Raw genomic sequence first — 230,686 nt, forward strand, 5'->3', positions numbered from 1 at the left:
CTAATTTTTGCCCATTAGGATCCCACGCAATACCGGGAGTAAGAAGATTTAAATCTTCAAAATCTTGCTTTCTCAAACTGCTGACAAGTTTTCTTGGTTTTGCTTTGGCATCGACGTCCTGTATATAAATTGCAAAAATACCATCATCACGGTCGGAAATGAAAGCAAATTGGTCTCCATTAGGAGAAATTGCAGGTGAAGTATTGTAGTAATTTCCGATATCGCGTCTATCTGTTAATTTTAGAGCAAAGTCACGTGGGTCTTCAAAAACTTTCAAGTCAGGCCAATATATTTTTTTTATCTCACGTTCCCACATTTCAGAAAAATCTCTAAAACTCATATTAAAAGTGCTTTGAAAAGTTTGCTCTAAATTTTTGTTAATATAGAGTTTATTGAGGAATTCGGTAACTTTAGCTTTGCCATATTTTTCAGAAACAAACCAATAGAAAGTTTGCCCACCTCTATATGCGAGATATCCATCAAGTTGGCTAAGAGATGGGAGTTTTTCAGAAATAGTCAAATCACGAATAAACATATCGGTCTCGATATCGAGACCACCTAAACTTTCGTATTCACAAAGACCTTCGTTTAGCCAAAGAGGAATTTGAAAACTATTGCTTGTCATTAAAGCAGATTGCAGAGTGCCGCCGTAGAACATATCGTTCAAAACAGCATGAACAAGTTCGTGGTGAATTACATGTCGAAGTTGAGAATAGCTACCTTGAAAAGGCACAACAACTCTGTTCTTAAATAATTCGGTAAAACCTCCAACACCTTCGGGCAAATATCCGCCAGTTACATTTGTTTGTTGAAAATCATTGTGAGAATCGTAAACAATCAAAGCTATTCTCATAGAGAATTTGTAATTCAATGTATTTTGAATTGAAATCAATGCTCTTTCGGCAGAAACAGCGGCAAATTCAGCAATTGCTTTACTACCTGCATCGTAGTAAACATCGAAATGTTCAGTTTCAATATATCTCCAGTCAAATTTTCTATACTGAACTTTATTTTTCCCGAACTGTGGAAAAACATTAATGCTGGATAGTAAAAAAAGAACAATTAATAATATTCCATAAATATATTTTCTTGACATATGTACCTCGCATTATGCACTTTGAACTTACTAAAATACTCAAAGTTTAACATAATAACACAAAAATTATATTAAAGTTGCAATAATTTTATTATCTGTGTCTATTTCGTTTATCTGAACAAGGTGAAATGAATTATCTAATTTTCTGTCAGTTTTAATTTTACAGTTAAGGTAATTAGAAGTATGTCCAAATTGAACTTTTTCGGTGTCAGAATATTTTTCAGGTAAGAGTTCGTGTGTTTTACCGATTTGAGTTTGATAAAAAGCCAACAATTTATTGTTAGACAGTTGTTTGAGAATACTCGTTCTTTCTTTTCTTATTTTCATCGGAATTTTTTCCGGGAAATCGGCGGCAGGAGTGTTTCGTCTTTCTGAATATGTAAAAACATGAAGATAAGAAACTGGTAAATTTTCAATAAATTTGTAAGTTTGCTGAAAATCCAGTTCAGTTTCTCCCGGGAAACCAGTAATAACATCCAAACCAATACAAATATCCGCATTCATAGACTTAATCGAAAGAATATCATTATATAACTTTTCAGATGTATATCTTCTTTTCATAAGTCTGAGAATTTTATCAGAGCCACTCTGCAACGGAATATGCAAGTGTTTGCAAATTGAATTAGAATTACAAACGTAATTAATTATTTTATCGTTAATCAAGTTTGGTTCAATAGAAGAGATACGAAACCTAAGTCCAAAATCGTTTTCAGCAATTAAACGCAATACATCTTCGAAAGAATACATATTATCGGAATTGTATTCACCAAGATTTATACCACTGAGAACTATCTCCCGGAAACCTTTTTCGGAAACATCTCTAAATATTTCCGGAAGCTGCTCAAAAGGAATGCTTCGTGGATTACCCCGAGCATTTGGAATCGTGCAGTAAGAGCAACGGTAATTGCAACCGTCTTGAATTTTCAGAAAGCAACGAGAACGAGCAGAATTATCCGCAGAATAAGCAAAATCAAAATTCAGAGAAGTTAATTCTGAAACTTCTATGGATTTATTTGATTTTTGAAAATGTGCTTCCAAAAGTTCAGGTATTTGAAATTTTTCTTTTATTCCATAAACAGCATTTACTTCAGGCATAGTAGCCAATTGTTCGGAATTAATTTGTGCATAGCATCCGAAAACCCCAACAAAGGCACCGTTTGTTTCCCGTTTAGCACGACGGATAGCAGCTCTGCAATCAAAATCAGCATTGTTTGTAACGGTGCAAGTATTAATGAGGACAATTTCTGCATCGGAGAATTTATCGGTGATGGTGAAGCCTTTTTCCTGAAGTTTAGTTTTTAAAGTCGATGTTTCTGCAAAATTTACTTTACAACCTATATTAATCAATTTTACTTTATACATCTTCGAAATAGTTCAATTAAAAAAATATTATAGACTAAAGACGAAAAAACAAGTAATTAGTTTAGTAAAACAAAAAGCGGTTTCGTCACTCAAAAGATGAAACCGCTAAAAAATACAAATTAATTATTAAAAATTATTCTTCTGAAATTTCGATTATTTGCTTCAATTCTTCGTAACCAGCTCCGGTACGTATTATTTTAAAATCATCAGTTGTCATATCAATCACTGTGGACTCACCTAAAAAGTTATATTCATCAGAAACCATGGCGATATCAACCATTGGAGAATAATAGTCAATTATTTCCTGAGGACTTGGAGCAGGGTTATCCTCGATTTTTGCAGAAATAGATATTATTGGATGCTCAACATACTTCAAAAGTAATCGAGATAAATCATTATTAGGAACACGAATTCCAGAAGTTTTTCTTTTGGGGTCCTGAGCAAATTTAGGAACAAGCTTAGAGGCAGTAAGAATAAAAGTATAAGGACCCGGGATAAGGCGGCGAATTGTTTTATATGCTAAATTGCTAACTTTCGCAAAATCTGCTATATTGGAAAGCGAATCACAAATAAAAGTCAGAGCTTTGTTCTCTGGCAGTTTTCTAATTAGCCTTATTTTAGAAATTGCGTCTTTATTCGAGAGTTCACAACCAAGAGAAAATCCCGTATCTGTAGGATATAAAATGACAGCACCTTCTTTCAAAGCGTCAGCAACCTTTTGAATTTTGCGTAGTTCGGGAGTTTCGTGATGCACATTCAAAACTTCAGCAGCCATAATACCTCCAAAAAAGATTATTTTATTATATTAAATCGTAGTTTTATAATTATTATTGTTTTATTTGTTAATAAAGTGAAAATTTTGTATTCATTTTTTTACTAATTTTACCGATATGTATTAGTAAAATATTCGGTTGTATTTTAAACGAGTACGTGTTTTTTCTTGTTTATTTTAAATATTTTGTTGTAAAATAAGAGTAGTTTTCTGGTATGTTTGACTTTGTAAAAAAATCTTTGAAAACAAAATTGTTGTTACTATCAGGAATAGTTCTTATTGTTATTTCGATTTCAATTATTTTATTTTCTGCTAACAATGCAAGAAAAATCGCAAAAGAAAATGCAAAAAATCTTGCACAAGCAGAAGCAGATAGGTTTATTACAAGCTTTAAGACAATCATCGAAGAACAACTTCTATTGGTTAGGAATCTATCTGATATTTACTCAGCAGTCAATTCACCAACCAATCCTGTAAAATTCACACGAGTTAGCAGCAACAATATGGTAAAAGAGCTAATTGAACGCAATAAAAATATTTATGGTATTTATGTATCGTGGGTTCCAGACAATTCCTTTGATGGGATGGATAAAATATATGCTCAAATGCCAAATAATCCACCATCAGGGCGATATACAATTTATTACGTTCGTTTTAAAGATGGCGTTAGAGAAGTGGTAGAACGTGCTTATGAAGAAGAGTGGCAAGAAGAAAATAATTCAGAATATTTCGCTAAACCACGAGATAAAGGAATAGAGTGCATTATTGACCCATATATGTATGCAGTAGAAGGAGATTCTATCCTGATGATTTCACTTACGGCACCAATTATTAATAATAAAAGATTTTATGGTATTGTTGGTGTTGATATTACAGTTGATTTTATACAAAAATTTGCTGACAAAGTAGATTTATTTGAAAAAACCGGGAAAATATCAATTGTTTCAAATAATGGGAATTTAGTTGGTGGAACTGGTTATAGCAAGTTTGTCGGTAAAAAAGTTAATTCAATTGATAATTTCTCACAGATAAAAAATATTAATGATTTAGTAAGTAGCGATAAATATCAAGATACAATAATTGGAAATAACATAGAATTGATTGTGCCAATTAAATTTGGAAAGACGGATACACCTTGGGCTGCACATATTTTTGTTCCTCTTGAAGTACCTTTGAAAGAAGCAAACAAAGCAATCACGATGCAAATTACTATCTCTATCATTCTAATTGTAATAGGACTAGTCTTAATTTTTTGGTTTGTAAACAATACAACTAAGCCAATATTACAGCTTGTAAATATAGCAAATGATATAAAAGATGGTAAAATTCACGAAAGAACTGAAATTAATAGCAATGATGAAATTGGTGTACTAGCAAAAGCTTTCAGCGAAATGTCGAATAAAATCAGAAATATTATTATTGAAATAAATAAATTAGGTGAAAATTTACACAATGGGAAATTAGATTACAGAGCATCAAATAATGATTTCAGAGGTGCTTATGCTGAACTTATAGATAATATTAATAATGCTATCAATAACATAGTAGGACCGCTTAACGTTGCCGCTGAATACATAGACCGTATCTCTAAAGGCGATATTCCTCCTAAGATTACTGACGAATACAAAGGTGATTTCAACGAAATAAAGAATAATATTAATCAATGTATTGATGCTATTAACTTGCTTATCAAGGATACTTATGATTTAGCTGAACACGCTACTATGGGAAGACTCAACGAAAGAGCTAACGCAGAACGTCATCAGGGTGATTTCCGTCGTTTAATTCAGGGCATCAACTCTACGCTCGACCGTCTCGTTGGACTTATTGACAATATGCCTATCCCTGTTAGAATTGTCGATAATAATAATAATGTGGTGTATGTAAATAAATTGAAGCTCTGATTTATTAATTTTTTAATTTATTAATTTATTTAAATCTGTGAAACTCCAAAAACTATTGTTTATAGAAAAAATTTGTTATGCTTATTAAAGGGATCAATATGAAACTTAATGTAAAACTTTATCTATTAATTGGCGGAACAGTTATTTTGGCGTTTTTAGCCTTTGGTTACTTTATATTTAATTATCAAAAAAACGCAATTGATGCTTCTTATCAAGAAGCAATGCAAGAATACCTTAATAACTACACTCAAATGATTAATCTGGAAGTAGAATCTAAGAAAAAGTCTGTTACTATTGCTATCAATCTTGCTGTTAATTATTTCAATTCATTAGGCAATATTGTAGAGACATCAGAACAAGTAAAAGTAGGCGAGCAAGTAGTTAATAAGTGGTTAATCGGTGGGAGACCTGTACAAAATAATTTCGACATAGTCGATAAAATAAAAGATTTCGGAGTTCACGCATCTACAATCTTTCAAAAAACACCAAAAGGATACTTACGTATCTCGACAAATGTAATTACAAAAGAAGGCAAACGAGCAGTTGGAACCTTTATTCCTTTTGACAGCCCCGTTGCACAAGCAGTTGAAAAAGGTGAGAGATACATTGGTAGAGCCTGGGTTGTTGATTCCTGGTATATCACTGCATATGAACCAATTAAAGTGAATGGAGAAATTAAAGGAATATTGTTTGTCGGCGAGCCAGAAATAAATTATCAAGGACTTTCTGCAGATTTCAAGACTAAAAATTATTATGGTTCCGGCTATCCTTATATCATTGACGATAAAGGAATACTTACAGCTCACCCTCAGTCTGTTGGTTTAAATCTTTCCGAATATCCATTTTTCAAGGAAATGAAAGAAAAGAAAAATGGAACAGTTGTTTATGAATGGAAAGGCAGAACGAAAACGCAACATTTTAGATATTTAGAATCTATAAACAGTTTTATTACAGTTGGATATTACAATGATGACTATGAAGCAATATTTTCTAAATTGCGAACAACGATTCTCATTGCAGTCCTTATCGCATTAGCAATTGTAGTTGGTATTATCTTTACTATCGTTCGCTCTGTTATGAAACAGCTTGGAGCAGACCCAAAAGATGTTCAAGAAATTGCTAATAAAGTTGCTGAAGGTGATTTCTCGATGAACATTAATTTAATGCAAGGTGATACCAACAGCTTGCTCGCTTCGATGAATAAGATGGTGCAAACAATTAAAGCTATGGTTCAGGACGTTCAGAGATTAGGCAATTCTGCTTCAGAAGGAAAACTTGATATTAGAGCTGATGCAACAAAATTCCAAGGAGAATATAAACAATTAGTTCAAGGATTAAATAACACGCTTGATGCTATTATTGGACCGCTTAACGTTGCTGCTGAATATATAGATCGTATATCTAAAGGTGATATTCCTCCTAAGATTATCGATGACTACAAAGGTGATTTCAACGAAATAAAGAATAATATTAATCAATGTATTGATGCTATTAACTTGCTTATCAAGGATACTTATGAATTAGCTGAATACGCAACTATTGGAAGACTCAACGAAAGAGCTAACGCAGAACGTCATCAGGGTGATTTCCGTCGTCTAATTCAGGGTATTAACTCTACGCTCGACCGTCTCGTTGGACTTATTGACAATATGCCTATCCCTGTTAGAATTGTCGATAAGAATAATAATGTGATGTATATAAATAAAAATAATTTTTAAATACAATTATTAGAGAGGTGTAATATGGCATCAAATGAAATTCAATTTATTGGTCTAAAACCTGAAGAAAACCCTACACTAAGGGCTTTCCAACATGGAACCATTGCTTCTAAAGAAACAAAAGCAAAAGTTGGGTCAAAAGAACTCGACTTACGTTTTACTTCCGTTCCTTTGAAAGATAACCAGGGAAATGTCGTTGCTGCATTTGAGATGTTTGTCGATGAAACAGAAATCAAGCAAGCAATGAGACGCAACGAAAAACTTACCCTTTATCAAGAAAAACAAACAGAGAAAATTGTTCAGGCATTGGAACAGCTTTCTTTGGGTAATATTAATTTCGATGTACGACTTGATGAACCAGACGAAGACACTAAAGAAGCCTACGAAAGATTTTTGCAAATTGTTAATGCAATTAAAACAACTGGGAATACTATTGCAGCTTTATCGGGTGATGCAAATATGCTTGCTAATGCAGCATTGGAAGGTCGATTAGATGTTAGAGCAGACGCAAGCAAACACAAAGGTGCTTATAAAAACATTATTGAAGGAATGAACGGAGCATTAGACAACTTAATAAAACCGCTTAATGTTGCTGCTGAATACGTGGATAGAATTGCAAAAGGAGATATTCCACCCAAAATTAGCGAGGACTATCGCGGCGATTTCAATGAAATTAAGAATAATTTGAATCAGTTGATTGATAATGTAAACAACCTGTATCAAGAACTCGGAGTATTGATTAATGCAATTGGTGTAGGAAATTTAAATGTAAGAGGGGATCTATCGAAATTCAAAGGTGTTTGGAATGAAATAATTAATAGCATAAACGAAATTATGCTGCAGGTAGAAACACCAATTCAAGATGTCGTAGAAGTGCTAAAAAAAGTTGCGAATAATGATTATACGACAAAAATCACAAAGAATTATCAGGGAATTTGGGATGATTTAAAGAAGAGCACAAACGATACAATGGCTCGATTGGAACATGTTTTACAAATAGCTAAGAACATTTCATTTGGTAAACTCGATAATTTAAGCGAACTAAAAGCAATCGGACGTAGAAGTGCGGCAGATGAATTAATACCATCATTTATCAAACTTATGGAGGCTCTCGAAGCTATGGCAGAAGATGTAAGGACATTAGCTCAGTCCGCTATTGATGGTAATTTATCGGTTAGAGCTGATGCAAGCAAGCATTATGGAATATATAAAGAAATTGTTAGCGGTTTCAACGAAACATTAGATGCAGTTATTGCTCCTGTAGAAGAAGCTGGCGAAGTGTTGAATACAATGGCTACAGGAGATTTAACAGTTAAGGTAAAAGGAAATTACAAAGGCGACCATAAAAAACTTCAGGAAAGTATTAATACGCTTGTAGATTCATTTAATGATTTAATTGGCAGGTTGTTAAATAGTGTAGAAACAACAGCTTCGGCTGCCATTCAGATTTCTTCAACTGCTGATACTATGGCAACTTCTGCACAAGAACAAAGCGCTCAAACCGAAGAAGTAGCAAGTGCAATTGAAGAAATGGCACGAACAGTTACAGAGAACGCAAATAATGCACAACAGACAGCTGATATGGCTCGTCAAAATAGAGAAATCGCGAAAGAAGGCGGGCAAATTGTTGAGCTTACTGTATCAAAGATGAGCGATATTGCAAGAGTTGTGAAAGAATCAGCTGATAATATTGAAAAATTAGGTGAATCAAGCAAGCAAATTGGTGAAATCATTTCTGTAATTGATGATATTGCAGATCAAACTAACTTGTTAGCTCTCAATGCTGCAATTGAAGCTGCGCGCGCTGGCGAACAAGGACGTGGATTTGCAGTAGTTGCAGATGAAGTTCGTAAACTTGCTGAAAGAACAACTGAAGCTACTAAACAAATTGCAGAAATGATAAAAGGAATTCAAAAAGATACTGAAATTGCTGTTCATATGATGCAAAACGGAAATGCAGAAGTTACAAATGGTATCCAATTAGCAGATAAAGCAGGTTCAGCTCTTAAAGAAATTGTAGAAAGTTCGCAACATTTACTTGATATGATTAGTCAAATAGCGAGTGCTAACGAAGAACAAGCAGCAACAGGCGAGCAAATTACAAAGAATGTTGCGATGATTTCTGAAGTTGCTCAAGATTCTTCCCGCAGAGTAACAGAAATTGCTCATTCAGCAGAAGATCTATCTCGATTGACAGATGAACTTCGCGAACTTGTTTCACAGTTCAAGATTATACATCACGAGTACGAAATGTCGTCGCAACGGTCATTGAGTGGTAAATCAAATAAATATTTGTCAGGAAGAAATTAGGGATTATCTGCCTTTCAAATCTAGCAAAAGATGGATATTCACAAAACAAGCCCCGAGCTGAACAGGCTCGGGGCTATGTGTATTTGTCTATGTTTATTTCACTTAACGCACAATTACAGCACGTTCTTTCGTAATGACTGCACCATTGCGGATAATGACTGAATATACTCCGCTTGGCAAGTCGCTAACATTGAGTTTTATCACACCGTTTGATGCTTTCTCGTTTGCTCGTAGCATTATTCGCCCGCTCTGGTTGTAGAACTCAACCTCTACCCCATCGTTCGATACTTTGCCCAATGTTATTATCAACTCGCTCGATGCAGGCTGTGGTGTTATCGTCAATCCTACCTGATCGTACTCTACGCCACCCTTCAACATCATTATCGCATCTGTTTCGTATCGCAACGAGTGTCCACGAACGCCGTTTGTCATATCTTTGCTCTCTACGACACGCACACTGCCTATCGTCTCATCCGAACGGCTCCATACTTTTACAATCAGTTCTTCGCCTTCGTATGCTCCGTCCTTCTCGTTCGTGAATTCATCGTCGCCCCATACTACTACGCCTCTCAGTGCTGACTGCCATACGCTCGAACCTACCAACAACCCGTCTCGTGTGAATACGCCTACTTCGTCGCCATCCCGTAAATCAAGGTCTAATGCTACAAACGCATTCTTGCCTGTCGATACGTTCTCTCTTACGAATACTTTTGGTTCTGCTATGCTATTGCTTGTTCCTGTTGCTTTGATCGGTCCGTTTGCAGGATATGTAAGCACTCCGTCGTCTGCTGTCAAGCGTATCATATAGCCCTTGCCCGGTTCTAACTGTGTGAGCGTATTGGCAAATGGTGGCATATATACTTCGCCGGTGATTGTCTTCACTTGCAGGTATTTGCCGCTGATGCTTGCCAATGCTATTGCTACTGCCGCTGATGTTGTGCGGTAGTATGGCAACCAATACCAGCCTATTGTGTTCAATGTAATCGGCGTAGTTTCCGGTGCTATTTGTGAACCTTGTATTTCATATTGTTGTGATGTTGTTAATCTCAACTGATATGCGTGATATTTGTTCCAGTTCGATAGTGTATTTGTGAATGGTGGTACATATGATTGTCCTACATAGTTTCGCAATATCTGTAAGTTGCCTGATAGCGGTGCCATCAACGTCGGGATATTTTGGGTATATGGATCAATATTGGAACTAATCATATTCCAGCCATTTGATAAGGCTATAAGTTGCGAAGGAAGATTAGAAACATATCGAAAACGAATATCAGGTCGGAACGGCAAAGCATCTAAATAAACAGGTTGAGAGAAATCAGAGGACGAAGAGCGTTGGAGATTGTCGTTAAGCAAAGAAAATCTCCAAGATGGTGCTTCAAAATAATCCAGAGGTGTTTGATAAGATTTAATTATCAATATTTGTAAATTATTGACACCGTTATAATAAAACATAGAGTTGAGATCGACTTCGAGCCAACCACTATCAAGATTATTCGGGTAATTACCTTGATAAACCAAAGAATAACCAGATAACGAGTAATTCCCACTAGTAAATGCTTGTTGAGTGGTGTGCTTCATAAAAATTTGTATTCCAGTTATCTGCTCTTTGTTATCTCCAAAACCTTTGAAAAATGCAATAGATTTAATAAACTTAGCATTTCCGAGTTCGCTTTGAGTATAAATCATTTCGCAAGAAGAATAAGAATAGTATCTATCTATTGGCTGAGCGACATCGTAATCTGTTCCAATACCAATTGTTTGGGCTGAATCAGCATTTTTTGTGATAAAGTATCTTGGAATTGACCAAGCTGTAGAATCAGTTAAATCTTTTGCGCAAACGCGCCACCAATATTGGGTTTGTGGAAGAAGCCCAGAAAGAATAACATTATTGGAACTTTCAACAATATTGGAATGAAGATTTGTGAAATTCGAATCAGTAGAAATCTGTATTCTATAAGAAACCGCACCTACAACAGAACTCCAGGAAAGAGTTGGATTTAGAGAAACATTTGTAGAGTTTTCAGTCGGTAGTTGTAGCTGAGGTGGATTAGAATTAGAAATTTGGGGATTTTGAGAGAAAAACACTAATTTTTTTGAAACATATTGATTTGAGAATGCCTGAATATTTTTTGCATTCAGACTGCTAAAAGTAAATAAAAGAATTAATACAATAAAACATTTATTTTTCATTCTAACTCCAATTTATTTTCTAACTTTCGAGATAAATTCTTCGACTTCAGGAATCCCCCCTTGAAAAATCAGATAACCATTGCTTGGCTCGCGTTCAGTAATTTCACCTGCAATAGGTGTAAGCATTATTCGACGCACTTCGTCTAAATCATCTGTTTGCCCTAATGCCCATCCTAATTTAACATAAGCAACTTCAGGTAGCATATTTGCAGTGGGAACAACGCCGAGTTCCATCATATCGCGACCTGTATCATAAACATACATTTGAACGTAACCCCAAAGAGTTTGAACAGTCATATAAACAGCAACATTATTGTCCTTAGCACGTTTCAAAGCAGGATAGAGTGGTTTATTGACGTGTCCCAAGCCTGTTCCGGCAATAACAATTCCTCTGTATCCATTGTCGATAAGAGAATCAATTATATCAGGCTTCATATTTGGATAATAATAAACGATTGCAACTCTATCATCAAAATAAGGAAACAGATTTACCTTTTTATCATTACGACGATGTTTATAGTCATTTCGCAAAGGAGTGATTTTTTGACGATTTACCATTGCAATTGGTATATCCCCAATAGTACGAAAAGTTGAACGATAGCTTGAATGCATTTTTCTAACACGCGTTCCGCGATGAAGAAGCCCGTATTCATCGGAAGTAGGTCCAAACATACAAACCATAACCTCAGCAATATCGCTTTCTGCAGCTGTTTTGACACTGTGAATAAGGTTCAATGCAGCGTCAGACGATGGACGGTCTGATGAGCGTTGCGAACCAACCATTACAATCGGTACGGGAGAATTTTGTATCATAAAAGATAGTACAGCCGCAGTATGGTGCATAGTGTCAGTGCCATGACCTATGACTATTCCATGGACACCTTTTTCGATTTCACGAGCAATAGCTTTGGCAGTTCCAATCCATTGTTCGGGACCCATATTCTCGCTAAAAACGCCATAAAGTTTCTCGGTTTCTAAATTGCAGTAATCTGCAAGCTCTGGAACCGAACCGTATAATTCACCAGGAGAAAAAGCAGGAATTACAGCCCCAGTTCTATAATCAAGGCGGCTTGCGATGGTTCCACCAGTGCCGAAAAGCTTCACTTTTGGCAATTTAGGATTGAAAGGAAACTCTTTTTCAGGGATTTTATATTGAGCAATTTTTCTTCCTAAAATTTTAATATTTTGAACTTTATCTGCTCTAATACCAATATTATACCCACTTGGTAGTTTCAATACAATATGTTGGTCGTCTGCTGTTTCGGAACGAGGCAAAATAATGCCATCAAAAGTTCCATCTGTCGTCTCGAGATAAACTTCACACCAAACCATAGCATTGAAATTTTGAAGTACTTCAAGCGAACGCCCACGATACCCTTTGTAATCTTCACTATTGCTCATTGTTGATCTCCTTTTCAAAATAATTCATAACTTCCTTAGCAACAATGCAACCATCAATTCTACCAAATAGATTTTTCATAACGAGAGATAAAGTTAATGTATGTTTATTTTTTTCATCGAAAAGTTTCATTTTCTCAACTTTTTTGGATGCTTGACGGATTTCGTATAGCAATTCAGATTGGCTGCAATGCTGGGGTATCATTTCTTTCTCAAACTTACCACTATTGTTGGCAATTAATTCTAAAAGGTAAAAAATACCATCTTTGCAAATAAAGCTATTTTTGTATAATTCAAATACCTGAATAAAAATGTTATTATTCAAGAAAGAAATATCTTTTCCTCTTTTCTTCAACTTCTTTGGGAAATTAATCAAAGCAGAAGCAGCAAGCACTGGAGAAATTCCCATTTCTTCAACCAGTATTTCGAAAGTTTTAGCGTATTTCGAAACAGACAAATCTTTGATAATATCCGAAGGTACACCAATGGTTTTATACCAATTCTCCCTTTCCCAGAAATATTTAGGAAGATTCTGTCTGATACGAAGCTTTCGTTCGTCTGTGATTTTTTTCGGTGGCAGGTCAGTATCTGGATACATTCTTTGTGGTCCAGGTAATATTCTTTCAAAGCCTGTAGTCCCATCGTAAAGTGCTTGACGTGTTTCCGAAGGTACACCAATAGTCGCTTCTTTTGCACGAATAATAATTTCTTTAGCACCAGTTTCAGCATCCCGAGCATTGCCCCAAACTAATACAATGGTATCGTCATCACCTGCTGAAACGAATTTTCGTACTTTCTGCCATTCGTGGGACGAAAGAGTATCACTACGGCTATCGGAGTGAGCAATGTTCGGCAAAACAGAAAGGCAAGCAATAACTCTAACTCTATCGGAAATTTCTTTTGAAAAATATGTGTCAGTTTGAGTTTGCCAGCGAAGCAAACCGCGCCAACCACGAAGAACAACGCAATTGACAATTTTGCCTTCGGCAATAGCATTGTGAATTGGAGTGTAGCGTGTTTTAGTAAGCAACTTTGTTACTTCGAGATAGTTAGCCTCAAATGTATCAGAATTAATACCTCTTTTATTTAATTCATCACGGAGCCGAAGTAAGTTCCATTGCCGCATCGCTTCGTTGTATGTAAGAAGAGGGATCATTGGAATTCTGGGCACACCCTTTATTTCAATACGCGTTCCACCACGAACACTGACATTAACATCCTGACGAGCAGCACCAATACCATTCCTAACTTTTCCCGTTGAATTAACGAGGCGGCGAAGCAGTTCATTCACTTCTGCAACTTCATGTGGGGTTCTCATTTCAGGTTGCGTAACTGTTTCAATAAGTGGCATACCAAGCCTATCAGTTAAATAAATTCTTGTATGCCCGAAGTCAGAAACTTCACGACAAGAATCTTCTTCTAAAGACATTTGAATAATGCCGATAGTTCTATCTTTGTATGGAATAAATCCTCCAACGCTTGTTATTGCTGTTCTTTGAAAACCTGTTGGGATACTTCCATCAAGATATTGTTTCCGGGATATATGCAGTTCATCGACAAGTGAAGCATTCAGTAAAAGTCCAATTTCTAATGCAATATCCAAAGCTTCTTCATTGATTTCGAATGGTGGCGTATCATCCATTTCGTAAGTACAAACAGTATCGTAATGAATTCTATAAAGAATATCTTTTTTTGTTTTGAATTCCATTAAGGCTGTTCCATCGTATTCGCCAAGCTCAGATAGGGTTGGTCTCATATGGCGAAGAATTTCAGCGTGATAAACATCATTGTGATATTTTCCAGCTGGACAACGGCAGAATAGTTTTTTCTCAGTGAGGAGTTGTTGGTGGATTTCTAAACCTGATTTGAAACCAATTTCCACATAATCATCAGGAGTCATCTCATCAAATGGTTTAAAAACAAAATCCGACATAGGCAATCCCAAAATTATTTATTATGCTGTCGTTGCAAATTACTTATATTTTTTGGTAATTCAAACGTTTTTGTAAACGTTTTTGTATAATCTATTTGAAACTAAATATATGAAAATTAACAAGTTTTTAATAAAAAAATGTATTAAAATTAAAGATTTTTTTTGTAATTTTGCTTTTCTTTATTGAATTGGATGAATTAATTATTAACAATTTGTGGTTATAAAAAATGTTTGATATTGCAAAATTGCGAAATATTGGGATTGCCGCTCATATTGACTCAGGCAAAACTACGTTAAGCGAGCGAATTCTTTATTATACAGGAAAAATTCATCAAGTCGTCGAGGTAAGAAGCAAAACTGGCGCCGGACCGACGATGGATTCGATGGATTTGGAAAGAGAAAAGGGTATTACTATACAATCTGCGGCTACATATTGTGAATGGAAAGGCTATCAAATAAATTTGATTGACACTCCCGGACATATTGATTTCACAGTTGAAGTCGAGAGGGCTCTGCGTGTGCTTGATGGTGCAATACTCGTTTTGTGTGGAGTTGCAGGCGTGCAAAGCCAATCGATAACTGTTGATAGACAAATGAGACGCTATGCTGTTCCAAGAATTGCTTTCATCAATAAAGTAGATCGTGCGGGCGCAAATCCAGATAAAGTAATTGCTCAGTTGGAAGAAAAACTGAATCTGAAACCAGTTTTACTGACAATGCCAATTGGAATTGAAGATTCATTTGAAGGAGTTATTGATTTAATTAAAATGAAAGCAGTTTATTATCTTGGAAATAATGGTGAAAATGTAGAAGAGAGAGAAATTCCCGAACATCTATTGGACGAAGCTAAACGTAGACGTATAATAATGATTGAACGTATTGCTGATTTTAATGATAATATTGCAGAAAAATATTTAGCAGAAGAAGAAATTTCAGAAGACGAAATTCGTTTGGCAATACGTCAAGCAACTTTATCGCTTCATCTTACTCCTGTTTTTGTTGGCACAGCAAAACAAAACAAGGGTGTCCAGACACTATTAGATGGCGTATGTCATTATTTGCCGGCTCCGACTGATGTTAAGAATTTTGCTTTGGATTTAGATAAGAATGAAGAAAAAGTCGAGCTAATTGCTGATCCAAAATTACCAACTGTTGCACTTGCTTTTAAGTTGGAAGATGGGCGTTACGGACAATTAACATATATGCGTATTTATCAAGGGAAAATTGCAAAGGGAGATAATTTAATCAATACATCAAACAAGAAAAAGCTTAAAGTGCCAAGACTTGTTAGAATGCACGCAAGTGAAATGCACGACATTGACGAAGCACAGGCAGGCGATATTATTACTATGTTTGGTGTAGATTGCTCTTCGGGTGATACATTTACAGATGGAAATGTGAATTTTGCTATGACCTCTATGCATATTCCAACACCAGTTGTTGAATTGTCTGTTGCACCGAAAGAAAAATCTATGCAAGCAAATTTCTCAAAAGCGATGAATAGATTTCAGAAAGAAGACCCAACATTTCAAGTTTATCGGGATGAAGATACCGGTGAAACTGTTATCAAAGGAATGGGCGAACTTCATCTTGAAATATATATCGAAAGAATAAGACGTGAATATAATTGCGAAGTAGTAGTTGGAAAACCGAAAGTTGCATATCGTGAAGCTATCACGCGTCGTGCTGAATTCAACTATACGCATAAAAAACAAACTGGTGGTGCAGGTCAATTTGCTCGTGTTGCTGGTTATATTGAACCTATCGAAGCAGAAACCAATAAAGAGTTCGAGTTTCTCAATAAAATTGTTGGTGGCGTTATTGCAAGAGAATATATTCCTGCGTGCGAAAAAGGCTTTGCTGAACAATTATCTGAGGGATATTTAATTGAGAAACCAATCGTTGGGGTGCGTGTAGAATTGAATGATGGGCAAATGCATCCTGTGGACTCATCAGAAATGGCGTTTAAGTCGGCAGCCAAAATGGCAATCAGAGAAGCAGTAGCAAAAGCAAATCCAATAATCTTAGAACCTATAATGAAATTAGAAACTTCTGCACCAGAAGAGTTTCAAGGAACTATTATCGGTCAAATTAACCAAAGAAGAGGAATAATCATTAATACAACAATTGAAAATAATTATGCAATTGTTGAGGCTGAGGTACCTTTGCGCGATATGTTTGGTTACTCAAATGACTTGCGTGGTGCAACTCAAGGCAAAGGAGAATTTACAATGGAGTTCTTGAAATATGCACCTGTTCCAAAATCAGTTCAAGATGAAATAATTAAAGAATACCAAGAACTCAGGAAAAAAAATTAAAGTAAAAGGCAGCGAAATCGCTGCCTTTACTTTATTGGTTTTGACCATAATTAATTGATAGGACAATTTGCCTTGTTTTTCCTAAATTTCCCGGAACTTCAGTATAGTAATAATCGAATAAGTTATATGAAGATAATACTATATTGAAATTAGAAAACTTGTATTTCAAGCTAACGTCTACTAAATGAACCGGCACACGAGCATCGAAATTTTTGATTTGAAAGCGAAGTTCATCATCAACACGTTCAGTTTTACTTTTAAAACGGTAGTCAGCATTAAATTCCAAATTTTCAAAGATAAAGAATAATCTCACAATAGAAGAGAAAACAGAACGATATTTCAATTTTTTTTCAGTATCTAAATCAATAGGATTCATAACATTAAAGCCAATCTCAGTCCCAAAATAATTAGTAATCATCGATTTAGCATCAAAATCAATTCCTGTAACTCTTGCTCTGGTAGTATTCACAAATTGAATTTTAGGAGAAGAATTGTTAATAAACTTAGGTTCAATTAAATTAAATAGCTCGTTATTATAAATTGAACAGTCGAGAATTATTGGGATAGAATTAATCATTAAAGGCAAATAATAACCAACTTCCATAGAAATACTTTTTTCATTTTTAAGTTTCATATTCGGAACAACTTCGAATCCTTGAAAAGCCACAGAAGCAAATCGCTCTGCAATTGAAGCGGGTCGGAAACCTTTACCGATAGAGGCACGAACAGCAGAATTAAAAGCAGTTCGATATACTAATCCTGCTTTGGGAGAAAATTCAACTTTTGCTTTTGAAAAATCCTTGTGAATGGAATCAGTTTGTTCAACATCGAACCTACCACCATAAGTAAGCACTAAATCATCAAATTTATTTTCAGCCTGAGAATAGACGGAGATATATTTTTGGTGTTGATTTCCATAAATTTTGGCTTTAACACTGTTGTTGATAAAATTAAGTCCATAGGTCAAATTAGTCAAATCATTCACTTTTGAATTAAACTGAATTTCAGAATTAATACTTTGAGCAATTGATTGCCTATACTCATTTCCGGATAGTTCATTACGAAGTTCAGTTTGATAAAAACCATTCTTCAAAGTGAAAAAATGATTAGAAGAGAGAATTGAACGGAATTCGGCAGCAACAAAGTATTTGTTTGATGAGATTTGATTATCGAAATTTGTTGCAGTTGGCGGACGAGTAGCACTATCAAGGCTATTCCAATAAACCCAGTCATCTCTGTAAGAACGTGCGAATTGACCAGAAAGATTTAGGGTTGTAAAATCATTAAAGCTATAGATAGTTTTCAAATATAGCATAGACTGCTCTTCCCGGTTGTAATGACGATAGCCATCATCTTTTGAGTAAGAAGCAGAAGAGCTAATCCCAAATCTGCCCAAACGTTGAGAATAAGCAAAATTCACTTGTCGCATCTGCTGCAAATCATCACTGAAATGCCAACTTTTATATTTAGGTTTTGTATAAATACCAAAATTTGAATTAGCCGTAAAGTATATCTTTTCTTTCGGTTCACGAGTGATTAAATTTATCACTCCACCCAAAGCAGAAGCACCATATAGTGCCGACCCTGCTCCTTTAATTACCTCGATTTGCTCAATTAAAGGAAAAGGAATAGCATCGCTTTTAATGTCTCCGTTGTCGGCACTAAGAACAGGTATCCCATCAATAAGCATAATAGCTCGCGAACCGATACCGAAAGCGAAGCCCGACGAACCGCGAATACTAATATTATCATTATTCACTTCAATGGAAGGAATATACTTTAACGCATCATCAATTGTTACAATAGACTTGTCATTAAATATATTTCCTTTAATAATACTTAATGAGATAGGAACTTCTTGAACTGTTTGAACTTTTTTATTTGCGGTAATCACAACTTCACCAGCAACTAATACTTTTGGACGAAGACTAATTTCTAAAACGGTGTCTTTGTTTTCGCGGATTAATACATCAAGTTTTTGAGTTTCATATCCTACTGCACTTATTAGAAGCTTGTACTTACCAGCAGGAATAGATTTTATTTCAAATTTCCCTTCGCGATTAGTAAAGCTTCCGATTGAAGTTCCTTCAATTCTTACGGTTGAACTAATTACTGGCAGTTTAGTCTCAATATCGGAAACTGTACCTCGCAAAGTTCCTTTCGGCTTAGCAGTTAATATACTTGTAGTGATTAAGAATAAAATAGAAAATTTATATAAAAGTTTCATAAATCCCTTTTAAAATGGTTGTGGTAACTTTTTATTAAAATCGACAACAAAATCTATATTTACAGTTATAGGCTTTGTAAGAACAATTTTTTGGGGTGTGTAATTAACAGTATCATTTGAATATATACCTACGACATCCCATTCGAATAAAGTGCCATATTGGCGAGCGACTACAAGATATTCAATAGCTGTCGGAAATTTATCAATTTCTATGAAATAATAACATTCGTTATTTTTTATGGGTAATAAACTTCCTGTAAAAATGGCATTACCTGTAAGAACTTCTGAAACAATATCTTTTGGTGGATATTTGTTGAAAGCAACAACACGTAAGTCCTTAATGAGAGAATCTGGAGGTAGATGACCTACAAAAGTAATTTTACCTTTGATAATGGCTTTTTCAATCGGGGCAAGCCCTTCTTGACAAGAAAACAAAAGAAACATTAGTAAAAGGTAATATATTTTTCTTTTCATAAACATTCTCAACTAATAATTAATATGTAACGAAACAATAAAATAATGATTTTTTCACAAATTGAGTTTATATTTGAAAATATTTATTTGCATAATTTTGAAATGACAATAATAAAAGCATATATAACGCAAATATTAAGATTTTTTAGAATAATCTACCTTATTGATAAGGTTAGATTTCGTTTTCATAAATTCAGATTTCATAAGAAAAATAATAGTTTTAAGAAAAACAATCCAGATTTTGTTCTGCCATCAGACTATTTGCTATATGAATCGTTTAGATTAGATTACGAAAAGTACTATGAAAGTGGTTTAGCAACAGCAAAATGGTTAAAATCAATATTTGAAAAGTATATCGAATTACAAAATGTAAAAATATTAGACTGGGGATGTGGCCCTGCTCGAATTATAAGGCATTTAGTAAATGTTGTGGGAGGTAACAACAAATTTTACGCTACAGATTACAATCGCGAAACAATTAAATGGTGTAGGGACAATATCAAAGATGTAGAATTTAATCTCAACTCGATCGATGCAAGACTACCATACGAAGACAATTATTTTGAAATAATATATGGACTTTCGATTTTTACACATTTATCTGAAAGCAAACATTATGAGTGGGCTAAAGAATTGATAAGAGTTCTTAAACCACAGGGAATATTTGTATTTTCGACGCAAGGAAAAATTTATTTATCGAAAATGACTCAAAATGAGCAAAAAAAATTCAATAACGATATGTTAGTTGTCAGAAGCTCTGAACTTGAAGGGCACCGGATTTTTTCTGCTTTCCAGCCACCTCGATTTATTCGAAAACTATTCGAGAACGAAGAGATAGTTGAACATATTGAGCCCTCCGCTTCAGATGAAAACCCGTATCCACAGGATTTATGGATTGTTCGAAAAATTACCAGAAGCTAATAGTTCCCTAATTGGTTGTATGTGTTTGATGACAATCAGGATTCCAATCATAACTAATACCCATCTGAATGTAAAAAAGTTCATAAATAAAGGTGTATTTGTGTATTGAAATAGTTTGAAAGGAATAACAAAAGCTATTGCTATGGTTAAAAAAGTAGCAACTATGTTATTAATATGAACGTTGACTGAAATCAATTTTCTAGAAAGATAAAACAACAGCAACCAGAAAAATACCCATACTGGGTATATTAATAACAGACCTCCGGCAGCAGTAGCAAGTCCTCTCCCACCCCGAAATTTAATAAATATGCTAAAATTATGTCCTAAAACAGCTGTAACAAGAGCGAGTCCATAAAGAAAATTATCTTGGAAAAGAAAATTAATTAACAATACTGAGAAAATCCCTTTTAGTAAATCGGCTAAACCACAAATGATACCAATGTATTTTTTATGAGTTATTTCGTAACTATTCATCGCTCCGACATTTCCGGAACCTTCTTGAAATAGGATTTTCCCTGTAAAATACTTAACAATTAAGTAGCTTGCCGGAATCGCACCAATCAAATAACCAATTAATAGACTAATTATAAAATTCATATATTCATTAGATAAACATTATTACATAAAATAATAAAATCGGATGTAAATTTAAACTTTAAAAAGTAGTCTAAAAAAATTAACTTTGTGTATTAAATGAGGGATGAATATATGAAGTCTTTGTTTGAACATAATTTTACAGATTTAAGTGAAGAAATTTTTGATATAATATTGGAAAAAGATGGTTTTTACGTTGAGAGAATTATTAGTTTTGGGCAGCAAACACCTGAAGGAATATGGCTTCGTCAGGAAAGAGCCGAACTTGTTTTTCTTTTGAAAGGTTGGGCAAAGCTAATATTTAAAGAAAATAACGTTGAAATAAATATGGAACCTGGGGATTATGTATTAATAAAGCCAAATGAGGGACACAGAGTAACCGAGACTGCTCCGGATGAGGAAACAATATGGTTAGCTATTCATTTTAAGGAATAGTATTGGTTGAAAGACTGCTAATATTATCTTTCTTGGTTTATCCATTCGATGGATTTATGTTGTTTTCAATTTCCGGTTATGGCGTCAAAATTATAGATTTAGTTTTGCTTTTAATATATGTTTTTTTTACAATTGAATTGATAACCAATAAAAGTCAGATAGTAATCAATAATAATATAGTTTTGCATTTTATTTTATTATTATTGTTTAGTTCAATTCTATCAGGATTTTATCCACTATTGTCGGGAAATTCAGAAGCAATCTTTCAATATTTCAAAACTTTAGTCCATTTTATATTTGTATATTTCGTGGTTTTTGTGTTTTATGCGCATGATTTTTCAGAGAATTTTTGGAATCGATTAATACGCACCTTATTAATATATTCAATTTTCATTAATATTTTCGGTATATATCAATTATTTGCACGATTATATAATTTGCCTCTTGCCTGGCTTCCAATAAATAATGTCTCAATGGTTTACCGAGGTATGTTCGATATGTCGGACATTACTCAGATTAGCATCCAATTTATGAATTTATATCGTGCGACTTCGATATTTACTGAACCATCTTATTATGCCATATTTTTATCATCGATAATAATTTTTCAAATAGTTCCTTACATAAAAAAGCAAAAGCCATTTATAGATAATAAATTCATCAATGTTTTGATACTTGTATTAACAATAATAGCTCTTTTGGCTACATTTTCGATAACGGCAATTCTTAGTATTTTAGCTATCTTTCTTGGATTAATGATATTGGAATATAGAAATTTTGCCAGAAAATTTCTTGGAATCACTGTTATTTCCTTGATAATACTGTTAATTACTGATGTAATCATAAAACATTACTCAGAAACAAGTCCAATAGAACTTTTCTACACTCGAATTGAAGGAATATTAAAAACAATTGAGGGGAGCGACAAACAAATCACCGGCGAATCGTTTAAATACAGAACTGAAATAATAAAAACTGGATTTGAAATCTGGGAAAAATCACCGATAACAGGTTGTGGCCTGGGTAACTTTTATTTAAATCAGAATAAAAACATAAATTTTGCACACGATATTTTTGGCAATTCTTTGTCAGAAATGGGATTAATTGGAGGAATTGCAATTTTAGGTATATTTTTGAGTATTTTTTATTTCTTAATTAAGTTTTATAAAAAACAAGACATTATCGAAATAACGGTTTCACAATCACGACTATTAGGAGTATCATTGTTTTTAATCATTCAAACCGCGACAGTTAATTTCTTTTCAAGTAGTTTTTTAATTTATGCGAATTTATGGCTTCATGTAGGAATTGCTTTATATTTAATTAATAATATAAGCATCAAATTATTTTCTAACAATATATATTTGTGTTTTTATTCAGAAAGAATAAAGAAGTTTTTCAATTTTTTTAAAAGTAATGTGGAAGCAAAATGAAATATTTAACAATATTTTTATTCATCGTAATTATAGGTGGCTATTTGATTTATAGGAAAATCACAAGGGTGATTTCCAAAATCAATAGTTATTATAGCGAAAACATAAGAACAAGCCAGAATAGTAATAGAAATAAAGTCAAAATAAACAACGAAGTGATTTACAAAAATGGAAAAGTCGAGGTTTTGGTTGGTGAAGCTAAAAGGAAAAAGTGAAAATGGAAATAACACTCGATAAATCACCAGTAATAGCTGCTATTGATGTTGGAACAAATTCGTTTCATTTGATTGTTGCATCTGTTGATAGGAAAGGAATACTAAATGTTATCACGCGTGAAAAAGAAATGGTTCGGCTTGGTTCGAGCGGAACTGATATGAAATATCTGGAAGATGCAGCAATAGAAAGAGGAATAGCAACACTAAAAACTTTCTCTGAGCTTGCTCGCTCAGAGAAAGCAATAATTAGAGCAGTAGCAACAAGCGCAGTGCGCGAAGCCCTGAATAAAAACGTTTTTCAAGAAAGAGCTCTCAATGAAGTTGGAATCGAAATTGAAGTGGTATCAGGAGTTGAAGAAGGAAGATTGATATATTTAGGGGCATTGCATGCATTGCCAATATATAATAAACAAACATTAGTCATAGATATCGGGGGTGGTTCAACTGAAACTATTATCGGAAAAGAAGGAGATATTATTCACGTAAATAGTGAGAAGTTAGGAGCGATCAGATTAACTAAACGTTTTTTTGAAAATGGGAAATCAAGTAAGGAATCTATAAAGTTATGCAGGGAATACATTCGTGGTGAATGGGCACCAGAGATAAAAAAAATCAGTGAAATTGGTTTTCAATTAGTTGTTGGGTGTTCTGGAACCATTCAAACTCTTGCAAAAATGGTGCTTGCGAACAAAGGACAGCAAATACCTGATGTTCTAAATGGAATAACGGTTCAAGCACGGGATTTGCTTGAAGTAATAAACGCTATTTCCAAAACTACATCGGTGAAAGAGAGACAAGTGCTTCCTGGAATAGATGAAGCACGAGCTGATATTATTCTTGGCGGTGCTTTGATATTTGAGCATTTTATGAAGGAATTAAATATTGACAGAATTTTGATTTCGCCATATGCACTCAGAGAAGGAATTGTTTTCGATACAGTTCAAAAAATCAAAGAATTGAATGAATATAAACATCTTACTCACCTGAGATACCAAACAGTTTTGAATTTATGCAACAAGTTTCAAGTTGAATCAAAGCACTCGGAGCACGTAAGAAACATATCGCTTAAAATATACGATGCTATATCAATTTTTCACAAATTAGGTTCAATAGAGAGAGAGATATTAGAAGCAGCTTCTTTGCTACACGACGTAGGATATATTATTTCGCACGACCAACATCATAAGCATAGTTATTATATTATTACTCATAGCGATATGCCCGGATTTACCAATGATGAAGCAGAAATAATTGGAATAATAGCAAGATATCATCGGAAAAGCCATCCTAAGAAAAAGCACCCCGAGTTTGCAAGTCTTTCATTCAAGAAGCAAGAAATCGTAAAAATTTTAGCTGGGATATTACGACTGAGCGAAGGAATTGATCGTCGACGCAAGCAGTATGTCCAAGACGTAAATATTAGTATTAAAGGTAGAACGGTCGTTATTCAATTAATTCCTGCAAGTAACGAATCTTACGATATAGAAGTATGGGGGGCAAATCGTAGAGTTAGTTTGCTTGAAGAATCATTAGGAATTAGCATAAAAATTGAATGATCAAGAATTAGCATCTTATTTGAAAAATATCTTTTTGAAGTTATTTTTTTTAATTTTATTTTGCCATACTTTTCAGGATTAATTTGACAGGTATTTTATGCCCGCAACGGTTTATCAGAGGCTTTGCTTAAAAAAGGAATCATTTAGTAGAAAAGATTTGCGAAGAATTGCAAACTGGATTAATTCTATATATACTAAAAAATTCACAGAAGAACTGCCAAAAGTAGAACAGCGAGAAGGAGACAGACTGTTTATGGTATATCTTTATCCTGATGAAATGATACCCATTATGGATAATATTATAGAAAAATTTTATAAGCAAAAAGAATATATTGCCAAAAAACATTCGAATTATTTAAAATCTCTTAAAAATAAAGATGAGAAACAATTTGATAAACAAAAAAATTCCGATCGAAAATTGAAAGAAAGGAAAATAAACAACAAATTTACAAAAAAAACTTATGATAATAATAAAGAAAAAATTGAACAAGTAAAGTCACACAAAATTGAAATTCCAACTGTTACAACATTAAGAAAGCGTAAAACTTCTCCACAGACAATAGATAGAAAAGAATAAGACTAAAATTTTCCGTCAAAAATAATACCTTTTGATATTTGAATATCCTGAAGCTTTCCATTTCGATTAAATACTACGTGCTTTTCAATCTGATTTGAATTTTCAGGAAACATTTGCTTAAAAAAGTTTCGTTCTGTTTTTGTGATAATTTCTTGACCATTATTTGCATTTGCCAACTGACTTTGCTTGATATTGCTTCTTCTTAAAGTAATATCATTATTATTAAGTTGTTCTTCAATACTTGTTGAATAGACGTCTCTATATTTATTCAGTAAATTAACTTTCATAACAATTCAAAGTATAATTCAACATCATAATTATCGGCAAAAAGAACAAAAACTTAATTTTTGCATTATATTTCAAGCGAATTTCGTGCCACATTTTTTGCAGCAGTAATCACACCTGTATTAGCTTCAAAACCACGTTGAGCAGAAATCATTTCAACCATTTCGGTAACAATATTAACATTAGGATAATGAACATAGCCTTGTTCGTCTGCATCTGGATGAGTCGGATCATAGACTAATCTATCGGGGGAATTATCTCGGGCTGTCCGAGCTTTGAGAACACTGTAATCAGGTGGGTAAGTGCCCTGTCGAGCATTAGGAGCGTGGTCTGGACTTGTTCGTTTTAATTCGATTTGTTGCTGCACTTCTTCTTCGAACGGGCTTCCAGGAATAGCACGCACAACAACAACTTCTCTTTTATAAGGCTTGCCATCAATACCTTTTGTAGTATTCGCATTTGCAATGTTATTAGCAACAGCAGATAGTCGCATACGTTGAACGCTCATCCCTTGACCACTTATTGCAAATGAAGCGAAAATGTTTTCTGGCATAATTACTCTCCCCTATTAAACATTTTGTGCCGGATTACCAGTTATTGCAGAAGAAAGACCTCTAAAAAATCGCGCCATTTGTTGCGAGACAAACTGAAATCTAATTTGATTTTTTGCTAATTCGGACATTTCTTTGTCAATATTTACATGAGTTTCTCCTGAAAAGTAAATTTCTGGTTCGGGAATTGGAGTAGGACTAATTTCTCCTTCGACTTCATCAGGAGATTTGCCAATTGGAATATGTTTTTCGTCTGAACCGCTTCCTTTGAGAACAACATCTTGTCTTTGGAACAACTCTTCGAATTTCACCATTTCAGGTCTATAATGAGGTGAATTAACGTTAGTAATGTTTTTCGAAATAGTCCTTAGTCTCAATGCATATGCATCAAGTGCTCTATTCATTAACGGGACACGATTCTTAAATAAATGATTATTAAATATCATTTTTTTACTCAATATAATAAAACTAAAAAATTATGAACAAATGAAATGCCAAGAGTTGAAGAATAACAAAGCGATTTTCTAACTTGATTAATGAAAAGAGCTTACAAACGATGTGAATTTAAGTGATCATTAAAAAAAAATGAAGAATTATAAACAATGGTTAATTTTATACATCAATCATTTAGTTCTTTTTCTAAATATAGCCAGGTATAGCCTTTTTTCAATTCCACAATTTGTTCAGGAGAACCTGCGGCTATTATTTGACCACCATTTTCTCCGCCTTCTGGACCTAAATCAATAACCCAGTCGGCTGTTTTGATCACATCGAGATTGTGTTCGATTACAATCACAGTATTACCTTTATCAACTAATTTATGAAGAAGTTCGAGCAATATTCGAATATCTTCGAAATGTAATCCAGTAGTCGGCTCGTCGAATAAATATAAAGTTTTGCCAGTGCTAATTTTGGACAGTTCGGTTGCAAGTTTCACACGTTGAGCTTCGCCACCGGACAAAGTAGGAGCTTGCTGTCCAAGCTTCACATAACCAAGTCCGACATCAATAAGAGTTTGTAGCTTATGTCTGATTTTAGGTATTTCATTGAAAAACAGCAAAGCTTCATCGACTGTCATATCAAGGACATCAGCAATAGATTTATTTTTGTATTTAACCTGTAATGTTTCATCATTATATCGTTTGCCGTTGCAGGTGTCGCAAATAACATAGACATCAGGGAGAAAGTTCATTTCAATTTTCTTCAATCCAGCACCTTCGCAATCTTCGCATCTTCCGCCTTTAACATTGAAGGAAAAACGCCCAGGTTTGTATCCTCGAATTTTTGCTTCCGGCAAAATAGAGAAAAAATCTCTAATCAAAGTAAAAAGCCCAGTGTAAGTAGCTGGATTTGAGCGTGGTGTGCGACCAATTGGCGATTGATCTATTTCAATTACTTTGTCAATATATTCCAATCCTTCAATTTTTTCGTATGGAAGCACCTTATTTTTGGTTTTGTAAATATAATTGGAAAGCAATGGATACAAAGTTTCATTAATCAATGTAGATTTACCGGAGCCACTCATACCTGTAATGCAAATAAATAACCCAAGCGGAATTTCCAAAGTAACATTTTTCAAATTGTTTCCTTTTGCACCGAATAATTTGATAAACTTACCGTTAGGTTGTCTTCGTTCATTCGGTATTTCAATTTTGTTAATTCCTTTAATATATTTTGCTGTAAGTGAATTACTAAACTTACCATTTTTTGAAAGTTTCAATTCTTCAATGTTTGCTGACACCACCAATTCACCACCGTGAATGCCGGCTCCGGGACCTAAATCAATTATGTAATCGGATTGCTCAATCATTGATTTATCGTGTTCGACTACAATCACAGAATTGCCTAAATCTCTTAACTTTTTAAGCGAGTTGATTAATTTATAGTTGTCGTGTTGATGCAACCCGATACTGGGTTCATCTAACACATACATTACTCCGACGAGTTGGGAACCAATTTGAGATGCTAATCGAATGCGCTGTGCTTCACCACCAGATAAAGTCTTAGAGGAACGTCCCAGAGTTAAATAAGATAAACCAACATTTTCTAAGAATTCAAGTCGGGCAATGATTTCTTTAATTACTGTATTTGCAATAATTTCATTTCTATTGTCGATATGATTTGTTAAATCTTTGAAAAATGAGAGTGCTTTGGGAATATCCCATTGAATAATATCCTTAATACTTTGATTGTTTATGAGAACATTAATACTTTCAATTTTTAATCTACTTCCTTCGCATACGTTGCAGGTTCTATATTGCATCACATCTTCGAGCTGAGCAGAACTAAGCCCGGCTATATTAGTTCTTAATGTTTTTATCATTTCGAATAAATTGTTAAGAGTTGGAATAATTCCCTCAAAGATATTTAGATTATAGCCTTTATGTGTTTTAGAATTTTTTTGGAAAAGTTCGTATTTTTCATACAGAAGAAATTTTTTTTCACTTTCGTTGAGTTCATTCCAAGTTTTTTTTATTGAAATATTATTTTCATAACAAACAGCAACCAATGCTGAATAAAGCTTTTCGGATTCATTTTTGTTAAATATTGCTAATGCCCCTTCTTCTATTGATTTATCAGGATGAATAACAACAGTATCTTCATATGCAGAATAAATTTCACCAATGCCGTTGCAATTAGGGCAAGCACCATAAGTAGAATTAAAAGAAAAACTATTTGGCGATAATTCCTGAAATGAACGACCACAAGAGGGACAAGTATTGTGAATTGAATAAAGTTCGTCAGAACTGAAAACACCATCACCGTAGTTGATAATTAATACACCCTCACCATATTGCAACGCTAAATCACAAGATTGTGATAGTCTAAAATAAGAATCTTCGTTTACAGTTAGTCTATCAATTACAACGTCAATATCGTGTTGTTTATAACGTTGTACACCAGAAATATCTGATAAATTTATTATTTCACCATTAATTCGAACCTTTAAAAATCCATTAGCAATTAACTGCTGAAAAAGTTCTTTATAAATACCTTTCCTACCTCTGACAACCGGAGCAAGAATGGTTATTTTTTGATTATTAAACTTGCTCAGAATACTATTTTTGATTTGTTCATCTGTTTGTTTTTTAACAGGTATATTGCAACTGGGGCAGTATTGGGTTCCGAGTTTAGCAAATAACAACCTTAAATAGTCGTAGATTTCTGTAACTGTTCCAACCGTTGAACGAGGGTTGTGAGGAATAGTTTTTTGTTCAATTGAAATAGCAGGAGATAGTCCTTCAATTAAATCAACATCAGGCTTTTTCATTACACCGATAAATTGCTTAGCATACTGAGACAAGCAATCAACATAACGTCTTTGTCCTTCTGCATAGAGAGTATCAAAGGCTAAAGTAGATTTCCCAGAACCAGATAAGCCTGTAATTACAACTAATTTCTCTCGTGGAATATCTAATGAAATATTTTTTAAGTTATGTTCTCGTGCACCGCGAATTATTATATCTTTTAATTCATCATCTATTCTTGTTTGTTTTTTCATAAAAACAGTATAAAAAATACTAAACAATCAAATAATTGAAGAAAGACGAAAATATCGACATACTATTATTATTTGCCACCAAATTAAAGAGATGCTTTAATAATATTCAGCACTAAGGAAGTTGATTGCTTCAGGTCGTCAATTGAACCATTATTTTTAATTGTAAAGTCGGCAAGTGCTTCTTTTTTTTGGATTGGGATTTGCGAGTTAATTCTTTTTAAAGCATCCTCTTCTGATAGATTATGTCTTTGCATAGCACGTTGAATTTGAATATTTGGATCGCAAGAAACACAAATAATGTAATCGAATCCATCTTCCAAAGCTGTTTCAAAAATCAAAGCACTTTCAACAAAGACTAATTGATTACCACTTTTTACTAATTCGTAAAGGCGGTTTTCCATTAGTTCTATTACTTTTGGATGAACAATTCTATTCAGCACATCTAATTGTTCAAGATTACTGAATACAATATTACTTAAATATTGGGTATTAATCGAATTATCGTCTTTATAAGCATCGCGACCAAAACTATCTATAATTGCATTGATAACTTCTTTATCATTGCTCATTAATTCTTTTGCTAATAAATCTGTATAAATTACCGGATAGCCATCGTCTTCGATGAACTTGGCAACTGTTGTTTTACCAGTGGCAAAACCACCAGTAATTGCGACAATTAAATGCTTATTCATTCATTATTCCTACTGGAAATGACACAATCATTTTGGTACCTTTGTTTTCCTGGCTTTCTACAATGATATTGCCTTTATGCAAATCAATAATCGATTTAACAAGAGATAGCCCAAGCCCAGTCCCTTGCACGCCAACTTTTTTTGCATTAGGTGTCCTGTAGAACTTTTGGAAAATAAAAGGAATTTGTTCTTTTGGAATTCCTATTCCATTATCTTCGACAATTAAAGTTGCTGAATTTTGGGAATAATTGAGAGATATTTTTATTTCACCACCATTTGGGGTATATTTAATTGAATTATCTATTAAATTTATAACGACTTGTTGAATTTTATTTTTATCACCATCAATAAATACTTCACTCTGAATGTTCTTATAAATTTTTATATTTTTTTCTTCTGCAACTATTTCCATATCTTCACAAATATCATTTACCACATCACTTAAATTAATCCTGGAATAGTTTATTGAGTGATTGGAATTTTCAGACCTTGCTATTTCAAGAACAGTTGATACAACATTAGAAAGACGTATGACTTCATCTAAAGCGCTTGCAACAACTTCCTGATAATCTTCAACTGTTTGAGCAGAATTCAGAGAAAGCTCTAATTCACCTCGAAGTATTGTCAGTGGAGTTTTAAGTTCGTGAGAAGCATCGTAAGCAAAGTTAAGAATTTGATTGTGTTTTTTCTGACAAGCAGAATAGAGTTTATCCAAAGAATCGACGAAAAATTTAAACTCCTGTTTATTTCTGATCTCACTTAAATCAAAATTTTCTAATTGACTCTCGGCAATTCTATCTAACACTTCTTTTACTTTTTTTGTTTGGGAATGTCCAATAAATGATATAACAAACAGTAAAACAAATAAAGTTGCAGCAATTATAGGTATTCCAATAATAAATATCTTGCGAATTTCGCTGAAAAATGCTTCAAAATGAGACAGAGAATACCCAATTGAAATATTTCCGATATCGCATTTCATTAAAAATAATCTAAGTTTGCTGTTTTCGAAAGGAATGATAGTAAAGACAGTATCACCAACCAAACCGGATAAATTTTGACGGAAAATAAACTTAGGAACAGTATCGTATTTTTCAATTTCCTTTGCATAAGTTTTGAGTTCTTTTAATTCTTCTTTGGACGGGAGTATTGGTAAATCAAAATTGTTTAAACTACTACTTTTCCAAATAGTTGTGTTGTTTTTGCCATAAATCTGAATAAAGTATCTTTTTGGATTAAGGGAAATTGATTCGTGTATGTTTTTAAGGATTTCGAGATGTTTGAAATAATTGTCTATATTAGGACTATTATTGTCCTCTAAACTATAAATATTTAAAAATTTTTCAACACTTTTAGCAGACAGATATAAATTGTTGTCGAGATTATCATAAAACCAATTTTCAATATAACGATAAATCCAGTAAGAAAAACCTGCCAAGGTAATAATCACAAAAGCACTATAAATAATTAGAAATTTATTTCTCATAATCTATTTTTCTCATTTTTGTTGCATAACAGAACAATAATTTTAGAAAGATATTTTTTTTAATTAATTTAAAAGTTGTGAAAATTAAAAATAAAATACTATTATTCAAAGTTTTGTTTGATGAATAAAAGTCAAAGTAAAATAAAAAGATTTCTTATTTTATTAACATACATTGTTTTATCAATACTTGTCTTATTGTCATTATTTATTGTGTTTTTATCATACAATTCTAATTTCCGACAATATATTATTTCTCAAATCACGGGTATTATTAATACACAATTGCTCGCTACAATTGAGATTAAGGACATACATTTAATCGGATTTGGCGGAATAAAGCTTGATGAAGTTAGACTTATTACACAGACTGATACACTTGCAGATGTGAGTAGCATATTAATTGATTTTTCTTTAAAATCTCTCCTTAAAAATAAGATATACGCAAGTAAAATTATTTTGAATGAACCCAACATAAAACTTTTAAGAAGAAAAAGTGACTCGACCTGGAACTATGATCGTATAGCAGAAGCATCAAAAGACACTAATAAAACTCAATCAAAGTTGCAAATAATCGCAAAGAACATCCAAATAAAAAATGGGAAATTTTGCTACATCGATTCTCTTAAAACAAGTCCATACTCAATGAAATTTAATCCCGATTATTTAGTTTTAGATGGTCTCGATTTAAGATGTAATTTTGAAGGGAATTTATTAAAAAATTCCTTTAAAAGTAAAATTCATCATCTAAACGCTTTTGATGTTACATCTGGAATTGCGATTCAAAAATTGCAAGGAAATATTTCGATTGATACGAACTCTCTCGTTGCCGATAATCTGATTATCAATACAAATTACTTTAATGCAAATTCCCAGTTATCAATAAGAAACTGCAATCTATTATCAAGTGAAAGCAATCTTGAAAAAGCTAATTTACAATTAGAACTATATCTTTCAAATTATAACAACGATTTTATTAATCGATTTACGGATTTGCCATTGCAAGTATCAGGCAAACACGATATTCAGTTGAGTGCCGCCGGAACTTTTGAAATGCTTCAAATAAATGAACTCAATATTCTTACTGAAGACATTGAATTATATATGAATGGTCAGATTCGTAGAATATTAGATGAACCCTCGTTTAATATTAACATTACTGATTCAAAAATTGATAAATTTTCTCTGAGCAAAATTCTTCCTGAAATTTCCAAGAAGTTGCCCGAATTTAAAAACTTATATTTAAGGAATATGTTGGTAAAGGGTAGCGGAAAACGAATTTTTTCCAACTTTGATATAAAAGTTGATAATGGAGGCTTAGCAGGAAAAGCAGAACTAATATTGAATGAACCAATTCAATACAATATAAATATCTCTACAAATAACTTTGATTTGGCTTATGTAATCCCAGAAAAATCGGTTCAGGGAAATGTTAATTCTCAAATTGTAATTACTGGTAAAGGAACATCATTAAATGATTTAAATACATCTGTAAAAATAAACTTAAATAATTCTTCTATTGAAGAAATTTATTGCAACAAATTAGAATTAATTGCTAATTACAAAAATAAAGACCTTGAAATTGACAGGTTATTTGTTCAATTCGAAAATGATACAATGCGAAATAAAAGCATTAATATTACTGGTAATGCGAACCTTTCAAATTTAGAACAACCTGACTACAATTTTGCTGTTTCTATCAACTCATTAAATATAAAAAAGTTGTTGAAAAATGATGCATTGCCTGATTTAATTACATCTGAGATAAAAATACAAGGTAAAAACTTTGATATTGATGAAGCAATTGCTAATATTAGCATAGATATAAAAAAAATAAAAAACGAGAAAGTTTCTTATAAACCTACCAAAATTAATCTGGATATTAATTCTATTGAAGATCACAGATTTTTTCATTTAACAAGTGATTTTGCTGAAATTAAATTAGATGGATATTTCTCAACTTTAAGTATTTTTAAAAATATTGGTAAACAATTTGAGTTTATCGGACAAAAATTAAGCAATGATATTTCATATTCTACTAAGTTTTATAAACCACAAGACACAGTTGAAATAAACTACTCGAAAATATTTCTTGATAGCAACAGCTATTTTGATGGATTTTTAAATCTTAAGGACTTATCTTTTTTAAATTTGTTTTCCTCTGGGATTGTCTTTTCTGGTTCTGTTTATTGCAAACTGAATTATTTGAACAATTCTAGAAATTCTTATTTATCAGTTGATACGCTGAAAATAGATAATTTTAGTATTTATGACAATGACTTATATTTCTCGATTACAAATTCTAATCTAAATTTGGTGTATAACGTTAATGTTGATAGTCTGCATAACCCATTTTTATCTTATATCGAAGCAGAATTCCATTCTGACAGTTCAGTTTCCATTAACAAGAATCTACTTAGTAATTCAAAAATTAATGTATATTATGCAGAACAAATGCTTAATTATAAAATTGAAACAGACTACAATATTAGCTATTCGCTTTTTTCGTCGGGTGCTATCGATTTCTCTACAAAATTTGTTACTATTACTGCTGATAGTTTAGCAATCAAATATAAAGAGCAATTATGGACAAACAGAAGAAATATACAGTTTACGATTGCTGATAACTTTATCAATATTGACAATTTTCAAATTGAGCGAAAGGGCTTTGAGAAATTGATGTTATCGGGAACAATACTAAATAACAGTGCGGAGAATTTAACTTTAACATTATCCGACTTAAATTTAAATGAAATATATCACTTGTTCGACCAGAAAATTCCTGTTGAAATTGATGGTATCGCGAATATTTCAATTAATTGTGAGGGTAATTTATTAAATCCAAATATTTCAATAAATAGTAACATAGATAATCTAATTATTGATAAAAGTAAACTGGGTAATCTCAAGTTAGACTTAATAAGCACAAATGGAATTTTTCGAGGTAGTGCGAATCTGGTAAATCAATCGAGCAAGCCCATTGAAATATTTGTTCGTCAATTGCCTATTTATTTAGGGACAGATACGACAAAAAAGATATTTGACGAAAAAAAATTATTTGAAATTGATTTATTTGCTAATCAATTATCACTTGCTCCGTTTGCAAAATTTGTTCCCAATATTTCTCAGTTGCAAGGCATTGCAAAAATCAATGCAAAAATCTTTGGATATTTACCTAATAATATTAATTATTCTGGAAACGCTGAAATTTCCGAAGGATATTTTATATTAGACAATACTAATATCGCGTACAGAGCTAATGCTCAAGTATCTTTCTCGAACAAGCTAATAAATATTGAAAAAGCTTTATTGAGGAATACAAATAGAGATTTAAGAGATGGTAAAGCTGAAATCTCAGGATATGTGAGATTAAATGAAAACGGGATTGAATATATTGATATAAAAGCAAATGCAGATAAAATATTAGTATTAAGCGATGCTTCAAAAAAATCATTACCTGATGTTTATGGCAATTTAGTTCTTGGTACAGAAGATGATTATATTAGGTTTTTTGGCACGATGCAGGAACCTAATATAGAAGGCAATGTCGTCATTATTAATGCAGAACTCAAAATGCCACAATCGCAAGGCAAACAGATAGTAAAGTCAAATTTCACATATGAAATTAAAGATAGCAAACGCATATATAAATTATCAAATGTAACTGATACAACAAGTGTTGCCACAAACGTCAGAAATGATGAACCTGATTTTATTGAATCATTAAATTTTGATGTAAAAGCAAAAATAAAGAATTTTTCATTGCTATTTGATATGGGTGCAATTGGAGAGGTATATGCTAAAATAGGGACAAAAGATCCTTCAATACCTATTCGATACCTGAAAAATAGAAATGAACCTATGCCAAAGATATATGGAGGAGAACTGGAACTAAAAGAAGGTTCGACCGTGAAAATTTTCAGAACAATGGAAACAAAAGGTTATATTTCTTTTCCGACAGGCTCAATTGAAAATCCGACATTGGATCTGCAAGCAAAATATGATGGCAAATACTCAGAGAAAAACACCACGAATTTTTTTACAGTATTTGTGTATATAACTGGGACAAAGGAAGAACCTAAAATAAAGCTTGATTATACATTAAACGGTAATTCACCAGTCGGAGACAGTAAGAAAATAGAAGAAGATGCTTTTATTCTTCTTGCTACTGGAAGACCAAGAGGAGTTCAAAGCACGAATAACACATTTGGAGTAGGGAATTTATTCGATGAAAGCATTAATATGGGAATTTCGCAACTTGCTTCAAAGTCGCTGACAGATTTGTTGCTTACAACGGGTGTAATACAGAGTGCAGATGTAAAATTTGAAGGTGAAGGAATCGAAACAGCCAAAGTCAATTTCAGTGGCTCAATATTTGGAATTGGGAATTGGACGATAGGTGGAAATATTTATGATTTTTCAAATCTTGAAATAAGTTTTGAAGTACCAATTTCTGTAAATTCGAAAGCATTTAATGATATTATCTTTCAAATTAGCCGTTCAACAAATTCGAACATTACTAATCAATTGCAGGATCAAAAAGATTTTGAAATGAAGATAAAATTAGGTGGAAGCTGGTAATGGAATGTATTTATTTAACTGAATTATCGAAAAACTCACAAATCATTAAGATAACTGCTGATGAAGCTCGACATCTTAGAGCATTACGAATCAAAGATAATGAACATATTCTAATTACCAACGGTTCGGGATTAATCTGCAAAGCTTCTGTAATTCGTGAAAAAAAAGACGAGTATGTTGCCCAAATTATTAATTTTTTAGATGAAAATTATGGTGAGCTATCGAGAGAACTTGCCTTAGGTGTTGGAATATTACAAGATAGGGAAAGATTTGAAATGATACTTGAAAAATCGGTAGAATTAGGTGTATCTCATTTTTTCCCTTTAATAACAGATTATTCACAAAAAAAGTCGTTGAATTCATCACGACTTCAAGCGAAAGCAGTTTCAGCAATGAAACAATGCAAAAGGTCCCGATTACCAAAAATTTATGAACCGCTTTCACTACAAGAAATATCAATGTTTCAATTTGAAAAAATAATTCTATCCGATGAAAATGGGGAAAAACCGAATTTGCCACAATTATGTAAATCAGTTTTGCTTCTTGTTGGTCCCGAAGGTGGATTTTCCCAGAGAGAAATTGAGTATTTAAACAAATTAAACATAGAGAAATGGAAACTTGGTAACAGACGTTTAAGAACTGAAACTGCTGCAATATCTGGTTTATCGTTATTAAGTATTTTTTAAGTGGAAAACTCTTCTTTTCATTATTAAAAATAGTTTTCTGATAAAATCATCAATGCTTGATGTTTCAATATAATCAACACTTAATTCTTTTGCATATGAACTAATTTTTTTGTGTGGAATATTATTAGCGATCTTGTTTGTATCAATATAAGTGATGCGACCTGTTTCGCTATCTTTGACTAAGAAAATTGCTTTATCGCATAGAATATTGGTTTGTTCCAAATTCACAACTATTGTATCAAACTTTCTGCAGACAAGTTTGAGCAAATCGTAGTAATTTTCCGCAAAAAAGTCAGAAACAATAAAAACAAGTATATTCTTTTTAAAACTTTTATAGAGAAATTCAAGAGCTGAAGAAATATTTGTTTGTGTATTCCGAATTTTTTCATTAACAACTTTGTCTATTTGATAAGTAATTGATGGATTATTTTGAGGAACAGAATAACTTTCCACTTTATCGGAAAAAGCTATGTATCCTAATTTATCACCATTGGAAAGAACAATATTTGACAACAACAATACAATATTTTCGAGCAATTTATTTTTGCTATTATTATCAAAAGATACAAAAACTGAAGGACTGACGTCAAAAACAATCACAACGTCTTGAAGCCGTTCTTCCGTAAAAACTTTTGTATGAATTTCAATATTTCGGGCAGTAACTCTACTATCAATATATCTGGCATCGTCGCCTTCTTCGTAAAGTCTTGACTGCAAATAAATTTGCCCTAAACCTTTGAAAGCAGTTTTATATGCTCCGAATAATTGAGATAATACCTGAGATTTAGGTTGAAATAAGAACCTGTTAAAATATTTGTTAATATCTGAAGACATAAAATTAATTAAGCATTAGAAGCAGGTAGCCAGATTGTAAACGTTGTTCCTTCATTTAATTTGCTTTCAACAGTAATCCGTCCATTATTTTTTTCGACAAAGTCTTTGCAAAGAATAAGCCCTAACCCTGTGCCTTGTTCGTTGTTAGTACCGGGAGTTGATTTAACAGCATCTATCCTAAAAATATTTTTGACAAAATCCTCGCTCATACCGACACCATTGTCTTTAACTTCAATTTTGACATAATTATCATTAGTTGAAACAGCATTTAGTTCAACCCGTCCCCCGAAATTTGTAAATTTTATTGCATTAGACAATAAATTACGTATAACAGTATTAATCATATTAAGGTCGGCATAAACTACTAAGTTATCAGGCACATCACTTATCAGAGAAATATTTTTTTCTTTGGCAACGTTGGTAAATAATTCAAAGTTTTGAGATACAAGCAAAGACATTTCAAATTCAACAGGATTAAATTCTATTACGCCACGCTGTAATCGAGACCATTGTAGTAAATTTTCGAGCAGTCTGTATAAGTTTTTAGCAGAATTATATAAATCAACAGACATTTCCCGAATGTCATCAGAAGATAAATTTTCAAATTCCCGAACTAACAATTGAGAATAGCCAATTAGGTTTTGAAAAGGACCTTTCAAATCGTGAGCAATGATTGAGAAAAACTTGTCCTTGCTTGCATTTAATTCTATTAACTGCTCTTCGGATTCAAGTAATTTCGCATTAAGTTGCACAAGTTCAGAAGCATTTTGTTCAATAATTTCCTTATTGAATTGCATTTCTTCAATTAATTTTTTCACTTGTTCTTCTGCTGTTATTTGTTCGGAAATGTCTCTAACGAAACAGCAATAAGAAATCTTTCCTGAATCAATCACCTTGCCTAAATATAATTCAGCAGGAAAAACCTCTCCACCAGTTTTGCAAAGGTTCAACAAAAATTTTTTATAAAATAATTTATCTTCATCAATTTTCTTAATTTGAACTAATTCTTCGAAGAAAGTGGACTTATCGCGTTCATCAACAATCAAGTCAAAAAGTTTGCTTCCGATAATATTTTCAACTTTAAAAGAGAAAAGAATTTCTGAAGCTTTATTGAAATAGTTTACCTCAAAATCTTCATTAAGATAGAAAATAGCATCTTTTGCATTATTAAAAATCAGCTCGTAGATTTTTATGTTATCTTCTAAAGTTTTAACTTTCTCAAGTTGTTCTCTTATTTTGAGATACCTTTTAATCTGATAATCAATTTGTACTTTTAGTTCTGAATGTGAAATATTTTTGGAAATAAAACCATCAGGTTCGACAAGCAGGGCTCGTTCAACAATAGAATTTTCAGTATGAGATGTTAAGAAAATAATCGGGCAGTTATAGATTTTTTTAATTTTTGAAGTTGCTTCTATTCCGTCAATTTCACCTGCCAGTCTAATATCCATTAGTATTAAATCCGGACAAAAATCCATTACAAGTTTTAGAGCTTCTTCACCTGTAATGCAAGTTGCAGTAATGAAATTGTGTCTTTGAAGGAAAAAGCTTAATTGTTGTGCAATAATTTCATTATCTTCTACTATTAATATTTTGCGACTCATAAATAAATATTATTATAGGTTTTACTCTTACATAGTAAATTAATATTTATATACGAGAAATACAATTTTTTTGTTTTTGTTTGAAATAGACAACGGTAAAAATTGATAAATATATTTATTAAACAATCGTTTATATAGAATTTGGATGTATAACAATAAAATATTTTGAGGGTATGGAAAAAAGAGACTATTATGAGGTATTAGGGATATCAAGAAATGCATCAATTGATGAAATTAAATCAGCATATCGCAAATTGGCTATGAAGTATCATCCTGATAGAAATCCCGGTAACCCAGATGCAGAGGAAAAATTCAAAGAAGCAGCTGAAGCATACGATGTCCTTAGCGACCCAGACAAAAGACAAAGATATGATACTTATGGTCATCGTGGACTTAGCAATAGCGGAACAGGGTTCTCCGGATATACTGATATTAACGATATATTTTCAAGATTCAGCGATATTTTCGGCGGAAGCATTTTCGACGATTTTTTTGGAACTTCAAGCAGGAGAAGGTCTCATAAAAGAGATATGGGCGAACGTGGTTCGGATTTGCGTGTGAGATTATCTCTAACACTTGAAGAAATCGCCAATGGAGTTGAAAAAACGCTAAAAGTTAAAAAAATGGGTAGGTGTGAAACTTGTCAAGGCAGTGGAGCAAAATCTAACAGTGGATATGCAACATGTCCAACTTGTGGAGGAAGTGGAGAAATAAGACAAGTTTCACGTTCAGTTTTTGGTCAGTTCGTTAATATTTCAACTTGTCCGAATTGCGGTGGATATGGACAAGTAATAAAGGAAAAATGTGAAATTTGTAACGGTGATGGTAGAGTTACAGTCGAAGAAACTATTCAAGTGTCAATTCCTGCGGGAGTTGAAGAAGGTAATTATATTCCGTTGCGAGGTAAAGGAAATGCTGGAAGACACAATGGACCATCGGGAGATCTAATTGTAGTAATTGAAGAAAAGCCTCACGATATTTTCACACGTCAGGGTGATAATATTCTTTATCCGCTCACTCTTAGTTTTCCAGAAGCAGCTTTGGGAGCAGAAATTGAAATACCTACAATTGATGGAAAAGAGAAAATAAAAATTAATCCCGGCACTCAACCGGGAGCAACATTAACACTTAGAGGTAAAGGAATAAAGCGATTAAATTACGATAGCCGTGGCGATATGATTGTATTAATTAATGTGTATATTCCAACGAAACTTAATGCAAAGGAAAAAGAATTGCTTAAAGAACTATCAAAATCTGAAAACATAACAGTGAAAGGGAAAAATAAGAAAAATAAAGACTTTTTCGAAAAAGTTAAAGATACATTTTTTAGTTAATAAACAATAATATCAAGTAAAAAAGGATGTCTTACCTTAAATGGTAAGACATCCTTTTATTATATAAAGCAAAAATAAATTTTACAAATTAGAAGTGGTCTTGCCAGCAAAATACTTCATAAATTGAGCTCTTTCATATGCAGCAGGATCGGCAATTGCGCTTTGGCTCAGTTTACCTCTAAAATCATCAAGAGTTGAGTATCCTTTTTCGTTCATCCATTTTTCAAGAGTTGATAACATATCTGGCACTACATCAAAACCATTTTTGTAGAGTGTAGAAGCAATATGAACTACTTTAGCGCCGGCAAGCAGTTGCTTAATTAATCCTTCACCATCGTGAACACCTGTAGAAGCAGCAATATCACAACTAATTCTATTGGACATAATACCAACCCAACGTAAAGAAATATGAATATCATTGGGAGTGCTATAAAGACTTGAAGGAATAATTTTCATCGAGTTAATGTCGATATTGGGGCTGAAAAATCTGTTGAACAAAGTAATTCCTGAAATACCAGTTTCAGAAAGTTTTTTTATCATATTTGCTAAATTGGTAAAGTAGTAGCTTATTTTTAGAGAAATAGGCAGTTTAGTACTTTCTTTGATTTTAGTAACGACATCAAAATACACTTTTTCATTTTGTTCACTGCTGTGATTAACATCAGAAGGCAGAACAAAAACATTTAGTTCAAGAGCATCGGCACCAGATTCTTCAACTCTTTTCGCAAACAGTGTCCAATCATCAGCAGAAATACAATTGACACTTGCAATAATCGGGACAGAAACTTGTTTCTTAGCTTGCTCAATCAAAAAAAGGTAGTTGGATACAGTATCTTCCATTTCATCAACAGAGAAAAAATCATAAATTTCGGGATACATAGTTTGAGGACGCTGAGCTTGGGCGAGACTAAGAGCCATTTCTGCAAGAATTTCTTCTTCAAAAATTGATTTTAATACTATTGCTCCAATACCTTTTTCATCTAATTTTTTCAAATCTTCTAAAGAGTTAGTTAATCCACAGCTTCCAGCAACAATTGGATTACGAAGTTTAAGACCTAAATAGGTGGTTTGTAGATTTGCCATAAAAATACCTCTTGAAATAATAGGAAAAGTTGTAATTATAAACGAAAATAGTTTATTTCAAGTGTTAAAAAGAATGCTGAATAGTTTTTTTCTTTTAATGTAGTTGCTTTTTTTCTAATTTTGTATAAATATCATAATTTTTAAAAACAAAGATAAATATGGAAACCTTTTTATTATTCATTCATTGGAATGCTTCACCTGAAATATTACATATTGGCAATGTTGTTTTGCGTTGGTATGGATTGTTGTTTGCTCTTGGCTTTGTGGTTGGATATTTGATAATGCAAAAAATTTTTATAAAAGAAGGTAAAACTCAAAAAGATCTTGATGCTCTTACAGTTGCTATGGTTTTGGGAACAATTGTAGGAGCAAGATTAGGACATTGTTTGTTTTACGAACCAAGTTATTATTTGTCGAACCCAGAAAAAATTTTATATATATGGGAAGGAGGACTTGCAAGTCACGGAGGAGCAATAGGAATATTAACAGCACTCTATTTTTATATCAAGCGAAGACCGCATATGAATTTTTTGTGGCTTGTTGATAGACTCGTCATTGTAACTGCATTGGCAGGAGGCTTTATTCGTCTGGGGAATTTTTTCAATTCTGAGATATATGGAGCCCCTGCAAATATTCCGTGGGCAGTTATATTTGAGCGAGTAGATAGTATTCCACGCCATCCATCACAAATTTACGAGGCAATTGCATATTTTGCAACTTTCTTGATACTGTTATTAAATTACCGAAAAAGCAAAAATAATCTGAAGGAAGGTTACAACTTTGGACTATTCTTAATATTAGTGTTTGGTTTTAGATTTTTAATAGAGTTTTTGAAAGCACCGCAGGTAGATTTTGAAACACAAATGGCACTAAATATGGGGCAAATACTCAGTGTCCCATTTATCCTATCAGGATTCTTTTTTATGTTGAGAAAACCTAAAAAATTGAACTAATTTTTTTGCTGTCAAGTAATTTCTTAATAATTCCATATCTAAGTCCGTAAGCACTAACAATTACTCTATCGGAATTAATTGCATTTAGTATTTCATACAAAATCAATGAGCCAGCGGGAAGTACATCCGCCCTTTTTTGTGGAATGTTGTATTTCAATTCAATTTCACGAGAAGACATTTTGAATAAATTATCGCTGATTGATTTAATTTTACATCTTAACAATTCATACTTGTGAATTTTTTCAATATCGAAATATTTCAAGTTCATATCAATTGATGCGAGTGCTGTTGCTGTACCAGCAACAGCATAAACATTTCCCTGAAACTCTCCGATACGCAAGTCTTTGATGCTTTCTAAAATATGGGTTTGCATAATTTCTATTTCTGATTTTTTAGCAGGATTATGTTTTAAAAAGCGTTCGGTTAAACGGACAGCACCTATTTCAGTAGAAATTCGATAATTGATTTGGTAGTTTTCTCCAAGAATTATTTCAGTGCTCCCACCACCTATATCGATAACCAAAGCTTCGTCAGGTGTTTCGATTGTCCCACAAAAGCTAAGTTCAGCTTCAACTTCACCAGAAACAATAATTACTTCACAACCTAAAATTTTCTTGAAAAGCTGTAAAACTTCAAGGTTGTTTTTTGCAAGCCGCATTGACGAGGTACATACTGCAAGAGCAGAATCAACCTTATGCTTAGCCATTATTTGAGCATAATCTTTAAGAATTATTTCTGCCCGTCTAATAGCATTCTCGGAAATAAATCCAGTTTTATCGACATCTTCTCCAAGTCTTGCTATTGAATGCAGGTCGTCAAGAATGTCAAATTTTTGACAATTATCTCCTTTTGCAATTGTCATTAAAATAGTGTTTGTGCCTATATCAATTCCAGCGTACGTGTTCATATTATTTTGCCCTTAAATGGATTGCAACCCATTCATCTTCTTCTAATGTTTCAATATGTTCAAAATAATTTTGGCAATACTTCCCGATGAGATAATCTTTGTCATATTTCAAAATTCCGGAAAGAATTAAATGTCCTCTACGTTCTTTGAGCGCAGAATGAAATTTATCAATGGTTTTTTCAAGAATATTAAGAAACATATTGGCAACAATTCCATCGCAGCTTGGTAGATTAATTTCAAATATATCCTGCTGTTCAATAATATATTCTCCATCGATATCATTAAGCATAAAATTTTCACGAGCATTTAGAACTGACCACTCATCATAATCGAAAGCATAAACTTTTGAAGCACCTAATTTTTTAGCTAAAATAGCTAAAACACCGGTTCCTGTGCCTGCGTCTATCCAAAAATCACCTACTTTTACATTTTTTTCCAACAACAGACAAACAAGCTTTGTTGTTGAGTGTTGCCCAGTTCCAAAAGACATTTTAGGATTAATGATAATTTTTATTTCTGTATCAAGTTGCTCAATTTTCCATTGAGGAGCAATCCCAATCTTGTCATTTATTTTTATAATAGGAGTATTTTGCTCAATTTCTTCGTTCCAGTTTCTGTCTTCGATTATTTCTTCGCTAATAATTTTAACTTCTGGAATATATTCCCTGAGTGCACTAAGTAGCTCAAATTTAATCTTATCATTCCAATTATCGATTTGGAAACATACAATAATTTCATCGAATAATTCTTCTATTCCTTCAATGTTGTAACTTTCTATCACGACATAGAAATATGGGAAAAATTCTTCCAACAGACTAAATTTAACATTAATAAATTTTTTCAGCATAATAATCCAATAAAAATAATGTTGATACTACTATAAAATGAATTGATTGTACCACTAATACGCAAATATATGAAAATAACAGAATTAAATGAAAAACTAAAAAAAGTAAAATTATTAGCAATGGATGTGGACGGAACATTAACCGATGGGAGTTTATTTTATTCCGAAAACGGCGAGATTATGAAACGTTTTTGTGCAAAAGATGGGATGGGAATAACTCTCTTGAACAAAGCCGGCATAACAAGCGCGATAGTAACAAGCGAAATTTCACAGATAGTTACAAATCGAGCGAAAAAACTAAAAATTGAACACGTGATATTAGGTAGCAGGAATAAATTGCAAGCAATTAGAGATTTAGCAGAACAATTAGAAATAAGTTTAGAAGAAATAGCTTATATTGGAGACGATGTAAATGATTATTTTGCGTTGAAAGAGGTGGGTTTTTCCGCTTGTCCGCAAAATGCAAATGATATTATTAAGGAAACTGTGTATTATGTATGCAAAAATAATGCGGGTGACGGAGCAGTTAGAGAAATTTGCGATTTAATTTTGCTTTCACAAAATAAATCATTAATTTTAGAAGAGAACTGGTGATTTTCATTTCAAAGGAGGTCAATATGGATTTAAAAAGTGAATATTCGAAAGGCTTCGTTGTAGGCGCAATAATTGGAGGAGTTGCTGGTGCAATTACAGCACTACTATTAGCTCCTAAAAGTGGAACAGAACTAAGACGCGACATCGCTGACACTTCTGCTGAACTTTACAGTAAGGCTGCAGACTATTTAAAACAAATCGAAAAGAAAGCAGAAGAAAGCTTCACCAAAACAGTAAATGAAGGAAAGGTCAAAGCTGAGAGCATTATTGAAAGTGCCAAACAACAAGCACAAGAAATAATGAGCGGAGCTGAAAATATTCTTCAACAAGCGAAAGCAAAAGCTGTTGAAGCAAAAGAGACGGTTGCTCATAACTATGATGCTATTAAAGATGCTGCAAAGGCTGGAGCAGAAGCTTTCAAAGCTGAGCTAAAAGCATCTCGTGGTAATGAATAAATAGGTGAGGTAATGCTAACAGCATTAATCATTGTTGCCATTTTAGCTGGCATAGCAATAATTTTTGCTGCATTGAGTATTATCGATGCAGTAAAATCTTATAAAATGTTGGCTGAAAATGCACAAAAAAACCTTGATAAAATCACATCTGACTCAAACGAGTTAAAAACAAGATTAATTCAATCATTAGATGAATTATCTGTTGTTAAAAGTAAGCTAATAGTTTTGTTAGATGAAGTGGTAGAATTGAAAAAAGATATTTCTTCTTCGCTTCAAAGTGTGGATAGTTTAGCGAAAACGATAGACTATTCTGCACAAAACGTTGGTGAAAAAGTAGAAATTCTATTTAAGAAACTCGAACCTTTAGAAAATCTATCAAAAGCACTTTATTCGATGATAGCAAGCCCTGTTAATAATTCTATTACTTTTTTTAATGCAACAAAAAAAGCAATTAGCACTTTTACCGGTAAGTTATTTGGAAAATAATTTTAGGTTTTGTTGAAATTATGGGATGTCAGTTATTTACTGACATCCTTGTTTAATAAAAGATGACATTATTTATTACATTTTTTTTAGAATTTTATGGAAGAATATTTCAGCCCTGATTTTTCAGAAGAATTATTAAAAAGCAAAATTCAGGAGTTTTCTGAATTTATTAATGCCGTTCCCGAAATTTATTTGATAATTGATAGCGAAAGAAGAGTTGTTTTCGCAAATAAAGCAATGTATGAGTTTTTCAAAGATAAGCAAACTTTGCAAGTAATTGGGAACAGACTTGGGCATTTGCTTAATTGCAGGCACGCCGCTGAATCAATATATGGATGTGGAACAACAGAAACTTGTCAAACCTGTGGTGCTTTTAAAGCAATTGTTGAAAGTTTGCACGGAAGAAATGCTGTTTATGAATGCCGAATTGAGCAGTATGAAACCGGCGACGCACTGGATTTTAGAGTATGGGCAACTTCTTACAACAATAATGGTAAAGTTTACTCAATCTTAGCTTTATCAGATATTAGTGATGAAAAGCGGCGACAGGCTCTTGAAAGAATTTTCTTTCACGATATTTTGAATACTGCTGGAGGTTTATATGGTATTGCCCAACTGTTAGATGATAACGTAGATGATTTTGAAGAATTTAAAGAAATAATAGTAAATTTATCTGAAAGATTAATAGAAGAAATTAACTCGCAAAAACTACTATTATCAGCAGAAAAAAATGAACTTCAAATATCTATTGATGAGATTAATACAAGAAAATTAGTTGAAGAAATAGCATCAACATATACAAAGAACTATCAAGTAAAAAATCGGAAAATTGATATTGATTCTAAGACAGTAGAAATAAAAATCATTTCAGATAAAACATTGCTGCGCAGGGTACTTTTGAATATGCTGAAAAATGCAGTAGAAGCAACACCTGCTAACGGCACCATTACGATCGGATGCACTGCTCTTGAGAATAAAGTTGAATTTTGGGTGCATAATCCAGTTTATATCCCTCGTGAAATTCAATTGCAAATTTTCAAGCGATCGTTTTCAACGAAAGGAGCCGGTCGAGGTCTTGGCACATACAGTATGAAATTACTAAGTGAAAGATATTTAAATGGTGAGGTATCATTTAGAAGTGATGAAGAATTAGGAACAGTTTTTACAGCACGGTACCCTATTGAAATAAAAAGAAACTACAATGTTTAAAAAATTCTTCATAATATTATTTACAATTTTACTATTAACTTCTTGTAATTTTTTTCAGCCAAAAACTTCCGTAATTAGAATCAAGGGTTCCGACACAATGTTGGGACTTATTGAAATTCTTGCACGCGAGTATATGAAACTGAATCCAAATGTTGCAATTTATGTTGATGGAGGAGGCTCGAAAAATGGAATTGCTTCGCTTACCAGCAAAGAGATTGATATTGCGATGGTCTCTCGATTGCTCACACCTAATGAAGTCGCGATGTTCGCAATGGAAAATCACTCTATTGGAATATCATACCTCATAGCAAAGGATGCAATCAGTATTTATATTAATCCTGAAAATCGTGTGAAAGATTTTACAATAGATGAACTAAGAAGAATTTTCACTTGCAAAATAAATAACTGGAAAGAATTAGGTGGATTTGACCATGTGATTAATCTACACATTAGAAATCCTAATTCAGGGACATATTATTATTTTCAACAAATCGTATTAAACGGGGAATCTTTCTGCTCGGCAGCCTCGTCGGAATCTAACACAAACAAATTAGTTGGGAAAATTGCTAAGGACAAATATGCTATTGGTTTTGGTGGTATTGGATTTAATGATGGAGTTGAACACGCAAAAGTCAATGGTATAGAACCCACAGAAGAAAATGTAAGAAAAGATTTATATCCATTAAGCAGATATTTATATTTTATTACATTGAAACAGCCTGAAGGAGCAGTAAAAAGTTTTATTGACTGGACACTGAGCCATTATGCCCAATCGCTGATAAAACAATCCGGATATGTGCCAATCTGGAGCATTACTTATTAATGAAGCAATTGCCAATTGAATTAAAAGAACATTATCTCAAGAATTTTAAATTAATCCAACAGCGTTTGAGTGAATTTGCATCTATCCCTGTTGAAAATTATTTTTACGAATTATGCTATTGCATCTGCACGCCGCAATCATCTGCCAGAAATGCAGAAAAAGTTGAAAAAAAACTTATTGAGATGGATTTTCTCAATCAAGATTTTAACCCTGTTGAATTATTAAGTAATAGAGAGCATTATATTAGATTTCATAATCAAAAAGCCCAAAGATTAATTGAAGCAAAAATGAAGTATCCCGAATTACTGGATATTTTACTCAGTTTGATTGATCCAACGGCAAAGCGGGAAAAAGTTGCAGAATTAATCAAAGGAATTGGCTATAAAGAAGCTTCACATTTTTTAAGAAACATTGGTTATAGAAATTTAGCGATAATAGATAGACATTTACTTAAAAATTTAATAAAATGCGGGGTAATTGAAAACATTCCAAAGTCGATCAATAAAGCAAAATATTTAGAAATAGAAGAGAAATTCAAAGATTATGCTGAAAAAGTTAACATTGCACTTGATGAATTAGATTTACTTTTTTGGAGTTACGAAACAGGGATGATATTAAAATAAAGGGTGTTCCAGAAGAACACCCTAATATTTATTGATTGTCGGTCTCTTTTGGTATTTCAAAAGTTAATTTACCTTCATAAATTTCTTTCATAGCAAGGAATGTAGGCTTCGGAAGTTTATCAAAATCACGGCTAATAGAAATTTGGTCTAAATTTGCACCTTCAGATTCGTCAGTGTTTGGAATAATGTCTGCCATTTTATTGTTAAGTTCATTCTTGATATCGTCATTTATTTGTCTGGCTCGCATTCCCATTGCAACAATTGATTGATAAATTGAACCTTTTTCGGATTCTTTCATACGGACAACGACAGGATTGATAATGTATTTTTCCATTTTCCCTCCATAAATTTATGGAATTAAAGATTACAAAAATAATACAAAAATAATTAACAAAAAACTTTTTTTATTGGAACGAATTAATAAATTTGCTTTTTAAACTAAAAGTGGCTAATCAAAATGAAAAAACTATATTATTCAATTAGTGAAATTTCTAAAATATTAGACGAAGAACAATATATTTTAAGGTATTGGGAAAAAGAGTTTGATTTTTTGAAGCCACGTAAAAATCGTGCAGGAAATAGAATATATTCAGAAAAGGATTTGCAAACGCTAAAATTAATAAAATCCTTCATTCGTGAAGAAAAGTTAAGCGTTAAAGAAGCAAACAGTAAGCTGAAAAATCTAATAAAATCAAATGAAATCGAGAAAGTTGTTTCCAAGTCCATTTACGAGGGCTCGGAACCAAATTCCACAAATAAAAAATCTAATAAAATTAATAAAGAATTGAAACAAGAATTGCTTTCTGCTTTGCGCGATATGCTCAATTATCTAAAAAGCAGCTAAGCTTTGGGTATTGCAACAGAATTCATACGTCCCATTATCCAAGCTACTCTTCTATTTATATACGGAGTCGGACGGGCAGGCGACCAGCGATGTGGATTTGGCAGAACAGCAGCCAAAAGTGCAGCTTCACGTTTTGTTAGATTTCGTGCACTTTTGCCCCAGAAATGTTGAGATGCAGCTTCAACTCCATACAAACCATCACCGAACTCAATAACATTAGCATATACTTCGATTATACGCTTTTTGCCCCAAATATTCTCAATCAGAATAGTAAAATACGCTTCCAAGCCTTTTCTAATGTAGTTTCGCCAGTGGTATAAAAAAGTGTTTTTGGCAGTTTGCATAGAAATTGTGCTTGCACCGCGTTTCTTTTTACCTTTGTGAATTTCATTATATCGTTTTGCAGCTTCAATAGCTTTGCGGTCAAAACCATCATGCCTCATAAATTTAGCATCTTCGGCAGCAACTACGGCTCTGAAAAAATTTGGAGAAATATCTTCGAAGGCTACCCAATCTTGATTAATACCAACGAATTTTCCTTCAAAAACGCCTTCAATAGTTCGTATTATCATAGCTGGAGTAATAAATGGATTAATCCATTTTGTCAATACAACTGAAACAATTGAAGAAGCAAAAAACAGTGCTATGCTGTAAAATAAATATTTAATGATTTTTTTGAACAACATTTTTTCCCATTATCTCCATCCAAGTTACAAAAATAATAAATTGGACAGAGAAACACACTTATGTTTTTTGTTCTTTTTTACGAGCTGCCGGGAAAAGAATGTTATTCAGAATTAATCGATATCCGGGAGAATTTCTATGTAAATTTAAATCTGTTGGGGGATCACCTACTGCGTGCTGGTAATCTTCGGGGTCGTGTCCACCATACCAGGTAAAGAAGCCTTTGCCAATATTTCCATAAATATATTTGACTTCTTCGGTACCATCTCTTTTGCCAAGTATGACTACTTTGTCTTTTATCAAACTTTCTCTAAATGCAGTTGTTTGTCCTAAAAATCCTTTTATCACATTTACGTGATTTTGTGTAAGCATCGTTGGAACTGGATCGTATTTTGCAGAAAATTCGAAAAGAGTAAAGTAGTCAGCTTCTGGGTTTTGTATCATAGTCGGACCAGTATCAATATCGGAATGTTCATAAATGTAAGGATCTAGAATTAATTTAAAGTTTTCGAATGCGAAAGTCTGACTATAATCTAATTTTTCATTGGCTCTATGGTCGCAAGGATCGCCATCAAACATTACTTCACAAATATCTACATTAAGAGCAGATAAAGCAATATCGTAGGTATCAGTTGCGGAACACATAGCAAAAAGAAAACCGCCTTCTTGAACATACTTTTTTATAGCAAGAGCAACCTCTTTCTTCATCTCTGATACTTTTCTGAAACCAAGTTTTTTCGCCATACTTTCGTTAATGGAAACTTGTTGGATGTACCAGGGAGCAGTAGCAAAAGCCGCATAAAACTTACCATACTGTCCAGTAAAATCTTCGTGGTGAAGATGAAGCCAATCGTATTCTTTTAATTTACCTGCCAATACTTCTTCGTCCCAAACCACATCGTATTTAACCTCGGCATATTCTAATGCAAGCCTAACTGCATCGTCCCAAGGAGCATTGCCGGGCTGAACGTACACAGCAATTTTTGGAGCTTTTTCAAGGCGAACAGCATCCATATTTACTCCTTCGGAACGAACATAGCTTAATATTTCATCGGCTTTTGATTGGCTAATAGCCTCGAACGAAACACCTCGAATACGGCATTCTGTTGCAACCCTATCGTGATAATCCATCAAAAATGAACCGCCACGATAGTTTAACAGCCATTCAGATTGAATTCCCTGATTGAGCGCCCAATAGACAAGACCATAAGCTTTTAGATGATTAGTTTGTGCTAAATCCATAGGAATCAGCATCACTTGGGACTTAAGTGAAATTGCCGACAAGAATAGAATTATGATTACAGATATTTTTTTCATTTTATTATTCCTTGAAATTATTACATTTTCAGTTTTTACTAATAAATTAATATATTTGTTGTTTGTTTATCAATCAAAATTTTAATTTGATGATTAAGATTTCAAAATTACTGAAAATCAATCAAAAAATTGTATTAGCATCGAAATCACCACGAAGAATAACACTTCTTAAAAATTTAGGCTTGGAATTTGACGTTATTCCATCAAAAATAGACGAAAATATAAGCGAGAAATTACAGCCAAATGAGTATGTTATGAAATTATCACGTCTAAAAGCTGAAAATGTGTCGTCTATGCTTGGTGGTGATGAAATAGTTATCGGAGCAGATACAACTGTATATTTAGATGGGAATTATTTGCATAAACCAAAGGATTGCAACGAGGCTTTTGAAATACTAAAAAACCTAAGTGGAAGAACTCATCAAGTTTATACAGGAATAACCTTGATAAATAATTATTCACAAAAAATCATAAACGAATATAGCAAAACTGACGTAACTTTCAGAGAATTGTCTGATGATGAGATTTATGCATATATTGAAAGCGGTTCTCCGATGGACAAGGCTGGTGCATATGGAATACAAGATGATTTCGGCGCAGTCTTTGTTCGTCATATAAACGGCTGTTATTATAATATTGTTGGGCTTCCGATTGAACTATTTTATAGAATGCTGAAAGAATCTTTGCAATGAAACTATCAAAACATAACGGTTTCTACTTTTCTTTAGTTATTCCTTGGATAATCATATTATTAGTTTTCTGGATATATCCTTTTGTTTGGTCTATTGTGTTAAGCTTCGGGGATTATAATTCTCTTTTAAACAGTTTCAAATTAACTGGAATAAAAAACTATGAAACAATATTTAACGATAAACTATTCTGGAAAGCATTGAAAAACACTATTATTTTTACATTTGGAACTGTTCCGGTAACTACTTCATTGGCAATTTTACTGTCAATTTTCATTAATTCAAGAACGATAAAGTGGAAAAACTTTTTTAAGACTACGATTTTTATGCCATCTGTAACATCATTAGTAGTTATTTCATTGATATTTATGAACTTATACTCAAAAAAAGGATACATAAATTTAATATTAATGTCTCTTGGGTTACCTTATCCTCATAACGGGTGGCTACAAAGCACAGATTTTGCATTACCAGCAATTATGATAATGGATGTATGGATGTCTACCGGATATTATACTGTATTATTTTTAGCTGCATTGCAAGCAATTCCAGAGGATTATTATGATGCCGCCAAGATAATGGGAGCGAATGCGTGGAAAACTTTTTGGAAAATCACACTTCCATCACTTCGTTCAATGTTGCTATTTATCATAGTAATAAATACAATAAAATCATTCCAAGTATTTGTAGAAATATATGTAATGACGAAAGGCGGACCAATTAATTCGACTACAACGCTTGTTTATTTAATATACACTTATGCATTCGAAAAAACCAACTTAATGGGTTATGCCTCAGCAATTGCAATAGTATTATTTATTGTTTTAGCTATACTATCATTTGTTCAATTCAAACTTATAAAAGAAAAATAGGCTGCCTTCAATAACGAAAACAGCCTATAGTAAACAATTTACAATAACAATTATTGTTTACCCATCATACGGTTAATTGATTGCATAAATTCTGCTTTGGAACGACCACCGACAATAGTTTCAAAAATGTTTCCATCTTTGTCGATAAGGAAAGTAGTCGGCACAGCCTGAATTCCACCATAAGCACCTGCTATCTTCATTCTATAAGGATTTCCTGAGGGAACAACCACATTCAAATAATTAATTCCATTAGCAGAAACAAACTCGGAAACGTTTTTACCAGCTGATTCAAAATCAGGTTGTCTTTCCAAAGCAACACCAATGACAACTAATTGATCTTTCAACTCTTTTTGAATTTCAATTATTTCAGGAATTTCGCGTCTGCAAGGTGGACACCAGGTTCCCCAGAAATTTAAAAATATATATTTTCCTTTTGCATAGTCTTTGATTGATACATTTTTATCAAGATTTTTATAGTAAAAATCTACTAACTTGTTTTCAGTTCGTTCACCTACTTCTGACAGTTCAAAAACACCGGGTGAGGATGCTTCTTTTGAATTAACCTCTTGTATTTTTTGAACATTTTCAGTATTTTTAGGTTGGTTGTCTTTCTTTTGCTGAGTGCAAGCAGACTGTGAAAAAACAATAATAAAAGAGAAAGCAAGGATAAAGAAAAATCTTGTGTTGTTTGTCATAAATAAACCCTTTAATTATTAATAATTATTGACGATATTATTACAAACATAAACGATTTGATATTAACAATTATTTTAAAATATTGCTAAAAAGAAATATAGTTGTTTATAAGAAACTGTATGTTAATGGCATAATTATTGATTAAACAATATTAAAAAATTGGTATAAGAATGAGTAAGAACTATAACATATATTTAATTGATGATGAAAAACAGATAGTATTTTCATTATTTAAAATAATCAATAAGTTATATCCCAATATTGATGTAAAATTATTTACAGATGCTATAAATGCTTGGGAGTCATTAGTAAAAGAGGATAACACATCAATTGTTATCTGTGATTTAATAATGCCCGGAATGACTGGATTGCAATTGTTGAGAAAAATTAAGACTACGGAAAATACAAAGAATTTTTATTTTATTGCCATGTCGTCGAGCATAGAACCTGAGGTCAATATAAAGACAATCCAGCAGGGAGCTGATGATTTTTTAGTCAAGCCTTTTTCTGTAGATGTTTTTTTAGCAAAGGTGCGGGCAGCAATCAGAGTTGTCAAAATGCTTAACTCAGAAGAAGGATATAAAGAAAAGATGAGTGAATATGAAAAAGAGCTTGATAAAGCAGCAGAGACAATGCTCGAACAAATCAAAAGGTTTATTGAAATACGAATGCCAGAATTAGTGAAAAGAATACCAAGAATAATAGAAGCTTCTGAATTTATTGGAAAAGAATTATGCGATACAATGGAAGAAGTGGAGAATATAAAGAAAGCGGCAGAACTGTGTCTGTGTGGAAGAATTGGATTAAACGAAAAGATTGTTGAAGCACCGGCAATGACCAAAGGAATGGTAACAAGACCCGAAATGCTTGATATTCCAAAAAATTCTCGTGAAATGCTCACAAAAATACGAGGAACGGAAAATATTGAACCAATTATATATCATATTTATGAAAACTTTGACGGAACAGGATTCCCTGAAGGGAAGAAATCCTGGGAAATTCCTCTTGGTTCAAGAATTTTGCGGGTTGCCTTAGATTTTGAAGAAATGATGAAAAAGAATGCTGATAATCCGGCAAAAACACTTGAACAAATGTTTATCGAAGCAAGAAGATTGTATGATCATAGAGTAATTACATTTTATGACCAATTCCTTGCTTCTAAAGAAGTATCGCGTGTTCTTGGTGTAAGAGGTCGAGAATATGTGGTAGCGATTCACGAGTTGGATGAAACAATGACCACAGCTCGCCATATTGTAACAGAATCGGGATTGATACTTGTTGCCCCGAATGTTAATCTTAACGAAGAAAGAATTGAACGTATCAGAACAATAAACAGAACTGATCCAATATTAGGTAAAATTTATATTAGAAATAAGTAATTATTCCCAAACATAAACAAATTGAGCATATACTCCCCGTTTAGTATGCAATCCAATTCCAACTCCAATGTTATCAGACAAGTAATAATTAGCACCAGCGCCAAAAGCAATTCCTTGAGAGTTTTCAACTTTATAACTATATCTACCTAATATTTGACCTGTTGTATTAACTTGTTTTGCTAAAACTGAATCTTGTTGAGTGTAATATCCAATACTTCCGAAAAAATTCCAAGGGAACATTTCATAATGAATAGCACCATCGAATGTAACTATTATTCCTGTGTGTTTCTCTTCGACAAAACCATTGGGCAAAGGTTGAGATGGATTAAGGTTTACTCCAACCGGCGGAACATTGGAATATTTTGGGATTTTATTTGCAAAACCGACAACTCCAATTGATAAACTGGCAAGCCAATATCGAAAACCGAAAGCCATACTAAGCCCATCACTCCCACCACCGAAATCAAGCATTAATCCTTTAAGCATTACATCTTCATTATCTGAAGGTTGAGCATTAGCAATATAATTGTGCGTAAAAAATGATACTATAAGTATTAAGGTAATAATTTTTTTCATTGCAGTTCTCAATAAAGTTTTACAACAATTATTTTCAATACATTGAAATTGTAATCTTACTAAAAATAAAGATTTTTTTGTAAATTGAATAATAATTTCAATAACTTTTGTTGTAAAATGAAACGAGTATGTTTTTTTATTGTTATTTTTGTGTTAATAAATGCAAGTTCTTGCACGAAAATTTCTTTTTCTTCTCAACAGAATAATTTCCTTGAAAATCATAATACTTTTAAAAATGTTATTGCTATTTTACTTGAAAAAGGCGCTGATACAAATTTCATATATAGTTTGTTGTCAAATGGTAAAACCCAATTTAGTGAAAAGTATGTTAAAATAAATGTTACCGGATATTTAAGCAAAACTGATTATTCACACTTTTACAACAGCAGCTCGATTAACAGTGCAAAAGAGTTTATTGTAAAAAACCGCGAAATATTGGGACAGGCAGAAAGGCAATATTCAGTTCCAAAGGAAATTATTGCTTCAATTTTATGGATTGAAACAAGGTTTGGAAATTTTTTAGGCACACATCATATAGTTAGTGTGTTTTTATCGACAGCAATGTGCAATGAACAAGAAAACATCAAGTTAAATGAGAATGAAATCGAACTAAAATTCCCTGATGACAAACTCAAACAAGATAGTTTGAAAATAGTTCTCAAAGAAAGGTCAGAAAGAAAATCTAATTGGGCAATTAACGAGATTTTGGCATTACAAACAATGAAAAATCGTTACAATATTCCTATTGGAGATATATACGGTTCGTGGGCAGGAGCATTCGGAATTCCTCAGTTTTTACCATCATCTTTCGTAAAGTATGCAATTGATGGGAACAATGACGGTGTTGTTGATTTATTTAATTTATCAGATGCGATTTTTTCTGTAGCAAATTATTTAAAACAGCACGGATGGAATGAAAATTTAAGTGAACAAAGAAAAGCAATATTTGCATACAATAATAGCACTGCGTATGTCGAAGCAGTACTAAAACTTTCTGAATTTGCAAAATAAAAACCCCCGTAAAGGGGGCTTTGCGGCGTTTCCACCAAGTCAAAAGCTTAATTGGGGGGAATTAAGGCTTTCGACTAAACAGTTTTGATTGCTGAGCGAACAACTCCCCAGATTTTGAGATTGTCGTTTTCTCCAACAATTATTGGCAAATATTTTGGATTTTCGGAAATCAAAGCAACGCAATGTTCTTCAAATTTTATTTTTTTAACAACTAATTTTGCATTGATTTCTGCAACAACTATGTCGCCATCTTTAACTTGTTTATATTTATCAACAAGTAAAATATCACCGTTATTAATTGAGGCTCCAACCATTGAATCGCCTTTTACGCGAATTAAAAAGCAACTCTCTGGATTATCAACCACATAGGAAGCAATATTGATATTACTGAAAGAAAATGTATAAGTGTTATTATAAGAATCATCACCAAATAGTTTAATATTGTGTTGATTTTTTTCTACATCAAATTTTTCGAAAACCCTCATTTTTCCCTCGTAAATAAAGATACTATCAGAGTACATCATTTTTTGTGCCAATTTTTTCAAACTAGCAAAAAATCAAGGGAATTATTGGGAATATTTTGTTGAAATGATAAATAAGTTAAAGGAAGATTGAGCGAAAGACGAGACTCGAACTCGCGACCCCAACCTTGGCAAGGTTGTGCTCTACCAACTGAGCTACTTTCGCTTTTTGCACAAAGAACCGGCACAAAAATAACAAGCTTTTGGGAAATTAACAAAAGTTTTTGCACCCTGAAAATGAACATTTAATTGAACATATACTATCTATTGTTATCTAAAGTCGCATTAAGCAAAAGAAAGGCAGAATAATAAACTATTTTTCATATTAATACTTCTATATAGTAAAAGGAGTGATTTTTGTGCTAACAATTGAAAAACAAATATTAGTAGTTAATACTATTGTTGACTCACTTGAAGAACTCAACAAAATATTGAGAATGAACACAAAAATATCCGAACAAATTCATTCAACAATAGGGGAAATCCTAAAATTTATGGGAAAAGTGTTAAAGAATTTTCCTGAAATGCTTATTTCTAAAAAGAAGGTTATGTACAATAAACAAGATATAATTTATTTTTACGATGAAATGATGAAAGCCTGGCAAGTTTTTTTTGAAAATCCAGATAATTTTTTCAATTCTTATGAAACATTTTCGCTAATTTGGAAAGATTATCAAAAATTGTTAAATAAACTTGAAAATAACGCAACTACAATATATATTTCACTGAATTAAGATAGGAGTGTCCTTAAAAAATGAGTTATTATGGATTTAGAAGGTTTAGTTTATTTCCTCCAGTAATAAAAACTATAATGCTAATAAATGTTATAGTTTTTATTGTGCAACATTTGATGTTATCAATTTTTACAATTGGTGGAGTGCCAGTTGACAGGATAATTATTCACTTTTTTGCGTTGCAACCATTTTTCGATGGCTCTGATATTATTCCCAATAATGCATTCTATGTTTGGCAATTACTTACATATCAATTTCTGCATGCTAATTTCTGGCATATTTTCTTTAATATGTTTGTATTATGGATGTTTGGAACAGAGCTCGAAGATGAGTGGGGACAAGGAAAATTTTTAGCATTTTATCTTTTGTCAGGAATTGGAGCAGCAATCACACATTTAATTGTAAGCCCAATGCTCGGAACAATTGCACCAACTGTTGGGGCATCTGGCGCAATTTATGGTATATTGTTAGCTTTTGGTCTCTCGTATCCTGATAGACCTATATATATGTTTCCATTTTTCATTCCAATAAAAGCTAAAATTTTTGTTATTGTGATGATAGCTATTGAATTAATTTTTGGATTTTCCGTAAACGATCAGATAGCACGTTTTGCACATTTAGGTGGAGCGGCAACTGGATTTCTCCTTTTAAAATTTGGTGATAAATTAGGGATATATTCATTAGCAGAAAAATTGTTTAAGCGAAAAACACCAAAAAGATATGGTATCGATGATTATTTTTCACAAAGAACCCAATTTGAAAGAAAACCTAAGGTTTATTCGTTCACGAATAAACCAGATAATTTAAATTATACGATTTACAAAGAAGAAACACCCTCTTCAACAAAAATAGTAATTACAATTAACGGCGAAAACATCACGCAAAGCCAAATTGATGAGATACTTGATAAAATATCAGTCAGCGGATATCAGAGTCTTACAGAAAGAGAAAAACATATTCTTATTGAATTAAGCAAAAAGTTGTAGAAATGCATTTCGAAAGAAAAATCACAAAAAAAATTAAAGTTGGCAAAATAGAAATAGGTGGTGGTTCACCTATTTCCATTCAAACAATGACAAAAACAAAAACATCGGATACAGTAGCTACATTGAAACAAATTGAACAGGTAGCGCTGGCAGGCGCTGATATTGTGAGAGTAACTGTGAATGATGAAGAGGCAGCAAATTCAATGAAAGAAATTTGCAGGCTCTCCCCTATTCCAGTAGTTGCCGATATTCATTTTAACTATATATTTGCAATAAAATCGATAGAAGCGGGTGTAGCAAAAGTAAGAATTAATCCTGGGAATATTGGTTCGAGTGAAAGAATAAAGAAGGTACTTGATGTGGCAAAGATAAATGGCATTCCTATCAGGATTGGTGTAAACTCCGGCTCTCTGGAAAAAGAAACATTGAATAAATATGGTCATCCAACAGCAGAGGCTCTAGCAGAAAGTGCTATGCGACACGTAAAGATAGCTAATGATTTTAATTTCGATGATATATGCATATCTGTCAAGTCTACAAGCGTCAAATTAACTATCGAAGCTTATAGATTATTATCTGAAAAGACAAATTATCCGTTACATTTGGGAGTAACCGAAGCAGGGACATTCTTAAGTGGCACTATTAAATCTGCGGTTGGGATTGGAAGTCTGCTTGCAGAAGGCATTGGCGACACAATCAGAGTATCATTAACTGACGATCCGGTCCGAGAAGTTGAAGTAGCACAAGAAATTTTGCAATCCCTTGAACTAAAAGAAAAATACATTGAAATTATATCTTGTCCAACCTGCGGTAGATTGCAGGTTGATTTAATTCCAATAGCAAAACAATTGCAAGAACGTGTTCGTCCTATTAAGAAAAAGATTAAAGTGGCTCTGATGGGATGTGCGGTAAATGGACCTGGCGAAGCAAAAGAAGCTGATATTGGGGTTGCCTGTGGCAACGGTGAAGCTTTGCTTTTCAAAAATGGGGAAATATTAGGAAAAATTCCAGAAGATAAAATATTAGATATTTTAATAGAAGAAATTGAGAATTACTAATAATAAAGGTGCAATATGCCTTTTAAAAACATTCTAATACCAACTGATTTCTTCGAGGGATTTGAAATAGCATTAGATTATGCAAAAAAAATTGCAGAATGTGGCAATTCTACTTTACATATATTGCACGTCATTGAACCGTCGTTATATCCATCAGATATGGGATTCGGACATTTAAGTTATGTCGATTTAGAAAAAGAGCTAATTAATAGCTCGAAAATTGAAATAGAGAAAATAGAAAAATCATTATCGGCAGAAAATTTCAAGGTAAAAACAGCAATACTTTTTGGAAGAGCTTCTGACCAAATAATTGAATATGCAAAAAATAATAACATAGACATTATTTGCATCACGACTACCGGGAGAAGCTCGTTCGATAGGTTTATTTTCGGCAGCACAACTGAAAAAGTGCTACGAAAGGCAGAATGCCCTGTATTATCAATAAAAATTCCAGCAAAATCAAATGATTAAAAACATCATCATTGACTTTGGAAATGTAATCTACAAAGTTGATTTGCTTGCAGCACATAAACAATTTTTTGAAATTGCTAAAAGCACGGGAATAATTCCTGATTTTAATATCATCAATGCAATAATAGACAAATACGAATGTGGGAAAATAAATACAGTTGAATTTAGGAACAACATTCGAGGTTTACTTCATTGGGATGCAACAGATGAAGAATTTGATTTTGTATGGAATAGTATATTAATCGAACCGTTTGAATATTCCGAAGAAGCCACACATAAGCTATCTGAAAAATACAATTTATATCTGCTAAGCAATACAAGTCCCTTGCACTACGAAAAATTCAGCAGTGAAATGAAACAAGTTTTTAATCGGTTCAACAAACTATATTTTTCATTTGAAGTAGGTTATAAGAAGCCGTCCGCCCAAATATACAAACACACTCTAATAGATGCACAAATAATCGCACAAGAAACAATATTTCTCGACGATATTCAAGATAATATTGACAAATTCTCATTATTAGGAGTTCAGGGAATTCGTATTTCTGAAAATTTCACCTTAAAAGATTTTGCTTTCAGTTTTTAATTTTTACATAATTTCATTATTTTTGTATTTATTTAATTGAAAATACAACTATGATTGCATTGATCACCGGAGCAACATCCGGAATTGGGAGGGCTTGTTGCTACGAATTTGCATCAAAGGGTGCAGATTTAATTATTTTAGCACGCCGTAAAGAAAAGCTCAATGAAATTGCTTCAGATATCCAAAGCAAGTATAATGTGAAAGTGCTTTCCTATGTTTGTGATGTAAGGTATTTTCAGCAAGTGAAAGATACCATTGATAACTTGCCTTCGGAATGGAAAGCAATTGATGTGTTAATTAATAATGCCGGATTGGCAAGAGGATTAGAGAAAATTCAGGATGGGTTTATTGAAAAATGGGAAGAAATGATTGATACAAACGTGAAAGGGTTATTATATGTTACCCGTTGTGTATTGCCATTAATGATTGAAAGGAATTTTGGAGATATAATTAACATTGGTTCAATTGCGGGGCACGAGGTATATCCCGGTGGCAATGTTTATTGTGGCACAAAATTTGCTGAACGTGCTATCTCAAAAGGGATTACAATTGACACTAACGGGTATAATATTCGTGTATGTAGCGTAGATCCCGGTATGGTTGAAACTGAATTTTCGTTAGTAAGATTTGATAATGATGCTGAACGTGCTGCAAATGTGTATAAAGGACTTGAAGCACTGAATGGTGAAGATATTGCTCGAATTGCATATTTCATTGTGCAGCAACCGCGTCATGTGAATATACAAAATATTGTTTTGACACCAACACAGCAGGCAACTGCAACAATTGTTTCAAGGAAATAATAATAATTTTGAAGGATATAATGGAAGAGTTATTAAACTTTATTGAATGCAATCAGGAAAAGCATTTAGAACAACTTAAAGAGTTTTTAAAATTAAAAAGTATTAGTTCTGAGCCAGAATACAAAGAAGAAGTACGGCGAACAGCAATGTGGCTCAAAATACATTTATCGAAAATTGGTTTCGAGAAAACTCAGATTTTTGAAACAAAGGGACATCCAATCGTATATGCAGAATGGCTTGGAGCAGGTCCTAATGCTAAAACAGTTCTAATTTATGGTCATTATGACGTTCAACCTGTGGACCCGATTGAAGAATGGAATACTCCCCCATTTGAGCCTACCGTAATTGACGGTAAATTATATGCACGAGGAACAGCAGACGACAAAGGGCAGATTTTTGCTCATATTAAAGGAATTGAGGCACATTTCCAGACTTATGGGAAGCTACCTGTTAATGTGAAATTGCTTATTGAAGGTGAAGAAGAAGCTGGAAGCGGAAATTTAGATGAATTTATTGAAAATAACAAAGAACTATTAAAATGCGACACAGTATTGATTTCTGATACCGAATGGTATACCTTTGGACTGCCTTCAATTTGCTACGCCCTACGTGGTATTTCTTTTGTTGAAGTAAAAGTAATTGGTCCAAACCGTGATTTGCATTCTGGTTCTTATGGTGGTGCAGTAGATAATCCAATTTTTGTTTTAGCAAAAATGCTAACTATGCTTAAAGATGAGAGAGGCAAAATCATAATACCCGGATTTTATGATGATGTAATAAAAGTTAGCGAAGAAGAACGAAAGCATTTCAAAAATCTTCCATTTTCCGAAGATGAACTTAAAAAAAGTATTGAAGTAGAAGAATTGTCTGGTGAGATTGATTTCAGCGTTTTAGAAAGAATTTGGATAAGACCAAGCATTGATGTTAATGGAATAAAAGGCGGATATATTGGCGAAGGTATGAAAACAATCATTCCATCGGAGGCATCTGCTAAAATATCAATGAGACTTGTTCCAAATCAAAATCCTCAGGATATAACTGAAAAACTTTCGAAATATTTAATTTCAATTGCTCCCAAAAGTGTAAAAGTTATCGTAAATCCTGCACATGGAGGCAATCCTGTTATTACTCCAATTGACAGCCCCGGAATAAAAGCAGCAGTAAAAGCTTTGGAAGTAGCTTTTAACAAAAAACCAGTATTTATGAGAGAAGGCGGTTCTATTCCGGTTACTGATACTTTCTCGAAAATGTTGGGGGCTCCACCTGTATTAATGGGACTTGGATTGCCAGATGATAATATTCACGCACCGAATGAAAAAATTAACTTAGAGAACTTTTTTGGTGGAATTAAAGCATCTGCTGTATTTTTATGCGAATATTCAAAATTGTAAAAAGTCTATTAATAAATTTAAAATTTAGGTGATTGAAGAGTGTCAATCACCTTTTTTATTGATTACATAAGAAAAAATAAAACATACATATGATTTTATCGTCAATATTAAATTGTAGTTATTGATTTGATGAAACAGTTAATGAAAAAAATAGTAATATTCATATTAATTGTTGTTACTCAAAATTATTTATTAGCTCAAACTGCCTTTGAGCAAAGATTGCGGCTTGCGGAAACATATGAGAAAAGTGGAGATATTAATAACGCTGCAAGAATTTATGAAGAATTGTATAAAGAGAACAGCAACAATCAAGTAGTCTTTGAGGGATTGGTGAGAAATTTCATCTCACTTAATAGATACAGCGAACTACTTCAATATGTTAAGGATAGATACGATAAACAAAAAGACATCATCAATTCGAGTATTTATGCTGAACTCTTATGGAGAACAGGCAATACAAATGAAGCGAACAAAATTTGGGATAAAGCAATAAATGATTATTCACAAAATCCTCTTGTTTATGAACAGATTTCAAATTCTATGATACAGATGAGGTTATTCGATAAAGCGATTTCAGTATTAAAGCAAGGACGGAATAATTTAAACAACAAAGTTATTTTTTCTGACAATTTAAGCAAACTATATATTGCCATTGGGGATTACCGTAATGGTTTAACAGAGATTTTATCTCAATTTCAAGTCAATTGGAATCTGGCAATTACACAAGGTAGAATTTATGCGCTATTAATAAATGATGAAGCAGAAAAATACATTTTAAATGAACTGAAAAAATTTGCCAACAATAACAGTGAAAATATTATTGCTCAGGAGTTACTTGCTTGGTATTATCGCACTACTAATAAGTTAGAGCAAGCACTTGAACTATTCAGAAATATCGATAGATTAAAGAAAGCAAACGGGGCAGAAATATTAAGATTTGCTGAGGAATGCCGTCGAGACGGTCAGTTCGATGTAGCTATGAAGGCTTATGGCATTGTAATAGATTTAGGGAAAAATCACCCTTTAATTCATTCTGCTTTGTATGGTTACGCAAGAACACTCGAGCAGAAGATAATGTCGCAAAAACAAATGTCCAAAGAATCTGCTAATGAATTAATTGCAAAATACAAAAGTATAATAAAAGAATTTCCTAATACACAACAGGCATCAGAAAGTAGATTGAGAATTGCTTATATATTATCGAACTACCTAAAAAATTATGAAGAAGCTATTAAGGAATTGAATGCTGCAATTTCTGAGCGACCAAGAACAAGCATTGCCGCATCTGCAACTATTGATCTGGCAAACATCTACATTAATCTTGAAAAATTCGAAGATGCAAAAATTATACTTAGTAATTTTATTAATAACAATGCAAGTAATTTTCAAAGTTTATCCAATAAAGCACAATTTCTAATCGCAGAAATTTCTTTTTTCAACGGGCAATTAGATACTGCACTAAAACAATACGCAAATTTGATAATAGTTCCAGAAACTGATATTGCTAATGCATCCCTTAATAGAATCGTATTGATTGAACAAAATAAACAATACACAAAGGCACTGTCGAGCTTCGCTCGGGCTGAATTCGAGGAACGAAGGAATAATCTAAAAGAAGCTATAGAATTGTATTCAAATACTGCTAATTTATCATCTGGAACTGATTTATTTGAATTAGCCTTAAAAAAGAAAATTGAGATAGAATATCTTAGTGAAGACTATCAATCAGTAATAAAAACAGCTGATTATCTTCTGGAAAAAGTACCAGATTCAATTTACGGAGATTTTGCACTATTAAGAAAAGCCGATTCTTTAGTATCAATAAATAACAAGCAAGATGCTTTGAATTTATACACAGAAATTTTGTCGAAATTTCCTCTTTCAATTTATTTACCTGAAATTAGAGAAAAAATTAAAAGTTTAAGAAATGAACCATTATAATCACAATAGATTGAGATATTTTGTATTTTTTTTCTTTATAGCACTTTTATTAGCAAATTATCAATCTCTTGAAGCAAAAAAGAAGAAAAAAGTTACTAAGAAATGTCCACCAATTTCACACACTTTTATTCAGGATACTATTCTCGGCGAAGGGATATATTTTCAAAGAGCAATAGTTGATTATAATTGCAACAAGCACGACACCTATATCATAAAAGCACATTTGAAAGAATGTAATTGTACTCCAACTGTAATAAAAGCAAAAGAAAATATTATCGGATTGGATAAATTACAAAATATCATTCAATATTATGATTCCTTGTATAAAGATAATATTTATGGGGCGGTAAATGCTAATTTTTGGCGAGCATATAGCAATTTCCCGATAGGTCCAGTTGTGATTAACGGTGAAATCATTCAACTTCATAGTTACAAAGAATGGAGTTCTATTTTTTTTGATGCATTGGGTATTCCATTTATAGACAATTTTAAAATTTCAGGCGAATTAATATTAAACAATAAAAACAAATTTAAAATTCAAGACGTAAATAGAAGAACAGATTCAACGGGAATAGTAATATACAATAAATATAGTGGTTCGCAAATTCCTGCAATAAATACTCAAAAAATTGAAGAAATCATTGCTCAAATAAAAGAAAATTCTGAAGAAATTATATATAACGATTCTACAGAGGCAGAATTCAACCTTGAAACAATGAAAGAAGAATATATTAAGACAGAATTACTGAATTCAATTGAATTTGCGACACCAAAAATAAGTGTAGAATATTTAAATGAACCATCCATTAATTCTGAAATTATTTGTAAAGTTATTGAGACTGGCTCTAACGTGATGAGTGTGCCAAAGAATGGCTGTATAATTTCGTTGGGACAGGATTTTATAATGAGGGAATTGCCAAATGTTGGAGATACAATAAAACTTAAATTTTTCACAAATGTTCATAAAAAGCAAATTTTCACAGATGGAGTTTGTGGCACACCTCGATTAGTTCGTAACGGAATTGCTGAGCACGAAGCGGTAAAGGAAGGTTCGAAAAGTAAAAGATTCATTCAAAAGAATTTGCCAAGAACGGCAATTGGTTACAACAAGAAAAGAGATATTCTATATTTTGTTGTCATCAAACCAACCAATCAATCAGAAAAAACGAGTGGAGCTAATTTAGCGTCACTATCAAGAATAATGAAATATATTGGTTGTTATGATGCAATGAATTTAGATGGCGGTGGTTCGACAATAATGGTAATAGACGGAAAAAATGTAATAAATAAGGAAAATCCCTATTCCTCACGGAGAATATCCGTGGGAGTAGGGATCAAAAGTATAGTCAATCATTAATCTTCGTTATACATTCGATTAATGATTTCAGCGTAGTTTCTTTCGACAATATGTCTTTTTATACTCATTTTAGGGCTTAGTTCACCATTTTCTACACTGAAAGGTTTACTAAGCAGTGAAAATTTTCTGATTTTTTCGAATTTAGATAAGTCTTTTTGATAAAAATCAATTTCTTTCTTGATATGTTGAATAATTTTCTCATTAACGATAAGTTCTTCTTCGCTATTATAAGGTATACCGAGGTCTGAAGCCAACTGTTTGAGTTGTTCGAAATTTGGTGTAAGCAAAGCAGTACAATATTCTCTTCTCTCCCCTATTAGAACGCACTGGTCGATGTATTTGCTTTGAGAAAGAAGATTTTCAATAGGTTGAGGTGCAATATTTTTGCCACCACTCGAAACAAAAATATTTTTCTTTCTGTCAGTAATTTTTAAATTTCCTTTTTTTGTAAAAACAGCAATGTCGCCTGTATAAAGCCAGCCATCTGCATCAATTGCTTCTTGTGTTGCTAATTCATCTTTCCAATATCCTTTCATTACATTAGGTCCTCTCACTAAAATTTCACCGTCATCAGCCAGCACAACATCGACATTATCTAATGGCGTTCCGATAGTCCCTAACTCTGGGTTATCCTCTCTATTAAAAGACACTACAGGTGAAGCTTCAGTTAGCCCGTAACCTTCGTAAACTTTGATGCCCATAGCCCAGAAGAATTCCGCTACATCGAGCGGTAATGCTGCGCCGCCTGAAACCATTCTGCTAAGCCTACCACCAAGCTTTTCACGTAACTTAGAAAAAACAAGTTTATCAGCTAAATTATACTGTGTTTTTAAAATAGGGTTATTTTTGTTATTCAAACTACTTCTAACATATTTAACTCCAACAGAAACCGCCCAGTTAAACATTTTTTTCTTTATTGGAGATTCTTTGTCCATTGCGAAATAGATTTTTTTCTTAATTGTTTCCAACAATTTAGGAACTGTTGTCATAAAAGTTGGTCGCACTTCTTTTATGTTGGATGCAACAGTATCAATGGATTCAGCTAAAACAATTTCCGCTCCACCAACAAAAAATGCATAAAAGCCAGCAGTACGTTCGTAAGCATGGCACAAAGGCAAATAAGATAGAGAGACATCGCTACTAACATCCCCACCAAATGCTTTTAGTGATGCAAGCGCATTAGAAACTACATTTTTGTGAGAAAGCATAACACCTTTGGGGTTGCCAGTAGTGCCACTTGTATAAATTATTGTCAGCAAATCATCTTCATTAACTTTGTTGCAACAATCAAATACTATTTCATCTCTTTCTTGTTTATTACGAAGGGATGCACCACGCTCAATAAGTTCTGAAATAGATCGCACAAACACATTTTTCTTATCATAGTCATCATTCATTACAATAATATGTCTCAATGATGGGATATTATCTTTAAATTCCAAAACTTTTTTAAGCTGGAAATTGTTAGAGACAATTATTGCTGAAACTTCGCTATGTGAAAAAATGTATTCTTCTTGCTTTGCAGTAAGAATCGGGAAAATTGGGACATCTATTGCACCAATAAGTGATATTGCAAAAGAAGAAATAATCCATTCGATACGATTTTCCGATGCAATTCCTATTCTATCACCTTTATGAATACCAAGCTCCATAAAAGCAAGAGCCAAACTAAAAACCTTATCTCTTAGCTGGTCATAATTTAAAGCAATCCATTCGTCATTTTTTTTATATCGAAAGCAAACTTTAGTATTTCCCCATTTATCACAAGTTTTGTTGAACATTTCAGGAATTGTTAGATATTTCATTTTTTACTCTCGTAAATTAGAACATTGCAGAAAGAATATCATTTTGATTAATATTAAAGAAGAAATCATCTAAATTAAAATGGCTTAAAACTTGTTTTACCTTATCTTCCCTATGTTGAATAGAAACGAATGCCTCTTCGATTTCAGAAATATCTCTATGAGTGAAGAAATCGCCATAAAATCTTAATCTTTGAATTATGCCGTTTTCAACGAACATAGAAACTTCGAGAGTGCCGCCTTCGGTTCTCACAGATTTGGAGAAGTTATATTCAGGAGAATAGCCAAAATTCCATTCCCAAGTGGAATATTTATTTTCAACTAATTGGTTGATTTTTTGGATGTCTTCATCGGTTATTTCATAAATTTGAGCATCTTCATACATTTCAAGAATATGATTGAATACAAGATTAATGAATTCAAGCACAGTCAGAGGTGTATGTAAATGTTCAGAAACATTGGTAACTCTACTGCGGACAGATTTGACTGCTTTATCGGTATATTTAACATCTTTTACATTTAGTGCTTGGGTTAAATCCGACATTTTAGCTGAAAATAAAATAGTTCCGTGATGGAGAATTCTATTTTTATAGACGTGTTCGGCATTACCCGAGAATTTTTTTCCATCTATTGTTAAATCATTTCTACCTTCAAATTTTGCATTAACACCTAATTTGAGAAGAATATCTAAAATAGGTTGCACGTATTTTCTGAAATCTACAAGTTTTTCGCTTTCGCCTGTTTCAATAAAAGTAAAATTAACATTACCTAAGTCGTGAAAAACTGCTCCACCACCAGTCATACGGCGAACAACTTTAATGTTGTTTTCCTTTACGTAGTCATAATTAATCTCGGCAAGTGTGTTTTGATGTTTTCCGACAATAATAGCAGGCGAGTTTCTCCAAAGCATAAAAATATTTTCATTAAAATTATTGAAAAAGTATTCTTCCGCAGCGAGATTGAAGTATGGTTCAGTTGAATTATTAAGAATACAAAGCATTTTTTCCTCAATTTTTTCAATAAAAACAATGAGGAAAAACGATTAAAGAATGAAATTATTTAAAACCTTATAAATCTATTAATTAACTGTATATAAAGCGTGAATATCTTGACCACAGTTAGACAAAGCTTTCAATTTTAATTTAAACGATTCTTTTAAATAATTTATCTTATATTTATCAAAAGAATGAATACCATTGCCTATTATAATAGGAGCAATAAAAAGATGAAGTTCATCTATCATTTGAGACGCTGCAAAATTCGAAAGGAGTTCAGCACCACCTTCCACTAAAATTGAAGAAATACCAAGTTCAGTGAAAGCATATAAGGCACTGGGAATATTTAATTTACCAGTATCATTTACTTCAACAGGAACAAGCTTAATCCCCGCCAATTTAAGAGTATCCGCTTTTCTTGTTTGTAAGGAATTTGGACTACAACATACATAGGTATATTCACGATAATCTTCCTGGAAAATATTTAAATTTAATGGTAAAGTAAGATCTGTATCAAATACAATTCGTTTCGGATTAATGCCTTCAATATCTCTAACTGTCAGCAAAGGATTGTCTAATAAAGCAGTTTTTTTACCAATGGCTACAGCATCAACCTCGTTTCGCAAAATATGAACTTTACGACGACTTTCTTCGGAAGTAATCCATTTTGATTCACCTCGATTTGTTGCTATACAACCGTCAAGAGATTGTCCAATTTTGGCAATAACATAAGGCAAACCTGTATTCATTTGTTTTGAAAAAAATCTATTTATCCATTTGCATTCTTCTTCTAATACACCAACTTCGACTTCAATACCTGCATCCTGCAGTTTTTGAATGCCAGAACCAGAGACATCAGGATTTGGGTCAATCATACCAACAATGACTTTAGAAAACCGCTTTTCAATAATTAAATCAACACAAGGTGGAGTTTTGCCGTAGTGCGAGCAAGGTTCTAAATTCACTACCAAAGTGCACCCTTCGAATGAATCGCGATTTGCATTATGGATAGCCATCACTTCTGCGTGAGGTCCGCCGAATTCTTCGTGCCATCCCTCGGCAATTATTTGACCATTTTCGACAATAACACATCCAACGCGTGGATTAGGGCTAACCTTGCCGGTTCCTCTCAGAGCAAGTTCAATTGCTCTTTTCATCGCTGATTTGTCTGTAAAAAACATATCTATTCCAAATAAATTGTTTTAACGATTGATAAATGATTAGGTTGCAATGGTAGAACAAAATTTACTAAATAATCACCGCTTGATAATTCATTTCCCCAATTGTCAATTCTATTCCATTCAATCGAATAATATTGATATTCATACTTTTCTTTTGGCAATAATTCACCCACAACAGTCAAATAGTTTTTGTTAAAGTTTGAGTTCCAAATTAATTTCCCTTTTTTGTCGGATATTTCAATTCTCAATCTCTCGGAACCCGGAAAATAAAGATGTTCTTCTCTATCTTGCAATTTTATCAGAAATAAACCAAACTCATATCCAGAAGTCGTTTTCTTAGCAACCGGCAAAAGAACAAAATTATCATTCAAAAACTTCTTATCATCAAATATAATGCGATTCTTTTTTAGAATAAAGGAATTTTTTTCGTAAAGAGATGAATTAATTTTTATTATTGAGAACTCTGTAATTTCAAATGATTTGCTTTTCGGTAGAACTGAATAGTTTGGAGTATAAACAAAAGATTGATTATCCGGAAGATGGAAAGTTTTCTGATGAATTGTAGAAGGATAGTCTTCAGAAAAATATGATTTCCAATATAAGATAACTGAATAAGTTTCAGTAGAATCAAGAAAATAATAATTATCTTGAAACTGTTGAGAATTTGGTATGGAGCAACAGCTTTGCAACAGGAATCCTAAAAAACACAGAATAATAATATTGAATTTTAACAACCTCATAATAAAAGTATCGGTATTTCGAAAAAAATCTATAGAGAAAACGTGAAGATAACATAGTATCTTCACGTTTATCTCCAAGTAAAAACTAATAGTTAAAAATTTCTTTTAAAGAAAGTTCTTTTATTTCACCAATTTGTCGCAATACATTATAATCAAGTGAACTTTTGTTAGCTAAAATTAAAAAGATATATTTCTTATTCTTAATATGTGTGTTAAAGAAATCATCTAATTCATTGATAGACATAGTCTTAGTTTTTTCATTAATATCTTTTCTAATATCGTAGTTAATACCTTTATCTTTGTTGGATAAATAAGTCCAGAAAATTGAAGCTTTGGTAATTCGTTCGGATTCAATTTTTCTCATTACTCCAGTTTTTGATTGTTCAAATTGTGCAGTCGCTTTTGGCATATCATTCAGAAGCGAAACAAGTGCATCAGTTGCTATTTTCAATTTATCAGGCTGTGTGCCAACAAAACCAAATACAAAATGTGAAAGATCGGGTTTTGCAGGAGTTGAAAAAGCAGAGAAAGCAGAATATGCAAGAGCCCGAGCCTCGCGAATTTCCTGAAATACAATTGAAGAAAGACCACCGCCAAAGTATTCTCCAAAAATCCTTGAATAAGGCAATAAGTTTTTATCGAATTTGCAATCTTTCGACATAAAAAGTACGTTTGATTGCACCATATCATAATCTACAACAAAAACATAATTTTTATCAAAGTTTCTTTCTTTGTAAGAAATTGGTTTTGGATAATCTTTGAGTTTATTAAATTCAAACTTATGAATTTTTTCTATAGCTTTTTGAGCAAATTCAGCATCCTTGCCATAGTAAAATATGTAGTGCTTGTAGCTTAATAAATTTTTGATAATATCTGTGAGCTCTTTTGGATTAATTTTGCGAAGCTCTTCTTCGGACAAAATGTTTGTGAATGGGGATTTGCCATCATACATTGCATAATAAAACATTGCTCCCCATAAAATCGAATTTTTGTCAAGTTTAGCATCATTTCGAGATTTAATAATTCCATCAACAAAATCATTGTATATTTGTTGGTCGGGTTTAGCATTGGCTAGAGTGTGTTCGAGAAGCTCTAAACCTTTCTCCAAGTTTTGTTTTAGTCCACTAATAGAAATGTAACTTCTGTCATCGGAAGTGGAAACACTAAGATTAATACCAAGTTTGTAGAATTCTTTGCTTAAATCTTGAGGTGAATATTTAGTTGTACCAATGTAAGGCAAGTAATCAACAGCTAATTCTGTTTTTAGATCGTGATTTTTACCCATATCAAGAATAAAAGAAAGCTGGAAGAAGTCATTAATTTTATTTTGAATATAATTGAATTCTATTCCGTTTGATAGTTTTTTGCGTATAATATCTTTGTCGAAATCAAGGAAAACAGGTTTAAGTGGTGCCACTTCCATAGCCATAACTTTTTTATAAAAAGCAGACTGGGCATCTCTATTCATTTGAACAGGTGTAATTTCAGGTTTTTCCACTTTAACAATATTTTCATCTTTTCCTATTCTTTTGAACACACATACATAATTATCTTTGTAGTATTCATTTGCAAACTTGACAATATCCTGTTTAGTAATTTTTTCGAGTTCTTTGATAAAAGTATAATATTTCAACCAGTCTTCTTTCATAGTAAAGCTAATAGCAAAAGTATGTGCAATTCCATTCGTTTCTTCTGCTCTCATTCTCGATAGTTTGATATTATTTATTATTGCTTCAATTAGCCAATCATCAAATTCACCTTTTTTAATTTTTTCAATCTCGGCTAAAATCAATTGCTTTAATTCTTCCAGTGATTGTCCTTCTCTTGGTGAAGCAGAGATACTGTGTACTGAATAATCAATGTTTTTATCCAAGTAAGTAGAAGCATCTAATACTTTCTGCGATTTGATTAAATCTAAATCAATAAGTCCGGCTTTACCATTACTTAATATCTGGTCGAGAATATATGCTTTCATCAATTCTGGATCGTTATATCCCATTAACCTATAACCAAGAACTAAAAATTCTGGTTGAGGACCAAATACTTCTTTTAAAACTGGCTTAGTGATTGGATCTTCTTTAGGATGCTGAATAATCGGAGGATTGCCTTTTTTTAGTTTCCCGAAATATTTATCAACGAGTTGAATAGTTTGTTCAAAGTCCAAATCACCAGAAAGGCTCATTGCCATATTATTAGGAACATAAAAAATATTGAAATAGTTATGAATATTTACCATAGAAGGATTTTTGAGATGTTGTGGATTTCCAATGACTGTCTGGGTACCATAAGGATGCTTTTTGAACATAGCAGAATTGAATGCTTCTTCGACGCGAGCTTCATCTTCATCTTGATACATATTAAATTCTTCGTATACCGTTTCGAGTTCAGTATGGAATAGTCGTAAAACTAATTCACCAAATCTTTCACTTTCAATCGTAAGCCAACGTTCAAGTTCGTTTGCAGGGATGTCGTTTATATATACAGTTCTTTCGGTAGAAGTATATGCATTTGTGCCTTTAGCACCAATTCCGGAGACCATTTTATCGTATTCGCTCGGTATAGCATACTGAGCAGCAATTTGGGAAACGCTATCAATCATTCTGTATATACGTTTTTTTTCGGAAGGATTATCTGTTGCTCTGTGAAGTTCGAATAACTTAGAAATCTCATCCAATAAAGGTTTTTCTTTGTCCCAGTTGGCTGAACCGATTTTTGATGAACCTTTGAACATCATATGTTCAAGATAGTGTGCAAGTCCGGTAGTCTCTTTTGGATCATAAGTGGAACCGGCACGAACGGCAATATAAGTTTGAATTCGGGGTTCATCCTTCAATTGCCTCAAAAACACAGTAAGACCATTATTTAAAGTATAAATTCGGCAATTAAGATGGTCGCCTTCGACATATTTGTATTCGTATCCATTCTTATCTTTGGCGAACTTCCATTGATATTGAGCAAAGGCAATATTTGTAAAAACAAAAAGGACAAGAAAAGAAAACACAAAAGAAAACTTTTTCATAGGACACCTAAAAAGATGATGATAGAAATAAAGAACAAAAATAACAAAAAACCAACACTTATTATGGAATATTTGTTGAATTTATTATCTCATCAATAATGCTTTCATTCGTTTTCCCATCAGCCAGAGCTTCGAAAGTAAGCCCTATGCGGTGGCGAAGAACATCGCGAGCAATATAGATGATGTCTTCGGGAAGCACGTAGTTTCTACCTTCAATAAGAGCCAACGCACGCCCTAATTTAATAAGTGCGATTGTTGCTCTTGGTGAAGCAGAAAAACTCAGTAACCGGGTAAAAGAATCTTCTCTTGTAGAATGGACTATTGAAGCAGCAAACTTAAAAATCTTTTCATCTATGAAAACTTTTTGAATTTCTTTTTTTAAAAATTCCAACTCATCTAATGAAATAATGGATTTTGAAATAAAAACTTCATTATTTAAAACTTTTTTTGTTATCTTTATTTCAGTATGAATATCCGGATAATTAATCAGAACTTTCATAATAAATCTATCAGCTTGGGCTTCTGGAAGCCTATAAGTGCCTTCTTGCTCGATAGGATTTTGAGTGGCAAGAACCCAGAAAGGAGTTGGCAAGGGATATGTATCCTCGCCAATTGTTACCTGACGTTCCTGCATTGCTTCGAGCAAAGCAGATTGAACCTTTGCAGGAGCTCTGTTGATTTCATCTGCTAAAATAAAATTAGCAAATAGAGGACCTTTTCGAGTAATAAAATCGTTTAGTTTAACGTTATAGACCAATGAACCTGTAATATCCGATGGCATAAGATCGGGGGTAAACTGTATTCGAGAAAAAGAGCAAGAAACAGCTTCAGAAAGTGTTTTGACAAGAGTTGTTTTTGCAAGACCCGGTGGACCTTCAATTAATAGGTGTCCGTCGCAAAGCATAGCCGCAATAGATTTTTTGACAACTTCTTCTTGCCCAACAATAACTGTATTGACAGATTTAATAAGACTATTGATAAGATAATATGCTTTGTCTGAGATTATTTCTTGCATAATTAATATTTCTCTATTTCTCGGAAAATTTTAACAGCTTCAAAAATAGCTATACCGGCTGCAACGCTTACGTTTAAAGAATGTTTCACTCCAAACATAGGAATTTCAATTGCATCATCGCAAAGGGCTAAAATTTCGTCGTCAATACCAGTGATTTCATTCCCTAATACAATGCAGCAAGGATAATCGTTAGAATTCAATGAAGAATATAGTCTTTTTTTATCGGTAAGTTCTAACGCGATCACTTTATAACCATCGTTTTTAATTTTCTCTATTGCTTTGAGAGAATTTTTGATGTATTCCCAAGGAACGCTATCAGTTGCTCCCAATGCAGTTTTATCAATTTCGGGTCTTGGTGGAGAAGGAGTAAATCCAGTAATATAAATTTTTTCAATAAGTGCGGCATCGCAAGTTCGAAAAATTGAGCCAACATTGTATAAACTTCTTATATCATAAAGCATTACGGAAATTGGGTGGCGTTTGATACTTTTTGCAGTTTCAAGTGTTATTCTTTCTTGAAGTATTTCATTATGTAAAAGTTTTTTCATAAGATAAAACAAATATTTTGGGATTATATCGTTTATATTTTCAATATAACAAAGAGGTACCAAATGAAAAAATATATATTTATCTTTTGTATTATCCCATTATTCCAGCTGTATTCACAAGAACTCATTAATACCGAAGGAAAGGATTTTTGGCTAACTTTTTTACCAAATTATCATAATACGAAAACAATTAATGAAACAGATTCGCTTTATATTTTTGTGTCAGCCCAGAAACCCACAAAAGGAGAAATAATATATAGAAACATAAATGGTGCTATTCGCTCTAAAAAATTTGAAATTACAGACCCATCTGTTGTTTACACATTTGCAGTATCATTTTTCAATTATGAGCTACAAGGATTTAACAATAGTGGAACAATTGATACTAACAACCAGTGTGAACGAGCAGCAAATCAATATTTCAGAGTTGTTACGGAGGAAAATGTAACTGTTTATGCACTTAATCAAGCAAATTTGACAAGCGAAGCGTTTCTTGTTTTGCCTTCAAACGTATTAGGAGATGAATATTATATTCTAACATACAACTCGGACGGGAAGATGAATTTTTTTAATCAGGTAATAGGAACAAGCACACCATCTCAATTTACTGTTTTGGCAATAGAAGATAGCACATTAGTAGAAATAAAGCCATCGGTTGCAACTTATAAAAATGGCATCAATAAGCAGAAAGTTTGGTTAAATTCCGGCGAATCATATCTCGTTCAAGCAAGAATTTCAACAAGCAATACAAATCGTGATTTGACAGGTAGTTATGTGAAATCTACAAAACCTATTGCAGTATTTGCCGGGCACCAAAGAGCAACAATTCCAATTGATTTGAAGGACAATAATCCATCACGTGATTTCCTGTGTGAACAAATGATACCAACACGTTCGTGGGGCAAAAACGCAATTGTAGTGCCTTTTGAAACTCCAAAAGATATAATAACAAGCGGTAAAGATTTGATTAGAATATTAGCTTCCAACGACAATACTACCATACGTATGAATAATTCAGAAGTTACTATTAATTCAGGTTCTTTCATCGAGTTACCATTAGAAAACCCTGCCTTTATCGAAGCAGACAAACCAATATTAGTTGCACAATACAAAAAAACCTCTAATTTAGGTGCAAGCAGAAGTAACATATCTGACCCTCTGATGTTAATAGTTCCTCCAGTTGAACAATATATTACTTCGTATAGAGTAATTAATGCACAGGCGCCAGGATATGATGAAAACAAAGGTAAATTTTTCAATGCATATGAAGAACAATATGTTACGATCATAGCAGACACTATTGCATATACAAATGGTATTTTTATCAACAAAAATAAAGCAGACCAGTCATTATTTAAACGAGTGCCGAACAGACAATATTATTGGGCAAATATTCGGGTTGCAGATGGTGTTAATTCTTTGAACTCCGAAGGAAAATTTGCTGTATATGTGTATGGATATGGAAATGCGAACTCATATGGTTATCTTGGTGGTATGGGAATGGCTATTCTTGATGTTATGCCTCCAGAAATAGTTGCAGAAACGGAATGTTATCAAGCTAAAGGCGTAGCTTCTGATTCAAATTTAACTGATTCTAAGATTAAAAAAGTTTATGCAAGCAAACAAGAAAACGTCCGGTTATCAATAGATGCATTTTCAGAAGTTGTACCATCTGTTAGCTTCAATGCAGAATTAGTAAATATTTATCAAGATGGTAGTTTCACAATTATTGCAGAAGATGCACTTGGACAAAAAACAGAAAAAACATTTGAAATAGGCGGCTTCACAATTTCAACAATTGATAAGTATTCTGATGATATTCCAGTAAAGGTCATAAACTCAGCTTCTAAAACAAACATATGTTTTGATTTGAAATTATACAATTATGGTAAATTTGATTTAGAAATCGATAAAGCATATCTAAAAAATAATTCCTTTCAATCAAATTTAGCCTCGAATAACACAATACGTGCGAAGGATTCAATTACATTAGAATTTTGTAACTACTACGATAAAGATACAACAATTATTGATACACTTATTCTCGAGAATTCTTGCGGGAAATACGAGGTGATGCAATTAATTGCTACAATTATTAGCGACACTCTCGCACCACAAATTTTATTAGTAGAGGAAAGTTGCAATAATTCCTTTGAATATAATTTGCTTGAAAACAGAGCTTTTGATACTGGAATAAAGGATATTGTTATTGAAAAACAAATTAATTGCGATATAAAATATGATTTTATTGACAATAAAATTGCAAAACTATATATAAACGTTCTAAACACAAGAGAAGATGCCGAATTTCGCATATCGGTAGTTGATAAAAATGAAATGCAAAGCATTTTAGAAAAAATAATTCCAGGATATACAATTTCGAGCCAATATATTGAAAATGGAGCTTCATTATTCTTTGATACAACTGGGATTGGGGACTTGGTATGCAAAAACATCGAATTTTATAATTATGGAAATAATGATTTAGTTTTGGGTAATTTTTATATGAATGAGAATATATCTTTTTCAATTCCTCCCAGCCAGAAACCTTTGAAAATCAAGCCAAAAGAAACAAGTAAAATTCAAATATGTTTCAATCCAGTCGAAGCAAACAAAAAATATCAAGATACCCTGATAATAGACTATAATTGCATAATTACAAAAATACCAGTAGAAGGATTCAGCAAAAAGCTTAATTTTTCGTTAGCCTCAAAATGCGATGTAGAAGTTTCCTTTTCAGTTAGTAAATCAGGTAACAGAGTCCAGATTTTACCAAATCCAATAATCAACAGCGGAATGATCCAAATTCCATTTATTGAAAATAGCAAGAGAGTGCAAGTTGAAATATATGATAGCTTTTCGCATAAGATAGTTGAACTATTTGACGGGGACGTTATTAATTCAGCAATAAATATAAGTTTTGATGCGAAGGATTTTTGCAATGGCTTATATTTTGCCGTTATTCATTATGACAGTTCATTTGAAACAATACCATTTTTAGTATTTAGATAAAGAGATTATGAATAACAGGACAAAAGGAAATAAAGGTGAAGATATTGCTGTCAATTATCTAATTAATAAAGGCTTTTCAATTAAAAAGCGGAATTTTCATTTTGGCAGATATGGAGAGATTGACATTATTGCTGAAAAAGATAACGTACTCATTTTTTTTGAAGTTAAAGCAAGATATAACTACGAAAAATTCGGTAATCCACTTTTTTCTATAAATTCAAAGAAACAAGCGAATTTTAGACGAGCAGCAGAAGGTTATTTATACTTAAATAAAATTGAGAACAAGGAATGCAGATTCGATGTTTTGATAATCAATTTAAATAATTTTCAAATTGAACAACATTTAGAAAATGCTTTTTAACGACTTTTTTCGAAATAATTAATGATAGATTCTGCTTGTCGTTTGTTAATATGTTTTGTAAGTTCATCAAAAGAAGCAACTGAAATTTTTTCGACTGAACCAAAAATTTTCAACAACTTGACGGCAGTTGTTTTTCCAATAAATGGAATTTCTGTGAGCTGTGTGTGCAACATATTTTTCTCGCGAAGCTGGCGATGGAACGAAATTGCAAAACGGTGAGCTTCGTCTCTTATTTGTTGAAGAAGCTTAAGGCTACTTGATGATTTTGGCAAAAGAATTGAATCTTTTTTACCCGGTAGAAAAATTTCTTCCAGTCTTTTTGCCAAACCGATAACAGGTATTTTATCTAACAAATTTAGTTTTTTCAATACTTCCACTGCTGCAGAGAGTTGCCCTTTTCCTCCATCGATAATGATCAAGTCTGGTAATTTTTGATTTTCCTTGATTAATCTACTATAACGTCGTTCAATTACCTCACGCATAGAGGCAAAATCATCATTACCCGCAACAGTATTGATAATAAATTTGCGATAATCAGATTTTTTGGGTTTAGCATTTTCAAAAACAACGAGTGAAGACACTAAATTTGTTCCTTGAAGATGCGAGTTGTCGAAGCATTCCATTCTTATAGGTGGCTTATTAAGTTGCAGGTCTCTCTGAAGAGAAAGCACACTGCGAGCAACATTCTGTTCACGTTTCGAGAGAGCAAGAAGGTATTCATTTAGAATAAATTTGGCATTTGCATTTGCCATATCAATGATTTTTTTCTTTTCTCCAATTTTTGGGATTTGAATTGAAAGAGTTTTACCACGTCGTTTTCCAAGCCAATCAGTAATATATTCGAGTTGGTCGAATTCGCAAGGAACGAGCAATTCTGCAGGAATAAAGTCTGTTTCCAGATACCATTTTTCTATAGTTTTTGCAATAATTTCATCCTCTGAGTATAATTCAGCATTTTTTATAATGTAATGTCTTTTTCCGAGTAACTTACCTTCACGAACTTTAAGCACAATTGAACAAGCATAGCTATCATTTTTTGCGAAACCGAAAATATCTCTATCGATAAAATCTGTAAAAACAACTTTCTGACGTGAGGAAAAATCTCGTAAAGCCTGAAGTTTGTTTCTTACAACAGCTGCTTTTTCGAATTCCATTTTTTCTGATAGTAAGTACATTTCATCTTCAAGAATTTTCTCAATTTCACGAGTTTTACCGGAAAGCACATGAATTGCCGATTGAACATTATTTATGTAATCATTGCGAGATATGTGCCCCTCGCAAGGACCTTGACATTTATGAATATGATAATCCAAACATACTTTAAATTTTCCGCGAGAAATTGCATTTTCTGTTAGTTTTAAATCGCAACTTCGTAATTGGAAAATAGTTCGAATAGAACGAATTAATTGCTTTATGCTACGCACATCAGTGAATGGTCCAAAATATTTGGAGCCGTCTTTAATAAGTTTTCTTGTCGGAAATATTCGAGGGAATTCCTCGTTTGTAACACGAACATAAGGATAAGATTTATCATCTCGTAGCATTATGTTATATTTAGGTTTTAGGGATTTTATTAAATTATCTTCGAGAAGAAATGCTTCAATTTCTGAATCGACAATAATAATTTCGAAATCGAAAATATGGCGAATCATAGCGTTTGTTTTAGCATCTTGAGGCTTGCCAGTTTGAAAGTAAGAACGAACACGATTTCTAAGATTTTTTGATTTGCCAACATAGATAACCTTACCGTTTTTATCTTTAAACTGATAAATACCTGGCTTGGAAGGCAAATTGGAAAGTTTGTCTCCGAGCAAATCAATTTTTTCTTTTATTATTTCGAATTTTTCCATTTTTCAAATAAAATTTAACGTTCTAATATTATTTTATTAAATTTGTTAAGCATTTGATAGTATTAACGATAAAATAAACAATAGAGTATATTTTCAGCAACATAAATCTGAAGAGGGGAAAATGGAAATAATACGAACAATTAAGGAAATGCAGAGTTTATCAAAAAAATTAACTAGTAAAGGTGCTGTAATAGGCTGTGTTCCTACGATGGGCTATTTGCACGAAGGACATTTAAATTTAATCAGAAAAGCCAAAGAAATTAGTGATTATGTTGTGATGACATTATTTGTAAATCCAAAGCAATTTGGACCAAATGAAGATTTTGAAAAATATCCGAGAGACCCTGACAGAGATTATAAGCTTGCTGAAAATGCAGGTTGTGATTTGATTTTCGCTCCTGATATTATAGAAATGTATCCAATTGGATTTTCTACTTCCGTTGAAATACATAATATAACAAGTAAATTCGAAGGAGAACGTCGCCCTGGACATTTTGATGGCGTAGCATTAGTAGTTGCAAAGTTGTTTAATGCTGTCAAACCAGATGTGGCAGTTTTTGGGCAAAAAGACTATCAACAAACACTTGTTATTAAACAATTAGTGCGGGACCTGAATTTCGACATTAAGATAGTAATTGCACCAACAGTTCGCGAAACTGACGGACTTGCTATGAGTTCGAGAAACACGTATTTAACTCCAGAGTTAAGAGCGAAAGCAAATGTGCTTTTCAATGCACTCGAAGATGGTATAAAAGCAATTGAAGGAGGTTGCCGCGAAAGAAAAGTAATAAATGCAATAATGCACAAAAGGTTGCGAAGCGTTCCAGAAATCAAAATAGATTATGCTTGTGCGGCATTAGCTGAAAATTTGGATGAACCTGATGTGTTTCTTGCAGGCGACCATATAGTACTATTAATAGCTTGCTATCTTGGAACAACAAGATTAATCGATAATGCGCTTGTAACAATACCCAAAACCAACATATCCACAAAGTAATAATTACAGTAATTGTTTTGCGACTGCAATTAATTCATTTGTTTGACTATCGCTTATCGACTCAGCAATAATGCGAATTATTGGTTCAGTGTTTGATTTCCTAATTTGAAGCCAACTGCTGTTTGGAAAATCTATGCGTAAACCATCTTGCTCGTCGAATACACCTTGGCTAAATACTTGCTTGAATTTATAGACCAATGATGAAAAATCACCTGCAAAAACAAATTTTTCTTTTTTCATATAAAGTGTTGGGAAAGAAGAAACAATTTCCGAAATACTCTGGTTTTTGTCAGTAATTTCAATTAAAACCAAAGCTAAACCGACAAGTGAATCTCTTCCGTAATGACACTGAGGAAATATCACTCCACCGCTGCCTTCCCCACCAATTATTGAAGAGGTCTCTTTCATTTTTTTTACAACATTAATTTCGCCAACTGGTGAACGGTAAAGGTTTGCACCGTATTGATTACAAATCCATTGAGTGATACTTGAAGAAGAAAGATTAACGACGACAGAATTATTTTCTCTATTTGAATTTCGCAGGACTGCATCAATTGCGAGAGCAATTGTAAATTCCTCATTAATACAGTTCCCTTGATTATCAACAAGAACAAGTCTATCTGCATCCGGATCGACAGCAACTCCCAAATCACATTTGTTTAATTTAACAAATTCAGCAAGCTGAGTTAAGTTTTTTGGAAGTGGCTCGGGTTCGTGCGGGAAAATACCTGAACCATCGCAAAATAGTTCAAAAGTTTCGCAATTGAACTTTTTCAATAATTTGGGGACAGCAATTGAACCACTTGCATTAACTGCATCAATGGCTATTTTTAATTCTTTCTTTCTAATTTCTTGAATTTTAGATTTTACAATATTAATATCAAGAATTTTGTTGATGGCAAAATCAATTGCATTATCTTCAGTTATAATTTTTCCAGAAAAACGACTGTGAACTATTTCGTTACTATCAACAATTTTCCATAATTGATGGTTTTCTTGTTCATCAAGAAAAACACCGTTAGAATTAATAAACTTCAAACCGTTCCAATTTTGTGGGTTGTGAGATGCTGTAATTGCAATACCGCCTGAAAATTCAGGTAATTCAGAATAGAGCTGAACTGTGGGAGTTGGGACAATTCCAAGCGAAACGACTTCACAACCTATATTGGATAACTCTGATAGCACTAATTTTTCAATTTCTTCGCTACCTTGGCGACCATCTCTACCTACAACTATCCGACCAAAATCAAGTAACTTAGCAAATGCTTTTACATATGAACTTATCAATTGAGCATTCAGAGAGCCATCATCAGTTGTAGCTCGAAGTCCGGAAATTGAACGAACAACAGGCATATTCAACCTGAAAGAGATTATACAAACTAAAAAGGGGCTAACAAAAGCCCCTTTGAGTAGTGGCGGGGTCAGGACTTGAACCTGAAACCTTCGGGTTATGAGCCCGACGAGATACCATTACTCCACCCCGCTATGTTTTGGGAATACAAAATTAACACATTATTAATTAATATACAAGAAAAAATTTTATATTTCTATTTTGTATCTAAAAGAGAGCTCACAGTGTTAATAGTATTAGTAAATGTCAAACAATCAATTTCAAAATAAAAATTTGAATTAAGCTAATATTAAGGAAACATCTATGTATTATTGAAAAAAAAGGTATTAGTGAATAAACTTCAATAAGATATAGAATATTATTTTGTAAATTAAAGATAAAACTGTTGAGGTAAAAAATGAAAAAAATTATTACTCTTAGTATTTTGTTACTATTGCAACTAAGTATTGTTTTTTCACAAGTTTTTGAACAAAAAGGGATCTACATCGAAATTCCCGGAAAAAAATTGCCAAGTAACTATTTTAGCCCAAGGAAAATAACTGAAGTACCGAAATTGGATGCCAAATACTATCTACCGAGAGCAATACATATTAAAACAAAGCAAAATTTATCGTTGGAAAAGAATAAATATGCGAAATTATCACCATCCATACAGTCAAGTACTTATGGATTAGGTGATATAAAAGTTAAGGCTTTGTTCTCTGATTATTCTGAGTATAAAAAAATGTCAGAAGACAAGTTTGGGGTAGGAAGAATATATGAACTACAATATAGTAATCCAATCGACCCATATGATGTATGCAAAGAGTTAATGAAAAATCCAGAAATAGAATATGCTTATCCAATATTTGTTCGCTATCCATATTTCTCGCCAAATGACCCGCTGATAACAAATCAGTATTATTTAGCAAATATTGCAGCATATCAAGCTTGGGATGTATCGCTTGGCGACACAACAGTAGTGATAGCTATTGTTGATTCAGGTATTGATTACACACATCCAGATTTGCAGGATAATTTATCATCTGTCAAGTATGATTTCGTCGGAGATGTAACATACACAGATGTACAGTCTGGTAATTGGAAAGAAGATAACGACCCAAGACCATTGAGCACTAACAATACACATGGAACGCACGTAACTGGGTGTGCTAATGCTGTAACAAATAACAGTATTGGGATTGCATCAATAGGAGCAAGATGCAAATATATGCCAATCAAGGTTGGAGCTGATAATCCAAATGTCAATGGAATTTATCGTGGATATGAAGCAATATTATATGCCGCTCAAAATGGAGCAAAAGTTATCAATTGCAGTTGGGGAGGTCCGGGATTCTCGCAAGCAGAACAGGATATAATAAATCAGGCAGTAGCATTAGGAAGCGTTGTGGTAGTTGCGGCCGGAAATGATGGATATTTTTTAAATACATATCCACAATATCCTGCTAATTATAACAATGTAATTTGTGTAGGAGCAACAAACCAATCAGACAAAGCTACAAGTTTTTCAAATTATGGTCAATCTGTAACAGTTTTTGCACCAGGGCAGTCAATTTATTCGACAATTCCTAATAATAGGTATGCAAGTTTTGACGGAACATCAATGGCATCGCCTATTGTTGCAGGACTGGCCGGATTGGTGCGAAGCGTTTTCCCACACTATACACCTATGCAGGTATATCATCAAATCAGGAGCACTGTAGATAATTTTGTAACTAATCAAAATGATAGACCACTTTATTTTGGACGTATTAATGCTTATAAAGCACTTACTTTCAACAATCCCAAATTTCCAGATAGAAAAATTCCGGGTTGCGGAGTGGTTGATTTCTCTATTAGCGGAAGTGATGCAATTACAAATTATGCACGTCAAACATTGAAAATAAAAATCAAAAATTACCTATCCCCTACTTCTTCAAATTTTAAAGTAAAGTTTTCTTCTTACGATAAAAATTTAATCATCTATGGTAATCAAAATTATGTAGGTATTTTGGGTAATATGGAAGAAAAGGAATTCACAGTTGATATTGAGTTAAAAAATACAAATCTGTGGTTTAGTGGGTATGTAGACGTGTTGTTTAGTTTTGAGGACGATAATTATCTTGATTACAGCCTTGTGAAAATTCCGATAAAAATAAAAACTGAAAATTCATACGCAACTCAGGCTTTTATTCCAGCAAGTTATTCTTTGAAAGTTAATCACACATATAGCCCAAACTATTCTTCGTTATGGATGGTTGGATCAATATATGATTTTCTTGGAGTTATTTATCTAAAAAATCAAAATGGTTACTCGTATATACCTCAAGGAAGTAATAATTTGGAAGCAGTTTATGCGTTCAGCGACAGCAAAGCTGCAGTTGCAATAAATTCAGTTACGAGTGTACCTTCAGTTTCGATTACTACAAATCAAGGACAAAATTGGACTACAAAAACTCTTTCAAGCTATATGACACTAATAAGAAATATTCATTTCTTTAATGATAACAATGGAGTAGCTATAGGAAATCCATTAAACAACAGATATGGAGTAGCAATTACAACTGATGGTGGCAACACTTGGTCCTCGCCTGAAAGTACCTTACCGACATCAACTGGTGAAACTGTTTTGACTGGTTCAATAGCTACATCAGAAAACAGCATTTGGTTCGGAACAAGCATTGGAAAAATATATCGTTCGTCAAATCGAGGACGTAACTGGACATCCCACTATGTTGCAAATCAAGTATCTGTGCCATTAATTGCATTCAGAGATGAAAACAATGGGCTATCTTTATATAAGAAAAGTGATGGGAGCTACAATGTGGCACGAACCACGAATGCCGGGATAAACTGGACTACTGAGATTTATGATATTTCAAATATGGGCTCTAAACCTGTTTATCTCTATTCACCAAAGAATAAAAATGTGTTTATTTTAGTACTAGAAAACGGTTCTGTTTATATTTCTCATAATGATGGAGAAAGCTGGACGCCAATTTTATCAAGATACACAGATGGGGTAAAAAGTTGTGCAGCAGTTTTATCTGGAAACAATGTGAGAATATGGATGGCAAGCCCTACTTATGTTTCAACATTAGATTTCCCGATCCCTGTTAGCAATCCTACTAAAGAATTAACTATTATGAACGGAGAGAGATTAAATTTTGGAAATGTTCGTGTCGGTTCAAGTAAAATTGAAAGAATAACGCTTGAAAATAAGGGCAACACCAGAACTCTTATTGATAAAGTGTATATCAAAGGAACGAACGCCGATGAATTTACCATTACCGTCGGTACTTCTGAATATGTGGATGCAGGTGCAACCGGAAATGTGAGAATTCGCTTCAATCCAAAAACAGTTGGTGAAAAAAATGCAATTTTGGTAATTGAAAGCGACGCCTCACCATATAGGCTGGAATTCCCAATTGTTGGGACAGCTATTGAAAATGTAAACTCCTCGTTTGTTACAAGCGCAGATGAAATATTATTTGATTCGGTGTATATTGGAGAAGTTCAGAATAGAATTTTAACGATCATAAACAACGGCGAAGCAGGACAAAATCTGAAAATAACTGTTAATAACCCGAATTTTTCTTATCTGCCGGCTGAAGAAACATTCAGCTTAGATACTGGGAAAAGCGTAAATATTACAGTATTTTTCCAACCACAAACTGAAGGAACAATTTCTGGAATTCTCAACATTCAAGATTTACTTAGTGGCTTAACTAAAAACATCACTCTTGCAGGTTATGGCAAAAGCAACACTTCAATTATTAATGACTTTAGTATATCCGGTATATTCCCTAATCCAGTAATTAATAACGCAAAATGTATGATTCACTCAACACTGACAACTAATATTTCAGCAAAAGTGATGGATTTAAGTGGCAAAATAATTAAAGAAATCAATAATATTAATTTAAATGAAGGAGACAATTTAATAATCTTTAGGCTTGATGAATTAACTTCCGGTGCTTATATTCTTAATATCACAAATAATAAGGCAGTTGAAAATTATCTTTTCATTAAGAAATAGCTACAATCGATAATTAAGGCTGACAATATGTCAGCCTTACTTGTAATTAATGAATGATGATTTCTTCAGAAAATCTATCGTATAAATTAAATTTATTTTCTTTGAATTTTTATTAAATTTGTTTTTTATTAACTTATCAGGTAATGAAATGAGCAAACAAAAAACATCTTCAAAAACAGTCAGTCCTCAAAAGCATATAATTCCAGAAAAATATTTAGACTTGTTTTATATTTTATCGTTGTTTTTGTTGATTATTATATTTTTGTCGTCTGCAATTTTTGGGAATGGCTTTGATTCTTCAGATACATTATCTTCTCTTGCATTCAAAACTTATTTAGAAGATGCAAAGGCAAGTGGAAACTTCCCGTTATGGATACCATATATTTTTTCAGGAATGCCGTCGTATGCCTCTTTACTTACAACAGGAGCAAGAATTTGGGATGTAGTGGCTCAGGTAGTGTTTGGAATAGCATCATTTTTCGGTGCATTATTTGGCAGTGATGTTGCAAGGCTTGCTTTCTGGTATGGGTTTTATGGTATGGGAATGTATTTGCTAACTAAAAGTAAGATAAATGATAGATTCATCCCATTTCTTGTATCGTTTGCTGCTGTATTCTCGACCTGGATAATATTGTGGGTAATGATTGGGCACAATACAAAGCCGGTGGTATTGGCTTTTGTGCCATTTTTATTCCTATTCTTGGAAGAATTGCAGGAAAAGTTCTCTTTGCTTGTATCAGCGTTATTAATAATAGCTATTCATTTAATGTTCGAAGCAGGACACTTACAATTGATTTTTTATTCTCTTTTAGCTATTGGCATATATTTGATAGTTGAAATTATTAATAGAGTAATTACGAAAAATAATCTTGCAGGAATATTGCGTTCCACTGGTGTTTTGGTGTTAGCAACAGGAATTGCTTTCCTGATGTCTTCTGATAGATACTTTTCTACTTTAGAATACACACCTTATTCAACAAGAGGAAGTGCACCAATTGTAAAAAGCGAAAATCAACACCAAACAGAAACTGGAGGGCATGACTATGAATATGCTACAATGTGGTCGTTTAGTCCACAGGAATTAATTACTTTCGTGGTTCCTAATTATTTCGGATTTGGTAAACTTGAATACAAGGGACAACTAACCGGAAACTCATCGGTAAGAATGCATACTTACTGGGGACAAAAACCATTTGAAGATGCTGCACCTTATGCTGGAATATTAGTTTTATTACTTGCATTTTTTGGAGCTATAAGAAATTACAAAAACGTGTTTGTTCAATTTCTAATTATTTTATCAATTGTTGCAATAATACTTTCATTTGGATACACTTTTCCATTGCTTTATGATTTCTTTTACTACAATGTTCCATATTTCAACAAGTTTAGAGCACCTTCGATGATACTTGTTTTAGTTCATTTTGCATTACCTATTTTAGCAGCATATGGAATTAAAGAAATATTCGGAATAAGAGAAAACCTCACACCTAAAGATAGAAAAGCCTTAAATATTTTAGTTGGAATAAGCGGACTGCTTCTAATTTCTGGTTTTGTTTTCTCCGCAATATTTCAAACAACATATCAGGAAGCAGTTGCTGCCTCAAAATACGGTAAACAGATGATACAGGCATATAGTGAGACAACTTTTGCTGAAATTAGCAACTTTATTTTTGATGAAATGATTGCTGACTGGTATCGAGTAGGAATTATCGCATTAATCGGAAGTATTCTAATTTATGCATATTCGCTAAGAAAAATTTCAAGTAGTTTATTTTCTATTGGATTGTTTGTTTTGATAGCTATTGATTTATGGCAGGTGAGCTACAGACCAATGGAAGTTGCCGAGAAGAAAGCAGATAAAATAATGTTCCAAAAAACAGATGTAATAAACTTTTTGCTCGAAGACAAAAGCAAATTTAGAATTGCAGATTTTACCTCACAGATAGTTAATTTACCTGCATATTTCAGGCTCGAATCAGTTAATGGATATCATTCTGCTAAACTAAGAATTTATCAGGATTTGTTGGATGTTGCAAATCAAGGTTCCACCTCACAAGTAACAAATCCATTTTTATGGAACTTACTGAATGTAAAATATGTAATTACACCACAACAAATAGGTGGAATGCAACCAATTTTCCAATCACAGCAAACAGGTGCATTTGTATACTTTAATGCCAGATACACTCCGAGAGCATATTTTGTTGATTCAGTTGAAGTTATGAAGAATATTGATATATTAAATAAAATAAAAGACGGTGCTTTTGACCCAAGAAAAGTTGCTTTCTTAGAAAAAGAGTTACCTAATAAATTATCAAAGAATCCAGAAAACAGCATTGTTAAAATAAAGAATTACCAAAATGAATACATAAAAATAGAAACTGAAAACAGTTCAGATAATTTATTGGTGCTATCCGAAATTTATTATCCAGCAGGTTGGAAAGCATATATAGATGGTAAGGAAACAGAAATATTGAAAACAAATTATGCTTTGCGTTCAGTATTTGTTCCTGCCGGGAAACATACAATAGAAATGAAGTTTGAATCCCCTGCTTTCGAAAAAGGAAAACTGATAAGCACTTCATTGAATATAGTTGTAGTAATACTTCTGGGGATTGGTTTTTTCATAGAAATAAGAAGGCGAAAAAAATCAAAATTAGTTAATTAATAAAAATGAATGATTTAAATGTAAAATATAAGGTACAGAAATTAATAGTTTCTGTATCTATTATTTTGTTGTTGTGCAAATTATTAGCATATCAGATAACAAATTCCGTAGGTATTTTGACCGATGCATTAGAAAGCATAGTCAATGTAGTTGCGGGGTTGCTGAGCTTAGTAAGTATTTCAGTTTCAATCAAGCCCAAAGATGATAATCACCCATTTGGTCACGGCAAAGTAGAACTGCTTTCAGCCTCTGTGGAGGGTATGCTAATAGCAGTTGCCGGATTTATTATTATATATGAAGCAGTGTATAGACTTTTTGTTCCGAGTGAAATACAGAAGCTTGACATAGGAATTATTATTATTGCAATAGCAGGGCTTATTAATTACATAATTGGTGGATACAGCATCAAAGTTGGAAAAAAATATAATTCGATAGCACTGATTGCTGGCGGAAAGCATTTGCAATCGGATACATACTCAACAATCGGACTTGTAGTTGGGCTTGTAATTCTTTACTTTAGCAAGTTACAATGGCTTGACAGCATAATTGCAATTGTGTTCGGCTCAATAATAGCAATTACAGGCATAAAGATTCTAAGAAATACTGTTGCAAATTTAATGGATGAAGCAGATGCTTTGCTGCTTGACGAATTTCTGGAAATTATTAACAGAAATAAACAAAATGACTGGATAGATATTAAAAATACAAGAATTTTGAAGTATGGAGATACCTATCATATTGATTGTGATTTAATCATACCTTGGTATTACAACATTAACCAGGCAACCGAATTAACCGAAAAAATGAAAAAAATATTAAATGATAATTTTAAAGAAAATATTGATTTAGCTGTGCATATTTTTCCGTGTAAAAAAGAGAATTGTAAGCATTGTGTAATAACTGATTGCCAACACCGCTTAAATGCATTTGAAGAAAAAATCGATTGGACTATCAAACAGATAATTCGTTTTAAATAATTTCATTTTTTAGATACTACTAAATACAATTATTTAAATATTCAATACGTCATAAGTATATGAACAATTTGGAATATTAAATAAGTAAGTTTGTAATTAAGATAGCCATAGGAACAATTATTGGAGGAATTCTAGGGTATTTGTATTATTATTTTATAGGATGTAATGGAGGTTGCCCAATATCTTCAAACTGGATGATTTCTGTTCTATATGGAGCATTTCTTGGAGCAATTATTGCAACACCAACAAAAAGAGGGACAAATGGAAAAAATAACTAAAAGCACTTATATCGAAGAAATGTTAGAAATTAAGCCACAAGCTGTATCGTATTTTCTTGATAAAGGTATAGCCTGTCTTGTATGCGGTGAACCTTATTGGGGAACAATAGAAGAACTTGTATTAAAGAAAGGATATAGTGAAGAAGAACTGGAGCAATTCATTGAAGAACTCAATAGATTGCCCCAAAAATAAGTTGATATTTTTTTCGTTATTGTTATTAAGAAAAAAATGGTGCGAACGTGAAATCTATAAAAGTTGTTATCGGAGGAGAGGAATATAGTTTAATTGGAGAAGATGAGGAACTCATTATTCGGTCGGCAAATGAAGCAAACAGGTTGATAAATGAAATTAGAGCTAAATATGATAAAGAGTTGCCGATGCTTACAATTACAACATTAGCATTGGTTAATTCAATCGAAACAATGGAAATAGAAAAACGAAAATTGGAAGAAGAAAAGCATTTTTTGATGGAAGAATTGGACAGGATGAAAGATTTTTTGGAAAATTATATTAAACAAAACGCAGAAAATCAATAGTTCTTTGAAATTCGGTCGCATCATACAAATATTGTCGATGAAGAACTAATAGTATAACAATAGGGAGCTAAGCTCTCACCGGCAATGGGAGGCCTCAACCTCTAAGGAGGTAGCAATAAAATGCTCAGTGGAACCCAGACCCGGTAAGGATAGCACCCACTGTGTGTTGGAGAGGTTCTTCTACACACAATTATCCTGTATGATGCGGCTTTTTTTAATTAATGAACACTTGATTAAAAATAAGTAATCTTATTTTTTCAATTGGATATTTTAATATTTTAAATTAAATTGTAGTTTAGGTTTAATTAAATTTTTTGTCAGTTAATTTTTTTTAATTTTAGGGTATTTTATTGAAGAAACGAAATGAAACAATCAGATATTAAATATATAAAAATCAACTGGATAATTGGACTATTGGAAAAAGGACAATTAGCTTCAATTATTTTATTTCTAATCGTTTCTCAATAAAATCCCACAATTATCAGTAGTTATTATTAGTCATATTTAGGGAGAATTGAAGATGAGCCCAATTATCATCATTGTGGCGAGCATAGTTGGATTGATTGCGGGATTTGCGGCTGCCTATTTTGTTGCTACAAAAATGTCCGCAGCAAAAATTCAACAAGCAGAAGAAAGTGCTAAAAATATTCTGAAAGACGCAGAAAAAGAAGCAAACAACATTAAGAAAGAAAAAATAATAGAAGCAAAAGAAGAATGGCACAAAAGAAAACTCGAATTTGAAAACGACGCTCTTGCTAAACGTCAAAAATTACAACAAATGGAAAAGCAGCTTAAATCAATCGAAGATGATTTAAAGCGTAAAGAAAACGACTTGAATAAAAAAGAAAACGAAGTTAAAAATTACGAAGAAAATTTAAAGAAAAAAGAAACTGAACTTACTGAAAAAGCAAAAGATATTGACACTATCATTGCTGAACAGATGAAGAAATTAGAATCGATTGCTGGACTATCGTCCGAAGAAGCAAAAAAGCAATTGATGGAAGCTATGATAAACGACGCTAAACAAGATGCCGCAAATACAATCAGACAAATTCGCGAAGAAACTAAATTAAAAGCAAATCAGGAAGCGCAGAATATTATCGTTCAAGCTATTCAGCGAACAGCTTCTGACCATAGCGTTGAAACAACCGTTTCGGTTGTTACTCTTGACAGCGACGATATGAAAGGAAGAATTATAGGACGAGAAGGTAGAAATATTCGTGCTTTTGAAGCAGCAACGGGCGTTGATTTAATTATAGATGACACTCCTGAAGCAGTCGTAATTTCTGGTTTTGACCCATTCAGACGAGAAGTTGCTAAAAAAGCATTAGAAAAATTGATGCTTGATGGTCGCATTCACCCAGCACGTATCGAGGAAGTAGTTGAAAAAACTAAGAAAGAACTTGAAGAGGAAATCATAAAAGTTGGTGAAAGTGCATTATTAGAACTTGGAGTTCATAATATGCACAAAGAGCTTGTTCGATTAGTTGGAAAAATGAAATATCGTTCGAGCTATGGACAGAATTTGCTTAATCACTCGATAGAAGTTGCTAATTTATGCGGTATTATGGCTTCTGAACTTGGGCTTGACCCACAAATTGCCAAAAGAGCAGGATTGCTGCACGATATTGGTAAATGCGTCGATAAAGAAACAGAAGGACCTCACGCATTGATTGGATTTGAACTTGCGAAAAAGTTTCGCGAAAATCCGAGTGTTTGCAATGCGATTGGGGCTCATCACGAAGATATTGAGATGGAAACCCCTTACGCAGTGCTTGTGCAAGCATCTGATAGCATCAGCGGTGCTCGTCCTGGTGCACGTCGTGAATCTCTCGAAAATTATGTAAAACGGTTGCAGAAGCTTGAATCAATAGCCGAAAGTTTCGAAGGTGTGGGCAAAACTTTTGCTATTCAAGCAGGACGTGAAGTTCGTGTAATCGTAGAACCTGAAAAAGTTGATGACAACACTGCTGATATTTTGGCAATTGAGATTGCAAAACGAATTGAAAATGAAATGGAATATCCTGGTCAAATTAAAGTTACTGTTATCAGAGAAAAACGAAGTGTAAGCATTGCTAAATAATTGTTTTTTTGATATTTTTTTAGAAAGCAGCCTTCAATTCTGGTAGGCTGCTTTTTTTTGTAGCTATTTTGAAACCACTGATTGATTTTTATCTTATATTAAATATTCGTAATTTTGTAGTCTTTATTTTTTAAATAATTATAAAAGCGAAAAAATGTTTGAACCACAAAAAGAAAAATTAGACGAATTGAAAACAAGGTTAGAGAACCTAAGGAGGTTTCTTTGACATCGATGAAAAGAAAGAAAAAATTGCAAAATTAAAAGAAGAAACACATAGAAATGATTTTTGGGACGACCCCAATACAGCAAAAAAAATAATGCAAAAAATATCAGATTTGTCTGAATGGGTTGACGAATATGAGAAAGCAGAGCAATTATTTGAAAATGCTGCTGCTTTTTTGGAATTAGCTGTAGAAGAGGAAGATGCATCTTTGGAAAACGAGTTGAATTCTGATATTTCTCAATTTGAGAAATTCATAGAAGAACTTGAAATAAAAAATATGCTATCTGGCGCAGATGATACAAAATCAGCTATACTTACTATTCATTCAGGAGCTGGTGGAACAGAAGCACAGGACTGGGCAGAAATGTTGATGCGAATGTATACGCGTTGGGCTGAACGGCATAATTACAAAGTGTATTTACTTGACGAACTCGAAGGCGATGGTGCTGGAATTAAGTCTGCAACTTTAGAAATAAATGGGAAATATGCATACGGTTATTTGAAAGCTGAAAATGGTGTACATCGTTTGGTTAGAATATCACCATTCGATGCAAATGCAAGAAGACATACATCATTTGCTTCGGTATTCGTTTATCCAGAAATTGATGATGATGTGGAAATTGAAATAAATCCAGCTGATGTTGAAATGGAAACCTTCCGTTCTGGTGGAAAAGGCGGACAAAATGTAAACAAAGTCGAAACTGCTGTTCGTCTGCGACATATACCAACCGGGATTGTGGTTGCTTGTCAGCAGGAGCGTTCTCAATTTCAGAACCGAGAGCGAGCAATGAAAATGTTAAAATCAAGACTTTATCAGAAGAAAAGAGAAGAAGAAGAAGCTGCTCGCGCTGCGATCGAAGGAACAAAAAAGAAAATTGAATGGGGAAGCCAAATTCGCTCTTACGTTTTCCAACCCTATACAATGGTTAATGACCACAGGACTGAATTGAAGCGAACTGATATTCAAGCAGTGATGGATGGAGACCTTGATGATTTTATTAAAGCATATTTATTAAGTGATTTAAATCAATAGTGATGCATTGGTTTTATCTGTTATTGGCTGGAATATTTGAAATAGGATGGCCTGTTGGTTTTAAGCTATCGCAAACAACATCTTACAGGTATTTTTGGATAGCCTTTAGCATTGTTAGTATGGCGTTAAGTGGTTACTTTCTGTGGCTCGCACAAAGGCACATACCAATCGGAACAGCATATGCCATTTGGACAGGAATAGGAGCAATTGGTACTTTTACAATTGGAGTAATGTTTTTCAAAGATACAGCAAGTTTGTTAAAAATCATTTCAATTTTTTTAATTATTGCTGGTATAGTTGGCTTAAAGATTGCAAACTAATAAATCATAGATTTCATTTTAATAAAACTGAGCTGACTTGGATAAGTTTGAGCAATTTTATACGCACCATTTTCTATAGCGACATCGACTGTAAACTTACTGCTAATTTTTGAGCATTTATAATTAATTGTTCCGCGATAAATCCATTTGTTTTCTTTGTCAGCCATTTTAATAAAAATTCCAGAAGTAAGAGACATTTCAAGAAGTTCGCCGAAATAATTCTTATTATTTATCTGAGCAGAAATGTATTCATTGAAACTGTGCTTCGATTTGTAGCTATGCGCAGTATAATTTTCATATGCATTTTGATAATCACCATCAATAATTAATCTTGAATAAGGCTTAATTAATTCATTAAAAATTTTCGGTGAAATATCCTCATTTAATTTTCGGAATGAAATATAAGAATAGTATGAAATAATTAGTATTCCTAAGAAAATTGCGATACCAACATAATAAATTTGTTTCATTTTCAAATAAATTTGTTTAGACTAACTTTTAAAATACAATGATTTTTTTTATTTTGAAATAAAATAATTAACAAAATAGGATTACAGGATGAAAAGAGCAACTAAATTTGTATTAGCAGTATTATTATGTATTATTCCATTTACTCTTTTAGCACAAAAAAAGAAACCTTATACTTTCGAAGATGCAATGAGGTTCAAATTAATCAGGGAAACAAGCTTATCGCAAAATGGGAAATGGCTTGCATATACATTAGTTCCGGATCGTGGAGACCGCACACTATATATTCAATCTCTCGAAGATACAATTAAATTCACATATGAAAATGGCTCCAAGCCAAAATTGTCGCCTAAAACAGACTGGGTAGCCTTTGAAATACTTCCAAAACAAATAGAAATTGAAAATGCCGGCAAAAAGGACAAGCCCAAAAACAAGTTTGGAATAATGAATTTGTCAAATGGACGAGTAGTCGAAAGAGAAACAATAAAATCGTTTGAATTTTCGAACGATGGCAAATGGTTAGCATTTTTGTATGAAGGAAGTGATGAAAAAGACAAGAAACTTAAAGATAAAATTGTTGGGTCTCAGCTAAACTTACGTCATTTACAAAGTGGAACAGAGATAAGAATTGATTATGTAACTGACTTCTTATTTGATAGTTTGAGCAATTATGTTTTTTATTCAATATCGACAAAATCCGGAAATGGCGATGGTTTATATTACAGAAATTTAGATGAAGATTTTGCACCTGAATATGAGATAATTTCTAAAAATAATATTCATATTTGCAACTTAGCTTGGAAAGAAAGCGTTCAGAAACTTGCTTTTTGTTTAGCTACACTTGATAATAACGGAAAAGCAAAAGACTATTCAATATATATATGGGATAAAGCAAAATCGAGTGAAATTGTAACACCCAAAATAATTACAAGCAACTACTATATTCCACAAGTTAATGATATTAGTTGGAGCAGTGATGGCAGCAAACTGTTTTTCGGGATAAAACCAATTACCGAAAAATATGATACCAAACAAGATTTTTCGAACTATAACGATACAACATTTTTCAATATTGATAGTATTGCCAGGAGAGCTGATTTATCTCTTTGGCACTGGGACGACCCACTGATAATGTCTAATCAAAAGATTAGCTGGAACAAGTTCAAAGACAGATATTTTTTGAGTGTGTTTGATTTAAGAAAAAACACATTTATCCAACTTGGTGATAGCACAGTCAATAGAGTATTTGTTCCCAAAAACAATAATGTTACTATAGCTTACAGCGAAACACCTTATTACAAAGAAAAAACGTGGTATGGAGATCTTTTTGATCTTTATCTGGTAAACCTTGACAATGGAGAGAAAAAAATCATTCAGCGACGAATTGAAGAAAATGCTTATTTATCACCAAATGGTAAATATGTTGTTTATTACAATCAAAAAAACTGGTATTTATATGATATTCCCAACAATATTGCAAGAAATATAACTGGGAATCTTGATGGCAAATTTTTCGATATTGAGTTCGATATGCCGAGTAATGTTCCTTCAAATGGATTTGGTTGTTGGCTCGATAGTGGAAATGCATTTGTAATTTATGATTGGTATGATTTGTGGAAATTTGATTGTGCAAGTGGTTCCGGATACAATTTGACTAATCAAGCAGGTAAAAAAGAAAAGGTTAGTTTTCGAATTCGCAATATATGGGCGGACAAGGATTATTACTTAGAAACTGATACTTTAATTTTGCAAGGATACAATAATTATACAAAAGTTCAAGGTATTTATACTTTTATACTTCAAAATAAAGAACTTAGAACAAATTTGCTTGAAACAGAAAAGAAATTCACAGTAATTGGGAAACCGCGTTATAATAATAAGATATTGTACACACGAGAAAATTATGTTGAGTATCCTGATTATTGGATAACCTCAAATTTGAATTTTACTGATAAAAGAAAAATCACGGATGCCATTCCTGAAATAGTTGAATATGAATGGGGAACTACGGAGATTATCCGTTGGGTAAATTCACGTGGGGACAGTTTGGACGGATTTATTATCAAACCATACAACTACAACCCAAAGAAGCGTTATCCAATATATGTATATTTTTATGAAAGATTTTCGGATAGAACTTATAATTTTAATCCTCCGATGCTTTCTCATCGCCCGATACCACAAGTATATAACTCTTCGGGATATATAATGTTTCTGCCTGATATTAAATACTACATTGGAAATCCCGGATTTGACGCATTAGATGCAATAATGACCGGTTCAAGGCGGCTTATTGAGCTTGGTATTGCTGATTCTTCGAAATTCTGCATACAAGGTCATTCCTGGAGCGGCTACCAGACAGCATTTATTGCAACACAGACAGACTTTTTCAAAGCGGCTTGCGCAGGTGCACCAGTCGGGAATATGACAAGTGCGTATGGGCAAATTCGACTTGAATCAGGACTTACGCGACAATTTCAATACGAGGCTCAGCAAAGCCGAATTGGTGGCACATTATGGGATAGTTTGGATAATTATATACGTAACTCCCCTATTTTCAATGTAAATAAAGCCACAACCCCGCTATTAATAATGTTTGGAGATATAGACGAAGCTGTGCCTTGGCAACAAGGAATAGAGCTATATATGGCATATCGTAGGCTTGGGAAAAACGCAATATTTTTGCAATATGAAAACGAACCACACCATCCTCGACGGTATCAAAATAAGCTTGATTATTCAATAAAGATGAAAGAATTTTTTGACCATTATGTTTTAGGCAAACCAGCACCAGTATGGATAATAAAAGGTATGCCTTACAAGGGAAATTAATGCCGATGGTTATTTATTAATCAAATACTGGATATTTCCCTTCATTTTATTATTATAAAGCAAATAAGTTGCAACAAGAGTAGCAACTTATTTGTTTTTGATATAATTTGAATTATTATTAATAATTGATGTTATATTGAATTAGTATTCTACAAGAAGAAATAATATACTTAATAGGAGTTATTAATTTAAGTGCAAAATTACTTAGAATAAATCGCGAACCATTCTAAATATTATCTCATTAACAATGAACTATCTCCATAACTCAAAAAGCGGTAATTTTTTATTAACGCTTCGTCATAAATCTGTTTCCAGAAGTTTCCGCCAACAAATGCGCTGATGAGTAGTAGCAGTGTGCTCTTTGGCAGATGAAAGTTCGTAATTAGTCCGTCAGCTGTTCGAATTTGGTAGCCTGGCAAAATAAAAAGCTCTGTATTTCCTGAAATAAACGACTTTTTTTCCTGCGAAAGTTTTTCCAGAATTGCAATCATAGACTGCTCAAATGTGATTTCCTGATATTTGTGCGATAATTGATAAGGTTCGAATTGGCTTAATAATAGATTACTATGAATATCGAAATTTCTGTAAAAAATTTTTACGCCGACCCAGTATAGAGTTTCGAGTGTGCGAAGTGAAGTAGTGCCAGTTGAGATTATTTTCGATTTATTTTTAATTGCAGAAAGAATATTTTCGATAGTTGTAATTGAAACAAATAACTGTTCTTTGTGCATCTTGTGTTCTGCAACACTTTTCTCGATTGGAACAAAAGTTCCAGGACCAACGTGAAGTATTACTTCATCAAACAGAATATGCTTTTCTTTCAGTTTAGAAATCACTCTATCAGTGAAATGTAACCCAGCGGTAGGGGCAGCAACCGAGCCTTCCATTCTGCTATACACTGTTTGATAACGGTCTTTGTCTAATTCAGTTGTATCACGATTAATATAAGGCGGAAGAGGTATTTGCCCGATTTTCGATAATATTTCAGAAAATGTATAACTTGAAGAATAATCGAATTCTACAACAGCATAATTATCATACCGCTTTAATATTTTTGCCGATAATTGATTATCCTTAGTGAATAATCTGGAGTTTTCCTGAATATTTCTTCCACCAATAATACACTCCCAAACGCAACTATTTTTTGAGGACATTGTAATTTGGGGGTCTGAAGAAGGTGAAATCGGATTGACGCATAGCAATTCTGCTTTTCCGCCTGTCTGCTTCGACATAAATATACGGGCTTGTATAACCTTTGTAGAATTAATAATAATCAGCGAATTATCTGGTATATAATCACTAATATTTGAAAAAATGCTATGTTCTATCTTTTTTGATTTGCAATCAGCAATCAATAACTTACTTTGGTCACGCTCTTCGAGAGGGAACAATGCGATTTTTTCTTTCGGGAGTTCGTAGTCAAAATCTTTTAAATCTATATCAGGAATTTGCATTTTGTTTCTTACTCTGAATAAATGAATAAATAAAATATGCAGCAACAAGAACAACTACAACCGGAATTAAAATATATCCATATAAAGTCATATACTCATCAACTTTTTTCCAGTTATCCCCGAAAATATATCCTAAGTAAATCAAGATAAAATTCCATAGTAATGCACTCAAAAAAGACAAAACAGTAGATTTTCTGAACGAAAGCAAACTCATGCCAGCGAAAAAAGCAATTACAGCTCGTGTTCCTGATAAAAAACGATTTGCAATAATCAGCCAATATCCCCATTTTTTGAATAAATTATCGACTTTCAACAAAGCATTTTTCGAGATAAATTTTAATTTATCTGTTTCGATAAATTTCATCTCGAAGCGAACACCTAATACAAACATCGTTATAAAACCTAAAGTCGAACCTATTGTGGCAAAAAGCAGCAAAGGCAGGAAGCCAACTGTTCCGGTTCCTACAAGTGCCCCCATAAAAACAAGTGCAGCATCCGATGGTGAAGGAGGGAAAATATTTTCAATGTATGTAACTGCAAAAGCAATTATTAATATCCAAAATGGTGGAATTTTCTGTATTATTTCGATTAATGTTTCTAACATTTAAAATATAGAATAATAAGTAAAATACAAATATAATTTATCTCAAATAAATAATAAAGTATTATAATAGTACCTGGTTAGAAATGAAGTCTTTGTAGGAAAATTGAATAATAATAATATAAAAAAAGGAATACTTGATGAATAAAATAAATGGTGGAAATATCCACCATTTATAAACAATCTATAATTATTATTTTTAACAGACTTACAATGAATTAACAATTCGTTTAAATTCTTCGCCTCTATGTTCGAAATTGATAAACATATCGAAAGATTTGCAAGCGGGTGCAAATAGCACAACTTCTCCTGCACGAGCAACTTTTTTTGCTTCCAGAACAGCATCAAGCAATGTATCAACTTGAATACAGCGTTTCATTGCACAAAAATGATTAAATATTGCTTGTTTTTCTTCGCCAATGCATATAATATTGCTTACATTCTTTTGAACAATTTCGTTTAGCTGCGAATAATCATTATTGTCTCCTCTGCCGCCAGCAATCCATACAATTGGTCTTGTATAGCTCGCAAGAGCAAACCAAGCAGCGTTAATATTTGTTGCTTTGGAGTCATTGATAAAATCTACTCCATCGATTGTGCGAACAAATTCCAATCGATGTTCGACACCACGGAATGTCATCAAACTATCACGAATATTTTCATTGGGAATTTCAAAAGCGCGTGCCGCAAGCGCTGCTGCCATAGAATTGTAGGTATTATGAACGCCCGGCAATCCAAGTTTACTTGCCAAAATTAGTTCCTCCTCGTTATGCTGCTCAACTAATTTTATCAAACCATCGGTGCAATATGCCCCCCGCACCACAGGCTTGAACGAGATGAAAGCAACTTTTGCCTTTGTAGATGGCAAAATCCCCATAGTTGCACTATCATCTGCATTTAAAATTAGTAAATTTTCGGGAGATTGTTGCAAAGAAATTTTATACTTAGCCTGAATATATTCTTCCATAGAACCGTGATAATACAAATGGTCAGGTGTTATGTTTAAAATTACAGCAACATCTGGTTTGAATTTATAGCAGCGGTCAAGTTGGAAACTGCTGAGTTCCGCTACAATTATTGTATCATCTTCGATATTATCTACAAGAGAAGCAAGTGGCTTACCAATATTGCCTGCTGCAACTGCTTTTTTGCCGGAATTGTTTAAAATATATGCTGTAAGTGACGTGGTTGTCGTCTTTCCGTTTGTTCCGGTTATTGCAATAATTGGATTTTTCAAATATTGATAAGCATATTCAATTTCACTAATTATTGGTATTTCTAAACTTTCAGCACGACGAATAATATCTGAATGTGGCGGAACACCCGGAGAAGTAATGATTAAATCACAATTATGCAAGGCTTTTTCGGTATGTCCACCCAATTCAAAATTTATGTTATAGTCTTCAAGTTCTTTTTTTAATAAATCAAAATTTGCAGGAATTTTACTTTCGGTTAAGAACACATTCTCACCTTTTTTGACTGCTAATTTTGCTGCTTCGAGACCGCTTTTCCCAGCTCCAATGACTGTGATATTCATTTCTTCACCTAAAAATAAAACAAAATTATCAACAATTCGGACTTTATCAAAGGGTTATCATTAATTTTCCCAAATAATGGCATTTTTGAACATTTTTTCTGCAGTTTCAAATTTAGATTTATCCCGAGCAAAAAGCACAGCGATAGGTTCTTCTTTTACGCAAGAATCACCATCTTTTTTCAATAGCTTTATGCCTGCTGCAAAATCAATTTGGTCGTTTGCAACTTTTCTTCCAGCACCTAGTTCTATTGCAGCATAGCCAATTTCTTTTGTTTGAAAACCTTTGATTTTTGCATCTCTTTCTGAGCTTACAATATAAATCGGCGTATTTGCATATTCTTTTTCAGACAATGAGATATTTCCTCCTTGCAACGCAATCCAGCGAAGGAAATTATCGTATGCTCTTCCGGATGCGAGCACATTTTCAATCTCATTAATAGCTTTAATTTTATTCTCAAACATGTTGCACATCACTAAAAGTTCACTTGTAAGTTCGAAAGTAATAACCTTAAGATCTTCCGGGAAATCGCCGCGCAAGCAATTCTGCACTTCGACAACTTCCAGCCAATTGCCGACATAGTTCCCGAGAGGATTATTCATATTTGTAGGTATCGCTTGAAAACTGACACCGAAATTACTGCAAACTGCTTCCATTAGCCTAACTAAATTTTTGGCTTGTTCAAATGTTTGGTAGAACGCTCCGCTGCCGATTTTTAAATCAAGCACAAGAGCATCTAATCCCTCAGCTAATTTTTTGCTCAATATCGATGCAGTAATCAAGGTATCAGATTCCACAGTTGCGGTTATATCTCTTATTGAATAAATTATTCTATCAGCTGGAGCAATGTCTTCGGATTGGGCAACTATCATTCCTCCAATTGTTTCCATCTGATGCTTCATTTCTTCTTGCGATAAATTCACCTTGTAACCAATGATAGATTCTAGCTTATCAATTGTGCCACCGGTATGACCGAGCCCACGTCCAGAAATCATAGGGACTAATACATCAAACGATAATAAGATTGGAAGTAAAATAAGTGAAATTTTGTCGCCTACTCCACCAGTTGAATGTTTATCTGCAACTGGTTTCCCAATGTACCTGAAGTCAAGTTGTGCACCCGAATATAGCATTGCTTGAGTAAGAGCAAAGGTTTCATCTTCAGACATTCCATTGATGCAAATTGCCATCAAAAGAGCAGCAATTTGCTCCCGAGAAATGTTGCCATCAATCGTTGATTGAACAAAGAAAGAAATTTCTTCTTGTGTTAATTCAAGTTTGTCTCTTTTTTTTTGTAAAATTTTATAAATATTCATAAATAACCTATTATGACTTGAATAATTGTTCAAAAAAAATTAAATTGCAAAAAATTAGTTGAACTACAATTTACGTAATTAAAATGCACTACGCAATACCCATCGGACAAAGTTTGAGGAAGTTTATCAAAACGCTACATCATAAACAAACGCGAGATGAACGCGGATTGTTTGTTGCAGAAGGAGAAAAACTCGTAGAAGAACTTCTAAAAAGTTCATTTCAAGCTGAATTTCTTGTTGTTAGAGAATCAGCTTCAAGCAGCATTATCGATTTAGCAAATAAATTCAATGAAAAAGGGGTTGCTGTTTATACTGCTCCCAAACATCAATTTGATCAGCTTTGCGATACAAAAACTCCACAAGGAATTTTAGCAGTTGTAAATACTCTTGAACAGAAAATTCTACCAAAAGAATCATTTATTGCTCTCGATGGAGTATCAGACCCCGGTAATTTAGGAACAATTATTCGCTCAGCCGATTGGTTTGGAATTAATCAGGTGATTATTGGAAATGCAGGTGTTGACGGACTTAATCCAAAGACAGTTCGTTCAACGATGGGATCAATTTTTCGAATTAATGTTATTTATACAGATAATTTAGTTGAATTTTTGCAAAAACATTTTCCAAAAGTAAAAATTTTCGGTGCTGATATTGCTTCAGATAATTTAATAGATTCAATCAAACATCCCAAGCAATTTGGTTTGGTATTTGGGAATGAAACGCAGGGAATTTCGCCAGAAGTAAAAGAAATTTTATGTTCTACTTTCAAAATTCCGGGTTACGGTCAGGCAGAATCACTTAATGTTTCGGTTTCTGTTGGTATTTCTCTTTATCATTTCACAAAATAAGGATTAACTATGATACAAGCGATTCGAGGAACAAAGGACATTCTCCCCGATGTGATTGCCCATTGGTATTATGTAGAAGAAACAGCAAAAAAAGTATCTGAACTATTCGGTTATAAAGAAATTCGCACACCAATTTTCGAAAAAACTGAGGTTTTCGCTCGTGGGGTTGGTGAGCAAACAGATATTGTCAATAAAGAAATGTATACCTTCACTGACCGTGGAGGAGATTCAATCACTTTACGTCCAGAAATGACAGCTGCACTTGTGCGTGCTGTTATCCAAAACTCACTTAATCAGCAGCAGGCAATTTCACGTCTGTGGTATTTTGGTCCTTTTTTTAGATATGAACGTCCGCAAAAAGGACGATTACGTCAATTTCATCAATTCGGTGCTGAGTGCATTTCTTCTCCATATCCTGAAAGCGATTCAGAAATCATTCATCTTGCTGCTACTTTCTGCAAATCACTCGGGATTGATGATTATCAACTAATAATTAACACTTTAGGAAATGAAAATACTCGTTCAGAATATAAAAAAATCTTAGTAGAATATCTCTCTGCAAATAAGAATAATCTCTCTGCTGAAAGCAAAAACAGATTGGAAACCAATCCTCTTCGTGTTCTTGATTCGAAAGATGAGCAAGATAGAGAAATTATCGCCAATGCACCGAATATACTTGACTGCTTAGATGAGGAGAGCCGTAAGCATTTCCAGAAAGTTCTTGAAATATTAGATTATCTTAACATTCCATATAAAATCAATCCCCGGCTTGTTCGTGGTCTTGATTATTACAGTCATACTGTATTTGAGCTTCAACATAATAGTCTCGGTGCACAAGATTCATTTGGTGGAGGCGGCAGATACAATAGCCTATTCTCACAACTTGGAGGGAAAGAAACTCCAGCCGTTGGATTTGCAATGGGTGTTGAACGACTTCTCTTGATTTTGGAAAGCATTGGCAAAATTCCTGCTCCAAGCATAATAGCAGATTACTATATAGTATCTGCTGATCCGAATTATTCAAATATTGCTTTCAAAATCGCCGAGAAATTACGTCTTAGTGGCAAAAAGGTCATTTGTGATATTCAAAGACGCTCAATGAAAGCACAGATGAGGGAAGCTGGTAAACTAAATATTCCATTTGTTATTATTATTGCAGAAGAAGAATTAAAACAAAATTCAGTAGTTCTCAAAAATATGAGCGACGGCTCCCAACAAGTTATAGAAATCGATAATTTATAATTATTTTTTTTTATTGAAAATTATTTATTAAAACTCGTTTTTTGGTAAATTTGATTAGCTTAAAAAATTTACTTATTTTTGCTATTAATAACTTGATTATTCATAGAATATGGATATTTGTCGCTGGGAAACTGTTGGAGAAGAATACGTAGGAAATTACAAGATTTTCGATTTATATTATTATACGAGGATTCACCCAGTAAAACAAACAAAGTCGAAATTTGTTGCACTAAAATCACCAAATTGGGTTAATATTCTACCAATAACTTCAAATAAAGAACTTGTGCTGGTGGAACAATACAGGCACGGAACAGATGATATTTCGCTTGAAATTCCTGCCGGTCTCATAGAAACCAACGAGGATCCAAGAAATGCTGCTGAACGTGAATGTAAAGAGGAAACAGGATATTCAGGATTGATTGAAGCAGAGTTAGTTGGATTTGTCGAGCCCAATCCTGCTTTTCTTGGAAATAAATGTTATCACTATGTATGGTTTGACTGCGAAAAGAAATTTGAACAAAAATTTGACGAAAATGAACTCATTTCTGTAAAATTAGTGCCTTTAAAAGAAATCCGAACATTGATAGAATATGGAGTAATTCGTCATAGCCTTGTGCTTTCGGCAATTACTTTTTTTAATATTAAATTTGGCGAAATCTGGAATTATTAAAAATGGGAAAAATAATAACAATTGCAAATCAAAAAGGTGGTGTTGGCAAAACGACCACTTCTATTAATTTAGCTGCTTCGCTTGCTGCAAGCGATATGCCTGTTCTGCTTGTTGATATTGATCCTCAGGCAAATGCTTCGGGTGGGATTGGATTTGACACAAAGCAGCTTGACAATACAATTTACGAAGTGCTCGTGAATGAACTTCCCCCAGAGGAAGCTATTTTGAAAACAGAGATGCCAAATTTGGATCTTCTACCTTCTCACATAAATTTAGTTGGTGCTGAAATTGAAATGGTTAATTTAGAAGACCGTGAACTTGTTCTTAGAAATGTTTTAAAAAAAGTCCGCGATAAATATGCTTTTATAATAATAGATTGTCCTCCTTCACTCGGTTTGCTTACTCTTAACGCTCTTTCAGCTGCTAATTCAGTGCTTATTCCCGTCCAATGCGAATTTTATGCTTTGGAAGGGCTGGGACAATTACTTAATACTATTTCAATAGTCAGGTTGCATATTAATCCCGAACTCGATATTGAAGGTGTGCTGCTAACAATGTATGATTCCCGGCTGCGGTTATCCAACCAAGTTGTCGAAGAAGTTCGACGACATTTTGATGGAAAAGTTTTTGATACTTTGATCTCAAGAAATGTAAGGCTATCAGAAGCACCTTCTCACGGGAAACCCGTGCTCCTTTATGATGCAACTTGTTCAGGAGCAGCAAATTATCTCGAACTTGCTTCCGAAATTTTAAAACGAAATTCTATAAATAAATAAAGCTTGAAAAAATGCCACAAGAACAAGATAAAAATACTAAAAAAGTTCAAGTTAAGCACGGTTTAGGCAAAGGCTTGGGGGCTTTGATTCCTTCTGTTGAATTCAACAAAGACAAAGGTTTCAAAATTACATCTGAAAATGAGAGCAAAGATGAAGTAAAAGGCACAGTATCATTTATTGATATTGACAAAATAAAACGTAATCCTTATCAGCCGCGACGAGATTTTGCTCCCGAAGCGTTGGAAGAATTAAAGAACTCGATATTAAAACACGGTGTAATACAGGCAATATCCGTTCGGCATTCAATTAACGGGTATGAACTTATTTCTGGTGAACGTCGTCTTCGAGCATCAATAGCCGCCGGGCTGAAGCAAATCCCTGCTTATGTGCTTGATGATGTTAGCGATAAGCAAATGCTCGAAATCGCTCTCATCGAAAATGTGCAGCGTGAGAATTTAAATCCCATTGAAATTGCTCACGGCTACAACAGACTTATCGAAGAATGCAACTACACACAAGAGCAAGTTGCCGAACGTGTCGGGAAAGATCGTTCGACGGTAACAAACTTCCTTCGGTTACTGAAACTTCCCGAAAGTATACAAGAATTGGTTCGTGAGAAAAAGCTCTCTATGGGACACGCCCGCACATTACTTTCACTCGACGACCAACTCAAGATGATTGCTGCAACGAATGAAATCCTTGAGAAGGAATTGTCTGTTCGTGCAACAGAAATGCTCGTTCGCGATATTCAAAAAGGTAAGGTCAAGTTTACAATCGATGGCAAACGCATTGCTCCGCAAAAGGATAAAAAAGACATTCTTCCAAAAGATAGTGCGTTGCAATTGGAAGAGATTGAAAATAGATTGCGGCATTTATTTGCAACAAATGTTAGAATTACGCCTAAATCTCAACAAAGTGGCACAATTGAATTTGATTTTTATTCTATTGATGATTTTGAAAGATTAATTGAAATTTTTGAAAATACTCTGAAAAAAGAAAATGAATAAAATTTATTTGAAAAATACAACTCAAATTAGAGTTCGCTATGCTGAAACAGACAAAATGGGATTTGTATATAACGGCAACTATCTTACTTATTTCGAAGTAGGTCGCGTTGAATTGATGCGGCATTTTAATTTAAGTTACGCAGAATTAGAACAATATGGTTATTATTTGCCTTTGGTGGAAAGTCATTTGAAGTATGTCAAATCAGCATATTACGACGATTTGCTTGACATAGAAGCATCGTTGGAATGGCAATTAGAGCCAATTCTGAAATTTCAGTATAGAATTACACGTAATAACGAACTCATTTGCGAAGGATTTACCACTCATTGTTTTATGAGCAAAGAGACTATGAAACCAGTTCGACCGCCAAAAGTATTTATAGACGCTATCAATAAAATCAAGCTTTCTGCGTAATTGCATAAGTTATTTGGATGATTTATGAAAAAAGTGGTTTTTGTTGTTTTTCTTTTATTGAATGTCGCTGTTTATGCGGATAATACACCTTTTAATTTTTTGAGGAATATCGCAAGTGCCCGAGCAGCCGGACTTGGTGGTAGTTTTGCATCAGTAATCGACGACCCAAGCGCTGTTTTTTACAATCCGGCAACACTTTCGACAATAGAAAGCAACAATTTTTCTTTTAGCTTTACAAAACACATTCTTGATGTAAATAGTGGAAATTTAGTATATATTCACGATTTTGATAATATTGGCAGATTAGCCGGAAGTGCGTCTTTTACTTCTTATGGATCATTTGATTATTATGATAGCGATGGAAATAAACTTCCCGGCTCATTTTCAGCAAACGATTTGATGTTTGGCGTATCTTATACAAATACTCTCGATACTAATCTTTACTATGGTGTTACATTAAAATTTGCTTATCTCTCATTAGAAAAAGCTTCGACTTCGGCAATGGCTATTGATGCGGGATTAATCTATTTGCTTCCCGATGGACGTTCAAACTTAGCATTCAGCATATTGCACGCAGGCACTCAACTTTCCACTTTGGAAGGACGTAAAGAAAATATGCCATTAGATGTTCGCATAGGTGCCAATCATAGATTGCGCGGATTGCCGTTGTTAGCAAATATTAATTTTCATCACCTTGCAGATAAATCTAAAAACTTCATAAGTAAGTTTAGAAATTTTTCACTTGGTGGAGAAATATATTTAGGCAGATATTTACAATTAAGAGTTGGTTATAATAACCATATTCGTTCAAAAATTGCGAGCACTTTTGATAAAGGTATGACAGGTTTCAGTGGCGGATTAGGGATAGTCCTTGAAGACTTTAACATTGATTATGGCTTTTCTCAATATGGAGATGGTGCGAATTTGCATAGATTAAGCGTATCTACACATTTGTAGGTATGCAATAATGTTCTTTGTTATATGTTGGACAAATGCAGAATTGTTATTGAATATTGCCCATACTACTTAATTTGCTTTTATTAAGTTTATACTTTTTTGTAACTTGTAATTTTATTTATGTAAAGTGTAATAACATTTTTTACTTCTTGTTAATTAATTATTACGAACAATTTTGAAAAGAAAGTTGGGCAATTTTAAGCAAAAAACTGTTGCAAAAATAATCCTTGGTGTGAGCCTGCTTGCATTTTTTCAATCTTTCGCTCAGAATCCAAACAAATCAATTCAAATAAACAACTCTTTTCTTCCTGTTTTATATTTGCTTTCGCCTAATTTATTTTATGCACTTGGATATAACTTTGACGATATTGAAATCTACGACTCAATGATTTTTGGCAGAGACACTGTTCAACAGGAGAGGTTGAAAATTCTTAAAGCCCCAGAAATTGACAGAAATATTTATTATCGCCAGAAATTACCAAACTATATAACATCAACTGCTTTTTTGGATAGTTCACTGAATGAATTCAGATATACCGAACTTTTCGATTCAACTGTCGTTAATAATACATATCCTGTAGACTTTGAACAATTTCTTTTGCAGAGAAAAAACTATATACAACATCAAATCTGGGATTCTCTTACAACAAGTTACGACTTGAAGAAAGCACTTTCAGGTGGTGATCTTGCCGCTTTAATTGGTCAATCTACCGGACTTACAATACCTATTCCCCCAAGCCCAATTTCAAGTATTTTTGGAAAACCAACAGTAAGTATCAATGTTAATGGCGAAGTGAATTTGAGAATAGGTTGGCGGTGGGATTCTCAAAATTTAGGGACTGTATCTTCTTTTGGGCAATCGCAATCATCCCCTATTTTCCAACAGGATATTAGAGTTAATGTTACGGGTCAGATTGGTGATAAATTACGATTAGGAACAAATTGGAATACTCGTCGTCAGTTCGAATATGAAAATGAGTTTAAAGTTGCATACGAAGGAGAGGACGACGATATAATTAAAAAGTTAGAGTTTGGAAATATTGATTTTCAAATTCCTTCAACTTTAATTGGAGGAGGCAGTGCATTATTTGGAGTTAGAGCAGATTTCCAATTTGGACCTTTGTTTTTGAAATCAGTGTTTTCTCAAAGACGTGGTCAAAGAAAATACGTTGATGTTCGTGGTGGAGCAAGCAAGCAGTATTTCTCAATACGTCCTTATGATTATGCAAAAAATCATTTCTTTTTAGATACTGCTTATTGGGAAGTATATAATGAATATTTCAAAAACACAACACCTATCATTCCTAAAAGTGCTGCAAATCTTAGAATTAAGCAAATCGAGGTTTGGGAAGCAATAACTGAAATTTCGAATCCACTTGTAGCAAATGCCGTTGCTATTGCTGATTTGCCCGGCAAAAAGCTAAGACAAGGTGAAGACTGGACATCTGCCGATAAGAACAGACCTATTCAGGCTGGTTTAGTAGAACGAGGCAGATTTATTTTGCTAGATTCTACAAAATACCATATCGATTATAATCTTGGCACCTTAACGATTTATAACTTACGTCAGGATCGCACTTATGGTGTTGTTTACCGTATCGAGGGAGAAACTCCCGATCCTAACGACGACATCTATTATGGAAAATTTTCAGATATGGTGGGTGAACGTGATACTTTAATTCTCAAGCTTATATATCGTCCCAACCTTGTCCCTGGATACAAAATCCTTTGGGATAGGCAAATGAAAAACAAATATTCAATAAATGCTTCAAATGTTAATATTTCGGAAACAAAAATTGGGATATGGTATTTTAGACAAACAAATGATTCGACTGACTTAATAGAAGGTGCAACAGATAAATTAGTTACAATTTTTGGTGTCGACCAAGTCAATAATTCTACTGGTGCAGTGCCTCCTGATGGGCAGTTTGATCTGAGACCACCGTTTTTTGATCCAATTCGCGGTGAAATCACTTTGCCACACGTTAAGCCATTCTCCGATGGATTAAGGCGGTATTTTGGAAAACTTGGAACACCCGAAATAGCAGAAATATATACTTTCGATCAAGTATATGATACCACATACGATGCTGCCAGAAGAAATACAGCAAGAGATAGATTTGTCATAAGTGGTGAAGTTTCAGGGCGTCAAACAAACAGAATTGCTTTAAATGCATTTTCACTTCCACCAAATAGCGTTAGAGTAACTCTGGACGGTGTTCCTTTGCGGGAATATGAGGATTATGTTGTGGATTATTATTCTGGGGTTGTGACAATTAGAAACCCAAGAGCCTCTCTTCCAAATGCAAATTTACGAGTAGAATATGAACAGCACGATATTTTCAATGTTGCAACTAAAACACTTGCCGGATTAAGAGCAGATTTAAATCTTTGGAAATCCAGAAATGCCAATGCCGGACTTGGTATGACTATGATGTATTACGACCAATCTGCTGTTATCGATAGAGTCCGGTTGGGAGATGAACCCGTTTCGAACTTTATGTTCGGTTTCGATGGACGAGCTAACTGGAATGCACCTTGGCTAACAAAAGCACTTGATTTACTGCCTTTCTACGATACAAAAGCACCTTCTTCTATGTCTCTAAAAGGTGAATGGGCAATGATTATGCCTGAACCTAATAAAAGGCGTTCTGAAATTTCATCAGACAATAATTTACCAGTAGTTTATGTTGATGATTTTGAAGGAGCACAAAGATATATTCCTTTGGGACTAATACCATCCCAGTGGCAACATTCTGCCCCACCAGAAGATATTTCTATTGATTCATCAGCAGAAGGCAGAACCAACTACCGCGCTAAAATGTTCTGGTATCAATATTTTATTCCTCGTGTTCCTATACGTGAAGTATATCCGAAAAACAAATCTTATCAACAAGGAAAGATGAATATTAATCCGCTCAATATTGTTTTCGAGCACGGAAAACGAGGCATATATAATAAAAATCCAGAATTTTTAGATCCAATTAATCCGCAATACGATCCTAATAATGATTTTGCTTCCAATCCACAAAATAAACCGAAAATTTGGGCTGGAATGACCCGCTTGCTTTCTTCTTTCAACACCAATTTCGATAATGAAAATATCGAATACATAGAAATTATGATGAGAGTCGGGCAGTGGGATCCGGGAAACACAAAAATGTATATTGATTTGGGGCAAATCAGCGAAGACATTATTCCTAATGGGATACCAAACAGTGAAGATGGCATAACACAAGCCAATCCTTTCCCAAACAATATAATAGACCCCGGTGAAGATGTTGGAATTGACGCAACTGACGATAAAAACGAAAAAGAGGAATATCCTTATCCATTGAATTTAGAAAATGATCCGGCAAGAGATAATTATCGTTTTAATTTCAATAAAAACGATCAGGATAGAGGTGAATCCGATTTTGAATTCTATAACAATTTCGAAGGTAATGCCAGCGTTTCGGAATTAGGGCAATTTCCAGATAAAGAAGCAATGAACCCAAACAATGGATTACAGATTAACCTTGATAATTCTTATTTTACTTATGAAGTAGATATTTTACCTGATCCTAATAACAATCCTCAAATTGTTGGCGGTAATCCGGAAAAAGGCTGGTATTTATATAGAATTCCTATCAGAAAACCAAAATCGTTTGTTGGAAATCCTCAATTTTCCAATATTCAATATGTGAGATTGCGTTTTCAAGGTGGAGTATTTCGTGGAGAAATAGCTGATTGGCGTTTAGTTGGTTCTCAATGGCTGCGTTCACACAATTTATCTGATGTTCCACCAAATGATAGTGTTCTTTCAGTTTCATTTGTAAATCTATGGGAAAATTCAGGTGAACCAGACTTTTATACTATGCCACCGGGAGTAAAAGCACCTCGATTGCTGAACAATCCTGATCCGACACAAGATATTCGGCTTAATGAACAATCATTGTCTTTATCGGTGCGTAATCTTCGTTGGGGCGAAGAGAGAATGGCAGTAAGATTTTTCCGCGCAATGGATATTTTCTATTATAAAAAGCTCAAATTTTTTATACACGGCGATGGTTCAATGCCATCAAATATGGTGGCAGGTGCAAAAGCAAAAGCGTACGCATTAATTCGTTTTGGAATAGATTCAGCTAACTATTATGAATACAGAAGACCTTTGTTACAAGGATGGCAGGATATTGAAATAAAGCTATCGGAATTAACTGCAATAAAACAAATTCGAGATACATCCTTGCAATGGAGTAAGCAAGTTTTTCCAGTCCCAAATGATCCACTTGCTACATTTGCTATAAAAGGAAATCCTATTCTTACTCGTGTTCAATTTTTTGGTATTGGTATTGCAAATCCATCAGATGCTTTTCAAGAGCTTTCCACTACTATGTGGATTAATGAACTTCGCCTATTAGATCCAGAATCTTCGAATGACTGGGCAGGTGTTGCCGGATTTAATATGCAGCTTGCAGACTTAGGTTCAATAGATGCTACTTTTAGCACATATCAACCAAATTTCCACCGAATTGAGGAACGTTTCGGGAACAGACTGCTCTCAACTAACTGGAATATCTCGATGAATGGCAATCTTGAAAGATTTGCACCAAAAAGTTTTTCACAAATGAAACTGCCTATCACTTACACACACGCAGAATTCAACGATAAACCTGTGTATCAAGCAAATTCTGATGTAAACTTAAACGAAGCAGCACGTGCTGCCTATGAGCGAGCACGTGCTGCCGGATTATCAGAAGAAGATGCAAATCGTGCAGCCCAGGAAGTTAAAACATCGTCTCAATCACTAAAAGTACAGGATAGCTGGGCACTTACAGGGGTTCGACTTGGAATCCCTATTCAACACTGGCTAATCAGCGAAACTTTCAACCGAGTTACTATTGGCTACTCTTACGCTCAGGAGTTTGAACGTTCCTCGCTATACAGGCAACGTTTCAACTGGATTTGGCGTTTGAATTTACAGTATGCTTTGCCTATTCCGGCATTACTAACGTTTACTCCTTTGACATGGATAGGCGACGCTCCATTTTTTGGTTCTTATAAAAATTGGAAAATTAGTTTACTACCATCAAATTTCACTGCTGGTCTTGATATGTCCCGCCGGCGGGCAACGGAGCAGTCAAGATTTTTAGATTTTCCAAGCCCTGTTATTCGTGATTTTACTGCAAATCGAACAGCAGGCTTCAATTGGAAACTTATCGAAGGTGGCTTTATTAATCCAATAATTGATTATAATTTTGCTACAAATTCGACACTTGTCCCGTTTGAATTAGATGAATTTGGACGACAACGCACTGGAAGCGAGATTGCAAGGCAAATATTCTTTAAAGATAAATTTATTGATTTAGGGAAAAATAATTTACATTCACAAAATTTTTCTGTCAATTTCAAACCTATTTTACCTAAAATTGCTAATATTGCTGCATATTTCGATATCTCTGGTGCTTTCAATACAACATACAATTGGAATAATCCGCTCCAGCAGGATCCAGCAATTCGAGATATTGCAAAATCAGCTGGCTTTAACAACAATATTCGAATAAATCAATCTATTAAACTAAAAGCTATGTCAGATGAATGGTTTGGAATTAAATCCCAACCAATAGGTCGTCGCTTTGGACAGCCCGATACAAGTAGTAGCAACAATTTAGGTGGAATAGCTAAATTCTTTAAAACTATATTTTTAGATTGGGAAAAGTTAGACTTTACATTTAATCAAACAAATTCCGCACAAAATCCAGGTGTATTTGGTGGCACAGGGCTTTCTAATGTATGGGCAAGAAACTTTTTAGGAAGACAAAGCATTGAAATGTTTGGACCATCTACCCCATACCAATTAGGGTTAGTTAGTTCACCACACGGTGATTTTCAGATGACTGGAAGCAACAAATTCCCCTATTTTGGTTTCAAAACAAGCAAAGGAAGACGTCCACCAAATGCTGTTCTACAGGAAAATTTCGCTCAAAATTCTACATTAGAAATGAGAACATCTCGTCCATTGTGGGAAGGAGCAACACTCGATATCAATTGGAAAACTTCTAAGGGATACAACAGAAATCAAACTATTGAAACTGATGAATTTGGTCATCCACATCCACGTAATGTAATTGTAACCGAAACATTTAATCGAACATTTATTACTTTTCCAACTATTTTTGGTTTCAACCCATTCAATAATACAATTGAACACGTTGTTGAACTATATAATCAGAGGAAAGCAGGAATTATTAATTCCAATCTTGATACAGTTAGCAAAAATCAGAAATTACTTGAAGCACTAAATAGATCTTTCTATGAAGGACTTGAGATGTTTTCACTTACTGGTGGAAAAGTTGGTAAATTCTTGCCAAGTCTGAACTATGGAATTCGCTGGGAAGGACTCGAAAAATATGATTTCTGGAAAGATTATGTTAAAAAAGTTACGGTTGATCACGTTTATACTTCGACTTATCAGGAGAGCGCTTCTATTACAGATAACGGTCGTTCCGTGCAGAACCAAATTGTGCAATATGGTTTTAATCCAGTAGTTGGCGTCACAGCAAATTTTGATGAAGATAAATTCGATGGACAACTTACTGCAAATATCAAATGGGTCTCGCAAACATCTTATCAATTGAATGCTGCAGGACGTTCTACAATTTCCAAGCAAACTACTAACGAAATCACAGCCCAAGCAAGCTATATGAAGCGTGGGTTCGAGTTTCCTCTCTTTGGTATTCGTTTACAAAATGATTTGGAATATAGTTTTCTCTTTACTTTTAAAGATAATTCAAATACTACTTTTGATGTATTAGACCGTTCGAGTTTTACAGGAAAAAATAAAAATGGTAGAACACTAACGGGTAATAAACAGATTATTGTTGAGCCTCGAGCACGTTACTCGATGAGTAACCGCGTTACAGCTTCTTTATTCTTCCGATACGAAGGAACATTCAACGAAGGTGCCGCCCAACCTGGTTTCCATACAACACAAGTTGGATTAGATATTCGAATTTCAATTGCTGGCGGCAGATAATTCATTACAATAATAATATTCTCGAATAAAAAATTCCAGTATTGAAAAAAAATCAGGAATTTTTTTATTTTTTTACAATATCAGATTTTTTAGTTCGTTTTTAATATCAGATTTTTTTATCTGATTATAAAAGGAGAAAAAATGTTAAGAAAAGTAATACAAATCGATGATGAAAAATGCAACGGTTGTGGTATTTGCGTAACTGCTTGCAACGAAGGTGCAATCCAGATTATTGATGGAAAAGCCCAGCTTATTAACGAAATATTTTGCGATGGTCTTGGAGCATGTATTGGTGAATGCCCCGAAGGAGCAATAACTGTTATTGAACGTGAAGCAGAAGCTTATGATGAAATAAAAGTAATCGAAAAATTATTGAATGAAAATTCTATGAAAGTATTGGAAGCACACTTAAAACATTTAAAAGATCACAATGAAATGCTCTATTTTAATCAAGCAATGGACTATTTGAAAGAAAAAGGGGTAAAAGTCGAGCTGGAAGACAAGAAAAATACAATGGCTTGTGGTTGCCCGGGTTCGATGGCAAGAGAAATCAAGCGACCTAAAACAGAAACTTTAGAAAATAAGAGAGAAAGAATACCATCACAATTAGAGCAATGGCCTGTTCAGCTTCATTTGGTAAATCCGATAGCTTCGTTTTTCAACGGACGCGAAATGTTAATAATGTCTACTTGCGGTCCAATAGTAAGTGCTAATGTTCACGAAGAATATATAAAGAACAGAAGTGTTGTCGTTGCATGTCCAAAGCTTGATAGGACAGAACCATATATTCCCAAATTAGCGGCAATTTTTGAGCACAACGAAATACCTAAAATTATTGTTGTAAGAATAGAAGTTCCTTGTTGTGGTGGACTTAGTTACATTACAGTTGAAGCAGCCCGAATGAGTGGCAAACAAAATCTAACAATTGAAGAACACACTCTTTCAGTAGAAGGTGAACTAATAAACAAACAAATTTTATTTAAAAATTAAGGAGAAAATCAATGTTTTGCTATCAATGTGAACAAACAGGAAAAGGTGGTTGCCACACTAATGTAGGAGTTTGCGGCAAAGACAACAAAACCGCAATCTTTCAAGATGTTTTGATGTTTGCAATCAAAGGGCTTGCATATTACTTGAACAAGATGAAAGGGAACAGCCAAATACGTCTTGAACACAAAATTGCTATCATTGAAGGATTATTCACAACTGTTACTAACGTCAATTTTGATGCTTCACGTGTGAAAGAAGTAACCCGAAAAATTTCTGAAATGATAGAAGAATTAAGAAAAAATTATAATGCAGTAGAAGATATACCTCATATTCGCAAATCAGAGAAATTTCAGTTTATAGATGATGATGAATTAATGCTTGAATTTGGAGATACTATTTCAATTGAAAAGCGTAAAGAAGAAGTTGGACGTATTGTGGCGGGGATGGAAGAATTAATTATTTATGGAATTAAAGGTTTGGCGGCATATGCAGACCATGCATATATACTTGGCTACACAGATGATAAATTGCTTGACGAAATTATAGAACTTGTCGATTTTATGAATTACGAGCATAATCTCGATGAATTAATCCCGATGGCTCTTAAAGTTGGAGAATTGAATTATCGAGTAATGGAATTGCTTGATAGTGCAAACACAGGGTCTTATGGACATCCTGTTCCAACTAAAGTAAGAATTACACCGGTCAAAGGAAAGGCAATTTTAGTATCAGGACATGATTTGAAAGATTTACACGAACTGCTTAAACAAACAGAAGGTAAAGGTATAAACATCTATACACACGGAGAAATGTTGCCAGCACACGGTTATCCTGAACTAAAAAAATACAAACATCTTGTCGGAAATTATGGTGGAGCTTGGCAGGATCAACAAAAGGAGTTTGAAGAGTTTCCTGGGGCAATTCTAATGACAACAAACTGTATTCAAAAACCTCGCGAAAGTTATAAAAAACGTATTTTTACATCAGGACTTGTTGCTTGGGAAGGTGTTCGCCACATACAAAATTATGACTATTCGGAGTTAATTGAAGAGGCACTTGCTTGCGAAGGTTTTATTGAAGATGCTGAAGAGAAATACACTATGACTGGATTTGCTCATAATGCAGTATTAGGAGTTGCGGATAAAGTCGTTGAAGCAGTAAAAAATGGAGAAATAAAACATTTCTTCCTGATAGGAGGTTGTGATGGGGCAAAAAGCGGAAGGAATTATTATACAGAATTTGCAACGAGTGCTCCCCAAAATACAATTATATTGACACTTGCTTGCGGAAAATACCGCTTCAATAAATTTGAATTTGGTGAAGTTGCTGGTTTGCCTCGTCTACTTGATGTTGGTCAATGCAACGATGCATATTCTGCTATTAAAATAGCGATAGCATTAGCTGAAGCCTTCAAAACTGACGTGAATAGTCTGCCGCTTTCTTTAATTCTCTCGTGGTACGAACAAAAGGCTGTTGCAATTTTGCTTACTCTCCTATACTTAGGTATCAAAAACATTAAACTTGGTCCGTCGCTTCCAGCATTTTTAGAACCTGAAATTATTGATTTTCTTGTAAAAACATATAATATTGCACCGATAACAACAGCCGAACAAGATATGAAAGAAATACTCAGCGTATAAAAAACTTCAAATACCTAAAAAATAGAGGCTGCCTATCATAAAGGCAGCCTCTTTTGATAAGAATTTTGTTATTTAGTTACTGTTGAATGTTTTTTGCGCCCGTCAGCGACTCTGATGGAGAACGAGGAATACTTACAATACCACTTACAATTACCCATTTGTCTTTTTCACGACGTAAGGTTCTTGCGGCTCTAACCTGATAGGTGTTTTCAAAGTTCTGCTTTTTAACATATAACTGAACGCCATAAATTATCGAAGCAAAATTACCATATGGATCCATTTCGATAAAGACATCGTAAGGTTCACCATACTTCATCAAGTCGTATTCTTGCCATTGTTCGAGCATTTTTTGTTTATAATCTGAAAAAGTAGTAATCACTTCACCAGAATCAGTTCCAAAAAACACCACTTCACCTGCCAAAGTTGGGATCATAGCCCCAAAATCTTTCTTTTCGTATGCTGTGTGAAAAGCTTTAATGGTTTCCAATACTTTGTCTTTCTCAATTCTGATTCTTTCTGGTGAGAGAGCTACTTTTTCTTCTTTACAGGATGAAAAGATAAATGCAAACGATAATAAAATTAGTACGAACTTTTTCATAAATACTCCGAATAGATTATATTTCTTATTATTTAAAACCAAAATCTTGTGAAAAGTTACAAAATATTAACTATTTTTCAAAATAAATTATAATCGTGATTGTTTATTTTTACGCTTGTTTCGATTTTTTTGAGTATTTATGAATTATTTATTATGATCACAATCGGTAAATTTTAAGAATTTCCTTTTATATTATGGACTTATAATGTATATTTATTGTTTGTGTGAAATGATATTTTTGCAAAATATATTTAGGAAAAACTAATGGAAATCAAATCTTTAGACTTGTTTTTGCAAATTGCTAAAAGCCGTCCTAAACGCAAAGTTGTAGTTGCTGCCGCAGAGGACGAACCTGTTCTTCAAGCTATTACTGCTGCTGAAAAAGAAGGAATAGTCGATGGACTTTTAGTTGGAAACACCGAAAAAATCAAGCATTATGCTGATGAATTGAAATTGGATATTTCACATTTTGAAATAATTGATGAGAAGGATCCAGCCAAAGCAGCCTGCAAAGCTGTTGGCTTAGTTAGAGAAAATGCTGCACAAATTTTGATGAAAGGACTTGTTTCGACAGCTGATTTTCTTCGTGCAGTGCTAAACCGTGAGCAAGGCTTGCGAAAAGATGAATTACTTAGCCATATCGGATTTTTTGAAGTGCCTGCATACCATAAGGTAATTGCACTCACTGATGCTGCTCAAAATATTTGCCCAACTCTCGAAGAAAAAATTTCCATTTTGAGGAATGCAATTTCTGCATTTCACAAAATCGGTGTTAGTTGCCCAAAGGTAGCTTTGCTTGGTGCAGTTGAAACTGTTAATCCCAAAATGGAAAATACACTACACTCTGCGATTATCACTCAGATGAACAGACGTAAGCAACTTAAAGGCTGCATCATAGACGGACCATTAGCATTTGATAATGCGGTTTCGCTCGAAGCAACTCAACACAAAGGAATTGAAAGCCCTGTTGCTGGTGATGCAGATTTACTTTTTGTTCCAAATATTGAAGTTGGCAACGTTCTCTATAAGTGTTTTACATATTTCTCTGGAGCAACTGTTGCAGCAACTATTCTTGGTGCTGCCTGTCCAATTGTGCTTACATCCCGAGCAGATAGTGATAAAAGCAAACTTATGTCAATAGCATTATCAACATCTATTTCTGATTAGGAGAGTAATTATGCAAATATTATCAATTAATCCTGGTTCAACTTCAACAAAGATAGCTGTATATGAGGATTTAAATCCTGTTTTTGTCCAGAATTTAAAACATAGTACAGAAGAATTATCACCATTTAATAAAATTATTGACCAATACGATTTCAGAAAAAAAGTTATTTTAGAATTTCTTGAAAAGAATGGTGTTGATGTTCATTCTTTTGACGCCGTAGTTGGACGTGGTGGACTGCTCAAGCCAATTCCTGGTGGAGTGTATCGGGTTAATCAAACAATGATAGACGACCTTAAAAAAGGTTTACAGGGAGAGCATGCATCTAATCTTGGTGGACTTATTGCTTACGAAATTGCTAAAGCTGCTGGCTGCGAAGATAATGCATTTATTGTAGACCCTGTTGTAGTAGATGAACTTGATGAATTAGCAAGATTTTCGGGACATCCTTTGTTGCCAAGAAGAAGCATATTTCACGCTTTAAATCAAAAGGCAGTAGCAAGACGTTTTGCACGTGAACATTCCAAGAACTATAATGAACTTACACTTATTGTGGTTCATCTTGGTGGTGGTATTTCTGTCGGCTTGCATAAAAACGGTAAAGTGATTGAAGTTAATAATGCATTAGACGGAGATGGTCCATTCTCACCGGAGCGTTCTGGTTCGTTGCCAGTTGGCGACTTGGTAAGTCTTTGTTATTCTGGTAAATATGAACTACAAGAAGTAAAAAAAATGATTACCGGGAAAGGCGGATTTGTTGCATATCTTGATACAAATGATGCATATGAAGTTGAAATTCGGGCATTAGAAAAAAATGATGAAGAAGCCCGCAAAGTATTTTTTGCTATGGCATATCAAGTTGCAAGAGAAATTGGTTCGCTTGCTCCAGTAGTTTCTGGGAAAGTGGACGCTATTCTGATAACCGGTGGTATGGCTCGTTCCAAGCCTCTTACTGAATATTTAACTGAACACGTTAAATTTATTGCACCAGTTCATTTGTACCCTGGCGAAGATGAAATGCAAGCATTATCCGAAGGTGTTTACTACGGTATTAAAGGCGAAATTGAAATTAAAGAATATAAATAATCTTGAAAAAATCAGCCATAATTTTAATGAAAAATCCCCGATAATTTTCGGGGATTTTTCTTTTGTTAAATATCAACTGATTAATGAAGCTCTTTTCTCAATCACATGTTCGAACGACTTCTATTGTTATTCTTCGGTTTTGTTTACGAATGTTTTCAAGTTCATCACGAGATATTTTTTTCAGAGAAGCACCCTTTGGTTCTTGAATTTTCGGTTTCGATGAACCGAAGCCTATTGTTCTTGCAATTTTATATTCTGAAACACCTTGTTCTATTAGCCATTGACGCACTTTTTTAGCACGTAAATCAGACAATTCCTGGTTACGCTTTGGATTTCCTTCTTCGGATGCATGCCCTTCAATTGATACTTGCAAGCTATCGCACTGATTAATGTATTCAAGTAACCTCATAAGATTTCGAATTGTTCCTGGGTATTCGAAATTAAACAAATCAGTATTCACAATAAATAGAATATCCGGGAAGTCTGTTTTTGTTCCAATTTTTGGAGGTTCAGGACAACCATTTTTGCCTTTCACATCAGAAGGCACACCGGGAGCAAGTGGGCAGTCGTCTTCTCCATCAATTATTTTATCGCCATCTGTATCTGGATTTAGTGGATCAGTTTTAAATTTCAATACTTCATCACCATCTGTAAGTTTATCGTTGTCAGTATCTGGATTAATAGGATCGGTTTTATAGACAAATATCTCGTCGTAATCTGATAGTCCATCATTATCGGTGTCAATTTTCAATGGATTAGTTTTATAAACAAGTATTTCGTCGCCATCAGAAATCTTATCGCTATCGGTATCGCGATTTGTTGGATCAGTTTTGTAAACAAATATTTCATCGTAATCGTTTAACTTATCGTTGTCAGTATCAGCAAGTAACGGATTTGTCTTGTATTTTAATACTTCATCACCATCAGAGATCCCATCGTTATCAGTATCAATTACTAAAGGATTAGTCTTATATACTTTGACTTCATCGCCATCAGTTAGTCCATCACTGTCTGTATCCGGATTAAGTGGGTCGGTCTTGTAAATAAAGATTTCTTCATAATCTGTAAGCTCATCACCGTCTGTATCCGACTTAAGCGGATTAGTTTTATAAGTAAGAACTTCATCGCCATCAGAAACACCTTCTCCATCCGTATCGCGACTTAGCGGATTGGTTGAATATATTTTTACTTCATCGCCATCGGTTAAGCCATCACCATCTGTATCCGGATTAAGTGGATCAGTTTTAAATTTCAATACTTCATCACCATCTCCAAGCCTATCACCATCTGTATCATATTTTAACGGATCGGTTTTCCTTGCAATCTCTTCCCCGTCTCCAAGTCCATCGCCGTCGGTATCATATTTAATTGGAGAAGTTTTATATGTATATATTTCATCATAATCAGTAAGACCATCGCCATCTGTATCTGGTTTCCGAGGATCTGTGTAATAAATCAACACTTCATCACCATCGTTAATACCGTCGCCATCAGTGTCTGGATTTCGAGGATCTGTTCCTAATGCTCTTTCTCTTGAATTACTAAGTCCATCTTTGTCGTAATCAGCAACTCCAAAAACATAATACGAAAATCCGAGACCGAAATTAACTAATTGATCGGCTGATGAACTTGCATTGGAAGCTTCTTTCTTTGATAAATCGTCAAAATATTCACTCATTCCAAAACGGTAAGTTCCTTTTGCATTAAAAACCAAATCATCTGTGAGATAAATTTCGAAACCAAGACCAACAGGAAAGATAATTTTATTTTTGTCATATGTATTACTTTGATTGTTTGGCAAAGCACCACCATAACCAGTATTTCCAGCTTTAGGCTCCCAATTCATAAAGCCTACACCACCGAACAAATATGGCACTAAACTTTGTGTAGGAAATAAATTAACAGAAGCAGTAATGTCGCCACTCATCCAACGAATAGAATTCATATCGCGAATTCTTATGGTAGTATTAGGATAGAAGTCTCCAATTTGAGCATTATTGCCGAAATACTCGGGATATTTTTGCAGAACTTTTTCGTCGGTTTTATAGCGAACTTGTCCTAAATTAAACGTACCTTGCAAAGAAAATGAAGACGTTAAATTAAGACGCATTGTGAGGTCGCCTGCCATCCAAAATTGATTGTCAGTAAAATCGCCCCAATATTTGTTTAAACCATAAAGAAATCCTACAGAAAATCGCCCACCCTCGCTTTGAGAAAACAATGAGTAAAGAGGGAGAAGTGTAATTATCGTGTAAAAATAGATTTTTTTCATATTGAATTGAAGAACATTGAACATACTGCAAAAAAATAGACGTAGTCAAATAGTAATATTGTAAAAGCGAAAAAATAAACTTAGTCGTCTCTATCTTGTATTTTGTTAATAATTTGATTAATTAAAGGTAGTTTATGGAAATGTATGATGTTGTAGTATTAGGAAGTGGTCCGGCAGGACTTACAGCTGCACTATATGCAAGCAGAGCTAATTTAAAAGTAGTAGTTCTGGAAGGTTTGCAACCAGGAGGGCAGCTAACAATTACAACGGAAGTTGAAAATTTCCCTGGTTTTGAAAACGGTGTTCAAGGTCCGGAAATGATGGATATTTTCCGTCGTCAGGCTCAACGTTTTGGTGCCGAAACTGTATTCGAAATAGCAACAAAAGTAGATTTTTCAAAGAGACCATTTACAATTCATACAGCTAATGGAAAAGAATTCAAAAGTAAAGCGGTAATAATTGCAACCGGTGCATCAGCGAAGTTACTTGGATTACCTTCTGAACAAAAATATTGGGGTGCTGGTATTTCGGCATGTGCGACTTGCGATGGTTTCTTTTATCGTGGTAAAAAAGTATTTGTGGTAGGTGGCGGAGATACTGCTCTGGAAGAAGCAATTTATCTTACTAACCATGCTTCATCAGTTACAGTAATTCACCGTCGCAATGAATTCAGAGCCTCGAAAATTATGGTGGATAGAGCAAAATCTAATCCGAAAATTAGTTTAATTTTAGATTCAGTTGTTGAAGAGTTTCTTGGTGAAGAAAAAAACGGAATAAAGTCGCTCACCGGAATTAAAGTAAGAAATGTTAAAACAAATGAAATATCAGAACATGCTGCAGATGGAGTATTTATTGCTATCGGACATAAACCAAATACAGATATTTTCACAAATATTATAAATTTAGATGAGAATGGATATATCATTACTGAGGGCAAATCAACTTATACAAATATTCCTGGTGTTTTTGCTTGTGGTGATGTGCAGGATCACGTTTACAGACAGGCAGTAACAGCTGCCGGAAGTGGATGTATGGCTGCGATTGATTGCGAACGTTGGTTAAACGCAAATCCATTAGAATAATTCTATAATATTAAGCAGGGATGCTACAAAGTGTCCCTGCTATTTTTCTAAAAGTTCTTTAATTTTAGCAAGTCCTTTTTCGTGATCTTTTCCAACCATATCGTCATAGAAAAAGTTAAAATATCTTCCAAACGGGTAATCGAGTTCCATTTGCATTCCCCATCGAACTTTTGTGCTATTTTCGCTTATTTTTTCAAAATGCATTATATCGTTTGCCTCACTTTTCCAAGGTTTGATGAAAACAATTTTTGATTTTAATAATTTGTTTTGTTGTAATTCAATACGTTCCAAATAACCTGAACCCAAAGAATCTCCCTCCCATTCAATTTTGGAGCCAACATCCCTGTTGTTGTTAGTTACAGAAAGCACTAAATCTTTTTCCATATCAGTCCACGGATTCCAATCTTTAAAGTTCTCTAAATCCAACAAATAATAATAAACACTGTCTATTGGTTGATTTATTACTATCTCTCTTTCGGAATATGCTTGATTTGGAAGGAAAAAAGGAATTGCAAACAATAAGAAAATAAATATACCTATTACAATTAGTATAAATCTGAAAATTTTCATAAATTCTCCTTTAAATATGGAAATTTTAAGTAAAATATGAATAAATTTTTTTTCATCAAAATAAAAATTTAATATGACTGATTTCAATTATTTATGGAATAAACTGAAAAATAATGTGGGGAAAAAGTATAAATATAATTACTTTATTCCTGAACTTTGGATTGAAAAAGATAGCACTCGAAAAATCAATGTTGATCCTTATGATTTTTTTTCTGAACGTTTAGATAGAATATTGGAACTATCGAAAGATAAATCATCCGATTGTGATATTGTATATAACCTATTTGTTCGATATGCAACTTCATTCGATCATTTGGGTAGCAACGATTTACTCAATGTTCCAACTGATTCCTTACGTCAAACAGGGACATTTCTTAAAAGCATTACTATTCTCCCCTATTTAAAGAAGTTAGGAGTTGGTACTATTTACTTACTGCCCGTTACTTCTATTGGGAAATATGGAAAAAAAGGGAATTTAGGAAGCCCTTATTCGATTAATAATCCATACAAATTGGACGAAAGCTCAGCCGAGCCACTACTTGAAATGACAGTAGAACAGCAATTCAAAGCTTTTATTGAAGCCGCCAAGCTGCTTGGAATGAAAATAGTAATGGAATTTGTTTTTCGGACTGCATCAATTGATAGCGAACTTGCTTTGCATCATCCTGAATGGTTTTACTGGATATATGACACAGAAGAAGAATTTCGTCCACCAAAATTTGACGAAGAAACACTAAAAATAATTAAGCAAAAGATTGATCTTGGAGATTTTGATAATCTTCCACTTCCAGGTTCAAATTATCTAAACAAGTTCGCAAAAAAACCAAGAAGAGTTTTATATGCAAAAAATGGTAAAATCATTGGATATACAGACGATGAGAAACAACTGACAATTCCAAGTGCTTTTGCTGATTGGCCTCCTGATGATAATCAACCATTATGGACTGATGTAACTTATCTGAAATTACATAATCATCCTGATTTTAATTTTATAGCTTATAATACTGTAAGAATGTATGATCGGATTTTCGAACAACCAGAATATGAAAACGCTCCTCTTTGGGAACATATTAAGCAAATTGTTCCATATTATATTAATAATTTTGGAATTGATGGTGCAATGGTAGATATGGGACACGCTATGCCTGAAAAATTGATGAAATCTATTATTGAACACGCAAGAAAAATCAAGCCTGATTTTATATTTTGGGAAGAAAATTTCTCAGTTACTTCAAAATCAAAAGAGGAAGGATACGATGCTGCGTTAGGATATGTTCCATTTGATAGCCATAATTGCCTGAAAATGAAGGAAATAATTAGTAAGTTCGAAAACAAAGAATTTCCGATAAATTTTTTCCTTACACCTGAAAATCATAATACTAAACGTGCTGCAAGTAGAGAAGGTAGCACTGATTTTTCAAAAATGATTTGGTTAGTTCTATCTTTTCTTCCGTCTATTAAATTTATTCACAATGGTTTTGAACTTGGTGAGAGAATGCCTGTAAATACAGGCTTGGGGTTTGCCGAAGATGAAATCAAGCAGTTCCCGACCGAAAGACTTCCGCTTTTCTCAGCTATTGCACTCGATTGGACAAATTCAGATAATCTAATCTATTACATTCAACAAGTTAATTTAGCCCTGAAATATTTGAAATTGCATTTTCAGATAACTAATTTTGAAAATTTCAAACTTCTTGAAACCAGCGAAAATTTGCTGGCTTTTATGATTGAAAAGAAAATATTATGTGTAGCAAACTATTCTAATGAGAAATTAGAATTGCTGCTCAAAGAATTAAAAATTGATACAGAAATATATCATTTCAATATTGTTAATCATACAAGACAAAAGGTTGAGAACTCGATCTTGCTCGAAGCCTTTAGTGGTTCAATATTTTTATTGGAATAATTTTGAATGATATTGATTTTTAGAAGTAAGATATTACTACAAGCTATTTAGTAAACTTTCATTTTGAAGGTGCCATTTTATTGTATTGTTCATTCCTGTTTCGAAGTCAATTTCGGGTTGCCATCCTAAGAGAACCTTGGCTTTGGAAATATCAGCACCTGTTTCACTCATATCTGCATTGTTAAAAGGTTGGTATTCAATTAGTGCTTTACGATGCAAAGTATTTTCGATGAGTTCAATCATATAATTAATACTGACTGGGCTTCTCCCGCCACCTAAATTAATAATTTCATATCCAAGAGGTTTCATAGAGGAAAGAACACCATTAGCAATATCTTCGATATATGTAAAATCACGTTTCTGGCTCCCATCACCATAAATTGTAATTGGAATACCCTTTCTTATTTTTTCGATAAACTGGAAGTAGCTCATATCTGGACGCCCTGCCGGACCGAAAACAGTGAAAAACCGAAGAACTGAAACATCAATTGCGTATAGATGATGATAAGTGTATGAAAGCAACTCGGCTGATTTTTTTGTTGCAGCGTATTGAGAAATAGGATAATCAACCTGCATATTTTCCCGGAAAGGAACTTTTTCACCAGCATAAACTGAACTGCTCGAAGCAAGCACAAATTTATTAATAGAATATTTTCTCATTAATTCAAGAAGGTTCAGAGTGCCTACAATATTTGTGCTAACATATATGTATGGATTTTCGATACTTGCACGGACTCCAGCACGAGCAGCAAGATTAATTACTGAAACAAAACTATTGCTTGCAAATAATTCTTCGAGTTCAACAAAATTTTCAACATCTATATTGTAAAACTGGAAATCACAGAAATTTTGTAATAATTTTAATCTATGAAATTTTAATTTCGGGCTGTAATAATTATTAATATTATCAACTCCAACAACGAAATATCCATTTTTAAACAGTAATTCAGCTACTTTTGAGCCAATAAATCCTGCAACTCCTGTAACTAATATTTTCTCTTTAGTTGTCAAAACTTAATTCCTTTAGTCAATAAAAAATCTTTAATTTTTTGTGCCATTACCTGGGAATGTTTTCCTAAGTTATCAGAAAAAAACAAATTTAAGCAATATTCGTAATCCCAGTTTTTAGTTTTATCTTGCAAAACTTTAACAATTTCACTACTAAGCTCATCAAAATTAGCAATTCTAATTGTATATTTTTCAAGTAATTCGTAAATTTCTTCTGATAATCGACCTTTGATAGGAATTTTAAAAGTAAAAATCGGCTTTAGAAGCAACATAAATTCGGCAATTATTGAACTAACATCAGCTACAAAAGCATCTGAGATAAGCATATACTGATAAATTTCTTGATTAGAAATTAATTTAACATTTTTAGTGTTCTTTATCTTTTCAACAATGTGTTTGCTTACCCAAGGATGTAAAGTAACGAGTACATTGTTATTTTTCGATATTTCTTCAAGTCGGTCGTACCAGAAATGAACTCCAGCGATACCGGATTTATCCCAAGTAGAAGAAAAAAGAATAGTTGGTTTATCTGGATAAGCTAGATTCTGTTTCAATTTGAAAGCGGCATTCTTTGTAGCTTCATCAAAAAGTGTATCGCATTTTGGAAAGCCACCATATTCAGCATTTTTTATTCCTAATTTAGTAGCTTGCTCAACTTCTGAAATTGAAGTAAAGAAAAATAAATCGAATTTGTTGTATTTATCAGCAGAAATAAAATTTTTAAAGTGGTATGCCCCGTGTCTCAACCCAATTTTAATTATTTTTGGTGAAGGAAATAGGTGCAAGCTATGCCGAGCCATCAAGACAACATCTGGGAATGCCGGATAAATCAGACAATTTATGCCATACTTTTTATTTATTTCTTGTGATAATTTTTTATTTTTTGCGATTACTTTAACTTCTGGAAGTAATTGATGAACATTTCGAAAAATCTCGTAATCCAATAATTCGTGGCAATAAAATGCAATTAAATGGTCTTTTCTAAAAATCTCAGAGATTCTCCATAAAAAAGAATAAGGTATTTTCAAAAGAATTTCAGAAAAAACCATTATCAATTTCCTTTATGAACCAACACCTAAAAACTTCGCTAATCCATAAGCGAGTTCATCTTCGAAGGCGCAACGTTCATACACTTTTTCCCATAAACCATTTTTCTTAATAAAATACCCATTATTCTTAACAATTACGTTTATTCCAAAGTGTAGAGCCTGAAATTCCAGTAGTTTATATTGATTATCGCGATTATCGAAGATAATATCCATCGAAAGGTAAGGGGTGTCCGGAAAAGCATTCTTGAACTGCTCGGCTGACGAAAGTAATTCATCGTCAATTTCAAAATTTATATCAAAATTTTTTGCTCCACTTGCGCGAAAATCCCCTTTTCGATTGTGCCGCTTGATGACATAATATTTATCGTAAATAGCAAGCACACGATAGTCGAACAATTGCCCGGGTATATATTCTTGAACTGCAAATCTAATATCCTTAGTAATATAATTTTTATACTCAAGGTAATCTTTATAATTATTGTAATCTGGATATTCAGGATATTTTTTATTTTTTCGGAGATATCTGCGTCGCAGCAAATCTAATTTTTCGTAAAGCTTTGTGCGACTGAACTGTTTCAAATACTTATTAACATCATTAATATTCTTGCATAAAAAAACACCTTTGCCGTTCGAGCCATCTATTGTTTTGACAACAAAAGGAAATTGAAGGTCGATAGAATGAATATCATCGATGCAAGAAATGTAATATCCTTTCGGAGCATTGACCTTTCGAACTTTCTTTAATAATTCCTGATAACCTTTATTTTCGTGAGAACGAAGTAAATCAATAGAAGGAATAAGTTTATTATTGAACTGATTTAAGATTTCAGCAACATCTTTAATATAAAAACGTAAATTTTCTTTTTGGCTGAAATGGTAAAAAATCGTCTCATTGCTTGGGATTTCGTTACTCGCAGCAACTAACGGGAATGTAGAAACCTTGCAATTAATACCGTAATGAGAAAGATTTGAAATGAATTTTTGTGTATCAATACTTACCCAAGGCTTACGAGTTTGCCCGAAAAAATTATTTTTATCAGTGAATAATAATATTTCCATAAAAAAATTGTGATTTTCGGTTTATCTCATTAAATCATTATAGACAACAAATGCCATAAATAAAAGCAGTATTATTAACCCACCTTGCTGAATTGCCATTTTAACTTTGACAGGCACTTCGCGACGCATTATTGCTTCAATAATGACAAAAATTAAATGTCCGCCATCAAGAGCAGGGAAAGGAAGAATATTTAATACAGCAAGGGAGACCGAAAGTAAAGCAACAAAGCTAAGGAAACTAATTAAACCACGCTCAGCTTGCTGTCCAGCTTGCTTTGCAATCATTATAGGTCCTCCGATTGATTCACGGAAGGACATGTTTCCTTTGATTATCTGCCCAATAGAACTAAACAATAAATTTACAGAAGAAACAGTTTGATTCCATCCAAAAGCAAACGATTCAAGTAATCCATATTCTTTGATTGATGTTTTTCCCTGGTAAATTTGAGCAATTTGAACACCGATTGTGCCCTTTTCGTCTGGTTTTATTGAGTCTCCAAGAATTTTATTTCCACGTTTCCATTGGATATATAGATTTTTGTTAGGGTTTGCTTTTAAAATATCGACAAATTGGCTGACTGCACCAATTGGTTCACTATTGATGGAGTAAATAGTATCATCCTTTTTTAATCCGGCTTTTTGAGCAGGCTTATCAAAAATTGATGCAAGAATAATTGTATTTGTGCTTTCAGGTTCGATACCAAGATTTTTTTGTTCAGCAAGAAGTCTTATAAACTGGCTTCCATCTGCTTTAAGAGTTACCTTTTCGTTGTCGCGTAATACTTCAACTATTCGATTTTTCCCAAATTTTTCAGTAGTCAAAATTTTAATAACATCGTTCCAATTATTAACTGAAACACTGTTGATTGAAAGAATTTTGTCGCCTTGCTCCAAACCTAAAAAGTCTCCAACTGATTCTTTTTTTACGTATCCAACAGTTGTAGTATCTAAGGTTTGTTCTCCTTTGAAAAAAATAATTCCAGCAAAAATGCTAATTGCAAGAATTACATTGAACAAAACTCCCGCAGAGAGAACAAAAGCTTTTTGAAACGGATTTTTTGCACGGAATTCATAGCTCTGTGGTGGTTTAGAGATGAAATCGGCATCCATTGATTCATCGACCATACCAGAAATTTTGACGTAACCACCAATCGGAAAGGCAGCAATCCTGTAATCAGTATTCCCTTGCAAATCTATATCTTCTGGCAGTTTTCCGAAAGTAAATCCAGTAACTTTGTTATATCCGAAGAGCCTCCATCCCATACCAATTGAGAAAACTTCGGCTCTCATACCTGTTAATTTAGCAGCTAAAAAATGTCCTAATTCGTGAATTAGAACCAATATTCCGATAACAATAATAAAATAAAAAATATCAGTTAATGCACCCATAATTCAACTATAAATTTGTTATGAAATTACTTGTTAATTTTCTTGTTAGTTTATCAATATTGACAATTTCATCTATTGTAGGATTTTGCTTTATTTCAATTTCGCCAAGAGCAAACTGGATAACTTTGTGTATTTCAGTAAATTTAATTCTATCGTTGAGAAATGCTTCGACTGCAATTTCATTTGCAGCATTTAACACAGCAGGAGCAGTTCCGCCAATTTCAAGAGCTTTGTATGCTAAATCAAGACAAGGGAATTTCCCGACATCTGGTTTGAAAAATGTCAAACTTCCAATTTGAGCTAAATCAAGTCTTGGGAAATCATACTTTAATCTATTTGGATAGGTCAAAGCATATGAAATTGGTATTCTCATATCAGGCAAACCTAATTGTGCTTTGATCGAACCATCAACGAACTGCACCATCGAATGAATGATACTTTGAGGATGGATAACAACATCTATCTGGTTAATTTCAACTCCGAACAACCAGTATGCCTCAATTACCTCGAAACCTTTGTTCATCATAGTTGCGGAATCAATAGTAATTTTATTGCCCATACTCCAATTAGGATGTTGCAAAGCTTCACGAGCAGTAATGGCATCAAATTCAGATGTTTTTTTATTTAGAAATGGTCCGCCAGAAGCAGTAAGTATTATTTTTTCAATTGACTTGTTGTTCTCGCCGACTAAACTTTGCAAAACAGCACTATGTTCGCTATCGACAGCAATAATTTTAGAGCCAGATTTTTTTGCTTCACGAGTAATAATTTCTCCTGCTGCAACGAGTGTTTCCTTGTTGGCAAGTGCTATATCAATTCCTTTCTCTATAGCTTTCAAAGTAGGCAAAACACCTGAAAAACCTACCAGCGATGATAGTACAATATCGTTTTCACTATCTGCGGCTGCTTGAATCACCGCATCTTCACCATAAAGTATCTCACCCTTGAAATTGGTTGTTTTTAGAAAATCGCGATAGTATTCTTCTTCCTTAATTACAACTCCCTTTGGATTGAATATCTTAGTTTGTTTTTCAAGTTCCTCAATGTTTTTATTGACTGTTAAATAACCAATTTCAAACATTCCATTTAATGAACTCACAACATCAAGCGTTTGCTTGCCAATCGAGCCGGTGGAGCCAAGTATTGTAAGTATTTTTTTATTTTGTCTCATTTTTACATAAACTCATTGGTAATATCTTTATCTTTTCTAACAGAAATAAAGCGAAATTTATCAATTCCTATTGTATCGCTTTGTTGAACAACGATTTTAACAAAATATTTGAGCATTAAGCGTGAAATTATTGAAAAAGTTCCTTCCGTGATATAAGCAGCAATGTTTGGATGAACCTGAAGAATTAATTTAAATTCGCGGCTGTTTTTTCGGAAGTTTTTAAGCCATCTTTCAATTGTATTAATCAATACTGATTTTGAAATAATTCTGCCAGTTCCGTTGCAAACGTGGCAAATTTCGCTTGTTTTTTCTTCAAGGTTTTGATTAATTCGCTGGCGAGTAATTTGCATTAATCCCAATTGAGTAAGCGGAAAGCAAACAGTTTTTGCTCTATCTTTTGCCAAAAGCCTTGTCATTTCCTGAAATAATTTTTTCTTATTGCTTTCTTGCTGCATATCGATAAAATCGATGATAATCATTCCGCTTAAGTCGCGCAATCTGATTTGACGAGCAATTTCATTTGCAGCTTCGATATTAGTTTTGAAAGCATTTTTTTCCTGGTCGGTTTCGTTACTTCTGCCGGAGTTTACATCAATTACGTGCATTGCTTCGGTATGGTCAAATACAACATCGCCACCAGATGGAAGGTTTACAGTTCTGCGGAATGTTTTAGCAAGTTCTTTTTCTATACCGAAGGCTTCGAAAATTGGATGGTCTCCGTTGTATAATTCAACTTTTTCGATTAAATGAGGTGAATTGATTTTTAAATAATTTATTATTTCTTTATGTAATTTTTTTGAATCAACGGCGAGTAATTTCACATCCTGGTCAAACAAGTCGCGGACAACGCTTGTGGCAAGTCCTAAATCCTGATAAACAAGTCCTGGTTTCTTCAAGTTTTCAGCTTTTTGATGAACCATTTTCCAAATATCAAGCAAATAGTTCCAGTCGCGACGCAGTTCATCTTCACTTTTGCCTTGGGCAGCCGTTCTGATTATTCCACCATAACCTTCCGGGAGAATGCTTTTTGCAAGCTGACGCAGTCGCCGCCTTTCCACATAAGAAGCGATTTTTTTAGAGACACCCAGAACATTATCGAAAGGAAGCAACACTGTATAACGTCCGGGAATTCCCAGCTTTGTTGTAACTTTCATTCCTTTGCTGTGGTAAGCTTCGCGAATTACCTGAACAAGAATTAACTGCCCGGGTTCAAGATTGATATCAACTGCACCAGATTTTTTCGTATGAAATTTTACTTTTTGAATTAATGATTTCTTTTTTGTGTCCTTTTTCGACTTAGGTGTCTTTTTATCGTTTAAGTTATTGCTTTCGTTATCATCATCTTCGAAAAACAAATTTTTATCATTTGAATCATCAATATCAGAAAAATGCAAAAATGCATCTTGATTTAAACCAATATCTATGAAAGCAGCATTTATTCCTGTAACAATTTTACTAACCTTTCCTAAATAAATGTTTCCAATGGATTTTTCTTTTTCTGGAAGTTCTATATAATACTCGCTAAGGCGACCATCTTCGGTAATGGCTATTCTTACTTCGTTAATAGCAGCATTTATTACAATATCTTTTTTCATTTTCTAAATATTTTTTCCAAATCACTCAATTAATAAAACACAAAATTACATAAAAATATGTATTTTTTTGCTAAATTAGTTTATTAATTAGTCTCGGCTAATACCATAATTTTATAATTATTCGAAATTTTTGTATTTTTGTAAAAAAGTTGATTATAGGTTATGTCTGAAAAAATAAATATAAATCCTGAAAGCGACATTGAACTGATTGATGAAGTAAAGCTTGCTGCAAAAGTGATTTTATTTAATGATGATTGGCACACTTTCGACGAAGTAATCAATCAAATAATAAAAGCTACCGGATATAATTACGAGAAAGCAGAGGCAATTACTTATGAAGTGCATAATAAAGGGAAGGCAATTGTCTATTCTGGTGAATTAGCTAAGTGTATTCAAGTAAGTTCTGTATTAGAAGAAATTCAACTTCGCACTGAAATCCAACTTTAATTTTCTTAATGCATTTTTAACATTTGTTTTAGTCAATTGACTGATAATTAGTATTTTTGAATAATGAAAACAGTTGAAGTATTTAATAGAGAAGTCAAAACGATTGCGAATAATCGCAAGGCGCGCCACGATTTTATTGTATTACAGTCAATTGAGTGTGGTATTGTTCTATATGGTACAGAGGTGAAATCATTACGTCAGGGAAAATGTAGTTTACAGGAGGCATACGCTACATTTCAAGGGGAAGATTTATATTTGGTAAATTTTCATATTGCTCCTTACGAGCACGGGAACCGTGAAAACCACGAACCAAAACGTCCACGAAAGCTGCTTGTTCATAAACGTGAAGCATTGAAACTAAAATCTGCAGTTGCCGAAAAAGGCGTAACATTAATTCCACTTTCAATCTATTTTTCCGGACATCTTGTAAAAGTAGAAATTGGCTTGTGCCGCTCTAAAAAGAAATATGATAAACGTGAAACTACCAAAAAACGTGAAACCGAACGCGAAATCCAAAGAAAATATAAAGTATAAAATGCTTGTTTGCTTTTCTAATTAATACTAATTATTTGTTTATTCTGATTACCAATATTAATTTCAACTATTTCAAAATTATTTTGCAGTCTAATACGTTACTTCTTTTATTTAACGATTACTGAAAACAGGAAATGACAGACTACCCATATTATGTTAAGGAAAAATGCTATTGCATTTTGTGCGAAATGTATTTCAATGAGTTTAAGGAATGGCAAAAGAACGAGGGCACTGATTTTGTACGTAACTTTGACTTAATTGGAAGCGACCCGCGGTATTTCCAATGTCCAGTATGCGGTTCCACTGATCGCGAGAGACATTTGTATTTGTATCTCAAAGAAACAGGCGAACTCGACAAATTTGAGAACAAGTTAATTCTTTATGTTGCTCCTGAAATTAATTTTTTGAAGAAAATTGCCAAACCTACGATGAATTTTATTTGCGGAGATATAGAACCTGAAAAATATCTTCATTTAAATATTAACCCTTTTTACAAAATTGATCTTACACATATTATTTTTGAAAATGATACTTTCGATTACGTTATTGCAAATCATATCTTAGAGCATATTCCAGATTACCAGAAAGCACTTAAAGAAATATTTAGAGTGCTAAAACCAAACGGTACAGCAATTCTGCAAACACCTTTTGCAGCGTCAATATATAACAATTTCGAAGATTTATTAATCGATACTCCACATTTGAAAGAAAAGTATTATGGACAAAATGACCACGTAAGAATTTTCGGTTTGCAATTATTTGATGATATTAGGCAAGCTGGATTTAAGTTGCAGGTTTTTAACCACAAAGAGATTTTAGATAGATTTCAACCATCCATTTATGGCTTGAATGAGAAGGAAAATCTGATTTTGGCAAGAAAATAGATAGTCTTCTAATAAAAACTAATAACTATATGAGAACATTAGGCAAATATTTCGAAGATTTTGTTGTTGGCGAAATAATAGAGCATCCACTTTCGAAGACAATTTTCGAAAGCGATAATAATTTATTTTCGTTGCTAACAATGAATGCAAACCCACTGCATACAAATCTTGATTACGCACAAAAAAGTCAGCACGGGAAGATATTGGTTGTAGGAACACTTGTTTTTAGTCTTGCAGTCGGGCTAACAGTTCCCGAAATAAGCGGCAAAGCAATTGCAAATTTAGAATATGAAAAGATTGAGCATCTACATCCGGTATTTATTAACGACACAATTTATGTCAGAACACAAGTAATTGATTTGATACCATCGAAAAGTAAAAAGGACAGAGGGATTGTTTATGTCGAAACTGTAGCATACAATCAGGATAATGTAGAAGTTCTGAAATTTCGAAGAAAAGTGCTCATTAAGAGGAGAAACAGCAATGAATAGCCGTTTTCCGTTTCTAATGAGAAGCCTGATGTTTGTTCCGGGGCATAATGAAAGATTGCTCAATAGTGCTGCCCGGTCTGATGCGGATGTACTGCTTTTGGATATAGAAGATTCTGTTCAGCCCGAAGATAATAAACAGGTGGCAAGAGATATAATAAAGAGATTTGTCCGGGAAGGCAAGTTCCGCAATCATTTTGTATTTCCGAGAGTTAATGATCGGGAAAGCGGGCATCTCCTGCAAGATGTATATCAACTCACTATCGATGGTATTGCTGGATTTATGTATCCAAAGTCGAAATTAGGTGAAGATATATACTTTTTCGACAAATTACTTGAAACAATAGAATACGAAAAGAAAATACCGATTGGAACATTTAAAATCATTGCACTTGTCGAAACAACAGCAGCAGTATTAAATGCACAAGACTTATGCAAAGCGTCTAATCGTGTTGTTGCACTTGCCTATGGATGTGAGGATTTCATTACTGATCTGGAAGGCATTCACGATACAGAAAGCAAAAGCTTATTTGTTCCAAGAGCAACAATTGCAATGGCAGCACGGGCAAATGGTGTTATTCCTATTGATACAGTTCATATTAAAGTGCACGATTTAGATGATCTGGAACGCAACTTAAAAATCGCGAAAAATCTTGGTTTTGAAGGAATGCTTGTGCTTAATCCCAAAGAAATCCCACTTGTTCATAAATATTTTTCACCTTCTAAGGAAGATGTTGCTTGGGCAGAAGAGATGCTCAAACTTGCCGAACAGGCACACTCCGAAGGCAAAGGCGTAGCAGTTAAAGACGGAAAATTTATTGGTCCGCCGATGATACTTGCTGCTCGCAAGATTCTTAAGAAACAAGAATTGATTAATAAGAAAAGCAAAGTATGAAAATTGCAATAATGCAACCTTACGCTTTCCCTTACATCGGTTATTTTCAACTAATTAATGCTGTTGATAAATTTGTCTTTTTAGATAACGTTAATTTTATAAAAAAAGGCTGGGTTAATAGAAACCGAATAATTGTTAATAACAATGAATATTTTTTTACTATTCCTTGTAAAAATGTAAGTCAAAATAAACTTATTTGCGATACGATAATTGACTGGGAAAATTATTTTTTCGAGAAATTCTTAAAAACATTAGGGCACAGTTACAAACATTCTCCATATTTTGTAAAAGTTTTCGAAGTAATAAATAAAATATTTGAAGAAAAGCCTGCAACAATCTCTGAACTCGCCATTAGTTCAATTATCGAATTTTGTAAATATATAAATTTAGAGCGTGAATTTAAAATCGCATCTGAACAAACAAATTATCGAACTGATTTAAAAGGTGCTGATAGATTGATAGACATTGCAAAGAAAGAAAATTGTTGTACATACATAAACGCTATTGGTGGAATTAATCTATACAGCAAAGAGCATTTCGAAAAAGAATCTGTTAAATTATATTTCATAAAAACTAATTTAATCGAAAATTTCGACCAAAATCGTTATATTTCGTTTTATTCAATTATTGATTTAGCAATGAATAATTCGCCACAAAGAATTGCAAGTTATTTAGAACAATACGAGTTGATTTAATATGTCAAAAAAAGTTATAATAATGGGTGGTCTTGGGAACGGTTCGGTAATTGCTCATGCAATTGCGGATGCTAATAGAAGAGGTTACAACGAATATATTTGTGCAGGATTTATCAATGATAGAGACAATACAAGTGAAATTGAAGGCTTCCCTGTTTTAGGAGGGTTGAAGGACATCCCACAGTTATTAGAAGAAGGTTATTATTTTATAAATACTATATTTAAAGTTGGTGGTCAAAAAGAGCGTATTTCGTTATTTGAAAGATTAAATATACCTGACGAAAGGCTTGCCACATTTGTTCACCCGATGGCGTATGTTGCTCCGAATGTTGAGCTTTCACCTGGTTGTGTGATTATGCCCAATGTATCAGTTTCGTCAGGCACAAAATTTGGGAAATGTTGTCGGGTAATGGTAGGTGCAACAATAGGACACAACAGCATAATAGGAGACTATTCGTTTTTTGCAGCTAATTGTTGCACTGGTGCATATTTAAAGATCGGTAAAGCTGTAACAGTTAGCTTAAATGCTTGCATTCGGGAATATATCGAAATTGGTAATTATGCAACTGTCGGGATGGGTGCAGTCGTTCTTGAAAACATTGGCGAAGGTGAAATTTGGGCTGGCAATCCTGCTAAACTATTGAAAAAGGTGGAATAATGAGCAATTTAGTGAATAATCCGCTCGTAAGCGTTAGAGTATTAACTTATAATCACGGAAAATACATTGCACAATGTATTGAAGGCATTGTTTCTCAAAAAACCAATTTCCCATTTGAAATTATTATTGGAGAAGATTGTTCAACTGACGAAACTCGACAAATATGCCGCAATTACAAAGAAAAATATCCAGAAATTATTAATCTAATAGAGAACGAAAGAAATTTAGGTGTGGTTGCTAACGGCGAACGCACAATTGCTGCATATCGCGGTAAATATATCGCTTGGTGCGACGGCGACGATTACTGGATTGATGAAAATAAATTGCAAAAACAAATCGACATTTTGGAGCGAAATCCTAATTTCGCAATTTGCTTTCATCCTGTAAAGATAATCTATGAAGGAAGCGACCAGAAATCCATCATTTCAAATCCACAACAAAAGCAAATTTCAACAATTTACGATCTTGCATTTAACAATTTTATCCACTCCCCTTCTGTTGTGTTTAGACGCGGACTCTATGACACTAATCTTGAAGTATTGAAAACAATTCCTGCACGTGATTATGCTGTTCATCTTTTAAATGCAAGCAAAGGCGATATTTTCTTTATCAATGAAGTAATGGCAGTTTATCGCGAACATCCCAAAAGTGCCTGGACATCTAAATCGTTGCAAGAACGGCATCTTGGTCATATCAAAACTCTTGATATGATGACAGGACTCTTTAATTCTCAAATTGATGAAATTTTTACATTTGTAAAAGCAAATTACTATTTCGATTTATTTAATAAGCTCAAAAGCTATAATGACATTAATGAAGCCAAAATATATCTTTTTTCTGCTCTTGAAAATACTTTGAAATTGCCTTATTTCCCTAATATTGATGCTGTAAACAACAAAATTATTTCGGATTTGCTGAAAATTATTGACCGTGAGCACGATAGCAAAGCATTTTTATTACTTTCGAAGCTTGCTTTTCAAAAACATTTGTATAATGACACAATTGATTTTCTTGGAAATGTATTACAAATAGCACCAAACAACTATGAAGCCAAACTTTTACTTGCCCAATCATATTTCAAAATAGAGGATTACAACAAAACAATTGATATTTGCACAAATTTAATCGGGCAATCTGACAATAGAGAAGTGCTTAGAATTTTAGCCAAATCCTATTATAAATCCGGGGAATATACAAAAGCAATCGAAGTATGTGAACGTTTACTCAATATAGAAAAAAATAATTTTGAAGCACTTAAACTCATTTCTCTTTCATATTTTAAAACTGGAAATCAGAATTCTGCATATGAATATTGCGAAAAAGCACTATCAATTTTCAAGTATGATATAGAATTGCTCTCACTGAAAGCGAACCTGAAAAAAAGTATTTCAGGCGATACTATTGTGAGAGTTGAAGAAACAATTGACAAAGAAATCAAGCCAAAGCCTCAAAAACAAAAAGAGAACGTGGAAATTGTCTCAATCATTATTCATACAAAAAACAATGTTCATTTGCTTAAACGATTGATTAATTCGATATATTCGCATAATTCTAAATATAATTTTGAAATTATTGTCTCGGATAATGCCTCAAATGATGAGACATTAGATGAACTCAAGAAATTTGCCTCATCAAGAATTAATTTTAGATTTATTAGAAATTATCACAGTATTCCAGTATCCAAAGCAATTAATAATGCAATAAAAAATGCTTTCGGCAATTACTTTGTTGTTCTCAACGAAGTTCAGTCAGTTTCCCAGAATTGGTTAGATGTTATCATTGATAATCTAAAAAACACAAAGTCGGTTGTATCTCTGCCAAAACTTTTTCCTGATAGTGGGTTAGTTCATTCAACTGGAATTAAAATAGAAATAAGTAACGAAAAGCTCAACTTTTTATATCAAAACCAAAACGAAGATTATGAAACACTTGTTAATTCTGTTGGAAGAGTTTTTCCTGATGCTTTGTCGGTAAATTGCATCGCTTTTTCTTCTGAATTAATTGAAGAAACAGGGCTTTTCGATGAAAGTTTTGAAAGTTTTCTTTTTGAAATTGATTTTTCACTACGTGCAAAAGAATTTGGCTATTCTCCAATTTGCATAACCGACAGTATTGTCATAATAAAAGATTTCCTTGAAATTAATATGCCCACAGAAGCCGAAATTACTTTATTTACTCAAAAATGGGGGAAATTATTTAAAGCTGAAAATACGATAGATAGTATTGATAATCAACAAGAGCAATCAGCCAATCAACGTCTGTTGGAAATGGTAAAAAAATTATCTGAAGAAGGTGAAATTGCTGAAATTCAGAGATTAGGGAATATTTTATTAGTGCCAAATTTGCAAATTTTGAGTGAAAAAGAGATATTGTCGCTGGAAATTAATGAGGAATTATTTAATTCTTGCATTAAAATTGACGAACAAAGTTCCGAGTTCAATTATGAGGATTTATTTGAAATTTCAGATAATAAGCCGGAGCCTGAAAAAGTTTTTTCTGTTAGTAATGTAACACCTGTAAAACCACGTATTCTGCTAACAATGTATGGCTGGGACGAAAGTGGTGGTGGCACTACTTTTCCTCGTTCCGTGGCAATTGCACTTGCACGACGTGGATATGAAGTAGCAGTATTTTATGCAACAGCGAACCATCCAACAATTCGTCAGCCATATTACTTAGAATCTAAGATAGAGCAGGGAGTTCATTTGTATGGAGTTTATAACCGCCCAACTATTTTTCTGGATGCTCTGAATCCGGAAAGAGAAATCCGAGATGAGCAAATAGTAAGGTTATTTGCACAAGTCGTAGATGAATTCAAACCTAACATTGTTCACTATAACAATTTTCTCGGGCTTTCGTTTGCTATCGGTGAAATTCCGTATTCTAAAGGAATTCCTTCCATTTTTACAACACATAATTACCATATAATCGACCCAATGCTATATCTGTACCGTTCTGATTTATCTTTGTGGCAAAACACTGATTTTTTCCAGAATTCCGAACTTGCGAAAAATTATCCTGAATTACATTACTCATTCAGAAACCGAATAGAAGCAGCTAAAAAATTAGTCAATGAGCATATTACATATACTCTTGCAGTATCTCGGAGAGTAAAAGAACTATTTGTAGATTTTGGAATTAATCCTGACAAGATTACAATTGTTCATCAAGTGCCAGAACAAGCCCAGAAATTGACTTTACAGACATTCAAGAACCGACATCCAGAGTATCCTCTTAGATTTGGTTACATAGGCGGAGTAATGCCTCACAAAGGTGCTCACGTGCTGGTTCAGGCAGCACAATCTATACCTAAAGAAAAAGCTGAATTTTTGATATATGGATTTGTATCACCAGATTACCTTAGGTTACTTGAACGCCTTGATGTTAATAATAGAATTAAGTTTATGGGACAATATCAAACTGATGAACTTCCATCAATTGCTGAGCAACTCGATGCAATTGTATTGCCAAGCGTATGGGAGGATTGTGCTCCACTTGTGATAGCCGAAGCACTTGCAATGAAACTACCTGTAATTGCTTCACGATTAGGAGGATTTCCAGATTTTGTAAAAGACGAAATAAATGGGAAACTCTATTCACACAATTCGCCATCTGAGCTTACTAAAATATTATGGGAAGTAGTTGAAAATCCTGAATTAATAAATATTTGGCGTTCTAATTGTAACTTAACTCATAATTTTGATGACTATATTGATCATATTTTAGGTATCTATGAAAAATTAATTGCAGGCAATCGTCCGAATGTTGAAGAAATTGAGTTAATCTTTTAATATGAAAACAACTATTCGCAATGCTGTTATATTATTTGGAAGCACTCTATCTGTTATGGCAGGAGCAATTGTAACTCCTGCCTTACCTTATATCACCCAGAATTTTTCGAATATTGACAATATTGAATTTCTAACAAAATTAATTTTGTCTCTTCCACCATTATTTATTGCAATTTTTTCACCTATATCTGGTTATCTATTCGAAAAATTTGGGAGAAAGCCAATTTTAATTATTGCAGCTATTCTTTATGGAATTGCCGGAACAACGGGTTATTATTTCAACGACATATATTTTATTTTAGTTGGTCGGGCATTTCTCGGAATTGCAATTTCAGCATTGATGACTGGATTTATTGTTGTATTAGGCGATTTGTTTGATGGTGAAAAGCGAAACAAATTTATTGGTATTCAAGGAGCAATAATGAGTTTCGCTGGTGTTATTTATTTGCTACTTGGTGGATTGCTTGCTGATATTAACTGGAATGTACCATTTATAACTTATGCAGTCTCAATTATTGTTGGAATTCTGCTGTTATTTTTTCTGGATGAGACTTCTCATAAAACCCAGACGAGGCAACAAGTTCAGTTTTCTTTTAACTTGAAAACATCATTGATTTATTTAAGTGCGATCTTTGTAATGATTTGCTACCTGATGGTGCCAACTCAGTTACCTTTTTTGATTAATTATCAATTTCCAAATTTCCCGGCATCGAAAATTGGTTTGCTGATAGCAATATGGATTATGTTTTCATCTCTTTCGTCGCTGTTTTATCCCAAGATAAAAAACAGAGTTCCATTTCGCTATGTTTATATGATAGGTTTTTTCATTTGGGGCTTTGGGCATTTACTAATTTATTTTTCATCAAATTTAGTAATGTTGGTTGCATCGCTAATTTTTTCAGGATTAGGAAATGGTTTGGTTGTGCCAAATTTAAAATCACACATTTTAGCACATTCGACAGAATACAATCGTGGGATTAATAGCGGATTTCTTACGACTGCTCTTTATGTTGGTCAATTTCTTTCACCAATTGTTGTTCAGCCAATGTTTCAATATGCCAATATTTCACAAATATTCCCAATTTTCGGAATTTTAATGTTTTTAATTTCTATAGTTTATATTTTTACAAATAAAATTTAGGTGTAAAATGAATTCTTCACCATTTTATATTCAGAAAACTCGAAAATCATTTACTGAGGTTATAGAATCAGTAAAAGCAAGTGCTGCCAAAGCAGGGTTTAATATTGTCGCTGAACATAATATGAAAAACACTTACGAAAGTCATAATCTGCAATGGAAAAGCAATTATACAATATTATCTTTTTGCAATCCAATAAAATCCCATCACGCATTGAGCTTAGATAAACGTCTTGGATGCTTTATGCCTAAAAATATTATTGTTTTCGAGGATGATGACGGAACTGTGAATATTATGATGATGAAAGGCGACCCAAATAAAATGAATGAATTTTTTCCCGGGCTTGGCATTGGCGAAATGTCTGCCAAAACAATGAGCGAATTAATTAGCATAATTGATAATTCCATTTGATTAGAGGCTGAAATGGATAATTTCGTGATTTGTCAGGTGTGTGGTGCCAAAATTGATGTAAGTAAGGCTCTTTATTTGCAAATAGAGCAGACATTAAAAAATCATTACGAACAGGAATTTCACAAAAAAGATGAGCAATTCAAACAAGCAATTGAACAATTGGAAAATCAACGTCGAGAAATAGAAGCAGAAAAGTATCGTTTAAATCAAATTGTTCAAGAACAAGTAGAGGCACGCCTTACGAGCGAGAAACAACAACTTGAAGAAAATCTAAAAAATCAAATCTATAACGAAAACAAAACCCATATTGAAGCATTAAAACAGGAATTGAATGAAAAGTCTCAGAAAATCGCTGAACTCAATAATGCATTAGCTGAAATAGAACGTCTGAAACGTGAAAAGCAGGAAATCGAATCTCGATTAAAACTTGAATTTGAAAAGCAACTTACTGATAATATCCTATTAGAGCAAGAAAAATTACGTAAGCATTACGAGGACAATTTTTTGCTCAAACTTAAAGAAAAAGATAAAACAATCGAAGATTTAATGGCAAAATTGGAAGATGCACGACGTCGAGCTGAACAAGGTTCTATGCAACTTCAAGGAGAAGTGCAGGAATTATTTTTGGAGGAAATGCTTAAAGAACTATTCCCTTTGGACGAAATTCAAGAAGTAAAGAAGGGACAACGAGGTGGTGATATTATTCAGATTGTGCGAAATAATATTGGAAAAGAGTGTGGTAAAATTTATTATGAAAGCAAGAGAACTAAAAATTATGATAAAGGCTGGATTTCAAAACTTAAAGAAGACAACTTAGAAGCAAAAGCAGATATATTGGTTCTTGTAACGCAGGCAATGCCGGAAGGCAAGGATAGATACTTTTTCGAAGATGGAGTGTGGGTATGTCCATTTTCTGAAATTCGAGCTTTTGGAAATGTTATGCGGCTAATGATAATTCAAATTTATAATGCTTCTATTGTAAACGTCAATAGAGAAAGCAAAATGGAGCTTGTGTATAATTATCTTACAAGCAGAGAATTTGCGGATACTTTCGAAGCAATCATAACTGGTTTTAATGAACTTCAAAAAAGCTATATCGACGAAAAAAACAAGATAATGAAAATCTGGAAGGAACGTGAGAAGCAGTTTGAGAAAATTCTTTCCAATGCTGTTAATCTCTATGGTTCAATCAAAGGGCTTGCAGGAAGTTCCATACCTGATATAAAATTATTAGAGTAGAGAAATCAGGCAAATAATTTTATTCTCGGAACTTATCAAACTTTTAGAAATGAAAAAATAGGTAAAAAAATAAGGCTGCTAAAATAGCAGCCTTTTGATTATACGAATGAAAAAATTGATTAAGTTCCAGCATTGTAGTTGTTGATATAAGCAATTTGCTCTTCGGTGAGTTGGTCAATTGAAATACCTAACATTTCGAGCTTAGTTTTAGCGATAAATTCATCTTGTTCTTGTGGTAAATCTAATACTTCGCAAGGAAGTTTTTCACCGTTCTTATGAGCTTCTACAAGTCGCAAATGAGCCATAAACTGATTAGCAAAGGACATATCCATAACTTCGGAAGGATGACCTTCGGCAGCAGCGAGATTAATTAGACGACCTTGAGCAAGCAAGAAAATACGGCGACCATCTTTAAGAGTATATTCTTCACAATTTGGGCGAATTGTGCGTTTGGAAACGGAAAGTTCTTCGAGTTCCGGAATGTTAATTTCAGCGTCGTAATGCCCTGTATTGCATACGATAGCACCATCTTTCATATTTTCGAAGTGCCATTTACGAATAACATCTTTTACACCAGTTGCAGTAACGAAAATATCGCCGACTTTGGCAGCTTCGTTCATAGACATTACTTCGTGTCCTTCGAGAATTGCTTTCAAAGCAGCAGTAGCTTTGACTTCGGTGCAAATAGTATTTGCACCTAAACCTTTTGCACGTTTAGCTACACCGCTACCACAATGACCATGACCAGCAACAACGAAATTTTTGCCAGCAATTAGAACAGATGTGGCACGAATAATACCATCGATTGTGGATTGACCGGTACCATAAACATTATCAAAATCCCATTTTGTCTCGGTATCATTGACAGCGAAAACGGGATAGAAAAGCTTACCTGCATTTTGACGAGCACGAAGACGTTGGACACCAGTAGTTGTTTCTTCGGTCCCTCCTATTATCTGATTTTTAGCCATTGTTTCGTAGCTTTCGTGAACAGTGTTGATTAAGTCGCAACCATCATCGAGAGTAAGATGCGGATTGTGATCAATTGTACGTTCAATACACCAATAAAAATCAGGGTGGTTGCCATACCAGGCATAAATAGAAATTCCTTCGTCAGCAAGAGCAGCAGCAACGGCATCATTAGTAGAGAGAGGATTGCATCCTGACCAGGTTACATTAGCGCCAGCGGCAGCAAAGGTTCGGATTAGCACTGCTGTTTCTTTTGTAACGTGGAGACATCCAGCAATGGTGTATCCTTTGAAAGGTTTTGTTTCAGCAAATTTTTTACGTAGAGCCATTAGAACAGGCATACGAGATTCAGCCCAATCGATTAAAAGGCGTCCTTCTTCGGCAAGGGAAATATCACGAACGCAGTATTTTCCCTCCACTTCTGAAAAAGAACCTTGTGATTTTTTAGGAGGATAGTTTCCCATATTACTTCCTTTATATTAAGCAAAATTTTTCTTTAATATATCAACTAAATCAAGATTTTCCCAAGGGAATTCATTGCGACCGAAATGACCATATGAAGCAGTTGCTCTGTAAATCGGACGGCGCAAGTTAAATTTCTCAATAATTCCGCGAGGAGTTAAATCTACATTTTTAAGAATAAAATCAGAAACTTCGAATTCAGGAACTTTACCAGAATTATGGAAGTTTACATTAATTGAAATAGGTTGTGCAATTCCAATTGCATAAGAAACCTGAATGGTGCACTCACGAGCAATGCCAGCTGCAACAATGTTTTTAGCAAGATGACGAGCAGCATAAGCAGCAGAACGATCAACTTTTGTTGGGTCTTTGCCCGAAAAAGCACCACCACCGTGAGGAGCACGTCCACCATAAGTATCAACTATGATTTTTCTTCCAGTAAGTCCAGTATCACCGTGAGGACCACCAATTTCAAAGCGACCAGTTGGGTTCACATAAATTTTTGTATGTTCATCAATATATTTTTGAGGAATAACATTCATAATCAGATTTTCAATTATATCTTTGCGGATTTGTTCCTGAGATACATCAGGATCGTGTTGAGTAGAAACGACAACTGTATCGACACGCACAATATTATTGTTCTGGTCGTATTCAATGGTAACCTGAGATTTAGAATCAGGGCGAAGGTAAGTCATAATATTTTTTTCTTTACGAATACGTGCAAGTTCTTTCATCAATTTATGTGCATAAGCAAGAGTTGCAGGCATAAATTCAGGGGTTTCGTCGGTAGCATAACCGAACATCATACCTTGGTCACCAGCGCCACCGGTATCAACTCCCATTGCAATATCAGGAGACTGGTGATTGATAACGTTAATCACACTGCAAGAATCAGCATCAAAGCGATAACCTGCGTGTTCATAGCCGATTTCGCGAATAACGCCTCGGACAAGTTTTTGCAAATCAACATAAGTTTCAGTAGTGATTTCACCACCAACAACAATAAGTCCTGTTGTAGCAAAGCATTCGCAGGCGACACGGCTATTAGGGTCGTCTTTGAGCATAGCATCGAGCACAGCATCAGAGACCTGGTCGCAAATTTTATCAGGATGCCCTTCGGAGACCGACTCCGAAGTGAATAAATAATGATTTCTTCTATCCATAAAATCCTTTAAAATAACTAAAAAAACTAACTATGGTCAATAGTACTCGAATTACCAATATTCAACCGATGGAAATGTCCATTTAGTTCAGCATTATTACCAACGATTGAATTTTCAAGCAAAGAAGAAGTAACCTTAGCACCATAACTAATGATAGAATCTTTGATGATACTATCTTTGACAACAGCACCATCAGCAACAGAAGTGTATGGTCCAATAATTGAACGTTCAATAATTGCTTTTTCAGAAACAAAAGAGGGCTGGATAATCACTGAATCATTTAGTTTAAGTTCTGTAGGTTTCCGAACAAGCAAGAATCTATTTGTAGAAAGCAAAGTTTCAGGTTTGCCGCAATCATACCAGCCATCAACCGGAAAAGTAACAAATTTAGCATTGTCATTAATCATCAATTGAAGAGCATCAGTAAGCTGGTATTCTCCGCGTGTTCTAATATCATCAGAAATCAGTTTAGAAAGAGAATTAACAAGTTTTTGAGTATCTTTTATAAAGTAAAGCCCAACAATTGCAAGTTTTGAAATTGGTTCATCCGGTTTTTCGACTAACTTTTCGATAAAATTTGATCCGTTAGTAATAACAACACCGAAACGACGAGGGTCTTCAACTTCTTTTACTCCGATTGAATTGCAGCCAGTTTCGAAAGCTAAGCTAAGATCAACATCAAAAATAGTATCTCCAAGAATAATCAGAAGCGGTTCATCTCCATAGGTTTCCCGTCCGGTCCATATAGCGTGCCCAAGACCGAGCATTTGCTTTTGCTCAACGAAATCAACTTTCATCATCGAATATTTTTTTGTTACAAATTCTTCAACCAAATCACCCATATAACCGGTAATAATGGTTGCGTCGGTAATACCTTGTTGGAGAAGAGAATCAAGTATATGAGCAAGGATTGGCTTCCCTGCAACGTTTAACAATACTTTTGGCTGAGAATATGTGTGAGGTCTTAACCTTGTCCCAACTCCTGCAACTGGAATAACTGCTCTCATAATAAGAAATAATTAATATTCATAAATTTAGTGATTACTAATTTACAATTTTTTTCTTAAATGATTTATAAAAAATACAATTAAAATTTAATAAATATCATCAACATATGTTAGTTCATCAATTGGTGGGCGAACATAATCAACGCTGATTTTTCTTGGTGGCAATTCTAAAGTCGGAGGAGTAACGTCCTCGTATTTAATCATTTTGAGGATATGGGCAATACAATTAAGACGTGCTCGGCGTTTATCGTCGGAATGGACGTTATACCAAGGACATTGTTTGGTATCTGTGTAACGAAACATTTCGTCTTTGGCACGGGAATAATCGCTCCATTTATGCCAGGAAGCAATGTCGATATCGGAAAGTTTCCAGCGTTTCATAGGATTAGTTGCTCGTTCACGAAAACGAATTTCCTGTTCTTCATCGCTGACGGAAATCCAATACTTTAGCAAGATAATTCCAGAACGAACAAGCATTTTTTCGAATTCCGGACAAGAACGAAGGAATTCCTGGTATTCGTCTTCGGTGCAATAGCCCATAACACGTTCAACGCCAGCACGATTATACCAACTACGGTCGAAAATCACTATTTCGCCAGCACTTGGCAGATGAGCAACATAACGTTGGAAATACCATTGGGTTCGTTCTTTGTCGGAAGGTTTCTCGAGAGCTACCACACGGCAACCACGAGGATTGAGTGGCTCAACTATGCGTTTAATTATACCTCCCTTGCCTGCTGCATCACGTCCTTCGAAAATAATTACAACACGTAAGCCTTTTTGCTTGACCCAATATTGAAGTTTTACAAGTTCTTGCTGGAGTTTAGCAAGTTCTTCTTCGTAAAAATCTTTTGAAATTTTGCCTTTCTTATTGAATTTTTCAATTGGTTTGTCTTTTTTACCCATAAAACACCTTCAAGATTATTTATCTTTAAATTATTGAAAAAAGTTATTAAATTCAATTAATAATGTTTCATAATCTATTAATTCTGTTAAATGAATAAGAAACTGTATTTAATTGATGGAATGAGCATAGTTTTTCGCGCTTATCACGCAATGAAATCAACTGACCTGCGAAATAAGAATGGCGAACCAACAGGTGCAATTTTTGGTTTTGTCAATATAATAACTTCGTTTTTGGAAAAGGAAGCTCCCGAATATTTGGCTATAGTATTCGATACCGAGCATCCAACTTTTCGGAAAGAACTTTATGACCAATATAAAGCAAACAGAGATAGTTTCCCGGAAGATTTAGCTCCACAGTTATTAAAAATTAAAAAGTTTATACATTTAGTTGGGATAGAACAAATTGAAGTGCCAGGTTTTGAAGCAGACGATGTGATTGGAACAATAGCGAAGAAAGCCTCAAAAAACGGATATGAGGTATTATGCCTTACAAGCGATAAGGATTATTACCAATTAGTTGACGAAAAAATAAGTTTGATGAAACCTTCGCGAAAAGGAGAAGAGTTTGAAATAATACGCAGGTCGCAAGTTTTTGAAAAATTTGGGGTTAAGCCTGAGCAAGTTGTAGATGTATTAGCATTAATAGGAGATACCAGCGATAACGTGCCCGGAGTAAAAGGTATTGGGGAACGAACGGCAATACCACTGGTTCAGGAATTTGGTTCTATCGAAGAGATATATAATAATTTGGATAAAATTGAAAAATCTTCTATTAGAAGCAAATTGGAAAACGATAGAGAAAACGCTTTTTTAGCAAAAAAATTAGTTACAATAGACACAAATATAGAGAAAGACTTTAATTTGGAAGAAATGAAGTTGAAAAATCCAGATTATTATGGATTAGACAAATTTTTTGAGGAATTATCATTTGTTCAGATTCGCCAGAAATGGCAACAGAAAGGAAATATCAGCACTCATTTTGACACAATGAATAATTTTCAATTGAATGATATTGATAAAATTCAGATTAATTATCATACAGTTTCAAATTCAAATATTCGTGAAATCATTCAATATCTTAATAGTTTCGAAACTATTGCATTTGATATTGAAACGGATTCTCTCGATAGACAAACCTGTGAAATAGTTGGCGTTTCATTTTCAGTAAAGGCAGGTGAAGCATTTTATTTTCCAATTTCACAGCGAAAAGATAAAAATATTTTCAGTAACGCGACTACTCTATTTGATTTTTCGAATAGTCAAGTTCCAAATATTCAAGATAAAAACGAAAGTGAAATTCCATTTGAAACAGCTATTAGTGAAATAAGGAAAATTTTAGAAAATCCAAAAATTGCAAAATGTGGTCAAAACGCGAAATTTGATGCATTTATTTTAAAAAGGTTTGGAATTAATGTTCATCCCATAACATTTGACACTATGGTAGCAGATTATTTATTAAATCCAGAAGCACGACACAATCTTGATGCATTGAGCGAGCGTTGGCTTAATTATAAGCCTATACCAATTTCTGATTTAATCGGGGAAAACAAAAAACAGCAAATTTCTATGCGAGAGGTTCCCATTGATATTGTTTCGAAATATGCCTGTGAAGATGCTGATTTGGTGATAAAGCTGAAAAACGTGTTAGAAAAAGAACTTGAAAAAGCAAATATGTCCAAATTAGCAAATGAAATTGAGTTCCCATTAGTATCAGTTCTTACAGATATGGAATACGAAGGAGTGAAAATTGATAGAAATGTTTTACAATCAATTTCAGTAGAACTTAATGAAGAAATTTTACAGCTTAAAAAGACAATTTTTGATTATGCAGGTGAAGAATTCAATATAGATTCACCAAAACAATTAGGAGAAATTTTATTTGATAAATTACAGATAAAAGCATTGAAGAAGACCAAAACAGGATATAGCACAGACGCTTCGGTATTGGCTGAATTGGCATCTAAATATCCAATTGCAACAGCAATATTGGAATATAGGCAGTTAGTGAAGTTGAAATCAACGTATGTCGATGCACTGCCGGGACTAATTAATCCACAGACAGGTAAAATTCATACAAGTTTTAATCAAACAGTTGCTTCGACAGGCAGATTGTCTTCGACTGATCCAAATTTGCAGAATATCCCAGTTCGAACTGAAAAAGGAAGAGAAATCAGGAAAGCATTTGTTCCTACGAAGGAGGATAATGTAATAATTTCTGCAGATTATTCTCAGATAGAGCTCAGAGTGATGGCATATATATCGCAGGACAAAAATTTAATAGATGCTTTTAAGCGCGGGCTTGATATACATTCAGCCACAGCGTCTTTATTATTTAATATTGATATTGAAAAAGTAGATAGTACCCAACGAAGAGTTGCTAAAACAGTAAATTTTGGGATACTATATGGACTTGGAAGTTTTGGGTTGGCACAAAGATTAGGTATTTCAAGAACAGAAGCTTCAGAAATTATAGATAACTATTTTAAGAAATACTCTGCAATAAAAGATTACATTAATACAACGATAGAATTTGTTAGAAGGAATGGGTACGCAGAAACACTATGCGGAAGGCGGAGATATTTTACTGATATTAATAGCAAGAATTCTAATTTAAGATCTGCAGCTGAACGTGCAGCGATCAATATGCCTATACAGGGAACTGCATCAGATATGATAAAAATAGCAATGATACGTATTCATAACCGATTATCATCAGAAGGTTATAAAACACGTATGATAATGCAGGTACACGACGAATTGGTATTTGACGCACCTGAAAAAGAGCTTATTCCAATCTCCCAACTTATCGAAAGAGAAATGAGTAACGCTTTGCCGTTAGGCGAAGTTCCCGTCGCAGTAGATATTGGCTCTGGGAAAAACTGGCTCGAGGCACATTAGCCGTTAATATATTTTCATTTTAACAATCAGAACATATGTTTTAGTTACTAAATTCAACACCATAAAATAATATAAAAACATTTTGTCCTCCGAACAATTGGCTAAAATTAGCCCTGCAATAATCTCATATAAGCATTTGGATTCTGGTTCGACTGACTTAGTGAAACAAGAGAAGCTTGTTGCAAGAATTGCGACTTTATAAGTTGCAGTTGTTCTTTTGCAACGTCAGCATCTTCAAGACGAGAAATAGCAGCCTTGTAGTTCACGATTTGGCTTTTTAGCAAATCCTCCTGAGAAGATAGTCTATTTGAAATACCGCCAAGATAAGATGCTACTTTGTTGATATTCTCAATGGCATTTGCAAGACTTGTAAGAGTAACGTCTATTCTTCCGATGTCGAATATCCCAAGGTTATTAATCGAGACGCTGTCTAATAATCGCAGGTCAAGACCTGTAATTCCACCAAACATATTAGTTTGAAGAGAATTAACATCAAAATAGTTACTTTCGACATTAAAATCAACATTTTCTCTTCTCATATCAATATTGATAGAAAGCAAAGTGTTTCGAGCGTCGAGACCAATAAGGAAGTTAGCAGTATAAGAACCGCTTAGAAGCTGAGCCCCACCAAATACAGTTGAGTCAGCAACTGTTTGGATTTGCTGAGCCATACGATAAGCAGCTTTTGCAAGAGCAACTTTTTCGTCAGTCCCCATAGCACCAGAAGCAGCTTGTGCTGTAGCATCTTTAATTTTGATCATTAATTCATTAATATTGTCAAGAGAATCCATTACAATGTTTGCAACATTATGAGCATCACCGACAGTATTTAGAGCCGATTGCAAAGCACCGTTGCGAGCCATAAGGGAACGAGAAGTAATATATCCTGCAACATCGTCAGCTGCATTATTAATTCTTTTACCCGTTGAAAGTCTCAGTTGGCGGAGAGAAACATCACGATTAGAGACTTCAAGAGCGTTGTATGCATTTTCGGACGGAATATTTGTCCTTATTCTTGAATTTCCACCGATAGCAAATGGCATTGTATCACCTATTAATTAATAAACATTTATTATCTTTGTATCAACTGCAAAAATGCTTGTGGATTAGTATTTGCTTGAGCTAACGAAGCAAGAGAAGCCTGTTGCAAGAACTGTGATTTGATCAATTGTAATTGCTCTTTTGCAACGTCAGCATCCTCAATTCTCGAAATAGCAGCGTGATAATTTGTAATCTGTCCCTTTAACAAATCTTCCTGGGAGTTTAGCCTGTTAACAATACCGCCAATTAATGATGCAACCTTGTTTACATTGTCGATAGCTCTAGCCAGAGATGTTATTGTTGCTGGAAGCATACTATCGTGGAAGATACCTAAATTATCAGGAGTTACATTATCTAACAATCTGAGGTCTAATCCAGTTACACCAGCAAAATTTTCAGTCTTCATTGAATTTACATCAAAATAATTACTTGGGATATTGTAGTCCGGGTTTCTAAAAGTCATATCAACACTTAATGTAATTAGTTCGTGGCGAGCGTTAGTCCCAATAACATAATTAGCAGAATAGGAACCATCAAGAAGCTGGCGACCACCGAACACTGTAGAATCGACAACAGTTTGAATTTGCTGAGCCATACGATAAGCAGCTTTTGCAAGGGCAATTTTTTCGTCAGTACCCATTGCACCGGATGCTGCTGTAGATGCACCTTCTTTAATAAGGTTAAGTAAGTTGTAAATGTTATCGAGAGAGTCCATAAGGATGTTCGAGACATTATTTGCGTCGCCGACAGCCAAAAGAGCTGCTCTCAATGCACCATTACGTGCTTGTAAGGCACGAGAAGTAATATACCCTGAAACGTCATCTGCGGCATTGTTAATTCTTTTACCTGTTGATAGCCGCAGTTGTCTGAGCGAAATATCTCGGTTTGAAGTTTCCAGAGAATTGTAGGCATTCTCCGCTGAGATATTCGTCCTAATTCTTGCGTTTCCTCCAATAGCAAATGGCATTCTACACCTCCTGTGTTTGTAGCAATTGCCGGGGGAGCATTCGCTACAATCCAACTATTAATTAGTAAAACGATATTTAATTTTCAAATTCACAAATACTATTTTCAATATGTATGCCAACATCATACCACCATCAATTCTTTTAACTCTATCTTATCTGAAAATCAAAAGCAAAAAATTCATATTCTTCATAGAAAAAAATTTGCCATAAATGAATATTTTGTACGCAATGAAGGAATACACAACTCTTAAAAGTCTTGGTAAATCTATATTTTAAAGAAAAGGAATTACTCAAAACAACTAAATGATTATAAGTATTGCAAGTATGATATTTTGCAGATAGTTATTCAAACGGCTAATATTCGCCAAGACAACAACAGAATTATTCCGTAAAACAGTTTTTTTTGCAATCAAAAAATTGAAACTCCGAATAATATACTTGAACAATTTTAGACAATCGAATAATATTATGCACAAATTTGGAATATTTTTCGTTAATTGGTTTATTAATAAATGTCAATAAATGAATAATAATTATGAAAACAATCTTAATAGTGGGTGCAACAACAGTTACATTAGCATTAATAAGCTACTCGATAGCAATCATTAGCGAGCAAAGAAGAAAAGTTGTTTCAAAAAAAGTTTTATACTTTTTAACTACGGGTTGGATGTTAGATGTATCAGCAACAATAATGATGATTATTGGCTCAAGTAATACGCCTTTTACGTTGCACGGTGCAATTGGCTACTCTGCATTAATGCTAATGACTATTGAAACATATTTAATATGGAAAATAAAGATAAATAATGCCTGGAATGTGGAGGTGCCGAAAAATATTCATTTATATTCACGGATTGCCTATATTTGGTGGGTAGCCGCATATATTACAGGTAGTTTACTTGTTTTTATAAAGTAAATTAATCAATAATTAACTATTTTATACTTGCTTATTAATAAAGTATATAATATATTTGTTTTATGAAAACTAAGTATTATTTGATAATATTTTTATTTACATTTACGCTATCACTAATAGCGGGTGATGTTTTTATTTCTTCGTTTACTGCTAATTCAACATCAAACTCCATTGTCTTAGAATGGAGAACAATAGATGAAACAGGACTAAACAAATTTGAAATAGAGCGATCAATTAAAGGCTCTCCCTTCCAAAAAATCTCAGAAGAAAAAGCAAAAGGTGTCCCTTCATTCTATCGTTATGTTGATAGTGATGCTTTGATGAAAATATCCAGTGAAATTGATAAGAATGACCTATCTACATTAAATAAAAATTTCTACATCTATAGAATCAAATCTCTTTTCAACAATGGCAATGTAGTTTATAGTGATGAAGTAAAAGTAAATCACACTGTAAACAGTATTCGCCGTACCTGGGGAATGATAAAAGAAATGTTCAAATAATTTTTTGTTAATATTTTTTTTATTCTTTAAAATAATTTCTATTAGTTTCGTTCAATTTAATTAGTTCGGTTAAAGTTTTTAGTGTCTAAATATTTTTTTCCTATTGTTAGGAGTTTTTATGGCTAAAAAATGTTTTACCTTTTTGTTAGCAGGTATTGTATTATTACTGCTATCTGATAATCTTTCAGCTCAAACACAAAATATTACTTTTACTGTACCCAATAGCCCAACACAATATGCTTATGCTTCAAACTCACTTATTGATGCGGGATGGACAACTTTTACACGAGTTGATACCGGCTTAATAGCATCTGTATCAGTAACATTTACCTGGACTACGGATGATTGGCCAGACGAAGGATCATTTGTAATTCGTCATCCTGATAACACAACTTACAATTTAATTACTAATGGAGTTACATCCACAGGACTAACAATAACTGCTAACTCAACAAACACCTATACGATTTCATTTACAACATTTGCCAATAAACTTATTGCAGGCACCTGGGGAATGTATATAATTGATTCTTATGGAGATGGTGGACACGAAGCAACAAACATTACAGTTTCTATAGATTATACAATTCCGCCACCGATGACTTATTCATCGTCAACTACATTGCAAGTTACAAATGCTGTTGCACCTGGAGCACCTAAGGCACCAGTTATAGCAATTAGAATCACTACAAGTGGTTTGAATCCAGCAATTAATACAACAAACTTTTATTTATCAACAGCTGGTACAACTGATTTAGGTGATATTTCGAATGCAAGAATTTATTATACGGGAAACAGTGCAGTATTTGACACAACTACACAATTCGGAACTGTTGTTGTAACACCAACAGCATCATTTAATATTTCAGGAAATCAAACATTAGTATTTGGAGATAACTATTTTTGGCTCACTTTTGATGTTGATTCCTTTGCAACACAATACAATTTTATTGACGCAACGTGCGATTCAATAGTAGTTGATGGCATAACAAGATTTCCAACTACTACCAACCCAACAGGTAGTCGAAAAATAGTCGCTCCATTCAATGGAAATTATTATGTAGGCACTGGTCAAGTTTATACTAATTTAAGTTCTTTAGCATTTGATATTAGTTCGGTTGGGCTTACAGGTATTGTAAATGTTTACATTAAGAATGATATTACAGAACCACAAAGAATTACTTTCTTTACTCCTCCGATGGGCAATGGCTACCAAGTTCGTATACGACCGGATGCTAATACTACAGCAACAATTTCTGCTAATCACGGAAGCCAAGTTATGCTAATTGATGGATTTAATAATATAAGAATTGATGGTTCAAACGTACCTGGCGGAACAACAAGAAATCTAACATTTGCAAATAATAGCACTGCATCTGTTGCACACGGAATTTTTGTTCAAAATTGTTCAATGTTTGAATTAAAAAATGCGAACATACAAAATGGAAGCTCAAATACAGGAACTGGTATTGTTATCTCAACCGTCAACACAGCTACGATACAAAACAATGCAATAACTAAGGCTAATATTGGTATGACAATTCAAAATAATAGCCAAAACATTAATATAATAGGTAATCAAATTGGGAGTATGACGATATCGAATACAGTTTCTGTGGCAGGAATTAACTTTGGTACCGGTACTGGATTTACTACAAGTTGTGATGGTTTTAATGTTTCCAATAATAAAATTGATGGACTTATTTACACTGGAACTTCAGCAACATTCACTTATGCATTTTTGATTAGTAATGCTGTAAATGGTGTTGTCGAAAATAATAAAGTATTGAATGTGGTAAATAGTGCAGGCAATCACATCTCATTCAGAATTACGGCAACGGAAGCTACACCTCCGAGAGACTTAAGTTTAATTGTTCGAAATAATTCAGTCAGCAACGTAAGCGTATCTGCTTCTAGTGGTAATTACTTTGGTTTCTACAATACAACTTCTCAAAATGTTAAAATATTGCACAACACAATTGATATTGGAAGTTCATCAGTAGCTCCGATTGCAATAGGACAACGTTATCAAACCGGATGTCTCAATTACCAAGTGAATAATAATATATTTAATATTAACCCAGCAACAACCGGTGGATTAAAATATATTTATTATTTGGATGCAACTCAAACTGTTACTCCATTTTCGAATATAAATTACAACTTATATAATTTGATGACAGGGGCAAATTTTGCATTCTATCTTGGTGCAGCTCAGGCAACTTTAGCTAACTGGACAACCGCTCTTGGCGGTGGAACTGCTGATTCTGATTTCAATAGCATAATGAAACTTCCTACATTTGCAAGTGCTGGCACTCCATATCTTGAAGGTTCAGTTCTTGCTGATCCGCAATATATTGTGCCATTGCATAATGACGTTGAAACTGATATTGATGGAGAAACAAGAACAACATTAAATAACCTCGCAGGTGCAGATATTTTAATCCCTTCGGAAATTCAATTCACTACAAACTTACCACAATTCAAAGAAGAAACTGCAGGTATTACTGCTCTTGTTTACAGCGTAACTCCTCAATTAGGAACTACGTTTAATGACGGTATTACTCGAACTCCTCCAACTGGCGATTTGCCAGCAATGAATTATACCTGGTTCTTTAATAATAATGAGATTCAAACAGGAGTTAATAATTTTATTATTAATAGAAACAACTTATCTATTGTAAATACTAATGCAACTAACCACAACGGACAGTATTACTGTGTGGTGGATTTCTTTGGGACTTACGGAGTAACTAATACCTCAACCCTATCTATTGTGAATCTTCCTCGCCCTGTGTTGGTATCTCCTGTTTCAGGTACTCAAAATGTTCCAATTACACAGGTTTTCTCGTGGGGTGCTGTAAACACTGCTCTTCAATATCAAATTCAAGTTGCATTTGATGAGAACTTCCAATATATTTTTGCTTCTAACATAGTGGGAACAAACAGCACATCATTTGCAAGCTTACCATATTTCGCTAATATGTTCTGGCGAGTTAGAGCAATAAGAAATGCAGACACAAGTTTATGGAGTAATGTTTGGACGTTTAAGACTGTTGGACCACCGATTGCTCCTCCGGCAATTATTGCACCTGACAATAATTCTATTGACCTGCCTCTGACAGTTTCGTTTGTTTGGTATTCATTCCTTTCAGCTACAGGTTATACATTACAAGTTTCAACAGTAAGCAATTTCTCCACAACAATTTTCAATCAGGTTGTTACAGATACTTCAGTAACAATTTCTAACCTTCTGCCAAACACTCAATATTACTGGAGAGTTCGTTCTCTACGTGGAACAGAAATTAGTGCCTGGTCTACTGTCAGAACTTTCACAACTGGTTCGGGATTAATCATTCAATCTTATTCTCTCTGGAACGGATGGAATATGATTAGTGCTTACGTTGAACCTACAATTAGCAGCATAAGTAGTATTATGCAACCATTGACCGGTAATTTACAAATGCTCAGAAACTTTGCAGGTCAGGTTTATTCTCCATCAGTAACAAATACACTAACCAACTGGGATAAATACCAAGCATATCAAATGAGACTTACAACAAGCACAGTATATAATTTAGAAGGAACCCAAATTGTTCCGGAAAATACACCAATTACGTTAAATATGTTAGGTTGGTACTGGATACCGTATTATAGAACTTCTCCTGCATCAGTGGCAACGGCTCTCGCGTCAATTAGTGGGAAATACTTGCAGGTAAAAACAATCACAGGACAGATATATATGCCACCATTTGCTAATACGCTTACTCAACTTGAACCCGGAAAAGGATATATGATACGCCTTATTGCTAATAATGGTATACTTACTTATCCAGCAAACGGAGCAATAAAATCTACTGCAAACAATAGTAATATCAAAGAACCAAAATACTTTGTTCGACCAAATTTATCAACCGGCAAAAATGCTTTCATTGCACTTGATATTAAGGCAAACGAAGGCGATGAAATTGGTGTATTTACACGTGATGGAATGCTTGTAGGTTCAAGTGTTTGGCAAGACGGTTTGCGTGGTGTAGTAGTCTGGGGTGATGACGAATATACAATAGAAAAAGATGGTGCTTATGAAGGTGAAGAGTTAATTATCAAGATATTGAATAAATCAAACGAAGCAATTGGAAAGCTTTGTATTACTGAGAATGTAGATTTAGCAAACGGAAACAGCTACTTTTCACTACGTTACGAAACTGATGCAGTAGTTATGTTGAAAGGTAAAGTTGAATTTGAAACTACAAGTGTAATGATTGCTCCACAGCCAGCAACAAATGAATTGTATATTACATTAGGACAAGTTTCGGATAATACTGTTGATATTGACATTTATAATCAAAACGGAGATTTAGTATTTAGAAATAATGTCAATCGTACGAATGGAGCAATCAAACTCAATGTGAGCAATCTACCAAGTGGCGTATATAACGTCATAATTCGCAGTGGAAATACAACTTTAAAAGAAAAAGCATTGATTTTGCGATAATACAAATTCAAGCTTTTCCAAGTAAAGGGGTTGTTTTGAAAAAACAACCCCTTTTTTTTCGGCAAATTATTAAATAGAATGAAAAGATAATAAAGAGTGTTTATTCATCTCTTATATCAAAAAATATTTATATTTCTTGAAAATACGATAGCTAACTGTAAATATATCTAAATAACGTATGCTGTAAAAAAAATTAATAAGCTTTCAAGTATTTTCAAGTAAAATTGATATTCAATACTCAAACAATTAATCAATAATTCTGGCATATATTTTGTGTGTTTTTTAAATTAATTACAGGCTTTTTTTTTGGGGGGAAAATATGAACGAAGCATTATTAAAAGCAGGTTTTATTCTTACTTCTGCATTTATTTTTGTGCTTATAAATTCTGATATAGTTGTTAAAGTATCCACTTACATTAAAAAACAGATTGTCGGCAATCAGAAGAAATGAAAGTTTATTTCAAATATATAGTCTTTTTGCTTATTATTTTACTTGCATCGGGTTGTGCAAGCAGTGTCCGGTTTTCGAGCAATCAAACTTGTAAAACAACACGAAAAGATGAATCCGGGAATGACAGAACACTTCCCAGAAACACTTCTGAAATAGGTAAAATTGAACAGAGACAAGAAACAAATAGTTCGGAAAGAGAAAAAGTCGTAAAAATTGCTCAAAGCTGGATAGGCACTCCATATGTTTGGGGAGGAAATACCCGCGATGGTGTTGATTGTTCTGGATTTGTAAAAAACGTTTACGAAAGTATAGGAATTATTCTTCCGAGAACAGCCCAACAGCAATTTGAGTTTGCAAATAAGATTAGCAACAGAGAATTACGTCCAGGAGACCTGCTATTTTACCGAAAAGGTAATAAAATATCTCACGTAGCAATTTATATTGGTAAAGGTGAAATAATTCATTCATCTTCATCTGCAAAAGGAGTGATTAAGCAGCCATTCAATGATAACTATTTATTGAGTATCTACGCCGGAGCTGGACGAGTATTAAATTAAATAACAACTGTGAAATTTCTGGGTAACGCTCGTAAGACTCCTTCCTTCAATAAATATTCTCCAAACTTGTCGCTGAATATTGAAAAATGTGAAACTAAACAATTTGATTTTAATAAAAATTTGTCAAGTTTTTCGATAATACTGTCCTTTTCATTTATTATGGACTGAAAAAAAGTATCTTTCACCAAATACTCGTTAATCACAAGAGAACAATAATCAGAAAATGAATTTATTATTTGCAAAAGATTTGGTTTAATTCCGATTGAAGGACTGTCTGCAAAAATCTCAATTCTAATGATGATGTTTTCATCAGGCTTTCTTGCAAAGAAAAGCAAGACAACCGGTTGAGAATTAGCAATGGCAAATATGTTGTATTCGGAAATTTTTGACAAAATTTGAATAAATTCATTTGAATTTGAAAGTTCAGGCAAATCAATTTTTAACAAAAATAGCTTTTGCAAGTCGAATTTGTTTGAACTTTGGGATAGTTTGTTGTAGAGTTCCTGCAATGGAAGAAAAACATCTACAAAGCGTCTTGCTAATTCAACATCTTTGCCGAGAGATATTACAACAGTAAAAATAGAATTGAAATATGCCGATTTTGAATGAATGTTATCATTGAAATTTAAATTATCCAGAATATTTGAAAAGTTTAAAACTTCTGTTCGGAGAATAGTAGTTTTTTTAACTAACAAAAAATCAATAATATCAAGGATGCGTTGATTTTCCGGAAGGTTGAGCACTCTTGCAACTTCTGGGCTGGGACGCAATTTTCCAGAAAATGAGGTAGAAACTGAATGGACAAGCAACACAAGCTGAGGCTCTACTTCAGCAACATAGAAAAACAGGACATCACCCGCTCGCAATTTACTGTGAAGAGAAGCAGAAAATGTGCCCATTGGCAGTTTTACTTTAGCAATTTCCTTATCAATTATTTCGAGGACGGTTCCCAATACAACTTCGCCAACTTTTAACTTTTGCGTTTCTGTTTTGAGTTGCTGTCGGGACCGCATTGGAACATAGTAGTTGCCAGAGCCTCCCCCCTGCCCTGTTCGGTCTGGACCACCAATATTTCCAATATCGTTCATTAGAACTGTTTTAAAAACTTATAATTATTTTCATACAATAATCTTATGTCGTCGATACCAACCCGCAACATTGTAACGCGCTCTATTCCAAAGCCAAATGCATAGCCAGAGTATTCTTCAGGGTCTATGCCACAATTACGTAAAACATTTGGATGCACCATACCACAGCCAACCACTTCGAGCCAACCTGAGTGCTTACAAACTCGGCAACCTTTTCCTCCGCAAAGGTAACAGGTGATATCCATTTCAGCACTGGGTTCTGTGAAAGGGAAAAATGAAGGACGGAAACGAAACTTAATATCGCTACCATACATTTTTTTAGCAAAAACCATCATTGTTGCTTTTAGCTCAGCAAAATTTACGTTTTTGTCGATATATAAACCTTCTATTTGGTGAAATTCTGCAAGAGAACGAGCGGAAATAGCTTCATTACGATACACTCTGCCCGGCATAATTGTTCTAATTGGTGGTTTCTGAGATTGCATCACACGAATTTGAACAGGCGAAGTATGTGTTCGTAGTAAGATATTTTGTTGGTCAGATTTTATAAAGAAAGTATCCTGCATATCGCGGGCAGGGTGGTCGGGCTGAAAGTTTAAGGCATCGAAATTATGGTATTCGTCCTCAATATCTGGACCAGCGGCAACAGAGAATCCCATACCGACAAAAATTTCTACCATTTTATCCAAAGTTTGATAGATTGGATGGTAGGTGCCTTTGGAATGGCGTCTTCCGGGTAAAGTGAGATCAATTGTAGGTTTAGAAATCTCTTGTTCATCAAATTTTTCTTTAAGTAGTCTGAATTTGTCTTCGACTTCTTTTTTGCAAAGATTAAGTTCTTTGCCAATTATGGGTTTTTCTGCTGGTGGAACTGTTTTCATCCTATCGAAAAGAGCCTGTAATGGACCTTTTTTCACTAAATAATCGAGACGGAATTGTTCAAGCTCCTTTGAATTACCTATATTTTCAAGTTTGGCTAGCATTTCCTCTTTTAATTGAATTATTTCATTGAGCATAAATCAACCCAAATTAATTATTAATAAAACTGTAATTTATTAAAATAAAATTAAGTTTCAAACAAACTTTTATTAAGATAAAATTTATTAGTATAGAAAACGTTTTGCAAGACTGTTTGTTTCAATTTAGATTTGATGAAATGAAAATACTAATATTATGTACCGGGAATTCCTGCCGTAGCCAAATGGCAGAAGGTTTTTTAAAGCATCTTGATAGATCGTTGGAAGTTTATTCGGCAGGCACTTGTCCGGCAAACGAAGTAAATCCAAATGCTGTGAAAGTTATGCAAGAAATTGGCATAGACTTGAGCAAGCAATTTCCAAAGCTTGTGGATAAATTTATCAACGAGGAATTTGACTACGTTATTACTGTTTGTGATAATGCAAAAGAGACTTGTCCTGTATTTACAGGCAAAGTGCAAAATCGCCTTCATATTCCGTTCGACGACCCTGCCGATGCAATTGGTTCCGAAGAAGAGGTGCTTGCGGTTTATCGTAGGGTGAGAGATGAAATCAAGGAACAGTTTTCGAAATTTTATAATGAAATAAAGAACAAATAATATGGAAAAGATTGCTAAAAAACTCAGCTTTCTTGATAGATTTCTAACATTATGGATATTTATTGCAATGGCAATTGGAATTGCTATTGGTTATTTTTATCCCGGCATTACTCACTTTTGGAGCAAATTTGAATATGGCACAACAAATATTCCTATAGCATTAGGACTAATACTGATGATGTATCCGCCACTGGCAAAAGTAAGATATGAAGAATTACCCAAAGTATTCAGAAACTTTAAAGTTGTGGGATTATCTTTGCTGCAGAATTGGATAATCGGACCACTGCTTATGTTTTTTCTTGCGATAGTATTTTTGCGGGACTATCCTGAATATATGAATGGATTGATTTTAATCGGGTTAGCGCGATGCATAGCAATGGTTATTGTATGGAATGAACTTGCAAAGGGCGACACTGAATATGCGGCAGGACTTGTCGCTTTTAACTCGATTTTTCAAGTGCTGTTTTTTTCAGTTTATGCGTATATTTTTGTTACTTTATTGCCTAAATACTTTGGACTTCAGGGCACAATCGTAGATATTTCAATCGGGCAAATCGCCGAAAGTGTTTTTATATATTTGGGAGTGCCATTTATTGCTGGTTTACTGACACGTTTTATACTAATCAAAGTGAAAAATAAAATTTGGTATCATACAAAGTTCATTCCACTAATAAGTCCAATTACATTAATAGCTCTATTATTTACAATCATTGCAATGTTTTCGCTAAAAGGAGAATACATTGTAAAAATACCATTGGATGTAGTCAGAATTGCGATACCGCTTTTGCTATATTTTGTGCTTATGTTTCTTGTTTCTTTCTATTTAGGAAAAAAGATCGGGGCGGATTACTCTAAAACAGCTACACTTTCGTTTACTGCTGCGAGTAACAATTTTGAGCTTGCGATAGCAGTCGCCATTGGGGTGTTTGGTTTGCACTCCGGGGAAGCTTTTGCAGCGGTAATTGGACCACTTGTGGAAGTGCCGGTATTGATAACGCTCGTAAATGTCGCACTGTATTTTCAGAAGAAGTATTTTGTGTAGGGTTTGAGATATTTTTGGGTTGTTGATGTAAAATTATAGTCATTAATTATCCGAAATTTCTCAAACTTGCAACAAAATATTACTGGAGGATGGAACCAATTACGAGTGCAGAGGATGGTTTATATGGCGATGAAGTAAAAATATATCCCAATCCTGCTTATGAATGGGTAACAATAGATGTGAAAGATATTGTGGAATTAGGGAAAGTAGAAATAACTAATCTTTTGGGACAAACAATGAAAAAAGTAAGCAAAGATGAATTAGCGAAAAATAATCGAATTGATGTTAGAGAGTTGCAAAACGGAACATATTAAGTATTAATTCAATATCGTAATTCAATAATCAGGATACCATTATCAATATTGAGATAATAAAAAATATCGTTATAAAGTTATAAATATGATTGAATGCTGACATTATTTAAACAACCACACGAGAATAAAAAGAAAGGCTGCCCCAAAAAGTGACAGCCTTTATAATTAAACAAATACAATTATCAGTTCTTATTTTTGGTGTATTTATCCAAAAATTTAATAACTTTATCCTGCCAGATGATATATTCCTGAAGACCGGAAATAAAGTGAGTTTCATTTGGGAAAACGATTAATTCAGCAGGTATATTGCGACTGCGAGCAGCAGTAAATGCTTCGAGCCCCTGAGTGTAAGGAACGCGGAAGTCGTTCATTCCAATCGAGATAAGAATTGGGGTGTCCCAATTTTGAACATAATTGTGAGGAGAATTTTTCTCCATATTTTCGCGGTGTTGCTTGATCCAATAAGGACCTCCAAATTCCCAGTTAGGGAAGAACAATTCTTCGGTAGAGCCATACTTGCTAATAACATCGAAGACACCGTTATGAGCAACGAATGCAGAGAAACGCCCTTTATGGTTACCGGCAAGCCAGTAAGCTGCATATCCACCGGCGCTTGCACCAATTGCAGCTTTGCCTTTGGGAAGCACAAAAGGTTCTTTGCTGAATTGGTCGGTGGCAGCGAGCAAATCGTTCATTGGCATACCGCCCCAATCTTTGCTGATAGCATCGTTCCAATCTTGTCCGAAGCCGGGAACGCCGCGACGATTGGCAGCAAGCACAATATAACCATTTGCAGCGTAGATGCCAAAATTCCAGCGGTAGTGATAATTCTGGCTAATCATACTTTGAGGTCCACCCTGACAATAAGTAATAACGGGATATTGCTTAGTAGAATCGAAATCAGGAGGATAAATAATCCAAGCGTGGATTTTTTTGCCATCAAGAGCGGTAAACCAACGTTCTTCGAATTTAGCCGGATTAATATATTTTAGTCTTTCATCATTAAATTTAGTCAGTTTTAATTCTTCGGCAGTGGATAAGTCTAAGCGATAGAAATCGAGTGGATTATTGAAATTAGTCTTGCCTACTACTAAATACTTGCCATCAGGGGTTACTGCAAGCCCGTGACCGTAATCCCAATTGCCACGAGCAATTCTTTTGTTTGATTTGGCTTGGATATCGAACTCAAATAAGCTGACGACACCGGAATCAGTAGCAGTAGCATATATTTTTTTGCTATCAGGAGACCAAACAAATTCTTCTATCCATTGGTCGAAGCCATTGGTAAGTTCAAAGATTGATTTATCCTGCCTATTGTAGAGCATAAGGCGAACTCTATCGGACTCGAAGCCATTGCGTTCCTGACTTAGGAATGCAATCCAATTGCCATCAGGGGAAAAAGAAGGATGCTTATCGTAGCCGGGAAGATGTTCAGTAATATTTTCTCGTGAAAAATTAACAGATTTATCTTTAATATCTAATTTTACAAGGAAAATATCTGAATTTGTATTTCTAACAAAATCGTTGTTGATTCGAGCAGTGTAAGCAATAATTTTTCCATCGGGGGCCCAGCCAAGTTCCTCGCTTCCGCCGAAAGGTTTAAGTGGAGTATCAACAGTATCGTTTTTCATTAAATCCACAGGTTCGATGCTACCATCGACAGGCACAACAAAAAGATGGCTAAGTTTATCATCAACCCATTCGTCCCAGTGGCGAACAGGCAAATCTGTATAATGTAGAACGTTTGCTTTTGGATAATCAGGATATTCATCTTTAATTGTTTGTAGCATTTTCACTTCAGAAGTAAAGGAAATATATTTGCCGTCCGGAGACCAAAGGATATTCGATACGCCTTCGGGCAAGCTTGTAAGCTGTTTAGGTGTGCCTTTCGGAAAATCCTGAATATACACCTGGTATGAACCGGATTTATTAGAGAGGTAAGCGATTTTCTTTCCATCCGGAGAGAAAACTGGAGACATTTCATTACCTTGGTCTGAGGTAATTTGCAAGTTTTCGTTACCATCAATGGAAGTTGCCCAAATATCGCGGAAAAGTTTATTATCCGGAATTGAAGGAGTAGCAACAGTATAGACGATCCATTTGCCATTAGGAGAAAGCTGCATTTCCGAAAGCCTTTTCATCGAATATAGGTCGATTGTAGAAAGGTTGTGAGGCTTGCGGTTGATGTTATCTTCCTGAGAAATTTTTTCGCTTTCTTTTGAACATCCGAAAATTAGAAATGTAGCGAAAATCAAAAGAAACAACTTTTTCATTTTTCACCTAATAAAATTCACAAAAAATTTTATAAATATAATAAAAAATGGACAAAATATTGATATAATGAAGGCAAAACAGGATAAGAAAATAATTCAAATACTGAATAATTAAATGAATTTTTTTCCTTAGAAATCATTGTAATATCGTCATTCATTTTTTGAATGTCGAAAGAGGTGCTTAAGGTGAGAGAAAAATTTAAATTGGTAAAGCTTGAAATCAATAAGATTATTTTTAAATAATCTTGAATTTGGAAAAGCATAAAAAAGCAAGGTTATCGTTGAAAACATAATCACACACTGCTTGACTACCCAAACAATTTATTTGAGATATTATCAGTTAATGTATCCACGTTTCTTCTAAGAATACTTTTTATTGACTATAAATCTACAACAAATTCTTCAATTATTTTTTTATTGTATGCTTTCCAGCCACCACGAAAATCTCTACTAGTCATTTCTATGAATTTTTTCATTTTATCAGAATTTAATTTTTCTAGCAAATAATTATAATCACCTGAATATTTGATACAGTATCCAGAATAAAATGTGCATTCTTCGTTTTCGTATAAAATAAAATTTGGTCTTTTGTTCATTGGCGAAAAAATAATTTTTTTACCAAAACTTGAATCTAAGCTTTGAGTTCTACCAAAATTATACCAAGGTTTAATCGGCTTACCATTATCCCGTTTCGCTAGCTCATCTTTTATAGAAATCAAATATTCATAGGCATATGGGAAATTATGTTTTAATTCATCTTCTTGTAATATCTGATGTTTACCATTTACTTTCTTGAACGGGAACAAAATGTATTCACTTATTGGGTCTTCACTGCTTTTAAGAGTAGAAGCTTTTATAATTGGCTTTAATATTTGCCTTTCAATTTTCACTTTACCTTTTAATTTGGTATTTGCATAAGCATAATCATCATCTATTATCTCAATCGGGAAAATATAAGATTTATCGCTCAAAGTTGTAATACCAACGTGAATATTGCATATTTCTTTAAGTTTTTTGCCATTTCCGTTTAACTTTTGTTCGGTTGTTAACTGCCAAAATTTTTGATTTTGAATTTCTGTAATTTTTATTTTCTTTTCTTTGAATTCATTCTTATTTATAGCATGCTGTAATAAAAAAATATCATTTTTCTGTTTATTAAAAATAGTGATTGCACTATATGTGGTGGCATTATCAAATAATTGAATTTCTGCATAATTTGTTATTTGTTTAATACATTTGTATTTAACAAAACTGTCTCTTAATATTTTCCCCGCTTCTGTGTAAAAATAGGTGTTAGGTGTTATCAAACCACAAATTCCATCGTCTGAAAGCAAATAGTAACATAGTTCAAAAAATGCTATGTAAATATCAGTCGAGCCGTTCCGACAAAAAGAATAATTTTGCTGAATAAATTTTCGCTGATTTTCTTCTAAATGCTGTATTCTAATATATGGCGGATTACCTACTATATAATCAAATTTTTGTACTTTCTCACCATTAAATAGATTATTTTGAGGTAATTGTTCTAATGAATTACAAACTTTAATATTCCAATTTATTTCAATATTGTAATCTTTAATAACTTCATTAAGATTGTTAATACAAGAGTTAACTGCTTGTGGATCAATATCCCAACCATAAATTTTTTCAAGATTATTTATTAAATCTTCTTTTGCAGAATATTTAATAATTCTCTCAGCTACAACAGCTAAAAAGCGACCATCTCCACAAGCTGGGTCTAATATCGTTTTCCCAACAACGTTTTTACTTGTAAAATGAATATCGTCCAAAATTTTTTCAACAATAAATCTTGGTGTATATATCTTACCGATTAATTTTTCATCTGTATATGTTTTTAATAATGAAGCCATTTTATTTTTTACAACTAATAAATTTCTTGTAATTCTCAATTTCTGTAAATAAATTTTCAACCGATAATTTACTTTCAAGTAAATTTGCAAATTCCTTTTCAAACAACTGACTTGGTTTTAAAGCAGTGACTTTTTCTTTTTCCTCATCTAAATCAATCAATAATATACCAATTGAATATGGTCTATGTGCTTGTGGCGTATCATAAGCAAGGTTCACATATTTTTGTAAATCGTGTTCATTGATAATTTCTATTTTAGTCGGTTCTTTTGTGCCTGTTCTTTGTGTTGTTTTTGAATAGTAAGGTGTTTTGTATCTCAAAATAATTAATTGGAAATAAGGTAAATCTTTACGAGCTTGAATGTTAGCAGTTTCACCCATCATATTTTCGAAATAATTATTTGCATTTTGTTTGTAATTTGAAGTTACAAATTTAATCCCGAGGCAAATCACAGGTTTGCCATCTTTTACAACAGTTATATCGACATTTTTATCATAGTATTTACCTTGTATTGTCATCTCTTGCGTTTCTTCACCAATAAAGTGTAACTTATAAGTATTCCCAAATATTTTTTGTAAAGTTTGTGCAACATACTTATGGATTGGTCTTAATTTTTCTGTACTTCGTGGACCGAACTTAATATATTTCTTGTAAGACTCTAAAATTGATTTTATGAATTCTTGTTCTCTGTAAATATGGTGATTTTTCTGGTTCATAAAAATTTAATTTAATTTTTGTTAATGTTTCATTATTAATTTCAAAATATTTTTTTTGCGACCTCGAGCACTATCAATAATCTGTGGATTAAAGTAACAAATTTAACGATGATTCCGCTACCCACAAGCATTTCTGACAAACCCAACTGAATTTGCATAGATACAAATTCCCACAAATCTTATAACAACAGTAATTTGTTTGTAAGATAACTTATTATTAACTAAAATATTTCTTCAAAAAGAAAAAAAACACATTGCTTTCTTTATGGAGCGGTTCTTTTTCATCGTTAAAGCTAAACGAACCAGTTTTTCCCTTATTTCTCTTTTTCTTAATACCTTTATATTTTGTTAATTTTCATAGTGCAAATTTATCAAACTTTTCTGAAAAATTTGATTTTTTGTCTTTTATATCCATTAGAAGATACAGATAAAAATAAAATTCGCATAATTAGCTATTCATAGAATTTAAGAATTCGCGGTTGGACTTACGAGTTCTCAATCTATCGAGCAGAAATTCCATAGCTTCTACAGGGGTTAGCTCGCTCAGAACTTTTCTCAAGATCCAAATTCTGTTGAGTTCATCAGGTTCAAGAAGCAATTCTTCGCGACGAGTGCCTGAACGATTAACATCAATAGCAGGGAAAATTCGGCGGTCTGCAAGACGTCTATCAAGAACAATTTCCATATTTCCAGTGCCTTTGAACTCTTCGAAGATAACCTCGTCCATACGGCTGCCAGTTTCAATGAGAGCAGTAGCAATAATTGTAAGAGAACCACCTTCTTCAACATTACGAGCAGCACCAAAAAACCTTTTGGGTTTATGAAGAGCATTTGCATCCACACCACCTGAAAGAATTTTTCCGGAATGTGGAACAACTGTATTATTAGCACGAGCAAGACGAGTAATTGAGTCGAGCAGAATTACAACGTCTTGTTTTGCTTCGACAAGTCGTTTTGCTTTTTCGAGAACCATATCAGCAACCTGAACGTGGCGATCTGGTGGTTCGTCGAAAGTTGAGGCAACTACTTCTGCTTTTACTGAACGTTCCATATCAGTAACTTCTTCGGGACGCTCGTCGATGAGGAGAACAATTAATTTTACTTCAGGATGATTTGTAGTAATACTATTTGCAATTTGTTGTAACAAGATTGTTTTACCTGATTTTGGAGGAGAAACAATAAGCCCGCGTTGACCTTTGCCAATTGGGCAAAGAAGATCGACTACACGCATAGAATATTCATTGGGTTGGCGTTCGAGCTTTATTCTACTATTTGCATAAAGTGGAGTTAAATTATCAAAAATCGTTCTTTCGCGGATATTTTCAGGAGGCAGATAGTTGATAGTTTCGACTTTCAGCAAAGCAAAGAAACGCTCTTGATCTTTTGGGGCACGCACTTGTCCACGTATTGTGTCGCCAGTTCGCAAAAAAAACTTTTTAATTTGGGAAGGCGAGACATAAATATCATCGGGAGAAGGCAAATAATTATAATCAGGGGAGCGTAGGAATCCATAACCATCGGGCATTACTTCGAGAACACCTTCGCTTGTGATTGCTCCGTCTGTTTGGGTATCTTTGACCTGCACAGTAGCTTGAGCTTCGATAATTTTCAGGATAAGCTCTTGCTTTGTAAGGTCGCTGAAATTAGTAATTCCCAAGTTTTTAGCAATATTTGTAAGTTCAGCGATACGTTTAGATTTTAATTCATTAACGTCAATAGAGCTTTTATTTTCAGCTCCATTTGCTTCGTTGTTTTGATGATTAGAAGCCATAAAAACCTTGAATATATTTACACAAATTAGATAACACAGGCAGAATAAGAAAAGTAACAGAATGAATAGTTAAAATTAATCAAAAAAAAATATAATTCAAAATGATAATTACTCGTTTTGTTCAAAATCTTTTGAAATTGTTTCAATTTTTAGCGTTGCTTCATCTAAAAACTGTCTGCATTCATTTGCAAGCTTAATGCCTTCTTCATATAGTTCAATTAATTCATTCATAGGGAGAGTGCCTTCTTCTAATAATTGGGAAATTTCTTGTAATCTTTGGATATTGCTTTCAAAATTTATCTTTTTTTTCATAACATAACCCTTTAAAACAATTCTTTTGGAGAAATTTTTTCAATTTTAGCATTAGCAGAATCAAATTTACGAATTATTTCAACCGATTTAAATTTAGAAATTGGTTCATCGACCTTGATGATTATACCTTTATGACGCAATAAGGCAAATCCTTTGTCGAGTGGACGAGTCGGATTATTAGACGAAATCAGCAGTTCTAAATTTGATAAAATATTTCGTTTATTTTGAATTAGCTGAGAAAAAATTTTAGGAAAATCCAATGAATCAATCATCTGAGTGTAAGTGTTTATTTTGTTTATTACTATTTTTTTTAGGTACTTGCCAAAATTCATTTCAATTTGTTGTCTTTTGTGATTGATATGATTTTTCAGCAATCTATTAAAATGTAATTTAAATAAAGTCAATTCTTCTAAAATATCATCTAAGGGCTGTGGAGTAACAAGTTCAGCAGCAGCAGTTGGGGTAGCAGCACGAACATCGGCGACAAAATCGGAAATAGTAAAATCAGTTTCGTGACCAACAGCAGAAATAATAGGTTTTTTGCAATTGAAAATTGCGTTAGCAACAATTTCAGTATTGAAGCACCACAAATCTTCGATGGAACCTCCACCGCGTCCAATAATAATGACTTCAGCGGGAGAATTTTCGAGTTCTTGAATTGCTTTTGCAATATCTTCGGCAGCATTTTCTCCCTGAACAATTGTAGGGCGGAAATAAATTGTGCATTTTGGAAATCTACGTTCAATTGTTGTTTTCATATCTCTGATGACGGCACCGGTTGGAGAAGTAGCAATGCCAATATTTAAAGGAAGTTTTGGTAGCGGTTTCTTCCTTGAACTATCGAAATAGCCGAGTTGGTTGAGTTTTTCTTTCAGTGCTTCGAATGCAATAAATAAGTCTCCAAGCCCGGCAGGCTGAATTTGACTTACTTCAATTTGATATTTACCCTGGGGAGCATATACGGTAACACGTCCCATTACGATTACTTTCATCCCATCCTGCATTTCAAATTGCAGAGGACGACCTGACCACATAACACAATTGATTACGGCACCGCTGTCTTTCAGATTAAAGTATTTATGACCGGAATTATGAAGTTTATAATTAGAAATTTCGCCTTCAACACAAACCTGGTCGAAAGAAATTTCTAATGTTTTTTTTATAGCCTGGGTAAGTTGAGAAACTGAAACAGCATTTGTCATTTTGATTTAGCAATTATTGGGTTAAGTGGAGTAAAAGTAATATCTTTGATTATTATTTCAGCTTTATCTCTGAGTGGTTTCTCTTCGAAGCTGTCTAAATAATAACCTATCGCTATTTTCAGTGGAGCACCTGTTGGACTATAAACTAACTCGTCCTCGGAATATAAAGAAGATTTTTTGCCTTTTTTAGCAGAGTAAGAATATAGAACTTTATCTATAGTTTGAGTTTTATAAATCAACTCATCAGGTTTAATCATAATCGAGTGTGAAATTGGTACAGATTTATAATCTTTTTCAATAACGGGGTTTTTAATAAGAGCAAATTTATGAGAAGTAGTGTATTGATAATATTCAAGATGTTGAGTTTCAATAAAAACAGGTTTGCCGTAAATATTAATTCCCGCTTCGGTCATTCCATTAAAATTTCGTCCGGAACGTCTAACAGCTAATTGAGCAAAAGTATTTGAATCAATATTGTTTTGAACTGAAAGTAAATAAAAATCGAAATTGCCGAAATCAAAACTATCAACAGTTTCCAACTCAGCACCTGCCCATTCGTCCTGTTGCCTGGTAATCAAAAGATGAAGGTAGCCTTTATTATCAACGAATACATTATTAATACTTGTTGCATAAAAAAGTTCATTTATGCCTTCGGCTTCTTTTTTTTCTTTTACTTTCCATTTAAGTCCAGCAAATTCAATAATTCCATTCTGAGGAAGAGTGATTGAACTCGTTGAATCAGTTTTACTCAAATTTTGATTTTGTACCTGATCTTTTTTACAAGAAATTGAAATAAAGATTAAGAATGCCAACAATAAACAGAGTTTGAATTTCATATTTTTCAAATGCCCCTAAAAAATATATGCAATATTAAAAACAAATTTTGAAATTCCATAATGAAATTGACGTAACAGGATTATAATTATGGCTCAATTTTTGTTGTTTGCAATTATTATTGTTAGTCTTATGATAATAAGAAATGGATATACGCGAATATATAGTGGAATTTAATAATTATCTTAAAAATCAACGAAATTTCTCAATTCGCACTGTAATAACATATGAACGTGCCCTGAATGATTTTCTGAACTATTTCGAAGAAACATATGGAGTAATTCCAGATATAGACGCAATTAAAACAGAAGATATCAAGCCATTTCTTGGATGGCTTCACGACCGGAATTTATCAAAAAGCAGTATAAAATTAAAAGTATCAGCAATTAAATCATTTTTTAAGTATTTAAGAAAACATAACATAATTGAAATTAATCCTGCAAAGCCAGTTGCGACACCTAAAAAAGAAAAGAAATTGCCATCTTATCTCACAAAAGTTGAGACTGACAAGTTGTTTTCGGAAACGTTATGTAACAGTTCTCCACAATTGGTTTGCTTGATAGAACTCTTGTATGGATGTGGACTTCGCATAAGTGAGGCACTTAATTTGGAACTAAAAGATATAGACTATTTCAATAGGCAAGTTAAAGTATTAGGAAAAGGCAACAGGGAAAGGATAGTGCCAATTGGAAGCAAAGCAATTGAAGCAATAAAGATGCTTTTGAAAACTCGGAAAACCAACAGCAATTATCTATTTTGTTCAAAAAACGGGAAGAAGTTGAATGCTGCTGTTGCTTACCGACAAATAAAGAGGGAAATATCGAAAGTATCAGGAACAACTCGCAAAAGCCCGCACACATTGAGACATACTTTTGCTACACATTTGCTTGATAATGGTGCAGACTTAAAAGCAGTTAGTGAAATGCTGGGACATAAATCATTATCAACTACACAAATATACACTCACCTTTCTGTGGAGAGATTAAAAAGTGCATATAAACAAGCACACCCAAAAGCTTAGGCACTTTCTTTTGCAATAATACTTAAAAAGTCAGAAGATTTGCGAAAATCTTGTTCGAGTTCGAAGGTAAACATTTCAACATCAAGAGTTTTTAATTCTGGTAAGTAATTAGTAAGGCAGAGCCAAGCTGGATGGTTTTCTAATTTCAAGGATTGAATTCCTTCGTAGAAACCAGCATCCCAAACTTCGCAAAGTAAGTCGGCAATTCTAACAACAGAAACTAATTCCTGAAAGTTTGGTGCTTCAAGTGGGTTTGTATGATAAGCAATAATAGTTGTTAATTCGTGAGGCAGACGCCATAATTTTGCTATCTCACCACCAACCTGCATATGATTAACACCATAAATTTCGATTTCAGCTTCGATGTCAGTTGCACCTTGTGTTACTTTATCTACAACCTGATAATATTTCTTAGCATCATATTGAAGCATAGCAAGTTTGCCAATATCGTGGAGGAGCCCACCTATGAACTCATTCTCTTTGTAAGATTTATTAATTTTAGTAGATAAAGATTTTGCGACCATACCTGCGCAAGAAGCATGCCACCAGAATTTTTCCATAAGCCCAGCAGCAATTTTCTGCGAACTGAGCAAGAATTTCGAGAAGATTGAAACACCTAAAACGATATTAGTAAGTCTGTTAAGTCCGAGAGTAATTATTGCTTGATGGATTGTGTTTATCTCAGTTCGTGTAGCATAAAGTGGAGAATTGGCTACACGCAATAATTTCAAAGTAAGAGAAGCATCAGCTTCGATTACTTTCGACAAATTTCTAATATCAATATTGTCATCTTCCAATAAAGCTAACACTTTCGAAGCAACAGGGGGCAAAGTTGCAAATTCTTGTGTCTCTATTAAGCTTTCTAAAATCGACATTTTGTCTTTACCAGAACCATAATTTTGTTAATCTACAAATATATTAATGTTTATAATACAAAAAAAATTTATTTATTTCAAGATAAATGTAAGGAATTTTATATATTTACATAAAAATACATTTAATATTACAAAAAATTCATTTAAAATTCACAAATTAATTACTCTTTATCATTAATTAAAGTCCACATTTTATATTTCAGTTCTTCAATTCCAATATTTGCAACAGAAGAAATTAAAATTATCTCGACCTGTTTTTCTCTGAACTTAATTTTCTTCAATTCTTCAATTTGTTCAGGTAGCAGCGCATCTATTCTACTAAAACAAATAATTTTTTTCTTTTTGAGCAGGTCTTTGTTATATGATTTTAATTCATTTTTAAGAATTTTATAATCAGCTTTTGGGTCGGGACTAAGACCATCGAGCATAAAGAGCAACGCTCTTGTCCGTTCGATATGACGAAGGAACTGAAGTCCAAGACCTTTTCCTTGAGAAGCACCTTCGATAAGGCCTGGTACATCGGCAACGGTAAAGCTCTCGGTTTCAGAGATTCGAACTAAACCTAAATTTGGAGTAAGAGTAGTAAACGGATAGTTTGCTATTTTTGGTTTTGCAGCAGAAATTACAGAAATCAAAGTAGATTTACCGACATTAGGGAAACCGACTATTCCAACATCTGCGATTAATTTAAGTTCGAGAAGAAGATTGCGTTCTTCGCCAGGAAGTCCCGGATTAGATTTTCTCGGAGTTTGGTTGGTAGAAGTAGCAAAATGGGTATTTCCCCACCCCCCATTACCTCCGTGAGCAATAACGAATTCCTGACCGTGTTCGACCATATCAACTATCACTTCTCCGGTTGAAGCATCTTTGACCACCGTTCCTTGTGGCAACTTGATAATAATATCTTTCCCATTGCTACCTGTTTTCATACCGCCTTTCCCTGGGCGACCATCTTCAGCGATGTATTTATTTTTATAGTGGAAATCAAGCAAAGTAGTAAGTTGCCTGTCTGATTTTAGAATAATATTGCCACCTCTACCGCCGTCTCCCCCATCGGGACCGCCTTTGGGAACATATTTTTCGCGACGGAAGGAAATAGCACCATTTCCACCGCGCCCAGCTCTAACGTATATTTCTACTAAATCAACAAATTTCATTATCTTTATCTTTTTTATTTAATAGTAATAAGTCAATATCTATTTCTTCATCGCCAACATTTATTTTCTTTTCTTTCTCTCTCATATTGCTTAATAATTCATCGTTTAGTTCGTAGCTTTCGAGGGCAGTTCTAATTGTTTCGTCCTCAATTTTTTGTTCAACTAATTCCCCCATATCTACATCAAATTCATATTCAGTAGTAGTTTGATTAGCAGAGAAGTTATCTACATCAGATACAATATCATTAAGTTCTGAAATATTAACAGCATTGAGATTATCAATCTCATCGAAATCTGTTTCAGCAAATTGATGTAATAGCTCAGATTCTGAAGGCTCAGATTGAGTAGATGAAAAATCAGCATTACTAACATCATTATTAATTGTATGCAAATCACTTTCATTATTTGCAAAATCAGTGGTTAAGTTCTCTTCGGTTGATTTAGTATCAAGTAATTTGTTGAGAAAATCAGATAATGAGCTTGATAGGTCTCCCTTGAATTCAAAAGATGGGAATTCTTGAGTATTTTCAATCTCTATAGGCAAATCAACCGAAAAATGTTCATCACCTGCAATAAAAGAAATTGCTTTTTGAATAATCTGGTTTTCAGCTTCATAGATAACATCAAATTTCTCTTCCTCCGGGATAAAACTATCAATAATTTGGAGTTCTTCATCAAATAAGTTAGTTTCAGAAGAGACAGAAAATGATTCATTAGCCAAGTCGCTTTGTTCAGCCGTTTCTATAGTCGGAAATTCTTCAACTAAATTATCTTCAAGGTTTTCATTGATTAATTCTAATAAAGCATATTCGTCGGAGGATAATTGCGATTCGAGTTCTTCAATATTTTCTTCCTGTAGTTCTAAATTTATTTCACTATCAAAATTTTCGTTAATTTCACTTTCGATGAGGTTATCAAAAGAAGCATTTAAATTACTGTTCAGGTCAGTAATATTGTCGTCAGAAATATCAGATAAGTCGTCTGGAATAGAAGGCTCAGGCTGATTCGAATCAGACTCTTCGATTTGCAAAATATCTTCAGTTAAATTTTCCTGTTCGTTTTGAAAATCGTAAACTTCATTACTTATTTCGCTAACAAATTCAATAACATCGCTTTTAGTCTCAGATAAATTTTCAACTAATTCAGCAGTCTGCACTTTCAACAGATTATTGCGAAGTAAATCAACTAACTCGAAACGTGAGATTTCGGAGTTTTTGTGTTGATTTTCAATTAAATAAGCTAAATAATTTAATTTTTTATCCAAGAAGAACATAATCAATGCATCGGTTGGAGCTTTGACAATACCAGTATCGTCAGAAAAGAACTGAAAGATAGGTTCTAATAAATTGGTCAGTTCATTTTCATCTAAATTTAACACAAAAGTGTTGTCGAAAAGCTCAACTTTATTTTCGAATTCATAGATAGAAATTGTAGTTTTGCCTTGTTCAGTTTCTTTTGCAACAAAATCGTAAAAACTTTGGTAGAGATAATCATAATCAGAAAAATAAGCTAAATATTTTAAGAACTGTTCATAAGAAACAGTTAAACTTTCTCTGAAAATAAAGTACTTTAAGGTAGTCCTTGGACGGCAAAGAAAATTCAGCCTTAATTTAACAAAACTTTCTATAAATGAGAATAGATTGTCGAAAGGAACAACAGATATTTGTTTAAGAAGTGTTTCGAACTCAAAACAGATATTAGTTTTAGAATAGAAATCGAAAAAAGGATTAGCTTCAAATCTCATTTTCTCTTTGAAAATCCACAATTCGCGTTCTGCAGTAATCATAGTTTTATAGACATCCGGCAAATCAGGACATTCTAAAAGCTCGTCGATAGAGATTTTACCACTAAAATTCAATGAATTGCAGATTATTTCTGTATTTTGTTTGATTGCCTTTGTAAAAGCAGATTTTTCCATAGTTTATTGCCGTCAAAGTTATAAATTGTATTTAAAATAATATCGGGAAAAATATCAAAAACTGAACAAGATTACCTTAAAAGTTCAAGTTCAGATGAAATTTCACATCCAGCAGCTTTGAACATAGCAATCATCGGACAATATGTTGTTTGCGAAAGTTCAACAGCACGCTCAAGGTCTTTTAATTCAGCGTCAGGGCTTTTCAGAATATATTTAATATGAACTTTTGTAAAAACCTTCGGATGATTATCGTTTCTTTCGCCATCAACGATAGTTTTGAAAGCTTCGACAGTTTTTCTTTTTTTACGAACGATTGCTACAACATCCATAGAAGTGCAAGCAGCAAGAGCTTCGAGCATTATTTCTGCTGGGCGCGGAGCTTTGTTTTCACCACCGCTTTCGGGTAAAGCATCGAAATGGGTTTGATGATTATCAGGACTAATAGCAACAAAATGCATTTTATCAACAAGCTCGAGTTCGATTTTCATAAACATTACTTGAAAAAGTTTAACAATAAATAGTATAAACGAAATAAGTAAAAATAAATTAAATAAACAATTTAAAATAATTAATTTTTGTAAAAAAAGAGGATATTGTTGAATAATATCCTCTTTTTTCTCAAGATAAAGTGAATGATTATCCAACAAATGGAAGTTTAACAACTTCCGCTGGGAACAATTTGCCACGTGCTTCAATTTCAATTTTTGTACCCGGTTCTTTGTAAGCAGCTTCAACGTATCCAAGACCAATTGCTTTATTGAGAGTTGGAGAAAGATTACCGCTTGTAACTTCGCCAATTTGTTTGCCATCAGCAAAAATTTTGTAATGCTGGCGTGGGATAAATTTATCGACGGTAATAACAAATCCGACTAAATTTCTCTTAGGTTTTTCTTCTTTAACTTTAGTTAGTACATCGCTACCATTGAATTTCCCTTTGTTAAGCTTTGTAATCCAACCCAATCCGGCTTCAATAGGATTAGTGGTTTCATCAATATCATTACCATACAGGCAATATGCTTTTTCTAATCTCAATGTGTCGCGGCAACCCAAGCCGACGGGTTCTAATCCGAATTCTTTGCCAGCCTCGAGAATGTCGTCCCAAATCTTTTCTGCGACTGCGGTATCACCTCTGAAATATAGTTCAAAACCTAATTCACCTGTATAACCAGTTCTCGAAATAATTGCCTGAAAACCGGAAATTTTACCAATTTTGAAGGTATAATATTCAATAGGATTTAGGTCAATATCAGCAATTTTTTGGATAGTTGCTTTTGAATTTGGTCCCTGAATAGCTAACAGGTTGATATCATCAGTAGCATTGTAAAGCTCGACATCAAACCCCTCTTTGTTTTTTATGCACCAGTCCCAGTCTTTTTCGATATTGGCACCATTGACAACAAGCATCCAAAATTCAGGTTCTATACAATACACAAGCAAATCATCTACAATACCACCATTTTCGTAACACATAGCTGAATACTGAACTTTACCGGGTAATAATTTAGAAGCGTCATTTGTAGTAATTTTCTGAATGAATGCCAAAGCGTCTTTTCCTCTGACTTCAAATTCGCCCATATGTGAAACATCGAACATTCCTACAGAATTTCTCACTAAATTATGCTCAAAAATAATTCCTTTTGGATATTGAATAGGCATTTCGTAGCCGGCAAAAGATACCATTTTTGCATTAGCATTAAGATGCTTTTGGTAAAAACGTGTCTTTTTCATTTTTTTCTCCATTTTGAAAATTTCATTTTTACAAATATATGCTATTTTATCATCAAATGTTCGTTTCATTAAAAATAAATTTTATTCTTTAAAGAAAGAGAAAATTTTATTATATTGTAAATCTTATTTTGTAAAATCTTTAAATTAATTTGTTGAATTTTATGTAATTGGGTGCATCAAATGTCTAATATTGAAAATCAAAATGTTGTCGGTGAAAATAATGAAAAATTAGAAGTAACTAATTCCGAAATAATTAACCAATCATCATCTGAAGGTTTACCAACAGAAACAGTTGAGCAAGTCAAAGAACCTGCTAAAGAACCAAGCAGTGAAAAAGCCTCAGATGAAACTGCACCCAAGGTGGAACACCCAATAGAGTTAAGCGAAGAAGAAAAAGCACGAATAGCAGCTGAGGCAAAGAAACGTGCTGAAGAAAAGCAAAAGCAGTTTGATGCTGATTTTTCTAAAATTAAAAAGGCTTTCGAAAAAGGTGAAACAATAGAAGCCAAAGTAACTAATAGAATTAAAGGTGGATTGCGTTTAATGTATAATGATATTCCGCTATTTCTGCCAACTTCTCACTTCGGAATTAAAAGAAATCCATCGGAAGAAGAACTGACTGCCATAATAGGCTCCAATCTTCAGGTTCATATACATGAAATATCAGAAGATGAAGATAAAAGAAAAACAATAATTGTTAGCAGAAAGAAAATTCTTTTAGACAATATCTGGAATAAGATAAAAGTTGGAGATATTGTCGAAGGAACAGTATCTTCGGTTGCAAGTTTTGGAATTTTCCTTGATTTAGGTGGTATTGAGGGATTAATTCATATTTCAAGGTTGTCTCAGCAACACATTGAATCAACAAAAGATTTTGCTAAACGTGGCGATAAAATGCAAGCTGTTGTAATTGAAATAGATAAAGAAAACAATAAAATTGCTTTAAGTCGTAAAGAACTTGAAAAATCACCGTGGGAAGGTATTGAACAAAAATATCCTGTTGATTCTGTAGTTAAAGGTATTGTTAGACGCTTTACTAATTTTGGTGCTTATGTAGAAATCGAGAAAGGATTGGATGGATTGGTTCGATTGAATGAATTATCGTGGACAAAGAGAGTTAAAAATCCTGCTGATTGCCTGCAAATTGATAATGAATATGAATTTAAAGTAATAAATGCTTCCGAAGAAAAGAAAACATTGCATTTATCATTGAAAAGATTAAGCGAAAATCCTTGGCAGTCCATTAAAGAAAAGTTCGTTCCTGAAAAATTATTCAATGGTGTTGTAAAACAAGTGTTAGCTCAAGGTTGCGTTGTAACGGTAGAAGACGAAGTTGATGGATTTATGCCTCGTAGTAAAATGAAAAACTTATTGCGAGGGAATAAAATTCCATTCAAGGTAGGGCAAGCAATTGAAATACTTATCAGCGATGTGTCTGTTGAAGAAGAATCTATGATTTTAGAACCAAATCCAGAGTATTTCAACACTGCAATATCAGTTGAACATAAACCAAAGCCAAAAGAAAGAAGACCTGCAAAAGAAGTGCAAACTGAAAAATCAGAAGGTGGATTTTCTATTGCAGATTTATTGCCTGAATCGATAACAGAATCATTGCTTGACAATAATAAATAATTATTTGACTTTAGATAAAGCAAAAGCCCCGCTCGAGAGCGGGGCTTTTTGTATGATGAAGATTATCTGATAACTAATTCAGGTGTGTTTTTATTAATTCTTGATTCGAAATGCTTAGTTTTGTATTTGCGAATCTGACGAATAATTTTTTCGCTTGCTGAATGTAAGCTTTTGTGAAAATCATCACTGCTTTCAGTTGCTTTAAGTGTTGTGCCTTGCAAATGAACAGTAAATTCGACTGTTTTAAGTGTATCATTCACGAACACCACATTAGATGAGATAATTCCGTCGTGGTATTTCTCGAAACTTTTCGAAAGTTCGATAGCTTCATCGTGCAATTGAGGATGATTTCCTTTGAAGTGGCGGAACGTTACTTTAGTTTGCATAGCAACCTCGCTAAAAATTCGTTTAACACATCTCTCTTAATGAGAGTATTTAAATGAACATCTAAAATTAATTACGTAAAATTTAACAAAACATTGTTAATATTTTAACAAAAAATATTTTTTTTGAAATTGTATTATGAACGAGGATGAAATGAGTAATACACTTCACGAAGATAATCTCTATCTAAATGAGTATAAATTTGAGTAGTTGAAATGTCTGAATGCCCAAGCATTTCCTGAACAGCCCGCAAATCTGCTCCACCTTCAATTAAATGAGTAGCGAAGGAATGCCTGAACATATGAGGATAAACATCTTTTTCTATTCCAGCAATTTTCGCATAATTTCTAAGTAATTTCCAAATACCCATACGTGAAAATTTTCCACCCTTTTGGTTAAGAAAAACTATATTTCCAGAAATACCGGCACGGTAGAATTGACTTCTAACGTTGTTTATATATAAGTTTAGCCAATTTAGTGCAATTGAGCCAATCGGAACAATTCTCTCTTTAGAACCTTTTCCAAAAACACGCACAATTTCTGCATCAAAAATTACCTGATTTAATTCGAGATTAATAAGTTCTGACACTCTCAATCCGCAAGCATATAGCACTTCCATAATTGCCCTATCGCGAAGACCTGCTGAATTTGAGGTATCCGCGGCTTCAATCATAGCATTAATTTCTGCAAAAGATAAAACTTCAGGCAAAGCACGACGGATTTTGGGAAGTTCGATTAGATCTGTAAAATCGGTTGTTGATTTTCCGATTGAAACGAGATATTTGTGCAAAGCACGAATTGAAGACAAATACCTGCTTTTTGACGAAGCAGCAAGTCCAATTTCAGAAAGAACTTCAATAAATTGACTAACCATCTTTTCGTTGCTTTCAGTAAAAGTGCTGATATTTTGTGAAAGCAAAAATTCAGCATAAGTTTTAATATCGTTCTCGTAAGATGAGCAGGTATTTTCGGATAAACCTTTCTCTAAGGAAATATAACTGAGAAATCCTTTTAAATCACGAATAAAGTCGAATGGCAGATTTGCTTTTGACGAAATCATTTTTTCTTGTTGAATTGAATGAGCATAAACCAACCAGCTTTGTCTCCACCAAGTAGGATAGCTAATTTACGGGCAATCCATCGCATTGCAGGACTAAAACGTTCAAGTTTATCGTAATAAGTTAAAACAGTTTTTATCGAAATATTCTCGACTGGAAGTTTTTGCAACATTTTTAAGGCTTCTTTTCGTGTGTAAGCTTTAGTTCCGGGACTTTCCATTTTATTCCACAAAACGTTGGAAAGTGAAAGCCAAGGTTTGAATTTGAGCAAAGCGTGCTTAACCCAGAATAGATAAGAAAGTACGCTATGCCTATGATATATCATAATTTTAGCCGTTCCTCCGGGTGCGAGCACACGAACAATTTCTTTAAGTGCCGCTTCTGTATCTGGAGTATGGTGGATAACACCCCAACTCCATACCAAATCGAAGAAGTTATCCTGGAATGGAAGGTTTTCGCAATCGGCAACCTGAATACTTTCGGCTTGAAAACCATAAATATTCAATCTATGTTGAACGTGTTCGCAAGCTTGTTCAGTTAAATCAACGCCGAAAATTTTCGCACCTGCTCTCGCCCACTGGAGAAAATCTGTGCCAGCGCCGACTCCAACTTCGAGCACCTTTTTGCCATACCAGCGGGTGAATTCAGCAAATGAAAATATTTCAGGTTGTATTTTATAGCGAAATTCTTCAATTTCTTCGAAATAATCCTTAGTGAATTTTTCTTTATTGCTGCTCCAAGAACCACAAGTTTCATTGTTCCAATAATCTTTTACTTCATATTTTAATTTTTCATCGCTCATAATATTTTAAATTAAAATTTTTTAACATTCGTATTATTACAAAAATAAATAATAAAATATCAATAATATTTGTATATTTTGAATTATTTTTTTCAAAAATATTAATCGAAATTAATGAGACTAATAAATTTCGAAAATATTCTCAAAATAACTGACCAAATATCAACCAAGCAAAAATTTTTATGTGTTATATTTTTTCAATTTATTTACGCTATTCTTTTAACTTGTTTTTATGGGAAGATAGGACAATCCATTGCTTTTCTAATAGTATTGCCAGCGTTTGTTTCGGCATTTTTACTTAACGCTGTTTGGACAATTTCTTCAATATCGTTTTCTGCATTATTCACTATAATTTATATTCTGCTGTGGTCTAATAGAAATGATTTTTCGCTAATTAAGTTATTAATTGGCTTTTTATTAACATATCTGCTATCTTTTTTCATAAGCAAGCTTATCAGAACAACACGCCAGTATCAAAACGAGGTTTTTAACCGAAAGAAGATAGAAGAAGATTTATTAAAAGCTAATGAAGAATTAAAATTATACGTCGAACGACTTGAAGTTGAAATTCAGGAAAAATACAATGCAGAAAGGACACTTCGTAAGTCAGAAGCACAATATCGGGAACTTGTGGAAAAGGCTAATATTGGGATATTAGTTGATGATGCAGATGGAAATATCAAATATTTCAACGAGCAACTCTGCGTTATGACAGGATATTCAGCAGGTGAAATGATTAAAATGAATCTTAAAGATATTATTTACGAAAAAGATCTGCCATTAGTATTGGGAAAACATCAAAATAGAATTTTGGGTAACAATCCATATGAAAGGTATGAATTTCGGCTAATTACAAAAGAGAAGAAAATATTATTTGCCGAAGCAGATGTGTCTGTAATAATGCAGCAGCAAGTAGTAATAGGAACAAAAGCATATATATGGGATATAACTAAAAGAAAATTAACCGAACTTGCTCTGAAGGAAAGCGAAGAACGTTTCAGAAGTATATATAATAACGCTACTATGGGATTCTACCGACTTTCAGATGACGGTCGGCTAATAATGGGCAATCCTAAATTTTTCGAAATGCTCAAAATTTCGGAACAAGAGCTCTTGAATAAAAAAATCGAAGAAGTACTGGAAGTAGATGAAAATCGTCAAAATTTCTTAGAAATATTAAAAAGAGAAAAAAAGATAAATGGGTATGAAAGCGAATGGTTTAGAAAAGACGGGGCTTTGTTTTTTGGTCGAGAAACTGCGTGGACAATCACAAATGAAAAAGGCGACATTCAATATATTGATGTTATTCTCGAAGATGTTACGTTAAAAAAGCAAGTGGAAGAAGAGCGGGAGCAACTCATTTCACTTTTGCAAAGTGCAAAAAGTGAAATAAAAGTGCTGAGCGGGCTATTGCCAATTTGTGCTTCGTGCAAAAGAATTCGGGATGAAAATGGGAATTGGTCGAATATGGAACAGTATATAGACGAACATTCCGAGGCTGAATTCAGCCACGGAATATGTCCAGATTGTGCTCAAAAATTATATCCAAGTGCTTATAAATAGGCTTCTATTTCTGCAAAAGCATCAACAGTTTCGAATACTTTAATTCCAATTTTTTTAATATTTGGAAATTTTCTGAATTCATGCTTAAAATGTTCTGCCAAGAATTTGGAAATGTTTTCGCAAGTAGTGAAGTTATCAATTACGAAATGGCGGAAATTATTACTGGCGAGGAAATCTATCATCACTTTATCTTGCTTATCGACAATAAATGAATGGTCGAGCTGTTCAATAATAGGTCGGACTATCCGCTCGATGTGGTAAAAATCGATTAACATACCATTTTCGTTTGGTTCACCTTCTAAAGACAGTTCCATTTTGTAGGAATGTCCGTGAATATTTTTGCAATTTCCTTCGTGATAAGGAAGACGGTGGCTCATCTCCCAGACAAATTCCTTTGCAATACGCATATTAGTCCCTTTTGTAAGTAGCAACAATGGTGCTTGTCATTCCACCGCGAACTCCCCACTGGCTGATGACACTCATTTCGAGCGGTTTGCAGGCGGCAACTAAATCATCTAAAATTTGGTTGGTTACTGCTTCGTAGAAAATACCTTTATTTCTATACTCCAAAAAATAGTATTTCAGTGATTTAAGTTCCAAGCATAATTCATCCGGAATGTAGGTAATAGTGATTGTGCCGAAATCAGGCAAACCTGTTTTGGGACAAACAGAAGTAAATTCGTGGTTAACGTGAGTAATTTCATAATGGCGACCTATGCTTGGATTAGGAAATGTTTCAATTTGCATAAACTTTTCTCCATTTTTATTGTTACAAATTCAATAAAATATTATTAATTTTATTTTTTTCATATGACGAATGAGATTAAAAATGAGTGATGAATTAGGTTATATTTACGGGAAAAATTCTATTCGTGAGGCTTTGAGGTCGCAACCTGAAAAAATCAGCAAAATTTACGTTTTATACAATATTCAAAGTAAAGAAATATTTTCAATTATCGCAAATGCAAGAAAACATAAAATTCCTTGTGTTCAACTTGATAAGAATAAATTCAATGCACTGGAAAAACGAATTTGTCCGGAAGGCAGTCGTTCACAAGGCATTATTGCGTTACAAGAATTAGTTGAGAGCTTGACGCTGGGTGAATTGATTGATAAAATAAAGAAAACTGAAAATGCGATATTGTTGATATTAGATGGGATTACTGATCCACATAATTTAGGGGCAATTGCGCGTACTGCTGAGTGTGCTGGGGCAAAAGGGATAATACTGCCTGAACGCAAAGCAGCAACAATTACACCAGTTGCAATAAAATCGTCTGCCGGGGCTCTGCAACACTTACCTGTTGCATATGTTGCAAACACCAATCTGGCAATTCAAAAATTAAAAGAAGCTGGTTTTTGGATAATTGGCACATCTGATAAGGCTAAGCATTTATATACTGATGACATATACAACCAGCCAATAGCAATAATAATTGGAAGCGAAGGAAGCGGAATTAAGCAATCTGTTGCAAAGCATTGTGATTATCTTGTAAAAATACCTATGCAGGGGAAGGTGTCTTCGCTTAATGCATCAGTTGCTGCTGGTGTAATTCTATTCGAAGCAGTTCGTCAAAGAAATCAATCAAGGAATTAATAATGAAACAAAGAATTGCTATTTATCCTGGAACGTTCGACCCAATCACAAACGGGCATCTTGATGTTATTGAACGTGCATCAGAAATGTTTGATAAAGTAATTGTAGTAATTGCAATAAATACCAAAAAAGTAAATTTATTCAATGAGCAGGAACGTCTCGAACTTGCTCGGAAATCTCTTGCTCATTTATCCAATGTAGAAGTAGTATTCCATGGCGGACTGACAGTGGATTTTGCCCGGTCGGTAGGTGCTGTTTCCATAATTCGTGGAATTCGGGCAGTTTCAGACTTTGAATACGAATTTCAAATTGCGTTGATGAATAGAAAGCTCGCACCAGAAGTGCATACTGTATTTCTAATGCCTCATGAAAAATATACTTATCTTAATTCAAGTATTATTCGTGAATTAGCACGATTCAGGGAAGATGTTTCAGAATTTGTCCCGTCTTGTGTGGCTGAAAAACTGAAAGAGAAATATAACGGAAAATAATATGGTTATCTGTGGGGTGATGACAGGAACATCGCTTGATGGGATTGATGTTGCTATTTGTGAATTTAATTTGATCCAAAATAAAGTTAAATTTGAACTCATTTGGAACGGACATTATTTTTTTTCTAGTTCTCTCAGAAATTTATTATTGGAAATAGTTTCTAATCAGCATATTGATTTAAAAACCTTATCTCAACTGAATATTGCTTATACTAATGAAATAGCAATTGCAATTGTGGATGCAAAGAAAAAAAGTGAAACTAATGATATAGAGGCAGTTGGATTACACGGTCAAACGCTTTGGCATAATCCTGAAAAGGAAAAATTTTGCGGTCAGGATATTGCTTCTACTTTTCAACTTGGTAGCGGAACACATCTTGCAACTATTCTGAACACAAAAGTAGTGTATGATTTTCGCACTGCGGATATAGCTTTAGGAGGGCAAGGAGCGCCTCTTGTTCCTTTTTTCGACTATAATTTTCTCAAATCAGATGATGAAGATGTAATTGCTTTAAATATTGGTGGAATATCAAATATTACATTTCTTCCTAAAAATTGTTCAGCAGATGAAGTAATTGCATTCGACTGCGGACCCGGCAATTGCCTGATTGATATTTGTGCTCAAAAATTGTTTGGTGTTGATTTTGATGAAAATGGATATTTAGCTTCGCAAGGAGAAATTGTTTCTGAAATTTTCGATGAACTTATCTCAATTAAATATATAAAACAAAAACCACCCAAATCAACAGGAAAAGAGCTTTTCAATATTAATTTGATTGAAAAATATTTCGGAAATTATTCAAAAAACGATATTATTAGATCAGTAACTGAATTTACTGCTTACGGAATTGCTGAAAATATCAGATTATTTGCAAATCCTCTTTCTAAAATAATAGTATCAGGTGGCGGAGCAAATAATTATTTTTTAATATCAATTTTGAGAAAACGACTTAATTGCCCGGAAATAATTCCCATTGATGATATAGGCATTCCGAGTAGTGCAAAAGAAGCAATAGCATTTGCTTTTCTTGCTTATTGCAAATTGCTCGGTATTGAATCAAATCTTCCTTCTGTAACGGGAGCAAGCAGGGCTATCCCACTTGGAGCTATTGCAGAGCATTAACATTTCTGTTTGTTCATTTCTCGATTTATTACAAATCAATTATTTTTTTTCATTTATTGGTAATTTTATATTTAACAAATGTTTAATAATTTGCTAATTATACAACTGGAGGCTTATTGAAATGTTTGTATACTTAGGTGGTATTATTTTACTTATTCTTGCCTATTTCACCTGGGGCAAATTTGTTGAAAAAGTAATCGGGGTAGACAGCAAAAACACTACACCTGCATATACTGTAGCAGATGGGGTTGATTACGTTCCGCTACCAACGTGGAAAGTATATCTTATACAACTGCTTAATATAGCAGGATTAGGACCGATTTTTGGAGCATTGCAAGGAGCACTTTGGGGACCTGCTGCTTATTTATGGATAATCTTTGGCTGTATTTTTGGAGGTGCTGTTCACGACTTTGTCTCCGGAATGATGTCTTTGAGGCACAAAGGTGCAAGCCTTCCTGAACTTCACGGAATTTATTTAGGCAATGCTATAAAGAACATTATGCGGGTATTTATTGTTTTGATGATGATTTTAGTTGGAGTTGTTTTTGTAAAAGGTCCAGCAGATTTATTAAATGTAATTTTTATAAATCAAGGTATTCAATTAAATACATATTTCTGGATAGCTCTGATTTTCATATATTACATTCTTGCTACATTGCTTCCGATAGATAAAATAATCGGAAGGATTTATCCAATTTTTGGAATTGCTCTGCTTATTATGGTGCTGGGTGTTGGAATAGGCATATTAGTAGAAGGTTATACTTTCCCAGCATTTACATTAGAGAATTTGCACCCGAAGGGAATACCAATCTGGTCCACAATGTTTATAACTATTGCTTGTGGAGCATTGTCCGGCTTTCATGCAACGCAATCACCGATGATGGCTCGGTGTTTGAAAGATGAAAAAAATGCAAGAAAAGTATTTTATGGTGCTATGGTAGCAGAAGGATTAATCGCTATGGTCTGGGCAACCGTTGGAATGGCATTTTATCAAGGTGGAACAGTTGGACTTGCCTCTGCTCTTGCAAATGGTGGTCCGAATACTGTTGTTTATCAGGCATGCGTTACATTAATGGGCGTTACTGGAGGAGTATTGGCTGTTTTGGGAGTTGTAGTATGCCCAATAACTTCTGGAGACACTGCTTTTCGTGCAGCTCGAATAATATTGGCTGATATGCTTAAAATAGAACAAACATCAGTAATGAAAAGATTGATGATTACGATACCGATGTTTTTGGTATCAGCATATATCACATTTATTGATTTTTCAACCATATGGAAATATTTCGCCTGGAGTAATCAGGTTTTGGGCACTGTAACACTGTGGGCTTGTTCAGTATTTCTATATAAATATAGAGGTTCTTATCACTGGATAACAACTATACCAGCATTATTTATGACATCAGTAACAACTACGTTTATTTTAACCCAACCCATAGGTTTCAATCTGAATTATTCTGTTGGCAATTGGGTTAATTTATTAGTTGTTATTTCTTGCTTAGTGATTTTCTTAACTCTTGGGAAAAAGTTTTCGCGAACCATTGCAGAAGTAAGAATGTAAATTTTAATTTGCATTATAATAAAATAAAAATATTTCGTTATTACTTTTATGATTGAAATAAGTAACATATCGAAAAGTAATAACTTATACAACTTTAATGAAAAAGTTGGAGCTAACAATACTTCTCAAGAATCGCAATCGAAAACAAGTGGAATAAATCAACTAAAAAAGGAAGCGAAGGATACTTTTACAAAATCCAGTGAATTATCTGAAAAAGAAAAGCGGGTTGTTGAGGAGTTGAAACGCAGGGACCAGGAAGTGCGCCAACACGAGCAAGCACATATTGCTGCAGGTGGAAGTCTTGTTCGAGGAGGTGCTAATTTCAATTATCAGGTGGGACCCGATGGGAAGCAATACGCAATTGGAGGAGAAGTGCAAATTGATGTATCGCCGGAAGATACCCCCGAAGCAACTATAAGAAAAATGCAACAGGTTCAGAGAGCCGCTCTTGCACCCGGGGATCCCTCACCACAAGATAGAGCAGTAGCCGCAATGGCAAGCAGAATGGAAGCACAAGCAGCATCAGAGCAGCGTACCAATAATTCTCTCTCATCAGTTATTAATTCAAAATCAAATAATTCAGAAACGAAGAGTTCGCCGTCAAATATTTCTCCGCAAGCAAAACTTGTTCTCTCTAAATATCAGAAATCAAATACCATTTATTAATTTTTTTAACTTTATACCCAACATTTTTATTTTTTATTTTATTCGCAAATTGTTATTTTGTGTTAATAATACTTATAATGTCGGAAATCAGAATGAAAAAAGTTCTATACTTGTTGTTCATATTTGTTTTGACCGCTTGCATTAATCTGAAATCACCTTATCCAGACATAAAGTATTATAGGCTTTCGAATGAGCCGTTGATGCTTGTTAATCTGGACACACTTCCCGTTTCAGTCCAATTACGAAAGATTACAATTAATGATGAGTTTAATACTGATCATATTATTGCAACTGACGCACAAACAAGAAAATTGCAAGTATATTATTATAATCGCTGGATTTCAAAATTTGATGATTTAGCAACAGGATTTCTGTTGTCCCGTATTTCATCTTATGGAGTTTTCTCTGGTGGATTTCATCCATCGTCGAGCATAAATGATCCGGATTATATTCTTGAAGGCAGAATTACTAACTTTACAGCAATAAATAGCGAGAAGAAAAACTCACCTGATGCAAATTCTGTAGAAATCACAATAAATTGCTCATTTTATAGAAGAAGTAATGAATTTTCCGGGCTTAATTTACTTTTTAACAAATCATATACTCAAAGAGTTAATCGGATAAGTAATTTAGTAGAAACTATTCCACAAGCAACAAGCCGAGCAATGGCTTTAATTTCTGATATGATACTTGTTGATATGATTAATCAAATAAAACTGGATAAAAGTATAAACTAATCAGGTAAAAGTATGGATTTTTCTGTTCGTTTAATTGAACCAAAAACTGAGTTAAAAAAATTTATAAAAGCACAATGGAATTTTTACAAAAACGATGAAAACTTTGTCCCGCCACTATTAGCAGACCAACTTAAAACGCTTAATACAGAGAAAAACCCATTTTTTAAGCACTCTGAAATTGCTTTTTTTGTTGCGGAAAATAATAGCGGAGAAATTATTGGACGTATTGCAGCAATAAAGAATGATAATCACAATTTGACGCACAAGGATAAGATTGGTTTCTTTGGCTTTTTCGAGTGTTTGAACGATCAAAGTGTAGCCAATGCTTTATTTACGGAAGCTGAGAAATGGCTGAAATCAAAAGGTTTGGATACAATGCGAGGTCCTGTTAATCTATCGCTAAATGATACAATCGGCTTGCTAATAGAAGGATTTGATAGTCCTCCTGTAGTATTGATGACATACAACCCGCAATATTACATTTCGCTAATTGAAAATGCTGGTTTTTCGAAAGCAAAAGATTTGTATGCTTATCTACTTGATAAAGAAGATTATTTAACTGATAAATTAATCCGCTTGCAATCTGCAATTCGCGAGCGTTACAAAATAACTGTCAGAAATGTGGCATTTCGAGACAAGGTGCAATTCAAAAAAGATGTTGCAACATTGAAAGAGATATATAATGGTGCTTGGGAACCCAACTGGGGATTTGTCAAGATGACAGATGAAGAATTTGATTTTCTTGCAGCAGATTTGAAACAAATTGCAGAGCCAGATTTTACTTTCATCGCTGAGATAGACGGCAAACCTGCCGGATTTGTGCTTGCCCTGCCAGATATTAATGTTTGCCTCAAACATAACAAATCAGGTGGTTTGCTAACGGGTATCTGGCATTTGCTTGCAAAGAAAAAGCAAATCAATCTTGTCAGAGTTATTGTATTAGGTGTATTGCCAGAATTCCAGAAAACTGGTATTGATGCGGTTCTTTATTATGAACTTGGTGTGCGTTCTGAAAAACACGGCATTCGCTACGGAGAGGCATCCTGGATACTCGAAGATAATGTAATGATGAACCGTGCTTTGCAAACAACAGTAAAAGGAAAACTATACAAAAAATATAGAATTTATGACCGATCAATCAAATAGTTTTTCCACTTATTGTTTGTATATTCAAATTAGTAGAAAAATCAGTATTAATATTGGGAAGCTTGGCAAAGTAGAATTCCCAAAAGGGATATATTTATATTGCGGAAGTGCTCGAAAGAATTTTGACGCAAGGATAAATCGTCATCTTACCCGGAATAAAAAAATTCGCTGGCATATTGATTATCTGCTTGGGAGCAAATATTCGAAGATTTTCAAAATTGAAAAGTTTGAATTAGAAGAGCATACAGAATGTTCGCTTGTAAAGTATTATATTTTGAACAATATTGCTGAGAAGTATGCAACTGGGTTCGGGGCGTCGGATTGCAAAAATGGATGTCGTTCGCATCTGCTAAAACTATTGTAAAAAACAATTTTCTTGATTAACTTGCGTTTTTATATAATTATTTGTTGAACGAGATTAGAAGAATGTTATGAAAAAAACTATCGTGTATTTATTTAGCTTATTGTTGCTTGTGAACTATTCTTATGCAAAAAATGAAATAATAACAAAAAAAATATCTGAAAAATCTGCTTCTTTTATAATCAACACTGATACTAAAAGAACAGTTGTTATTTTGCACCCAGCAAGTGATGCTGCAATCAATGCAAAAGATCTCAAACCAAGCAGTATTATGCAAGAAAGCGTAGATATTTCTGAGATCAAGCCATTCAAAGGGAACTATTACATTGTTTTTGATGGGATGCAATCAGTAATTCCAATTACAATAAAAGGATTGCGAGCAAAAACTCAGTATATATTATCAATTTACAAACCAGAGACAAAAGAAGATGTATCAACTCAGCATAAATTTTCAACATTAGCTGAAGAACCTACAAAACAAGCTTCAGGGATTGCATTTCGTCAGCCAAGTGAATCGAGTATAGAGCTCATTTGGGTTAATGGAAATGGAGAAAAACGAATAGTTGTTGCTTCGAAAGGCAAATCAGTTGCAGGTATGCCTGAAGATGGAAAAGAATATAATTCGAACTCTAAATTTGGTTCAAATGATAGTAAAATTAGTGATAATGCTTTTGTAGTTTATGCAGGAACAAAAAATGAATGCAAAGTAGAAAATTTAGAACCTTCGACTGTGTATTCTTTTCAAGTATTTGAATATAACGGAAGTAATGAAGCAACAAATTATATTACTTCAACGCTTTCAGGCAATCCACGTTGGAAAATGACAGCAATTCCAGCGCCGGAGCTTTTCCCTGCAAAAAATGTTCACGAAAACGGATGTATTCTTTCGTGGAAAGGTTCGCCAAATATTCAAAAATATATTTTAGATATTGCATATGACGAAAAATTTACTCGATTTGCTGAATATTATGAAAATGCAGATATTGGAGATATTACAGAAATCGAAGTAATTGATTTAGACCCAAATGAAAACTGGTTTGTAAGAGTAAAAGCAATCGGCGAAGGTACTCAAAGTGAATATTCAAAAACATTAAAGGTAAAAAAAGGAGAAAAATAAATGAATTTGGAACAAAGAATAAACGATGATCTAAAAGCTGCAATGAAAAGCGGCGACAAGGTTCGTATCGATGCTTTGCGTTCATTGCGGGCTGCTATTATTGAATTTAACAAAAGCGGTTCTGAAACAGGACTTACTCCTGAAATAGAGTTTAAGATTTTGAATGGAGCAGCAAAAAAACGCAAAGATGCAATTGAAATGTATAAATCAGCTAACCGCCCTGAATTGCTTGCAAAAGAGGAAGCAGAACTTGCTATTATTCAGGAATATTTACCTAAAATGATGACTGAAGATGAAGTTAAGGAGTTCGTTGCGAACAAAATAAAAGAAGTTGGTGCTACCTCAATGAAAGATATGGGAAAGGTTATGGGACCAACTATGAAGGAACTCGCTGGAAAAGCAGAAGGTAGCTTAGTGCAAAAAATAGTCAAAGAGCTTCTGGAAGGTAATTGATGAGCGAATATGTTCAGCAAAAGTTTGACCCTTTTGCCGAAACTTTACGGCAACTTGAATTTAAAAGCGTTCTCGAATATATTGCCAAATATTGTAAAAGCGAAGATGCTAAAAAAATCATTTTTGATTTAAAGCCAACTGACAATATAGAGAAGTTAAGACGAGAGCATCAATTAATAGACGAGGCTCTCGTCTTACTTTTCAGGAATGAAAATCCACCGCTTGAAAACATTGGAGATAGTTTGAATTTGCTATATAAATCGCAAATTCAAAATGCAATGCTTTTGCCAACTGAGCTACTCGAAATACTTGATTTGTTGCGAATTGCACGTAATTTAAAATCATATATTAAGCCTAAATCTGAAGAATTTCCGATGCTTTTTTCGTATATAGATAATCTCTACGACAACAAATTATTAGAAAAACATATTTTAGATATAGTTACTGATACAGGAGAAATAAAGGACACTGCATCGAGGGAACTTTTTCAGATAAGACAGGAAATAAATATTAAATCGGCAAGACTTCGTTCAAGGATAAACAAAATAGTCCGGCAGTTTTCTGATTTTGAAATGCTGCAAGAAGAATTCTTCACTATACGGGAAGGGCGTTTTGTTATTCCAGTGAAAGTTGAACACAAACGGCAAATATCAGGAATTATTCATGGAGTATCACAAACTGGTGCTACTGTATTCCTTGAACCTACTGAAATAATCGAGTTGAACAACGATTTGTCGCTGTTGCGCGATGAAGAAATGAGAGAAATCCAGCGTATTTTAAGAAATGTAACGCAGGAAATAGGTTCAGAAAGCCATCAACTAATTGACAATGCAAGAATAATTGCTGATATTGACTCAATTTTTGCCCGAGCTTTGTATGCTATGCAGTATGGTGGAATTAAGCCAGAAATACTGAATCAAGAAGATAATTATATTTATCTAAAAAATATTCGTCATCCAATTCTTGTTCAATCAAAAGGTAAAAATAGTGTTATTCCTCTTTCGATTGAATTCACAGATAATATTCGTGGGCATCTTGTTTCGGGACCTAATGCAGGAGGGAAAACTGTTGCGCTAAAAAACATTGGTTTGAACGTTGCTCTGGCTTTGTCTGGAATTTTTCCACTCGGAGAATGTAAGACAAATTTTCGAACGATTTTTTCGACTATTGGGGACAATCAATCAATAGAAAACGATCTTTCTACATTTAGTTCGCAAATGTTTCAAATCAAAAATATTTTAGATAATTGCGATAAGTATTCGCTTGTGCTGATTGATGAAATTGGTTCAGGAACTGACCCACAAGAAGGTGCAGCGCTTGCTGCCGGTATTTTGGATACATTTATTGAACTTAATTTATTTTTCGTTGCCACAACTCATCAGTCGTCGCTTAAAACTTATGCTTTGAATAAAGAGGTAATTGCAAACGCTTCGCTTGAATTTGACGAAGAGAAGTTCAAACCAACTTATAACTTTTTAACCGGGATTCCGGGAAATTCTTATGCATTCTCGCTTGTTGAAAACATTGGACTGCCCAGAATTGTAATCAATCGCGCTAAGAAGTATTTAGGAACAAGACATTCTGAATTGGAAGAGAGTATTGCAATATTGCAGAAATATCGTGCTGAAGCCGTTCGCTCACGCAGTGAAGCTGAACAGTTGAAATTCAAATTTGAAAAAATGATAAAAGATTATGAAGCGAGAAGCAAAGAGCTGAAAATTAAACGAAAAGAACTAATTGATAATGCTAAAAAAGAAGCATTATCAATAATCGAAGAAGCGAACTCTTTAATTGAAAGGACAGTTAGAGAAATCAAAGAGCAAAAACGACAAATTTCTGAGATAAAACAAGATTATAAAGAAAAAAAGCAATCTTTAGAAAAAGAGGTTAAGAAAATAGAGAAAAAGCAACATGTAAATCATACAGCACCAACAGAGCTCTCAACTGGACAGGCTGTTGCTCACACTGATAACCCAGCAAATATTGGTGTTGTGATTGATTGCGACAATGCTACTCAAATAGCACTTGTTGAATTCAACGGACTTAAATTCAAACTTCCTTATGCTCAATTGATTGTAGTTGAAGGAGTACAAACAAAGCAAACATTACAAATTGACTATATCAAGTATGATGTAGTAACTAAAATTGACCTGCGAGGCTACCGAGCTGACGAAGCTTTGCGGGCATTAGATGAATTTATCGATAATGCATTGCTGAACAACATAGATTATCTGACGATTTTGCATGGTAAAGGGACGGGAGCACTGAAGCAAACAATTCACGACTTTCTTTCGAGGCATCCTGCGATTTCGTCTTTCCGTTTAGGTGAAATTGTTGAAGGTGGAGCTGGTGTAACAATTGTTAAGTTTAAAGAATAATGAAAACTCAAAATAAAAACAGAGCAAGTCTATATTTAAAAACTATTGCTTTTATTAAGCCATTCAAGCTTCTGCTTGTTTATTCTGTGATACTTAATCTTCTTTTCTCACTATTCAATACATTATCTGTTGCACTCATAAAACCAGTTTTTCAAATTCTATTTAAAACCGATAGTTCAGAAACGGTAGCAAAAACTCAGAATTTATCGTTTCTAGAACAAATAAAAAATCAATTTTTTGATTTTCTGCTTTCACTGATTATCGTAGATGATATATACTGGACTTTAGTGAGATTTGGACTGATTATTCTATTAGTATTTTTCCTTAAAAACTTTTTCAAATACTGGAATGCAGTAGTAATGTCCAAGTTTGAAGAAGGTGTAATTAAGTCAATACGTGATAAAATTTTTTCGAAGCTCACTTCTCTTTCAATTGATTTTTTTAATAGAAGTAAGCAAGGAAGTTTAATATCAATCATTGCAAATGACGTTCAGGCAGTAAATTCGACAATGATTTCTTCTTTTTCGATAATATTACGGGAAGGCTCGCAAGTTGTATTTTTTCTTTTGTTTCTTTTGAGCATATCACCTGAACTCACATTAATTGCATTTTCATCAAGTATATTTAGTTTAGGGATTGTTCGTGCAGCAAAGAAATATCTACGAAAGTACGCTACACGAATGCAAAAAGCATTAGCAGACTATACAGGCACACTAACTGAAATAATTTCTGGTATTAGAGTGGTCAAGGCATATAATGCAGAAAATTTTGCTAACGAGAAATTCAAGAAAGATAGCGAGCGATATGTGAAATCGGCAGTAAAACACAAGATGATAGTTACAATTATTCCTGCAATAAATGAAATTTTTGCAATTTTTGCACTTACGGTCGTATTGGTAGTAGGTGCAATGAAAATCAACCAAAAAATAATGTCGCCAGATGATTTAATGCTTTTCCTTTTCACATTGTTTTCGATAATGGCACCGCTTGCATCAGTAATCAATCAAATTGTTCAGTTCCCGCGCGGATTTGTTTCTGCTGAAAGAATTTTTGAGATATTAGATACTGAACCATCAGTAAAGGATGGGAATTTGGAGATTAAAGAATTCAAAGATAAGATTGAAGTTAAGAATGTAAATTTTGCATATACTGATAAAAATGTTTTAGAAGATGTTTCATTAGTGATACCAAAGGGCAAAAAGACAGCATTTGTTGGAGGAAGCGGCAGTGGAAAATCAACTATGCTTGATTTGTTAATTCGTTTTTATGATCCACAGAAGGGACAAATATTAATTGATGGTGTAGATATTCGTAACTATAAAGTATCATCTTTACGTTCACTTTTTGGGGTTGTATCTCAAGAAAATATGCTATTCAACGATACAGTTGCAAACAACATTAAGTTTGGCAAAGAACATACAATCACAGAGGAAATAGTTGAAGCATCTAAGCTGGCAAATGCTTATAATTTTATCGATAAATTGGAATTAGGGTTTGATACACCGATTGGGGATCGCGGCACAAATCTTTCTGGCGGCGAGCGTCAGCGGGTTGCAGTTGCAAGAGCTATCGTAGGAAATCCACAAATATTAATTTTTGACGAAGCAACTTCTGCTCTTGATGCCGAGAGTGAAAAAATTGTTCAGGAAGCAATTGAAACTTCTCTTGAAGGGCGGACAGCTATTATTGTAGCACATAGGTTATCTACAATTATTAATTGTGATATGATTTATGTATTCAACGAGGGTCGGATAGTTGAACAGGGAACACATCAGGAACTTATGGAAAAGAATGGATATTACAGAAAATTGTGTGAGTTGCAATTTGGTGTAAAAAATTAACAGAAATTTCTCCAAAAGTTCACTTTTGCTGGCATAGTTATTGTATGTTTATTTCGGTTTTTTGATAATATTATAGGATTGAATATGGCTCTTTCAAATGAGTATACCATAATCGGTATAGATGGCGGCGGAACTCATACAAGAGGTGTATTGGTTCGGGATGATAAAGTGATCTCACACGCATCAAGTGGCACTGCACGAATAGGTTCTGTTGGTGTGGGCGAAGCATGTGAAAGGACATTAAATATAATACTTGAACTTTGCAACAAAGCAGAGATCGAAACATCAGAATTAGATGCAGTAGTAGTTGGACTTGCAGGAGTATGGCTCGAAGAAGAGAAGAAAAGAGCGGCTCAGCTATTGCGAACTCTTGCACGTCAGCAAAGCATACAACTTGGGGATTTGCTCGTAACAAGTGATGCAGAACTTGCCTTAGAAGGTGCTTTAGGCAATAGCGATGGAATTATTACGATTGTTGGAACAGGTTCTATAGGACTTGCACGAACTGGTAAAAATCAACTATTTCGTTGCGGTGGATGGGGAATCGAGCTTGACGACGAAGGTAGCGGTGCGTGGATCGGACGAGAAGGGCTAACGGCAGTCGTGAGAGCTTTGGATGGACGAGGAAAGCCAACTGTGCTTACTTCAAGAATTCCAGATTTTTCACCGATTATCAATCTTGATAGACCCAGAACAATTGTAAAAGCATATCAGGATAGAGCTTTTGAATATCACAATCTTACACCTGCTGTTATGGAATGTGCAGTATCGGGAGATGAAGTATGTCTTGATATTATCACTCGTGCGGCAAATCATTTACTTGAGTTACCGGTAGCTTTGTCAAAATATTTTAAGACTAAAACAATAAAAGTAGCTTTAATGGGTGGCATAATAGATGCAAATACATTATTAGCTGAAATGCTGAAAGACAGGATTATTGAGCACGGGAAATTTGAAATCGTTGAACCTATTGGTTCAGCATTGGATGGAGCGATAAGTATTGGAAGAAGATTAATTGAACAGGATATGTAGAAAAGGCATTATTCGACTGAAACAACAATCAATAGAATATTTATGCAGAGATGAACTCCACCTTTGAGGTGGAGTTCATCTAATACAGTTGGACTCCACTTCTAAAGTGGAGCCCAACTTTCACCATTAATCCGATGACTCGAAGTCATCGGATTAATAAAATTTCCAAAAAGAATTTTTTTCTCGCTGAAGCTTTTTTAAGTGCTCAGCGATTTTTTTTGAAACAAGAAAAACAGCACAAAATGGATAGTTGCAAATAAATTGATATTAGGGAAAATAGGTTAAGGTTTGATTAGAGAGTGCAGAAAGAGGGACTCGAACCCTCACGGCTTTAAGGGCCACTGGATTTTGAGTCCAGCGCGTCTACCAGTTCCGCCATTTCTGCTTATTGGTGGTGGGCGCGGAGGGAGTCGAACCCCCGACCCCCTGCTTGTAAGGCAGGTGCTCTAGACCAACTGAGCTACACGCCCTTGAGAATGGAATACAAAATTAAGGGATTTTTTCTTAACTACCAAAGATTTTTTTTAGAAAAAATCAAAAATTTCCAATTTCTACGGCAATTTCACAAAAAGGTTTGCTTAATTTACTATTATTAAAGGAATTACCCGAAAAAGAATATGAAGCATCAAAAGGAAGACGCCAACCGGTTCGGGCTAAAAATTTAATCCAAGAGGTAAGATTGTAATAAATTGAAATATTGGGTTCGAAAGCAAAGAACCAATCTTCCCCATAATCTGGATTATAACCTGGTAGCAGATTTTTTTCTGTTGAGATTAAATTATAGCGAATGTGCCCAAGTGAAAACTTTGTTTGAATCCCAAAAGTAAATTCTGCATCGGGATTAATAATATATTCAAATGCAGAGGAAAAATAATTATACTCGAAAATTGGGCGGGCATTGATGTTAGTATCAATAAAATTTGCTTTAATATTGCGGGAAATCATATTATATGAACCAATCGATAAGAAATAATTATTGTTAAAGTTATAAACAATGCTGCCACCCGCTAACAAACATGGCTTGCTGCTAATCATTGTGGGATTAACAGCAAGATGTGCATAAAAAGAATTGCCTGCATAGGATTGCATAGAATATAGAAAAATAATGCAGCTAAGAAGCGTTTGCTTCATATTCTTCCATAAGTTTGTGAACAAAGAGCATTATATCAGTAGTAGTAATAATCCCAAGTAGATTCTTTTGCCAATCCACGACCGGCAGACAATCAAGACGATATTTTGCCATAAGTTTTATAGCCTTTGCAACGCTATCTTCGGGAAAAATCACCTGTTCCTGACGGGTAATGATTTTTTGAAAATCAAGAATTTGATTTTGAGAGAGCTCACCTAAATTATCTTCGGCATCGTAAAGATTGCGAAGAGTGTATTCCATAATGTTTCTTTCTGTAATTATTCCAACGTATTTTGAACCTTCGACAACCGGAAGATGTTTTATTTTCTCATCTCGCATTATTTCGTCAGCTTTCTTAATTGTTTCGCTGACATCAACATAAAATACGCCTTTATTCATTATATCAGCAATTTTGGAGTTAAAACTTTTATACATAATTCACCTCACAAGATTTTATTATATATACAAACGAACATCTAAAATATTTTATTTAATTAAAAAAATACCTTATCAATAATGAATTTACCATTTCGTCAATAGTTTTTGTCATAATTTGTATGTTGAAGAAATTAGGTTGGCGTATGAGTAATCAAACAACAGAGAAATATGAATTCAAAGCAGATATGAAGCAATTGCTTCATATAATTATTCATTCTCTATATACACATCCAGAAATATTTCTTCGTGAGTTAATTTCAAATGCATCGGATGCATTAAATAAATTAAGAATATTCAGATTAACTAATTCAGATATTATTTCCCCAGAAGAGGAACTAAAAATCACAATTGAACTGGACAAGGACAACAAGGTATTCTCTATTGAGGATACCGGAATAGGAATGACAAAAGACGATTTGATTTATCAGCTTGGCACAATTGCAAGTTCAGGGACATTAAATTTTATTCAGAAGCTAAAAGAGCAAAAAGGACAAGTAGATGTAAATCTTATCGGGCAATTTGGGGTAGGATTTTATTCTGTATTTATGGTAACTGATGAAGTAACAATTGAAACTCTGTATGCAGAAAAAGGCTCCACAGGATGGAAATGGGTATCAAATGGGACTGAAGACTTCACAATTTCACCATCCGAGCGAACCAAACGGGGAACAAAGATTTCTTTCAAGTTGAAAGAAGAGTATAAAGAATTTGCAGAAGAATGGAAAATAAAGGATATTTTAAATAAATATTCAAATTTCGTTGATTTTCCGATTTATATAGGAAACGAAAGAGTTAATAAGGTCGAAGCATTATGGCATAAAAAAAAGGAAGAAGTATCGGAAGAAGAGCTTTTTGAATTCTACAAATTTATTGCCGGAGATTATCAGCAGCCACTTGGAGATTTGTTTTTGAATATTGAAGGGAATGTGAATTTCAAAGCAATACTATTTATTCCACAAACACAACCTAATATGCTTTTTGGAGATTCGCGTGATAAAACTCTTCACCTATATTCCAACAAGGTTTTTATCCGGGACGACGATAAAGAAATTTTGCCTGAATATCTCAGATTTGTCAAGGGTGTTGTAGATTCTGAGGATATACCGCTTAATGTATCGCGAGAAGTTGCACAAAGTTCGCCTGCAATGGCAAAAATAAGGAATGTGCTGACAACAAAAATCTTGAACTTATTGGAAGAATGGGCTGAAAACGACAAAGAAAAATACTATAAATTTTATAAAAATTTCGGTTCAATTTTTAAAACGGGAATAAATACTGATTTTACAAACAAAAACCGAATAATTGAATTGTTACGATTTGAAACTTCTGCCCTACCTCGCGGAGAAATGACTTCACTTAAAGAATATGTTTCACGAATGAAAGCTGACCAAACTGAAATTTATTATATATCTGGTTCTCATCTTGATATTGTCGAAAAAAATCCAAATCTTGAATATTTCAAGAAGAACAACATCGAAGTTCTGTTTTTAACAGATACAATCGATATATTCACTATTCCATATATACGCGAGTACGAAGGCAAAACTCTTAAATCAATAGAAAAGGCAGATATAAAAATAGAGAACAACGCACAGAATGAAGTGCAGATTTCACAAGAACAAAAAGAGAAGTTAATAGAAAAATTCAAGAAAGTGCTTGGCGATAAGGTGGAAAATGTAGTTCCATCGGTTAGGTTGGTTGATTCGCCAGTTACCTTAGTTGTTGGCGAGCAAGGATTGGACCCACAACTTGAGAAGATGATGCAAGTAATAGACAAAGATTTCACTGTTTCTAAACGAATTTTAGAAATCAACCTATTGCATCCAATAATCAATAATCTTTTGCAGAAATTGGAAGGTGGAAATGAAGAAATAGTAGAGGATGCTATTAATCAGCTTTACGAAGGTGCACTACTAATTGAAGGATATATGAAAAATCCTGTGGACTTTGTTAAGAGAATGAATCGTTTTATAGAAGAAGCAACAAAAATTTAATTTATAAATTGGGAAGGATAAAGTAATGAAGCTTTCAGAATTTAAATACACTTTGGCAAAAAGTGCTATTGCAAAGTTTCCGGCTGACCCACGTGATTCATCAAAATTACTTATTATTGATAGGAATACTGGTGAAATTGAGGAGAAGATTTTTTCAGATATTACCTCAACTTTTCAACGTGGCGACGTTTTGGTGTTAAACGAAACAAAGGTGTTTCCTGCGCGTTTGTATGGGAAAAAAGAAAAGACAAATGCAAAAATTGAGGTGCTACTGCTTCGGGAGTTGAAATCGGATGAACGTATTTGGGATGTTCTCGTTGAGCCAGCAAGAAAAGTGCGTATTGGGAATAAAATATTCTTTGATAGTCCAAAGTTTTATTGTGAAGTTATAGACAACACTACTTCACGTGGCAGAACGGTAAAGTTTACTTACGATAATGATATTTTTAAAATCATTGAACGAATTGGTGAAATGCCACTTCCGGATTATTTGCGACGCGAACCAACTGAACACGATAAAGAGACTTATCAATGTGTGTTTGCAAATGATAAATATTTAGCATCGATTGCACCACCTTCGGCAGGGCTTCATTTTACAACAGAGCTATTAGAAAAATTATCTCAAAAAGGTGTAAAAATAGTAACGTTGAATTTGAATATTGGGCAAGGTATTTTTGAACGCATAGAAGTTGAAGATTTGACCAAACACAGAATGTATTCAGAATATTTTGAAATACCAAGAGAAACAGCGGAGACGATTAATAAAGCATTAAAAAACAAAAAGCAAGTTGTTGCAGTAGGTGCATCTGTGGCAAGAGCTCTTGAATCGAGTGTTTTGACGACAGGTGCGGTTAAACCAAATAAGGGCTGGACAGATAAATTTATCTATCCACCTTATGAATTCAAAATTGTTACACGTTTGATAACTAATTTTCATATGCCAGCAAGTCCTTCTTTGTTGCTTACAGCTGCTTTTGCGGGACGGGATATAATGTTCAAAGCATACAAACGTGCTGCAAAAAATGGTTATCGTTTCTTGTGTTATGGCGATGCCTTGATGGTAAAATAAATATTTTATACAAAAATATAGGGGCGTTATGCTTGTGTATTGCCCCTATTTTATTAAGTTTTACAAAAAAGCCGCTCTAAGAAGGCGGCTTTTTGTTATTGGACTATATAATGTTACTCAATGTCTAACAATGAATCATCAAAAGGAATTTCTTCAGGAATTAGAATACGTCCACAGTTTTCGCAATGATAGATTGTATCTAAATTATTTCTCATTTCGACTACTTTTTGAGGTGGAACAGAGCTATAGCAACCTAAACAAGAACCTTTTTTGCATTGAACAGCGGCATCATAATGATAATTTAGAATTCTATTATACTCTTCATAGTAATTAGCGGGGAGCATAGAAACAATAATTTTTCTTTTATTTTGAAGAAGTTTAACTTCGTCGGACTGCTGTTCAGAAATAGCTTCGAATTCTTTTTTCATTTTATCGTATTCGGATAAAGCAGCTTCGTATTGAGCTTTTTGGTCTTCTAAAATTCGCATAATATTTTCTTCTTTGACACCTTCGGTTCGCATTTTGGCAGCTAATTTTTCGTGCTCTTGTTTTAAGTGTTCGATTTCTTTTGTTATTGCATCAAATTCTTTGTTGTTTCGGCTCATAAATTGCTGTTTTGCTAAATTTTCTTCTTTTTCTTTAAGTTCAACCAGAGTAATTTTGGCATTAGAAACAAAATCGCGAATCTCGTTTAATATATTTTCGGTTTCTTGAACAATTGTTTTAAATTCGTCAACTTTTTTCTTTTTTTCTTCTACCCTATCGGGCAAATCGCCGAACTCTTCCTGAAGAAATCTAAGTTCGTTATCGATGTATGCTAATCCTGCAATTAATTGAATTTTTGAAATCATTGTTTATTCCAATTTATTTTGACATTTATTAAATACTCATTTTGAAGAGCTTTCCAATTATTTTCGGGATAATAAGAAACCGGATTAGTGTTCACAGATGAAACACTAATTTTAACGGAACTATCAATAGAATTTTTTATTAATTGTGCAATACCGAAAGAAACGAATTGTTCCATTTCATAATGACCCGGATCGATAAGCAGCATTTTTCCTTGAGCTGAATGAAAAGAATGGTAAGTAACATCGGCAGTAATAAAAGCGTCTAAATTTGCATCCAGAGCATCTTTCAGAAAAGATGAGCCACTGCCACCAACAATTCCGATTTTGGAAATATTATTATTTTTTCTTCCTGAAGTATATTTGACGGGAGCAAATAATTTTTCGGAAACAAGTTTTACAAGTTCGACTTCATTCATTGGTTGCTGAGCCTCGCAAATCACTCCGATACCTGAATTCGAAGAATTTTGGGACGGGACAAGAAACGAAACTACACGCAAACCAAGTAAATCTGCTATTATTTTGCTTGTTCCTTCTGAATGTGCATCAAAGGTTGTATGAACAGAAATAAAGGCAATATCGTGTTTTATTAGTTTAGAGACAAGTCTGCCAACACGTTCAAAATCGACAATTTCAGTTAAGGGACGATAAATCAAAGGATGAAAAGAAATAATACAATCTACTGAAAGATCAATTGCCTCAGCAATAACTTCATCCGATAATTCCATTGTAACAAGAATGTGGGAAACCTCGCTACGCCCGCTTTGGACTTGCAGACCAATTCGGTCTCCTTCAATTGAAGTTGATTTAGGTAATAATTTTTCGATAGTAGATAGTATATCGTTGATTTTCATCAATAAAAAAACTTTATAATATTATCAATCGTTTAACATTCAAATTTACAAATAAATCTTAATTAATACAATTTAAACTATTAATTAAACGTTATAAATTTAATAAATACACACTTTTAGATAGAATATGAAAAGAATGTTTTTGATTATATTGACATTATTACTTTTATCAACTGAAATTTATAGCCAAAACGAGATAGCTCAATATAAATCAAATTATGATACAACATTTATTTTTACTCCGGGAAGAAAGTTACAAACAATGAGTGAACAAATGGGCTTGCTAAATAATGCCGGAGGTATAGAATTAATGTTTTCAAACTCGGGATTTGGATTAGGCGGCTTTTATCAATATTTTATGGATGATATTACAAAAGTTGGGGTAAGATTTTTCATTTCTGGGGCAAGAAACACAGACGAACTTGAATTTTATGATTATTTCACAGGGAATTCATTTATTCCTAATAAGGTTAATAGATTATATCTGATGCCTCTAACTGTAAATATAACCAGGAATTTATTTTCAGAAGTTTTGCATAAATCGTTCAGACCATACGTTTCTGCTGGGGTTGGTCCAGCATTTATATTATCAACTCCGTACAACCGTGAGTTTTTCAATGCGTTTAACTATGCAAAATGGTACACTCGATTTGGAGGGAATGTTGGGATAGGTGCTGCTTTTGGGTTAGAATCGAGTTCATATTTAAGTGTGAATATAGATTATTACTATATTCCATTTGGAGGCAAGGGTCTTGAAAGCATCAAAGACAAACCTATTAAAACTTTCGGTGGGTTATTTTTGTCTTTATCTATTGGTTCTTTATTTTGATTTTTTATTTTTAATTTCAGACGTATATACTTATATTTGTAAATAGAGTTATGTAAATTCTCATACCTACGGCGGAGTTATTGGCGATTTTTTACAAAATAATTGATTAAATTATTTTTAAATTTGGACTTTAAATTTATTTGTTGTGGCGTTAGGTATGAGATATTTCAGAAAATCATTGCTTCTTTTGATATTACTATTTTCAGTAAGTGATCTATATTCAACTTTCACCAAAATTTCTTCTTCTATTGATGAACTAATCATTGAATATCGACCTGAACTAATAGAATTTCAAGAAACTTCTATCAATGGCGAAGTTTTCTGCAAACCAATAATTAACAACTCATATAATATCAATAAAGAAATTGGTTCTCCACAGCATTTTGTGGAAAATGTGCTTATTACTGTCCCATCACAATTCGGATATGTAATAAAGGATGTTCAGGTGTTCGGAGTGAAGACTTATCAGAAGAAAATGCTACCGGTTGAAAATCAGTTTAGCAGAGATGGTGCTTTGTATAATTCTGAGTTGATTTCGAATAATAGGCAATTTGAATGGGTTTGGACTGAATATTTAGGAATATCGAGGAGAAGAAACGTTGCAAATGTTATTTTCACTGCAGCTCGATATAACCCAGAAAATTCAGTTATAGAAATACCAGAGAAAATAATTGTAAAGATTGCTTTTAATTATTCACAGATAACAAAAAAAATAGAACAGGATAGTTTTTCGCCCAAAATCACAATTAACCACGACGAAACACGTGCTTTTGTTCTTGCACACTCAAAAGAAAGTATTCAAAGCCAGCAACTTACTGATTTAAATCAAGTTAGCAATGGGAAATGGCTCAGGCTGACTATTAATGAAGAGGGATTATATAAAATTGATGCTGCTCAACTTTCTTCGCGTGGAGTAAAAATTGAAAAAGAACTCATAAATACCATAAAAATATTTGGACACGGTGGCGATAACCTTAGCGAAAAAGTATCCGATGGATTAAACAACGATATGAGCGAAATTCCTATTATTCTTAAAACAAACTCAAATGGCGAGCTTGAATCTATTATTTTTTACGGTAATGGTGCTAAAGGGTTTAAATATATAAATGGCAATTTCTCGCATTATAGAAACGATTTTTCGTTCAACAACTATTATTTATTAACTTATGGAGGAAGAGAAGGCAAGCGACTATCGATTGCTCCAAATCCAGAAGGACCAATCAATTATAATCCAGATTATTATTACCACAGAATATTTTATAACGAAGAAACAACAAATCCATATCCGGATGGCTCAGGTCGAACTTATTTAGGGCGTAGTTACTTTTCTGCACCATTTATGGATATATTATATAATTTGAGAAGAGATGAAAACATTATATATAAAATAGCAGTAGCACATCGTTCTACAAAATCCGGTGCTGCCGGGCGATTTATTTACAAACAATCTGGCACTCAGATTTTTTCAACACTTCTTAATGATACTTACGGAGATTACGTTCATATTAATCGTTCAATCCAGCAATTTTCTTCGCCAGCAAGCTTAGTAGGAATAGATAATAGAAGTGTATTGTCGATTGAGTATTCAAATAGCAACTCATCGGCAGTTCCATATTTTGATTTTTATGAAATACATTATCCGCGAAGTTTCGTTCCTATAGACAATGAAATCTCTTTCTTTTCGGATCCTTCAAAATCAGGATTAACGGAATATCAGATTAATGGTTTTACTTCGGGTAATATTATTGGAATTGATGCAAGCGACCCTAACAATCTGTTGCTACTTGACAATCTCGCAAAAACAGGTGGGATGTTCATTTTCAGAAAAGAAGAAAAAAACAGTAAGCCATCGAAATATTTTATTAGTTCGAAATTCAAGACGGTTACAAACATAGAATCAATTTCTCTTGAAAACTTACGAGGAACAATCCGAGATGTCGATGTTCTTGTTATTACACACTCTCAGTTTATTGAAAGTGCAAATGAATATGCAAATTATCGAAGAACCCGAAATAACTTGAAAGTAGCAGTGGTCAAAGTAGATGATATATACAAAGAATTCTCTTCCTGCATTCCAGATATAACTGCAATAAGAGATTTTATTGCGTTTGTTTATCATAATTCATCAATCAAGCCATCATTTGTTGTATTGTGGGGAGACGCACATTATGACTACAGGAACATACAGGTAAAATCTCCGTTATATATTCCAATGTATATGAACAAAGAATCTGATTTCTTCGTAACAGAGACAAGTACTATGGCAACAGATGATTATATAGCTTGTGTAGAAGGAGATGACTGGGTATGTGATGTAGCTTTTGGAAGAGTTCCGGTAGATAACATAGATAATGCAAAAACCTACTTAAAAAAAATAATGCACTACGAATCAAACTCATCGCTCGATAATTGGCGGACTAATATTTTGTTAGTTGCCGATGACTCTTATACTACCAAAGGACAAGATGGAGATATTCACACCCGTCAGTCAGAAGAACTATCGTCGAAACTGCCGGCAGAACTTATTCAGAAAAAAGTGTATTTAGCAGCCTATCCAACGGAAAGCATAGCCGGCGGGAAACGTCGTAAGCCGGGTGTTAATAAAGAATTTATCTCTACAACAAATACCACCGGAGCGTTAATTTTTAATTGGATAGGACACGGAAATCCGCGTGTGCTTGCTCATGAAGAATTTTTTGAGCGAGAAACTACCATACCTCAACTTTCAAATTACGACAAGTTATTTTTCGTAACTGCAGCAACATGTGATTTTGGTCGGTTTGATTTAGTGGGACCAAGAAGCGGAGCAGAAGAACTTATATTTAGTAAAACCGGTGGAGCTATATCTGTTTTCACAGCAACCCGCGTTGTTGGAGCATATGCAAATCATGCATTAAACCAAAAATATTATCAATCATTATTTAACAGAAAAAATGATGGGAGCTTCCCAACAATTGGCGAAGCGGCATTTGTAGCAAAACAAACTTTTTTTGATGAAAATTCACGAAGGTTTCTAATTCTTGGAGATCCTTTAATAAAATTAAACTTTCCTGAACTACAAATTGTCGTAGATAGCATAAATGGCATCAGCACAACTGAACAAAGCAGTTTTACAATAAAAGCATTAAGCAAAGTCGAAATAGTAGCCAGAATTACTGATGAATTCAGGAACAAAACGATTAATGATTTTCAAGGAACTGCAATATTTACACTATTAGATGGAGATGATAGCCGAAGCATAACAGACGAGTTTGGAATAAATTACAAATTTACTACTCAGGGCGCTACACTTTCGCGGGCTGCTTATAAAGTTACCAATGGAATAATGAAAATAAGTTTTGTTGTGCCCAAAGATATTAGTTTCAACGAAAATAATTCTAGAATGTTTATCTATGCTTTTGCAAACGACCGTCGGACAGCAACAGGTTCTTACTCATCAATAAAAGTTTACGGAATAGAAGAAAGTACTCAAAATGATGGGAAAGGACCAAATGTTAAAATATACCTTGACAATTACAATTTTCGTTCAGGTGATGTAGTTCGGCGAGAACCATTATTGATTGTTGAATTAAACGACGAAACAGGCATTAATTCATCTGGTTTAGGAATTGGTCATAATATTGAAGGTTGGATTGATGATAATCCGGTTCCAATTAATTTAACCCCCTATTTTAATACTTCAATTGAGAATTATAATTCAGGAATTATTAAGTATTATCTGGCTGGGCTTGAACCTGGGTCACACAAAATACGAGTTCGTGCCTGGGATGTATTCAACAATCCGGGAGAGGCAGAAACATATTTTCGTATTCCGGAAGAGGGAGAAATCCAAATATTTGACGTATTGCTATATCCTAATCCATTCACAGAAGAAACAAATATTGCTATAAAGCATAATTTTACTCCACCATTTAATATTTCTTTAAGAATTTATAATAGTATGGGTCAAGTAATAAGGGAGATCGAACAATCCTGGACATCTCAGTATGATACATTGATTAACTGGGACGGACGAGACAACCAAGGTAAATTAATTTCTATTGGTAGTTATTACTATTATTTAAGATTATCGAATTTGTCCGGGAAGATTGAAAAGAGCGGAATATTGGGGATAAAATTAAAATAATGGTATTATATTTGATTAATATTTAATAATTTATAGAAAAAAACGTTTAAATAAACATAATCGGAGGAATTTAATGAAAAAGACGAGAAAAGTAGCAATTACAACGCTTGTATTGGTTTTAGGTGTTTTTATCAGTTCTCAAATCGCATACAGTCAGGCAGGCGGATCGGCTGTTCCGTTCTTGCTAATATCACCTGATGCAAGAGCAAGCGGTATGGGAGAAACAGGCGTTGCAATTGCTGATGATATAAATGCAATTTACTGGAATCCGGGAGGGCTTGCTTTTTTTGACTATTTCCAAAATGAAAGCGGAGATAAACCTTTCACACAGACAGCCCTATCGTTTTCTCCCTGGTTGCCTCAATTTAATGCAGATTTGTTTTACAGCTATGGAACAATTGGGCGATATTTCGAAGAATTAGACGGAACAGTAGCTTTCAATTTTATTTTTATGAACTTGGGAGAATTCACCCGAACAGCAGAGGATGGTAGAGTGCTTGGTAAATTCACTTCTAATGAATTTTCACTTGGGCTTTCGTATGGAACTCCAATCACAAATGATTTAGGTATTGGTTTTCAACTGCGATATATTCGTTCTAATTTAGCACCTGTTGGGCAAGGTCAAAGAGAAGCCGGTGCCGGAAACTCGGTAGGATTTGATCTTGGTTTGCTCTACAAGCCTTCGGGTTATGAACTGCTCGGAGTGCGTAATCCATTATCTTTTGGATTTAATCTTCAAAATGTTGGTCCGAAAATCACGTATATCAACGAATCAGACCCTTTACCTACAAACCTGAAGATAGGAGCAGCATGGAAGCTTGTTAAAGATGAGTTCAATGATTTGAAAATCGCTTTTGATTTCCAAAAGTTGCTTGTAAAACGTGATAGTTTGAGTGCTGACCCGCTACCGCTATCACTTGTAACTGCGTGGAAAAATCCGGGTGTTGAGTTTTCTGTCGGTGCAGAATATTGGTATGAGAATTTATTTGCGTTTCGTGCCGGATACTTTACTGAGCCATCACGACTTGGTAATCGTAAGTTTTGGAATTTTGGAGCAGGTGTAAGGTATGATATTTTCAAGATTGATTTCAGTTTTATTAATACAATCGAAGAAAATCACCCACTTGCAAATACTATGCGATTTTCAATGCTCATTGATTTGAAATAGTATCAGAACAAATAGTTTATTTATAAATTAAACCCCGGGCTATATCCGGGGTTCATTTTTAGACAGATTAAAAGAATTTTTATAACAACAAAAAATATTGTTATTTTTGTTTTTTGAAAAATTTAGTTATAATTAAATATACACAAGAATGAGTAATTTAGCGATAATAGCGATATTAGTATTATTTTCGGCTTTTTTTTCAGGACTCACGATAGGATTTTTCAGCATAAACTTAACAGACTTAGAAAACAAAGCAAAAATCGGGAACAGAAGAGCAAAAAGAATCCTTCCGCTGAGAAAACGTTCAAATTTGCTTTTAAGCACTTTGCTATTAGGAAACGTTGCAACAAATGCTGTATTGGCAATCTTTTTAAACTCAATAGCTTCGGGAGTTGTTGCAGGAGCGATTGCAACTGGTCTTATATTTATAATAGGTGAAATGGTTCCGCAGGCAATTGCTGCACGTTATGGATTTTTATTTACATCAACATTTTTTTGGTTAGTATGGATTTTTATAATATTATTCTACCCTGTTGCTGCTCCAATGGCTTTCATTTTAGATAAAATTTTGGGAGCAGAAAGACCAACAGTATATTCAAGAGAAGAATTTCAGGAAATAATCAAGCATCACGAGGATTCTCCATTTTCTGATATAGACGAAGACGAAGAAAAATTTCTGATTGGTGCATTGTCTTTTTCTCATAAGTCAGTTAGCGATATAATGACACCAAGAACGGTTATTTTTGCCCTTGAAGCAAATAGAATAATTGATGATAATCTGCTAAAAGAGATAAAAGAGAAAGGATTTAGCCGAATTCCTGTTTTTGAAAACACGAAGGACAATATTATTGGAATACTATATTCTAAAGAACTAATTGGTTACAAAGTAGATGAGAATAAAACAGTAGGTGAAATTTGCGATAAACGCTCTTTGATACACATCGAGAAAAATATGAAACTTGACGAATTATTTAATTTGTTTATCAAAGAAAGGCGTCATATAGCTTTCGTATTTGGAGAATTCGGGGAATTGAAGGGACTGGTTACATTAGAAGATGTGATTGAAGAGATATTACGCACAGAAATTGTAGATGAAGCGGATAAAACTGTTGATATGAGAAAACTTGCATTGCTTAAACGGCGGATTTCAAATAAATAGATGTTGAACTAATAGAGAGAAAAAATGTTTCCAAGTGTAAATGAACAAATGGATGTTATTCGAGATGGAGCAATTGAGGTGCTTCCGGAAGATGAACTTGTTCGTAAAATAGAGAATTCAATAAAAAATAATAAACCTTTAAATATTAAATTAGGAGCAGACCCAAGCCGTCCTGATTTGCATATAGGACACGCAGTAGTATTGCACAAATTGCGTCAATTTCAGGATTTAGGACACAAAGCAATACTTATCATTGGCGATTTCACAGCAATGATAGGCGATCCCACCGGAAAATCAAAAACTCGTCCCCAATTAACACTGGAAGAAACACGAATTAACGGACAAAGTTACCTTGAACAAGCAACAATAATCCTGAAAAGAGAGAATCTGGAAGTTGTTTATAATTCAGATTGGCTTGGGAAAATGAGCTTTAGCGATGTAATACAACTTGCAGCTCGATATACAGTAGCTCAATTGCTCGAACGGGATGATTTTTCGAAGCGTTTCAAGTCGGGTATTCCAATCAGCGTTCACGAACTGCTCTACCCACTTGCTCAGGCAATGGATTCAGCACAAATTAAAGCCGATGTCGAGTTAGGCGGAACTGACCAGAAATTCAATTTAATTGTAGGGCGAGAAATACAGAAAGCTTATGGAATAGAACCACAATGTATTGTAACGATGCCACTACTGGAAGGAACAGATGGAGTGGAAAAGATGAGCAAATCGCTCGATAATTATATCGCACTTACTGATTCGCCAAGAGAAATGTTCGGAAAAGTAATGTCTATTCCAGATACATTAATTACTCGTTATATGAGATATGCTGCATTTTTCCCTGAAAACCAAGTGATAACGGCTGAAAAAGGGCTTGCTGACGGAACAGTTCATCCAAGAAATGCAAAAGTTGAAACTGCAATGAAAATCGTTGAATTGTATCATAGCAAACAAGCTGCCGAAGCTGCTTTCGAAGAATTTGAAAGGATATTCAAAAATAAAGAACTACCCGATGAAATTGAAGAGATGCAAGTCGAGGCTGATAATGCAGAAATGGGACTAATGGATTTGCTTGTTGCTACGGGACTTGCACCATCGAAAAAAGAAGCAAAGCGATTAATAGAGCAAGGCGGAGTGCTTGTAGACCAGAACAAGATTGATGATCCTTTTCAGAAAATTCAGTTAAATAATAAAAGATTGGTGAAAGTTGGGAAGCGGAAGTTTTTGTATGTAGTTGCCAGATAAATGTGTAGTGATTTTTATTAATAGGGACGCAATTCGTTGCGTCTCTGTTTTTTTGCAAACTTCAATGTTTTTGAAAGTTAATAATTAATCAGTTATTGTAAATTAAATGTTAGTTTTATTAATTAATTCTTTTATTTCCTGACGAAGGAGTTCAAAATCGTTTCGCGAAAACTCGAAAGTTACAATCCAATCATCCTGGTTTATCTTGGATGAAGAACGAACAAAAAACAGGCGACAATTTATTGAATTAGCATTATGAAATAAATTAAAAGCTATAAAAGCATAGATTTTCATTTGCAATTCGTATTTATCACGTAAAACTGATAAATCGCTTTTTTGGCGAATAATATTTGTTTTCCAGTCCCAAATTTCAATTTCGTTGCTACTTTTTTCAACAAGACAATCAATAATACCACCAATAAAATGGCTTTCGAATGGCATTACAAGATGAAACTCACGTTTTGACGATAACAACAAATCATTGTATTCAGAAAGAAAAGGAGAATTGAAAAAATTAGAAACAAGTTCAGTTAAATAATTTACTTCAGCTGTATTATTGAAATAATTCAATGAGATAGACTTTGAAATTTCAGTTAATGCATCAACATTGATACTAAAATCAGGATTAATCCATTCATTGATTTTTTCAATAAGCTCGTGGAAGGCGCTTCCCAAAGAAAGTGCTGCTTCACGAGACAAATTTTCGTCTAAGAAATGTTCATCAAAACCGAATTCTTTATTGATTACAAAATTTTCTTCACTTTCAAGTAGGTTGTCGAGTTGTGTAGGATAGAAAAATTTGTTTTTGGGAACAGATACAATTTCTTTTATTGAAAGATGATAATCACCATTATTTGAGATTTTTGTTGAAACGGAAGGATTATTATTCAATATAAAGCGATTATTGGAGAATACATTGATAGGTATTTTCAATAAATTTGGAGTAACAGAATTATGTAACATTAATTCTGTTGATATATGAGAAGGAATACTATCAATATTAAAATCTGAATCACCATAATTGAGCTCAAGAGCATCAAAAAGCAATTGGGCAAAACCATTTAGTTTGGCTATGCCACCTTTTTTTGTATTCATTAACGAAGAAGAAATAATTAAATGGTCTTTTGCACGAGTAGAAGCAACATAAAACAACCTGATTTCCTCGTTGCGTTCATCGGCTTTATTGTAATGATTAACAACATTTCTAATGATAAAATCAATATCTGAAGTTTCGCCATCGATAATCTGTTTCAGCTTGAAAAGAAGCCCAAAGTCTTTATCAAACATAAAACTGTTGGCATTCTTAGTTCTATAATTTGAATTGTAAATATAGACGATTGGAAATTCTGCACCTTTAGCTCCGTGAACGGTAGTAATCCGAACAGCATTTTCGTTTGAAAAGGCGGCAGCTTCGGGTTCTTTTGAGTTGTCGGATAGGTATTGAAGTTCTTCAACAAAGTCATACAAGGAACGAAAACCTCGAGCCTCAAACTTTCGGGCATAATCAATCAATTTATCAAAGTTTGACTTTATTTGACTTCCCGAGGGAGTTTTTGCAACATAGAAATTATAACCATCAAGACTAATAATCTTGCTGATTAGACTTGAAACATTTAACCGCGTGGAGTAGAAAATAAGATTTTCCAAAATATTGTTTGCATTTTCGAATATCTTGACATTATTATAGTTGTCAAGTTGTTTTATGTGATTATAATATTCAAGGAATTGGTGATAAAGCGAGATGTTTTGGGTGCCCTTTTGCTTGTTGAAAGCGATTATTTCTAATAGGTCTGCTGAAGTAAGCCCAATAAACGGAGATTTCAAGACGCACGCAAAAGCATAATCATCGTTTTTATCAGCAAAAAAATTAAGGAACTCGCGAATGTCCTGAATTTCGGGAGTTGCGAAGAAGCCAGACCCACTCGACAAAACATAAGGAATATTGTTAGCAATAAGTTCCTTAATTAATTTTCCCAAAGCATTTTTCTTCCTTGATAGAATTGCGATATCACTATACTCAGGTTTTCTGAATTCGTTAGTTTCATTATCGAAAATTTTGTAATCTAAATTTCCAGCGATAACTGCTTTAATATGCTTGACAATTAATTGTTCTTCAGTGGAATTATCAACTTCGGCATTGATGTCTGGGTCGGGAGCAATAACCTCCTCAACTTTTTGTTTGAGTTGAATTTGTTGGTCATCTTTTTTGAGTGAAATCACTAATTGAATACTTTTATTAGTTTTGCTATCAATATTTAGTATCAAAGAAACAGAGCCAAGTGGTTTTGAAGTAGCAACATCTTGCACAAGGTTATCAATAAACTTAGAAGTTGCACGCCCGCAAATAATCGGTTCATATTTAATATTGTGCGCTTCTTTTTTAAGTTCAAAAATAGTTGGTGTTGGCTCCACTATTAGTTTGGAAAAGATTTCATTTACGAAGCCGGCAATATTTGGGGACATACGGAAAGAGGTAGTAAGCGATAGGATACCGAGCTTATTCGTCTCATTAAGGATTTGTTGCGAATATTGAGTGCTATTAAGGTAGTCAATTTTTGTTGGGATAGAGGATTTGTCTTTTTCTATCAAAGGATTGAGATTGTTTTTCTGAGCTAAGGTAGAAGTTGCTTTGTGAAAAACTTCAACTTCTGCACCCTGAAAACTGTAAATACTTTGTTTTGGGTCGCCAACGATAAAGAGATTATTGTCCTGACCTAAAGAATGATCATCAAAGCATAGTTTGCTTATAATATCAAACTGTTCGCTATTAGTGTCCTGAAATTCATCAACAAGAATATAGTCGTACTGGTTTCTAATTTTCTTAGCAAAATCTTGGTTGCAGAGCATATTACGAACGAGGAAAATCATATCATCGAAATCTATTGCAAACATTTCCTGCTTTAAATTTTGATATTTATCAAATACTTTTGAAGCAATTTCTGTAATCAGCCTCGCGTCATTAATTTGTTGGAGCAAAAGTGAATTGTATTGCTGGTTATCTAACACTAAAATATCTTTATTAAAGAGAATTTTGTATGCTACTTCAAAGTGAGAAAAATGCTTCGGGAAATTCTTTCTGAGAAAGCTAATCAGTTGAAGTTTTCCATTTACCTTTGTTTTTTCGCGGAATATTTCAGATATCAATCTTAAATAATTGAAATCCAATATATGAGGAGAATTATAAAAAGCTTGATTAAATTTGCTGAAAATTGCTTTAATTCTTGATTGTTTTTCGCGAATATCATTAATAATTTCACTTTCGTTTATATGTTCTTGTAATTTATCAATAATTATGTCAAAATAAGAAAATAAATCAGAATAACATTTAACCAAAGCGGAATTGTAATATTTTAGAATTTCATCGTTACTTTGCTTGTAGAACTCAATCAAGGAGAACAATTTTCTTCTGAAATTAATCAATTCTCTAATTGTCGAAATAACATTTTTCTTGTTGTAACGAACCAATAAATCAATAAAATCAGAATTATTCGGGGAATTCTTAAAATCAAGGAACACATCTTGAATGGCTTCATCAAGCAAAGCCATAGCATCAAATTCGGATAGTTCAAAAAAATTCGGGGCAATACCTGCTTCGATAGGATAGTCGCGTAAAAGTGAATTGCAAAAACTATGAATAGTGGCTATATTGGCATATTGGATACGGTCGCGAAGGAATTTTAATTTGCGAATTTTTTCGAAATTGTGAGTAGTTTTAGCAATTTCTTCGTTAATCAGTTCATCAATTTTTTTAGCAACACGAGATTTCATTTCAGAGGCAGCCACTTTCGTGAAAGTAATTGCCAAAATACGCCTTACATCGTTTCGAACTGGTTCGTGGTTGAGTAAAATATCAATATATTTATTAACAAGAACGGTTGTTTTTCCGGAACCAGCATTTGCAGTAAGCGAAATATGCCTATCTCGCATCAGAGCGAGTTGTTGTTCAAAAGTCAGATTGTGCGACGACATAAATTAATTCTTTTTACGAAAGAGAGAAACATCAATATTATAGCGTCTTATTTTGTTATGCAGAGTTTCGCGACTTACACCAAGCAAAGCAGCACTTTTGCTTACGTTCCCGTTGCATTGAGCTAAAGTCGCCTCGATTTTCTTTTTATCAACTTCTGCTAAATCTTCTTTTAATGTTCTATCAGTTGCAAAAACAGGGATTTGATATTGAACATTATTATGATTGGTGCTTAAAACCTTTTTAACATCAGAAATTTCAATTTTATCTTTTTGCGTAGTCTGGAGGATAAGTTTCAGGAAATTAACAAGTTCGCGAACATTTCCGCTCCAGTTATGTTCAGTCAGAAAATCGATAGTATCATTTGAGAAAAATTTGTATTCCGAGAAATCATTATTATGTTTCTGACAATAATGATTAATAATTTCCGGTATGTCTTCACGACGTTCTGATAGAGGTGGAATATAAATTTCGCATTCACGCAAACGGTGGTAGAGTTGTTCGCGGAAACGCCCTTCGTGCATAAGAGTAATCAGATCTTTATCAGTAGCAGAGATAAAACGAATATCGACTTCTTCATTTTGTATAGAGCCAACTTTACGCACAATTTTATCTTCAATTGGGATAAGCAGGTTAGATTGCAATTCGATAAGCAAGTCGCCGATTTCATCAAGAAACAGGGTTCCTTTGTTTGCTTCCTGAAATAGCCCTCGTTTTGTTTCCATAGCACCGCTAAAAGCACCTTTGACGTGTCCGTAAAGTTCACTTTGGAAAAGATCTTTTGGGATATTTGGGATATCAACTGTAACAAAAGGGAATTTGGAGCGTCGGCTAATAGTATGAAGAGCTTTAGCGACAAGCTTTTTGCCGGTCCCGGTTTGTCCGGTAATAAGAACATTCAGGTCAGTACGACCGTAACGGATAATGCTGTCGCCGACTTGAAGAATCTGTTTGCTTTTGCCAATAATACCGCAGGAAGCAAGAAATTTTTGGACTTCGAGTTCTTCGGAAAATGCTGAAATATGGCGTGATGAACTATCGAGCACAGCTTTAATTTTATCTTTCGAAATAATACTTTTTTCGATAAAATTCGAAGCACCGAGTTTTGTAGCTCGAACGGCTGCTTCGATAGTTCCTTTGCCAGAAATCATTACAACAGGAATTTGTAAATAATTTTTGCGGATAATTTCGAGCAAATCAAGCCCATTGGTTTTTTCGCCGGGTGCAAATTCTATATCTAAAAGGATTATTCCAACAAATCTATGTTTTTCATCTAAAAAGGAAAGTGCTTGTGAGGGTGAATAAGCCACAGCAGTATCATAGCCAAAAGACTGGACAATGTCTGCCATTGTCGAAGCGAAATCGTGGTCATCATCTACTATTAGAGCAATTACTTTCATCATCTATTTTTTATTTCCCGAATACTTGGCACTAAACAGTTAAGAGAATCGAAAAGCTCACGAAAATATCGAGAACCTTTATTTTGGAATTCGGGATTCCACACTGCAAGCATATTAAGATTTTGTTCAGGATTAGAGAATTCAACAAATCTTGCTTTGCTTTCGCCGGGTGAGAACAAAGTTTGAGTTTTCAAGATAGTCGATTTAGCAAGCTTTAATTTGCTGCAAAATTCATTTTGGTCTAAATCAACGATTTTATCTTTTTTTATTTCCGGATTTTTATTGCTTTTTGAAAAAATGAAGAGTTCACCATATGCATTAATTTCATAACCAAAAAAAGCGTTATCCTTTGGGAGAAAGTCGCCCCAGCGCAGCACAAGATTTTTCTCATTTTCGTTTAGGCAATGAACTAATTGCGGTTCTTTACTCTTGAACAAAGAGCAAGAAGAGAACAAAAAAAGCAACAATATTGACAGGATAAGAATTCTCATTTCGAGTAACCGCATTTGAACATAATTAACAAATATAATAAAAAGAGTATTAATAAAAAATTTAGTAATGATTAGTATTATTTTTATATCTATCGAGAAATTCTCTTACTACGGAGTCTTCGGTTTTGTCCAAGTCATCAGGTGTTCCTTCGAACTGCACCAAACCATCGTTGAGCATAACAACACGATTAGCAATTTTATAAACAGAAAACATATCGTGAGTAATGATGATAGAAGTTACTTTAAGTTTATGCGAGAGTTCAGAAATCAAGTCATCAATTTGTTCAGATGTAACTGGATCCAAACCAGTAGTAGGTTCATCATAAAAAATGTATTCAGGATTTCCAACCAAAGCACGAGCAACTCCAACACGTTTTTTCATACCGCCGGAAAGATCGGATGGCAATTTATCTTTCAAAATTTTCCATTCATTAATAAATAAAGCATCGTGTTCATCAGTTTGAGGGAGCAGTCCAACTGCTTTAAGTACTCTTATTGCTTCTTTTTCGAGATAGAGAATATTTCTTTCGCCGTGTTCGTATAGTCCTAAAACAACATTTTCGAAAACAGTAAGCGAATCGAAAAGGGCAGCACTTTGGAACACAAATCCGAATTTTCGCCTTAATTTGTATAAAGATTTTTTATCTAATTGAGATACTATGTTCCCGTCAATTGCAACAGTACCTAAATCGGGTTCGAGAAGCCCAACAATGATTTTAATTAAAACACTTTTTCCACAACCAGATTTTCCGATAATACAAAGGATATCGTTGTCAGGGATATTAATATTGATACCCCGCAAAACATTTTTGGGACCGAATGATTTATGGATATTTGTAATATTAATCATACGTTAATCACATTGAAAAACAAAAAGACATCGCTAAAAAGAGCGAATGTCTTTTCAAAAATAATAAAAACAAAATTATTTAACCCTAATTTTTTGTCCAATTTGAAGTCTTGTTTCTTTAACTCCTCTGTTAAGATTTTTTATATCATTAATTGAGACATTATATTTATCAGCAATTCTTTCCAAAGTATCACCGGAACGTACAGTATGATAGACAGGTGTTTTTTTGCTATTAGAAGTATTATTTTTTGATGATTTGTTTTGCTCTGTACTATTCGATTGATGAACTTTTAGACGCGAACCAGCAATAATTATATCTCCTTTAATATCATTTTTGTTCCATTCACGTAGTTGGTCTTCGGTAATTCCATATTTACGAGCAATAGAAGCCAGATTTTCACCTTTTTCGACTGTATGAACCAAAACTTTTTGCTGAGGTTGCTTCGAAGAAGGAGATTGCGCAGCTGCAACCTGCTGTTCAATTTTGAGAACTTGTCCGACTTTGATTGAGGGCTTCTTTAAGCGATTAAGAGAGATAATATTATCAACAGTGGTTGAATATTTTTCAGCAATTTTTGCAAGAGTTTCCCCTTTTCGAACCTTATGTTTAATAGTTTTGTTTTGTGTCGATGAATTTTGAGAATTATTATTATTTGCAGTAGTAGAGTTATTATTAATATTATTACGTGCAACGATTAGTTTTTGCCCAACCTGAATATTTTCTATGTCGAAAGGTAGGTTATTTAAATTTCGGAGTTCAGCCGGACGTATGCCATATAGTTTTGAAATACTGTAAATAGTTTCGCCTGGTTTAACAATGTGCGTAATGATTTGCCCGATATTTGAACTTTCAACGTTAGGATTTTGAACAACATCGGCTTTAAGAGTATCTACTTTAGTTGGATTACGAACTATATTACTGGCTTCGAAAGGTTCAGAACCAATAGGGATACGCAATGTGGAACCTTTTTTAATTTTAGCATTATAACCGCTTAAATTATTAACTGCAATAAGATTATCAAGAGAAACATTATATTTTTGGGCAATATCAGTGAGTGATTCATTTTGGCTCACAGTGTGAAAAATAAAGGCTTGCTTTTCTTCATTCGGAATAGCATCAAAATTTTTAGCAAAAGTTTGATAGGAATTATAAGGTATTTTTATATAATATATTTTCTTATCGGGTGGAGTAACGTTTTGAAGCAGTTCGGGATTAAGTTCTTTGAGTTCTTCCAGACTAATTCCGGCAGATTTAGCAATAGCGGAAAGATTTGTTGGTTCTTTTATTTCGAAAATATCATATTTATATTCGTTTTGGTAGGATATTTCTTTTTCATCGAAGCCATACAATTCAGGATTCATCATAACTTTAGCGGTTGCAATAAAGTTTGGAACATAGATAGCAGTTTCGTTAGGAAGGAATTTCAGAATATCCCAATATGAAGGTTTTTCAAGTTTGGATTTTTTTATAGAGCGTCTAATACAGCCAGTCCCACAATTATAGGCAGCAAGTGCAAGATGCCAATCTCCAAATTCATTATAAAGATCGCGAAGGTGTCGCATAGCAGCATAGGTAGATTTTTCAGGGTCGCGCCGTTCATCTATCCAAAAAGATTCATTTTTATTTAGATTATAATCTTGACCGGTTGCGCGCATAAACTGCCACAAACCTACGGCACTAGCGCGAGAAACAGCATTAGGATTCAGCCCTGACTCAATCATTGATAAATATACAATTTCTTCAGGCATACCTTCTGCTTCAGCAATACGTTTCATCATCGGGAACCATTTGCCTGAACGTTCCATACATTGGCGAACGAAATGCTGCCCACGTTTGTTTTTTGTAAGGAACGTAATACTGCGGTTTACTAAATCGTGGTCTATTAGAGGAATAACGAGACTGTCTGGTTTGGTGTGTCGATTAGGGAATTTTTGGCTTGAATAAGCCGAATTAAATGGTTTTTGAACTACAGGGGCTGGAGTAGCAGGTATTTTGCCAATTTCCTGAAATAATTTATCACGAACAATGAACAAAGGAGCATTCTCATCAAGGTTGTCAATATTAGTGATGTAGTTTTCGTAATCTTCAACAATAGATTGGGATAAATCATTGAACTCGGAATTGCTTTCGATATTTGGGTAGCTTACGAGTTTATTCAAATTATCAATCGCTTGTTGAAAATAACGGGCTGCACTAATAGTATCACCTTTTTTGATAAGAATTAATGCCTGCAAATAGAACTGACGTGATTTTTCGAGTGTAGAAGAAACGTAATCGTCGGCTTCAATTTTGACTTTTTTATTCTTGTCTAAATCGGAATATTCGTCTTTGAATTTTTGTCTTTCTTTATAAATTTTCTCTAAATGCTCGGCTCTTTTGCGGGTTATCTGAGAATAAGAATATTCGGGCTCAGGAAGGGAAAGAACAAAACAAAACAGAAAAAACAACAGTTCCCTCCACGCTCGATATTTTATAAATTTCTTTACTTTCATACCAACTCCAATCAAAAAATACTCTTCGTTTATGCTGCTTTAACTAACAACAAAAGAAAACTTACAAAAATAAGTTTCTTGATAAATAGATAATTATAAATGTAATAATTTTTTTTGACAAAAATATTAAAAAATAATTAAAAAATTATCATAATGTGCTATTCGTTAGAGTAATTTTCTTGATTACTGCGTTCGCCACGTCTATCTATAGCAATAATTTTGAAGGAAAATGGTTTATTTGGATCGCGGGGAGTGATTTCAAAAAATTGTGACCAAATTAATTTTTCTCTATCAGGTTTAAATTGCCCAATTCTCTCTTTGTAGGTTGCATTTCCTTGAATATCAAGAGATAAAATTGTATTTTCTCTGTTTTTGAACAATCCGAAGGAATTTGTTTGGACAAGGACTGTTTTGCTATCAATTTTTGATAGTTTCACAATAACAGGAGGAGCAAATTTTTTGACGTTGAGTTTAATTCTTTGTCCTAATAATTTATTATTTATGTATCTTTCGAGGAAAATATTGCCTGAAGTGTCTTGATAATCAGGAGTAAAACTAATAACTTCATCAGAAAATTGCTGATAGCGAATGTTATCATTATCTCTAATTAATACTTTTGCTTCATAACCGGGTAGTATTGGCAAGTTTGGCTTTATTTTATAAGTAAGTCCGGGATATAACTCATTTGGTATTTCTGGATTTGCGATGGGTTCAGCCACGATAGGAAACGAAATCTGATATTCTTTGTTGTCGGTTCTGCGTTTAAGTGAAAGTGTAACAACAATGTTTCCGTAATTAGGTGAGGTGCCTTTAATAACAATACTATTTGATAAGATGTTGCTAATATAGGCTGAACCACCATTGCCTTCCGGATAGTGCTTAATACTTACTTCAATATTTTTTTGTAAATCGAGCAAAGGATTAAGCCCACCAAGAACAAACAAAGTGTTTTGCCAATCGAAAGACGCTATGGTACGTATTCTGTCATATTGAAGTGAGAAGTTGGCATCAGAGAGGAGCATTTGTGATTGTTGTAAGTTCTGCACAATTTGTTCGGCAGGTTGTTCTTGAATAACAGGCAAACCAGTTTTTTTGTCGTAATAGTTAATAACAAGAGCAAATTGTGCTTTAGCAACAAGTTCGTTGCCAGTTTTTGTATCAGTTGCTTTTGCATTAAGGTAAACAATATATGATTTATTGATTTTATCGAATGTAGGTGGCTTCCAAACAAAATATGAAATTTTCTTTTCCAGAATATCAATTAAGCGGAAATTGACACTTTGGTTTTTAACATTAGAAACTAATTTAAGCTTACTTTTATAAACCTGATCTTCGATAATCACTTCATAGCTTATGTTTTTCACATCACCGGTAAAATAAATTGTATTTAGGCTATCGAGATGAAGCAGATATGGGATAGTATCGATAGCCATTTTGCAGAATAGAGCAGATTTTTCGAGTTTAATAGCAAACGGTGTTTCCATTGAGATGCGATTAGCATTTTCAATGTCTCTCTCCTTTTGAGACGGGATAAGAAAAATAAGAGCCGCAAGATAAAGCACAAAGTATATTTCGATTGTTTTGCGATATTTATATCTATTGTTTTTCATTTTTGGTTATTTTGTTGGAGAGAATTTGTTCAAGTTCGTTTCTAATAGCAATCTTAATTTCTTCTTGTCTGAGTTGAGAAATTGAGTCACTAAGAAATTTTATTTTATCGTTGAAATCTAACAAAGCATTATTAGTTTGTTGTAAGATATTAACAAATTGTGGATTAGGTTGAGAAATATCAAGAAAAGATTTGGCAATTGAAGATATTTGGGTTAATGATTCGTTTTGAAGAGTAATAAGTGCATTTAATTTTTCAGTGAGATTTTCTAATTGCAAGGTTGTAGCAGCAAAGTCTCTACTTATTTCACCAACTTCGTTCAGGAGTTCCCTCTGAAAATCGAGTTCTTCTTTTTGTTCATTATTAGAAGCGATTTCTTCGTTTGGAGTGAACAGCATAATGAAGAATAAAAATAGAAGCAAAACGGCTTCGAAAAAAATACCGGCAAGAACTATATCGTCGCTTACGTGGTCTGAGAAACGCCTGACACCAACAAGCACAAGCAAAATAGCTGCTCCAAAATACGCAAATGAATTAATAGTTGAGAAATAAAAACGATTAACAATTTCTTCAAGCCAAATAGCAGTGCCTCGCCAGAAACCAAGACTATGGATTATTTGAATATCTTCGTTTGTGTATTTCTCTAAATCTATTTCGCGGGTTGCAAGCCGCCAGGTAGCGAGCAGAGCCGAAAACGAGCTCCATTGCTTTTCATAACGAAGACTTTTGAAAATGTCTTGAAGCAGGCGACGCCCCGTAATTGCACCAAAGTTGTCAATTTTTTTCATATCATTTTTGTGTTTTTATGAGAACAACAATACTTGCCCAAAAGAAAATAACATTCGCACTCCATCCAACAAACAACGGGTTAATATTCATCGAGAAACCAATAGTTTTACTAATTTCTGTAAAAATCAGGTAAGTAAAAGCAATAACCATAGCAGCAGTTATCTGAATAGCAATTCCGCCTCGTTTTTTTACAGAAGCAAAAGGAACACCAAAAAGCATTACAATTAGATTTGAGAATGGAAAGGCGAATCCTGCATAATAATCAATAAGATTTTTGCGAATATCTTTTCCACCCATTTTTAGGACTTCTATATAGTCTCGTTTTTCATCGAAATTCATTTCGTCGGGAAGCATTTGGAGTTTAATCAGCTGTTCGTGTTTGATATTAAGGCTAATATTGAGCGAATCGAGACTTTTCACAAAAACAGAATTATCCGAAAAAGTTCTAATCATCACATTTTCTAATTTCCATTTGCCATCTTCCCAGATAATTCTATCTGCTTCTATTCTTGAACGCAAACGAGGAGCAAACTCATTTGAATAATCTTCTATTGCAACCTGATAACCAGTTTGTTCGGTAGGATGATAATATTGCAACATAACGTGTTTGGTAGGAGTATCGCGAAAGAAAAGATTAAAAAGCGTTCCGCCTTGGGCTTTCGCTTTTTTCAAATAAACTCTTTCGATTTCTAATTTAGTTTTGTTGGCAACCGGAACAATCCAGCCATTAAAATATAATTGTCCGAAGCTTAAAGCAACAGCAAAAGCAACCAAAGGAAGCATAAGACGATAGAGGCTCAACCCACCTGATTTCATTGCTGTTGTTTCATTGTTAGTTGAGAGCTTTCCAATTGAAAATAAGGTTGCGATTAATACAGAAATTGGTGTGAGGATTTTCAGTATTTCAGGAAAATAAGAGATGTAATATTTGATAATTACTGGATTTGGGACCTTTTTATCGATGAAGTCGTCTAAATTTTCCATCAAATTAACTACTAAAAAAATCAGGCACAAAGAAATAACAGCAAAGAAAAGTGTGCTGATAAACTGGCGAAGTATATATCTATCTAAAATATTCATAATCAATTCATTTAAAATCAATATCTTACAATATTAACAAAAATATAATTAAATTAAGAGAAAAAAATGTATCCGCTAATCTTTAATGAATTTTTCAGTATAATCATCGATAGAAATAAAATATATATCTTTTGGATATTTAGAAATATTAATAACAGATTTGAGTGAGCGAACAACTCCTTTTGCAACAGTTGCACCGTAGAGATTTCTAATATTGAATTCGAGGGGAAGCATATTCTGGCAAAAATCAGGGAGCTTAATAACTATTTCTGTTCTGGCAGGATTTGGGAAAAGGTCGAAATAAATTTCGTTTTTATCATCTGGAATTATTTCTGTATCGTTTCTTGAAATATTCATATGAGTATTGAAAATACGGATAAAGTT

191 protein-coding genes and 4 tRNA genes (2 of these 195 only partly in view) are annotated in these 230,686 nt (G+C 33.7%); 104 read left to right on the forward strand and 91 right to left on the reverse strand.

Features of this window, described 5'->3' with window-relative positions; all coding sequences use genetic code 11:
* From ACY2LT_RS03400 to ACY2LT_RS03410, 3 genes are all read right to left on the reverse strand, one after another.
* A protein-coding gene (locus ACY2LT_RS03400; RefSeq protein ID WP_491816401.1) for a peptidase MA family metallohydrolase crosses the window boundary here: on the reverse strand, positions 1–1,096 show its 5' end (the start). The gene continues 2,027 nt to the left of window position 1, outside the view; only the first 1,096 of its 3,123 coding nucleotides appear in the window; its start codon is at positions 1,094–1,096; the stop codon falls past the left edge of the window.
* A 66-nt stretch (positions 1,097–1,162) separates the two neighbouring features.
* Positions 1,163–2,458 (reverse strand): tRNA (N(6)-L-threonylcarbamoyladenosine(37)-C(2))-methylthiotransferase MtaB, encoded by a 1,296-nt coding sequence (mtaB, locus tag ACY2LT_RS03405; protein WP_491816402.1) that lies wholly within the window; start codon positions 2,456–2,458, stop codon positions 1,163–1,165.
* Between the two features lie 133 nt (positions 2,459–2,591).
* Positions 2,592–3,233 (reverse strand): L-threonylcarbamoyladenylate synthase, encoded by a 642-nt coding sequence (locus ACY2LT_RS03410; RefSeq protein WP_491816403.1) that lies wholly within the window; start codon positions 3,231–3,233, stop codon positions 2,592–2,594.
* A gap of 212 nt (positions 3,234–3,445) precedes the next feature.
* Here ACY2LT_RS03410 and ACY2LT_RS03415 point away from each other — a divergent pair, with 212 nt between their 5' ends.
* The 3 genes from ACY2LT_RS03415 to ACY2LT_RS03425 all read left to right on the forward strand — a co-directional run bounded on the left by ACY2LT_RS03415 (position 3,446) and on the right by ACY2LT_RS03425 (position 9,162).
* Positions 3,446–5,134: a HAMP domain-containing protein gene (locus ACY2LT_RS03415; protein WP_491816404.1), complete on the forward strand. Its 1,689-nt coding sequence runs from the start codon at positions 3,446–3,448 to the stop codon at positions 5,132–5,134.
* A 98-nt stretch (positions 5,135–5,232) separates the two neighbouring features.
* Positions 5,233–6,852 (forward strand): Cache 3/Cache 2 fusion domain-containing protein, encoded by a 1,620-nt coding sequence (locus ACY2LT_RS03420; protein ID WP_491816406.1) that lies wholly within the window; start codon positions 5,233–5,235, stop codon positions 6,850–6,852.
* 24 nt (positions 6,853–6,876) lie between these two features.
* The gene (locus ACY2LT_RS03425; protein WP_491816407.1) at positions 6,877–9,162 is read left to right on the forward strand and encodes a methyl-accepting chemotaxis protein; all 2,286 of its coding nucleotides are present in this window, start codon (positions 6,877–6,879) and stop codon (positions 9,160–9,162) included.
* Between the two features lie 102 nt (positions 9,163–9,264).
* Here the strand turns inward: ACY2LT_RS03425 and ACY2LT_RS03430 are convergent, their stop codons facing one another.
* Genes ACY2LT_RS03430 through gatE form a run of 3 tightly spaced genes read right to left on the reverse strand, consistent with a single transcriptional unit; the run spans position 9,265 to position 14,686 of the window.
* A complete protein-coding gene (locus ACY2LT_RS03430; RefSeq protein ID WP_491816409.1) occupies positions 9,265–11,355 on the reverse strand; it encodes a T9SS type A sorting domain-containing protein in 2,091 nt (696 codons plus the stop codon).
* A 12-nt stretch (positions 11,356–11,367) separates the two neighbouring features.
* On the reverse strand, positions 11,368–12,756 hold the full coding sequence (gene gatD / locus ACY2LT_RS03435) for a Glu-tRNA(Gln) amidotransferase subunit GatD (RefSeq protein WP_491816410.1): 1,389 nt from the start codon (positions 12,754–12,756) through the stop codon (positions 11,368–11,370).
* Entirely contained in the window at positions 12,746–14,686 is a 1,941-nt protein-coding gene (gene gatE, locus ACY2LT_RS03440; protein WP_491816412.1) for a Glu-tRNA(Gln) amidotransferase subunit GatE, read from the reverse strand. The genes gatD and gatE overlap by 11 nt, the downstream gene beginning before the upstream one ends.
* A 227-nt stretch (positions 14,687–14,913) precedes the next feature.
* Here gatE and fusA point away from each other — a divergent pair, with 227 nt between their 5' ends.
* Positions 14,914–17,004: an elongation factor G gene (gene fusA, locus ACY2LT_RS03445; RefSeq protein ID WP_491816414.1), complete on the forward strand. Its 2,091-nt coding sequence runs from the start codon at positions 14,914–14,916 to the stop codon at positions 17,002–17,004.
* A gap of 31 nt (positions 17,005–17,035) precedes the next feature.
* Here the strand turns inward: fusA and ACY2LT_RS03450 are convergent, their stop codons facing one another.
* Together ACY2LT_RS03450 and ACY2LT_RS03455 are read right to left on the reverse strand one after the other, a co-directional pair.
* Positions 17,036–19,231: a TonB-dependent receptor gene (locus ACY2LT_RS03450; RefSeq protein ID WP_491816416.1), complete on the reverse strand. Its 2,196-nt coding sequence runs from the start codon at positions 19,229–19,231 to the stop codon at positions 17,036–17,038.
* Positions 19,232–19,240: 9 nt separating this feature from the next.
* Positions 19,241–19,705: a hypothetical protein gene (locus tag ACY2LT_RS03455; protein ID WP_491816417.1), complete on the reverse strand. Its 465-nt coding sequence runs from the start codon at positions 19,703–19,705 to the stop codon at positions 19,241–19,243.
* Between the two features lie 102 nt (positions 19,706–19,807).
* On the opposite strand from ACY2LT_RS03455, the gene ACY2LT_RS03460 reads away from it, so the two are divergent.
* Complete coding sequence (locus ACY2LT_RS03460; RefSeq protein ID WP_491816418.1) at positions 19,808–20,626, forward strand: class I SAM-dependent methyltransferase; 819 nt, start codon at positions 19,808–19,810, stop codon at positions 20,624–20,626.
* On the opposite strand, the gene ACY2LT_RS03465 is transcribed toward ACY2LT_RS03460, so the two are convergent.
* On the reverse strand, positions 20,594–21,190 hold the full coding sequence (locus ACY2LT_RS03465; protein ID WP_491816419.1) for a glycerol-3-phosphate acyltransferase: 597 nt from the start codon (positions 21,188–21,190) through the stop codon (positions 20,594–20,596). The two genes, ACY2LT_RS03460 and ACY2LT_RS03465, sit on opposite strands and share 33 nt — an antisense overlap.
* Positions 21,191–21,334: 144 nt before the next feature.
* Here ACY2LT_RS03465 and ACY2LT_RS03470 point away from each other — a divergent pair, with 144 nt between their 5' ends.
* The 5 genes from ACY2LT_RS03470 (at position 21,335) to ACY2LT_RS03490 (ending at position 25,436) form a co-directional block, all read left to right on the forward strand.
* Positions 21,335–21,655 carry a cupin domain-containing protein gene (locus ACY2LT_RS03470; protein ID WP_491816420.1) on the forward strand — a complete coding sequence of 107 codons (321 nt, stop codon included), beginning with the start codon at positions 21,335–21,337 and terminating at the stop codon, positions 21,653–21,655.
* Between the two features lie 317 nt (positions 21,656–21,972).
* Positions 21,973–23,088, forward strand: coding sequence for an O-antigen ligase family protein (locus tag ACY2LT_RS03475; protein ID WP_491816421.1), 1,116 nt, complete (start codon positions 21,973–21,975; stop codon positions 23,086–23,088).
* A complete protein-coding gene (locus ACY2LT_RS03480; protein ID WP_491816422.1) occupies positions 23,085–23,303 on the forward strand; it encodes a hypothetical protein in 219 nt (72 codons plus the stop codon). The genes ACY2LT_RS03475 and ACY2LT_RS03480 overlap by 4 nt, the downstream gene beginning before the upstream one ends.
* Before the next feature lie 2 nt (positions 23,304–23,305).
* A complete protein-coding gene (locus ACY2LT_RS03485) occupies positions 23,306–24,859 on the forward strand; it encodes a Ppx/GppA phosphatase family protein (protein ID WP_491816423.1) in 1,554 nt (517 codons plus the stop codon).
* 97 nt (positions 24,860–24,956) lie between these two features.
* Positions 24,957–25,436, forward strand: a complete 480-nt coding sequence (locus ACY2LT_RS03490; RefSeq protein WP_491816424.1) for a hypothetical protein — start codon at positions 24,957–24,959, stop codon at positions 25,434–25,436.
* Between the two features lie 2 nt (positions 25,437–25,438).
* On the opposite strand, the gene ACY2LT_RS03495 is transcribed toward ACY2LT_RS03490, so the two are convergent.
* The 6 genes from ACY2LT_RS03495 to ACY2LT_RS03520 form a co-directional block, all read right to left on the reverse strand.
* Positions 25,439–25,723 (reverse strand): hypothetical protein, encoded by a 285-nt coding sequence (locus ACY2LT_RS03495; protein ID WP_491816425.1) that lies wholly within the window; start codon positions 25,721–25,723, stop codon positions 25,439–25,441.
* Between the two features lie 65 nt (positions 25,724–25,788).
* Complete coding sequence (gene flgC, locus ACY2LT_RS03500) at positions 25,789–26,274, reverse strand: flagellar basal body rod protein FlgC (protein WP_491816427.1); 486 nt, start codon at positions 26,272–26,274, stop codon at positions 25,789–25,791.
* A gap of 15 nt (positions 26,275–26,289) precedes the next feature.
* Positions 26,290–26,718 (reverse strand): flagellar basal body rod protein FlgB, encoded by a 429-nt coding sequence (gene flgB / locus ACY2LT_RS03505; protein WP_491816428.1) that lies wholly within the window; start codon positions 26,716–26,718, stop codon positions 26,290–26,292.
* A 173-nt stretch (positions 26,719–26,891) separates the two neighbouring features.
* Positions 26,892–29,774: an excinuclease ABC subunit UvrA gene (gene uvrA, locus ACY2LT_RS03510; RefSeq protein ID WP_491816430.1), complete on the reverse strand. Its 2,883-nt coding sequence runs from the start codon at positions 29,772–29,774 to the stop codon at positions 26,892–26,894.
* A gap of 83 nt (positions 29,775–29,857) precedes the next feature.
* Entirely contained in the window at positions 29,858–30,466 is a 609-nt protein-coding gene (gene coaE, locus ACY2LT_RS03515; protein ID WP_491816432.1) for a dephospho-CoA kinase, read from the reverse strand.
* A complete protein-coding gene (locus ACY2LT_RS03520; RefSeq protein ID WP_491816433.1) occupies positions 30,459–31,952 on the reverse strand; it encodes a HAMP domain-containing sensor histidine kinase in 1,494 nt (497 codons plus the stop codon). The genes coaE and ACY2LT_RS03520 overlap by 8 nt, the downstream gene beginning before the upstream one ends.
* A 120-nt stretch (positions 31,953–32,072) precedes the next feature.
* Here ACY2LT_RS03520 and ACY2LT_RS03525 point away from each other — a divergent pair, with 120 nt between their 5' ends.
* Positions 32,073–36,530 carry a translocation/assembly module TamB domain-containing protein gene (locus tag ACY2LT_RS03525; protein WP_491816435.1) on the forward strand — a complete coding sequence of 1,486 codons (4,458 nt, stop codon included), beginning with the start codon at positions 32,073–32,075 and terminating at the stop codon, positions 36,528–36,530.
* The gene (locus tag ACY2LT_RS03530) at positions 36,530–37,216 is read left to right on the forward strand and encodes an RsmE family RNA methyltransferase (protein ID WP_491816436.1); all 687 of its coding nucleotides are present in this window, start codon (positions 36,530–36,532) and stop codon (positions 37,214–37,216) included. The genes ACY2LT_RS03525 and ACY2LT_RS03530 overlap by 1 nt, the downstream gene beginning before the upstream one ends.
* Here ACY2LT_RS03530 and ACY2LT_RS03535 read toward each other — a convergent pair.
* A complete protein-coding gene (locus tag ACY2LT_RS03535; protein ID WP_491816437.1) occupies positions 37,202–38,050 on the reverse strand; it encodes a DUF58 domain-containing protein in 849 nt (282 codons plus the stop codon). The two genes, ACY2LT_RS03530 and ACY2LT_RS03535, sit on opposite strands and share 15 nt — an antisense overlap.
* 8 nt (positions 38,051–38,058) lie before the next feature.
* Positions 38,059–39,654 (reverse strand): ATP-binding protein, encoded by a 1,596-nt coding sequence (locus ACY2LT_RS03540; RefSeq protein ID WP_491816438.1) that lies wholly within the window; start codon positions 39,652–39,654, stop codon positions 38,059–38,061.
* Between the two features lie 173 nt (positions 39,655–39,827).
* Here ACY2LT_RS03540 and dnaJ point away from each other — a divergent pair, with 173 nt between their 5' ends.
* Positions 39,828–40,988, forward strand: a complete 1,161-nt coding sequence (gene dnaJ, locus ACY2LT_RS03545; protein WP_491816439.1) for a molecular chaperone DnaJ — start codon at positions 39,828–39,830, stop codon at positions 40,986–40,988.
* A gap of 81 nt (positions 40,989–41,069) precedes the next feature.
* Here the strand turns inward: dnaJ and ACY2LT_RS03550 are convergent, their stop codons facing one another.
* Positions 41,070–42,071, reverse strand: a complete 1,002-nt coding sequence (locus ACY2LT_RS03550; RefSeq protein ID WP_491816441.1) for a dihydroorotate dehydrogenase-like protein — start codon at positions 42,069–42,071, stop codon at positions 41,070–41,072.
* A gap of 158 nt (positions 42,072–42,229) precedes the next feature.
* On the opposite strand from ACY2LT_RS03550, the gene lgt reads away from it, so the two are divergent.
* Positions 42,230–43,024, forward strand: a complete 795-nt coding sequence (gene lgt / locus ACY2LT_RS03555; RefSeq protein WP_491816443.1) for a prolipoprotein diacylglyceryl transferase — start codon at positions 42,230–42,232, stop codon at positions 43,022–43,024.
* Here lgt and ACY2LT_RS03560 read toward each other — a convergent pair.
* Both ACY2LT_RS03560 and prmA read right to left on the reverse strand, forming a co-directional pair.
* The gene (locus tag ACY2LT_RS03560) at positions 43,008–43,931 is read right to left on the reverse strand and encodes a Ppx/GppA phosphatase family protein (RefSeq protein WP_491816445.1); all 924 of its coding nucleotides are present in this window, start codon (positions 43,929–43,931) and stop codon (positions 43,008–43,010) included. The two genes, lgt and ACY2LT_RS03560, sit on opposite strands and share 17 nt — an antisense overlap.
* Position 43,932: 1 nt before the next feature.
* A complete protein-coding gene (prmA, locus tag ACY2LT_RS03565; protein ID WP_491816446.1) occupies positions 43,933–44,778 on the reverse strand; it encodes a 50S ribosomal protein L11 methyltransferase in 846 nt (281 codons plus the stop codon).
* A gap of 69 nt (positions 44,779–44,847) precedes the next feature.
* Here prmA and ACY2LT_RS03570 point away from each other — a divergent pair, with 69 nt between their 5' ends.
* The 6 genes from ACY2LT_RS03570 (at position 44,848) to ACY2LT_RS03595 (ending at position 48,968) form a co-directional block, all read left to right on the forward strand.
* The gene (locus tag ACY2LT_RS03570) at positions 44,848–45,372 is read left to right on the forward strand and encodes a KdsC family phosphatase (protein ID WP_491816448.1); all 525 of its coding nucleotides are present in this window, start codon (positions 44,848–44,850) and stop codon (positions 45,370–45,372) included.
* 23 nt (positions 45,373–45,395) lie between these two features.
* Positions 45,396–45,827: a YtxH domain-containing protein gene (locus ACY2LT_RS03575; protein WP_491816449.1), complete on the forward strand. Its 432-nt coding sequence runs from the start codon at positions 45,396–45,398 to the stop codon at positions 45,825–45,827.
* Between the two features lie 12 nt (positions 45,828–45,839).
* Positions 45,840–46,313: a hypothetical protein gene (locus ACY2LT_RS03580; RefSeq protein ID WP_491816450.1), complete on the forward strand. Its 474-nt coding sequence runs from the start codon at positions 45,840–45,842 to the stop codon at positions 46,311–46,313.
* A 96-nt stretch (positions 46,314–46,409) separates the two neighbouring features.
* Positions 46,410–47,522 carry a PAS domain-containing sensor histidine kinase gene (locus tag ACY2LT_RS03585; RefSeq protein WP_491816451.1) on the forward strand — a complete coding sequence of 371 codons (1,113 nt, stop codon included), beginning with the start codon at positions 46,410–46,412 and terminating at the stop codon, positions 47,520–47,522.
* Positions 47,515–48,345: a PstS family phosphate ABC transporter substrate-binding protein gene (locus ACY2LT_RS03590; RefSeq protein WP_491816453.1), complete on the forward strand. Its 831-nt coding sequence runs from the start codon at positions 47,515–47,517 to the stop codon at positions 48,343–48,345. The genes ACY2LT_RS03585 and ACY2LT_RS03590 overlap by 8 nt, the downstream gene beginning before the upstream one ends.
* The gene (locus tag ACY2LT_RS03595; protein WP_491816454.1) at positions 48,345–48,968 is read left to right on the forward strand and encodes an N-glycosylase/DNA lyase; all 624 of its coding nucleotides are present in this window, start codon (positions 48,345–48,347) and stop codon (positions 48,966–48,968) included. The genes ACY2LT_RS03590 and ACY2LT_RS03595 overlap by 1 nt, the downstream gene beginning before the upstream one ends.
* Before the next feature lie 28 nt (positions 48,969–48,996).
* On the opposite strand, the gene ACY2LT_RS03600 is transcribed toward ACY2LT_RS03595, so the two are convergent.
* Positions 48,997–49,302 carry a DNA-directed RNA polymerase subunit omega gene (locus tag ACY2LT_RS03600; protein WP_491816456.1) on the reverse strand — a complete coding sequence of 102 codons (306 nt, stop codon included), beginning with the start codon at positions 49,300–49,302 and terminating at the stop codon, positions 48,997–48,999.
* A 123-nt stretch (positions 49,303–49,425) separates the two neighbouring features.
* On the opposite strand from ACY2LT_RS03600, the gene ACY2LT_RS03605 reads away from it, so the two are divergent.
* Complete coding sequence (locus tag ACY2LT_RS03605; protein ID WP_491816457.1) at positions 49,426–49,812, forward strand: MerR family transcriptional regulator; 387 nt, start codon at positions 49,426–49,428, stop codon at positions 49,810–49,812.
* Here ACY2LT_RS03605 and mtgA read toward each other — a convergent pair.
* Positions 49,809–50,498, reverse strand: a complete 690-nt coding sequence (gene mtgA / locus ACY2LT_RS03610; RefSeq protein ID WP_491816459.1) for a monofunctional biosynthetic peptidoglycan transglycosylase — start codon at positions 50,496–50,498, stop codon at positions 49,809–49,811. The two genes, ACY2LT_RS03605 and mtgA, sit on opposite strands and share 4 nt — an antisense overlap.
* Positions 50,499–50,556: 58 nt before the next feature.
* A complete protein-coding gene (locus ACY2LT_RS03615) occupies positions 50,557–51,813 on the reverse strand; it encodes an asparagine synthetase B (RefSeq protein ID WP_491816460.1) in 1,257 nt (418 codons plus the stop codon).
* Positions 51,814–51,902: 89 nt separating this feature from the next.
* Here ACY2LT_RS03615 and ACY2LT_RS03620 point away from each other — a divergent pair, with 89 nt between their 5' ends.
* Together ACY2LT_RS03620 and ACY2LT_RS03625 are read left to right on the forward strand one after the other, a co-directional pair.
* Complete coding sequence (locus tag ACY2LT_RS03620; protein ID WP_491816462.1) at positions 51,903–52,505, forward strand: Maf family protein; 603 nt, start codon at positions 51,903–51,905, stop codon at positions 52,503–52,505.
* Positions 52,502–53,374: a carbohydrate ABC transporter permease gene (locus ACY2LT_RS03625; RefSeq protein WP_491816463.1), complete on the forward strand. Its 873-nt coding sequence runs from the start codon at positions 52,502–52,504 to the stop codon at positions 53,372–53,374. The genes ACY2LT_RS03620 and ACY2LT_RS03625 overlap by 4 nt, the downstream gene beginning before the upstream one ends.
* A 50-nt stretch (positions 53,375–53,424) precedes the next feature.
* On the opposite strand, the gene ACY2LT_RS03630 is transcribed toward ACY2LT_RS03625, so the two are convergent.
* Positions 53,425–54,069 carry a TlpA family protein disulfide reductase gene (locus tag ACY2LT_RS03630; RefSeq protein ID WP_491816464.1) on the reverse strand — a complete coding sequence of 215 codons (645 nt, stop codon included), beginning with the start codon at positions 54,067–54,069 and terminating at the stop codon, positions 53,425–53,427.
* A gap of 171 nt (positions 54,070–54,240) precedes the next feature.
* On the opposite strand from ACY2LT_RS03630, the gene ACY2LT_RS03635 reads away from it, so the two are divergent.
* Positions 54,241–55,449: a response regulator gene (locus ACY2LT_RS03635; RefSeq protein WP_491816465.1), complete on the forward strand. Its 1,209-nt coding sequence runs from the start codon at positions 54,241–54,243 to the stop codon at positions 55,447–55,449.
* Here the strand turns inward: ACY2LT_RS03635 and ACY2LT_RS03640 are convergent, their stop codons facing one another.
* Positions 55,450–56,025 carry a hypothetical protein gene (locus ACY2LT_RS03640; RefSeq protein WP_491816467.1) on the reverse strand — a complete coding sequence of 192 codons (576 nt, stop codon included), beginning with the start codon at positions 56,023–56,025 and terminating at the stop codon, positions 55,450–55,452. It lies immediately after the preceding gene.
* Between the two features lie 117 nt (positions 56,026–56,142).
* On the opposite strand from ACY2LT_RS03640, the gene ACY2LT_RS03645 reads away from it, so the two are divergent.
* Complete coding sequence (locus ACY2LT_RS03645; protein ID WP_491816468.1) at positions 56,143–57,036, forward strand: lytic murein transglycosylase; 894 nt, start codon at positions 56,143–56,145, stop codon at positions 57,034–57,036.
* A 74-nt stretch (positions 57,037–57,110) separates the two neighbouring features.
* On the opposite strand, the gene ACY2LT_RS03650 is transcribed toward ACY2LT_RS03645, so the two are convergent.
* Both ACY2LT_RS03650 and ACY2LT_RS03655 read right to left on the reverse strand, forming a co-directional pair.
* Entirely contained in the window at positions 57,111–57,521 is a 411-nt protein-coding gene (locus tag ACY2LT_RS03650) for a LexA family protein (protein WP_491816470.1), read from the reverse strand.
* Positions 57,522–57,650: 129 nt separating this feature from the next.
* Positions 57,651–57,723, reverse strand: a tRNA-Gly gene (locus ACY2LT_RS03655).
* 193 nt (positions 57,724–57,916) lie between these two features.
* Between ACY2LT_RS03655 and ACY2LT_RS03660 the strand changes: the two genes are divergently transcribed.
* The 9 genes from ACY2LT_RS03660 to ACY2LT_RS03700 all read left to right on the forward strand — a co-directional run bounded on the left by ACY2LT_RS03660 (position 57,917) and on the right by ACY2LT_RS03700 (position 66,884).
* Positions 57,917–58,291, forward strand: a complete 375-nt coding sequence (locus ACY2LT_RS03660; protein ID WP_491816471.1) for a hypothetical protein — start codon at positions 57,917–57,919, stop codon at positions 58,289–58,291.
* Between the two features lie 116 nt (positions 58,292–58,407).
* On the forward strand, positions 58,408–59,277 hold the full coding sequence (locus ACY2LT_RS03665; RefSeq protein WP_491816473.1) for a rhomboid family intramembrane serine protease: 870 nt from the start codon (positions 58,408–58,410) through the stop codon (positions 59,275–59,277).
* 2 nt (positions 59,278–59,279) lie between these two features.
* Entirely contained in the window at positions 59,280–60,335 is a 1,056-nt protein-coding gene (gene ispG, locus ACY2LT_RS03670; RefSeq protein ID WP_491816474.1) for a flavodoxin-dependent (E)-4-hydroxy-3-methylbut-2-enyl-diphosphate synthase, read from the forward strand.
* 15 nt (positions 60,336–60,350) lie between these two features.
* A complete protein-coding gene (locus tag ACY2LT_RS03675; protein ID WP_491816476.1) occupies positions 60,351–60,806 on the forward strand; it encodes a universal stress protein in 456 nt (151 codons plus the stop codon).
* Positions 60,799–61,392, forward strand: a complete 594-nt coding sequence (locus ACY2LT_RS03680; protein ID WP_491816477.1) for an HAD-IA family hydrolase — start codon at positions 60,799–60,801, stop codon at positions 61,390–61,392. Before ACY2LT_RS03675 ends, ACY2LT_RS03680 begins: the two co-directional genes overlap by 8 nt.
* A 50-nt stretch (positions 61,393–61,442) precedes the next feature.
* Positions 61,443–62,195 carry an SDR family NAD(P)-dependent oxidoreductase gene (locus ACY2LT_RS03685; RefSeq protein WP_491816479.1) on the forward strand — a complete coding sequence of 251 codons (753 nt, stop codon included), beginning with the start codon at positions 61,443–61,445 and terminating at the stop codon, positions 62,193–62,195.
* A gap of 20 nt (positions 62,196–62,215) precedes the next feature.
* The gene (locus ACY2LT_RS03690) at positions 62,216–63,586 is read left to right on the forward strand and encodes a dipeptidase (protein ID WP_491816481.1); all 1,371 of its coding nucleotides are present in this window, start codon (positions 62,216–62,218) and stop codon (positions 63,584–63,586) included.
* A 141-nt stretch (positions 63,587–63,727) separates the two neighbouring features.
* Positions 63,728–65,527, forward strand: coding sequence for a tetratricopeptide repeat protein (locus ACY2LT_RS03695; protein WP_491816482.1), 1,800 nt, complete (start codon positions 63,728–63,730; stop codon positions 65,525–65,527).
* Positions 65,514–66,884 (forward strand): phosphodiester glycosidase family protein, encoded by a 1,371-nt coding sequence (locus ACY2LT_RS03700; protein WP_491816483.1) that lies wholly within the window; start codon positions 65,514–65,516, stop codon positions 66,882–66,884. The genes ACY2LT_RS03695 and ACY2LT_RS03700 overlap by 14 nt, the downstream gene beginning before the upstream one ends.
* On the opposite strand, the gene ACY2LT_RS03705 is transcribed toward ACY2LT_RS03700, so the two are convergent.
* The 7 genes from ACY2LT_RS03705 to ACY2LT_RS03735 form a co-directional block, all read right to left on the reverse strand.
* A complete protein-coding gene (locus ACY2LT_RS03705; protein ID WP_491816484.1) occupies positions 66,881–68,689 on the reverse strand; it encodes an AMP-dependent synthetase/ligase in 1,809 nt (602 codons plus the stop codon). The genes ACY2LT_RS03700 and ACY2LT_RS03705 overlap by 4 nt on opposite strands.
* Before the next feature lie 16 nt (positions 68,690–68,705).
* Positions 68,706–69,686: a lipoate--protein ligase gene (lplA, locus tag ACY2LT_RS03710; RefSeq protein WP_491816485.1), complete on the reverse strand. Its 981-nt coding sequence runs from the start codon at positions 69,684–69,686 to the stop codon at positions 68,706–68,708.
* A 78-nt stretch (positions 69,687–69,764) separates the two neighbouring features.
* On the reverse strand, positions 69,765–70,862 hold the full coding sequence (gene ribD, locus ACY2LT_RS03715) for a bifunctional diaminohydroxyphosphoribosylaminopyrimidine deaminase/5-amino-6-(5-phosphoribosylamino)uracil reductase RibD (RefSeq protein ID WP_491816487.1): 1,098 nt from the start codon (positions 70,860–70,862) through the stop codon (positions 69,765–69,767).
* 2 nt (positions 70,863–70,864) lie between these two features.
* Complete coding sequence (locus ACY2LT_RS03720; RefSeq protein WP_491816488.1) at positions 70,865–71,602, reverse strand: hypothetical protein; 738 nt, start codon at positions 71,600–71,602, stop codon at positions 70,865–70,867.
* 85 nt (positions 71,603–71,687) lie between these two features.
* A complete protein-coding gene (locus tag ACY2LT_RS03725) occupies positions 71,688–74,621 on the reverse strand; it encodes a M16 family metallopeptidase (RefSeq protein WP_491816490.1) in 2,934 nt (977 codons plus the stop codon).
* A gap of 61 nt (positions 74,622–74,682) precedes the next feature.
* The gene (locus tag ACY2LT_RS03730; RefSeq protein ID WP_491816492.1) at positions 74,683–75,636 is read right to left on the reverse strand and encodes an AAA family ATPase; all 954 of its coding nucleotides are present in this window, start codon (positions 75,634–75,636) and stop codon (positions 74,683–74,685) included.
* A gap of 2 nt (positions 75,637–75,638) precedes the next feature.
* Positions 75,639–76,184: an RNA methyltransferase gene (locus tag ACY2LT_RS03735; RefSeq protein ID WP_491816494.1), complete on the reverse strand. Its 546-nt coding sequence runs from the start codon at positions 76,182–76,184 to the stop codon at positions 75,639–75,641.
* Positions 76,185–76,247: 63 nt separating this feature from the next.
* Between ACY2LT_RS03735 and ACY2LT_RS03740 the strand changes: the two genes are divergently transcribed.
* A complete protein-coding gene (locus ACY2LT_RS03740; RefSeq protein WP_491816496.1) occupies positions 76,248–79,196 on the forward strand; it encodes an IgGFc-binding protein in 2,949 nt (982 codons plus the stop codon).
* 7 nt (positions 79,197–79,203) lie between these two features.
* A complete protein-coding gene (locus ACY2LT_RS03745; protein WP_491816497.1) occupies positions 79,204–79,557 on the forward strand; it encodes a YraN family protein in 354 nt (117 codons plus the stop codon).
* Here the strand turns inward: ACY2LT_RS03745 and uvrC are convergent.
* Positions 79,554–81,407, reverse strand: coding sequence for an excinuclease ABC subunit UvrC (gene uvrC, locus ACY2LT_RS03750; protein ID WP_491816499.1), 1,854 nt, complete (start codon positions 81,405–81,407; stop codon positions 79,554–79,556). The genes ACY2LT_RS03745 and uvrC overlap by 4 nt on opposite strands.
* Before the next feature lie 121 nt (positions 81,408–81,528).
* Between uvrC and panC the strand changes: the two genes are divergently transcribed.
* Positions 81,529–82,404, forward strand: coding sequence for a pantoate--beta-alanine ligase (gene panC, locus ACY2LT_RS03755; RefSeq protein ID WP_491816500.1), 876 nt, complete (start codon positions 81,529–81,531; stop codon positions 82,402–82,404).
* Between the two features lie 3 nt (positions 82,405–82,407).
* On the opposite strand, the gene ACY2LT_RS03760 is transcribed toward panC, so the two are convergent.
* Both ACY2LT_RS03760 and ACY2LT_RS03765 read right to left on the reverse strand, forming a co-directional pair.
* On the reverse strand, positions 82,408–83,757 hold the full coding sequence (locus ACY2LT_RS03760) for a phosphohexomutase domain-containing protein (RefSeq protein WP_491816501.1): 1,350 nt from the start codon (positions 83,755–83,757) through the stop codon (positions 82,408–82,410).
* Between the two features lie 60 nt (positions 83,758–83,817).
* Positions 83,818–83,889, reverse strand: a tRNA-Met gene (locus ACY2LT_RS03765).
* A gap of 263 nt (positions 83,890–84,152) precedes the next feature.
* On the opposite strand from ACY2LT_RS03765, the gene ACY2LT_RS03770 reads away from it, so the two are divergent.
* The 9 genes from ACY2LT_RS03770 to ACY2LT_RS03810 all read left to right on the forward strand — a co-directional run bounded on the left by ACY2LT_RS03770 (position 84,153) and on the right by ACY2LT_RS03810 (position 95,892).
* On the forward strand, positions 84,153–87,773 hold the full coding sequence (locus ACY2LT_RS03770; RefSeq protein ID WP_491816503.1) for a S8 family serine peptidase: 3,621 nt from the start codon (positions 84,153–84,155) through the stop codon (positions 87,771–87,773).
* Between the two features lie 148 nt (positions 87,774–87,921).
* Positions 87,922–90,441 (forward strand): YfhO family protein, encoded by a 2,520-nt coding sequence (locus ACY2LT_RS03775; RefSeq protein WP_491816504.1) that lies wholly within the window; start codon positions 87,922–87,924, stop codon positions 90,439–90,441.
* A 5-nt stretch (positions 90,442–90,446) separates the two neighbouring features.
* The gene (locus tag ACY2LT_RS03780; RefSeq protein ID WP_491816505.1) at positions 90,447–91,418 is read left to right on the forward strand and encodes a cation diffusion facilitator family transporter; all 972 of its coding nucleotides are present in this window, start codon (positions 90,447–90,449) and stop codon (positions 91,416–91,418) included.
* Between the two features lie 101 nt (positions 91,419–91,519).
* Entirely contained in the window at positions 91,520–91,696 is a 177-nt protein-coding gene (locus ACY2LT_RS03785; protein WP_491816778.1) for a DUF6132 family protein, read from the forward strand.
* Positions 91,680–91,889 (forward strand): DUF1858 domain-containing protein, encoded by a 210-nt coding sequence (locus ACY2LT_RS03790; RefSeq protein WP_491816506.1) that lies wholly within the window; start codon positions 91,680–91,682, stop codon positions 91,887–91,889. Before ACY2LT_RS03785 ends, ACY2LT_RS03790 begins: the two co-directional genes overlap by 17 nt.
* A 47-nt stretch (positions 91,890–91,936) precedes the next feature.
* Complete coding sequence (locus ACY2LT_RS03795) at positions 91,937–92,233, forward strand: cell division protein ZapA (protein ID WP_491816508.1); 297 nt, start codon at positions 91,937–91,939, stop codon at positions 92,231–92,233.
* A gap of 520 nt (positions 92,234–92,753) precedes the next feature.
* Positions 92,754–94,316 (forward strand): ribonuclease Y, encoded by a 1,563-nt coding sequence (gene rny, locus ACY2LT_RS03800; protein ID WP_491816509.1) that lies wholly within the window; start codon positions 92,754–92,756, stop codon positions 94,314–94,316.
* 154 nt (positions 94,317–94,470) lie between these two features.
* A protein-coding gene (gene prfB, locus ACY2LT_RS03805; protein ID WP_491816510.1) for a peptide chain release factor 2 occupies positions 94,471–95,572 on the forward strand; the annotation gives its coding sequence in 2 pieces (ribosomal slippage) (positions 94,471–94,539 and positions 94,541–95,572; 1,101 coding nt in all).
* 2 nt (positions 95,573–95,574) lie between these two features.
* A complete protein-coding gene (locus ACY2LT_RS03810; protein ID WP_491816512.1) occupies positions 95,575–95,892 on the forward strand; it encodes a DMT family transporter in 318 nt (105 codons plus the stop codon).
* On the opposite strand, the gene ACY2LT_RS03815 is transcribed toward ACY2LT_RS03810, so the two are convergent.
* On the reverse strand, positions 95,889–96,362 hold the full coding sequence (locus ACY2LT_RS03815; RefSeq protein WP_491816513.1) for a hypothetical protein: 474 nt from the start codon (positions 96,360–96,362) through the stop codon (positions 95,889–95,891). The genes ACY2LT_RS03810 and ACY2LT_RS03815 overlap by 4 nt on opposite strands.
* 88 nt (positions 96,363–96,450) lie before the next feature.
* On the opposite strand from ACY2LT_RS03815, the gene ACY2LT_RS03820 reads away from it, so the two are divergent.
* Positions 96,451–99,192, forward strand: coding sequence for an alpha/beta hydrolase family protein (locus ACY2LT_RS03820; protein ID WP_491816514.1), 2,742 nt, complete (start codon positions 96,451–96,453; stop codon positions 99,190–99,192).
* A 233-nt stretch (positions 99,193–99,425) separates the two neighbouring features.
* On the opposite strand, the gene ACY2LT_RS03825 is transcribed toward ACY2LT_RS03820, so the two are convergent.
* The 4 genes from ACY2LT_RS03825 to ACY2LT_RS03840 form a co-directional block, all read right to left on the reverse strand.
* Positions 99,426–100,646 (reverse strand): S-adenosylmethionine:tRNA ribosyltransferase-isomerase, encoded by a 1,221-nt coding sequence (locus tag ACY2LT_RS03825; protein ID WP_491816516.1) that lies wholly within the window; start codon positions 100,644–100,646, stop codon positions 99,426–99,428.
* Positions 100,633–101,250: a DedA family protein gene (locus ACY2LT_RS03830; RefSeq protein ID WP_491816518.1), complete on the reverse strand. Its 618-nt coding sequence runs from the start codon at positions 101,248–101,250 to the stop codon at positions 100,633–100,635. Before ACY2LT_RS03830 ends, ACY2LT_RS03825 begins: the two co-directional genes overlap by 14 nt.
* Before the next feature lie 205 nt (positions 101,251–101,455).
* Positions 101,456–102,784, reverse strand: a complete 1,329-nt coding sequence (murD, locus tag ACY2LT_RS03835; protein ID WP_491816519.1) for a UDP-N-acetylmuramoyl-L-alanine--D-glutamate ligase — start codon at positions 102,782–102,784, stop codon at positions 101,456–101,458.
* 60 nt (positions 102,785–102,844) lie between these two features.
* Positions 102,845–104,098, reverse strand: a complete 1,254-nt coding sequence (locus ACY2LT_RS03840; protein WP_491816521.1) for a thymidine phosphorylase — start codon at positions 104,096–104,098, stop codon at positions 102,845–102,847.
* Between the two features lie 83 nt (positions 104,099–104,181).
* Here ACY2LT_RS03840 and ACY2LT_RS03845 point away from each other — a divergent pair, with 83 nt between their 5' ends.
* From ACY2LT_RS03845 to hcp, 10 genes are all read left to right on the forward strand, one after another.
* On the forward strand, positions 104,182–104,946 hold the full coding sequence (locus ACY2LT_RS03845; protein WP_491816522.1) for a TrmH family RNA methyltransferase: 765 nt from the start codon (positions 104,182–104,184) through the stop codon (positions 104,944–104,946).
* A gap of 9 nt (positions 104,947–104,955) precedes the next feature.
* Positions 104,956–106,188, forward strand: a complete 1,233-nt coding sequence (gene hisS / locus ACY2LT_RS03850) for a histidine--tRNA ligase (protein ID WP_491816523.1) — start codon at positions 104,956–104,958, stop codon at positions 106,186–106,188.
* Between the two features lie 109 nt (positions 106,189–106,297).
* Complete coding sequence (locus ACY2LT_RS03855; protein WP_491816524.1) at positions 106,298–106,858, forward strand: NUDIX hydrolase; 561 nt, start codon at positions 106,298–106,300, stop codon at positions 106,856–106,858.
* 2 nt (positions 106,859–106,860) lie between these two features.
* Complete coding sequence (locus ACY2LT_RS03860) at positions 106,861–107,634, forward strand: ParA family protein (protein WP_491816525.1); 774 nt, start codon at positions 106,861–106,863, stop codon at positions 107,632–107,634.
* Between the two features lie 11 nt (positions 107,635–107,645).
* Positions 107,646–108,641: a ParB/RepB/Spo0J family partition protein gene (locus ACY2LT_RS03865; RefSeq protein WP_491816526.1), complete on the forward strand. Its 996-nt coding sequence runs from the start codon at positions 107,646–107,648 to the stop codon at positions 108,639–108,641.
* Positions 108,634–109,056 carry an acyl-CoA thioesterase gene (locus tag ACY2LT_RS03870; RefSeq protein WP_491816527.1) on the forward strand — a complete coding sequence of 141 codons (423 nt, stop codon included), beginning with the start codon at positions 108,634–108,636 and terminating at the stop codon, positions 109,054–109,056. Before ACY2LT_RS03865 ends, ACY2LT_RS03870 begins: the two co-directional genes overlap by 8 nt.
* A 24-nt stretch (positions 109,057–109,080) precedes the next feature.
* Complete coding sequence (locus tag ACY2LT_RS03875) at positions 109,081–110,013, forward strand: PorV/PorQ family protein (protein WP_491816528.1); 933 nt, start codon at positions 109,081–109,083, stop codon at positions 110,011–110,013.
* A 175-nt stretch (positions 110,014–110,188) separates the two neighbouring features.
* Positions 110,189–117,028: a T9SS outer membrane translocon Sov/SprA gene (gene sov, locus ACY2LT_RS03880; RefSeq protein ID WP_491816529.1), complete on the forward strand. Its 6,840-nt coding sequence runs from the start codon at positions 110,189–110,191 to the stop codon at positions 117,026–117,028.
* Between the two features lie 141 nt (positions 117,029–117,169).
* Complete coding sequence (locus ACY2LT_RS03885; RefSeq protein WP_491816530.1) at positions 117,170–118,018, forward strand: ATP-binding protein; 849 nt, start codon at positions 117,170–117,172, stop codon at positions 118,016–118,018.
* An 11-nt stretch (positions 118,019–118,029) separates the two neighbouring features.
* Positions 118,030–119,658 carry a hydroxylamine reductase gene (hcp, locus tag ACY2LT_RS03890; protein WP_491816531.1) on the forward strand — a complete coding sequence of 543 codons (1,629 nt, stop codon included), beginning with the start codon at positions 118,030–118,032 and terminating at the stop codon, positions 119,656–119,658.
* Between the two features lie 76 nt (positions 119,659–119,734).
* Here hcp and ACY2LT_RS03895 read toward each other — a convergent pair whose 3' ends face one another.
* Positions 119,735–120,256, reverse strand: coding sequence for a nuclear transport factor 2 family protein (locus tag ACY2LT_RS03895; RefSeq protein ID WP_491816532.1), 522 nt, complete (start codon positions 120,254–120,256; stop codon positions 119,735–119,737).
* Positions 120,257–120,520: 264 nt separating this feature from the next.
* Between ACY2LT_RS03895 and ACY2LT_RS03900 the strand changes: the two genes are divergently transcribed.
* Together ACY2LT_RS03900 and buk are read left to right on the forward strand one after the other, a co-directional pair.
* On the forward strand, positions 120,521–121,423 hold the full coding sequence (locus ACY2LT_RS03900) for a bifunctional enoyl-CoA hydratase/phosphate acetyltransferase (RefSeq protein ID WP_491816533.1): 903 nt from the start codon (positions 120,521–120,523) through the stop codon (positions 121,421–121,423).
* A 10-nt stretch (positions 121,424–121,433) separates the two neighbouring features.
* On the forward strand, positions 121,434–122,507 hold the full coding sequence (buk, locus tag ACY2LT_RS03905; RefSeq protein ID WP_491816534.1) for a butyrate kinase: 1,074 nt from the start codon (positions 121,434–121,436) through the stop codon (positions 122,505–122,507).
* A gap of 97 nt (positions 122,508–122,604) precedes the next feature.
* Here the strand turns inward: buk and ACY2LT_RS03910 are convergent, their stop codons facing one another.
* Positions 122,605–124,779 (reverse strand): OmpA family protein, encoded by a 2,175-nt coding sequence (locus ACY2LT_RS03910; protein ID WP_491816535.1) that lies wholly within the window; start codon positions 124,777–124,779, stop codon positions 122,605–122,607.
* Positions 124,780–124,913: 134 nt separating this feature from the next.
* On the opposite strand from ACY2LT_RS03910, the gene trxB reads away from it, so the two are divergent.
* Positions 124,914–125,861, forward strand: a complete 948-nt coding sequence (trxB, locus tag ACY2LT_RS03915) for a thioredoxin-disulfide reductase (RefSeq protein ID WP_491816536.1) — start codon at positions 124,914–124,916, stop codon at positions 125,859–125,861.
* Positions 125,862–125,900: 39 nt separating this feature from the next.
* On the opposite strand, the gene ACY2LT_RS03920 is transcribed toward trxB, so the two are convergent.
* The gene (locus tag ACY2LT_RS03920; RefSeq protein ID WP_491816537.1) at positions 125,901–126,431 is read right to left on the reverse strand and encodes an SRPBCC family protein; all 531 of its coding nucleotides are present in this window, start codon (positions 126,429–126,431) and stop codon (positions 125,901–125,903) included.
* Positions 126,432–126,504: 73 nt separating this feature from the next.
* Here ACY2LT_RS03920 and ACY2LT_RS03925 point away from each other — a divergent pair, with 73 nt between their 5' ends.
* Positions 126,505–128,337 (forward strand): alpha-amylase family protein, encoded by a 1,833-nt coding sequence (locus ACY2LT_RS03925; RefSeq protein ID WP_491816538.1) that lies wholly within the window; start codon positions 126,505–126,507, stop codon positions 128,335–128,337.
* A 36-nt stretch (positions 128,338–128,373) separates the two neighbouring features.
* On the opposite strand, the gene ACY2LT_RS03930 is transcribed toward ACY2LT_RS03925, so the two are convergent.
* From ACY2LT_RS03930 to ACY2LT_RS03955, 6 genes are read right to left on the reverse strand one after another with little or no spacing between them, the layout of a single operon-like run.
* Entirely contained in the window at positions 128,374–129,348 is a 975-nt protein-coding gene (locus ACY2LT_RS03930; RefSeq protein ID WP_491816539.1) for an NAD-dependent epimerase/dehydratase family protein, read from the reverse strand.
* A complete protein-coding gene (locus ACY2LT_RS03935; RefSeq protein ID WP_491816540.1) occupies positions 129,345–130,394 on the reverse strand; it encodes a CDP-glycerol glycerophosphotransferase family protein in 1,050 nt (349 codons plus the stop codon). Before ACY2LT_RS03935 ends, ACY2LT_RS03930 begins: the two co-directional genes overlap by 4 nt.
* 12 nt (positions 130,395–130,406) lie before the next feature.
* Complete coding sequence (locus tag ACY2LT_RS03940) at positions 130,407–131,453, reverse strand: ATP-grasp domain-containing protein (RefSeq protein WP_491816541.1); 1,047 nt, start codon at positions 131,451–131,453, stop codon at positions 130,407–130,409.
* Positions 131,454–131,474: 21 nt separating this feature from the next.
* On the reverse strand, positions 131,475–132,842 hold the full coding sequence (gene rseP, locus ACY2LT_RS03945) for an RIP metalloprotease RseP (protein WP_491816542.1): 1,368 nt from the start codon (positions 132,840–132,842) through the stop codon (positions 131,475–131,477).
* A 7-nt stretch (positions 132,843–132,849) separates the two neighbouring features.
* Entirely contained in the window at positions 132,850–134,013 is a 1,164-nt protein-coding gene (locus ACY2LT_RS03950; protein WP_491816543.1) for a 1-deoxy-D-xylulose-5-phosphate reductoisomerase, read from the reverse strand.
* Positions 134,014–134,015: 2 nt separating this feature from the next.
* A complete protein-coding gene (locus tag ACY2LT_RS03955; RefSeq protein ID WP_491816544.1) occupies positions 134,016–135,608 on the reverse strand; it encodes an Rne/Rng family ribonuclease in 1,593 nt (530 codons plus the stop codon).
* A 162-nt stretch (positions 135,609–135,770) separates the two neighbouring features.
* Here ACY2LT_RS03955 and ACY2LT_RS03960 point away from each other — a divergent pair, with 162 nt between their 5' ends.
* The 11 genes from ACY2LT_RS03960 (at position 135,771) to ACY2LT_RS04010 (ending at position 146,789) form a co-directional block, all read left to right on the forward strand.
* Complete coding sequence (locus ACY2LT_RS03960; protein WP_491816545.1) at positions 135,771–136,055, forward strand: ATP-dependent Clp protease adaptor ClpS; 285 nt, start codon at positions 135,771–135,773, stop codon at positions 136,053–136,055.
* A gap of 63 nt (positions 136,056–136,118) precedes the next feature.
* The gene (gene smpB / locus ACY2LT_RS03965) at positions 136,119–136,589 is read left to right on the forward strand and encodes an SsrA-binding protein SmpB (RefSeq protein ID WP_491816546.1); all 471 of its coding nucleotides are present in this window, start codon (positions 136,119–136,121) and stop codon (positions 136,587–136,589) included.
* 188 nt (positions 136,590–136,777) lie between these two features.
* Positions 136,778–137,473: a methyltransferase domain-containing protein gene (locus tag ACY2LT_RS03970; protein WP_491816547.1), complete on the forward strand. Its 696-nt coding sequence runs from the start codon at positions 136,778–136,780 to the stop codon at positions 137,471–137,473.
* Between the two features lie 29 nt (positions 137,474–137,502).
* Positions 137,503–137,964 (forward strand): MaoC family dehydratase, encoded by a 462-nt coding sequence (locus ACY2LT_RS03975; protein ID WP_491816548.1) that lies wholly within the window; start codon positions 137,503–137,505, stop codon positions 137,962–137,964.
* Positions 137,957–138,856 (forward strand): HpcH/HpaI aldolase/citrate lyase family protein, encoded by a 900-nt coding sequence (locus ACY2LT_RS03980; RefSeq protein WP_491816549.1) that lies wholly within the window; start codon positions 137,957–137,959, stop codon positions 138,854–138,856. The genes ACY2LT_RS03975 and ACY2LT_RS03980 overlap by 8 nt, the downstream gene beginning before the upstream one ends.
* Positions 138,853–139,551, forward strand: a complete 699-nt coding sequence (locus ACY2LT_RS03985; protein WP_491816550.1) for a WbqC family protein — start codon at positions 138,853–138,855, stop codon at positions 139,549–139,551. The genes ACY2LT_RS03980 and ACY2LT_RS03985 overlap by 4 nt, the downstream gene beginning before the upstream one ends.
* A 1-nt stretch (position 139,552) precedes the next feature.
* Positions 139,553–140,209, forward strand: a complete 657-nt coding sequence (locus ACY2LT_RS03990) for an LbetaH domain-containing protein (RefSeq protein ID WP_491816551.1) — start codon at positions 139,553–139,555, stop codon at positions 140,207–140,209.
* Complete coding sequence (locus ACY2LT_RS03995) at positions 140,209–144,000, forward strand: glycosyltransferase (protein ID WP_491816552.1); 3,792 nt, start codon at positions 140,209–140,211, stop codon at positions 143,998–144,000. Before ACY2LT_RS03990 ends, ACY2LT_RS03995 begins: the two co-directional genes overlap by 1 nt.
* Before the next feature lies 1 nt (position 144,001).
* Positions 144,002–145,141: an MFS transporter gene (locus ACY2LT_RS04000; protein ID WP_491816553.1), complete on the forward strand. Its 1,140-nt coding sequence runs from the start codon at positions 144,002–144,004 to the stop codon at positions 145,139–145,141.
* A gap of 7 nt (positions 145,142–145,148) precedes the next feature.
* A complete protein-coding gene (locus ACY2LT_RS04005) occupies positions 145,149–145,550 on the forward strand; it encodes a DUF302 domain-containing protein (RefSeq protein WP_491816554.1) in 402 nt (133 codons plus the stop codon).
* Between the two features lie 12 nt (positions 145,551–145,562).
* Entirely contained in the window at positions 145,563–146,789 is a 1,227-nt protein-coding gene (locus tag ACY2LT_RS04010) for a DUF2130 domain-containing protein (protein ID WP_491816555.1), read from the forward strand.
* Positions 146,790–146,908: 119 nt separating this feature from the next.
* On the opposite strand, the gene ACY2LT_RS04015 is transcribed toward ACY2LT_RS04010, so the two are convergent.
* The 4 genes from ACY2LT_RS04015 to ppk2 form a co-directional block, all read right to left on the reverse strand.
* A complete protein-coding gene (locus ACY2LT_RS04015) occupies positions 146,909–148,222 on the reverse strand; it encodes an adenosylhomocysteinase (RefSeq protein ID WP_491816556.1) in 1,314 nt (437 codons plus the stop codon).
* A gap of 15 nt (positions 148,223–148,237) precedes the next feature.
* Positions 148,238–149,386: a methionine adenosyltransferase gene (metK, locus tag ACY2LT_RS04020; protein WP_491816557.1), complete on the reverse strand. Its 1,149-nt coding sequence runs from the start codon at positions 149,384–149,386 to the stop codon at positions 148,238–148,240.
* A 26-nt stretch (positions 149,387–149,412) separates the two neighbouring features.
* Positions 149,413–150,393 (reverse strand): sugar phosphate nucleotidyltransferase, encoded by a 981-nt coding sequence (locus ACY2LT_RS04025; RefSeq protein WP_491816558.1) that lies wholly within the window; start codon positions 150,391–150,393, stop codon positions 149,413–149,415.
* 87 nt (positions 150,394–150,480) lie between these two features.
* Positions 150,481–151,299, reverse strand: a complete 819-nt coding sequence (ppk2, locus tag ACY2LT_RS04030) for a polyphosphate kinase 2 (RefSeq protein ID WP_491816559.1) — start codon at positions 151,297–151,299, stop codon at positions 150,481–150,483.
* A gap of 90 nt (positions 151,300–151,389) precedes the next feature.
* Between ppk2 and polA the strand changes: the two genes are divergently transcribed.
* The gene (gene polA, locus ACY2LT_RS04035) at positions 151,390–154,197 is read left to right on the forward strand and encodes a DNA polymerase I (protein WP_491816560.1); all 2,808 of its coding nucleotides are present in this window, start codon (positions 151,390–151,392) and stop codon (positions 154,195–154,197) included.
* A 107-nt stretch (positions 154,198–154,304) separates the two neighbouring features.
* Here the strand turns inward: polA and ACY2LT_RS04040 are convergent, their stop codons facing one another.
* A complete protein-coding gene (locus tag ACY2LT_RS04040; protein WP_491816561.1) occupies positions 154,305–155,240 on the reverse strand; it encodes a flagellin in 936 nt (311 codons plus the stop codon).
* Between the two features lie 29 nt (positions 155,241–155,269).
* Positions 155,270–156,205, reverse strand: a complete 936-nt coding sequence (locus ACY2LT_RS04045) for a flagellin (RefSeq protein WP_491816562.1) — start codon at positions 156,203–156,205, stop codon at positions 155,270–155,272.
* Between the two features lie 536 nt (positions 156,206–156,741).
* On the opposite strand from ACY2LT_RS04045, the gene ACY2LT_RS04050 reads away from it, so the two are divergent.
* From ACY2LT_RS04050 to ACY2LT_RS04070, 5 genes are all read left to right on the forward strand, one after another.
* The gene (locus ACY2LT_RS04050) at positions 156,742–157,122 is read left to right on the forward strand and encodes a hypothetical protein (protein WP_491816563.1); all 381 of its coding nucleotides are present in this window, start codon (positions 156,742–156,744) and stop codon (positions 157,120–157,122) included.
* A 62-nt stretch (positions 157,123–157,184) separates the two neighbouring features.
* A complete protein-coding gene (locus ACY2LT_RS04055) occupies positions 157,185–157,625 on the forward strand; it encodes a hypothetical protein (protein WP_491816564.1) in 441 nt (146 codons plus the stop codon).
* A gap of 118 nt (positions 157,626–157,743) precedes the next feature.
* Entirely contained in the window at positions 157,744–162,120 is a 4,377-nt protein-coding gene (locus ACY2LT_RS04060) for a T9SS type A sorting domain-containing protein (protein ID WP_491816565.1), read from the forward strand.
* 319 nt (positions 162,121–162,439) lie between these two features.
* A complete protein-coding gene (locus ACY2LT_RS04065; RefSeq protein ID WP_491816566.1) occupies positions 162,440–162,571 on the forward strand; it encodes a hypothetical protein in 132 nt (43 codons plus the stop codon).
* Complete coding sequence (locus ACY2LT_RS04070) at positions 162,568–163,128, forward strand: C40 family peptidase (RefSeq protein ID WP_491816567.1); 561 nt, start codon at positions 162,568–162,570, stop codon at positions 163,126–163,128. Before ACY2LT_RS04065 ends, ACY2LT_RS04070 begins: the two co-directional genes overlap by 4 nt.
* Here the strand turns inward: ACY2LT_RS04070 and ACY2LT_RS04075 are convergent.
* On the reverse strand, positions 163,125–164,216 hold the full coding sequence (locus ACY2LT_RS04075) for a hypothetical protein (RefSeq protein ID WP_491816568.1): 1,092 nt from the start codon (positions 164,214–164,216) through the stop codon (positions 163,125–163,127). The two genes, ACY2LT_RS04070 and ACY2LT_RS04075, sit on opposite strands and share 4 nt — an antisense overlap.
* Positions 164,216–165,232 (reverse strand): phenylalanine--tRNA ligase subunit alpha, encoded by a 1,017-nt coding sequence (gene pheS / locus ACY2LT_RS04080; RefSeq protein ID WP_491816569.1) that lies wholly within the window; start codon positions 165,230–165,232, stop codon positions 164,216–164,218. The genes ACY2LT_RS04075 and pheS overlap by 1 nt, the downstream gene beginning before the upstream one ends.
* Before the next feature lie 140 nt (positions 165,233–165,372).
* On the opposite strand from pheS, the gene ACY2LT_RS04085 reads away from it, so the two are divergent.
* From ACY2LT_RS04085 to ACY2LT_RS04095, 3 genes are all read left to right on the forward strand, one after another.
* Positions 165,373–165,792 carry an arsenate reductase ArsC gene (locus tag ACY2LT_RS04085; RefSeq protein ID WP_491816570.1) on the forward strand — a complete coding sequence of 140 codons (420 nt, stop codon included), beginning with the start codon at positions 165,373–165,375 and terminating at the stop codon, positions 165,790–165,792.
* Between the two features lies 1 nt (position 165,793).
* On the forward strand, positions 165,794–166,834 hold the full coding sequence (gene arsB / locus ACY2LT_RS04090; RefSeq protein WP_491816571.1) for an ACR3 family arsenite efflux transporter: 1,041 nt from the start codon (positions 165,794–165,796) through the stop codon (positions 166,832–166,834).
* Between the two features lie 89 nt (positions 166,835–166,923).
* Entirely contained in the window at positions 166,924–167,148 is a 225-nt protein-coding gene (locus tag ACY2LT_RS04095; protein ID WP_491816572.1) for a T9SS type A sorting domain-containing protein, read from the forward strand.
* 182 nt (positions 167,149–167,330) lie between these two features.
* Here ACY2LT_RS04095 and ACY2LT_RS04100 read toward each other — a convergent pair whose 3' ends face one another.
* From ACY2LT_RS04100 to ACY2LT_RS04130, 7 genes are all read right to left on the reverse strand, one after another.
* Complete coding sequence (locus ACY2LT_RS04100) at positions 167,331–169,421, reverse strand: alpha/beta hydrolase family protein (protein WP_491816573.1); 2,091 nt, start codon at positions 169,419–169,421, stop codon at positions 167,331–167,333.
* Between the two features lie 380 nt (positions 169,422–169,801).
* Positions 169,802–171,292 (reverse strand): HsdM family class I SAM-dependent methyltransferase, encoded by a 1,491-nt coding sequence (locus tag ACY2LT_RS04105; RefSeq protein WP_491816574.1) that lies wholly within the window; start codon positions 171,290–171,292, stop codon positions 169,802–169,804.
* A gap of 1 nt (position 171,293) precedes the next feature.
* Positions 171,294–172,007 carry a hypothetical protein gene (locus tag ACY2LT_RS04110; RefSeq protein WP_491816575.1) on the reverse strand — a complete coding sequence of 238 codons (714 nt, stop codon included), beginning with the start codon at positions 172,005–172,007 and terminating at the stop codon, positions 171,294–171,296.
* A gap of 448 nt (positions 172,008–172,455) precedes the next feature.
* Entirely contained in the window at positions 172,456–173,778 is a 1,323-nt protein-coding gene (gene rho / locus ACY2LT_RS04115) for a transcription termination factor Rho (RefSeq protein ID WP_491816576.1), read from the reverse strand.
* Positions 173,779–173,886: 108 nt separating this feature from the next.
* Positions 173,887–174,090, reverse strand: a complete 204-nt coding sequence (gene xseB / locus ACY2LT_RS04120; protein ID WP_491816577.1) for an exodeoxyribonuclease VII small subunit — start codon at positions 174,088–174,090, stop codon at positions 173,887–173,889.
* Between the two features lie 11 nt (positions 174,091–174,101).
* The gene (xseA, locus tag ACY2LT_RS04125) at positions 174,102–175,292 is read right to left on the reverse strand and encodes an exodeoxyribonuclease VII large subunit (RefSeq protein ID WP_491816578.1); all 1,191 of its coding nucleotides are present in this window, start codon (positions 175,290–175,292) and stop codon (positions 174,102–174,104) included.
* A complete protein-coding gene (locus ACY2LT_RS04130) occupies positions 175,289–176,128 on the reverse strand; it encodes a hypothetical protein (protein WP_491816579.1) in 840 nt (279 codons plus the stop codon). Before ACY2LT_RS04130 ends, xseA begins: the two co-directional genes overlap by 4 nt.
* 143 nt (positions 176,129–176,271) lie before the next feature.
* Between ACY2LT_RS04130 and ACY2LT_RS04135 the strand changes: the two genes are divergently transcribed.
* Positions 176,272–177,147 carry a tyrosine recombinase XerC gene (locus ACY2LT_RS04135; RefSeq protein ID WP_491816580.1) on the forward strand — a complete coding sequence of 292 codons (876 nt, stop codon included), beginning with the start codon at positions 176,272–176,274 and terminating at the stop codon, positions 177,145–177,147.
* Here the strand turns inward: ACY2LT_RS04135 and ACY2LT_RS04140 are convergent.
* The 5 genes from ACY2LT_RS04140 to gcvT form a co-directional block, all read right to left on the reverse strand.
* Entirely contained in the window at positions 177,144–178,022 is an 879-nt protein-coding gene (locus ACY2LT_RS04140) for an HDOD domain-containing protein (RefSeq protein WP_491816581.1), read from the reverse strand. The two genes, ACY2LT_RS04135 and ACY2LT_RS04140, sit on opposite strands and share 4 nt — an antisense overlap.
* A 161-nt stretch (positions 178,023–178,183) precedes the next feature.
* Complete coding sequence (obgE, locus tag ACY2LT_RS04145; protein WP_491816582.1) at positions 178,184–179,179, reverse strand: GTPase ObgE; 996 nt, start codon at positions 179,177–179,179, stop codon at positions 178,184–178,186.
* Positions 179,166–181,097, reverse strand: coding sequence for a hypothetical protein (locus tag ACY2LT_RS04150; RefSeq protein WP_491816583.1), 1,932 nt, complete (start codon positions 181,095–181,097; stop codon positions 179,166–179,168). The genes obgE and ACY2LT_RS04150 overlap by 14 nt, the downstream gene beginning before the upstream one ends.
* Before the next feature lie 71 nt (positions 181,098–181,168).
* Positions 181,169–181,585: an OsmC family protein gene (locus ACY2LT_RS04155; protein WP_491816584.1), complete on the reverse strand. Its 417-nt coding sequence runs from the start codon at positions 181,583–181,585 to the stop codon at positions 181,169–181,171.
* Between the two features lie 148 nt (positions 181,586–181,733).
* Entirely contained in the window at positions 181,734–182,825 is a 1,092-nt protein-coding gene (gene gcvT / locus ACY2LT_RS04160) for a glycine cleavage system aminomethyltransferase GcvT (RefSeq protein ID WP_491816585.1), read from the reverse strand.
* A gap of 180 nt (positions 182,826–183,005) precedes the next feature.
* Here gcvT and ACY2LT_RS04165 point away from each other — a divergent pair, with 180 nt between their 5' ends.
* Positions 183,006–184,457 (forward strand): S1 RNA-binding domain-containing protein, encoded by a 1,452-nt coding sequence (locus tag ACY2LT_RS04165; RefSeq protein ID WP_491816586.1) that lies wholly within the window; start codon positions 183,006–183,008, stop codon positions 184,455–184,457.
* 62 nt (positions 184,458–184,519) lie between these two features.
* Here ACY2LT_RS04165 and hpf read toward each other — a convergent pair whose 3' ends face one another.
* The 3 genes from hpf to ACY2LT_RS04180 all read right to left on the reverse strand — a co-directional run bounded on the left by hpf (position 184,520) and on the right by ACY2LT_RS04180 (position 186,701).
* Positions 184,520–184,843, reverse strand: coding sequence for a ribosome hibernation-promoting factor, HPF/YfiA family (gene hpf / locus ACY2LT_RS04170; protein ID WP_491816587.1), 324 nt, complete (start codon positions 184,841–184,843; stop codon positions 184,520–184,522).
* 134 nt (positions 184,844–184,977) lie between these two features.
* Entirely contained in the window at positions 184,978–185,901 is a 924-nt protein-coding gene (gene xerD / locus ACY2LT_RS04175) for a site-specific tyrosine recombinase XerD (RefSeq protein ID WP_491816588.1), read from the reverse strand.
* On the reverse strand, positions 185,898–186,701 hold the full coding sequence (locus tag ACY2LT_RS04180) for a class I SAM-dependent methyltransferase (RefSeq protein WP_491816589.1): 804 nt from the start codon (positions 186,699–186,701) through the stop codon (positions 185,898–185,900). The genes xerD and ACY2LT_RS04180 overlap by 4 nt, the downstream gene beginning before the upstream one ends.
* 270 nt (positions 186,702–186,971) lie before the next feature.
* Here ACY2LT_RS04180 and ACY2LT_RS04185 point away from each other — a divergent pair, with 270 nt between their 5' ends.
* Positions 186,972–188,264 (forward strand): PAS domain-containing protein, encoded by a 1,293-nt coding sequence (locus ACY2LT_RS04185; RefSeq protein ID WP_491816590.1) that lies wholly within the window; start codon positions 186,972–186,974, stop codon positions 188,262–188,264.
* Here the strand turns inward: ACY2LT_RS04185 and ACY2LT_RS04190 are convergent.
* Both ACY2LT_RS04190 and queF read right to left on the reverse strand, forming a co-directional pair.
* On the reverse strand, positions 188,255–188,671 hold the full coding sequence (locus ACY2LT_RS04190) for a 6-pyruvoyl trahydropterin synthase family protein (protein WP_491816591.1): 417 nt from the start codon (positions 188,669–188,671) through the stop codon (positions 188,255–188,257). The genes ACY2LT_RS04185 and ACY2LT_RS04190 overlap by 10 nt on opposite strands.
* A 1-nt stretch (position 188,672) precedes the next feature.
* Entirely contained in the window at positions 188,673–189,011 is a 339-nt protein-coding gene (gene queF, locus ACY2LT_RS04195) for a preQ(1) synthase (RefSeq protein ID WP_491816592.1), read from the reverse strand.
* Positions 189,012–189,093: 82 nt separating this feature from the next.
* Here queF and rlmB point away from each other — a divergent pair, with 82 nt between their 5' ends.
* The 13 genes from rlmB to ACY2LT_RS04260 all read left to right on the forward strand — a co-directional run bounded on the left by rlmB (position 189,094) and on the right by ACY2LT_RS04260 (position 202,767).
* Positions 189,094–189,861 carry a 23S rRNA (guanosine(2251)-2'-O)-methyltransferase RlmB gene (rlmB, locus tag ACY2LT_RS04200; RefSeq protein WP_491816593.1) on the forward strand — a complete coding sequence of 256 codons (768 nt, stop codon included), beginning with the start codon at positions 189,094–189,096 and terminating at the stop codon, positions 189,859–189,861.
* 2 nt (positions 189,862–189,863) lie between these two features.
* Positions 189,864–190,352 carry a pantetheine-phosphate adenylyltransferase gene (gene coaD, locus ACY2LT_RS04205; RefSeq protein ID WP_491816594.1) on the forward strand — a complete coding sequence of 163 codons (489 nt, stop codon included), beginning with the start codon at positions 189,864–189,866 and terminating at the stop codon, positions 190,350–190,352.
* 1 nt (position 190,353) lies between these two features.
* Complete coding sequence (locus tag ACY2LT_RS04210; protein ID WP_491816595.1) at positions 190,354–191,475, forward strand: anhydro-N-acetylmuramic acid kinase; 1,122 nt, start codon at positions 190,354–190,356, stop codon at positions 191,473–191,475.
* Between the two features lie 121 nt (positions 191,476–191,596).
* Positions 191,597–193,036 carry a carbon starvation CstA family protein gene (locus ACY2LT_RS04215; RefSeq protein WP_491816596.1) on the forward strand — a complete coding sequence of 480 codons (1,440 nt, stop codon included), beginning with the start codon at positions 191,597–191,599 and terminating at the stop codon, positions 193,034–193,036.
* A 48-nt stretch (positions 193,037–193,084) separates the two neighbouring features.
* Entirely contained in the window at positions 193,085–193,702 is a 618-nt protein-coding gene (locus tag ACY2LT_RS04220) for a putative metalloprotease CJM1_0395 family protein (RefSeq protein WP_491816597.1), read from the forward strand.
* A gap of 92 nt (positions 193,703–193,794) precedes the next feature.
* A complete protein-coding gene (locus tag ACY2LT_RS04225) occupies positions 193,795–194,439 on the forward strand; it encodes a hypothetical protein (protein WP_491816598.1) in 645 nt (214 codons plus the stop codon).
* Positions 194,440–194,451: 12 nt separating this feature from the next.
* The gene (locus ACY2LT_RS04230) at positions 194,452–195,585 is read left to right on the forward strand and encodes a GNAT family N-acetyltransferase (protein WP_491816599.1); all 1,134 of its coding nucleotides are present in this window, start codon (positions 194,452–194,454) and stop codon (positions 195,583–195,585) included.
* Entirely contained in the window at positions 195,566–195,949 is a 384-nt protein-coding gene (locus ACY2LT_RS04235) for a GIY-YIG nuclease family protein (protein ID WP_491816600.1), read from the forward strand. The genes ACY2LT_RS04230 and ACY2LT_RS04235 overlap by 20 nt, the downstream gene beginning before the upstream one ends.
* Positions 195,950–196,016: 67 nt before the next feature.
* Positions 196,017–197,063 carry a fibronectin type III domain-containing protein gene (locus ACY2LT_RS04240; protein ID WP_491816601.1) on the forward strand — a complete coding sequence of 349 codons (1,047 nt, stop codon included), beginning with the start codon at positions 196,017–196,019 and terminating at the stop codon, positions 197,061–197,063.
* Positions 197,064–197,516, forward strand: a complete 453-nt coding sequence (locus tag ACY2LT_RS04245; protein WP_491816602.1) for a GatB/YqeY domain-containing protein — start codon at positions 197,064–197,066, stop codon at positions 197,514–197,516.
* Entirely contained in the window at positions 197,516–199,894 is a 2,379-nt protein-coding gene (locus tag ACY2LT_RS04250) for an endonuclease MutS2 (RefSeq protein WP_491816603.1), read from the forward strand. The genes ACY2LT_RS04245 and ACY2LT_RS04250 overlap by 1 nt, the downstream gene beginning before the upstream one ends.
* Complete coding sequence (locus tag ACY2LT_RS04255) at positions 199,894–201,735, forward strand: ABC transporter ATP-binding protein (protein WP_491816604.1); 1,842 nt, start codon at positions 199,894–199,896, stop codon at positions 201,733–201,735. The genes ACY2LT_RS04250 and ACY2LT_RS04255 overlap by 1 nt, the downstream gene beginning before the upstream one ends.
* Positions 201,736–201,819: 84 nt before the next feature.
* Entirely contained in the window at positions 201,820–202,767 is a 948-nt protein-coding gene (locus ACY2LT_RS04260; protein ID WP_491816605.1) for a BadF/BadG/BcrA/BcrD ATPase family protein, read from the forward strand.
* Between the two features lie 300 nt (positions 202,768–203,067).
* Here ACY2LT_RS04260 and ACY2LT_RS04265 read toward each other — a convergent pair.
* From ACY2LT_RS04265 to ACY2LT_RS04280, 4 genes are all read right to left on the reverse strand, one after another.
* A tRNA-Leu gene (locus ACY2LT_RS04265) sits at positions 203,068–203,152 on the reverse strand.
* A gap of 7 nt (positions 203,153–203,159) precedes the next feature.
* Positions 203,160–203,237: transfer RNA gene (locus ACY2LT_RS04270), tRNA-Val, on the reverse strand.
* Positions 203,238–203,301: 64 nt separating this feature from the next.
* Complete coding sequence (locus tag ACY2LT_RS04275; RefSeq protein WP_491816606.1) at positions 203,302–203,898, reverse strand: hypothetical protein; 597 nt, start codon at positions 203,896–203,898, stop codon at positions 203,302–203,304.
* Positions 203,879–204,331, reverse strand: coding sequence for a CBS domain-containing protein (locus ACY2LT_RS04280; RefSeq protein WP_491816607.1), 453 nt, complete (start codon positions 204,329–204,331; stop codon positions 203,879–203,881). Before ACY2LT_RS04280 ends, ACY2LT_RS04275 begins: the two co-directional genes overlap by 20 nt.
* A 146-nt stretch (positions 204,332–204,477) precedes the next feature.
* On the opposite strand from ACY2LT_RS04280, the gene htpG reads away from it, so the two are divergent.
* Together htpG and queA are read left to right on the forward strand one after the other, a co-directional pair.
* A complete protein-coding gene (gene htpG / locus ACY2LT_RS04285; protein WP_491816608.1) occupies positions 204,478–206,328 on the forward strand; it encodes a molecular chaperone HtpG in 1,851 nt (616 codons plus the stop codon).
* A gap of 25 nt (positions 206,329–206,353) precedes the next feature.
* On the forward strand, positions 206,354–207,397 hold the full coding sequence (gene queA / locus ACY2LT_RS04290) for a tRNA preQ1(34) S-adenosylmethionine ribosyltransferase-isomerase QueA (RefSeq protein WP_491816609.1): 1,044 nt from the start codon (positions 206,354–206,356) through the stop codon (positions 207,395–207,397).
* A 113-nt stretch (positions 207,398–207,510) separates the two neighbouring features.
* Here queA and ACY2LT_RS04295 read toward each other — a convergent pair whose 3' ends face one another.
* On the reverse strand, positions 207,511–208,248 hold the full coding sequence (locus tag ACY2LT_RS04295) for a zinc ribbon domain-containing protein (protein WP_491816610.1): 738 nt from the start codon (positions 208,246–208,248) through the stop codon (positions 207,511–207,513).
* Positions 208,245–209,099: a Nif3-like dinuclear metal center hexameric protein gene (locus ACY2LT_RS04300; protein ID WP_491816611.1), complete on the reverse strand. Its 855-nt coding sequence runs from the start codon at positions 209,097–209,099 to the stop codon at positions 208,245–208,247. Before ACY2LT_RS04300 ends, ACY2LT_RS04295 begins: the two co-directional genes overlap by 4 nt.
* 127 nt (positions 209,100–209,226) lie before the next feature.
* Between ACY2LT_RS04300 and ACY2LT_RS04305 the strand changes: the two genes are divergently transcribed.
* The 5 genes from ACY2LT_RS04305 to tyrS all read left to right on the forward strand — a co-directional run bounded on the left by ACY2LT_RS04305 (position 209,227) and on the right by tyrS (position 217,623).
* The gene (locus ACY2LT_RS04305) at positions 209,227–209,928 is read left to right on the forward strand and encodes a hypothetical protein (RefSeq protein ID WP_491816612.1); all 702 of its coding nucleotides are present in this window, start codon (positions 209,227–209,229) and stop codon (positions 209,926–209,928) included.
* A gap of 157 nt (positions 209,929–210,085) precedes the next feature.
* On the forward strand, positions 210,086–214,054 hold the full coding sequence (porU, locus tag ACY2LT_RS04310) for a type IX secretion system sortase PorU (protein WP_491816613.1): 3,969 nt from the start codon (positions 210,086–210,088) through the stop codon (positions 214,052–214,054).
* A 73-nt stretch (positions 214,055–214,127) separates the two neighbouring features.
* Complete coding sequence (locus tag ACY2LT_RS04315; protein ID WP_491816614.1) at positions 214,128–215,222, forward strand: PorV/PorQ family protein; 1,095 nt, start codon at positions 214,128–214,130, stop codon at positions 215,220–215,222.
* 148 nt (positions 215,223–215,370) lie between these two features.
* Positions 215,371–216,381: a CNNM domain-containing protein gene (locus tag ACY2LT_RS04320; protein WP_491816615.1), complete on the forward strand. Its 1,011-nt coding sequence runs from the start codon at positions 215,371–215,373 to the stop codon at positions 216,379–216,381.
* Positions 216,382–216,405: 24 nt separating this feature from the next.
* A complete protein-coding gene (gene tyrS, locus ACY2LT_RS04325) occupies positions 216,406–217,623 on the forward strand; it encodes a tyrosine--tRNA ligase (protein WP_491816616.1) in 1,218 nt (405 codons plus the stop codon).
* A gap of 102 nt (positions 217,624–217,725) precedes the next feature.
* Here the strand turns inward: tyrS and ACY2LT_RS04330 are convergent, their stop codons facing one another.
* From ACY2LT_RS04330 to ACY2LT_RS04370, 9 genes are all read right to left on the reverse strand, one after another.
* Complete coding sequence (locus ACY2LT_RS04330; RefSeq protein ID WP_491816617.1) at positions 217,726–221,592, reverse strand: UvrD-helicase domain-containing protein; 3,867 nt, start codon at positions 221,590–221,592, stop codon at positions 217,726–217,728.
* A 3-nt stretch (positions 221,593–221,595) separates the two neighbouring features.
* Positions 221,596–222,993: a sigma-54-dependent transcriptional regulator gene (locus tag ACY2LT_RS04335; protein WP_491816618.1), complete on the reverse strand. Its 1,398-nt coding sequence runs from the start codon at positions 222,991–222,993 to the stop codon at positions 221,596–221,598.
* A complete protein-coding gene (locus ACY2LT_RS04340; protein ID WP_491816619.1) occupies positions 222,990–223,481 on the reverse strand; it encodes a hypothetical protein in 492 nt (163 codons plus the stop codon). Before ACY2LT_RS04340 ends, ACY2LT_RS04335 begins: the two co-directional genes overlap by 4 nt.
* A 61-nt stretch (positions 223,482–223,542) precedes the next feature.
* Complete coding sequence (locus ACY2LT_RS04345; RefSeq protein ID WP_491816620.1) at positions 223,543–224,331, reverse strand: ABC transporter ATP-binding protein; 789 nt, start codon at positions 224,329–224,331, stop codon at positions 223,543–223,545.
* 75 nt (positions 224,332–224,406) lie between these two features.
* Complete coding sequence (locus tag ACY2LT_RS04350) at positions 224,407–226,824, reverse strand: LysM peptidoglycan-binding domain-containing protein (protein ID WP_491816621.1); 2,418 nt, start codon at positions 226,822–226,824, stop codon at positions 224,407–224,409.
* Between the two features lie 158 nt (positions 226,825–226,982).
* Complete coding sequence (locus ACY2LT_RS04355) at positions 226,983–228,434, reverse strand: hypothetical protein (RefSeq protein WP_491816622.1); 1,452 nt, start codon at positions 228,432–228,434, stop codon at positions 226,983–226,985.
* Positions 228,421–229,221, reverse strand: a complete 801-nt coding sequence (locus ACY2LT_RS04360) for a hypothetical protein (protein ID WP_491816623.1) — start codon at positions 229,219–229,221, stop codon at positions 228,421–228,423. The genes ACY2LT_RS04355 and ACY2LT_RS04360 overlap by 14 nt, the downstream gene beginning before the upstream one ends.
* A gap of 1 nt (position 229,222) precedes the next feature.
* Positions 229,223–230,302 (reverse strand): LptF/LptG family permease, encoded by a 1,080-nt coding sequence (locus ACY2LT_RS04365; RefSeq protein WP_491816624.1) that lies wholly within the window; start codon positions 230,300–230,302, stop codon positions 229,223–229,225.
* Between the two features lie 75 nt (positions 230,303–230,377).
* Positions 230,378–230,686 carry the 3' portion of a glycosyl hydrolase family 18 protein gene (locus tag ACY2LT_RS04370; protein ID WP_491816625.1) on the reverse strand. The gene runs 1,044 nt beyond the window's last position, so the window shows 309 of its 1,353 coding nt (coding positions 1,045–1,353); its start codon lies beyond the right edge, outside the window; it ends in the stop codon at positions 230,378–230,380.

The organism is Eximiradius proteiniborus, from assembly GCF_058546985.1.

Bases quoted from the DNA above. Each gene is read 5' to 3' on its own strand.
- ACY2LT_RS04180 (WP_491816589.1), bottom strand. From the start codon at position 186,701: ATGAGCGATGAAAAATTAAAATATGAAGTAAAAGATTATTGGAACAAT.
- ACY2LT_RS03695 (WP_491816482.1), top strand. From the start codon at position 63,728: ATGAAAAAAATAGTAATATTCATATTAATTGTTGTTACTCAAAATTAT.
- dnaJ (WP_491816439.1), top strand. From the start codon at position 39,828: ATGGAAAAAAGAGACTATTATGAGGTATTAGGGATATCAAGAAATGCA.
- ACY2LT_RS03480 (WP_491816422.1), top strand. From the start codon at position 23,085: ATGAAATATTTAACAATATTTTTATTCATCGTAATTATAGGTGGCTAT.
- ACY2LT_RS03860 (WP_491816525.1), top strand. From the start codon at position 106,861: ATGGGAAAAATAATAACAATTGCAAATCAAAAAGGTGGTGTTGGCAAA.
- ACY2LT_RS03550 (WP_491816441.1), bottom strand. From the start codon at position 42,071: ATGGCAAATCTACAAACCACCTATTTAGGTCTTAAACTTCGTAATCCA.
- ACY2LT_RS04085 (WP_491816570.1), top strand. From the start codon at position 165,373: ATGAAAATACTAATATTATGTACCGGGAATTCCTGCCGTAGCCAAATG.
- panC (WP_491816500.1), top strand. From the start codon at position 81,529: ATGGAAATAATACGAACAATTAAGGAAATGCAGAGTTTATCAAAAAAA.
- hpf (WP_491816587.1), bottom strand. From the start codon at position 184,843: ATGCAAACTAAAGTAACGTTCCGCCACTTCAAAGGAAATCATCCTCAA.
- ACY2LT_RS03680 (WP_491816477.1), top strand. From the start codon at position 60,799: ATGATTAAAAACATCATCATTGACTTTGGAAATGTAATCTACAAAGTT.
- ACY2LT_RS04355 (WP_491816622.1), bottom strand. From the start codon at position 228,434: ATGAAAAACAATAGATATAAATATCGCAAAACAATCGAAATATACTTT.
- ACY2LT_RS03650 (WP_491816470.1), bottom strand. From the start codon at position 57,521: ATGAGGGTTTTCGAAAAATTTGATGTAGAAAAAAATCAACACAATATT.
- ACY2LT_RS04230 (WP_491816599.1), top strand. From the start codon at position 194,452: ATGGATTTTTCTGTTCGTTTAATTGAACCAAAAACTGAGTTAAAAAAA.
- ACY2LT_RS03605 (WP_491816457.1), top strand. From the start codon at position 49,426: ATGAAAAAACTATATTATTCAATTAGTGAAATTTCTAAAATATTAGAC.
- tyrS (WP_491816616.1), top strand. From the start codon at position 216,406: ATGTTTCCAAGTGTAAATGAACAAATGGATGTTATTCGAGATGGAGCA.
- uvrA (WP_491816430.1), bottom strand. From the start codon at position 29,774: ATGAAAAAACAAACAAGAATAGATGATGAATTAAAAGATATAATAATT.
- ACY2LT_RS04300 (WP_491816611.1), bottom strand. From the start codon at position 209,099: ATGAAAATCAACGATATACTATCTACTATCGAAAAATTATTACCTAAA.
- smpB (WP_491816546.1), top strand. From the start codon at position 136,119: ATGAAAACAGTTGAAGTATTTAATAGAGAAGTCAAAACGATTGCGAAT.
- ACY2LT_RS03575 (WP_491816449.1), top strand. From the start codon at position 45,396: ATGGATTTAAAAAGTGAATATTCGAAAGGCTTCGTTGTAGGCGCAATA.
- arsB (WP_491816571.1), top strand. From the start codon at position 165,794: ATGGAAAAGATTGCTAAAAAACTCAGCTTTCTTGATAGATTTCTAACA.
- ACY2LT_RS04005 (WP_491816554.1), top strand. From the start codon at position 145,149: ATGAATTCTTCACCATTTTATATTCAGAAAACTCGAAAATCATTTACT.
- ACY2LT_RS03790 (WP_491816506.1), top strand. From the start codon at position 91,680: ATGGAAAAAATAACTAAAAGCACTTATATCGAAGAAATGTTAGAAATT.
- ACY2LT_RS03430 (WP_491816409.1), bottom strand. From the start codon at position 11,355: ATGAAAAATAAATGTTTTATTGTATTAATTCTTTTATTTACTTTTAGC.
- ACY2LT_RS04040 (WP_491816561.1), bottom strand. From the start codon at position 155,240: ATGCCATTTGCTATCGGTGGAAATTCAAGAATAAGGACAAATATTCCG.
- ACY2LT_RS04060 (WP_491816565.1), top strand. From the start codon at position 157,744: ATGGCTAAAAAATGTTTTACCTTTTTGTTAGCAGGTATTGTATTATTA.
- ACY2LT_RS04130 (WP_491816579.1), bottom strand. From the start codon at position 176,128: ATGAAATTCAAACTCTGTTTATTGTTGGCATTCTTAATCTTTATTTCA.
- ACY2LT_RS03425 (WP_491816407.1), top strand. From the start codon at position 6,877: ATGGCATCAAATGAAATTCAATTTATTGGTCTAAAACCTGAAGAAAAC.
- ACY2LT_RS04165 (WP_491816586.1), top strand. From the start codon at position 183,006: ATGTCTAATATTGAAAATCAAAATGTTGTCGGTGAAAATAATGAAAAA.
- ACY2LT_RS03920 (WP_491816537.1), bottom strand. From the start codon at position 126,431: ATGAAAATTTTCAGATTTATACTAATTGTAATAGGTATATTTATTTTC.
- murD (WP_491816519.1), bottom strand. From the start codon at position 102,784: ATGAATATCACAGTCATTGGAGCTGGGAAAAGCGGTCTCGAAGCAGCA.
- ACY2LT_RS03910 (WP_491816535.1), bottom strand. From the start codon at position 124,779: ATGAAAAAAATCTATTTTTACACGATAATTACACTTCTCCCTCTTTAC.
- ACY2LT_RS03895 (WP_491816532.1), bottom strand. From the start codon at position 120,256: ATGAAAAAGTTCGTACTAATTTTATTATCGTTTGCATTTATCTTTTCA.
- ACY2LT_RS03760 (WP_491816501.1), bottom strand. From the start codon at position 83,757: ATGCCTGTTGTTCGTTCAATTTCCGGACTTCGAGCTACAACTGATGAT.
- ACY2LT_RS03625 (WP_491816463.1), top strand. From the start codon at position 52,502: ATGAAACTATCAAAACATAACGGTTTCTACTTTTCTTTAGTTATTCCT.
- ACY2LT_RS03725 (WP_491816490.1), bottom strand. From the start codon at position 74,621: ATGAAAAAGTTTTCTTTTGTGTTTTCTTTTCTTGTCCTTTTTGTTTTT.
- ACY2LT_RS03970 (WP_491816547.1), top strand. From the start codon at position 136,778: ATGTATTTCAATGAGTTTAAGGAATGGCAAAAGAACGAGGGCACTGAT.
- ACY2LT_RS03740 (WP_491816496.1), top strand. From the start codon at position 76,248: ATGAAAAAATATATATTTATCTTTTGTATTATCCCATTATTCCAGCTG.
- ACY2LT_RS03415 (WP_491816404.1), top strand. From the start codon at position 3,446: ATGTTTGACTTTGTAAAAAAATCTTTGAAAACAAAATTGTTGTTACTA.
- htpG (WP_491816608.1), top strand. From the start codon at position 204,478: ATGAGTAATCAAACAACAGAGAAATATGAATTCAAAGCAGATATGAAG.
- ACY2LT_RS03615 (WP_491816460.1), bottom strand. From the start codon at position 51,813: ATGAAAAAAATATCTGTAATCATAATTCTATTCTTGTCGGCAATTTCA.
- ACY2LT_RS03705 (WP_491816484.1), bottom strand. From the start codon at position 68,689: ATGAAATATCTAACAATTCCTGAAATGTTCAACAAAACTTGTGATAAA.
- ACY2LT_RS04190 (WP_491816591.1), bottom strand. From the start codon at position 188,671: ATGCGTATTGCAAAGGAATTTGTCTGGGAGATGAGCCACCGTCTTCCT.
- coaE (WP_491816432.1), bottom strand. From the start codon at position 30,466: ATGAATAAGCATTTAATTGTCGCAATTACTGGTGGTTTTGCCACTGGT.
- ACY2LT_RS04150 (WP_491816583.1), bottom strand. From the start codon at position 181,097: ATGGAAAAATCTGCTTTTACAAAGGCAATCAAACAAAATACAGAAATA.
- ACY2LT_RS03735 (WP_491816494.1), bottom strand. From the start codon at position 76,184: ATGAAAAAACTTTTACATAATGAAATACTTCAAGAAAGAATAACACTT.
- ACY2LT_RS03690 (WP_491816481.1), top strand. From the start codon at position 62,216: ATGGAAGAGTTATTAAACTTTATTGAATGCAATCAGGAAAAGCATTTA.
- ACY2LT_RS03960 (WP_491816545.1), top strand. From the start codon at position 135,771: ATGTCTGAAAAAATAAATATAAATCCTGAAAGCGACATTGAACTGATT.
- ACY2LT_RS03700 (WP_491816483.1), top strand. From the start codon at position 65,514: ATGAACCATTATAATCACAATAGATTGAGATATTTTGTATTTTTTTTC.
- ACY2LT_RS03595 (WP_491816454.1), top strand. From the start codon at position 48,345: ATGAAGCAATTGCCAATTGAATTAAAAGAACATTATCTCAAGAATTTT.
- ACY2LT_RS03410 (WP_491816403.1), bottom strand. From the start codon at position 3,233: ATGGCTGCTGAAGTTTTGAATGTGCATCACGAAACTCCCGAACTACGC.
- ACY2LT_RS04235 (WP_491816600.1), top strand. From the start codon at position 195,566: ATGACCGATCAATCAAATAGTTTTTCCACTTATTGTTTGTATATTCAA.
- ACY2LT_RS04335 (WP_491816618.1), bottom strand. From the start codon at position 222,993: ATGATGAAAGTAATTGCTCTAATAGTAGATGATGACCACGATTTCGCT.
- ACY2LT_RS03775 (WP_491816504.1), top strand. From the start codon at position 87,922: ATGAGCAAACAAAAAACATCTTCAAAAACAGTCAGTCCTCAAAAGCAT.
- ACY2LT_RS03560 (WP_491816445.1), bottom strand. From the start codon at position 43,931: ATGAACACGTACGCTGGAATTGATATAGGCACAAACACTATTTTAATG.
- ACY2LT_RS04250 (WP_491816603.1), top strand. From the start codon at position 197,516: ATGAGCGAATATGTTCAGCAAAAGTTTGACCCTTTTGCCGAAACTTTA.
- ACY2LT_RS04330 (WP_491816617.1), bottom strand. From the start codon at position 221,592: ATGTCGTCGCACAATCTGACTTTTGAACAACAACTCGCTCTGATGCGA.
- ACY2LT_RS04015 (WP_491816556.1), bottom strand. From the start codon at position 148,222: ATGGGAAACTATCCTCCTAAAAAATCACAAGGTTCTTTTTCAGAAGTG.
- ACY2LT_RS04365 (WP_491816624.1), bottom strand. From the start codon at position 230,302: ATGAATATTTTAGATAGATATATACTTCGCCAGTTTATCAGCACACTT.
- ACY2LT_RS04065 (WP_491816566.1), top strand. From the start codon at position 162,440: ATGAACGAAGCATTATTAAAAGCAGGTTTTATTCTTACTTCTGCATTT.
- fusA (WP_491816414.1), top strand. From the start codon at position 14,914: ATGTTTGATATTGCAAAATTGCGAAATATTGGGATTGCCGCTCATATT.
- ACY2LT_RS03815 (WP_491816513.1), bottom strand. From the start codon at position 96,362: ATGAAACAAATTTATTATGTTGGTATCGCAATTTTCTTAGGAATACTA.
- ACY2LT_RS04025 (WP_491816558.1), bottom strand. From the start codon at position 150,393: ATGAGAGCAGTTATTCCAGTTGCAGGAGTTGGGACAAGGTTAAGACCT.
- ACY2LT_RS03820 (WP_491816514.1), top strand. From the start codon at position 96,451: ATGAAAAGAGCAACTAAATTTGTATTAGCAGTATTATTATGTATTATT.
- ACY2LT_RS03685 (WP_491816479.1), top strand. From the start codon at position 61,443: ATGATTGCATTGATCACCGGAGCAACATCCGGAATTGGGAGGGCTTGT.
- ACY2LT_RS04305 (WP_491816612.1), top strand. From the start codon at position 209,227: ATGAAAAGAATGTTTTTGATTATATTGACATTATTACTTTTATCAACT.
- ACY2LT_RS03635 (WP_491816465.1), top strand. From the start codon at position 54,241: ATGAGTAAGAACTATAACATATATTTAATTGATGATGAAAAACAGATA.
- ACY2LT_RS04100 (WP_491816573.1), bottom strand. From the start codon at position 169,421: ATGAAAAAGTTGTTTCTTTTGATTTTCGCTACATTTCTAATTTTCGGA.
- metK (WP_491816557.1), bottom strand. From the start codon at position 149,386: ATGGATAGAAGAAATCATTATTTATTCACTTCGGAGTCGGTCTCCGAA.
- ACY2LT_RS03825 (WP_491816516.1), bottom strand. From the start codon at position 100,646: ATGCAAATTCCTGATATAGATTTAAAAGATTTTGACTACGAACTCCCG.
- ribD (WP_491816487.1), bottom strand. From the start codon at position 70,862: ATGTTTTTTACAGACAAATCAGCGATGAAAAGAGCAATTGAACTTGCT.
- ACY2LT_RS03875 (WP_491816528.1), top strand. From the start codon at position 109,081: ATGAAAAAAGTGGTTTTTGTTGTTTTTCTTTTATTGAATGTCGCTGTT.
- ACY2LT_RS04240 (WP_491816601.1), top strand. From the start codon at position 196,017: ATGAAAAAAACTATCGTGTATTTATTTAGCTTATTGTTGCTTGTGAAC.
- ACY2LT_RS04225 (WP_491816598.1), top strand. From the start codon at position 193,795: ATGAAAAAAGTTCTATACTTGTTGTTCATATTTGTTTTGACCGCTTGC.
- ACY2LT_RS04260 (WP_491816605.1), top strand. From the start codon at position 201,820: ATGGCTCTTTCAAATGAGTATACCATAATCGGTATAGATGGCGGCGGA.
- mtgA (WP_491816459.1), bottom strand. From the start codon at position 50,498: ATGTTGTTCAAAAAAATCATTAAATATTTATTTTACAGCATAGCACTG.
- ispG (WP_491816474.1), top strand. From the start codon at position 59,280: ATGCATTTCGAAAGAAAAATCACAAAAAAAATTAAAGTTGGCAAAATA.
- ACY2LT_RS03845 (WP_491816522.1), top strand. From the start codon at position 104,182: ATGCACTACGCAATACCCATCGGACAAAGTTTGAGGAAGTTTATCAAA.
- ACY2LT_RS04215 (WP_491816596.1), top strand. From the start codon at position 191,597: ATGTTTGTATACTTAGGTGGTATTATTTTACTTATTCTTGCCTATTTC.
- porU (WP_491816613.1), top strand. From the start codon at position 210,086: ATGAGATATTTCAGAAAATCATTGCTTCTTTTGATATTACTATTTTCA.
- ACY2LT_RS04155 (WP_491816584.1), bottom strand. From the start codon at position 181,585: ATGAAAATCGAACTCGAGCTTGTTGATAAAATGCATTTTGTTGCTATT.
- ACY2LT_RS03975 (WP_491816548.1), top strand. From the start codon at position 137,503: ATGAGAACATTAGGCAAATATTTCGAAGATTTTGTTGTTGGCGAAATA.
- ACY2LT_RS03810 (WP_491816512.1), top strand. From the start codon at position 95,575: ATGCATTGGTTTTATCTGTTATTGGCTGGAATATTTGAAATAGGATGG.
- ACY2LT_RS03925 (WP_491816538.1), top strand. From the start codon at position 126,505: ATGACTGATTTCAATTATTTATGGAATAAACTGAAAAATAATGTGGGG.
- ACY2LT_RS03990 (WP_491816551.1), top strand. From the start codon at position 139,553: ATGTCAAAAAAAGTTATAATAATGGGTGGTCTTGGGAACGGTTCGGTA.
- ACY2LT_RS03490 (WP_491816424.1), top strand. From the start codon at position 24,957: ATGCCCGCAACGGTTTATCAGAGGCTTTGCTTAAAAAAGGAATCATTT.
- pheS (WP_491816569.1), bottom strand. From the start codon at position 165,232: ATGCTCAATGAAATAATTCAATTAAAAGAGGAAATGCTAGCCAAACTT.
- ACY2LT_RS04245 (WP_491816602.1), top strand. From the start codon at position 197,064: ATGAATTTGGAACAAAGAATAAACGATGATCTAAAAGCTGCAATGAAA.
- ACY2LT_RS03865 (WP_491816526.1), top strand. From the start codon at position 107,646: ATGCCACAAGAACAAGATAAAAATACTAAAAAAGTTCAAGTTAAGCAC.
- ACY2LT_RS04050 (WP_491816563.1), top strand. From the start codon at position 156,742: ATGAAAACAATCTTAATAGTGGGTGCAACAACAGTTACATTAGCATTA.
- ACY2LT_RS04055 (WP_491816564.1), top strand. From the start codon at position 157,185: ATGAAAACTAAGTATTATTTGATAATATTTTTATTTACATTTACGCTA.
- ACY2LT_RS04345 (WP_491816620.1), bottom strand. From the start codon at position 224,331: ATGATTAATATTACAAATATCCATAAATCATTCGGTCCCAAAAATGTT.
- ACY2LT_RS04210 (WP_491816595.1), top strand. From the start codon at position 190,354: ATGGTTATCTGTGGGGTGATGACAGGAACATCGCTTGATGGGATTGAT.
- ACY2LT_RS03535 (WP_491816437.1), bottom strand. From the start codon at position 38,050: ATGTCTTCAGATATTAACAAATATTTTAACAGGTTCTTATTTCAACCT.
- ACY2LT_RS03665 (WP_491816473.1), top strand. From the start codon at position 58,408: ATGTTATCAATTTTTACAATTGGTGGAGTGCCAGTTGACAGGATAATT.
- ACY2LT_RS04340 (WP_491816619.1), bottom strand. From the start codon at position 223,481: ATGAGAATTCTTATCCTGTCAATATTGTTGCTTTTTTTGTTCTCTTCT.
- uvrC (WP_491816499.1), bottom strand. From the start codon at position 81,407: ATGGAAAAATTCGAAATAATAAAAGAAAAAATTGATTTGCTCGGAGAC.
- rny (WP_491816509.1), top strand. From the start codon at position 92,754: ATGAGCCCAATTATCATCATTGTGGCGAGCATAGTTGGATTGATTGCG.
- lgt (WP_491816443.1), top strand. From the start codon at position 42,230: ATGGAAACCTTTTTATTATTCATTCATTGGAATGCTTCACCTGAAATA.
- ACY2LT_RS03420 (WP_491816406.1), top strand. From the start codon at position 5,233: ATGAAACTTAATGTAAAACTTTATCTATTAATTGGCGGAACAGTTATT.
- rseP (WP_491816542.1), bottom strand. From the start codon at position 132,842: ATGGGTGCATTAACTGATATTTTTTATTTTATTATTGTTATCGGAATA.
- ACY2LT_RS04000 (WP_491816553.1), top strand. From the start codon at position 144,002: ATGAAAACAACTATTCGCAATGCTGTTATATTATTTGGAAGCACTCTA.
- ACY2LT_RS03645 (WP_491816468.1), top strand. From the start codon at position 56,143: ATGAAACGAGTATGTTTTTTTATTGTTATTTTTGTGTTAATAAATGCA.
- gatE (WP_491816412.1), bottom strand. From the start codon at position 14,686: ATGTCGGATTTTGTTTTTAAACCATTTGATGAGATGACTCCTGATGAT.
- ACY2LT_RS04140 (WP_491816581.1), bottom strand. From the start codon at position 178,022: ATGTCGATTTTAGAAAGCTTAATAGAGACACAAGAATTTGCAACTTTG.
- mtaB (WP_491816402.1), bottom strand. From the start codon at position 2,458: ATGTATAAAGTAAAATTGATTAATATAGGTTGTAAAGTAAATTTTGCA.
- ACY2LT_RS04320 (WP_491816615.1), top strand. From the start codon at position 215,371: ATGAGTAATTTAGCGATAATAGCGATATTAGTATTATTTTCGGCTTTT.
- ACY2LT_RS03585 (WP_491816451.1), top strand. From the start codon at position 46,410: ATGGAAGAATATTTCAGCCCTGATTTTTCAGAAGAATTATTAAAAAGC.
- ACY2LT_RS04350 (WP_491816621.1), bottom strand. From the start codon at position 226,824: ATGAAAGTAAAGAAATTTATAAAATATCGAGCGTGGAGGGAACTGTTG.
- ACY2LT_RS03520 (WP_491816433.1), bottom strand. From the start codon at position 31,952: ATGAGAAATAAATTTCTAATTATTTATAGTGCTTTTGTGATTATTACC.
- ACY2LT_RS03730 (WP_491816492.1), bottom strand. From the start codon at position 75,636: ATGCAAGAAATAATCTCAGACAAAGCATATTATCTTATCAATAGTCTT.
- flgC (WP_491816427.1), bottom strand. From the start codon at position 26,274: ATGCCAGAAAACATTTTCGCTTCATTTGCAATAAGTGGTCAAGGGATG.
- ACY2LT_RS03840 (WP_491816521.1), bottom strand. From the start codon at position 104,098: ATGAATATTTATAAAATTTTACAAAAAAAAAGAGACAAACTTGAATTA.
- ACY2LT_RS04110 (WP_491816575.1), bottom strand. From the start codon at position 172,007: ATGAACCAGAAAAATCACCATATTTACAGAGAACAAGAATTCATAAAA.
- ACY2LT_RS04075 (WP_491816568.1), bottom strand. From the start codon at position 164,216: ATGAACGATATTGGAAATATTGGTGGTCCAGACCGAACAGGGCAGGGG.
- ACY2LT_RS03450 (WP_491816416.1), bottom strand. From the start codon at position 19,231: ATGAAACTTTTATATAAATTTTCTATTTTATTCTTAATCACTACAAGT.
- obgE (WP_491816582.1), bottom strand. From the start codon at position 179,179: ATGAAATTTGTTGATTTAGTAGAAATATACGTTAGAGCTGGGCGCGGT.
- xseB (WP_491816577.1), bottom strand. From the start codon at position 174,090: ATGAAAAAAAAGATAAATTTTGAAAGCAATATCCAAAGATTACAAGAA.
- ACY2LT_RS03470 (WP_491816420.1), top strand. From the start codon at position 21,335: ATGAAGTCTTTGTTTGAACATAATTTTACAGATTTAAGTGAAGAAATT.
- ACY2LT_RS03580 (WP_491816450.1), top strand. From the start codon at position 45,840: ATGCTAACAGCATTAATCATTGTTGCCATTTTAGCTGGCATAGCAATA.
- ACY2LT_RS03980 (WP_491816549.1), top strand. From the start codon at position 137,957: ATGAATAGCCGTTTTCCGTTTCTAATGAGAAGCCTGATGTTTGTTCCG.
- xseA (WP_491816578.1), bottom strand. From the start codon at position 175,292: ATGACAAATGCTGTTTCAGTTTCTCAACTTACCCAGGCTATAAAAAAA.
- ACY2LT_RS03870 (WP_491816527.1), top strand. From the start codon at position 108,634: ATGAATAAAATTTATTTGAAAAATACAACTCAAATTAGAGTTCGCTAT.
- ACY2LT_RS03530 (WP_491816436.1), top strand. From the start codon at position 36,530: ATGGAATGTATTTATTTAACTGAATTATCGAAAAACTCACAAATCATT.
- ACY2LT_RS04135 (WP_491816580.1), top strand. From the start codon at position 176,272: ATGGATATACGCGAATATATAGTGGAATTTAATAATTATCTTAAAAAT.
- queF (WP_491816592.1), bottom strand. From the start codon at position 189,011: ATGCAAATTGAAACATTTCCTAATCCAAGCATAGGTCGCCATTATGAA.
- ACY2LT_RS04295 (WP_491816610.1), bottom strand. From the start codon at position 208,248: ATGATTTCAAAAATTCAATTAATTGCAGGATTAGCATACATCGATAAC.
- ACY2LT_RS03955 (WP_491816544.1), bottom strand. From the start codon at position 135,608: ATGAAAAAAGATATTGTAATAAATGCTGCTATTAACGAAGTAAGAATA.
- ACY2LT_RS04095 (WP_491816572.1), top strand. From the start codon at position 166,924: ATGGAACCAATTACGAGTGCAGAGGATGGTTTATATGGCGATGAAGTA.
- ACY2LT_RS03570 (WP_491816448.1), top strand. From the start codon at position 44,848: ATGAAAATAACAGAATTAAATGAAAAACTAAAAAAAGTAAAATTATTA.
- ACY2LT_RS03855 (WP_491816524.1), top strand. From the start codon at position 106,298: ATGGATATTTGTCGCTGGGAAACTGTTGGAGAAGAATACGTAGGAAAT.
- ACY2LT_RS04045 (WP_491816562.1), bottom strand. From the start codon at position 156,205: ATGCCATTTGCTATTGGAGGAAACGCAAGAATTAGGACGAATATCTCA.
- ACY2LT_RS03745 (WP_491816497.1), top strand. From the start codon at position 79,204: ATGAATAACAGGACAAAAGGAAATAAAGGTGAAGATATTGCTGTCAAT.
- ACY2LT_RS03885 (WP_491816530.1), top strand. From the start codon at position 117,170: ATGTTAAGAAAAGTAATACAAATCGATGATGAAAAATGCAACGGTTGT.
- ACY2LT_RS03940 (WP_491816541.1), bottom strand. From the start codon at position 131,453: ATGGAAATATTATTATTCACTGATAAAAATAATTTTTTCGGGCAAACT.
- ACY2LT_RS03770 (WP_491816503.1), top strand. From the start codon at position 84,153: ATGAAAAAAATTATTACTCTTAGTATTTTGTTACTATTGCAACTAAGT.
- ACY2LT_RS04105 (WP_491816574.1), bottom strand. From the start codon at position 171,292: ATGGCTTCATTATTAAAAACATATACAGATGAAAAATTAATCGGTAAG.
- coaD (WP_491816594.1), top strand. From the start codon at position 189,864: ATGAAACAAAGAATTGCTATTTATCCTGGAACGTTCGACCCAATCACA.
- gcvT (WP_491816585.1), bottom strand. From the start codon at position 182,825: ATGAAAAAGACACGTTTTTACCAAAAGCATCTTAATGCTAATGCAAAA.
- ACY2LT_RS03950 (WP_491816543.1), bottom strand. From the start codon at position 134,013: ATGAGACAAAATAAAAAAATACTTACAATACTTGGCTCCACCGGCTCG.
- ACY2LT_RS03590 (WP_491816453.1), top strand. From the start codon at position 47,515: ATGTTTAAAAAATTCTTCATAATATTATTTACAATTTTACTATTAACT.
- ACY2LT_RS03900 (WP_491816533.1), top strand. From the start codon at position 120,521: ATGGAAATCAAATCTTTAGACTTGTTTTTGCAAATTGCTAAAAGCCGT.
- polA (WP_491816560.1), top strand. From the start codon at position 151,390: ATGAATAAGAAACTGTATTTAATTGATGGAATGAGCATAGTTTTTCGC.
- ACY2LT_RS03455 (WP_491816417.1), bottom strand. From the start codon at position 19,705: ATGAAAAGAAAAATATATTACCTTTTACTAATGTTTCTTTTGTTTTCT.
- ACY2LT_RS03995 (WP_491816552.1), top strand. From the start codon at position 140,209: ATGAGCAATTTAGTGAATAATCCGCTCGTAAGCGTTAGAGTATTAACT.
- ACY2LT_RS04255 (WP_491816604.1), top strand. From the start codon at position 199,894: ATGAAAACTCAAAATAAAAACAGAGCAAGTCTATATTTAAAAACTATT.
- gatD (WP_491816410.1), bottom strand. From the start codon at position 12,756: ATGAGCAATAGTGAAGATTACAAAGGGTATCGTGGGCGTTCGCTTGAA.
- hcp (WP_491816531.1), top strand. From the start codon at position 118,030: ATGTTTTGCTATCAATGTGAACAAACAGGAAAAGGTGGTTGCCACACT.
- queA (WP_491816609.1), top strand. From the start codon at position 206,354: ATGAAGCTTTCAGAATTTAAATACACTTTGGCAAAAAGTGCTATTGCA.
- trxB (WP_491816536.1), top strand. From the start codon at position 124,914: ATGGAAATGTATGATGTTGTAGTATTAGGAAGTGGTCCGGCAGGACTT.
- ACY2LT_RS04070 (WP_491816567.1), top strand. From the start codon at position 162,568: ATGAAAGTTTATTTCAAATATATAGTCTTTTTGCTTATTATTTTACTT.
- ACY2LT_RS04220 (WP_491816597.1), top strand. From the start codon at position 193,085: ATGATTGAAATAAGTAACATATCGAAAAGTAATAACTTATACAACTTT.
- ACY2LT_RS04280 (WP_491816607.1), bottom strand. From the start codon at position 204,331: ATGTATAAAAGTTTTAACTCCAAAATTGCTGATATAATGAATAAAGGC.
- ACY2LT_RS03495 (WP_491816425.1), bottom strand. From the start codon at position 25,723: ATGAAAGTTAATTTACTGAATAAATATAGAGACGTCTATTCAACAAGT.
- rho (WP_491816576.1), bottom strand. From the start codon at position 173,778: ATGGCTTCTAATCATCAAAACAACGAAGCAAATGGAGCTGAAAATAAA.
- ACY2LT_RS04010 (WP_491816555.1), top strand. From the start codon at position 145,563: ATGGATAATTTCGTGATTTGTCAGGTGTGTGGTGCCAAAATTGATGTA.
- ACY2LT_RS03485 (WP_491816423.1), top strand. From the start codon at position 23,306: ATGGAAATAACACTCGATAAATCACCAGTAATAGCTGCTATTGATGTT.
- ACY2LT_RS03935 (WP_491816540.1), bottom strand. From the start codon at position 130,394: ATGGTTTTTTCTGAAATTCTTTTGAAAATACCTTATTCTTTTTTATGG.
- ACY2LT_RS04315 (WP_491816614.1), top strand. From the start codon at position 214,128: ATGAAAAAGACGAGAAAAGTAGCAATTACAACGCTTGTATTGGTTTTA.
- ppk2 (WP_491816559.1), bottom strand. From the start codon at position 151,299: ATGGGTAAAAAAGACAAACCAATTGAAAAATTCAATAAGAAAGGCAAA.
- xerD (WP_491816588.1), bottom strand. From the start codon at position 185,901: ATGATTTCGTCAAAAGCAAATCTGCCATTCGACTTTATTCGTGATTTA.
- ACY2LT_RS03675 (WP_491816476.1), top strand. From the start codon at position 60,351: ATGCCTTTTAAAAACATTCTAATACCAACTGATTTCTTCGAGGGATTT.
- hisS (WP_491816523.1), top strand. From the start codon at position 104,956: ATGATACAAGCGATTCGAGGAACAAAGGACATTCTCCCCGATGTGATT.
- ACY2LT_RS03630 (WP_491816464.1), bottom strand. From the start codon at position 54,069: ATGACAAACAACACAAGATTTTTCTTTATCCTTGCTTTCTCTTTTATT.
- flgB (WP_491816428.1), bottom strand. From the start codon at position 26,718: ATGATATTTAATAATCATTTATTTAAGAATCGTGTCCCGTTAATGAAT.
- ACY2LT_RS03640 (WP_491816467.1), bottom strand. From the start codon at position 56,025: ATGAAAAAAATTATTACCTTAATACTTATAGTATCATTTTTTACGCAC.
- ACY2LT_RS03540 (WP_491816438.1), bottom strand. From the start codon at position 39,654: ATGAGTCGCAAAATATTAATAGTAGAAGATAATGAAATTATTGCACAA.
- buk (WP_491816534.1), top strand. From the start codon at position 121,434: ATGCAAATATTATCAATTAATCCTGGTTCAACTTCAACAAAGATAGCT.
- lplA (WP_491816485.1), bottom strand. From the start codon at position 69,686: ATGCTTTGTATTCTTAATAATTCAACTGAACCATACTTCAATCTCGCT.
- prmA (WP_491816446.1), bottom strand. From the start codon at position 44,778: ATGCTGAAAAAATTTATTAATGTTAAATTTAGTCTGTTGGAAGAATTT.
- ACY2LT_RS03600 (WP_491816456.1), bottom strand. From the start codon at position 49,302: ATGGAAAAATACATTATCAATCCTGTCGTTGTCCGTATGAAAGAATCC.
- ACY2LT_RS03780 (WP_491816505.1), top strand. From the start codon at position 90,447: ATGAATGATTTAAATGTAAAATATAAGGTACAGAAATTAATAGTTTCT.
- ACY2LT_RS03460 (WP_491816418.1), top strand. From the start codon at position 19,808: ATGACAATAATAAAAGCATATATAACGCAAATATTAAGATTTTTTAGA.
- ACY2LT_RS04360 (WP_491816623.1), bottom strand. From the start codon at position 229,221: ATGAAAAAAATTGACAACTTTGGTGCAATTACGGGGCGTCGCCTGCTT.
- ACY2LT_RS03620 (WP_491816462.1), top strand. From the start codon at position 51,903: ATGATTAAGATTTCAAAATTACTGAAAATCAATCAAAAAATTGTATTA.
- ACY2LT_RS03525 (WP_491816435.1), top strand. From the start codon at position 32,073: ATGAATAAAAGTCAAAGTAAAATAAAAAGATTTCTTATTTTATTAACA.
- ACY2LT_RS03720 (WP_491816488.1), bottom strand. From the start codon at position 71,602: ATGAGGTTGTTAAAATTCAATATTATTATTCTGTGTTTTTTAGGATTC.
- ACY2LT_RS03985 (WP_491816550.1), top strand. From the start codon at position 138,853: ATGAAAATTGCAATAATGCAACCTTACGCTTTCCCTTACATCGGTTAT.
- ACY2LT_RS04275 (WP_491816606.1), bottom strand. From the start codon at position 203,898: ATGAAGCAAACGCTTCTTAGCTGCATTATTTTTCTATATTCTATGCAA.
- ACY2LT_RS03830 (WP_491816518.1), bottom strand. From the start codon at position 101,250: ATGTTAGAAACATTAATCGAAATAATACAGAAAATTCCACCATTTTGG.
- rlmB (WP_491816593.1), top strand. From the start codon at position 189,094: ATGAGTGATGAATTAGGTTATATTTACGGGAAAAATTCTATTCGTGAG.